This window comes from Catellatospora sichuanensis (assembly GCF_007483665.1).
Lineage (GTDB): Bacteria > Actinomycetota > Actinomycetes > Mycobacteriales > Micromonosporaceae > Catellatospora > Catellatospora sichuanensis.
On the sequence record NZ_ML660187.1, the window covers coordinates 1 to 228,737 of the forward strand.

At 71.0% G+C, this 228,737-nt stretch carries 196 protein-coding genes, 8 tRNA genes, 1 other RNA gene and 6 pseudogenes (1 of these 211 running past the window's edge); 91 read left to right on the forward strand and 120 right to left on the reverse strand.

The annotated features are described in order from the left end of the window. Nucleotides 1-635: 635 nt before the first annotated feature. Together fahA and FLL47_RS07240 are read right to left on the reverse strand one after the other, a co-directional pair. The gene (gene fahA, locus FLL47_RS07235) at nucleotides 636-1,811 is read right to left on the reverse strand and encodes a fumarylacetoacetase (protein ID WP_144119682.1); all 1,176 of its coding nucleotides are present in this window, start codon (nucleotides 1,809-1,811) and stop codon (nucleotides 636-638) included. 67 nt (nucleotides 1,812-1,878) lie between these two features. Beyond that, entirely contained in the window at nucleotides 1,879-2,712 is an 834-nt protein-coding gene (locus tag FLL47_RS07240) for a hypothetical protein (RefSeq protein WP_144119683.1), read from the reverse strand. A gap of 110 nt (nucleotides 2,713-2,822) precedes the next feature. Here FLL47_RS07240 and FLL47_RS07245 point away from each other — a divergent pair, with 110 nt between their 5' ends. Further along, nucleotides 2,823-3,989 carry a homogentisate 1,2-dioxygenase gene (locus tag FLL47_RS07245; protein WP_144119684.1) on the forward strand — a complete coding sequence of 389 codons (1,167 nt, stop codon included), beginning with the start codon at nucleotides 2,823-2,825 and terminating at the stop codon, nucleotides 3,987-3,989. 98 nt (nucleotides 3,990-4,087) lie between these two features. Here the strand turns inward: FLL47_RS07245 and ispF are convergent, their stop codons facing one another. From ispF to FLL47_RS07260, 3 genes are all read right to left on the reverse strand, one after another. Continuing rightward, nucleotides 4,088-4,579, reverse strand: a complete 492-nt coding sequence (gene ispF, locus FLL47_RS07250; protein ID WP_144119685.1) for a 2-C-methyl-D-erythritol 2,4-cyclodiphosphate synthase — start codon at nucleotides 4,577-4,579, stop codon at nucleotides 4,088-4,090. Between the two features lie 75 nt (nucleotides 4,580-4,654). Continuing rightward, a complete protein-coding gene (gene ispD / locus FLL47_RS07255) occupies nucleotides 4,655-5,356 on the reverse strand; it encodes a 2-C-methyl-D-erythritol 4-phosphate cytidylyltransferase (protein WP_281286675.1) in 702 nt (233 codons plus the stop codon). Between the two features lie 26 nt (nucleotides 5,357-5,382). After that, the gene (locus tag FLL47_RS07260) at nucleotides 5,383-5,868 is read right to left on the reverse strand and encodes a CarD family transcriptional regulator (RefSeq protein WP_120317389.1); all 486 of its coding nucleotides are present in this window, start codon (nucleotides 5,866-5,868) and stop codon (nucleotides 5,383-5,385) included. A gap of 298 nt (nucleotides 5,869-6,166) precedes the next feature. Here FLL47_RS07260 and FLL47_RS42725 point away from each other — a divergent pair, with 298 nt between their 5' ends. Beyond that, nucleotides 6,167-6,598, forward strand: a complete 432-nt coding sequence (locus FLL47_RS42725; RefSeq protein WP_186315601.1) for a hypothetical protein — start codon at nucleotides 6,167-6,169, stop codon at nucleotides 6,596-6,598. A 37-nt stretch (nucleotides 6,599-6,635) separates the two neighbouring features. Here FLL47_RS42725 and FLL47_RS07275 read toward each other — a convergent pair whose 3' ends face one another. Continuing rightward, nucleotides 6,636-7,535, reverse strand: coding sequence for a hypothetical protein (locus tag FLL47_RS07275; RefSeq protein ID WP_144119689.1), 900 nt, complete (start codon nucleotides 7,533-7,535; stop codon nucleotides 6,636-6,638). Between the two features lie 38 nt (nucleotides 7,536-7,573). On the opposite strand from FLL47_RS07275, the gene FLL47_RS07280 reads away from it, so the two are divergent. The 4 genes from FLL47_RS07280 to disA are packed head-to-tail and all read left to right on the forward strand — an operon-like array spanning nucleotide 7,574 to nucleotide 11,750. Then, entirely contained in the window at nucleotides 7,574-8,374 is an 801-nt protein-coding gene (locus FLL47_RS07280) for a UbiA family prenyltransferase (RefSeq protein WP_144119690.1), read from the forward strand. A gap of 52 nt (nucleotides 8,375-8,426) precedes the next feature. Next, complete coding sequence (locus FLL47_RS07285) at nucleotides 8,427-9,146, forward strand: copper chaperone PCu(A)C (RefSeq protein ID WP_186315602.1); 720 nt, start codon at nucleotides 8,427-8,429, stop codon at nucleotides 9,144-9,146. Between the two features lie 25 nt (nucleotides 9,147-9,171). Further along, complete coding sequence (radA, locus tag FLL47_RS07290) at nucleotides 9,172-10,590, forward strand: DNA repair protein RadA (protein ID WP_144119691.1); 1,419 nt, start codon at nucleotides 9,172-9,174, stop codon at nucleotides 10,588-10,590. Nucleotides 10,591-10,643: 53 nt separating this feature from the next. After that, entirely contained in the window at nucleotides 10,644-11,750 is a 1,107-nt protein-coding gene (disA, locus tag FLL47_RS07295) for a DNA integrity scanning diadenylate cyclase DisA (protein WP_425457661.1), read from the forward strand. Between the two features lie 478 nt (nucleotides 11,751-12,228). Here disA and FLL47_RS07300 read toward each other — a convergent pair whose 3' ends face one another. The 3 genes from FLL47_RS07300 to FLL47_RS07310 all read right to left on the reverse strand — a co-directional run bounded on the left by FLL47_RS07300 (nucleotide 12,229) and on the right by FLL47_RS07310 (nucleotide 14,134). Then, entirely contained in the window at nucleotides 12,229-12,951 is a 723-nt protein-coding gene (locus FLL47_RS07300) for a hypothetical protein (RefSeq protein ID WP_144119693.1), read from the reverse strand. 69 nt (nucleotides 12,952-13,020) lie between these two features. After that, nucleotides 13,021-13,563, reverse strand: a complete 543-nt coding sequence (locus FLL47_RS07305) for a peptide deformylase (protein ID WP_144119694.1) — start codon at nucleotides 13,561-13,563, stop codon at nucleotides 13,021-13,023. A 40-nt stretch (nucleotides 13,564-13,603) separates the two neighbouring features. Next, entirely contained in the window at nucleotides 13,604-14,134 is a 531-nt protein-coding gene (locus tag FLL47_RS07310; RefSeq protein ID WP_144119695.1) for a glycine cleavage system transcriptional repressor, read from the reverse strand. 93 nt (nucleotides 14,135-14,227) lie between these two features. Between FLL47_RS07310 and FLL47_RS07315 the strand changes: the two genes are divergently transcribed. Beyond that, nucleotides 14,228-15,112: an HhH-GPD family protein gene (locus FLL47_RS07315; RefSeq protein ID WP_144119696.1), complete on the forward strand. Its 885-nt coding sequence runs from the start codon at nucleotides 14,228-14,230 to the stop codon at nucleotides 15,110-15,112. Nucleotides 15,113-15,170: 58 nt separating this feature from the next. Then, nucleotides 15,171-16,025 carry a polysaccharide deacetylase family protein gene (locus FLL47_RS07320; protein ID WP_144119697.1) on the forward strand — a complete coding sequence of 285 codons (855 nt, stop codon included), beginning with the start codon at nucleotides 15,171-15,173 and terminating at the stop codon, nucleotides 16,023-16,025. Between the two features lie 75 nt (nucleotides 16,026-16,100). Here the strand turns inward: FLL47_RS07320 and FLL47_RS07325 are convergent, their stop codons facing one another. Beyond that, nucleotides 16,101-18,629 (reverse strand): ATP-dependent Clp protease ATP-binding subunit, encoded by a 2,529-nt coding sequence (locus FLL47_RS07325; protein ID WP_144119698.1) that lies wholly within the window; start codon nucleotides 18,627-18,629, stop codon nucleotides 16,101-16,103. Nucleotides 18,630-19,039: 410 nt separating this feature from the next. Then, nucleotides 19,040-19,390, reverse strand: coding sequence for a histone-like nucleoid-structuring protein Lsr2 (locus FLL47_RS07330; protein WP_144119699.1), 351 nt, complete (start codon nucleotides 19,388-19,390; stop codon nucleotides 19,040-19,042). A 596-nt stretch (nucleotides 19,391-19,986) separates the two neighbouring features. Here FLL47_RS07330 and FLL47_RS07335 point away from each other — a divergent pair. After that, nucleotides 19,987-20,715, forward strand: coding sequence for a class I SAM-dependent methyltransferase (locus FLL47_RS07335; protein WP_144119700.1), 729 nt, complete (start codon nucleotides 19,987-19,989; stop codon nucleotides 20,713-20,715). Here the strand turns inward: FLL47_RS07335 and FLL47_RS07340 are convergent. The 11 genes from FLL47_RS07340 to FLL47_RS07390 all read right to left on the reverse strand — a co-directional run bounded on the left by FLL47_RS07340 (nucleotide 20,705) and on the right by FLL47_RS07390 (nucleotide 31,868). Beyond that, on the reverse strand, nucleotides 20,705-21,469 hold the full coding sequence (locus tag FLL47_RS07340) for a type III pantothenate kinase (protein ID WP_144119701.1): 765 nt from the start codon (nucleotides 21,467-21,469) through the stop codon (nucleotides 20,705-20,707). The genes FLL47_RS07335 and FLL47_RS07340 overlap by 11 nt on opposite strands. A gap of 7 nt (nucleotides 21,470-21,476) precedes the next feature. Then, nucleotides 21,477-22,358, reverse strand: coding sequence for a carboxylating nicotinate-nucleotide diphosphorylase (nadC, locus tag FLL47_RS07345; protein ID WP_144119702.1), 882 nt, complete (start codon nucleotides 22,356-22,358; stop codon nucleotides 21,477-21,479). Beyond that, nucleotides 22,355-24,184: an L-aspartate oxidase gene (locus FLL47_RS07350; protein ID WP_246157667.1), complete on the reverse strand. Its 1,830-nt coding sequence runs from the start codon at nucleotides 24,182-24,184 to the stop codon at nucleotides 22,355-22,357. Before FLL47_RS07350 ends, nadC begins: the two co-directional genes overlap by 4 nt. Nucleotides 24,185-24,294: 110 nt before the next feature. Further along, nucleotides 24,295-25,179, reverse strand: coding sequence for a septum formation family protein (locus tag FLL47_RS07355; protein WP_186315603.1), 885 nt, complete (start codon nucleotides 25,177-25,179; stop codon nucleotides 24,295-24,297). An 88-nt stretch (nucleotides 25,180-25,267) separates the two neighbouring features. After that, entirely contained in the window at nucleotides 25,268-26,167 is a 900-nt protein-coding gene (locus tag FLL47_RS07360) for a septum formation family protein (protein WP_144119705.1), read from the reverse strand. 138 nt (nucleotides 26,168-26,305) lie between these two features. After that, nucleotides 26,306-27,187 (reverse strand): septum formation family protein, encoded by an 882-nt coding sequence (locus tag FLL47_RS07365; protein ID WP_144119706.1) that lies wholly within the window; start codon nucleotides 27,185-27,187, stop codon nucleotides 26,306-26,308. Between the two features lie 108 nt (nucleotides 27,188-27,295). Then, complete coding sequence (locus FLL47_RS07370; protein ID WP_144119707.1) at nucleotides 27,296-28,162, reverse strand: septum formation family protein; 867 nt, start codon at nucleotides 28,160-28,162, stop codon at nucleotides 27,296-27,298. Nucleotides 28,163-28,222: 60 nt separating this feature from the next. Further along, complete coding sequence (gene panD / locus FLL47_RS07375) at nucleotides 28,223-28,651, reverse strand: aspartate 1-decarboxylase (protein ID WP_144119708.1); 429 nt, start codon at nucleotides 28,649-28,651, stop codon at nucleotides 28,223-28,225. After that, a complete protein-coding gene (panC, locus tag FLL47_RS07380) occupies nucleotides 28,651-29,496 on the reverse strand; it encodes a pantoate--beta-alanine ligase (protein ID WP_144119709.1) in 846 nt (281 codons plus the stop codon). The genes panD and panC overlap by 1 nt, the downstream gene beginning before the upstream one ends. Beyond that, the gene (locus FLL47_RS07385; protein WP_144119710.1) at nucleotides 29,493-30,407 is read right to left on the reverse strand and encodes a Rossmann-like and DUF2520 domain-containing protein; all 915 of its coding nucleotides are present in this window, start codon (nucleotides 30,405-30,407) and stop codon (nucleotides 29,493-29,495) included. The genes panC and FLL47_RS07385 overlap by 4 nt, the downstream gene beginning before the upstream one ends. Nucleotides 30,408-30,584: 177 nt before the next feature. Then, nucleotides 30,585-31,868: a phytase gene (locus FLL47_RS07390; protein ID WP_144119711.1), complete on the reverse strand. Its 1,284-nt coding sequence runs from the start codon at nucleotides 31,866-31,868 to the stop codon at nucleotides 30,585-30,587. Nucleotides 31,869-31,944: 76 nt separating this feature from the next. Here FLL47_RS07390 and FLL47_RS07395 point away from each other — a divergent pair, with 76 nt between their 5' ends. Next, nucleotides 31,945-32,949 carry an SAM-dependent methyltransferase gene (locus tag FLL47_RS07395; RefSeq protein WP_246157641.1) on the forward strand — a complete coding sequence of 335 codons (1,005 nt, stop codon included), beginning with the start codon at nucleotides 31,945-31,947 and terminating at the stop codon, nucleotides 32,947-32,949. Nucleotides 32,950-33,056: 107 nt separating this feature from the next. Further along, complete coding sequence (locus tag FLL47_RS07400; RefSeq protein WP_144119713.1) at nucleotides 33,057-34,214, forward strand: NADH-quinone oxidoreductase subunit D; 1,158 nt, start codon at nucleotides 33,057-33,059, stop codon at nucleotides 34,212-34,214. Nucleotides 34,215-34,285: 71 nt separating this feature from the next. Here FLL47_RS07400 and FLL47_RS07405 read toward each other — a convergent pair whose 3' ends face one another. The 4 genes from FLL47_RS07405 to folK all read right to left on the reverse strand — a co-directional run bounded on the left by FLL47_RS07405 (nucleotide 34,286) and on the right by folK (nucleotide 38,360). Continuing rightward, nucleotides 34,286-35,569: a hypothetical protein gene (locus FLL47_RS07405; RefSeq protein ID WP_144119714.1), complete on the reverse strand. Its 1,284-nt coding sequence runs from the start codon at nucleotides 35,567-35,569 to the stop codon at nucleotides 34,286-34,288. 296 nt (nucleotides 35,570-35,865) lie between these two features. After that, entirely contained in the window at nucleotides 35,866-37,146 is a 1,281-nt protein-coding gene (locus tag FLL47_RS07410) for an ABC transporter permease (RefSeq protein WP_144119715.1), read from the reverse strand. A gap of 157 nt (nucleotides 37,147-37,303) precedes the next feature. Continuing rightward, nucleotides 37,304-37,810 carry a DUF3180 domain-containing protein gene (locus FLL47_RS07415; RefSeq protein ID WP_246157642.1) on the reverse strand — a complete coding sequence of 169 codons (507 nt, stop codon included), beginning with the start codon at nucleotides 37,808-37,810 and terminating at the stop codon, nucleotides 37,304-37,306. 22 nt (nucleotides 37,811-37,832) lie between these two features. Next, a complete protein-coding gene (gene folK, locus FLL47_RS07420; RefSeq protein WP_144119716.1) occupies nucleotides 37,833-38,360 on the reverse strand; it encodes a 2-amino-4-hydroxy-6-hydroxymethyldihydropteridine diphosphokinase in 528 nt (175 codons plus the stop codon). A 33-nt stretch (nucleotides 38,361-38,393) separates the two neighbouring features. Between folK and folP the strand changes: the two genes are divergently transcribed. The 9 genes from folP to FLL47_RS45125 all read left to right on the forward strand — a co-directional run bounded on the left by folP (nucleotide 38,394) and on the right by FLL47_RS45125 (nucleotide 48,137). Then, nucleotides 38,394-39,215 carry a dihydropteroate synthase gene (folP, locus tag FLL47_RS07425; protein WP_246157668.1) on the forward strand — a complete coding sequence of 274 codons (822 nt, stop codon included), beginning with the start codon at nucleotides 38,394-38,396 and terminating at the stop codon, nucleotides 39,213-39,215. 2 nt (nucleotides 39,216-39,217) lie between these two features. Beyond that, nucleotides 39,218-39,574, forward strand: coding sequence for a dihydroneopterin aldolase (gene folB / locus FLL47_RS07430; protein WP_144119718.1), 357 nt, complete (start codon nucleotides 39,218-39,220; stop codon nucleotides 39,572-39,574). A gap of 234 nt (nucleotides 39,575-39,808) precedes the next feature. Continuing rightward, on the forward strand, nucleotides 39,809-40,132 hold the full coding sequence (locus tag FLL47_RS07435; protein ID WP_144119719.1) for a hypothetical protein: 324 nt from the start codon (nucleotides 39,809-39,811) through the stop codon (nucleotides 40,130-40,132). 9 nt (nucleotides 40,133-40,141) lie between these two features. Beyond that, on the forward strand, nucleotides 40,142-40,504 hold the full coding sequence (locus tag FLL47_RS07440; protein ID WP_144119720.1) for a hypothetical protein: 363 nt from the start codon (nucleotides 40,142-40,144) through the stop codon (nucleotides 40,502-40,504). Then, complete coding sequence (locus FLL47_RS07445; RefSeq protein ID WP_246157643.1) at nucleotides 40,501-44,001, forward strand: ATP-binding protein; 3,501 nt, start codon at nucleotides 40,501-40,503, stop codon at nucleotides 43,999-44,001. The genes FLL47_RS07440 and FLL47_RS07445 overlap by 4 nt, the downstream gene beginning before the upstream one ends. 29 nt (nucleotides 44,002-44,030) lie before the next feature. Next, nucleotides 44,031-45,857 (forward strand): DMT family transporter, encoded by a 1,827-nt coding sequence (locus FLL47_RS07450; RefSeq protein ID WP_246157669.1) that lies wholly within the window; start codon nucleotides 44,031-44,033, stop codon nucleotides 45,855-45,857. A gap of 2 nt (nucleotides 45,858-45,859) precedes the next feature. Continuing rightward, nucleotides 45,860-46,387 (forward strand): hypothetical protein, encoded by a 528-nt coding sequence (locus FLL47_RS07455; RefSeq protein ID WP_144119721.1) that lies wholly within the window; start codon nucleotides 45,860-45,862, stop codon nucleotides 46,385-46,387. Continuing rightward, the gene (locus tag FLL47_RS07460) at nucleotides 46,384-47,526 is read left to right on the forward strand and encodes a M23 family metallopeptidase (protein ID WP_144119722.1); all 1,143 of its coding nucleotides are present in this window, start codon (nucleotides 46,384-46,386) and stop codon (nucleotides 47,524-47,526) included. The genes FLL47_RS07455 and FLL47_RS07460 overlap by 4 nt, the downstream gene beginning before the upstream one ends. Next, complete coding sequence (locus tag FLL47_RS45125) at nucleotides 47,523-48,137, forward strand: hypothetical protein (RefSeq protein WP_144119723.1); 615 nt, start codon at nucleotides 47,523-47,525, stop codon at nucleotides 48,135-48,137. Before FLL47_RS07460 ends, FLL47_RS45125 begins: the two co-directional genes overlap by 4 nt. On the opposite strand, the gene FLL47_RS07470 is transcribed toward FLL47_RS45125, so the two are convergent. The 5 genes from FLL47_RS07470 to FLL47_RS42735 form a co-directional block, all read right to left on the reverse strand. Then, complete coding sequence (locus tag FLL47_RS07470; protein ID WP_144119724.1) at nucleotides 48,138-48,638, reverse strand: hypothetical protein; 501 nt, start codon at nucleotides 48,636-48,638, stop codon at nucleotides 48,138-48,140. It lies immediately after the preceding gene. Between the two features lie 80 nt (nucleotides 48,639-48,718). After that, nucleotides 48,719-49,831: a S8 family serine peptidase gene (locus tag FLL47_RS07475; protein WP_144119725.1), complete on the reverse strand. Its 1,113-nt coding sequence runs from the start codon at nucleotides 49,829-49,831 to the stop codon at nucleotides 48,719-48,721. Continuing rightward, nucleotides 49,828-51,060, reverse strand: a complete 1,233-nt coding sequence (locus FLL47_RS07480; protein WP_144119726.1) for a hypothetical protein — start codon at nucleotides 51,058-51,060, stop codon at nucleotides 49,828-49,830. The genes FLL47_RS07475 and FLL47_RS07480 overlap by 4 nt, the downstream gene beginning before the upstream one ends. Next, on the reverse strand, nucleotides 51,060-51,470 hold the full coding sequence (locus FLL47_RS07485) for a hypothetical protein (RefSeq protein WP_144119727.1): 411 nt from the start codon (nucleotides 51,468-51,470) through the stop codon (nucleotides 51,060-51,062). Before FLL47_RS07485 ends, FLL47_RS07480 begins: the two co-directional genes overlap by 1 nt. Nucleotides 51,471-51,579: 109 nt before the next feature. Beyond that, nucleotides 51,580-51,741, reverse strand: coding sequence for a hypothetical protein (locus tag FLL47_RS42735; protein WP_186315604.1), 162 nt, complete (start codon nucleotides 51,739-51,741; stop codon nucleotides 51,580-51,582). A gap of 101 nt (nucleotides 51,742-51,842) precedes the next feature. Between FLL47_RS42735 and FLL47_RS07490 the strand changes: the two genes are divergently transcribed. The 3 genes from FLL47_RS07490 (at nucleotide 51,843) to FLL47_RS07500 (ending at nucleotide 54,900) form a co-directional block, all read left to right on the forward strand. Next, a complete protein-coding gene (locus FLL47_RS07490) occupies nucleotides 51,843-52,118 on the forward strand; it encodes a hypothetical protein (protein ID WP_144119728.1) in 276 nt (91 codons plus the stop codon). A gap of 117 nt (nucleotides 52,119-52,235) precedes the next feature. Then, on the forward strand, nucleotides 52,236-54,230 hold the full coding sequence (locus FLL47_RS44665; protein WP_281286670.1) for an FtsK/SpoIIIE domain-containing protein: 1,995 nt from the start codon (nucleotides 52,236-52,238) through the stop codon (nucleotides 54,228-54,230). A gap of 46 nt (nucleotides 54,231-54,276) precedes the next feature. After that, nucleotides 54,277-54,900: a hypothetical protein gene (locus FLL47_RS07500; RefSeq protein WP_144119729.1), complete on the forward strand. Its 624-nt coding sequence runs from the start codon at nucleotides 54,277-54,279 to the stop codon at nucleotides 54,898-54,900. A gap of 66 nt (nucleotides 54,901-54,966) precedes the next feature. Here the strand turns inward: FLL47_RS07500 and folE are convergent, their stop codons facing one another. The 4 genes from folE to FLL47_RS44670 form a co-directional block, all read right to left on the reverse strand. Next, complete coding sequence (gene folE / locus FLL47_RS07505; protein WP_144119730.1) at nucleotides 54,967-55,611, reverse strand: GTP cyclohydrolase I FolE; 645 nt, start codon at nucleotides 55,609-55,611, stop codon at nucleotides 54,967-54,969. Then, nucleotides 55,608-57,626, reverse strand: a complete 2,019-nt coding sequence (gene ftsH / locus FLL47_RS07510) for an ATP-dependent zinc metalloprotease FtsH (RefSeq protein ID WP_144119731.1) — start codon at nucleotides 57,624-57,626, stop codon at nucleotides 55,608-55,610. Before ftsH ends, folE begins: the two co-directional genes overlap by 4 nt. Before the next feature lie 673 nt (nucleotides 57,627-58,299). Continuing rightward, entirely contained in the window at nucleotides 58,300-58,863 is a 564-nt protein-coding gene (hpt, locus tag FLL47_RS07515; RefSeq protein WP_120317428.1) for a hypoxanthine phosphoribosyltransferase, read from the reverse strand. A gap of 4 nt (nucleotides 58,864-58,867) precedes the next feature. Continuing rightward, nucleotides 58,868-58,990 carry a hypothetical protein gene (locus tag FLL47_RS44670; protein WP_281286671.1) on the reverse strand — a complete coding sequence of 41 codons (123 nt, stop codon included), beginning with the start codon at nucleotides 58,988-58,990 and terminating at the stop codon, nucleotides 58,868-58,870. 140 nt (nucleotides 58,991-59,130) lie between these two features. Here FLL47_RS44670 and FLL47_RS07520 point away from each other — a divergent pair, with 140 nt between their 5' ends. Further along, nucleotides 59,131-60,084, forward strand: coding sequence for a GlxA family transcriptional regulator (locus tag FLL47_RS07520; RefSeq protein WP_144119732.1), 954 nt, complete (start codon nucleotides 59,131-59,133; stop codon nucleotides 60,082-60,084). Nucleotides 60,085-60,161: 77 nt separating this feature from the next. Here FLL47_RS07520 and FLL47_RS07525 read toward each other — a convergent pair whose 3' ends face one another. Next, on the reverse strand, nucleotides 60,162-63,458 hold the full coding sequence (locus FLL47_RS07525; RefSeq protein ID WP_144119733.1) for a S8 family serine peptidase: 3,297 nt from the start codon (nucleotides 63,456-63,458) through the stop codon (nucleotides 60,162-60,164). A 165-nt stretch (nucleotides 63,459-63,623) separates the two neighbouring features. After that, nucleotides 63,624-65,207 (reverse strand): gamma-glutamyltransferase family protein, encoded by a 1,584-nt coding sequence (locus FLL47_RS07530; RefSeq protein ID WP_144119734.1) that lies wholly within the window; start codon nucleotides 65,205-65,207, stop codon nucleotides 63,624-63,626. Nucleotides 65,208-65,266: 59 nt separating this feature from the next. Between FLL47_RS07530 and FLL47_RS07535 the strand changes: the two genes are divergently transcribed. Beyond that, nucleotides 65,267-66,349: a zinc-dependent metalloprotease gene (locus tag FLL47_RS07535; protein WP_144119735.1), complete on the forward strand. Its 1,083-nt coding sequence runs from the start codon at nucleotides 65,267-65,269 to the stop codon at nucleotides 66,347-66,349. A 197-nt stretch (nucleotides 66,350-66,546) separates the two neighbouring features. Beyond that, nucleotides 66,547-67,443: pseudogene (gene tilS, locus FLL47_RS07540) on the forward strand (tRNA lysidine(34) synthetase TilS); the annotation flags it as partial. 41 nt (nucleotides 67,444-67,484) lie between these two features. Here the strand turns inward: tilS and dacB are convergent. Further along, nucleotides 67,485-69,389: a D-alanyl-D-alanine carboxypeptidase/D-alanyl-D-alanine endopeptidase gene (gene dacB / locus FLL47_RS07545; RefSeq protein ID WP_246157644.1), complete on the reverse strand. Its 1,905-nt coding sequence runs from the start codon at nucleotides 69,387-69,389 to the stop codon at nucleotides 67,485-67,487. A gap of 301 nt (nucleotides 69,390-69,690) precedes the next feature. On the opposite strand from dacB, the gene FLL47_RS07550 reads away from it, so the two are divergent. Next, nucleotides 69,691-70,182, forward strand: a complete 492-nt coding sequence (locus tag FLL47_RS07550; protein WP_144119737.1) for an inorganic diphosphatase — start codon at nucleotides 69,691-69,693, stop codon at nucleotides 70,180-70,182. Between the two features lie 68 nt (nucleotides 70,183-70,250). Here the strand turns inward: FLL47_RS07550 and eccCa are convergent, their stop codons facing one another. Further along, a complete protein-coding gene (gene eccCa / locus FLL47_RS07555) occupies nucleotides 70,251-74,243 on the reverse strand; it encodes a type VII secretion protein EccCa (protein ID WP_144119738.1) in 3,993 nt (1,330 codons plus the stop codon). A 120-nt stretch (nucleotides 74,244-74,363) separates the two neighbouring features. On the opposite strand from eccCa, the gene eccD reads away from it, so the two are divergent. Next, entirely contained in the window at nucleotides 74,364-75,815 is a 1,452-nt protein-coding gene (eccD, locus tag FLL47_RS07560) for a type VII secretion integral membrane protein EccD (RefSeq protein ID WP_144119739.1), read from the forward strand. Nucleotides 75,816-75,895: 80 nt separating this feature from the next. Further along, nucleotides 75,896-77,191, forward strand: a complete 1,296-nt coding sequence (mycP, locus tag FLL47_RS07565) for a type VII secretion-associated serine protease mycosin (protein ID WP_425457662.1) — start codon at nucleotides 75,896-75,898, stop codon at nucleotides 77,189-77,191. Between the two features lie 69 nt (nucleotides 77,192-77,260). Here the strand turns inward: mycP and FLL47_RS07570 are convergent, their stop codons facing one another. The 5 genes from FLL47_RS07570 to FLL47_RS07590 all read right to left on the reverse strand — a co-directional run bounded on the left by FLL47_RS07570 (nucleotide 77,261) and on the right by FLL47_RS07590 (nucleotide 82,007). Further along, nucleotides 77,261-78,439, reverse strand: a complete 1,179-nt coding sequence (locus FLL47_RS07570; protein WP_144119740.1) for a MarP family serine protease — start codon at nucleotides 78,437-78,439, stop codon at nucleotides 77,261-77,263. A 4-nt stretch (nucleotides 78,440-78,443) separates the two neighbouring features. After that, nucleotides 78,444-79,121, reverse strand: coding sequence for an NUDIX domain-containing protein (locus tag FLL47_RS07575; protein WP_144119934.1), 678 nt, complete (start codon nucleotides 79,119-79,121; stop codon nucleotides 78,444-78,446). Between the two features lie 93 nt (nucleotides 79,122-79,214). Next, a complete protein-coding gene (locus FLL47_RS07580; RefSeq protein WP_144119741.1) occupies nucleotides 79,215-79,949 on the reverse strand; it encodes a TlpA family protein disulfide reductase in 735 nt (244 codons plus the stop codon). Nucleotides 79,950-80,071: 122 nt separating this feature from the next. Then, nucleotides 80,072-80,800: an endonuclease III gene (nth, locus tag FLL47_RS07585; RefSeq protein ID WP_144119742.1), complete on the reverse strand. Its 729-nt coding sequence runs from the start codon at nucleotides 80,798-80,800 to the stop codon at nucleotides 80,072-80,074. Nucleotides 80,801-80,822: 22 nt separating this feature from the next. Further along, nucleotides 80,823-82,007 carry a CapA family protein gene (locus tag FLL47_RS07590; RefSeq protein WP_144119935.1) on the reverse strand — a complete coding sequence of 395 codons (1,185 nt, stop codon included), beginning with the start codon at nucleotides 82,005-82,007 and terminating at the stop codon, nucleotides 80,823-80,825. Nucleotides 82,008-82,249: 242 nt separating this feature from the next. On the opposite strand from FLL47_RS07590, the gene FLL47_RS07595 reads away from it, so the two are divergent. After that, the gene (locus FLL47_RS07595; RefSeq protein ID WP_120317442.1) at nucleotides 82,250-82,927 is read left to right on the forward strand and encodes a Crp/Fnr family transcriptional regulator; all 678 of its coding nucleotides are present in this window, start codon (nucleotides 82,250-82,252) and stop codon (nucleotides 82,925-82,927) included. A 705-nt stretch (nucleotides 82,928-83,632) separates the two neighbouring features. Then, entirely contained in the window at nucleotides 83,633-84,718 is a 1,086-nt protein-coding gene (locus FLL47_RS07600; protein WP_186315605.1) for a chaplin family protein, read from the forward strand. A gap of 448 nt (nucleotides 84,719-85,166) precedes the next feature. Here the strand turns inward: FLL47_RS07600 and FLL47_RS07605 are convergent, their stop codons facing one another. The 7 genes and pseudogenes from FLL47_RS07605 to sp36 form a co-directional block, all read right to left on the reverse strand. Next, a complete protein-coding gene (locus FLL47_RS07605; protein WP_144119744.1) occupies nucleotides 85,167-87,188 on the reverse strand; it encodes an acetyl/propionyl/methylcrotonyl-CoA carboxylase subunit alpha in 2,022 nt (673 codons plus the stop codon). Further along, nucleotides 87,185-88,462 carry a carboxyl transferase domain-containing protein gene (locus FLL47_RS07610; protein ID WP_144119745.1) on the reverse strand — a complete coding sequence of 426 codons (1,278 nt, stop codon included), beginning with the start codon at nucleotides 88,460-88,462 and terminating at the stop codon, nucleotides 87,185-87,187. Before FLL47_RS07610 ends, FLL47_RS07605 begins: the two co-directional genes overlap by 4 nt. A gap of 180 nt (nucleotides 88,463-88,642) precedes the next feature. Further along, nucleotides 88,643-89,497: pseudogene (locus FLL47_RS07615) on the reverse strand (serine/threonine-protein kinase); the annotation flags it as partial. Nucleotides 89,498-89,527: 30 nt separating this feature from the next. Further along, entirely contained in the window at nucleotides 89,528-93,139 is a 3,612-nt protein-coding gene (locus tag FLL47_RS07620) for an adenylate/guanylate cyclase domain-containing protein (protein WP_144119746.1), read from the reverse strand. 7 nt (nucleotides 93,140-93,146) lie between these two features. Then, nucleotides 93,147-93,848 carry an MBL fold metallo-hydrolase gene (locus FLL47_RS07625; RefSeq protein ID WP_144119747.1) on the reverse strand — a complete coding sequence of 234 codons (702 nt, stop codon included), beginning with the start codon at nucleotides 93,846-93,848 and terminating at the stop codon, nucleotides 93,147-93,149. A gap of 172 nt (nucleotides 93,849-94,020) precedes the next feature. Continuing rightward, complete coding sequence (locus FLL47_RS07630) at nucleotides 94,021-94,482, reverse strand: RidA family protein (RefSeq protein WP_144119748.1); 462 nt, start codon at nucleotides 94,480-94,482, stop codon at nucleotides 94,021-94,023. Nucleotides 94,483-94,519: 37 nt separating this feature from the next. Continuing rightward, on the reverse strand, nucleotides 94,520-94,678 hold the full coding sequence (sp36, locus tag FLL47_RS07635; RefSeq protein ID WP_120317449.1) for a Sp36 family protein: 159 nt from the start codon (nucleotides 94,676-94,678) through the stop codon (nucleotides 94,520-94,522). A 135-nt stretch (nucleotides 94,679-94,813) separates the two neighbouring features. On the opposite strand from sp36, the gene FLL47_RS07640 reads away from it, so the two are divergent. From FLL47_RS07640 to bagB, 3 genes are read left to right on the forward strand one after another with little or no spacing between them, the layout of a single operon-like run. Next, nucleotides 94,814-95,788: an Rv0361 family membrane protein gene (locus FLL47_RS07640; protein WP_144119749.1), complete on the forward strand. Its 975-nt coding sequence runs from the start codon at nucleotides 94,814-94,816 to the stop codon at nucleotides 95,786-95,788. Nucleotides 95,789-95,810: 22 nt separating this feature from the next. After that, on the forward strand, nucleotides 95,811-96,800 hold the full coding sequence (gene bagA, locus FLL47_RS07645; protein WP_144119937.1) for an ATPase BagA: 990 nt from the start codon (nucleotides 95,811-95,813) through the stop codon (nucleotides 96,798-96,800). 9 nt (nucleotides 96,801-96,809) lie between these two features. After that, a complete protein-coding gene (bagB, locus tag FLL47_RS07650; protein ID WP_144119750.1) occupies nucleotides 96,810-97,934 on the forward strand; it encodes an ArsA family ATPase in 1,125 nt (374 codons plus the stop codon). Nucleotides 97,935-98,012: 78 nt separating this feature from the next. On the opposite strand, the gene FLL47_RS07655 is transcribed toward bagB, so the two are convergent. Further along, entirely contained in the window at nucleotides 98,013-98,309 is a 297-nt protein-coding gene (locus FLL47_RS07655; protein ID WP_144119751.1) for a WhiB family transcriptional regulator, read from the reverse strand. 527 nt (nucleotides 98,310-98,836) lie between these two features. On the opposite strand from FLL47_RS07655, the gene FLL47_RS07660 reads away from it, so the two are divergent. Further along, a complete protein-coding gene (locus FLL47_RS07660; RefSeq protein WP_144119938.1) occupies nucleotides 98,837-101,227 on the forward strand; it encodes a transglycosylase domain-containing protein in 2,391 nt (796 codons plus the stop codon). 85 nt (nucleotides 101,228-101,312) lie between these two features. Here FLL47_RS07660 and FLL47_RS07665 read toward each other — a convergent pair whose 3' ends face one another. Further along, complete coding sequence (locus tag FLL47_RS07665) at nucleotides 101,313-101,768, reverse strand: GatB/YqeY domain-containing protein (protein WP_144119752.1); 456 nt, start codon at nucleotides 101,766-101,768, stop codon at nucleotides 101,313-101,315. Between the two features lie 72 nt (nucleotides 101,769-101,840). Between FLL47_RS07665 and FLL47_RS07670 the strand changes: the two genes are divergently transcribed. The 4 genes from FLL47_RS07670 (at nucleotide 101,841) to FLL47_RS07685 (ending at nucleotide 105,322) form a co-directional block, all read left to right on the forward strand. After that, complete coding sequence (locus FLL47_RS07670; RefSeq protein WP_144119753.1) at nucleotides 101,841-102,716, forward strand: metallophosphoesterase; 876 nt, start codon at nucleotides 101,841-101,843, stop codon at nucleotides 102,714-102,716. Nucleotides 102,717-102,774: 58 nt separating this feature from the next. Then, nucleotides 102,775-102,851, forward strand: a tRNA-Pro gene (locus FLL47_RS07675). Nucleotides 102,852-102,990: 139 nt separating this feature from the next. Next, nucleotides 102,991-103,563: a GNAT family N-acetyltransferase gene (locus tag FLL47_RS07680; protein ID WP_144119754.1), complete on the forward strand. Its 573-nt coding sequence runs from the start codon at nucleotides 102,991-102,993 to the stop codon at nucleotides 103,561-103,563. 307 nt (nucleotides 103,564-103,870) lie between these two features. Continuing rightward, nucleotides 103,871-105,322 carry a diguanylate cyclase gene (locus FLL47_RS07685; RefSeq protein WP_144119755.1) on the forward strand — a complete coding sequence of 484 codons (1,452 nt, stop codon included), beginning with the start codon at nucleotides 103,871-103,873 and terminating at the stop codon, nucleotides 105,320-105,322. An 86-nt stretch (nucleotides 105,323-105,408) separates the two neighbouring features. Here FLL47_RS07685 and FLL47_RS07690 read toward each other — a convergent pair whose 3' ends face one another. Together FLL47_RS07690 and FLL47_RS07695 are read right to left on the reverse strand one after the other, a co-directional pair. Next, a complete protein-coding gene (locus FLL47_RS07690) occupies nucleotides 105,409-106,470 on the reverse strand; it encodes an aspartate-semialdehyde dehydrogenase (protein WP_281286672.1) in 1,062 nt (353 codons plus the stop codon). A gap of 126 nt (nucleotides 106,471-106,596) precedes the next feature. After that, nucleotides 106,597-107,862, reverse strand: a complete 1,266-nt coding sequence (locus FLL47_RS07695) for an aspartate kinase (protein ID WP_144119756.1) — start codon at nucleotides 107,860-107,862, stop codon at nucleotides 106,597-106,599. A gap of 297 nt (nucleotides 107,863-108,159) precedes the next feature. Here FLL47_RS07695 and FLL47_RS07700 point away from each other — a divergent pair, with 297 nt between their 5' ends. The 3 genes from FLL47_RS07700 to leuA all read left to right on the forward strand — a co-directional run bounded on the left by FLL47_RS07700 (nucleotide 108,160) and on the right by leuA (nucleotide 112,301). After that, nucleotides 108,160-108,936, forward strand: a complete 777-nt coding sequence (locus tag FLL47_RS07700; protein WP_144119757.1) for a hypothetical protein — start codon at nucleotides 108,160-108,162, stop codon at nucleotides 108,934-108,936. 127 nt (nucleotides 108,937-109,063) lie between these two features. Further along, complete coding sequence (locus FLL47_RS07705) at nucleotides 109,064-110,305, forward strand: MFS transporter (protein WP_144119758.1); 1,242 nt, start codon at nucleotides 109,064-109,066, stop codon at nucleotides 110,303-110,305. A 292-nt stretch (nucleotides 110,306-110,597) separates the two neighbouring features. Continuing rightward, nucleotides 110,598-112,301, forward strand: a complete 1,704-nt coding sequence (gene leuA / locus FLL47_RS07710; RefSeq protein ID WP_425457663.1) for a 2-isopropylmalate synthase — start codon at nucleotides 110,598-110,600, stop codon at nucleotides 112,299-112,301. A gap of 61 nt (nucleotides 112,302-112,362) precedes the next feature. Here leuA and FLL47_RS07715 read toward each other — a convergent pair whose 3' ends face one another. After that, entirely contained in the window at nucleotides 112,363-113,841 is a 1,479-nt protein-coding gene (locus FLL47_RS07715; protein ID WP_144119759.1) for an MFS transporter, read from the reverse strand. Nucleotides 113,842-113,981: 140 nt separating this feature from the next. Here FLL47_RS07715 and FLL47_RS07720 point away from each other — a divergent pair, with 140 nt between their 5' ends. Together FLL47_RS07720 and FLL47_RS07725 are read left to right on the forward strand one after the other, a co-directional pair. After that, nucleotides 113,982-114,608: an HNH endonuclease family protein gene (locus tag FLL47_RS07720; protein ID WP_425457666.1), complete on the forward strand. Its 627-nt coding sequence runs from the start codon at nucleotides 113,982-113,984 to the stop codon at nucleotides 114,606-114,608. A gap of 79 nt (nucleotides 114,609-114,687) precedes the next feature. Next, nucleotides 114,688-114,927 (forward strand): annotated as a pseudogene (locus tag FLL47_RS07725) (hypothetical protein); the annotation flags it as partial. Between the two features lie 9 nt (nucleotides 114,928-114,936). Here the strand turns inward: FLL47_RS07725 and FLL47_RS07730 are convergent. Then, a complete protein-coding gene (locus FLL47_RS07730) occupies nucleotides 114,937-116,022 on the reverse strand; it encodes a hypothetical protein (RefSeq protein ID WP_144119760.1) in 1,086 nt (361 codons plus the stop codon). 182 nt (nucleotides 116,023-116,204) lie between these two features. Continuing rightward, a complete protein-coding gene (locus FLL47_RS07735; protein WP_144119761.1) occupies nucleotides 116,205-117,875 on the reverse strand; it encodes an ABC transporter substrate-binding protein in 1,671 nt (556 codons plus the stop codon). Between the two features lie 248 nt (nucleotides 117,876-118,123). Between FLL47_RS07735 and FLL47_RS07740 the strand changes: the two genes are divergently transcribed. After that, nucleotides 118,124-120,190 carry a DNA polymerase III subunit gamma and tau gene (locus FLL47_RS07740; protein WP_144119762.1) on the forward strand — a complete coding sequence of 689 codons (2,067 nt, stop codon included), beginning with the start codon at nucleotides 118,124-118,126 and terminating at the stop codon, nucleotides 120,188-120,190. 171 nt (nucleotides 120,191-120,361) lie between these two features. On the opposite strand, the gene FLL47_RS07745 is transcribed toward FLL47_RS07740, so the two are convergent. The 8 genes from FLL47_RS07745 to ffs all read right to left on the reverse strand — a co-directional run bounded on the left by FLL47_RS07745 (nucleotide 120,362) and on the right by ffs (nucleotide 127,973). Then, complete coding sequence (locus tag FLL47_RS07745; RefSeq protein WP_144119763.1) at nucleotides 120,362-121,372, reverse strand: ABC transporter ATP-binding protein; 1,011 nt, start codon at nucleotides 121,370-121,372, stop codon at nucleotides 120,362-120,364. Beyond that, complete coding sequence (locus FLL47_RS07750) at nucleotides 121,369-122,505, reverse strand: ABC transporter ATP-binding protein (protein ID WP_144119764.1); 1,137 nt, start codon at nucleotides 122,503-122,505, stop codon at nucleotides 121,369-121,371. The genes FLL47_RS07745 and FLL47_RS07750 overlap by 4 nt, the downstream gene beginning before the upstream one ends. After that, on the reverse strand, nucleotides 122,502-123,515 hold the full coding sequence (locus tag FLL47_RS07755) for an ABC transporter permease (RefSeq protein ID WP_144119765.1): 1,014 nt from the start codon (nucleotides 123,513-123,515) through the stop codon (nucleotides 122,502-122,504). Before FLL47_RS07755 ends, FLL47_RS07750 begins: the two co-directional genes overlap by 4 nt. A gap of 113 nt (nucleotides 123,516-123,628) precedes the next feature. Next, nucleotides 123,629-125,386 carry an ABC transporter substrate-binding protein gene (locus FLL47_RS07760; protein ID WP_144119766.1) on the reverse strand — a complete coding sequence of 586 codons (1,758 nt, stop codon included), beginning with the start codon at nucleotides 125,384-125,386 and terminating at the stop codon, nucleotides 123,629-123,631. A gap of 68 nt (nucleotides 125,387-125,454) precedes the next feature. After that, nucleotides 125,455-126,465, reverse strand: a complete 1,011-nt coding sequence (locus FLL47_RS07765) for an ABC transporter permease (RefSeq protein ID WP_144119767.1) — start codon at nucleotides 126,463-126,465, stop codon at nucleotides 125,455-125,457. A 367-nt stretch (nucleotides 126,466-126,832) separates the two neighbouring features. Further along, on the reverse strand, nucleotides 126,833-127,426 hold the full coding sequence (gene recR / locus FLL47_RS07770) for a recombination mediator RecR (RefSeq protein WP_144119768.1): 594 nt from the start codon (nucleotides 127,424-127,426) through the stop codon (nucleotides 126,833-126,835). A 10-nt stretch (nucleotides 127,427-127,436) separates the two neighbouring features. After that, on the reverse strand, nucleotides 127,437-127,742 hold the full coding sequence (locus FLL47_RS07775) for a YbaB/EbfC family nucleoid-associated protein (protein ID WP_222105995.1): 306 nt from the start codon (nucleotides 127,740-127,742) through the stop codon (nucleotides 127,437-127,439). A gap of 135 nt (nucleotides 127,743-127,877) precedes the next feature. Then, nucleotides 127,878-127,973, reverse strand: an RNA gene (gene ffs, locus FLL47_RS07780) — signal recognition particle sRNA small type. Between the two features lie 60 nt (nucleotides 127,974-128,033). Here ffs and FLL47_RS07785 point away from each other — a divergent pair. From FLL47_RS07785 to deoD, 6 genes are all read left to right on the forward strand, one after another. Then, a tRNA-Ser gene (locus tag FLL47_RS07785) sits at nucleotides 128,034-128,118 on the forward strand. A gap of 260 nt (nucleotides 128,119-128,378) precedes the next feature. Further along, nucleotides 128,379-128,648 (forward strand): type II toxin-antitoxin system Phd/YefM family antitoxin, encoded by a 270-nt coding sequence (locus FLL47_RS07790; RefSeq protein ID WP_186315606.1) that lies wholly within the window; start codon nucleotides 128,379-128,381, stop codon nucleotides 128,646-128,648. Nucleotides 128,649-128,651: 3 nt separating this feature from the next. Continuing rightward, complete coding sequence (locus FLL47_RS07795; RefSeq protein ID WP_144119771.1) at nucleotides 128,652-128,915, forward strand: Txe/YoeB family addiction module toxin; 264 nt, start codon at nucleotides 128,652-128,654, stop codon at nucleotides 128,913-128,915. Between the two features lie 410 nt (nucleotides 128,916-129,325). Next, the gene (locus FLL47_RS07800; protein ID WP_144119772.1) at nucleotides 129,326-129,865 is read left to right on the forward strand and encodes a hypothetical protein; all 540 of its coding nucleotides are present in this window, start codon (nucleotides 129,326-129,328) and stop codon (nucleotides 129,863-129,865) included. Nucleotides 129,866-129,887: 22 nt separating this feature from the next. Continuing rightward, nucleotides 129,888-129,977 (forward strand) — tRNA-Ser (locus FLL47_RS07805). A 186-nt stretch (nucleotides 129,978-130,163) separates the two neighbouring features. Then, on the forward strand, nucleotides 130,164-130,874 hold the full coding sequence (gene deoD, locus FLL47_RS07810) for a purine-nucleoside phosphorylase (protein ID WP_144119773.1): 711 nt from the start codon (nucleotides 130,164-130,166) through the stop codon (nucleotides 130,872-130,874). A gap of 66 nt (nucleotides 130,875-130,940) precedes the next feature. On the opposite strand, the gene FLL47_RS07815 is transcribed toward deoD, so the two are convergent. After that, the gene (locus FLL47_RS07815; protein ID WP_144119774.1) at nucleotides 130,941-132,296 is read right to left on the reverse strand and encodes a DUF6114 domain-containing protein; all 1,356 of its coding nucleotides are present in this window, start codon (nucleotides 132,294-132,296) and stop codon (nucleotides 130,941-130,943) included. 66 nt (nucleotides 132,297-132,362) lie between these two features. Further along, nucleotides 132,363-133,001 carry a DUF6230 family protein gene (locus FLL47_RS07820; RefSeq protein WP_186315607.1) on the reverse strand — a complete coding sequence of 213 codons (639 nt, stop codon included), beginning with the start codon at nucleotides 132,999-133,001 and terminating at the stop codon, nucleotides 132,363-132,365. Between the two features lie 637 nt (nucleotides 133,002-133,638). On the opposite strand from FLL47_RS07820, the gene FLL47_RS07825 reads away from it, so the two are divergent. Continuing rightward, nucleotides 133,639-133,863, forward strand: coding sequence for a winged helix-turn-helix domain-containing protein (locus FLL47_RS07825; protein ID WP_144119775.1), 225 nt, complete (start codon nucleotides 133,639-133,641; stop codon nucleotides 133,861-133,863). Nucleotides 133,864-134,006: 143 nt separating this feature from the next. Here the strand turns inward: FLL47_RS07825 and FLL47_RS07830 are convergent. Beyond that, nucleotides 134,007-134,079 (reverse strand) — tRNA-Arg (locus FLL47_RS07830). 55 nt (nucleotides 134,080-134,134) lie between these two features. Beyond that, nucleotides 134,135-134,225 (reverse strand) — tRNA-Ser (locus FLL47_RS07835). A 216-nt stretch (nucleotides 134,226-134,441) separates the two neighbouring features. Between FLL47_RS07835 and FLL47_RS07840 the strand changes: the two genes are divergently transcribed. Further along, nucleotides 134,442-136,670 (forward strand): carboxypeptidase-like regulatory domain-containing protein, encoded by a 2,229-nt coding sequence (locus tag FLL47_RS07840; RefSeq protein ID WP_186315608.1) that lies wholly within the window; start codon nucleotides 134,442-134,444, stop codon nucleotides 136,668-136,670. 169 nt (nucleotides 136,671-136,839) lie between these two features. Beyond that, complete coding sequence (locus FLL47_RS07845) at nucleotides 136,840-139,161, forward strand: carboxypeptidase-like regulatory domain-containing protein (protein ID WP_144119777.1); 2,322 nt, start codon at nucleotides 136,840-136,842, stop codon at nucleotides 139,159-139,161. Nucleotides 139,162-139,207: 46 nt separating this feature from the next. Here FLL47_RS07845 and FLL47_RS07850 read toward each other — a convergent pair whose 3' ends face one another. Together FLL47_RS07850 and FLL47_RS07855 are read right to left on the reverse strand one after the other, a co-directional pair. Further along, on the reverse strand, nucleotides 139,208-139,582 hold the full coding sequence (locus FLL47_RS07850; RefSeq protein WP_144119778.1) for a hypothetical protein: 375 nt from the start codon (nucleotides 139,580-139,582) through the stop codon (nucleotides 139,208-139,210). Nucleotides 139,583-139,615: 33 nt separating this feature from the next. After that, complete coding sequence (locus tag FLL47_RS07855) at nucleotides 139,616-140,413, reverse strand: CPBP family intramembrane glutamic endopeptidase (protein WP_144119779.1); 798 nt, start codon at nucleotides 140,411-140,413, stop codon at nucleotides 139,616-139,618. Between the two features lie 63 nt (nucleotides 140,414-140,476). Between FLL47_RS07855 and FLL47_RS07860 the strand changes: the two genes are divergently transcribed. Continuing rightward, nucleotides 140,477-141,589, forward strand: a complete 1,113-nt coding sequence (locus FLL47_RS07860; RefSeq protein ID WP_144119780.1) for a globin domain-containing protein — start codon at nucleotides 140,477-140,479, stop codon at nucleotides 141,587-141,589. A 78-nt stretch (nucleotides 141,590-141,667) separates the two neighbouring features. Here FLL47_RS07860 and FLL47_RS07865 read toward each other — a convergent pair. Then, nucleotides 141,668-142,621: pseudogene (locus tag FLL47_RS07865) on the reverse strand (helix-turn-helix domain-containing protein); the annotation flags it as partial. 310 nt (nucleotides 142,622-142,931) lie between these two features. Between FLL47_RS07865 and FLL47_RS07870 the strand changes: the two are divergent. The 3 genes from FLL47_RS07870 (at nucleotide 142,932) to FLL47_RS07880 (ending at nucleotide 146,026) form a co-directional block, all read left to right on the forward strand. Continuing rightward, nucleotides 142,932-143,723, forward strand: a complete 792-nt coding sequence (locus FLL47_RS07870; RefSeq protein ID WP_246157672.1) for a (2Fe-2S)-binding protein — start codon at nucleotides 142,932-142,934, stop codon at nucleotides 143,721-143,723. Nucleotides 143,724-144,067: 344 nt separating this feature from the next. Further along, complete coding sequence (locus tag FLL47_RS07875) at nucleotides 144,068-145,588, forward strand: N,N-dimethylformamidase beta subunit family domain-containing protein (RefSeq protein WP_222105997.1); 1,521 nt, start codon at nucleotides 144,068-144,070, stop codon at nucleotides 145,586-145,588. Between the two features lie 165 nt (nucleotides 145,589-145,753). Beyond that, complete coding sequence (locus tag FLL47_RS07880; RefSeq protein ID WP_144119782.1) at nucleotides 145,754-146,026, forward strand: hypothetical protein; 273 nt, start codon at nucleotides 145,754-145,756, stop codon at nucleotides 146,024-146,026. Between the two features lie 116 nt (nucleotides 146,027-146,142). Here FLL47_RS07880 and FLL47_RS07885 read toward each other — a convergent pair. After that, nucleotides 146,143-146,229 (reverse strand) — tRNA-Ser (locus FLL47_RS07885). A gap of 75 nt (nucleotides 146,230-146,304) precedes the next feature. Between FLL47_RS07885 and FLL47_RS07890 the strand changes: the two genes are divergently transcribed. Beyond that, nucleotides 146,305-147,273, forward strand: a complete 969-nt coding sequence (locus FLL47_RS07890; protein WP_144119783.1) for an NAD(P)H-quinone oxidoreductase — start codon at nucleotides 146,305-146,307, stop codon at nucleotides 147,271-147,273. On the opposite strand, the gene FLL47_RS07895 is transcribed toward FLL47_RS07890, so the two are convergent. From FLL47_RS07895 to FLL47_RS07925, 7 genes are all read right to left on the reverse strand, one after another. Further along, nucleotides 147,233-147,931, reverse strand: a complete 699-nt coding sequence (locus FLL47_RS07895; protein ID WP_144119784.1) for a glycosyltransferase family 2 protein — start codon at nucleotides 147,929-147,931, stop codon at nucleotides 147,233-147,235. The two genes, FLL47_RS07890 and FLL47_RS07895, sit on opposite strands and share 41 nt — an antisense overlap. Nucleotides 147,932-148,084: 153 nt before the next feature. Continuing rightward, nucleotides 148,085-148,648 (reverse strand): hypothetical protein, encoded by a 564-nt coding sequence (locus FLL47_RS07900; RefSeq protein ID WP_144119785.1) that lies wholly within the window; start codon nucleotides 148,646-148,648, stop codon nucleotides 148,085-148,087. A gap of 34 nt (nucleotides 148,649-148,682) precedes the next feature. Next, nucleotides 148,683-150,098 (reverse strand): sensor histidine kinase, encoded by a 1,416-nt coding sequence (locus tag FLL47_RS07905; RefSeq protein WP_144119786.1) that lies wholly within the window; start codon nucleotides 150,096-150,098, stop codon nucleotides 148,683-148,685. Then, on the reverse strand, nucleotides 150,091-150,771 hold the full coding sequence (locus tag FLL47_RS07910) for a response regulator transcription factor (protein ID WP_144119787.1): 681 nt from the start codon (nucleotides 150,769-150,771) through the stop codon (nucleotides 150,091-150,093). The genes FLL47_RS07905 and FLL47_RS07910 overlap by 8 nt, the downstream gene beginning before the upstream one ends. A 175-nt stretch (nucleotides 150,772-150,946) precedes the next feature. Continuing rightward, nucleotides 150,947-151,441: a hypothetical protein gene (locus tag FLL47_RS07915; protein WP_246157650.1), complete on the reverse strand. Its 495-nt coding sequence runs from the start codon at nucleotides 151,439-151,441 to the stop codon at nucleotides 150,947-150,949. A gap of 89 nt (nucleotides 151,442-151,530) precedes the next feature. Beyond that, nucleotides 151,531-152,475 carry a rhomboid family intramembrane serine protease gene (locus FLL47_RS07920; protein ID WP_144119788.1) on the reverse strand — a complete coding sequence of 315 codons (945 nt, stop codon included), beginning with the start codon at nucleotides 152,473-152,475 and terminating at the stop codon, nucleotides 151,531-151,533. 10 nt (nucleotides 152,476-152,485) lie between these two features. Beyond that, on the reverse strand, nucleotides 152,486-153,010 hold the full coding sequence (locus FLL47_RS07925) for a peptidylprolyl isomerase (RefSeq protein WP_144119789.1): 525 nt from the start codon (nucleotides 153,008-153,010) through the stop codon (nucleotides 152,486-152,488). Between the two features lie 222 nt (nucleotides 153,011-153,232). On the opposite strand from FLL47_RS07925, the gene FLL47_RS07930 reads away from it, so the two are divergent. Then, nucleotides 153,233-153,913: a hypothetical protein gene (locus FLL47_RS07930; RefSeq protein ID WP_144119790.1), complete on the forward strand. Its 681-nt coding sequence runs from the start codon at nucleotides 153,233-153,235 to the stop codon at nucleotides 153,911-153,913. Between the two features lie 74 nt (nucleotides 153,914-153,987). Here the strand turns inward: FLL47_RS07930 and corA are convergent, their stop codons facing one another. The 3 genes from corA to FLL47_RS07945 form a co-directional block, all read right to left on the reverse strand. Beyond that, complete coding sequence (gene corA / locus FLL47_RS07935) at nucleotides 153,988-155,127, reverse strand: magnesium/cobalt transporter CorA (protein ID WP_144119791.1); 1,140 nt, start codon at nucleotides 155,125-155,127, stop codon at nucleotides 153,988-153,990. 439 nt (nucleotides 155,128-155,566) lie between these two features. Next, nucleotides 155,567-156,661: an aminotransferase-like domain-containing protein gene (locus tag FLL47_RS07940; RefSeq protein ID WP_144119792.1), complete on the reverse strand. Its 1,095-nt coding sequence runs from the start codon at nucleotides 156,659-156,661 to the stop codon at nucleotides 155,567-155,569. A gap of 152 nt (nucleotides 156,662-156,813) precedes the next feature. After that, nucleotides 156,814-157,212: a CBS domain-containing protein gene (locus FLL47_RS07945; protein WP_120321578.1), complete on the reverse strand. Its 399-nt coding sequence runs from the start codon at nucleotides 157,210-157,212 to the stop codon at nucleotides 156,814-156,816. A 211-nt stretch (nucleotides 157,213-157,423) separates the two neighbouring features. On the opposite strand from FLL47_RS07945, the gene FLL47_RS07950 reads away from it, so the two are divergent. The 4 genes from FLL47_RS07950 to FLL47_RS07965 are packed head-to-tail and all read left to right on the forward strand — an operon-like array spanning nucleotide 157,424 to nucleotide 161,422. Beyond that, the gene (locus tag FLL47_RS07950; RefSeq protein WP_144119793.1) at nucleotides 157,424-158,173 is read left to right on the forward strand and encodes a phosphocholine cytidylyltransferase family protein; all 750 of its coding nucleotides are present in this window, start codon (nucleotides 157,424-157,426) and stop codon (nucleotides 158,171-158,173) included. Then, entirely contained in the window at nucleotides 158,161-159,231 is a 1,071-nt protein-coding gene (locus tag FLL47_RS07955; RefSeq protein WP_144119794.1) for an iron-containing alcohol dehydrogenase family protein, read from the forward strand. The genes FLL47_RS07950 and FLL47_RS07955 overlap by 13 nt, the downstream gene beginning before the upstream one ends. Beyond that, nucleotides 159,218-159,922 (forward strand): CDP-alcohol phosphatidyltransferase family protein, encoded by a 705-nt coding sequence (locus FLL47_RS07960; RefSeq protein WP_144119795.1) that lies wholly within the window; start codon nucleotides 159,218-159,220, stop codon nucleotides 159,920-159,922. The genes FLL47_RS07955 and FLL47_RS07960 overlap by 14 nt, the downstream gene beginning before the upstream one ends. A 54-nt stretch (nucleotides 159,923-159,976) precedes the next feature. After that, complete coding sequence (locus tag FLL47_RS07965; protein WP_144119796.1) at nucleotides 159,977-161,422, forward strand: ATP-binding protein; 1,446 nt, start codon at nucleotides 159,977-159,979, stop codon at nucleotides 161,420-161,422. Between the two features lie 71 nt (nucleotides 161,423-161,493). Here FLL47_RS07965 and FLL47_RS07970 read toward each other — a convergent pair whose 3' ends face one another. Then, nucleotides 161,494-162,651, reverse strand: coding sequence for a glycosyltransferase family 4 protein (locus tag FLL47_RS07970; protein WP_144119797.1), 1,158 nt, complete (start codon nucleotides 162,649-162,651; stop codon nucleotides 161,494-161,496). A gap of 50 nt (nucleotides 162,652-162,701) precedes the next feature. Here FLL47_RS07970 and FLL47_RS07975 point away from each other — a divergent pair, with 50 nt between their 5' ends. Then, a complete protein-coding gene (locus tag FLL47_RS07975) occupies nucleotides 162,702-163,556 on the forward strand; it encodes an Fpg/Nei family DNA glycosylase (protein WP_144119798.1) in 855 nt (284 codons plus the stop codon). A 207-nt stretch (nucleotides 163,557-163,763) separates the two neighbouring features. Then, nucleotides 163,764-165,335 carry a sugar transferase gene (locus FLL47_RS07980; protein ID WP_144119799.1) on the forward strand — a complete coding sequence of 524 codons (1,572 nt, stop codon included), beginning with the start codon at nucleotides 163,764-163,766 and terminating at the stop codon, nucleotides 165,333-165,335. 53 nt (nucleotides 165,336-165,388) lie between these two features. On the opposite strand, the gene FLL47_RS07985 is transcribed toward FLL47_RS07980, so the two are convergent. Continuing rightward, a complete protein-coding gene (locus FLL47_RS07985) occupies nucleotides 165,389-165,946 on the reverse strand; it encodes a Uma2 family endonuclease (RefSeq protein WP_144119800.1) in 558 nt (185 codons plus the stop codon). A gap of 195 nt (nucleotides 165,947-166,141) precedes the next feature. Here FLL47_RS07985 and FLL47_RS07990 point away from each other — a divergent pair, with 195 nt between their 5' ends. The 9 genes from FLL47_RS07990 to FLL47_RS08025 all read left to right on the forward strand — a co-directional run bounded on the left by FLL47_RS07990 (nucleotide 166,142) and on the right by FLL47_RS08025 (nucleotide 178,355). Next, the gene (locus FLL47_RS07990) at nucleotides 166,142-166,819 is read left to right on the forward strand and encodes a response regulator transcription factor (protein ID WP_144119801.1); all 678 of its coding nucleotides are present in this window, start codon (nucleotides 166,142-166,144) and stop codon (nucleotides 166,817-166,819) included. Further along, nucleotides 166,816-167,970 (forward strand): HAMP domain-containing sensor histidine kinase, encoded by a 1,155-nt coding sequence (locus FLL47_RS07995; protein WP_246157652.1) that lies wholly within the window; start codon nucleotides 166,816-166,818, stop codon nucleotides 167,968-167,970. The genes FLL47_RS07990 and FLL47_RS07995 overlap by 4 nt, the downstream gene beginning before the upstream one ends. Continuing rightward, complete coding sequence (locus tag FLL47_RS08000) at nucleotides 167,933-169,876, forward strand: DUF4153 domain-containing protein (protein WP_144119802.1); 1,944 nt, start codon at nucleotides 167,933-167,935, stop codon at nucleotides 169,874-169,876. Before FLL47_RS07995 ends, FLL47_RS08000 begins: the two co-directional genes overlap by 38 nt. A 67-nt stretch (nucleotides 169,877-169,943) precedes the next feature. Continuing rightward, nucleotides 169,944-170,699, forward strand: coding sequence for an ABC transporter ATP-binding protein (locus FLL47_RS08005; protein ID WP_144119803.1), 756 nt, complete (start codon nucleotides 169,944-169,946; stop codon nucleotides 170,697-170,699). Continuing rightward, on the forward strand, nucleotides 170,690-172,297 hold the full coding sequence (locus FLL47_RS08010; protein ID WP_144119804.1) for an ABC transporter permease: 1,608 nt from the start codon (nucleotides 170,690-170,692) through the stop codon (nucleotides 172,295-172,297). Before FLL47_RS08005 ends, FLL47_RS08010 begins: the two co-directional genes overlap by 10 nt. A gap of 106 nt (nucleotides 172,298-172,403) precedes the next feature. Beyond that, on the forward strand, nucleotides 172,404-172,529 hold the full coding sequence (locus FLL47_RS44675; RefSeq protein WP_269059019.1) for a hypothetical protein: 126 nt from the start codon (nucleotides 172,404-172,406) through the stop codon (nucleotides 172,527-172,529). Between the two features lie 231 nt (nucleotides 172,530-172,760). Then, on the forward strand, nucleotides 172,761-175,094 hold the full coding sequence (locus FLL47_RS08015; protein ID WP_144119805.1) for a hypothetical protein: 2,334 nt from the start codon (nucleotides 172,761-172,763) through the stop codon (nucleotides 175,092-175,094). A gap of 99 nt (nucleotides 175,095-175,193) precedes the next feature. Next, complete coding sequence (locus FLL47_RS08020) at nucleotides 175,194-176,477, forward strand: MFS transporter (RefSeq protein WP_144119806.1); 1,284 nt, start codon at nucleotides 175,194-175,196, stop codon at nucleotides 176,475-176,477. A gap of 51 nt (nucleotides 176,478-176,528) precedes the next feature. After that, entirely contained in the window at nucleotides 176,529-178,355 is a 1,827-nt protein-coding gene (locus FLL47_RS08025) for an NHL domain-containing thioredoxin family protein (protein ID WP_246157654.1), read from the forward strand. 45 nt (nucleotides 178,356-178,400) lie between these two features. Here FLL47_RS08025 and FLL47_RS08030 read toward each other — a convergent pair whose 3' ends face one another. From FLL47_RS08030 to FLL47_RS08040, 3 genes are read right to left on the reverse strand one after another with little or no spacing between them, the layout of a single operon-like run. After that, on the reverse strand, nucleotides 178,401-179,135 hold the full coding sequence (locus tag FLL47_RS08030) for a LamB/YcsF family protein (RefSeq protein WP_144119807.1): 735 nt from the start codon (nucleotides 179,133-179,135) through the stop codon (nucleotides 178,401-178,403). Continuing rightward, a complete protein-coding gene (locus FLL47_RS08035) occupies nucleotides 179,119-180,069 on the reverse strand; it encodes a 5-oxoprolinase subunit C family protein (protein WP_144119808.1) in 951 nt (316 codons plus the stop codon). The genes FLL47_RS08030 and FLL47_RS08035 overlap by 17 nt, the downstream gene beginning before the upstream one ends. Then, nucleotides 180,062-180,640 (reverse strand): 5-oxoprolinase subunit B family protein, encoded by a 579-nt coding sequence (locus tag FLL47_RS08040; protein WP_144119809.1) that lies wholly within the window; start codon nucleotides 180,638-180,640, stop codon nucleotides 180,062-180,064. Before FLL47_RS08040 ends, FLL47_RS08035 begins: the two co-directional genes overlap by 8 nt. 71 nt (nucleotides 180,641-180,711) lie before the next feature. On the opposite strand from FLL47_RS08040, the gene trhA reads away from it, so the two are divergent. Further along, nucleotides 180,712-181,392: a PAQR family membrane homeostasis protein TrhA gene (trhA, locus tag FLL47_RS08045; RefSeq protein WP_144119810.1), complete on the forward strand. Its 681-nt coding sequence runs from the start codon at nucleotides 180,712-180,714 to the stop codon at nucleotides 181,390-181,392. A gap of 173 nt (nucleotides 181,393-181,565) precedes the next feature. Here the strand turns inward: trhA and FLL47_RS08050 are convergent, their stop codons facing one another. Next, nucleotides 181,566-182,078 carry a SixA phosphatase family protein gene (locus tag FLL47_RS08050; protein ID WP_144119947.1) on the reverse strand — a complete coding sequence of 171 codons (513 nt, stop codon included), beginning with the start codon at nucleotides 182,076-182,078 and terminating at the stop codon, nucleotides 181,566-181,568. A gap of 189 nt (nucleotides 182,079-182,267) precedes the next feature. Beyond that, nucleotides 182,268-184,103 (reverse strand): acyl-CoA dehydrogenase, encoded by a 1,836-nt coding sequence (locus FLL47_RS08055; protein ID WP_144119811.1) that lies wholly within the window; start codon nucleotides 184,101-184,103, stop codon nucleotides 182,268-182,270. 268 nt (nucleotides 184,104-184,371) lie between these two features. Here FLL47_RS08055 and FLL47_RS44680 point away from each other — a divergent pair, with 268 nt between their 5' ends. Then, nucleotides 184,372-184,506, forward strand: a complete 135-nt coding sequence (locus FLL47_RS44680; protein WP_269059667.1) for a hypothetical protein — start codon at nucleotides 184,372-184,374, stop codon at nucleotides 184,504-184,506. Here FLL47_RS44680 and FLL47_RS08060 read toward each other — a convergent pair. Continuing rightward, on the reverse strand, nucleotides 184,503-185,630 hold the full coding sequence (locus FLL47_RS08060; protein WP_144119812.1) for a PP2C family protein-serine/threonine phosphatase: 1,128 nt from the start codon (nucleotides 185,628-185,630) through the stop codon (nucleotides 184,503-184,505). The two genes, FLL47_RS44680 and FLL47_RS08060, sit on opposite strands and share 4 nt — an antisense overlap. Before the next feature lie 176 nt (nucleotides 185,631-185,806). Next, entirely contained in the window at nucleotides 185,807-186,385 is a 579-nt protein-coding gene (gene dcd / locus FLL47_RS08065; RefSeq protein ID WP_144119813.1) for a dCTP deaminase, read from the reverse strand. A gap of 148 nt (nucleotides 186,386-186,533) precedes the next feature. Between dcd and FLL47_RS08070 the strand changes: the two genes are divergently transcribed. Together FLL47_RS08070 and FLL47_RS08075 are read left to right on the forward strand one after the other, a co-directional pair. Next, complete coding sequence (locus FLL47_RS08070; protein ID WP_186315609.1) at nucleotides 186,534-187,040, forward strand: pyridoxamine 5'-phosphate oxidase family protein; 507 nt, start codon at nucleotides 186,534-186,536, stop codon at nucleotides 187,038-187,040. Nucleotides 187,041-187,115: 75 nt separating this feature from the next. Next, nucleotides 187,116-187,189 (forward strand) — tRNA-Gly (locus FLL47_RS08075). A 97-nt stretch (nucleotides 187,190-187,286) separates the two neighbouring features. Here FLL47_RS08075 and FLL47_RS08080 read toward each other — a convergent pair. The 7 genes from FLL47_RS08080 to FLL47_RS08110 form a co-directional block, all read right to left on the reverse strand. Next, nucleotides 187,287-187,796, reverse strand: a complete 510-nt coding sequence (locus FLL47_RS08080; RefSeq protein ID WP_144119814.1) for a hypothetical protein — start codon at nucleotides 187,794-187,796, stop codon at nucleotides 187,287-187,289. A 154-nt stretch (nucleotides 187,797-187,950) separates the two neighbouring features. Continuing rightward, nucleotides 187,951-188,829: a polysaccharide deacetylase family protein gene (locus FLL47_RS08085; RefSeq protein WP_246157656.1), complete on the reverse strand. Its 879-nt coding sequence runs from the start codon at nucleotides 188,827-188,829 to the stop codon at nucleotides 187,951-187,953. Nucleotides 188,830-188,878: 49 nt separating this feature from the next. Beyond that, nucleotides 188,879-189,316 carry an acyl-CoA thioesterase gene (locus FLL47_RS08090; RefSeq protein ID WP_144119815.1) on the reverse strand — a complete coding sequence of 146 codons (438 nt, stop codon included), beginning with the start codon at nucleotides 189,314-189,316 and terminating at the stop codon, nucleotides 188,879-188,881. A 10-nt stretch (nucleotides 189,317-189,326) separates the two neighbouring features. Continuing rightward, nucleotides 189,327-189,956, reverse strand: a complete 630-nt coding sequence (locus FLL47_RS08095; RefSeq protein WP_144119816.1) for a TetR/AcrR family transcriptional regulator — start codon at nucleotides 189,954-189,956, stop codon at nucleotides 189,327-189,329. A gap of 154 nt (nucleotides 189,957-190,110) precedes the next feature. Then, complete coding sequence (locus FLL47_RS44685) at nucleotides 190,111-191,235, reverse strand: biotin/lipoyl-containing protein (RefSeq protein WP_144119817.1); 1,125 nt, start codon at nucleotides 191,233-191,235, stop codon at nucleotides 190,111-190,113. Beyond that, a complete protein-coding gene (locus tag FLL47_RS08105) occupies nucleotides 191,232-192,242 on the reverse strand; it encodes an alpha-ketoacid dehydrogenase subunit beta (RefSeq protein WP_144119818.1) in 1,011 nt (336 codons plus the stop codon). Before FLL47_RS08105 ends, FLL47_RS44685 begins: the two co-directional genes overlap by 4 nt. After that, entirely contained in the window at nucleotides 192,239-193,162 is a 924-nt protein-coding gene (locus tag FLL47_RS08110; protein WP_144119819.1) for a thiamine pyrophosphate-dependent dehydrogenase E1 component subunit alpha, read from the reverse strand. Before FLL47_RS08110 ends, FLL47_RS08105 begins: the two co-directional genes overlap by 4 nt. Nucleotides 193,163-193,429: 267 nt before the next feature. On the opposite strand from FLL47_RS08110, the gene FLL47_RS08115 reads away from it, so the two are divergent. The 4 genes from FLL47_RS08115 (at nucleotide 193,430) to FLL47_RS08130 (ending at nucleotide 198,565) form a co-directional block, all read left to right on the forward strand. Then, nucleotides 193,430-194,731 carry a polysaccharide deacetylase family protein gene (locus FLL47_RS08115; protein ID WP_144119820.1) on the forward strand — a complete coding sequence of 434 codons (1,302 nt, stop codon included), beginning with the start codon at nucleotides 193,430-193,432 and terminating at the stop codon, nucleotides 194,729-194,731. Nucleotides 194,732-194,803: 72 nt separating this feature from the next. Continuing rightward, nucleotides 194,804-196,351: a glycosyltransferase gene (locus FLL47_RS08120; RefSeq protein ID WP_144119821.1), complete on the forward strand. Its 1,548-nt coding sequence runs from the start codon at nucleotides 194,804-194,806 to the stop codon at nucleotides 196,349-196,351. A 52-nt stretch (nucleotides 196,352-196,403) separates the two neighbouring features. After that, nucleotides 196,404-197,450, forward strand: a complete 1,047-nt coding sequence (locus tag FLL47_RS08125) for a Gfo/Idh/MocA family protein (RefSeq protein ID WP_144119822.1) — start codon at nucleotides 196,404-196,406, stop codon at nucleotides 197,448-197,450. Further along, nucleotides 197,450-198,565, forward strand: coding sequence for a DegT/DnrJ/EryC1/StrS family aminotransferase (locus tag FLL47_RS08130; RefSeq protein WP_144119823.1), 1,116 nt, complete (start codon nucleotides 197,450-197,452; stop codon nucleotides 198,563-198,565). Before FLL47_RS08125 ends, FLL47_RS08130 begins: the two co-directional genes overlap by 1 nt. A 188-nt stretch (nucleotides 198,566-198,753) precedes the next feature. Here FLL47_RS08130 and FLL47_RS08135 read toward each other — a convergent pair whose 3' ends face one another. Further along, entirely contained in the window at nucleotides 198,754-199,656 is a 903-nt protein-coding gene (locus FLL47_RS08135) for a diacylglycerol kinase catalytic domain-containing protein (RefSeq protein WP_144119824.1), read from the reverse strand. A 77-nt stretch (nucleotides 199,657-199,733) separates the two neighbouring features. Beyond that, complete coding sequence (locus FLL47_RS08140; RefSeq protein ID WP_144119825.1) at nucleotides 199,734-200,771, reverse strand: SPFH domain-containing protein; 1,038 nt, start codon at nucleotides 200,769-200,771, stop codon at nucleotides 199,734-199,736. Between the two features lie 96 nt (nucleotides 200,772-200,867). Here FLL47_RS08140 and FLL47_RS08145 point away from each other — a divergent pair, with 96 nt between their 5' ends. After that, a complete protein-coding gene (locus tag FLL47_RS08145) occupies nucleotides 200,868-201,545 on the forward strand; it encodes an NUDIX hydrolase (RefSeq protein ID WP_144119826.1) in 678 nt (225 codons plus the stop codon). 148 nt (nucleotides 201,546-201,693) lie between these two features. Here FLL47_RS08145 and FLL47_RS08150 read toward each other — a convergent pair whose 3' ends face one another. Beyond that, entirely contained in the window at nucleotides 201,694-202,635 is a 942-nt protein-coding gene (locus FLL47_RS08150) for a C40 family peptidase (RefSeq protein ID WP_144119827.1), read from the reverse strand. Between the two features lie 138 nt (nucleotides 202,636-202,773). Then, the gene (locus FLL47_RS08155) at nucleotides 202,774-203,604 is read right to left on the reverse strand and encodes a LamG-like jellyroll fold domain-containing protein (RefSeq protein ID WP_144119828.1); all 831 of its coding nucleotides are present in this window, start codon (nucleotides 203,602-203,604) and stop codon (nucleotides 202,774-202,776) included. A gap of 182 nt (nucleotides 203,605-203,786) precedes the next feature. Between FLL47_RS08155 and FLL47_RS08160 the strand changes: the two genes are divergently transcribed. Continuing rightward, on the forward strand, nucleotides 203,787-205,766 hold the full coding sequence (locus FLL47_RS08160; RefSeq protein ID WP_144119829.1) for an N-acetylmuramoyl-L-alanine amidase: 1,980 nt from the start codon (nucleotides 203,787-203,789) through the stop codon (nucleotides 205,764-205,766). Between the two features lie 69 nt (nucleotides 205,767-205,835). Here the strand turns inward: FLL47_RS08160 and FLL47_RS44690 are convergent, their stop codons facing one another. From FLL47_RS44690 to FLL47_RS08185, 5 genes are all read right to left on the reverse strand, one after another. Beyond that, the gene (locus tag FLL47_RS44690; protein ID WP_144119830.1) at nucleotides 205,836-206,828 is read right to left on the reverse strand and encodes a C40 family peptidase; all 993 of its coding nucleotides are present in this window, start codon (nucleotides 206,826-206,828) and stop codon (nucleotides 205,836-205,838) included. 279 nt (nucleotides 206,829-207,107) lie between these two features. After that, nucleotides 207,108-208,118 (reverse strand): hemolysin family protein, encoded by a 1,011-nt coding sequence (locus tag FLL47_RS08170; protein WP_144119831.1) that lies wholly within the window; start codon nucleotides 208,116-208,118, stop codon nucleotides 207,108-207,110. Beyond that, on the reverse strand, nucleotides 208,111-209,403 hold the full coding sequence (locus FLL47_RS08175; RefSeq protein WP_144119832.1) for a hemolysin family protein: 1,293 nt from the start codon (nucleotides 209,401-209,403) through the stop codon (nucleotides 208,111-208,113). The genes FLL47_RS08170 and FLL47_RS08175 overlap by 8 nt, the downstream gene beginning before the upstream one ends. Nucleotides 209,404-209,588: 185 nt before the next feature. After that, entirely contained in the window at nucleotides 209,589-211,757 is a 2,169-nt protein-coding gene (locus tag FLL47_RS08180) for a (Fe-S)-binding protein (protein WP_144119833.1), read from the reverse strand. A gap of 232 nt (nucleotides 211,758-211,989) precedes the next feature. After that, a complete protein-coding gene (locus FLL47_RS08185) occupies nucleotides 211,990-212,253 on the reverse strand; it encodes a cell division protein CrgA (RefSeq protein ID WP_120317532.1) in 264 nt (87 codons plus the stop codon). A gap of 115 nt (nucleotides 212,254-212,368) precedes the next feature. Between FLL47_RS08185 and FLL47_RS08190 the strand changes: the two genes are divergently transcribed. From FLL47_RS08190 to FLL47_RS08205, 4 genes are read left to right on the forward strand one after another with little or no spacing between them, the layout of a single operon-like run. After that, nucleotides 212,369-213,172: a DUF881 domain-containing protein gene (locus FLL47_RS08190; protein ID WP_144119834.1), complete on the forward strand. Its 804-nt coding sequence runs from the start codon at nucleotides 212,369-212,371 to the stop codon at nucleotides 213,170-213,172. A gap of 18 nt (nucleotides 213,173-213,190) precedes the next feature. Then, on the forward strand, nucleotides 213,191-214,531 hold the full coding sequence (locus tag FLL47_RS08195) for a class E sortase (protein WP_246157659.1): 1,341 nt from the start codon (nucleotides 213,191-213,193) through the stop codon (nucleotides 214,529-214,531). After that, nucleotides 214,531-214,818 carry a hypothetical protein gene (locus FLL47_RS08200; protein ID WP_144119835.1) on the forward strand — a complete coding sequence of 96 codons (288 nt, stop codon included), beginning with the start codon at nucleotides 214,531-214,533 and terminating at the stop codon, nucleotides 214,816-214,818. Before FLL47_RS08195 ends, FLL47_RS08200 begins: the two co-directional genes overlap by 1 nt. Before the next feature lie 5 nt (nucleotides 214,819-214,823). Further along, nucleotides 214,824-215,486, forward strand: a complete 663-nt coding sequence (locus tag FLL47_RS08205; protein ID WP_144119836.1) for an aminodeoxychorismate/anthranilate synthase component II — start codon at nucleotides 214,824-214,826, stop codon at nucleotides 215,484-215,486. Between the two features lie 91 nt (nucleotides 215,487-215,577). On the opposite strand, the gene pknB is transcribed toward FLL47_RS08205, so the two are convergent. The 7 genes and pseudogenes from pknB to FLL47_RS08240 all read right to left on the reverse strand — a co-directional run bounded on the left by pknB (nucleotide 215,578) and on the right by FLL47_RS08240 (nucleotide 224,186). Beyond that, entirely contained in the window at nucleotides 215,578-217,284 is a 1,707-nt protein-coding gene (gene pknB / locus FLL47_RS08210; RefSeq protein ID WP_144119837.1) for a Stk1 family PASTA domain-containing Ser/Thr kinase, read from the reverse strand. After that, on the reverse strand, nucleotides 217,281-218,552 hold the full coding sequence (locus tag FLL47_RS08215) for a serine/threonine-protein kinase (RefSeq protein ID WP_144119838.1): 1,272 nt from the start codon (nucleotides 218,550-218,552) through the stop codon (nucleotides 217,281-217,283). Before FLL47_RS08215 ends, pknB begins: the two co-directional genes overlap by 4 nt. Then, entirely contained in the window at nucleotides 218,552-220,072 is a 1,521-nt protein-coding gene (locus FLL47_RS08220) for a peptidoglycan D,D-transpeptidase FtsI family protein (RefSeq protein WP_144119839.1), read from the reverse strand. Before FLL47_RS08220 ends, FLL47_RS08215 begins: the two co-directional genes overlap by 1 nt. Continuing rightward, nucleotides 220,069-221,388, reverse strand: a complete 1,320-nt coding sequence (locus FLL47_RS08225; RefSeq protein ID WP_144119950.1) for an FtsW/RodA/SpoVE family cell cycle protein — start codon at nucleotides 221,386-221,388, stop codon at nucleotides 220,069-220,071. Before FLL47_RS08225 ends, FLL47_RS08220 begins: the two co-directional genes overlap by 4 nt. Before the next feature lie 157 nt (nucleotides 221,389-221,545). Beyond that, nucleotides 221,546-222,916 (reverse strand): PP2C family serine/threonine-protein phosphatase, encoded by a 1,371-nt coding sequence (locus tag FLL47_RS08230; RefSeq protein ID WP_144119840.1) that lies wholly within the window; start codon nucleotides 222,914-222,916, stop codon nucleotides 221,546-221,548. Continuing rightward, the gene (locus FLL47_RS08235) at nucleotides 222,913-223,404 is read right to left on the reverse strand and encodes an FHA domain-containing protein FhaB/FipA (RefSeq protein WP_120317539.1); all 492 of its coding nucleotides are present in this window, start codon (nucleotides 223,402-223,404) and stop codon (nucleotides 222,913-222,915) included. Before FLL47_RS08235 ends, FLL47_RS08230 begins: the two co-directional genes overlap by 4 nt. Before the next feature lie 6 nt (nucleotides 223,405-223,410). Next, nucleotides 223,411-224,186 (reverse strand): annotated as a pseudogene (locus FLL47_RS08240) (FhaA domain-containing protein). Nucleotides 224,187-224,461: 275 nt separating this feature from the next. Between FLL47_RS08240 and FLL47_RS08245 the strand changes: the two are divergent. Continuing rightward, a tRNA-Leu gene (locus FLL47_RS08245) sits at nucleotides 224,462-224,547 on the forward strand. 290 nt (nucleotides 224,548-224,837) lie between these two features. On the opposite strand, the gene FLL47_RS08250 is transcribed toward FLL47_RS08245, so the two are convergent. From FLL47_RS08250 to FLL47_RS08265, 4 genes and pseudogenes are all read right to left on the reverse strand, one after another. Next, a complete protein-coding gene (locus FLL47_RS08250) occupies nucleotides 224,838-226,052 on the reverse strand; it encodes an ABC transporter permease (protein ID WP_222105999.1) in 1,215 nt (404 codons plus the stop codon). A 158-nt stretch (nucleotides 226,053-226,210) separates the two neighbouring features. After that, a pseudogene (locus FLL47_RS08255) lies at nucleotides 226,211-226,858 on the reverse strand (ABC transporter ATP-binding protein); the annotation flags it as partial. Beyond that, the gene (locus tag FLL47_RS08260) at nucleotides 226,855-227,979 is read right to left on the reverse strand and encodes a peptidoglycan-binding protein (protein ID WP_144119843.1); all 1,125 of its coding nucleotides are present in this window, start codon (nucleotides 227,977-227,979) and stop codon (nucleotides 226,855-226,857) included. The gene FLL47_RS08260 and the pseudogene FLL47_RS08255, both read right to left, overlap by 4 nt. After that, entirely contained in the window at nucleotides 227,976-228,515 is a 540-nt protein-coding gene (locus tag FLL47_RS08265; RefSeq protein WP_144119844.1) for a hypothetical protein, read from the reverse strand. The genes FLL47_RS08260 and FLL47_RS08265 overlap by 4 nt, the downstream gene beginning before the upstream one ends. 165 nt (nucleotides 228,516-228,680) lie before the next feature. On the opposite strand from FLL47_RS08265, the gene FLL47_RS08270 reads away from it, so the two are divergent. Continuing rightward, nucleotides 228,681-228,737: the beginning of a response regulator transcription factor gene (locus FLL47_RS08270; RefSeq protein WP_144119845.1), read on the forward strand. Its footprint extends 600 nt past the window's final position; only the first 57 of its 657 coding nucleotides appear in the window; its start codon is at nucleotides 228,681-228,683; the stop codon falls past the right edge of the window.

The window sequence follows — 228,737 nt, forward strand, 5'->3', positions numbered from 1 at the left end:
GCACGCCGCCAGCGTTCGTCCTGAGCCAGGATCAAACTCTCCAAAAAGAATTCAAAAACCCGGCAAAAGATCAAACCCCGACAAATAAATGTCCGAATCCGAATCCATCACCAAAGCAACCACCCCGGAAAAAGCCGGGATGGCCAATAATTGGCACTTGGCTTAAATAGCACCCTGTTGAGTTCTCAAAGAACAAGCACACACCTTGCTGGTGTCCCACATCGTGGGATCCCGCTCGGGGCAACTCATCCAACTTACCCGGTCTGTCGCTCCGTGTCAAGCGAATCTTTCCTGATTTTTCAGGATCGATTTGCATCCATGTCGCGGCTTCCCAGCCCGAACGCACCACAGCTACTTCAGCAGCTAGATCAGTTCGGAAGAACCTGCAACCCGGCCGGCGGTCACTTCCGAGACTTGGTCTCGGCGGACTCATCCGCCCGGCTCGTTGCCGGCTCGAAGAACATTACCCGGTCGGTTTCGCGAGCGCAAGTCCCGCACCACCCAGATGTCCGGCGTTTTCCGAACTTCGACTTGAGCTCTTCGCTCGCCTCTTTTGTCCGTTCCGCGCTGGCAGAGAGAACATTACGCAAACGCCGGGCGACCATGCAAATCGGGGTGGTGCGGCCCCGATCACATTAGACGTGAGCTGGGAAAACAGTCCCTGCAACGGGACCGAGCTCGATGTCTGCCACGCGGGCGCGCAACACGACGGTGTCTCCGTCGGCCAGAAACGCGCGTTCCTCGCCCTTGACCACGACCGGTTCCTTGCCGCCCCACGTCAGTTCCAGGAACGAACCCACCTGGCCACGCTCCGGACCCGACACCGTGCCGGACGCGTAGAGATCGCCGGTACGCAGGCTCGCCCCGTTCACGGTCAGGTGCGCCAGCTGCTGCGCCGGCGTCCAGTACATGGTGCGGAACGGGGGCGTCGCCACCGTGGTCTCGTTCCACTCGACGGTGATGCCGAGGTCGAGCGCCCGGCGGTCGTCGTCGAGATACGGCAGCACCGGCGGGTCCTGCGCGGGCGCCGCGGTCCAGGCATCCTCGCCGAACGCGGCCAGCGGTGTGATCCACGCCGACACCGAGGTCGCGAAGGACTTGCCCAGGAACGGGCCGAGCGGCTGGTACTCCCAGGCCTGGATGTCACGGGCCGACCAGTCGTTGACCAGCACCACGCCGAACACGTGCTCGGCGAAACGCTGCCACGGCACCGGCTCGCCCAGGGCGGAACCGACCCCGACCACGAACCCGACTTCGGCTTCGATGTCCAGGCGCCGGCACGGGCCGAAATCGTCCGCGGCGCGCTGGCCGCTGGGTCGTACCACCGGCGTGCCGCTGACCACGACGGTGCCCGCCCGGCCGTGGTAGCCGATGGGCAGGTGTTTCCAGTTCGGCAGCAGCGCCGCCCCGCCGGGCCGGAAGATCTGGCCGACGTTGGAGGCGTGGTGCTCGGAGGAGTAGAAGTCGACGTAGTCGGCGACGGTCCAGGCCAGCAGGTTGGTCACGGTCGCCAGCGGAATCAGCAGCGGCTCGACCGCGGCGCGATGAGCCGGGTCGCCGAGCAGCTCGGTGATCCGGGCGCGGACCGCCGACCAGTGCGCCGGGCCCAGCGCGAGGAACGCGTCCAGGTTCGACGCCCGCAGGCTGTCCCCGGCGAGAATCAACCCGGCGGCCTCCGCGGCGTCCAGATCAAAAGCAGAATCACCGATGCGTACGGCACACCGCGGCCTTCCGTCCGGCGCCACGATCACGCCGTACGGAAGGTGGTTCAGGTCGTAGCCGCTGCCGGCCGCTTCGGGCACCCAGGTCATGCCTTCTCCTCGCTGCGCTCACCAGCGCCACGATGCACCGGTGAGATGGTTCGATCGGCGCGCCCGCTCACGGGCGTCCGTCCAGTAGTCCGAGTTTTTGCAGGTCCGCGAGTGGCTCAGGGATGCTGCAGGTGCCGAAGCCGACCCACAGCGGCCGCTCACGGGTGCGGCGCGAGCGCACCGCCTCGATCAGGGTCAGCGGCTGGGTGGTGGCCAGCAGCCCCGTGACCTCGGTCACCTCCACCCCCTCCGCGGCGGCGCATGCAGCGGCCAGCACGTTGAGGAAGCCGTGGTGGGTGAAGCCTGTCTCCGGGTCGGTGTGCCGGATGGCGTGATGCAGCCCGGCGGTCAGCTTGAACGGCAGCTCGCGTTCGTGACACGCGATGATCACCGCGGCCAGCTCCATGGGCGTGGGGAACAGCTCGGCCGCCAGGCCGCCGGTGCGGAACTTCGCGGACACCGGCAGCCCGGTCCCGCGGGCCTGCGCGAGCACGTCGAGCGCGGCCAGCAGCCCCCAGGCGAGCGGGATCTCCGCGTATCCGCGCAGCCCGCTGTCGCGTACCCGGTGCAGGAAGTCGTGCAGGGCGGGTGACGGGTCCTCGCCGCGACGCGCCATGGCCGCCTCGACCTGGACGGCCCGCACCCCCGCGGGCGTCGGCAGGAAGCAGTCGGCAGTCGGCCCGTCGGCGATGACGCCTACCTGCAGCTCCTCGCCCGAAGCCACGAGTGTGCCCAGCTCGCGCAGTTGGGAGGCGGGCACCAGGAGCGGGCCGACGAGCGGGGCGTACCAGGCGCGGCGATGCTCGCGGTGGGCCGCCACGGCGTCGGGCAGCGTGGCGCTGCCGGGCGGGAAGACCGCGGCATCGTCGAGCAGCTGTGCCAGCAGCGGTGGCGTTGACATGATCAGTCAATCTAGTGGACGCTACATAGAGCGGACAAGAGCGTCCGATTATCGGACGGATCTCTTCGTAAAGTGGACACCGCTCCTAAAAGCGACACAGGAGGTTGGCCATGCCGTACTACCGCAGCGTCGGTGAAGTCCCGCGGAAACGGCACACGCAGTTCCGCAAGCCCGACGGCGGCCTCTACGCCGAGGAACTGATGGGTCAGGAAGGCTTCTCCTCCGACTCCTCGCTGCTCTACCACCGCCACGCGCCGACCGCGATCGTGGCGGCCGAGGAGTTCGACCCGCCCGCCTGGACCAGGCTGCCGAACCGCCCCCTCAAGCCCCGCCACCTGCAGACCCACAAGCTGGACCAGTCCGGTGCCGACGCCGTGCTCGGCCGGCAGCACCTGCTGGCCAACGACGACTGCCGCATCTCGTACGTGCTCGCCGACGCCCCCTCACCGCTGTACCGCAACGCGATCGGCGACGAGTGCCTCTATGTCGAGGCCGGCCGGCTGCGGGTGGAGTCGGTGTTCGGCGTGCTGGACGCGGTCGAGGGCGACTACGTGGTCATCCCCACCTCGGTGGTGCACCGGCTGGTCCCGCTGGAGCCGACCCGGCTGCTGGTCATCGAAGCCACCGGGCACATCGGACCGCCCAAGCGGTACCTGTCCGTGCGCGGGCAGTTCCTCGAGCACTCCCCCTACTGCGAGCGCGACCTGCGCGGACCCGACGAGCCGCTGCTCGTCGACGGTAGCGACGTCGAGGTGCTGGTGCAGCACCGTCGTGGTTGGACCCGGCATGTGTACGCCCAGCACCCGTTCGACGTCGTGGGCTGGGACGGATGCCTCTACCCGTGGGCGTTCTCGATCCACGACTTCGAGCCGATCACCGGGCGGCTGCACCAGCCGCCGCCGGTGCACCAGACCTTCCAGGGTCCGAACTTCGTGATCTGCTCATTCGTGCCGCGCAAGGTGGATTACCATCCGCTCGCCATCCCGGTGCCGTACAACCACCACAACGTCGACTCCGACGAGATGCTCTTCTACACCGGCGGCGACTACGAGGCGCGCCGCGGCTCCGGTATCGGCCAGGGCTCGATCTCGCTGCACCCGTCCGGGTTCACCCACGGGCCGCAGCCGGGTGCGGCCGAACGTTCGATCGGGGCGGAACGTTTCGACGAACTGGCCGTCATGGTGGACACATTCCGCCCGCTGGACCTGTGCGAGCCGGCGCTCTCCTGCGAAGACCCCGGGTACGCCTGGACGTGGTCGGGCCGCGCCCCGGGGTGAAACCGCCGGCTCGGCCTCTCCCGACCACCGAGATGGACGGTGCGGGAACCGGGCGGCAGTCCGCCCTCATTCCCGCACTGTCTTGCCCGGTCTCGCACTTACGGCTGATGGGACCGGGGGGCCTGGAGATCGGGGTGCACCAGCGCCACCGCGATCGCGGCGAGGCCCTCTCCGCGGCCGGTGAGACCGAGTCCGTCGGTGGTGGTGCCGGACACGGTCACGGGAGCGCCCGCGGCAGCCGAGAGCACCTGCTGCGCCTCGTCCCGCCGCTTACCGATCTTGGGGGCCACTCCGATCACCTGGATCGAGATGTTGCCGACCGCATAACCCGCGGCTCGCACGCGGCGGGCGGCCTCGGCCAGCAGCACGACGCCGGCCGCACCGGACCACTCCGGACGATCGGTGCCGAAGTTCGCACCCAGGTCGCCGAGACCGGCCGCGCTGAACAGGGCGTCGCAGGCGGCATGCGCGGCGACGTCGGCGTCGGAGTGCCCGGCCAGGCCTGGCGAGTCGGGCCAGTGCAGGCCCGCGACCCAGCACGGCCGGGTCTCGTCGAACGCGTGCACATCCGTCCCGATCCCGACCCTCACGGATTGCCTCCTCGATCATCGCGGCGCCAGGGTGGCGACACCGTCGAACCCTGCCACAAGTTCATGATCAACCTGCTAGAGGGGGTGGGCTGCCAGCAGGGATTCGGCTATGAGGAGGTCGAGGGGGCGGGTGATTTTGAGGGCCAGGTCGCTGCCGGGGACGCAGTGGACCTTGTGGCCGAGGCGCTCGACCATGCCGGCGTCGTCGGTGTGCTCGTCGACGGCCTCGGCGTGGGCGCGGACGAGCGTCGCTCGGGGGAAGCCCTGCGGAGTCTGGATCACGCGCAACGGGGCGCGGTCGACGGTCTCCAGGACGTGCTCGCCGGCGTCCACGCGCTTGATGGTGTCGACCACGGGCAGGGCGGGCACCACGGCGGCCGCGCCGGACCGGACCGCGGCGGCGACCGCCTCGACCAGCTCAGGCGGGGTAAGCGCGCGGGCGGCATCGTGCACCAGCACGACCTCGATGGACTCGGGTACGACGGCCAGGGCGGCGGCCACCGACTGCTGCCGGGTCGCGCCGCCGGGCACCACCGTGGCGCCGGGCACCAGCGCGCGGACCGCGTCCACGTCGCCAGGCGGCGCGGCGATGACGATCATCGCCACCGACGGGGCCAGGGCGAGACGGCGGCAGGCGTGCACCAGCAGCGGCTCGCCGGCCAGCTCACGCAGAGCCTTGGGGGTTCCGCCGCCGAGGCGCACCCCCATGCCCGCGGCGGGAACGAGAACCGCGACGTCCTTGCGCCGGTGAGGCGCAGGAACGTCGCGGCTATCGATATCAGATGACACTGCCGTTGTGCGGGTCACGCCTCAGCAAGCACCTTGTCCAGGAGAACCTCGGCTCCGTCCTTGGTGCTCTTCTCGGCGAGCGCGACCTCGCCGACGAGGATGTCCCGAGCCTTGGCAAGCATCCGCTTCTCCCCCGCCGACAGACCACGCTCACGCTCACGGCGCCAGAGGTCACGCACGACCTCCGCCACCTTGAGCGGGTTACCCGAGGCAAGCTTCTCGAGATTCGCCTTGTAGCGCCGCGACCAGTTGGTCGGCTCCTCGGTGTGCGGGGCGCGGAGGACGTCGAAAACCTTGGACAGGCCCTCTTCGCCAACCACCTCACGCACGCCGACGATCTCGGCGTTCTCGGCGGGCACCCGCACCGTCAGGTCGCCTTGAGCGACCCGAAGGACGAGGTAAAGCTTCTCCTCGCCCTTGATGGTGCGGGTCTCGATAGCCTCGATGAGTGCGGCCCCGTGGTGGGGGTAGACAACGGTCTCGCCGACACTGAAATCCATAGGTACGAAACCCCTTTCGCTGTGTCTAGGGTAACACGGGCGTGCCGCGCAGTCCCAGCCCGTCTTGCACAGTTAGCGCAGCTCACCCCCGTTGTGAGCCGTATTTCTTCTGCTTGACACAGCTCGGCAACGCTTCTTCCGCTACGCTGAGTGACCTTTTCTGCACTCATTGGCGTCTGTAGGACCGGATGTCCGCATCGCGAACAGTCCTCAATCTCCTCCGACGCGCCACTAGCGTGAGTCTGTACGACGCGGGACAGTAGAGAGACGCGGTGCTTGAACGCGCGAGGAGCCGGCGATGGGCACGCTGGGGAACGGCCTTCCGGACCTCCCGCCCGAATGGGGAGAGGTCGTCATTCCCGATGACCCCGCTGAGCTGGCCGAAGAGGCCGAGCGGGTCCGGGAGGAGCTGCGGGCCGAAGTCAGGGCCGCACGACGCGCAGCCTGGCGGGCACGCTGGCGACGGCGGCTGCACCTGCCTGAACGCATCGACGATCCGGATCAGCCGTCACTGGTGCTGCCCCTCATAGTGCTCGCCATCGCCGTGGTGATCACCTTGCTGAGCCTGCTGCTCATCGCCTGGCCGGGCCTGACCGGGACGACCCCCGAGTCACCGCAGCCCGGCCCACCCGTGCGCCCGGCGGTCTCCGCCCCCGCAGACTCGTCCCCGACCACGGCGCCGAGTCCGGTCGGCTCGCCGCCGCCGGGCGGACACCCGACCGGCACCTAGGCCGGCCCGGTCGACAGCCCCGGACCCGGCCTCGCGATCAGCCGGCCGCGGAGGAAGCCGGCAGCGGCATCCCGTCGCGGGGCGTCGCCCCCGGTGGCAGCCGGACCGCCTGCGCGCGCACCCACACCGTGCCGTCAGGACCCAGCCCGGTCAGCGTCACGCGCACGGTTCCAGCGGAGCCCAGGGTGGTCACATACGGGTAGCGGGAGTTGCAGGTGGGCGCCACCTGGTACCAGTTCCCCTGCTCGGCGACCTCCACCCGGAGCATGATCTCCCCGGCGCAGGTCACCCGCAGCTCGGTGAGCCCGGACAGGGACACCTCGGCCGTCGAGGTCTGGCCGCCGGTCAACCAGTCGTCGAACAGCATCCGGGCCGCCCGGTCGGCGGGCAGGCCGGACTGCGCCTGGAGCCGCCACTGGTCCGGCCCGCCGGGCGCGCGCTCGTCCAGCACCCGCCAGCCGCCGACCGCGCCGCCGGTGCCGGCGAGCGACATCGTGATCTGCAGCTGCCCGACGTCCTTCGGCAGCAGCAGCGGCTCCGTGCGGTACGAGACCTCCGGCGAGCACGCCACGTCGACCTCCAACACGGCGCGGCCGGCGGCGTCGGCCACCACGACCCGCATCGTGCCCGTGTCGCCGACGCAGGCTGCGTGCAGCTCGAACGCGCCATGCGGAAGTTTCACCTGGTGGAAGAGCGGCTTGTCGGCGGACAGGGCCACCGGGGGCTGGACCGCCACCACGCTGCTGCTCGGGCGGTCCGCCCACAGCCCGGCCAGCTCGTCGACCGCGGCGTGCCACGACGGCGAGGGCGAGGGCGACGGCTGCGGTGCCGGCCGGGGCGGCACGGCTTCCGCGGACCGCCACCACCACCCGCCGGCAAGCAGCAGCGTCACCACGGCCAGCGAGCCGACAGCGGCACGACCTCGTCTGTTGTCCACGGTCGGCGACAGTAACCGTGACGCGCGACACTGACCAGATGTCACCGCTGGGTCTGCTGCGCGCATGTCATCCGTTGCCCGCCCTCGCCGTCACCGTGTTCGGCGGCCTGCTGGCCGTGGGCATGGGCCACACCCCGGGCGGTGTCGCCGCGGTCATGGCGACCGTGGCGCTGAGCCAGCTGTCGGTCGGCTGGGCGAACGACGCCATCGACGCCGCACGGGACGCGGCCGTCGGGCGGACTGACAAACCGCTGGCCGGGGACCCGGCGGGCCGCCGTACCGTCGCCGTCGCGGCCGCGGTGGCCGCCGCCGCGACCGCCGCCGCCTGCCTGTGGTGGGGCTGGCCCGCCGGGGCCTGGTTCGGCATCGCCGTGCTCTCCGCCCACCTGTACAACTGGCCGCTCAAGGCGACGGCATGGTCGATCGCGCCCTACCTGGTGTCCTTCGCCTGCCTGGTGATCTTCGTCAGCACGTCGCTGCCCGGCGCGCCCATGCCGGCCGGCTGGCTGGTCGCCGCGGCGGCGCTGCTGGCGGGCGCGGCACACCTGCTCAACGCGGTGCCCGACCTGGCCGACGACGCGGCCACCGGGATCCGCGGCCTGCCCCAGCGACTGGGCGCCCGGCGCAGCCTCGCCGCGGCCTCCGGGCTGCTGCTGGCCGCGACGCTCACCCTGCTGGCCGGGGCCCGGCCGCCGCTGTGGGCCGGGGCCGGGGCGCTGCTCACGGCCGTCGTCCTGATCGTCATCGGCTGGTACGCGGCGCCGCGTGCCGCCTTCCGCGCGCTGCTCGCCGTGGCCGCCGTGGACCTGGCTTTGCTGGTGCTCAGCGGCGCGCTGTGATCAGCGGCGGGTCGGCTGCGGGGCCTCGATCGCCGGACACTACGCTGGGCCCGTGACTCGCTCGATCACCATGCTCCTGGCCGGCGGTGCCGCCGCCGCTGCCCTGGCCCTGACCGGCTGCAGCGCCGGCATGAACTCGCAGACCGCCGACCAGGTGGCGGCCGTGCCCGGCTTCAGCTGGACCGTTCCGGGTCCCAACGGCGGCAACGTCGCGCTTCGGGACGCGATGGTCGCCTACGCCGGCCCGACCGGCTACGCGCAAGGCGCGACCGCGCCGCTCCAGCTGCGCCTCTTCAACGACACCGAGCAGCCGATCACGCTCGACAAGTTCGAGTCGAACGACGCGGCCGGCGTCAAGCTGGCCTCGGCCGCCGACCTGAAGCCGAGCCCGAGCCCGGCCGCGCAGTCCCCGAGCCCGTCGGTGACCACGTCGCCGAAAGCGGCCGGCAGCCCGTCGCCGAAGGTGTCGGCCAGCCCGGAGCCGGACGCCAGCCCGAGCCCGGCCACCGCGGCCCCGGCGAAGCTCACCATCCCGGTGGGCGGCTACCTCGAACTGACCCCGGCCAGCGGCCAGTTCCTCGCCCTGACCGGGCTCAAGCAGCCCGTGGTCAACGGCGAGGGCGTGCACCTGAAGCTGACCTTCTCCAACGGCGTGGTCATCGAGACCCCGCCGGGCACCGTGGTGCCGATCGCGCCGCCGGCCACCATGCCGTCGCGCCTGCCCCCCTCCCCGCCGCCGACCCGCGCGGGCGAAGAGGGCACCGGCCACTGACACACCCACGGGGTAGGTTGCGCACGTGACAGTGCGCAGCACCTCGAAGACGGCGAAGCCCGCACGCCCCGGATACGTCTGTGACGCGTGCGGGCATCAGCCTCCCAAGTGGTTCGGCCGCTGCCCCGAATGCGGCGAGTGGGGCTCGGTCATCGAAGCCTCGGCCGGTCCGGCCCTCGGCGCGATGCGCAACGTGGCCCCCCGCGCCCCCGGCGAGCCCGCCCGGCCCATCGCCACCATCTCCGCCCTGCCCGCCCGCGCGGTCGCCACCGGCGTCAGCGAGCTCGACCGGGTGCTCGGCGGCGGCCTGGTGCCCGGCTCGGTGGTGCTGCTGGCCGGCGAGCCCGGCGTAGGCAAGTCGACGCTGCTGCTCGACGTCGCCCAGCAGTGGGCCGCCGGAGCGGGCAGTCCCGCCCTCATCGTCAGCGGCGAGGAGTCCGTCAGCCAGGTCCGGCTGCGCGCCGAGCGCATGAACACCCTGCACGAGCAGCTCTACCTGGCCGCCGAGACCGACCTGGCCGCGGTGCTCGGCCACCTCGACGCGGTCAAGCCGGGCCTGCTGGTGCTCGACTCCGTGCAGACCATCGCCGCCCCCGGCAACGACGGCGTGCCCGGCGGCGTCACCCAGGTGCGGGCGGTCACCGCCGCGCTGGTCGCCGTCGCCAAGGAGCGCAACATCGCGACCGTGCTGGTCGGCCACGTCACCAAGGACGGCAACGTGGCAGGCCCACGGGTGCTCGAACACCTGGTCGACGTGGTGCTGCACTTCGAGGGGGACAAGCACTCCTCGCTGCGGCTGGTCCGCGGGCTGAAGAACCGCTTCGGCGCCGCCGACGAGGTCGGCTGCTTCGAGATGCACGAGGGCGGCATCGCCTCGCTGCCCGACCCGTCGGGGCTGTTCCTGACCCGATACGCCGAGCCGGTGCCAGGGACCTGCGTGACCGTGGCCATGGAGGGCCGCCGTGCCATGGTCACCGAGGTGCAGGCGCTGATCGGGGCGACCGTGGCCGGCTCGCCGCGGCGCACCGTGTCGGGCCTCGACTCGGCCCGGCTGGCCATGGTGCTGGCCGTGCTGCAGCGGCGCACCGAGCGCATGGCGCTGCACGACAAGGAGGTGTTCGCCGCGACGGTCGGCGGCATCCGGGTCGTCGAGCCCGCCGCAGACCTGGCCATCGCGCTTGCCGTCGCGTCCGCCGGGCTCAACCTGTCCATGTCGCCCCGGCTCGCAGCCATCGGTGAGGTAGGTCTCACGGGTGAGGTGCGCCGCGTCGGCGCGGTCCCCCGCCGCCTGGCTGAGGCGGTCCGGCTCGGCTTCAAATACGCTCTGGTACCACCCGGTTGCGGTCCGTCGTCAACCGGCACACCGGCGGGCGAGCTACGGGTCGAAGAGGTGTCCGATCTGCGTACGGCACTGCACTGGGCTGCACGGTTGTCCGCTGAGTGACGCTCCCACCACGGGCAGGCGGGCATCCTCCGACGGCCCCGTAGACTGTGCCCGTGCCGATCGATCGCGACACCACCTGGAACACCGCCGCAGTCGGCGGTGATCCGTTGCGCGCCACCCTGGCACGGGTAGCTCCGGGCACGCCACTGCGCGACAGCCTCGAGCGCATCCTGCGCGGCCGGACCGGCGCCCTCATCGTCCTCGGGTACGACAAACTCATCGAGACCCTGTGCACCGGCGGCTTCCCGCTCGACGTCGAGTTCTCCGCCACGCGCCTGCGCGAGCTGTGCAAGATGGACGGCGCCGTCGTGCTCTCCGCCGACGGCACCCGCATCCTGCGCGCAGCCGTACACCTGATGCCCGACGCCTCCATCCCCACCGAGGAGTCCGGCACCCGGCACCGCACCGCCGAGCGCGTCTCCAAGCAGAGCGGATACCCGGTCATCTCGGTCAGCCAGTCGATGCACATCATCGGCGTCTACGTGGCCGGCCAGCGACACACCCTGGACGACTCCGGACAGATACTGTCCCGGGCAAACCAGGCCCTGGCCACCCTGGAGCGGTACAAGCTGCGCCTCGACGAGGTCAGCGGCACCCTCTCCGCCCTGGAGATCGAGGACCTGGTCACCGTCCGCGACGCCCTGGCCGTCGTACAGCGCCTGGAGATGGTCCGCCGCATCTCCGACGAGATCGCCGGCTACGTCGTCGAACTCGGCACCGACGGCCGCCTCCTGTCCCTCCAGCTCGACGAGATGATGGCCGGCGTGGACGCCGACCGCACCCTCGTCATCCGCGACTACCTCCCCCCGAACCGCAAGACCAGAACCGTCGAAGAAGCACTGGTCGAGCTCGACCTGCTCACCGCCAGCGAACTCATCGACCTGGTCTCCGTCGCCAAGGCCATGGGCTACCCCGCCAGCACCGAGGCCCTCGACGCCGCCGTCAGCCCGCGCGGCTTCCGCCTCCTGGCCCGCGTACCCCGCCTGCCCGGCGCGATAGTCGACCGGCTCGTCGACCACTTCGGCAGCCTCCAGCGTCTGCTGGGCGCGACCGTCGAGGACCTTCAGGCCGTGGACGGGGTCGGGGACGCTCGCGCTCGTGGTGTCCGTGAGGGTCTGTCGCGGCTTGCTGAGACGTCGATTCTTGAGCGGTATGTCTGAGGCGGTGACGGGGTCGCGTCCCGGGGGGGTTGGGGTCGAGCGCTGGGGCCGCAAAGAGCGCGGCCTTTTACGCGCTCGACCCCAACCCCCGCTCCACGCACCCTCACAAGGTAACCAGGTAAAAAGGGCACCCTTTTCCCGCAAAGCGACAGCCTCCCGCCCCACCCGTGTGACCCGGTTCAGGGCGCGACAGGAGACGGGTCACGCCCCGGCGAAAGGGCACCAGGGCAAACAGATCGTTCATGGGTGATGGTGACGCGTGTTCGCGGCTTACGGGTGGTGGCTGCGCGTTGCTCTGGGGACGGCATGTGGGCTGGTAAGGCTGTCGCTCTCTGGCCCCTGGGGTTGCCCACCCGCCTTGACCACCATCGGCTACGGCGAGAAGCGGAGCCGGGGGAATGCTCGCAGGCGCGTAAAAGGCCGCGCTCTTTGCGGCCCCAGCGCCAAGAGCATTCCCCCGGCGCAGCGACCCACCGCCCTACGTGAGCTTCAACGTCACCGAAGCAGAGATAGCCGTCCCAACACGGGCATACAGCCGATACTCCCCAGCAGCAGGAACCGGCCCATCCGGCACCCGCTTGATCGACTTCTCACAGGCAGAACTCGAATGCCCGTTCCACACCACCGTGTACGACCGCTCATGCGCCGGCGGGAACGACCGCACCTCATGCCCCCGCGGCCCCCCGCAGTCATCGCTCGACCACACCTTCTCGGTGCTCTTCAGAATCCGCAGCTCCTGAAGATCGGCCCCCACGTCACGACTGCACGTCCGGTTCGACGTGTTCTTGATGAGCAGCGTGATGAGCAGATCGTTGCCGCGCTTGAGCGTGGTCTGCGCCGGCTTCGCGGTCACCTTGATCTCCGCGTCGGTGCAGGCGTTCGGGTCGGTCTCGCCGTCCCCTTCGCCCTCGCCCGGCCCTTCGGCGTCCGCGCTCGGCGACGGAGGCAGTTCGGACACCGGCGTGATGACGCCGTCGCTCGGTGACGCCGCCGGGCTCCCGCCGGGCACGCCCGCCGCCGATGCGGGTGACACACCAGCGCTCGACGGCGTGCCGTTGGCGGATGGTTGCTGGGCGCCGCCGCTGCCGGTGCCGCGTACCACGAGGGTGATCATGAGAACGGCAACCAGCAGCGCGCCGAGCACCATGGCGCGGCGTCGCCAGTAGACGGCTGCGGGCAGCGGACCCACTATCAGTCTCATGATGTGCTCACGCTAGCGCCCACGATCACGACACGCACGACGCGACACGCTCAGCGGGCGAACTCCCCGTCACAGATAGACTTTCCGCTGATAGATCGCGTGCGCTCCGCTCACCTTGTCCAAAAAGAGCAGTCCGTTGCAGTGGTCGATCTCGTGCTGCAGCGCGCGGGCTTCGAAGGCATCGGTGGTGATCGTCACCTTCCGGCCGCTGCCAGGCAGTTCGCCGGTGACCACGATGCGCCCGGCGCGTTTGACGTCGCCGGTGAGGTCGGGCACGGACATGCAGCCCTCCCGTCCCGGCCGCCACCGGCTGGCCTCCACGATCACGGCGTTGGCGAGCACGAACGCGCCGTGCACGGTGGCCGCCTTGGGGTGGTTGGTGACGTCCACGGCGAACAGCTGCATGCCGACGCCGACCTGCGGGGCGGCGAGGCCGACGCAGCCGGGCGACACGGCCATGGTCGCGACCAGGTCGGCGGCAAGCGCCACCACCTGCGGGTCGGTCGGATCCACGGCCTCGCCGACCCGGCTCAGCACCGGTTCCGGCGCGGTGACGACGGGCAGCACCCGGCCTGCGCCGAGCGCGGTGATGTCCCAGCCTTCGATGTTCACGCCGTCTCCTCGCCACCCGGTGTGCGCGTACGCCGCCCGCTCATAAGACGTCCGCCCCGGCAGGCCGCAGGTTGACCTCGATGCCCAGCTCGTCGGCGACCTGCGCGAGGCGCTCGGCCAGCTCGCCGGGCACGCCTTCGGGCAGGTCGACCTCGGCGACGAGCAGGTACAGCGGGCCGACCAGGCGGGTGGACAGGTCCGTGATGTTGCCGCCGGCGTCGGCGACGACCCGGGTAACCGCCGCGACGATGCCGAGCCGGTCGGCGCCGTGCACGCTGAGCAGATACGGCAGGCCGCCGTTGTGCGCGGACTCGTCCGGGCCGACGTCGCGTACCGTCACCAGCAGCTGGCCGTCCGCGGACAGCGGCAGCAGGGCCGCTTCGACCTCGGTGGCACTGGCCGGTGCGGTGCAGATCAGGGTCATCGCGAAGTGGCCGCGCAGCCGGGTCATCGTGGAGTCGGTGAGGTTGGCCCCGAGCAGGGCCAGCGCCCCGGCGACGTCGGCGACGATCCCGGTGCGGTCCGGTCCGATCACGGTGACGGCCAGTTCGGCCCCGTGCACGTCAGTCATGCCTTCTCCTCGCTGCGCTGGTCGCCGGCATGGGCAACCGACCGCGTGACTCGCTCGCTTCTGCGGGCATTGTGCACCAGTAGGGTGGAGCGCATGTCCGAACTCGCCTCGCTGACCACTGCGTGGTATGACAACAACGCACGTGACCTGCCGTGGAGGCAGCCGGAGATCGGTGCCTGGCCGGTGCTGATCAGCGAGTTCATGCTCCAGCAGACGCCCGTCGTGCGGGTGCTGCCGGTGTGGCGGGAGTGGGTGGCCCGCTGGCCCGCGCCGGCGGATCTCGCCGCGGAGGACTCCGGTGAGGCGATTCGGGCCTGGGGGCGGCTGGGCTACCCCCGGCGGGCGATGCGGCTGCACGCGTGCGCCACGGCGCTCGTGGAGCGGCACGGTGGCGAGGTGCCGCGGCGGCTGGACCAGATGCTGGCGCTGCCGGGCGTCGGGGACTACACGGCGCGGGCGGTGCTGGCGTTCGCGTACGGGCAGCGCCATCCGGTGGTGGACACCAACGTGCGCCGGGTCGCGGCGCGGGCCGTGCACGGCCTGCCCGACGCCGGTGCGGCCACCACCCCGGCGGACCTGACGCTGGTCGAGTCGCTGCTGCCGCAGGCCGAGTCGGCGGCGGCGCGGGCCAGTGCGGCGCTCATGGAACTGGGCGCGGTGCTGTGCACGGCGCGTACGCCCCGGTGCGAGGCCTGCCCGCTGCGGGATCGGTGCGCGTGGCGGCGCTCGGGCGCGGCGCTGCCGGCGGGTCCGTCGCGCAAGCCGCAGCGCTACGCGGGCACCGACCGCCAGGTGCGCGGGTTGCTGTTGGCCGTGCTGCGGCACGCGTCGGGCCCGGTGGACAAGCCGTCGCTGGACGTGGTGTGGCCGGATCCGGTGCAGCGGGAGCGGGCCCTGGACAGCCTGCTGGCCGACGGGCTGGTGGTGCCCCGCGGGCAACGTTTCGGCCTGCCCGGGCGTGTCCCCGCCGATATCTGACTTCGTCGCGAACTTTCCGTGGTATTGCGGATTCACCCGGCCTGGATAGAGTCCGGGCGTGGCTTCCACCCCCCTACGCCGCGCCATTGCCGTGTTCCTGCTGACCGCTTTCCTCGCGCCTGCCGCGTGCAAGAGCGCCGGCCCGGACGCGAGCCACGCCGGCCCTGCTGCCAGCCCGACCCCCAGCCCGAGCGCCTCGGCCGCGCCCAGCGCCTCGCCGAGCCCCTCGGTGCAGCCCACCCCCGCGGCGTTCAAGAGCCTGCAGTGGTATCTGAGCCGGGTGCCCGAGTTCCCGCAGGCCCCGGCTCCGCAGCGGGTGCGGCTGCCGGAGAGCGCGTCGGCCGTGCACTGGTCACGGGTGCCGACCACGAACAAGGTCGCCTTCATCACCATCGACGACGGTGCGCTGTCGCGTAAGCCGGAGGTCATCGAGTTCATCCGGCAGGCGAAGATCCCGGTGACGATGTTCCTCAACTCCCCGGCGGCCACCAGGCACACGCCGTACTTCAAGGCGATCCAGGAGGCGGGCGGCATGGTGGAGAACCACACCATCAGCCACACCTCGCTGAAGGGCAGGTCCTACGACTTCCAGAAGAAGGAGATCTGCGGCTCGGCGGACAAGCTGGAGCAGCTGTTCGGCCGCCGGCCGACCCTGTTCCGGGCACCGTTCGGCAACAAGGACGCCACCACGTTGAAGGCCGCGCACGACTGCGGCGCACAGGCGGTGTTCTTCTGGACCCAGACGGTCGACAAGGGCATCGTGCGCTACCAGACGTCGGAGAAGGTGGTGAAGCCCGGCGACGTGCTGCTGATGCACTTCCGCCCCGCCCTGATGGACGACCTGCTGGGCGCCCTGAACGCGATTCACCGGTCCGGCCTGACTCCGGCCCTGCTCGAGGACTACGTCGGCTGACCGATCCGGCGCACCCGGTCGGGCAAACGAAAGGGGCACCGCTCACGCGGTGCCCCTTTCGGCTGTGCGTCCTCGTTACGCGGCGGCGTCGCTGCCGACCGGCTCGGCGGGGGCCTCAGGGGCCTCCGGAGCGGCCGCCTTCTGCGATGCCGTGAAGGTCAGCTTCGAGGTCTCGATCTGCTCCGGGTCGCCCTCGCAGTCGACCAGCACGTGCTGGCCGGGCTTGAGCTCCTGGAACAGGATCCGCTCGCTGAGCGTGTCCTCCAGCTCGCGCTGGATGGTCCGGCGCAGCGGCCGGGCACCCAGGACCGGGTCGTAACCCTTCTTCGCCAGGTACTTCTTGGCGGAGTCGGTCAGTTCCAGGCCCATGTCCTTGTTGCGCAGCTGGGTCTCGATCCGCTTGATCATGATGTCCACGATCGAGAGAATCTCCACCTCGCCGAGCTGGTGGAAGACGATGGTGTCGTCGATGCGGTTCAGGAACTCCGGGCGGAAGTGCTGCTTCAGCTCGTCGTTGACCTTCTGCTTCATCCGCTCGTAGTTCGACTCCGCGTCCTCGGACTTCTGGAAGCCCAGCGACACGGCCTTGGCCACGTCGCGGGTGCCCAGGTTGGTGGTCAGGATGATCACCGTGTTCTTGAAGTCCACGATGCGGCCCTGGCCGTCGGTCAGGCGACCGTCCTCCAGGATCTGCAGCAGCGTGTTGAAGACGTCCGGGTGGGCCTTCTCGATCTCGTCGAAGAGGACCACCGAGAACGGCCGGCGGCGCACCTTCTCGGTCAGCTGGCCGCCCTCGTCGTAGCCGACGTATCCGGGCGGGGCGCCGACCAGGCGGGACACCGTGTAGCGGTCGTGGAACTCGGACATGTCCAGCTGGATCAGCGCGTCCTCGCTGCCGAACAGGAACTCGGCGAGCGTCTTGGACAGCTCCGTCTTACCGACACCCGAGGGGCCGGCGAAGATGAACGAGCCGGACGGGCGCTTCGGGTCCTTGAGGCCGGCCCGGGTACGGCGGATCGCCTTGGAGACGGCCTTGACCGCGTCCGACTGGCCGACGACGCGCTTGTGCAGCTCGTCCTCCATGCGCAGCAGGCGGGAGGTCTCCTCCTCGGTCAGCTTGTACACCGGGATGCCGGTCCAGTTGGCCAGCACCTCGGCGATCTGCTCGTCGTCCACCTCGCTGACGACGTCCAGGTCACCGGCCTTCCACTGCTTCTCCCGCTCGCCCTTCTGGCCCAGGAGCTGCTTCTCCTTGTCGCGCAGCTGCGCGGCCCGCTCGAAGTCCTGCGCGTCGATCGCGGACTCCTTGTCGCGGCGCACCTGGGCGATCTTCTCGTCGAAGTCGCGCAGGTCCGGCGGCGCGGTCATGCGGCGGATGCGCATCCGGGCGCCGGCCTCGTCGATCAGGTCGATCGCCTTGTCCGGCAGGAAGCGGTCGGAGATGTACCGGTCGGCCAGGTTGGCCGCCGCGACCAGGGCCGCGTCGGTGATGGTCACCCGGTGGTGCGCCTCGTAGCGGTCACGCAGGCCCTTGAGCATCTCGATGGTGTGCGCCACCGAGGGCTCGCCGACCTGGATCGGCTGGAAGCGCCGCTCCAGCGCCGCGTCCTTCTCCAGGTGCTTGCGGTACTCGTCGAGCGTGGTGGCGCCGATGGTCTGCAGCTCGCCGCGGGCCAGCATCGGCTTGAGGATGCTGGCGGCGTCGATCGCGCCCTCGGCGGCGCCCGCGCCGACCAGGGTGTGGATCTCGTCGATGAACAGGATGATGTCGCCGCGGGTGCGGATCTCCTTGAGCACCTTCTTCAGGCGCTCCTCGAAGTCACCGCGGTAGCGCGAACCGGCCACCAGAGCGCCGAGGTCCAGCGTGTAGAGCTGCTTGTCCTTCAGCGTCTCGGGCACCTCGCCCTTGACGATCTTCTGGGCCAGGCCCTCCACCACGGTGGTCTTGCCGACGCCGGGCTCACCGATCAGCACCGGGTTGTTCTTGGTGCGGCGGGACAGCACCTGCATGACCCGCTCGATCTCCTTCTCCCGGCCGATCACGGGGTCGAGCTTGCCCTCCCGTGCCGACTGGGTCAGGTTGCGACCGAACTGGTCCAGCACGAGGCTGGTGGACGGGGCGGCCTCACCCGTGGCGGCGCCGGCCGCGGCCGGCTCCTTGCCCCCCTGGTAGCCCGAGAGGAGCTGGATGACCTGCTGGCGCACCCGGTTGAGGTCGGCGCCGAGCTTCACCAGCACCTGGGCCGCGACGCCTTCGCCCTCGCGGATCAGACCGAGCAGGATGTGCTCGGTGCCGATGTAGTTGTGGCCGAGCTGCAGCGCTTCGCGCAGGGACAGCTCCAGCACCTTCTTGGCCCGCGGCGTGAACGGGATGTGCCCGCTCGGCGCCTGCTGGCCCTGGCCGATGATCTCCTCTACCTGCTGGCGCACGCCCTCCAGCGAGATGCCGAGACTTTCCAGCGCCTTCGCCGCGACGCCCTCACCCTCGTGGATGAGGCCGAGCAGGATGTGCTCCGTGCCGATGTAGTTGTGGTTGAGCATCCTGGCCTCTTCTTGGGCCAGGACGACCACCCGACGCGCCCGGTCGGTGAACCGCTCGAACATTCCCGCTCCTCACCTACGCCTCAGTTCCTCGAACTCCTGCCGGAGACCGCGGCGGCGAAGCTGTTTCACTCACTCTAACGCCAGACCCCGACCATGTCGGCCCGCCGGAAACGCTCGTCTGGTCACCGTTGGGTAACCATCAGGTCGCTTACCGTCGACTTGAAAGCGGAGGAAACAGGGCAACTGCCCCAGCAAACCGCCGACGTGGCTGGCATCAGAGCCAACCTTGCCTCGCCCGCGGCTGTTCCGCATCCAGGACCGCTACGCGCACAGCGAAATATCTGTGTCCACATCCTGGTCGGCTCGCCCGGCGCGGGGCGGCGGACATGAAAAACGGTACGACGTGAAGGAAGTACACAACCTTCGCGTCGTACCGCCAATCAGGCTAATGCCCCCAAACCCCGCCAATGCTAGCGCAGGCCGGCGGCGTAGTACGCCTCGATCACCTTTGCCGGCACCCGACCGCGGTCGTTGACGTCTTTACCCTGGCCCTTGGCCCACTCGCGCACCCGCTGGTTGAAGGCACGCTGCTCAGCCGCGGTCGGCGCCTTCGCCTTGGGGGCGGCGACAGGTCCACGACGACCGCTCTCCTTGCGCGCGGCGGCCAGGAACGGCGCCAGCGCCAGCGCCAACTTGTCGTGGTTCGCCGGTCCGAGATCGATCTCGTAATTGGCGCCCTCGAATCCAAACCTCACACTGCGGACGTCACCCTCGGAACCATCGAGGTCGTCCGCCAACACCACTATCTCGCGCCTGGCCATACGGTCATCCTTTCTCGCCGCCCCGGATCCTCCCCGCCAGTCAAGGGCGTGCCATGAATTCATAGGGAGAGCGCTCGCCAGGATAGCCACTCATTGACAGCGGATCAATTCCGGCGTGACCCATTATTCGGCATAGCTTCGCCGGGCGCGGCGCAAAGTCGGACAGCCGCGGGGTCGATTATCCTCTGACAAGGGAAAACGGATTCTCAGCGCCATTTGACGAAACGTCGAGGGCACGGTGGATACCGGTTCCTGCGACCCCGACGCACGGCATACCGCCGCAACGGCGTCCTCGCACAGCGCAGTCGCGCGGGCACCCGCCGTCGCCCGGACCCTGCCATTCGCGCTCTGCGACGACGCGATGACCCTGCGCGCCGATCGGTCTTTAGGATCGGCGAATGCGCGGCCGTCGGACGGCCGCGCACCGACGCGATCGATCCACCGCGCGGGTTCGATTAACGGCACCGGGCGGCGGCGTTTCCACCGGGCCCGGACTGAGCCTGTCCGTCGATCGCCGGACTGTGGGCGAATGCGGCCACGGCGGACTGCACTAGGGTGGGCCCGGCGTTATGGCAACACACCCGGGAGGCGCCCGCATGGAACCCATCGAAGAACACCGGCTCTCTTTCGGCGCGGCGGCGCAGACATACCAGCAGTCGCGCCCGAGCTATCCGACCGACGCGCTGACCTGGGCGATCGGCACCGCACCCGGCCGCGTGGTCGACCTGGGCGCGGGCACCGGCCAGCTCACCCGAGTGGCGCTGGCCGCGGGCTTCGAGGTCGTCGCGGTGGAACCCGACCCCGGTATGCGCGCCGCGCTCGACGCGGCGACCCCCGGGACCGTCGCCCTGGCGGGCTCCGCGGAGTCGATCCCGCTGCCCGACGGATATGCCGACGCCGTCGTCGTGGGCACCGCGTACCACTGGTTCGACAAGGAGCGTGCCCACCCGGAGATCATCCGGGTGCTGCGCCCCGGCGGGGTGTTCGCGCCGATGCGCAACGACCGCGACGTGAGCGTCGACTGGGTCCGGCAGCTCGACGTGATCATCAGGTCGGCCCTCTTCCACCGGCCCGAGAACGCCGAGTTCGGCGAGTTGTTCGCCCCATTCGAGCAGGCCGAATTCCGGCACAGCGTCACGCAGACCCCGCAGGGCCTGCTGGACCTCATCGCCACCCGTTCCTGGTATCTCGTCGCGCCCGAGGACGATCGGCAGCGGCTGCGCGAGGCGGTCCTCGAGTTGTGCGCGACCCATCCCGACCTGGCCGGGCGGGAGAGCTTCGCGCTGCCCTACGTCACGAAGGTGCTGCGGGCGGTCAGGCGCTGACGTTGCGCTCGTACACCATGCGCAGGCCGATCAGGGTGATCATCGGCTCGTGATGGGTGATGGTGCGGCACTCGCCCATCACCACCGGCGCGAGGCCGCCCGTGGCGATGACCGCGGTCACCCCGCCCAGCTCCTCGATCATGCGCTCGACGATGCGGTCGACCTGGCCGGCGAAGCCGAAGTACATACCGGCCTGTAGGCACTCGACGGTGTTCTTGCCGATCACCGAGCGGGGCTGGGCCGGCTCCACCTTGCGCAGCTGGGCGGCACGGGCCGCGAGCGCGTCGAAGGAGATCTCGATGCCCGGGGCGAACGCGCCGCCCAGGAACTCGCCCCGGGCGCTGATCACGTCGAAGTTGGTGGTGGTGCCGAAGTCGACCACGATGGCCGGCCCGCCGTAGAGGGTGTGCGCCGCCAGCGTGTTGACCACGCGGTCGGCGCCCACCTCCTTCGGGTTGTCGATGGCCAGCTGCACACCCGTCTTCACGCCCGGCTCCACCACGACCGCGGGCAGCCCGGCGTAGTAGCGGCCAAGCATGGTGCGCAGCGAGCGCAGCGCCGCGGGCACGGTCGAGCAGGCCGCGACTCCGGTGATCTCGACGTTGTCCCCGGCCAGCAGGCCGCGGAACATCAGACCGAGCTCGTCGGCGGTGTTGCGGGCATCCGTCTTCACCCGCCACGAGTGCACGATCTTGTCGCCCTCGAAGGTGGCGAGCACCGTGTTGGTGTTACCGATGTCGATACAGAGCAGCACCCGACGTCTACTTCCGCGCTCGGAGGTCCAAAGCGATGTCCACGATAGGCGACGAGTGGGTCAGCGCCCCCACCGAGAGGTAGTCGACGCCGGTGGCCGCGTACTCGGCGGCGACCTGCAGCGTCAACCCGCCGGTGGCCTCCAGCTCGGCCCGGTCGCCGACGGCCGTCACGACCTCGCGCAGCAGCTGCGGGGACATGTTGTCGCAGAGCAGGAACGTCGCCCCGGCGGTCACCGCCTCCTGCGCCTCGGCCAGCGTGGTCACCTCGACCTGCACCGGCACGTCGGGGAAATTCGCCCGGACCAGGTCGTACGCCGCGGTGATGGAGCCCGCCGCGAGCTTGTGGTTGTCCTTGATCATGGCCACGTCGTACAGGCCCATGCGCTTGTTGGTGCCGCCCGCCGCGCGGACCGCGTACTTCTCCAGCGGCCGCAGGCCGGGGGTGGTCTTGCGGGTGTCCAGCACCAGCGCCTTGGTGCCGGCGAGCTGCTCCACCCAGCGGCGGGTGTGGGTGGCCACGCCGGACATGCGGCAGAGCAGGTTGAGCGCGGTGCGCTCGGCCGACAGCAGGGTGCGGGTCGGCCCGGTGATCGTGGCCAGCACGTCGCCGCGTGCCACCGTGTCACCGTCGTGCGCGTGCACGGTGACCTCGGCGCCCGGCCCGGCCAGCTCGAACACCAGCTCCGCCACGGCCAGCCCGGCGACCACGCCGGCCTCCCGGGCGATCAGGTCCGCGGTGTCGACCTGGGTCTCGGGGATGGTCGCCACGCTGGTCACGTCGAGCCGGTCCGGCCCCAGGTCCTCACGCAGTGCGTTGGCCACGATGCGCTGCACCTCGTCCGGGTCGAGCCCTGCCTTGAGCAGCTGCGCCTGCGTCGTGTCCCTCACGCCATCGCCTCCCACGTCGAATTCGTCGTGCCGTCCGCGGCCAGCCCGGGGAACAGGTGCCCCCGCCAGCCGTCGTCCGCCTCTGCATGATCCTCGCGCCAGTGGCACCCGCGCGTCTCGGCACGCAGGGCAGCCGACGCGACCAGCGCGCTCGCCACGGTGAGCAGGTTCGCGAACTCCCAGCCCGCGGTGCGCCCGGGTAGCGGCGGCGTGCCGACCTCGCGCAGCACCCGGGCCGTCTCGGCCAGCGTCTGCGCACTGCGCAGCACGCCCGCCCCGCGGGTCATCGCCCGCTGCAGCTCGCGTCGCCGCGCGGCCAGGTCCACCGCCGGCACCTCGGCCGCGGCCACGAGGCCCTGCGGCGTCCACGCCAGACCACCGGCCGCCGCGGTTCCGGCGGTGGACGCGGCGTCGCCGGACTGGGCGAGCGGTCCGCCGACCTGCTCGGACACGCCGACCGCGCCGCCCTCGGCGGCAGGGTCCGCAGGCTGGTCCGGCGGGAAGCTCCGGGGCAGGTCCGGGCGGTCGGGGCCGTCGAGCACCGGGTCGGCCTGCGGGGGCAGGTCGCGGGTGATGTCGGCGGCGATGCGGCGGGCGAAGACCAGCCCTTCCAGCAGTGAGTTCGAGGCCAGCCGGTTGGCGCCGTGCACGCCGGTGCAGGCCACTTCGCCGCAGGCGTACAGGCCGGGGATGCTGGTGCGGCCGTCCAGGTCGGTGCGGACCCCGCCGGACGCGTAGTGCGCGGCCGGGGCGACCGGGATCAGGTCCACGGTGGGGTCAACCCCGGCGGCCAGGCAGTACGCCGTGATCGTCGGGAAGCGGTGGGCCAGGTCGGGCACGTGCCGGGCGTCCAGATAGACGTGGTCGGTGCCCGCGGCCAGCATCTGCCGGTGGATGCCCTTGGCGACCACGTCGCGGGGCGCGAGCTCGGCCAGCTCGTGCTGCCCGACCATGAAGCGCTTGCCGTCCCCGTCGACCAGGTACGCGCCCTCGCCCCGCAGCGCCTCGCTGACCAGCGGCTGCTGCGCGGTGCGGTTGTTCGGCAGGTAGAGCGACGTCGGATGGAACTGCACGAACTCGAGGTCGGTGACGTCCGCGCCGGCCCGCAGCGCCAGCGCGACGCCGTCGCCGGTGGACACGATCGGGTTGGTGGTGGCCGCGAAGATCTGGCCGAGGCCGCCGGTGGCCAGCACCACGGCACGGGCCAGCACGGCCCCGACCCCGTCCTCGGTGCCCTCGCCGAGCACGTGCAGGGTCACCCCGCAGGCCCGGCCGCGGGTGTCGCGCAGCAGGTCGAGCACCAGCGCGTGCTCCACCAGGCGGATCCACGGGTCGCGGCGCACCGCGGCGTGCAGCGCCCGCTGCACCTCGGCGCCGGTCGCGTCACCGCCCGCGTGCACGATGCGGTTGGCGTGGTGGCCGCCCTCGCGGGTGAGCATCAGGGAGCCGTCCGGGTGGCGGTCGAACTCCGCGCCCATCTTGATCAGCTCGCGGACCCGGGTGGGGCCTTCGGTGACCAGCACGTCCACCGCGGCCGGGTCGCACAGGCCGACGCCCGCGACCAGCGTGTCGCGGGCGTGGGCGGCGGGGGTGTCCAGCGGGTCGAGCACGGCCGCGATGCCGCCCTGCGCCCAGCGGGTGGAGCCGTCATCAATGTTGACCTTGGTGACCACGGTGACGTGCAGGCCTGCCTCACGCAGGTGCAGCGCCGCGGTCAGGCCGGCGATGCCGGACCCGATCACGACCACGTCGGTCGGTTCGAACCAGCTCGCGGGCCGCGCGGGCAACGCCCGGGGCAACACCGGTAGATCAACCGGGACTGTCAACGCCTTGCGCACCAGCACAGTCAACCGCGCCGAGGCCCGGCGTTCACCCCCGGGCCCACGTGACACCCCTCACCGTCCCCCGGCGCGCGGCCGGGGGACGGCGTGGGACGTCACGCGTAGTTGATCGGCAGACCCTTGGTGCCGGCACCGCGCAGGGACTTGGTGACCTTCTTCTTGCTCAGCCACAGGTGGCAGCGCACACCGTGGTCGCCGGCCTCCCAGTCGGCCTGAGACGGCCAGTTCCAGACCACACCGGTGCGGTAGTTGATGTTGCCGTCGTTGGGCACCTTCACGTAGCTGGCGATGATGCCGCGGCACGCCTTGGCGATCTTGGTGTTCATGCCCTTCAGGCTGCTGAAAGCGGTGCTGCCGGCGTTCCACACGCCCACGAACTCCGCGTTGTGGCCCTTGGTGCAGGAGATCGCCACCAGCTGCGAGCCGTACTGGAAGCAGCCGAACTTCAGGCTGGCGAGCCCGCCCTTGAGCGGGGCGGTACGCGACACCGGGTCGCCGTACTGGCCGTCCAGCGCGGTCAGCTCGCAGCGGTACCAGCGCGCGCCACCGTCCCAGCCGGCCTGCGACGGCAGCGAGACGCCGAACCAGAACGCGCCGTTGCGCCAGTCGCCGCCGACGTAGGTGTTGACCTTCGTGTTGCAGTCCGCCCAGGCGGCGCGCATGTCGGGCGAGCCCTCCGAGGGCGGCGTGGTGCGCGAGGCCGCCTCGCCGGTGAAGTCCGCCACGGCGACCGTCTCGTACGTGTGGCTCTGGTCACATCCGATCGGCTTGTACGACGAGCGGTAGCTGACGTCGCGGAAGGAGTCCGCGCACATGGCCTCGTCCGGCCGCCAGCTCTTGGGCTCGGCCACGGCCGCCCACTGGTTCGTGAGGTCGCCGTCCGCCCCCGGCGGCAGCTGTCCCCCGCAGGCCGACGTGGCCAGCAGGGCTGCCGCGACCAGCACGACCCCTGCGACCCTACGGCCGATCACCTCACGCATCAGTGCCTCCCCAAAGCCTTGCCGAACATGAATGGGGAGCATATTTCATGCCCGCCACCGCATGTCGACGCCCGGTCGGGTCGGCGGATCAGCTCGGGATGCCCTTGCCCGCGGTGCCTTTGGCCGAACCCGTCATCTTCTTCGTCTCCAGCCACAGGTAGCAGCGCACGCCGCGGTCGCCGCCGGCCCAGGTGGCCTTGCTGTACGGCCACGAGATAACGCCGTACTTGCTGGTGGCGCTCACGCTGACCCCGATGAACGCGGCCATCGCCTTGCGGCAGTTGCTGTGGAAGTAGTCCCAGTCCGCCTTGCTGACCGGGTACTTGCGGGTGGCCGCGGCCGTGAACGTGCCGACGTACTCGGCGTTGTGGGACTTGGCGCAGTCGGTCTCCGGCATGGTGTCCACCGAGCCGTTCTTGCCGCTCTCGGCGAAGCAGGTGAGCAGCAGTCCCGGCGGCAGCGCGCCGCGCAGGCTGCCGCTGCGGTGCACCCAGTCGGCCTTGTCGGTGACCGTGGTCAGCTCGTTGAGCTCGCAGCGGTACCACCGGGCGCCGCCCTGCCAGGCCGCGGCCGAGGGCAGCGTCAGGTCGAGGGTCAGGCGGCCGTCGCGCCACTGCCGGCCGACGAACGCGGTGGAGCGCTCGTCGCACTCGGCGAACGCGCCTGCGAGCAGCGCGTCGTCCGCCTCCGGCGGGGCGGCCCGCTCGGCGACGGGGCCGGTCAGCGTGCCGACGTAGACCGTCTCGCCGTAGTGCTCGGACTCGCAGTCGACCGGCCGGTACGCGGTGGCACGGCCGGTCTGCTCGTACGCCTTCTCATGGCAGACCTCGGCGCCGGGGGTGAACATCTGCACCGCGGGCAGGCCTGCCCAGTCGTCGGCGAGCTTGCCGTCCACCCCGGACACCGGTGTGGAACAGCCTGCCAGCGCCAACGGCGCCGCCAGTGCGCAGACGGCCGCACCGGCGGCGATCGACCGCCTCCATGCCATGTGTCGCCCCTCCCACTCGCCAGTGGCTCGTCCCAGAGATCCGCCTGACGGCAGAACTCTGACGACTCCTCGCCGGCGCCAAGTCCGCCGGGAGCCTAACCGACAGAAGGCGACCGCGACAGCGGTGCTGTCGGCCTTCTACCAGCCCGGAACGCCCTTGCCCTTGGTCGCCTTGGCCGACTTCTTCATGGTCTTGCCGTCGTAGAACCAGACCGAGCAGCGGACCACCCGGTCACCGCTCGCCCAGGCCTCCGCGTTGTGCGGGCTGGAGATGACGCCGATCCGGTTCGCGCTGCCCGTGCTGACGCCGATGAACTTCGCGGCCAGCTCCTGGCACTTGTCGTGGATGACGTTCCACTGCCGCTCCGACTTCGGGTAGGCGGTGGTCATGCTCGCCCGGTAGAAGCCCACGAACTCGCTGTTGTGCGCCTTGGTGCAGGGCACCTCGGGCATCTTGACGATCGTGGCGCCCTTGTCCTGGGTGTGCGTGCAGCCGACGACCAGCGCGGCCGGCACGGCACCCTTCAGGCTTCCCTCGCGCTTGACCCAGTTCATCTCGTCGAACACCGAGGAGACCTCGGTGACGTCACACCGGAACCAGCGCGCGCCGCCGTCCCAGGCGGACGGGGTCGGCACGGCGAGCGTCAGCTCGAGCCGTGCCTCACCCCACGGCCGCCCCAGGTAGGTGGCGGACTGCTTGTCGCACTCGGCGAACGCCGCGGCGGTGTCCTTCGGGCCGGGCGCGGCCGTCAGGCCCGGGAACTCGCCGACGTGCACGACCTCGGCGTGGTGCGTCTTCGCGCAGTCCACGACGGAGTCGGTGTACCGGCCGGTGTCCTTGGGCGCCGCGCCCAGGCACACACCCGCCTCGGGCACCCAGCCCTTGACGTCGGCGACCTTCACCCAGTCGTCGGTCAGTTCCGTGTCCACCTCGGCGGGCAGGGCGGTTCCACAACCGGCCAGCGCCAGGTTCGTCAGCAGTGCAGCCAGCATGGTGCCGACCGTCAGGCGTCCCCGCATCGCCCATCCTCCCAGGTCATAGAGCCTGCGCGAGCCTAAGCGACGATGCTCGGAACCGTAACCGCCTAACGGCCGAGAGCGAGATCACATCTGGCTGCGAAACCGCAGCTAGAAGTAGGGAACGCCCTTGCCCTTGGTCCCCTTTGCGGACTTCGTCATGGTCTTGGTCTCGAACCACATGGCGCAACGCACCGCCCGGTCACCCGCCTTCCACCGCTCGTACCCGCGCGGGATGGAGATGAGCCCCAACCGGTCGGCCTGCGCGGTGCTGACGCCCAGGTACTTGCCCACGAGCACCCGGCACTGCTGGTGCAGCACGTCCCACTGGCGCTCCGACGTCGGGTAGGCGGTGCCCTCGGCCGCCCGGTAGAAGCCGACCCACTCGCTGTTGTGCTTCTTCCCGCAGGCCACATCGGTCATGAAGCGCACGTCGTCTTCGCTCATCGCGACGTTGACGCAGCCGAGCACGAGCGCGGCCGGGAAGCCGTCCTTGAGGCTGCCGCTGCGCAGCGTGGGTCCGCCGGTGGTGCCCGCGTCGCCGACCTCGAACAGGTCGCAACGGAACCAGCGCGCGCCGCCCGCCCACACGTGATCCTTGGGGATGGTGAGCTGGAGCTCCAGGCGTCCCTCCCACCACGGCCGGCCGAGGTGCTTCGCCGACGCGGTGTCGCATTCGGCGTACGCGGCGGCAAGCTGGGTCGCGGACGGCAACTTCTCACCTTCGAAGGCGCCCACGTGGACCACCTCGATGAAGTGCTGCTCCGAACACGGGAGTTCGTCGCCAGCGCTCGTGCCGACGCTCTTGCCGAGACACACCCCCGACGGCGGCACCTGCACCTTGACCTCGGCGACCGTCGCCCAGTCGTCGGTGAGGTCCGTATCCACCTCTGCCGGCAGCGCCGCCGCGCAACCGGCCAGTACCACGTTCACCAGCAGTGCGGCCAGCATCGTGCCGGCCTTCAGGCGTCCCCGCATCGCCCGACCTCCCTCGTGTCGAGGGCAGCCTAGGCAATCCGATCAAGGACGTGGATCGGCCTAACGGCTCAGCGTCAGGTCGCCCCGGACGACGCCGCCGACCATGCCCGGGACGGCCTCGGCCGGGTCCGCACCGAGCGAGATGATCCGGTTGTCGGCGTCCACGTGCACCACCCGCGGGCTGTACGAGCGGGCGGTGGCCTCGTCGGCCTGCGCGTACGAGATCAGGATGACCAGGTCGCCGGGCTGGACCAGGTGTGCCGCCGCCCCGTTGATGCCGATCACGCCGGTGCCGCGCTCGCCAGGGATGACGTAGGTCTCCAGCCGTGCCCCGTTGGTGATGTCCACGATCGCGACCTGCTCGCCGGCCAGCAGGTCGGCGGCGTCCATCAGATCCTCGTCGATGGTGACCGAGCCGACGTAGTGCAGGTCGGCCTGGGTCACCGTGGCCCGGTGGATCTTGGACTTGAACATGGTGCGCAGGAACATCAGGCCGACTCTCCCTCGGTCGCGGTCGCCCCGTCGAGGTGGACGGGCAGGTTGTCGATCAGGCGGGTGGTGCCGACCCGGGCCGCGACCAGCAGGCGCGCCTCGCCGGACACCGGGTCCTCACTCAGGTCTGCCCCGCGCAGGGCCAGGTAGTCCACGTCCAGCCCGGCCAGCTCGGCCCGGGCGGCGGCCAGCACCGCCGCGGGCTCCCGCCGGGCGGCGCCCGCCCGCAGCGCCCGGGACAGGGACAGCGCCGTCTCCCGCTCGGCCCCGCTCAGGTATCGGTTGCGGCTGGACAGCGCCAGCCCGTCCGCCTCCCGGACCGTCGGCACGCCGACGATCTCGGCCCCGAGTTCCAGGTCGCGCACCATCAACGTGATCAGCGTGAGCTGCTGGTAGTCCTTCTCCCCGAAGAACGCCAGGTCCGGGCGGGTGAGCCGGAGCAGCTTGCCGACCACGGTCAGCACCCCGGCGAAGTGGCCGGGGCGGACCGCCCCCTCCAGCACCTCGCCCAGCGCGCCCGGGTGCACGGTGACCTCCGGCTGGCCGTGCGGGTACATGACCTCGGGGGTCGGTGCGAAGACCAGGTCCACGCCCTCGGCCTCGCAGACCGCCAGATCGGCGTCGAAGGTGCGCGGGTAGCGGGCCAGGTCCTCGTTCGGGCCGAACTGCAGCGGGTTCACGAAGATCGTGGCCAGCACGAAGTCGGCCTGCTTGCGGGCCTCCCGCAGCAGGGTGGCGTGCCCCTCGTGGAGCGCGCCCATCGTCATCACCACGGCGACGGAGCCGTGCGCGGCGGCACGCGCCCGCGCCAGCTCCTCGCGGGTGCGTACGACGGCGGTCACTTCGCCGCCTCACCGAGCTGACCGGCGTCGGCGGCGGCCGGCTCGGCCAGCACGCCCAGCAGCGGCTCGGCGTCGACCGCACGCAGCCGCCCGTTGGCGATCACGCGGTCGGCGGTGCGCCGGGCCAGCGCGACGTACGCGGGCAGCGAGTCGGGGGCGGTGCGGGCCAGCTCCTGCACGTGCCGGGCGACCGTGCCCGCGTCGCCGCGCGACACCGGTCCGGTGATCGCCGCGTCGCCCATCCGCAGCGCGTTCTCCAGCGCGGCGGTCAGCAGCGGGCCGAGCACCTTCTCCGGGCTCAGCACGCCCGCGTCACGCAGCCGGTCGGCCGCCTCGTTCACGAGGGTGACCAGGTGGTTCGCGCCGTGTGCGAGGCCGGCGTGATACAGCGCGCGGCGGTCCTCGGCGATCCACTCCGGGCTGCCGGCCAGGTCGGCGACGAGCGCCTGGGCCAGCGCGCGCACGGTGTCGTCGGCGGCGGTGATCCCGTACGAGATGCCGGGCAGCCGGGCCAGGTCGGCGGCGGTGCCCGTGAAGGTCATCGCGGGGTGCAGGGCCAGCGGCCGGGCGCCGACCGCGGCGGCCGGCGCCAGCACGGCCAGCCCGTGCGCGCCCGAGGTGTGCGCCACGACCTGCCCGGGCCGCAGCGCGCCGGTGGCGGCCAGGCCGGTCACGACGCCGGCCAGGGCGTCGTCGGGCACCGCGATGATCAGCAGATCGGTCGCGGCGCGGGCCACCTCGTCGGCGGGAAGATTCTGTGCACCCGGGAGCAGGGTGCGGATGCGGTGCTTGGCCGCGGCGGACACGCCGGAAGCGGCGACTACCCGGTGTCCCGCGCCCCGCAGGGCGGCGGCGAGGACCGCGCCGACCCGGCCGGCGCCGATCACACCGATGGTGAGCTCAGCACTCATGATCTGATCCAGTCCTCTTCTTCGGGGTACCGGTCGGGGCAAGTATGACCCCGTGTCCTGATCACTGGACAGAGACTGTGCGAAACCGCACTGCCGCGGAATGTTCACATGAAGACAACGAAAAGCGCCCCCGGGGACATGTCCCGGGGGCGCCTTTCGTGACCGCCGTCTCGCCGCTCAGCGCCCGTTCAAGCTGTGCTGATCCAAGAACCCGGCGTCGAGGAACTTGACGTTGGTCGCGGTGCGCTCGCCGTCCGGGGTCTCGTGGCCGTCGTGCACCACCAGCAGGCCGCCCGGGAAGCCGGGCAGCGGGGTGTTCACCACCGCCGCGCCGTCGCACTCCTGCGAACCGTCGACCCGGCCGTCGACCACCGCGAAGTGCCCCAGCGGCCGCAGCGTCAGCCGGTCGTACGTGTAGAACGTGTCATCGCCCTGCGAGGAGACCAGCAGCGTGCCGCTGAACGGGCCGGTCCTGAAGATCGTCACGCCCTCGACGTCGGCGGCGATGCGCCCGCCCTCGCCCGGGTCGGCCGCCCAGTCGGGCGTGCACTCCTCGGTCTCCGGGTCGTAGACGGCCGGCACTCCGTACTCCCGGGTGCGCTCGACCATGCGCGGCGTATAGCCGAACCGCCCGCCCGCGACGGAGACCCGCCACAGCGCGACGTCCTCCTGCGCGGCGTAGAGCACACCCAGCGCCGGGTCCACGGTCATGCCCTCGACCTGCGGCAGCTCTCCCGGTTCCAGGCACGGCGTCCAGCTGCCGCCGCCGCTCAGCCGGAACGTGTCCGGGAGCACCAGCCTGTCCACGCGCCGGTAACTCACCTTGCCGCCCTCGGCCACCAGCCGGAACATGCCCAGCTCCGGGGTGTGCCGACGGCTCGCCACGGCCAGGAAGTCCCGACCGGAGCGGAACGTCGCCAGCCCGTACGCGGTGGCCTGCTCGTTGACCTCCTCCTGGGTCGCGTTGAAGGCGAACGGCGCGTCCGGCGCGGTCACGTCGGTCAGCACGCCGTCGTCGATGCGGTAGAAACGCAGCTTGTCGCGGCCGCGGTCGGTGACCACGGCCAGGTCCACGAGTCGCCCGCGCAGCGGGAAGCCGCTCACCAGGTCGACGTTGTTGAAGCGGCCCGGCTCGTCGCCCGGACCCGGGGCTTCCGGCGTGGCGAACGACTGTGTCTGGCGTCCCCGCAGGTCGTAGACGCGCAGGCCGCCGTTCTTCGCGGTCACGATGACCCGGGTGCGGAACCTGTCCCGCTCGTTCACCCAGATCGCCGGGTCGTCCGCGTTCGCGTCGCCGCCCGCCTCGTCGTCGTACAGCGCGGGGGTCTCGAACTTCGCGGTGACGGTGCGCAGCTCGGGCGGGCCGCCGATGGTCGCGGGCCCGGACTCGGCCGAAGCCACGCCGGGCAGAGCGGTCGCCGCCAGGGTGCCCGCCGCCAGGCAGGTGAGAATACGTCGCATGGCCCGGACCGTAGATTCGGCGGGGCAACCCACGGCGAACGGAGAGTGAACAGCACCGATGCGCTGGCGGGACGCGATGCGAACTGCGCTGTACGGGCCGGACGGGTTCTTCGTCCGCGAGCGGCCCGCCGACCACTTCCGGACCAGCGCCCAGTCGCCCCACTTCGCCCGGGCGATCGCGACGCTTGTCGCCGACGTCGACCGGGCGCTCGGCCACCCCGAGGTGTTCGACCTGGTGGACGTGGGTGCGGGACGCGGCGAGCTGCTGCACGGCGTGCTCGCTGCACTGCCCGCTCCGCTGCGCGCCCGGGTCCGGCCGGTGGCCGTGGAGGTCTCCGACCGCGACGGCGGCAGCGGCCTCGCGCCGGGCATCGGGCTTGCCCCGGACGCCGGCGTCCCGTCGCTTCCTGGTGCGACGGAGTCACCCCTCGCTTCGGGTACCGGCTTGGCGTGGCGCACCGAGCTGCCTCGCGGACTGAACGGGCTGCTGCTGGCCACCGAGTGGCTCGACAACGTGCCGCTGGACCTCGCCCGAGACGGGTCTTACCTGGATAAGGACCTGAACCAGTGCGGCTCCCTGAACGCAGCCGACGCCGCGTGGGTCGAGCGGTGGTGGCCCGCAGGGCCGGACGACATCGTGGAGGTCGGGCGCAGCCGGGACGAGGCCTGGGCCGACGCGGTCGGCGCGCTGGACGCTGGGCTGGCGCTCGCGGTCGACTACGGGCACCGGCGCGACCGCCGGCCGGTCCTGCCGACGGTGACCGGCTTCCGGGACGGGCGCGAGGTGCCGCCCGCCTTCGACGGCAGCACCGACATCACCTGCCACGTCGCCGTCGACTCCCTCCCCACGGCCACGGCGGACTGGCTGCTGCTGGACCAGCGCAGCGCGCTGCATCACCTCGGCGTCACCGCGCAGCGGCCGCCGCTGGCCCTGGCCTCTACCGATCCGGTCGGCTACGTGCGGGCACTCGCCGAGGCGAGCGAGATCGGGGAGCTGACCGCCACGGGCGGGCTCGGCGCGCACTGGTGGCTGGCGCAGTGGGTGAACCTCGACGCCAGGAAGCTCTCCCTCCTGCGTTAAGAAGGTGCCCTTCCTATACGAATACCGTGCAGAATTTCCGCTCGTCTCGCTGACGCGAGCCGACGAAGGTGCCCTTCCTTTCTTGGGCCTGGCTTACGATGGCGCGCATGGTGGAGACGGGTTCGACCCGGGAGTTGACGGTCGGCGCGGGCGCGGGCGCCCAGCAGCTGGGCACCGACATGGTGCTGAACATCGGCCCTCAGCACCCGTCCACACACGGCGTGCTGCGGCTCAAGCTGGTGCTCGACGGCGAGAAGGTGCTCTCCGCCGAGCCGATCATCGGATACATGCACCGCGGCGCGGAGAAGCTGTTCGAGGTGCGCGACTACCGGCAGATCCTGGTGCTGGCCAACCGGCACGACTGGCTGAGCGCGTTCAGCAACGAGCTGGGCGCGGCCATGGCCGTCGAGCGGCTGATGGGGCTGGAGGTGCCGGAGCGGGCGGTCTGGCTGCGCATGGCGATGGCCGAGCTGAACCGGGTGCTCAACCACCTGATGTTCCTCGGCTCTTACCCGCTGGAGATCGGCGCGATCACGCCCGTGTTCTACGCGTTCCGCGAGCGCGAGGTGCTGCAGGCCGTCATGGAGGAGGCCACCGGGGGCCGCATGCACTACATGTTCAACCGGATCGGCGGGCTGAAGGAGGAGGTCCCGGCGGGCTGGACCCGGCGCGCCCGGGAGGCCGTCGACCTGGTCGCCTCGCGGATGCCGATGCTGGACGACCTCATCCGGCGCAACGACATCTTCCTGGCCCGCACCGTCGGCGTGGGCGTGCTCACCGCCGCGCAGGCCGCCGCGTACGGCGCCTCGGGGCCCGTCGCGCGGGCCAGCGGCCTGGACTTCGACCTGCGCCGCGACGAGCCCTACCTGGCCTACGGCGAGCTGGACGTCCCGGTGGTCACCCGCACCACGGGCGACTGCCACGCCCGCTTCGAGGTGCTGCTCGACCAGGTGTACGTGTCGCTGGACCTGGTCCGGCAGTGCCTGGACCGGGTCGACCGGATCGGCGGGCCGGTCAACGTGCGGCTGCCCAAGGTGGTCAAGGCCCCGGAGGGGCACACCTACGCGTGGACCGAGAACCCGCTCGGCGTCAACGGCTACTACCTGGTGTCGAAGGGCGACAAGACGCCGTGGCGGATGAAGCTGCGCACGGCGTCGTACGCCAACGTGCAGGCGCTGTCCACGCTGCTGCCCGGCACCCTGGTGCCGGACCTGATCGCCATCCTGGGCTCGATGTTCTTCGTCGTCGGCGACATCGACAAGTAGCGCCGAAGCCGCTGATTCCAAGAGAACGCGCCCTCCCGGAGTTCCGGAAGGGCGCGTCCTCGCTGTCGTGGTCAGCGGTACCGGCGGTCGTAGTCCCGGTCCCGATCACGGTCCCGGTCGCGGTCCCGCTCACGCACGTCCTCGTAGTCGGACCAGCGGTCCTCGCGGTCCGTACCGGTCAGCGCGCGGGGCTCGCGGCGCTCCTGGTCGCGGTACGGAAAACCGCCCCGGCCCTCGTCGGCCCGGTCGTCGTCGAACCCGCCGCGATCCTCGCGCCGCACCGCGGCCCAGCGGTCCTCGATCCGCAGCTCGGTGCCGGAGCTGTCGCTGTGCAGTGCCGCCCGGCGCTCCCCCATCCGCACCTCGCGGCCGCGGTCGTCGTCGCGCACGGTCGTCCAGCGGTCACCGGCGGCGCGCACGGCCGGCCGGTCCTCGTCGTCGCGGTCGGACCAGCGGCCCTCGATCGCGTCGACGGGACGGTCGGACCAGCGGTCGTCGCCACGGTCACGGCGTGACGGCCGGCTCTCCCCGCCCGAGACCGGCTCGTTGGCGTCGCGGCGGCGCTCCAGCTGCTCGCGCAGCCGCTGCTCGGTCCACGACTCCTCGTGCCGGTCCCGCTCGCGGGCGCGTTCGGCGCGCGGGCGCTGCACCTCGATGCGCGGGCTCTCGGCCCGGTGGCCGTACTCCCCGGCGTCGCGGCTGCGGTCGAACCCGCCGGCTGCCGCGCCGCTTACCGGGCTGCCGTAGATCGCCGCGCCGCGCGGGGCGTCCTCGCCGTGCGGGTCGACGATGGTGTGCCGTGTCGTCACCTGCACGGTCTCCGTGTGCCGCACCACGCCGGGCGGTATGCCCGCGCGGCCCGAGCTCGGGCCCGGCTGGTGCGGGGCGGGCGCGGGAGCGCCGGCCCGGGCGACGGGCGCGGGCACGGCCTGGGCCGCGGCCCGCACGGCCTCGGCGCGGACGTGTTCGAGCTGCGCGCGGGTGGCGTCCAGCTCGTGCCGGGTGGCCTCGAGCTGGTCGACCAGGTACTGGAACTTCTCCCCGAAGGCGCGGTGCGTGGCGTGGGCCGCGGTCGAGATGTCGTCGCGGACGTCGGCCCGGACGGTGTCGATCTCATCGAGGATCATGTCTTCGAGTTCGAGCCGAACGGTCTCGGTGTCGCGACGGAGAGTGATCGACAGGCCGATCAGGATGACCGACAGGATGACCACGCCCACCGCGGCCCGCAGCGCGGTGCCGCCATCGGCCATGAACAGGAAAATCGCAGCCAGTGGGGCCAGCCCGACGCCGCCCCAGAACAACACCGGGAGCAGGCGCGCGTGCCGCTGATCATCGCGAGTGTCCGAGTCCGGCATGTTGCTAGAGGCTACCGACAGTTGCTTGCGAGGGGAATGCTCCACGGCCTTGAAATGCGAGAACATTCCGCGCGTAGATCGTCGCCGACCCGTCCTGAACAGTTGCGCCACCCAGCGCGGCTTCTGCGGACCCACTCGCGGCGCGCGACGCGCCGGTAATCGCCGAACCTTCGTCACGAACGGTTCAACGAGCGCCCGCCCGTTTCGCCCGACTCTAAAGCAGGATGGCATGAATTACCGGAGCCCCGGCCGCGCCGCGGGTGCGGCACAGCCGGGGCTCCGGTCATCGTTTCAGGTCACCGCAGGGAGGACCAGCGGTCCTCGTCGCCCCACTGGTCGGCGCGGGCGGGAGCGGGCTGCGCAGGCAGGTTGGCCCACGTGTCGCCGCTGCCCGTGGACCACGAGGTGCCGGGCACGCCCACGTCGGACCAGTCGTCAGGGGCGTCGTCGTCCAGCGGCAGCGGCCGCCCGAACGTCTCCACCAGCCTGGTGACCACCAGACCGAGCGCGAGTGCTCCGGCGGCCAGCGCGTACAGCGAGATGTGCCACTGGGCCGCGTCGGCGTACCAGACGATCAGGGCGAGCAGCGTGACGCCGAGCAGCGTGCCGAACACGCCGCCGCGGCGGCCGTACGCGCTCACCCCGCCGATCAGGGCCGCGCCCAGCGCGAGGCCGGTCAGCTCGAAGCCTTCGGTGGGCGCGACGACCTGCTCGGTGGCCCCGTTGAGCGCGGCCATCACCACGCCCGCCACCGCCGCCAGCGCCATCGAGCCGGTCAGTGCGAGCACGGCGACGACGCCGCCGAGGCCGCCCCGCCGCCGGGCCGGGTCGGTCACCGGCCGGAACCGGCCGACGCCGCGCCGGATGGACCGGATCGCACCGAGCAGGCCGGCCACGATGGTCAGCGCGGCGAAGCCGCCGTACAGGTAGAGCGCGTGCCCGGTGGGGTCGTACTCGCCGCTCACGGTCAGCGGGGCCGGGTGTTTCTGGATCCAGACGATCGCGACCAGCGCCGCCGCCAGGCTGCCCGCCCAGCCGGGCACATGGAAGCCCACCACGAGGACGGCCACGACCAGGCCCAGCCCGGCCGCGAAGGCGACGGCCATGCCGGCGGTGGGCACCACGCCCTGGGAGCCGTGCTCGGCGTAGTACAGCGCGGCGGCTGCGGCGACCGGGCCGAGGGCCAGGTTGACCGCACCGGCACGCAGCGTCGTCGAGGCACCGAGGCCGAGCAGGCCCAGCACCGAGCCGAAGACCAGCAGCTCCTTGAAGTTCGCGCCGGTGATCGTGTCCCGGTGACCGCTGTGCAGCAGGAAAGCGATCGCGACCACGCCGAGCAGCAGCACGCCCTCCCACGCGAAGTGCACGCCGAGCCGGTCGCGGCCGACCTCGCCGTGCGCGGGGTCGTCGAAGACGTCGTCCAGGTTGGCCGCGGGCGTCGCCCGTGGCCGGTACTGCATGCCGGCGACGACGCTGTGTGCGCCGCCTTCGGTTCTGAGATCGGACTCCTCACGGAAGCCCTCGCCGCGGTACCGTCGCTGCCCTGTCGCGTCGGTCGCTTCGCTGTCGTAGGCCATGACTCGCGCCTCCCGAGTCGGCTGCCGGTCGCGGGGTACGACACGGCATACCCGAGGCACCGTACCGGCTGAAACGTGAATGCAACAGGGTCTACCGGCGACAACATCCCGCGGTCGACAGGTACCCGATAGTGGTCGCCGCCGATCCGTTCGGCTGCTACTGGACGTCCGGCTTGTCGTCCTCGGGGCGCGGCGGCACCCGGCAGGCCCGCTCCAGCCAGAGCCCGGCCGCGACCAGCGCCAGCGAGCAGACGAGTGAGGTGATCGCCGCGGGCAGGTCGCGGGCGGCCGCGGCGAGCCGCTGCCCGTCGACGAGCAGCCACAGGGTCAGCCCGGCGGAGAAGCCGGCGAAGATCGCCCCGGCCAGCGAGGACGCCTTGGCGAGCACCGCGTACCGGGCGACGGCCAGCGGCTCGACCCGGGGCCGTCCCGGCTTGTGCTCGATGCGCGCCCGGGTCTGCTGCGCCAGCGCGAACTCCACCATCGCGAGCGCGAGCAGGGTGAACGCGGGCAGCCACGGCAGCGTCGGCATGCTGCCGTACCAGGTGCTGATGATGAGCCAGGCGACCGCGGCCGAACCGAGGCCCGCGACGATCAGGGTGGCCGGGTTGGTGGGTTGCAGCCGTGGCTCCGGCGTCGGCGGCTGGCTCAAAGCGGTCCACACCCCTCACTCGTCAGAATGAGGGTCACTCTACTTCGAGCCGCACCTGGGGCAGCGCCGTCATCGCGGCCACCTCGGTCGCCATCGGCTCGGCCAGCACGAGGTCGTTCACCCAGCCGTGCCCGGGCAGCTGGGCGTACGGCTGCACCTCCAGCCACGGGCGCAGCACGAAGGCGCGCTGGTGGGCGTGCGGGTGCGGCAGGGTCAGCTCGGGGGTGTCCCGCAGGATCGGCTCCCCGTCCTCGGCGAACGCCGCGACCAGGTCGACGTCGAGCGTGCGCGGGCTGTACCGGCGCGCCTGGTGGCGCACCCGCCCGGCCTCGTGCTCGATGCCCTGCGCGGTGAGCAGCCACTGCTCCACCGATTGCGGGCCGCGCACGAGCAGGGCGGCGTTGTAGTACGCCGGCTGCTCGGTGTCGCCCCACGGCGGCGTCTCGTAGACGCCGCTCACCGCCAGCAGCTCGCCTTCCTCGGCGAGCCGGCGCACCGCGAAGCGCAGATGGTCGGCGCGGTCGCCGAGGTTGCTGCCTATCGAGAAGACCACCGAAGTCACGACCGATATTCTCGCAGCGTGGCAGCCGACCTGATGCGCGCGACGCCGCCGGTGGTGATGGGGGTTCTCAACGTGACCCCGGATTCCTTCTCCGACGGCGGCCTCTACGACGACCTCGACGCCGCCGTGCGGCACGGGGTGCAGCTGCACGGCCAGGGCGCGCACCTGGTGGACGTGGGCGGCGAATCGACCCGGCCGGGCGCGTCACGCGTCGACGCGGACACCGAGATCAAGCGGGTGGTGCCGGTGATCGCGGCGCTGTCCGCGGCCGGTGTGCCGACCAGTGTGGACACCACCCGGGCCGCGGTCGCCGCGGCCGCGGTGCAGGCCGGGGCCGCCGCCGTCAACGACGTCTCCGGCGGGCTGGCCGACCCGGACATGCGCCGCGTCGTCGCCGACGCCGGGTGCCCGTACGTCGTCATGCACTGGCGCGGGCACTCCGCCGACATGCAGGCGCTGGCCACCTACCGCGACGTGGTGACCGAGGTGCGCGACGAGCTGTCGCGCCGCGTCGACGAGGCACTGCGCCTGGGTATCGCGGCCGACCGGCTGATCGTCGACCCGGGGCTGGGCTTCGCCAAGGCCCCCGAGCACAACTGGGCGCTGACCCGGCACCTGGACCGCATCATCGACCTGGGCCTGCCCGTGCTGTTCGGGGCCAGCCGCAAGTCCTACCTGGGCCTGCTGCTCGACGGCCGGCCCGCCGCGGACCGCGACGCCGCCACCACCGCGACCAGCGTGCTGGCCGCCGCGGCCGGTGCCTGGGGGGTACGCGTGCACGACGTGCGCTCGACCGTCGACGCCCTCGCGGTGTGGCGGGCCACCGGCAGCCCCCGGCTGCGCTACGAAGGCTGACCATGGACCTCATCACGCTCACCGGCCTGCGGGTACGCGGCAACCACGGCGTCTTCGACTTCGAGCGGCGCGACGGTCAGGACTTCGTGGTCGACGTGGCGCTCGGGCTGGACCTGGGCCCGGCCGCGGACAGCGACGACGTCGCCGACACCGTGCACTACGGCGAGCTGGCCTCACGACTGGCCGAGATCGTGGCCGGGCCGCCGGTCAACCTCATCGAGACACTGGCGCGGCGGCTCGTCGATGCCTGCCTCGCCGATCCCCGCGTCGCGCGGGCCACGGTGACCGTCCACAAGCCACAGGCGCCGATCCCGCTGACCTTCAGCGACGTCAGTGTGACGATGACCGGCACAAGGTGACGGCCGGACATCCGACACCCGCCACCACCTGCACGGCTTGTCGCGCCGGTGGGTGCACCGTACGCTCTGCTATGGATCGAACACCGGTCCTACACAACCGCAAAACCCCGGCGCTCCACTACGAACTGTGATCGACACAAAGCAGGGTGTCATCGGCCGCATCCCACCGCTGAGGACCCCCATCGGTAAGGCTTAAGCAATTGCAGCGCCGGTCGCGCACCGGGGAGGTACCGAATGATCGCCATGGAACTGGTCCAGGCGGCGTGGAACCATGCCACGCCGGCCTTCGGCATGCTCGCCGACGAGATCCTGGCGGCGCCCGGGGATCCCGCGGGCGGCGGCATCGCGACCAACGACATCCTCACCTTCTTCGCCACGAAGATCTCTCCGATCCTGCTGGCCATCCTCGGCGTCATCTTCATCGGCCGGGCCAGCAAGGGCGAGGTCTCGAAGGTGCTGACCAGCTCCGCGATCGCCATCATCGGCGTCGCCTTCATCGTCGGCGCGGGGGCGCTGCTGCTCGTCGGCGAGAACCTCATCGACATCATGTTCGAGTAGGCGGTAGCGATGCGGCTGCGTACGGACGACGACATCTACCGGGCTCGCCTGGTCTATCTCGGGCCGCCCGGATACACGCTCCCTGTGCAGTTGCCGTACGCGCAGTACGGCCTGTTCGTGTTGCTGGTCCCGCTCTACATGGGCATCCACTGGCTGTTCACGCAGCAGTTCGAGCTCTTCCCGACCTGGGAGATCGCGCTCGCCATCGTGACCACGTCGTACATCTTCCGCCACGTCGACCCCGACCGGCCCGCGCGCATGGTCATCCGCACCGCGCTCACCGACTGGCGGCGCACCCGCGAACCGGTCGTCGAGCGCCGCGACCCGCGCCTGGTCGCCCGCCGCGTCGTCGTGCGGCAGGCGATCACATGACCAGCAACGATACCGAGTACGACCTGGACGACGCGGTATCCGACGTCGTCCCCTCCGTCGAAGGGACCGCCGCGACGGGCCCCGTCGCCGTGTTCCAGCCGCCGCGCCGCCGCGAGCCCACCGAGCCGGAGACCCCCGCCGAGGACACCGGTGGGCGCCCCGAGGCACGCACCGCCGACCTGCGCAGCGACCTGCAGACCGCGGCCGACCGTCGCGCCGCCGAGATGCGCGCGGCCGCCGACGCCGCCACCCAGGCGCAGCGCGAACGTGCCGCGTCCTCGCGCCGCGACCCCGAACCCTCGTCCGCGCCACCGGCACCGTCCGGCCCCGACATCGAGTCGCCGTTCCTGGAGCTGTTCGACTCCGAGGCGGCCGACCCCGGCTCGGTCGGCCTGGCCGGCACTCCGCCGCCGCCCACGCGCGGCGCGCCTGGTCAGGGCCCGGCCCACCAGACCGGCGGGCAGCCTGGCAGGCGTGCCGAAGCGCCGCAGACCGGCCGCCCCGACGGCCGTCAGGCCGCGCCGCCGCGATCCGGGCCCGCGCGGGCGGACTCGCCACCGATCGCGCCGCCGCCGACCACTCCCGCCCCGTCCGGCCCGCCGACGGCAGCGACCGGACGCACCCCGGCCGACCCGAACGGCTCTCGCGCCGACCAGGCCGGCCGCTCCGGCACCCAGCCGGGCCGCCCGCGCAATGCCCCGGTCAGCGGCATGCCGCGCAACGCGCCCGTCAGCGGCGTACCGGTCAGCGGGGTGCCCATGCGCCCCCAGCCCGACCTGCGCAACCGCCCGGTAAGCGCGATCCCGGTCAGCTCCGTGCCGGTCAGCACCGTGCCACTGAGCAGCCGACCGCTGCCCCCGCGCGGCACCCCGCAGGCCGCGCCCCGCAGCACGCCGCCCGCCGGCGGCCAGCGGCAACCGGCCAAGGGCCGCGGCAAGCAGGTCAAGCCGCCCGCGCAGCCGAAGGCCGCCCGCGACCGCGACGCCGCCCAGGAACTGGCGATCACCGAGATCGCCGGTCACCTCACGTTCACTCCGCACGCGGTCACCGCGTGGTACATGCTGCCCGAGGTGCGCTGGGCGTTCCGGCCCGACGCCGACCGCGAATCGCTGCTGTCCGCCATCAGCGAGCAGTACGCCGGACTCGCCGGGTTCCGCCTGCACCTGCGCCGCACCACCCGGCCCTTCCCGGCCGACCAGTGGGCCGCACAGCTCGACCAGCTCACCCACCGCCCGCTGCCGCCCGTGCCCGGCGCGCCCGGCTGGGGCGACCACCTCGTCGCCGCCCAGCGGCACCTCCGCGAGATCAACCACAGCGAGGGCCAGACCTACCTCGGCGTGACCTTCGCCCGGCGCGCGCTCGGCGACTCGTTCAGCGAGAAACTGCTGCGCGCCTTCGGCAAGGGCACCGCCGACTCCGAACGCCGCAAACTCGGCAAGCAGGTCGAGCAGTTCGACGAGGTGCTCGCCGCGTTCGGCATGCGCGGCCAGCGCGCCGCCGCCGCCGAACTCGAATGGCTGCTCTACCGCTCCGTCGCGCTCGGCATGAGCCCGCCGAACATGCTCGGCGCGGTGAACCACGGCCGCTGGGACTCCGGCGACCTGCTCGCCCTCACCGAACACATCGAGCGCTACCGCACCCCGTACGGCAGCACCGTCAAGCTCGTCAACCGGATGACCGGCGAGGAGCGGCACACCGCCGTGCTCACCGTCGGCCGCATGGAACCCCTCGACATCCCCGAGCGGCACGAGCCCTGGCTGCACTTCCACGAGCGCCTGCCCTGGCCCATGGAACTGTCGTCGCGGGTCGACATCCTCGGACCCGGCGACAGCTTCCGCAACCTCGAACACCGGCTGCGCATGATCCGCTCGCAGCAGCTGGACTACCTCGAGCACGGCATGGACGCCCCGCCCGAGCTCGAACGCCTGGCCAGCCGCGCGCTCGTCATGGGCGACGAGATGACCACCGGCCTGCCCGTCGACTCCGCCCGCGCCCACGGCTGGCACCGCATCGCCGTCAGCGGCGCCGACCGCGAGGAATGCCTCGAACGCGCCCGCTCCGTCGTCGCCACCTACAGCCGCGAGCTGCGCGTCTCGCTGCAGCACCCCAAGCAGCAGGACCAGCTCGCCCGCGAATTCATCCCCGGCGAGCCCGTCGCCAACACCGGCTACCTGCGCCGCATGCCGGTACGCCTGCTCGCCGCCGCGCTGCCCCAGGCCGCATCCGTCGTCGGCGACCGCCGCGGCGACCTGCTCGGGCGCACCGCCGGCACCTGCCGCCGCCCCGTCTTCCTCGACCCGCACTTCCCGATGGAGGTCCGCGAGCGCTCCGGCCTGTCGGTCATGGTCGCCGAACCCGGCGGTGGCAAGTCCACCCTGCTCGGCGCCATGGGCTACCTCAACGCCCGGCGCGGCGTCCAGGTCACCCTGCTCGACCCGAGCGGCCCGCTCGCCCGGCTCGCGTCCATGCCGGAACTCAAGCCGTACTCCCGTGTGCTCAACCTGACCGGCGGCGAGCAGGGCACCCTCGCCCCGTACTCGCTGATCCCGACCCCGCAGCGCACCGAGTTCGGCCCCGGCGCCGACGGCGACCGCGAATACGAGATCTCCGTCAGCAACGCCCGCGCCGAACGCCGCATGCTGGTCCAGGACATCTGCTCCATGCTCATGCCGCCGCAGGTCGCCCGCGAAGCCTCCACGGCCACGCTGCTCCGCCACGCCGTACGCACCGTGCCCGCCGAGGAGACCGCCACCCTCGACGACGTCGTCCGCTGCCTCGCCGGCGTCGACGACACCGGCCGCGAACTCGCCAACCTGCTGCTCGACACCGCCGAGATGCCGCTCGCGCTGCTCTTCTTCGGCAGCCCGCCCGGCGACCTGCTCAGCACCGACTCCGCGCTCACCGTCATCACGATGTCCGGGCTGCGCCTGCCCGACCTCAAGGTCGAGCGCGAGTACTGGTCCGCCGAAGAAGCCCTCGCGCTGCCGATGCTGCACACCGCCCACCGGCTCGCCGTCCGGCGCTGCTACTCCGGCGACATGCACCAGCGCAAACTCGTCGGGCTCGACGAGGCCCACTTCATGGAAGGGTGGCGGTCCGGGCGATCGTTCCTGGTCCGGCTCGCCCGCGACAGCCGCAAGTGGAACCTCGCCGCGCTCGTCGCCTCACAGAACCCGAAAGACATCCTCGGGCTCGACGTGCAGAACCTCGTCTCGACCGTGTTCGTCGGCCGCATCGCACAAGACCCGGAGATCGCGTCCGAGGCGCTGCGGCTGCTGCGAGTGCCGACCGACGTCGGATACGAGGCCGTACTGGCGTCCCTGTCCGCGCCCGACGCGAACAGCGCGGGGCGGCTCGGATACCGCGAGTTCGTGCTCCGCGACGTCGACGGCCGCGTGCAGCGGGTACGGGTGGACGTTTCGTACGTCGCCGGGCTGCTCGAAACCCTCGACACCACCCCGACCGGGCAGGCGGCCGGCCAGGGAGGCAAACGGTGAAGCGGCTCGCCTCCGCAGCCCTCGCCACCATGGTGCTGGCGCTGGGAACGCTGTTCGGCGCGCCGGTCCAGGCAGCCGCGCCGGGGATTGCGGCGGTCGCGCCCGGGGACAAGCTGTGCTCGCTGGAGGAGTGGACGGCCCGCGGGCTGGACGAGTGCATCAAGCGGTTGCAGGAGGTCAGCGCCTCACGCGTGCAGTGTCTGAGCGCACCGAACCCCGCAGCCCCGGATTCCGGCCTGGGCGGCTGGTTCGTCAGCAAGCCCACCTGGAATGTCAACGGGCCGGCTGGCAAGTACTCCCGTTACGGCTACGCAGGCTACGACTACACCACGTACGACATCAACTGCGTGCAGAGCGTCATGCACCCGGACTACAAACTCGAAAACACGATCGCCAATGGCGAATTCATGCTCGCAGCAGGCATCGTCGGTGTCTCCAACGCGCTGCGTGAGCGTGCCTGGGCGCCGGATGAGATGTGGGGCTGGGCCGATCCTCTGGTCGAGAAGGCCACTACGGCGCTCTACAAGCAGGTGTTCAGCGTTTTCGGCGTGATCACGCTGGCGGTAATTGGCGTGTACCTGCTGTGGCGTTCGCGTCAGGCCCAGATGTCCATGGCACTGACAACAGTCGGTTGGGCGATTCTGGTGATGGTTGGAGTTACCGCAATCGCTAGCTGGCCGGTGCAGTCCGCCAAGGCCGCCGACGGCACTCTGGTAAGCGTGCTCAGCGTCGTACACGATGCTGTTGGCCCTCGGAGCGCGACCACGACGACAACCTGTAGCGATCCCGAACCAGGGGCGTGCGAAGACCACCGGCCCCCAGCAGTGCGCGCTGGTGACACGGCCGCCGAGGCATTGCTCTATCGCAACTGGGTCCGCGGCGTCCTAGGGTCGGCCGACAGCGAGACCGCCAAGAAGTACGGGCCTGCGCTGTACCGCGCGAAGTCACTCAGCTGGAGCGACGTCGAGGCGATCAAGGACGACGCAAGCAGACGAGACGGCATCATCCGGGCCAAACAGAGCGACTGGATGAAGGTCGCCGAGCAGATCAAGACCGAGGACCCCGAGGCGTATGAATACCTCCGGGGCACCAAGGGCATGGAGAGGATCGGCGCGGGCTTCGTCGCGATCCTCTCGGCAATCTGCTACGCCGCGTTCGACGTCGTTGCTTCGTTGCTCGTGCTGCTCGGATTCCTCATCATTCGCTGGGCAGTCATCGCTGCACCGGCGCTAGGCACGGTCGGCCTGCTTCGTCCGGCAAGCGCGGGCCTACGCCGACTCGTGAACTCCGTGCTGGCAGCTCTGTTCAACGTACTTATCTTCGGCACCGGCGCTGCGGTGTACCTATTCGCAGTCGACCTGATCATGAGCACCTCATCCCTGGCGGGATGGCTCCAGGTCACATTGGTTCTGCTCTGTGGCGTTGTGGGATGGATCCTGCTCCGCCCATACCGCCGGATCACGCAACTTGGCGGCGGTAGCAGCGGCACCTCGCTGCTCACTGCCAGGCCGTCGGCACCTGCGGCTGCCTCCTCGAACGAGAGGACGCCGGCTACCGCGGTCGCACCTGGTAGCACCTCCAGCACGACCGTGCCGGAAGCACGTCCGGAACTCGCGGTCAGCGCAGAGGACCCTGCATCGGTGGTCCGCGCCGAGGCACGCGGCGGAGCCGACCCGGTCCGTGCGGAGACGTGGCGCTCGCCGGATGTACCCGAATCGTCTCCGGCCTACGCCGTATACCGGCCCGCCACGGTGCCCCACCAGGCAGCCAGTCGCGCGGAAGCACGGACAGAACCGGCCGCTGAGCCGGCGCAGCGAACTGAGCGCCGCTCCGAGACGTGGGCGGAACGGAGTTAGGCATGCTTTCCCGAATTCCCCTACGGCCCCGCACCGTGGTGGCGCTCGGGCTCGCTGGTGTGGTCGTGGTGATCGTCGCCCTCGGCAAACTACTGGGCGACCCCAGTCCGCCGGTCACCTCATCAGTTCAACCGACGATTGCAGCACCAAGTGCCGTGGATCCCCACGAGGGGGACGACGGTCTGGTGCAACTCGACCCGACGCCCAGCCCCATGAAGGCAAAAAATGGGCCGCAGGCGATCTCTGTGGCGACCAAGTTCGCCCAGCAGTGGATCAAGCATGACCGCAGCGCGGCCGCCTGGCTGGACTCCCTGCGGCCGCACTGCACAGAGGCCCTCGTTGCGGAGCTTGACGGCGTAGACCCAGCCGGGGTGCCCGCAGACCGGATAACCGGCGCGGCCCGCATGGAGGCCCTCGCAGACTCCTTTGTTGAGGTCGTCATCCCCATCGACGCAGGCCTGTTGCGGTTGCGCCTTGTGGCTTCTCAGGGCCGGTGGCTGGTGGACGGCGTCGACTGGGAGCGGGTATGAGCGGCCTCCCGCTGCTCAGCACGCCCCTACGCGATAAGGGCCGCCGACTCCTGCGGCCAGGAGTCATCGTCGCCGTGACCGCAGCCGTCGCGCTGCTGTGCTGCGGTGGTGCCGTGACTGCCGTCATTTTCGGCGACCTCACCACCAACAATTCGCCGCTGACCAACACCCTCGGCTGTGGCAGCACGAAGACCATCAGCATTACTGGACAGTTTCCGCGGATCGGCCCGTATGGCGAGGACAAGATCCGCAATGCTGCGATCATCATCAAGACCGGCCAGCAACTCAAGGTGCCACCTCGCGGGTGGGTAGTCGCGGTGGCGACGGCTATGCAGGAGAGCAGCCTCACCAACCACGGCCACCTCGGCAATCGCAACGACCATGACTCGCTTGGACTGTTCCAGCAGCGGCCGAGCCAGGGCTGGGGCACTCCCGAGCAGATCATGGATCCCGTCTACTCGTCGACGAAGTTCTACAACAAGTTACTGAAGGTCAAGAACTGGGAGACGCTCCCGCTTACCGTCGCCGCTCAGCGGGTGCAGATCAGTGCCTACCCGAACGCTTACGCCAAGCATGAGCCGACTGCGACGCGGATCGTCAATGAGCTCGCCGATGGGGCGGCACGCGCAGTTGTAGTCGGCAATCAGTTGAAGTGCGCCGGATTTGGCCAGATCGCCGCCTCCGGTTGGACTGCCCCGGTTAGCGCGGGCGTGTGGTCGGGATTTCGCACTCGCGAAAGGCCCCGTCACAACGGTGTCGACCTCGGTGCGGCCCGCCACACACCGATCCGGGCAGCTTCGGCAGGCGTCGTGATCGTGAGCAAATGCGATGTCGGTAACTGCAATCGAGACGGATCACCTTCCACTCCTGGTTGCGGCTGGTTCGTAGACGTCCTGCACGCCGGTCAGGTGATCACACGGTATTGCCACATGGTGAGCCGGCCGCTGGTTCACGTCGGCGAGCGAGTCGGCGCTGGCCAGGTCATCGGCTATGTCGGAACCAGTGGCCACTCCAGCGGACCGCACCTACACTTCCAGGTCCACCTCGATGGCGACCGGTCCAACCGCGGCGCGATCGATCCGGTGCCGTTCATGGCCAGTAAGGGTGCTGCCCTCGGAAAGGAGAACGACTCGGCATGACCGAGGCAGACTTCGCGGCGTGGGCGGCCGAGTGGCGCACGCCGCCAGCTCCCATCGTGCCTGTCCCCGCGCTAACCGTCATCAACAGCGGCGGCGTGCTGCGAGGCGCTCGAGTGATGATCGGGCTTCCGGGCCACGGATGGCGCACGGGAATGCGCGGTGACACGATGGTTCGGCAGGGTGCTCGCAGCCTTATCCCCGTCCTGGCAGAGGCGGAGTGGTACCGCGCCGAGCGAGAACGCATCGAAGTCTTCGCTGCACTGGTGCCCGTTGAACGCGTCTGGGTGGAGACCATCAGCACCTCTGCCGAGCGGACGGCGACAACCGATGGATTGATCCTAGTTTCGCTGGACGCTCCGACTACGCGGGTCGCAGTACCCGCAGAGGCCCTTGCAGCCCAGGCCACAGGTCAGCTAATGGGTCGTCGGCTGGTCCAAACCGGCGCCGACGGTGAGCAACGAGGGCTTCGTGCGGTGACCGAGGCACACACTGGCCCTGAAGGCACAGCACAGGTCCGGGTGACACAGGAACACGAGTGGTATCGCTGGGCAGCAACGGGACAAGCACCAGCTACGCGAGCGGTGCCGCTAGCCGACTTATGGGTTGAATGATCAAGGCGTCGCGCTCGGTGACACAGAGGGGCTGCTGGTCAGCCTTTCCGCACCGCAAGCGCGCCACCCATCCTGCTCCAGCACGGTGAAACGCCATGTCTGCGAACTACTGCTCTGCTCCATGCCATCCTTAATTGCTGTGATCGCGAGATTCGTCGTCAATTCCGTACGGCCCGGACTGTCGACTCGACTCATAGCTCCCCAACTGACCAGGATCTCAACCGCGAACTCCTGCTCGCGCTGGTCAAGTTCGGTGCGGAGTTTAGAGATTGGGCTCAGGCCGACCGGGTCGTCACAGGTATAGAGATCGACCGCAACGGCATCCCCCTTAACGAGAGCCGCGCGCAGGTACTCATCTAGCACTACCTTTGGGTTAGTGCGATCGATCTTCGTGACTTCGTGATACGCGAGAACCGCGGCGATCGCACCTCCGACTCCGACGACCGCCACCATGATCGCCAGAATCAGGAGGATCTTTCGCCACTTCACCGATCGCACCATGCCCTCATTCTCGCGTCGTCATGTCTTTCATCGATCGTTCTAGGATGTCGAAACACCGACGGCGGTCAGCGGGAGCCATCTCAGCTGGCGCGGTTCCTATGGCGGCTCCTGACCAGCCACGCACCCAAAAGAACCAGCACAAGCCCACCCGCCAGGTAGCCGAACGCCACCACGGCACCAACTTCGAGGCGCCGAGGCGTGGCGTCTCGCGGATGGTCAACTTGGGGCGTCCCCGGGACCGACATGTCGGCGGACGGTGTCAGTGAAGGCACTGACCTGCCGAGTACAGCAGAGGCGTCGACGATTCCGTAGCCGTACTCCCCGTCGGGACCTCGAACACCCCTATCCACGGCGGTCGAGGTGAGCCGGTGGACGACCTCCGCCGCAGACATGTCAGGAAAGTGCGCGCGAGCGAGGGCGGCAGCACCAGCCACCAGCGCGGTTGCCGCCGAGGTCCCCGTGAGCCCCGTCCAGGTGCCACCAACATACGTGCTGGAGACGTCGTCACAAGGCGCGGCAAGATCGATAGCGGCGCCACTGGCCGACATCGAGGAATGGTTTCCCTTACGGTCGACGCCCGACACGGCGACGACTCCGGCGATTGACGCGGGGTAGCCGACTTCTTTGGTTTCCGTACGGTTCCCCGCTGCCGCGACCACCACGATGTCCGCCGCCAGCGCCGCCTCTACTGCTTCGCGGACCGCGAGGTCGTCGTAGTCCGATCCTTGCGAGATCGAGATGACGTCCGCCTCCTGCTCGACGGCCCACTGAATGCCTCGTGCCAGCGCACCGGTACCGATCGAACGAGTGACCGTCCTCACTGGGAGTATCTTCGCCTCAGGTGCCACGCCGCGGACACGGCCGTGTGCGGCTATTAGCCCCGCCATCGCCGTGCCGTGACCGTCTGAATCTTTTTGGCCATCGCCGGGACCATCTTCCGTGAAGTCGGCTCCAGGCAGGATCGACCCCGCCAGATCCGGATGGCCGGCGTCGACACCGGAGTCGACGACAGCCACAGTCACTCCGCCACCCTTGGTGATCTTGGCAGCGGACACCGTCTTCATCATGGCGTGATACCACTGGCCATCCTCGATGGCGTCAGCTGCCGAGACCGGCTGCGCCATGATGACCGCCATCAGTGATGTCATGCCAACGGTTCCGGCGAACCTGACAATGCCGCTGAAGGAACTCACCGCCCGCCTCTTCGTATGACCACCGTCGGCGCCGGCTCTTGTGGGGATTCACCGAGCCGCCACGGCATGGCCACTTCCGTGTACCACTCGCGGAAGTCCTCAACGTTGTGCATCGGCTCCGGCTTCGGCAGCCCAGGGCGAGCCTCTGGTTCGATCACTGAGCGGATACCCTGCCGCACTTCCCATCGCGTGTCGGCACCCCGGCGGTAGTACGGCCCATCCCCGCCGCGGCCCGACGGCGCGCCTCCCAGAGGCGTCGGCATGGGCATAAGTCCTGGCATGCCGCCGCCGCGCGAGCCAGCGTGGGATGCCCCAGGCGCATTCGACATCGGCATGACGTATCCCGTTGCGCCTGCGTCGGTGGGCATCACGTACGCGCCACCTTGAGGTGCATACGGGCTTCCCGGGAATATGGGAAGCATCGCGGTCCCACCGGAGGACAATCCCGGCACCGGTCTACCAATCGGCTGCGGGAACTCTTGTTCCATATCGTCGGCAACCTCAGCTGGGCCTCGTGACACAGGCCAACTTGCCGATGAATCGGTAGGTCCGGACTCTGGAGGACCGAAGACATCGGGGGTGTATCCCTCCGGGCCTGTGCCGAGCGGTTTCGGAGTGGTTGGCTGCGGTTCCGGAGTGAACGTCACACCCCGCTGCTCTACCTGTGCAGGAACGATGATGTTCTTTCGATGGTCGCGGATGGCTTGCTCCGTAGCCATCATGACTTCGCGCGCCTGCTCATTGAGCCGGGTTGCCTCATGCCGCCATGCATAGGGGTGGTGCTCGTTGGTGATTTCCAGGTACTCGTTGACGATCGGCGCGAGCTTCTGCCTGGCCGCTGCCATGGCCTCCAGGACACCGTTGACGCCACGCGCCGTCGTCGTAGCCGCCAGAGCGTCCGCGCGAAGCGAGCTGATCAGCAAGCTGATTCGCTCCAGAGCCGCAGCCGCAGCTGGCGTCTGCCCCCCGGACCAGGCTGCCGCCAGACGCTCCCGTAGGCGTTCCAGGTCGTCAGCCTGAGCGTTCAACTGATCGGCCTGCCGACCGATACTCTGCGCCTGATCCCACGTCTCGGAGCGGCTGACACAGCTGACACCATCCCAGATCCGGGGTATGTCGTACCTGTCCCAGTTGGTGAAGGCGTACCTCCACGTCGGCTGCGGCGGCAGCCTGAGCTCGTCCGTTTTCGCTTCGGCAGCCGTACTACCGAGGGGCTTCAACTTATCCATCAGATGTAAGCCCCCCGCCCCTGCTGATGGCGCAGTTCAGCGATCTCCAGCCGTTCCACCGCGACCATCAGCTCACGCTCCAGCACGGAGAGTTTCATCGCCGCGAGGTCATCGGCTTCCGTGTAGTTCGCGAGCACCTTCTCAAGCGCAGCCGCCAACGTTTGGCCAACTTCGAGTTGTCGCGTGGCGTTGGCGTGGTGCCGCTGCAGGGCGGCCCAGAATGCGTTCCTTGCCGCCTGGGTCTCGCCGCTCGGCGAGAACGTACCGAACAGCACGCCCCGCTCGATCTCCCGCGCGAACTGCCCCACCCCCGGAGCCAGCCCGTCGTTGGTACGGGCACGCAGGTCGGCGGTGACCTTCCGTACCTCGACCATGTCCACCGCCAGCTGCGGCATCGGTTTGTCCGCCATGCTCACCTCCCCATGAGCAGAGACGTGCATCAGCACGCCCTGCGGGCAGCGTAGCCGAGCGGACACGCCTCGCACAGGGCCGGCGATTCCTCTGTGGATAACCTCGGCGTCAGACGGACCCGGTGTTGAGGTTGCCGAACAACCACAGCCCGCAGCAGCAGAAGATGACCAGCAGGAGTGCCACCGCCGCTCCGGCGATGGCGAGCATCATCGGCTTCTTCAGCAGGCCGAGGAGGGGCGACGGCCGCTTCGGCGGCGGGGTCTCGTACACGCGATGACGATAGCCTGCCCCCCGTCCCCGCACGAGGTCGCGACAGGCGGACGGATCGCCGCCGGGAAGCCGCGCGCGGGATCACCCCGTACGCTGGTCGGGTGACCGATTTCGCCGAACTGGATGCCCTGCCCACCGAGGAGCTGCGTGAGCGCGCCTTCACCAAGGCGCGCGAGAAGCTGGATCTCGGCTTCTTCTGGGACCTGTTCAAGCACCTGCCCACGTCGCCGGAGACCGAGGAGCGGGAACTCGCCGACATCGGCTCGGCGGTCGACGACTCGGTGTCGCTGTGGCGGGAGTTCACCGGGCACGATTACGGCGATCAGGAGCCTCTGATCAGGGCGCGTTTCATCGACTACCTGTCGAGGGACGAATAGTCCGGCGTCAACGGATGATCTGTCGGGTTTACACGGGAGTTGCTTCCGCGTAGTTGCGACAGGTATCGGGCGCTCTGCGCTACCCTCCCCCGGGGAGGACGCAGCGGAGGTGTCGGCGTGCCCGGATTGAACGCGCGGATCGACCAGGCGGCGAGCCTGCACCGGCATGCTTCGGCGGTGACACAGGCTGCGGCGTCCGCGTTGGACACCTATCTACCGCCGCCGCGCACCGACCTGGCCGAGCAGCAGGCGCTGGCGCAGCGGCTGCGGGATGCCGCCGCGCGGCTGACGCCGGGCTGGCTGGGTGCGGCGCTGGACGAGGTGCCGGCGGGTACGCCGCTGGGTGAGCAGCGCCGGCCGGAGTTCGTCCGGGTCGGCACGGCTGCGCCGCAGGAGGATGCCCAGTTCCCGGCGGTGCTGCCGCTGCTGGGCACGGGCCATCTGACGTTCAGCGCCGATTCGCGGGATCCGCGGGTGGCGGGGGTGCTGCGGGCGATCCTGTTGCGGCTGTTGGCGACCGCGCCGTCGGGCACTCTGGTGGTGCGGGCGGTGGACGCGGTGGGCGGGGCGCTGTTCGCGCCGTTCGGGGCGTTGGCCGATGCGGGTCTGATGCCGCCGCCGGTCACGGACCGGGCCGGGCTGCAGGCCGTGCTGGCGGAGGCCGAGCATTGGGTACGCCCGAGCCGGCCGGAGGCGCAGCGGCGTCCGACGGCCCGGCCGCGGCGTCGGGACTGCACCATGTTGCTGCTGGTCGCCGCCCTGCCGTCGGATGTCCAGGGTGCCGAGCTGAACCGGATCACCGCGCTGGCACAGGCGGGTCCGGCGACCGGGTTGCACCTGATCGTCGCGGGCTGGCCGCCGCCGCCGCTGACCCCGGACACGTCGCTGCCGTCGGCGCAGGCTCCGCTGCCGATGAGCACGCAGATCGCGTTGCGTAACCCGTACGCGCTGCTGGGTGGCGCGCCTTTCGCCCAGCCGGCGGCTCGTGCGGACGGCCTGCCCGGGCGGGCCGCCGGGAGTGACGTCCCGGTTGCGCGTGTGGCCGCCGACGGGCCGAGCCCGACCGCGACCTGGCCGGGTCTGTCGGTGCCGGTTCGGCTCGACCCGGATCCGCCCGCGGAGCTGGTGGCGCGGGTGTGCCGCGAGCTGGCCGAACGGTATGCCTTGTCGGGGCAGGTGCACCTGATGGACCTGCTGCCGGACCCGGATCACTGGTGGGCGGAGTCGTCTGCGGCGGGGCTGTCCACGACCGCGGGGCTGGCCGGCGAGACGCCGATCTCGCTGGTGTTCGCCGACCTGACGCCGCACTGGCTGGTCGGCGGCCGTTCGGGCGGCGGCAAGTCGGCGTTCCTGGTGAATGTGCTCTACGGGCTGTGTACCCGCTACGACCCCGACGAGCTGGCGCTGTACCTGTTGGACTTCAAGCCGGGCGGGGCGTTCGGGCGGTTCGCGCCGGGCTCGGGACCTGAGCCGGATCCGGCGTGGTTGCCGCACGCCCGGGTGGTCGGCATGGACTGCGACCGCGAGCAGGGGCTGGCGGTGCTGCGGGAGCTGGACGAGGAGCTGGGCCGCCGCGAGGAGCTGTGGCAGGAGCTGGGCGTGAAGCGGTTCGCGCAGGCCCGTGAGCAGCGTTCGCTGCCGCGTCTGGTCTGCGTCGTCGACGAGTTCCCGGTGCTGCTGGCTGGTTCGGATCCGGTCGCGGCCGAGGCGCTGGGGCTCCTGGAGTCGATCGGCCGGCGGGGGCGCACGTACGGCGTGCATCTGATCCTCTGCTCGCACACGGTGCGTGGCATCGAGGCGCTGCACGTCCGCCGGGATTCGCTGTTCGGGCAGGTGCCGGTGCGTATCGCGCTGCCGGGCGGCGGGGACGTGCTGGAGGCGACCAACGACGCGGCGGCGACCTTGCCGCTGGGCTGCGCGGTCGTCAACACGGCGGGCGGGCTGGGCGGGCCGCGCGGTGCGATCCGAGGTCACGAGAAGACGGTCCGCTTCCCTGACCCTGATGCCGACGCCCAGGTCCTGGCGGCCTTGCGCCAGCGGCTCTGGCAGGCCCGCGATCCCTCCTCCGACTCGCCTGTAGTCCTCACCGCGCTGACCCAGGAGCCCGCATGACCACGCTGCCTGCCCTGTCCATGACAGCCGCGCGAGCGGGTGCGCGGTGAGTGAGCGGAGTGCGGCCTGGGCGGAGTACCTGGGGGCGGCGCAGCGCTTGGATACGGTGCGGCGGGAGGCGGCGGACTCGGCGGCCGGTGAGGTGTCGGCGTTGGCGGCGGCTCGGGACGAGCTGCCGACGGTGCAGGCCCGGCTCGGTATGCAGGCCACGCGGCTGCTCGATACGGCGAGTCGGGCCGGGGCTCCGCCGCCGGTGCTGCAGCCGGGACCGGCGGAGCTGCTCGCGGCTGCGGAGGCCGTCACCGGCGGCCCGGCGGTGGCGCTGGCCGCGCTGCGCCAGGCGGGCGCGAACGTGGAGGTCGCCGACGGTGCGCTGGCCCGGTTCGAGGACGAGGGCAGCGGCTCCCGGTCGCTGCGCAACCTGCTGGTGTACGGGCCGATGGGCCTGACGGCGCTGCTGGTGCAGCTGGCGATCGCGGGCCTGGCGGGCGACGGCGCGCAGGTGTTCTTCGCGGCCGTGTGTGGGCTGATCCTCGCGCCGCTGGCGTTCGGCGGCGCCTGGCTGCTGATCGGCACCGTCTACCCGGACCGTCCCCGGACCGCTGCCGTCGGCGCGTTCGCCTGTATGGCACCGGCGCTGCTGGCGGTCCTGCTGCTGGCCGTCCTGTGAACGGAAGCGCCCGTCCGGCCGTGGTCACGGCGGGACGGGCGCGACGCGGAGTCGGCGGGAGCGACGTCAGCGGGCGTTGATCAATGACATCGCTTCGGCGCGGGTCTTCGGGTCCGACTTGAGGATGCCGCGTACGGCACTGGTGACGGTGCGGGCGCCGGCCTTGCGGATGCCGCGCATCTCCATGCACATGTGCTCGCACTCCAGCACCACGATGACGCCCCGTGCGTCGAGCTTCTCCTGGAGCAGGTCGGCGACCTGGGAGGTGAGCCGTTCCTGCACCTGCGGCCGCCGCGCGAAGACCTCGACCAGGCGGGCCAGCTTCGACAGGCCGGTGATGCGGCCGTCCTCGCCGGGCAGATAGCCGACGTGCGCCACGCCTCGGAACGGCAGCAGGTGGTGCTCGCACAGGCTGAAGATCGAGATGTCACGGACCAGCACGAACTCGTCGTGGTCGGCCTCGAACGTCGTCTTGAGCACGTCCGCGGGGTTGGCCCGCAGTCCGGCGAACAGCTCGGCGTACGCGCGGGCCACCCGGGCCGGGGTCTTCTGCAGGCCGTCGCGGTCGGGGTCCTCGCCCAGCGCGACGAGGATCTCCCGGACCGCCTTCTCGATACGCGCCAGGTCGACGGTCTCCTCCACCGGAACACCGGTGAGGGAGCCGTCGACCAGGCGGGCGGCGAGGTGGTCCAGCTCCTGCTCGCCGTTCAGTTCGTGGCCTCCGCGGTCGTCGAGACGGTGATCTCGCCGCTGTCGGTGGCCTGGCCGTTGCTCGCCGATTGCTTCTCCACCTCGGCCGGCGTGAGCACCGGCGGCTGGGTGGACGGCGTGCGCTTGCCGAAGCCGTTGAACGGGGCCATCGGCGGCCGCTTGACGACCCGGGCGCAGATGCGCGCCATGTCGGCGGTCGAGATGGTCTCCTTCTCGATCAGCTCCAGCACAATCGCGTCGAGCACGTCGCGGTACTCCACGAGGATCTCGTACGCCTCGTCGTGGGCCAGCTCGATGAGCGAGCGCACCTCGGAGTCGATCTCGGCGGCGATGGAGTCGGAGTAGTCCCGCTCGTGGCCGTACGACCGGCCCAGGAACGGCTCGTCTCCGGCGGTGCCGTACTTGACCGCGCCCAGCTTCGAGCTCATGCCGTACTGCGTCACCATGGCCCGGGCCAGCGCCGACGCCTTCTCGATGTCGTTGCCGGCGCCCGTGGTCGGCTCGTGGAACACGAGCTCCTCGGCCGCCCGGCCGCCGAGCGCGTACGCCAGGGTGTCGATCATCTCGGCACGGGTCTGGGTGTACTTGTCCTCGGTCGGCAGCACCAGCGTGTGACCCAGCGAGCGGCTGCGCGACAGGATCGTCACCTTGTGCACCGGCGCGGAGTGCGGCAGCGCCCAGGCCACCAGGGCGTGGCCGCCCTCGTGGTACGCGGTGATCTTCTTCTCGTGTTCCGACATCACCCGGCTGCGCCGCTGCGGGCCGGCGACCACGCGGTCGATCGACTCCTCCAGCGAATCGTTGCTGATGGCGCGCTGGTCCTTGCGCGCGGTCAGCAACGCAGCCTCGTTGATCACGTTGGCCAGGTCGGCGCCGGTGAAGCCCGGCGTACGCCGCGCCACCGCGTCCAGGTCGACGTCCGGCGTGAACGGCTTGCCCTTGCCGTGGACCCGCAGGATCGCCTTGCGGCCGACCATGTCGGGGGTGTCCACCGCGATCTGGCGGTCGAACCGGCCCGGGCGCAGCAGCGCCGGGTCGAGGATGTCGGGACGGTTGGTCGCGGCGATCATGATGACGCCGCCCTTCGCGTCGAAGCCGTCCATCTCGACCAGCAGCTGGTTCAGGGTCTGCTCACGCTCGTCGTGACCGCCGCCCATGCCGGCGCCGCGGTGGCGGCCGACCGCGTCGATCTCGTCGACGAACACGATCGCCGGGGCGTTCGCCTTCGCCTGCTCGAACAGGTCACGGACACGCGAGGCGCCGACACCCACGAACATCTCCACGAAGTCGGAACCCGAGATCGAGTAGAACGGCACCCCGGCCTCGCCGGCGACGGCGCGGGCCAGCAGCGTCTTACCCGTTCCGGGCGGGCCGAACAGCAGCACACCCTTCGGGATCTTGGCGCCGAGCGCCTGGTACTTCGCCGGGTTCTGCAGGAAGTCCTTGATCTCGTGCAGCTCCTCGACGGCCTCGTCGGAGCCGGCCACGTCCGCGAAGGTGGTCTTCGGGGTGTCCTTGCTGACGAGTTTCGCCTTCGACTTGCCGAAGTTCAGGACCCGCGAGCCGCCGCCCTGCATCTGCGACATGAACAGCAGCAGCAGGATCACCAGCACGGCGATCGGCAGCAGGCTCACCAGCAGCGACAGGAACACCGACTCTTCGGTGACCTCGGTGTCGTACGGCCCCGAGATCTTGCCCTCCGCCTTGGCGGCTTCGACCTTGTTGAAGATCTGCAGGCCGGCGTCGGACAGGTACTGGGCCTCGATCTTGTCAGTCTCGACATCGTCGAACTTGGCCTTGTTGGCCAGGTCGATCCGGAGCGTCTGCTCCTTGTCCCGGATCTGCACTTCCTTGATCGCGCCTGGACCAGCCTGGTTGAGCTGGGCAAGGGCCACCGAGGTGTCCACGGGCTGGTAGCTCGGGCCGCTGGTGAAGAGCTGGCTGAGCAGGATCGCGCCGATGGCCACGATGAAGATCCAGAAGATCGGCCGGCGGAAGAAACGCGTACGCTCCATGCTGTTACCGGACGCTTTTGTTCGCGCCCGTGTCCTCCTGATCGATAGAGGCGGTCAGCTCACCGGGCGCGGCCCGGTTAGTCGACGGTACACCGTGGAAACCTTCGGTTGGCTGATGCGTGCTCCCCATCGCACAACGTTCAGCGTTTTCTCAGCTCAGGTCCCCCGCATTCGGGACAAATCACGCCTGTGTTCGCTCTGGGCTGAGTGGGTGGTTGAGGCTACCCCCTGGGGGCGCTCCGCGGGGTAGGGGTCGGGGGCGCTGGCCGCCAAACACCGGCGGCTTTTACGCGCCCCCGACCCCTACCCCGCTCCGCGCAGCCCATACCCAGGGTGCACTTTTTAGGGGATACGCGACAGCCGTGACCAGACCACTCAGGTAACAACCCGACGGCTCCCGTGGAGACCAGGGCGGCCCGCTTGCGCCCCACAGGTAACGCCCCACATGACGGTATTTGAGTACACGGGTGGGAACTGTGATGAGCGGAAGCAGCCAAGTGTGGGGCGTTACTGACTCGGCAGACCCTAAAAAACCCGCACAAGCCCACCCACCGCAACCACTCCTACCGGAGCGGAGCAGGGGGTGCCGCCGGAGTGAGCGTAAAGGGCCGCCCGTTCTTGGCGGCCCCCAGCGAACCCGGCGGCACCCCCTGCGGAGCGCAACCACGCACAATCAGCGCTGATAAACCTCAGGCTTGAGAATCCCCACGTACGGCACCTCGCGATACCGCTCCGAGTAGTCAAGACCGTAGCCAACGACAAACTCCGTAGGAATGTCGAAACCCACGTACTTCACCGGCACCGGCACCTTGATCGCCTCAGGCTTCCGGAACAACGCCACGACGTCGACAGACTTCGCCGACCTCGACTCCAGATACTTGAGCAGCCACGACAGCGTCAGACCGGAATCCACGATGTCCTCGACGACGATCACGTGCTTGCCCGCGATGTCACGGTCCAGGTCCTTGAGGATGCGTACGACGCCGGAGGACGTGGTGCCCTGGCCGTACGAGGAGACGGCCATGAACTCGAGTTCGACGGGCGGGCCGCCGACCTTGCCGAGTTCGCGGGAGAAGTCGGCCATGAACATGACCGCGCCCTTCAGGACGCAGACGAGAAGCAGGCCGTCGACCGACGCGTAGTCGGCGGCGACCTGCTTGGCGAGCTCGGCGGTCTTACCGCGGAGTTCCTCTTCAGTGATGATCACACGGTCTATGTCCGCGTCGTACCAGCCCATGGGGTCAAGACTGCCGGATGAAGGGCCTCTGCCGCACGTCGGGGTCGGAATTGGTGACGATCATCCCGAACTGGCCTGCGACACCGGCGACCAGCAGAAACACGAGTAGGAAGATGAACAGCTCCATGACGGCCTCACCGTTTCGAAGTGGTTTGGGCCGGTGCGCACCGGAGTGAATTAAGTGTCTCGTGTCCGGTTCGGTCGGGACAGTGGCAGGATTGACAGGGTCCCTCGATTTTCTGCCATTCATCGAGTAGCGTGAGTCACATGTCGCTGTATCGGGTGGCCGTGCTCGGCCTGGACGACGTCGCACCGTTCGAGTTGGGGGTGCTGTGCGAGGTGTTCGGGACCGATCGGAGCGGGGACGGGTTCCCGTCGTACGAGTTCGCGGTGTGCAGTCCGGACGGCGGGCCGATCCGTACCCGGTCGGGGTTCAGCATCGTGCCGCATGCGGATCTGACGCCGCTGGCGAGCGCCGACCTGGTGGCCGTGCCGGCGCATCCGCTCGCCTCGGAGGTGCCGCCGGCGGCGGTGGCAGCGCTGGTCGCGGCGGCCGAGCGGGGTGCGTGGATCCTGTCGGTGTGCTCGGGGGCGTTCCTGCTGGGGCAGGCGGGGCTGCTGGACGGGCGGCGCTGCACGACGCACTGGAAGCACGCGGCGTTGCTGGCCGAGCGGCATCCGACGGCGCTGGTGTCGCCGAACGAGCTGTACGTGCAGGACGGGCGGGTGATCACGAGCGCGGGCACCGCGGCCGGGATCGACGCGTGCCTGCATCTGGTGCGCCAGGAGCAGGGCGCGGCGGTGGCGACGAAGCTGGCCCGGCGGATGGTGGTGCCGCCGCACCGGGCGGGCGGGCAGTCGCAGTTCATCGAGGCGCCGATCGCGGCGGAGGTCGACTGCGACACGCTGCAGCCGCTGCTGGAGTGGCTGCTCACGCACCTGGACGAGCAGTTGACCGTGGACGATCTCGCGGCGCGTACGCACATGGCTCCGCGCACGTTCGCGCGCCGGTTCCGGGCGGAGACCGGCGCGACACCGCACGACTGGCTCACTCATCAGCGCCTGCTGCTGGCCCGGCGGCTGCTGGAGGAGACGGAGCTGAGCGTCGAGTCGGTGGCGACGCGTTCGGGCTTCGGCGACTCGGCGACGCTGCGCCACCACTTCCACCGCCGCGTGGGCACCACCCCCGCCGTCTACCGCCACACCTTCCGCACCACCTGACGAAGGAAGGGCACCTTCACAACGCTGTGCGTTGTAGAAGGTGCCCTTCTTGACGTCGCCACTTCAGGAGCGGCTCGCTACGGGACGACCACCGGGATGCGGGTGCGCACGACGGTGGTGCCGGGAACCTCCGGGCTGGTCATGCTGGTGGTCACCCGTGCGTCGGAGGGCATGACGCCCCGCAGCTTCACGGTGTACGACACCACACCGCCCGGGTGCCCGCCCGTGCTCTGCACCCGCAGGTCGGGACCGGGCTGCTCGGTCCGCAGGATGCCCTCGCCGAGCGCGTTCTCCGCGCCGATCGCGAACACCTTCGCGCCGCCGGGCAGGTTCTTGGCGTCGTACGCGAACCGGATGTCCTCGTTCTCGCCAGTGGCGAGCCAGACCTGGAAGCGCTGCGTGTCCTCGGTGCCGAAGCGGTTCACCCGCCACTCGACGACGATCCACTCCGCGCCGCCGCCCTGGACGGAGGCCACGCGCACCCCGTCGGCCTTGGTGCCGTCCATGTCGGCCCAGTACGGGGCCAGCACGTTGTTGGGCCGGTCCGGGTCGGTGGCCGGCTCGCCCTCGGCCGCGCCCGGGGGCTCGAGGCGCACGTCCTGGACGGTGCCGCCGCCGACGACGAGGTAGCCGTTGGAGACCACGCCGATGCGGGTGTACGTCTGGCCGGCGTAGCCGAACCCGGGCACGTCGTAATTGATCATCTCCTCGTCGCCGATCGCGTCGGGCGTGACGTCGAGCGGTTTCCACGCCCGGTCGTCCAGCTCCGCCACGTCCGGCTTGCCCGGCTCGATGCCGCGCAGCGTGGTGTCGTGGCTGACCTCGTGCGGGCCGTCCAGCTTGGCCCCGCCGTCGACGCCGGTGACGGCCAGCGCCGGGTCCAGGCGGGTGGTCAGGTCCACGGGCGCCTCGTCGTAGCCGGTGTTGGCGGCGGTCACCGTGCACTGCGCGGTGCGGGCCAGCGTCACCTTCTTGGCGGTGCAGGTGCTGGCCAGCGTCACCTGGCCCTGGGACGGCTGGAAGGCGACCGGCAGGTGCAGCGCCGGGCCGCCCTCGGCCGGGGTCAGCCGGATCTCGCCGGACAGGTAGCCGTCCCCGGCCGCGCGGGAGTAGATCGTCACGGGCAGCGGCGCGGCGCCCCGGGCGGGCACGGTGACCGTCGCCGGGACGCTGATCGAGCTGTCCTTCGGCGCGGTGCTCGCGACGGCGTACGTCATGGTCCGGTCGGTCATGTTGCGCAGGGTGCGCACCGTGGACAGCCGACCCGGCATGATCGGCGCGTTGATCGACGGCAGGTTGAGGTCGACGGCGCGCACCTCGTCGTCGGCCAGCGTCATCATGCGGGCGGCGGAGTCCGACACGGTCAGGGCGACCTGGTCGGCGCGGTCCACCGCGATCCGCCCGGCGCCCATCTCGTGCGGCCCGGCCGGGGTCTTGCCGTCCTCGGTCGTCACCTCGGTCACCGCGGTGGTCATCAGCGCCGACTTCAGCTCGCCCGGGGTCCAGTCCGGGTGCCGGGACGCCAGCAATGCGGCCGCGCCGGCGACGTGCGGGGACGACATGGAGGTGCCTGCGATGGCCTGGAACAGCTCGCCGGCCGGGCCGCCCGCGGTGGCACCAGGGGTCGGCGTGTGTCCGGCCAGGATCTGCACGCCCGGTGCGGTCACGTCGGGCTTGAGCGCGAGGCCGCCCGGGCCGCGGGAGGAGAACGCGGCCATCACGTCACCGGTGCCCGCGTTGGCCTGACCCGCGGTGATCGTCGCGGTGACGTCGGAGTTCGCGTCGAGGAACTCCAGCACCGCCGCGTCGGCCAGGTGCACCGTGGGCAGCCAGTGGTTGTCGGTCTCCACGTCCTGCAGGTCCGGGTTGTAGAGGACCATGCCGACGGCGCCGCCCTCGCGCACGTTCCAGCCCTTCTCGACCCGGGGGTTGCCGCCGCGCTCGCAGACGACGATCTTTCCGGTGAACTGGCCCTTCTTCGCGGGCCTGGCGCAGGTCGTGCCGCCCTTGTAGGCGGGGACGTCACCGGCCCGCACCAGCGGGGCCGGCCCGGCGCCCGCGGTCAGCGAGGCCCCGCTCAGCTGCCTGGTCGCGGTGCCGGCCTGCAGGGTCAGGCCCGCGCTGAACTCGCGGCGCTGGGTGGAGGCGGCCACCGTGGTCACCCACGGGGACAGGTGGTTGACCGTGCCGGCATCGGGACCCGAGTTGCCCGCCGAGGCGGCCACAAAGACCCCCGCCGCGTACGCGTCCAGGAAGGCCATCTCGACCGGGTCGCTGAACGGGTCGGTGCCGCCGGAGATGGAGAAGTTGACGACGTCGACGCCGTCGCGCACCGCCTGCGCCACCGCGGCCGCCGAGTCCGACGACATGCAGCCGTTGGCCCCGCAGACCTTGTAGACGCTGAGCCAGGAGCCCGGCGCGACCCCGTGCACCGGCCCGCGTTCGACGCCGAACACCTTCGCCGAGGCCAGCACGCCGCCCGCGGCCGTCGAGGCGGTATGCGTGCCGTGCCCGTCGCCGTCGCGGGCCGACTTGTACGTCTCGTCCGGGAACACCTCCAGATAGCCCTTCAGGAACGCAGCACCCCCGATCAGCTTGTTGTTGCAGCGGAACACGTCCTTGCCGGGCGTCAGCGGGTTGTCGCCGAAGTCGCAGCGGCGCGCCGTGCCGTCCGTCTTGGCCGGTGGCGCGGCCAGCACACCCTGGTCGGCGAAGGACGGGTGTTCCGGCCACGCGCCGGTGTCCAGCACACCGACCACGATGCCCTTGCCGGCCTGGCTGGTGGGGGCGCCGTTCGCGCCCGCGCCGCTCTGCAGCACGTCTGCGCCGATGAAGGAGCTGGAGGAATCGGTCAGCGGCTCGCGCAGCTCGTCGCGCTGCACGGCCACCACGCCCTCGACCGCGAGCAGCTTCTTGACCTCGTTGGCGGGCAGCGTCAAAGCCACGCCGCCGTAAACGGTGCGCAGCCGCTGGCCTACCCGTGCCGACGGCAGCTGGGTGGCGAGCGCCGAGGTGAACTGCTGCTCACGCTGCTCGAGGTACTGCTCGTAGGCCCGTTCCGCGTCGCCGCCGCGCAGCCGCGTGCCGGTGGCCGCCGGGCTCGTCGCGGCCAGGCCCGGCACCCCGCCGGCGTAGCTGGCGACCGCGTCGTGGTCGAGCTTGACCAGCACCGGGATGCGCTCGCCGTCGGTGCGGTCGAGCAGGCTGCGGTCGGTCTTCGCGAGCCTGCTGGTGGGCGCGCGCCCGGCCGTGACCCGCGAGGCCGGTTGGAGTTTCTGCGGGCCGTCCGGCGCGGCCGCACCGCCGCCCGCCGGTAGCACCGCCACGCCCGCCACCAGGGCGAACCCGCAGCTAATCCGGACAAAAGTCGCCATCTTCACAGTGGCGTCAACGACCACGCACCAACCCTGGACTTGGCGCACCCCCGCCGGACCTGCTCCCGCTACCCCATCGGCGGGTGGTTGGAGATCGCTGCTCCGTGCCGGAACCTGCGGTAGAACCGCAGATCATGGCACGAAACAGTGATCATGCCCCGGCGGTCAGTAGGCGGCGGCCTGGCCGTCGGCGCGGGGTTCGGAGCCGGCGACGTAACCGCCGGGGATGCGCCAGATCGCCTGGCCCATGCCGAACGTGGACCGGTCCGTGGCCACGGTGACCTCGTGGCCCCGCGCCCTCAACTGCTCGACCACCGCCGGGTCGAACTCCGGCTCCACCTCGACCTGGCGCGCGGTGTGCCAGTACCAGCGCGGCCGGGTCAGCGCCTCCTGCGGGCCCAGCCCGTCGTCCACGGTCGCCAGCACCAGTTGCAGGTGGCCCTGCGGCTGCATGTGCCCGCCCATCACACCGAACGGCCCCAGCGGCGCGCCGTCGCGGAACAGGAAGCCGGGAATGATCGTGTGGAACGGGCGCTTGCCCGGCGCGGCCACGTTCGGGTGGGCCGGGTCGAGGCTGAACCCGGCCCCGCGGTTCTGCAGCCCGAAGCCGTACTCCGGCAGCACCACGAACGAGCCGAAGCCCTGGTACGTCGACTGGATCAGGCTGACCATCATGCCGTCGGCGTCGGCCGCGGCGAGGTAGACGGTGCCGCCCTTCATCGGGTCCCCGGGCGGCGGGTCACCGGCCCGGTCCCCGATCAGCGCCCGCCGCGCCGCCAGGTAGGCGGGGTCGAGCAGGTCCGGCACCGGGTACGCGGCAGGGTCGGCGACGTACGCGTGCGCGTCGGCGAAGCCGAGCTTCATCGCCTCGATCTGCTCGTGCAGCCCGTGCCGCGGCAACCCGTCGAGCAGCGCGAGCGCCTGCAGCGCCGCCACCCCCTGCCCGTTGGGCGGGATCTCGTACACGGTGTGCCCGCGGTAGTCCGCACTCACCGGCTCGACCCAGGTGCTGGTGTGCTCGGCGAGGTCGGCGGCGATGAGCAGGCCACCGGTGTCCGCCGCGTACGCCGACAGCGCCTGCGCGATCTCCCCGCGGTAGAAGGAGTCGGCGTGGCTGCCGCCGATCAGCCGCAGCGCCCGGCCCGCGCCCGGGTTGCGGAACAGCTCGCCGACCCGCGGCGCGCGCCCGCCCGGCGCGTACACGTCCGCCCAGGCCCGGCACTCGGGGTGGCCGAGTCCGCGATGAACCTTCACCGACTCGGCCCAGCGCTGGGCGACCGTCGGCGACACCGTCCAACCCTGCTCGGCGTAGTGCACCGCGTCGGCGAACAGCCGCTCGAACGGCAGCCGCCCGAACCGCGCATGCAGGTCCTGCCAGCCCGCGGGCGCGCCCGGCACGGTCACCGGCAGCCAGCCGCGGGCTGGTGGCGCGAGCGCGGCCCGTGCCTGCCCGCCGCCGAGGGCCCCGCCGGGCGGCTTCGCGGCCGCGGTGAGCGTGGCCAGGCTCAGCGCTGCGGGGGCGCGGCCCGAGGCGTTCAGCCCGTGCAGCTCCTTACCGTCCCAGACCAGCGCGAACAGGTCGCTGCCGATGTCGTTGGAGCCGGGCTGCACCTGGGTCAGCGTCACCGCCGCGGCCACCGCCGCGTCGACCGCCGAACCGCCCTCACGCAGCATGGCCAGGCCCGCCTGGGCGGCCAGCGGCTGGCTCGTGGCCACCACTCCCTGGGGCGCGTACACCGCTTGTCGCATCTCTAGATCCAAACACGTGGCGCGGGGCGATATGGCTACGGGAGAGTAGGTTCTTAGCTATGGCTCTCGTGGACTGGGATCTCGCCTCGACCACCGCCGCGCGGTTCGGCCCGACCGGACCGTCGGTGACCTACGAGCAGGCCACCGCGGTCGTCCGCGACCTGAGGCGGCTGGCCGACGAAGCGATAGGCCACGTCGCGGAGTACACGAAGATGACGCCGCAGGTGCCGGACGCGCCGGTGCGCGTGGTCGACCGGCGCACCTGGGCCGACGTCAACGTGCAGGGGCTCCGTACGGTGATCACGCCGCTGACCGACAAGCTGGAGGAGAAGGTCGGCTTCCTCGGCAACCTGGTCGGCGCGAAGGTGACCGGCGTCGAAGCCGGAGCGGTGCTGGGTTACCTGTCCGGCAAGGTGCTCGGCCAGTACGACATCTTCGCCGCGCCGCCCGCCGAGCCCGGACGGCCCGTGCAGGCCGGGCAGCTGCTGCTGGTCGCGCCGAACATCGTCGGCATGGAGCGCCGGATCAAGGCCGACCCCCGCGACTTCCGGCTCTGGGTGTGCCTGCACGAGGTCACCCACCGGACCCAGTTCACCGCCGTGCCCTGGCTGCGCGAGCACTTCCTCAGCGAGGTGCGGGCCTTCGTCGAGGCCACCGAGCCGCCCACCGGCAACCTGCTCAGCCAGGCCTACCAGCAGTTCGGCGCGGCGATCAAGGCCGCCCGCGAGCCGGAGGGCACCCGCGGCGCATCGCTGCTGGAGGCCGTGCAGACACCGGAGCAGCGGGCCGTGCTCGACCGCCTCACCGCGGTGCTGACGCTGCTGGAGGGCCACGCCGAGGTGGTCATGGACGGCGTCGGGCCGCAGGTCATCCCGAGTGTCGCCACCATCCGGGCCGCGTTCGACCGCCGCCGCCACCCGAGCAACCCGGTCGAGCAGTATCTGCGCCGCCTGCTGGGCATCGACATCAAGATGCGGCAGTACGCCGAGGGGCGCGTCTTCGTGCAGTCCGTGCTGGACCGGGTCGGCATGGACGGCCTGAACCGCATCTGGGAGTCCAAGGAGACCCTGCCGACCCTGGACGAGATCGCCGACCCCGACGCGTGGGTGGCCCGCGTGGTCACCGCCGACACCCGGGGATGAGGCTCGACCCCTCGGTCGCCGCGATCCGCACCGCGATCCGCCACACCCTGACCACCCTGCCCGCGGCCACGCCGGCCGAGCCTGCCGCAACTCTTGAAGAGTCGCGGACTCAGGACGGCTCCGAGGGCGCGAGTCTTGACGAGTTGCGGCAGGGGGACGGGTCGTCGGGCGAGGTCGCGGGGGGTGGGCGGCCGCTGGTGTTGGTGGGTTGTTCGGGTGGGGCGGATTCGCTGGCGTTGGCGGCGGGGGCCGTTTTCGTCGCGCCGCGGGTGGGGTGGCGGGTCGGGCTGGTGACGGTCGATCACCAGTTGCAGGACGGGTCGGCGGGACGGGCCGAGCAGGTCGCGCGGTGGGCCCGGGAGCAGGGATTCGACCTGGTGGAGGTTGCGACGGTCGAGGTCGGTACGCGGGGCGGGCCGGAGGCGGCGGCGCGGGAGGCGCGGTACGCGGCGCTGGCCGAGGCGGCCCGGCGGCTCGGCGCGGCGACGGTCCTGCTCGGACACACCCGTGATGATCAGGCCGAGACGGTGCTGCTGGCGCTGGCGCGCGGGGCGGGGCCGCGCGGGCTGGCCGGGATGCCGGTGCACCGGGAACACGCCGGGGCGCGGTTCAGCCGGCCGCTGCTGGACGTGCCGCGCTCGGCCTGCCGGGCCGCATGCGCGGCGCAGGACCTGGTGCCGTGGGAGGACCCGCACAACACCGATCCGTCGTACGCCCGGTCGCGGGTGCGCGCCGACGCGCTCCCCGCTCTGGTCGCCGCGCTCGGCGAGGGCGTCGTGGCCAACCTGGCCCGGTCCGCGGCCCTGCTGGGCGCGGACGCCGACCTGCTCGACGAGCTGGCCGGGAACGCGCTGGAACGCTGCCGTACGCCCGCCGGGCTGTCCGCCGGCGCGCTGGGCGGGCTGCCCGCGGCGCTGCGTACCCGCGTGCTGCACGCCTGGGCCGCGGAGCTGGGCGCGCGCCGCGCGGCGCTGACCCACCGGCACGTCGCGGCCCTGGACGCGCTGGTCACGACCTGGCATGGGCAGGGCGCGACACTGCTGCCGGGCGGGATCGCGGTCAGCCGCCGGTCAGGTGAGCTGACCGGCGGCTGACGCTCGAACTGCGGCTGCGACAGCCGCGGTGGTCCGGCGGCTCAGCGGCAGCCGCAGACCGCGACCGCGGCGGCGATCTTGTCGAGGGAGTTCTGGGCGGTTTCGCGGTCGCTCGGCACGTTGTCGGCCAGCACCGCGAACGCCAGCAGCCGCCCGTCGACCGTCTGCACCACACCGGACAGCGAGTTGACGCCGTTGAGGGTGCCGCTCTTGGCCCGGACCACCCCGAACCCGGCCTTGGACTTGGCGAAACGCAGCGTCATCGTGCCGGACCAACCGCCCACGGGCAGGCCGTTGAAGAAGTCGGACAGGTGCGAGTCGGTGCCGCCGGCGGCCTTGACCAGCAGACCGGTCAGCACCTTCGGTGAGATCTTGTTCTTGGGCGACATGCCGGAGCCGTCCAGCAGGTCGCTCTGCGTCGCGTCGAGGCCGAGCTCGGTCACCACCTGCTCGATCGCGGCGGCGGCCCCGGCGAACGAGGCGGGCTGGCCCTTGGCCAGGGCGACCTGGTGCGCCAGCGCCTCGGCCAGCGTGTTGTCGCTCTCGGTCAGCATCTGCTCGACCTGACGCAGCAGCGGCGCCGAACGCACCGAACCCAGCTCCTTGCCCGGCGCCGGCGGCCCGGCCGCGGCAGCGCTGCCCTGCGGCGAAGGAGCCGCCGAGCCGGTGGTCGCCGCCGCGGGCGCCTTGCCCTTCGCGCTGCCGGTCAGCCCGAGCAGCTTCGCGAAAGCGTCGCCGGCCGCCCGCTCCGGGTCGTTGTACCGGTTGAAGGGCATGACGCGGTCCTTGATGTCGGTGCGCGCGCCGTTGATCATCACTGCGGTGATCCGGGAGACGTTGCCCTCGCCGAGGGTGTCCGTCGGCCAGTCAGGCGACGCGTTCGGCCCGGTGAACAGGCTTCCATCAGTGATCACCTTGGTGATCGGGGTGTCCCCCATCGCCTTCTTGACCTGTGCCGCCAGGTCGTCGAGCTCGGCCGCGCCTTCGTAGAACTTCTTGGCCGTCACGCCGAGCGTGGCGTCACCCGCCCCGATCAGCACGACCTCGCCCGGGTTCGGCCCGGCCACCACACGGGTGGTGATCCGATGGTCGGGACCCCTGGTGGCGAGCACCGCCGCCGCCGTCACCAGCTTCGTGTTCGACGCCGGAGTGATCATCGCGGTGGGGGTGCGCTCGTAGAGGACCTCGCCCGTGCTGACGTCGACCACCGAGGCGCTGACGCTGCTGCCCAGCGGCGAACCGACCACCAGCGGGTCGAGCACCTGCTTGAGCAGCGCGGCGTCCGGGATCGGGGCGTCGGTCAGGGCTGCCAGCACCGGCCTGGCCACCGGCTCCGCGGGCGGGGCCGCGCTGGGCGACTGCCAGTCGGGTGCGTCCAGCAGGTTCGACATCAGGTCGGGCTTGAGCACGGCGACCCCGCCCAGCCCCGCGCCGAGCGCGACCACCAGCGTCAACACGGTGATGAGCACACCCTTGCGGCGCTTCTTCGGCTTGCCGCCCTTCGGGGCGGCGGGTTCAGGGGCGGCGGGTCGGCCGTACTCACCGGGCCGGGTCGCCGAAGGGCGGCCGCCGGCCGGTGTTCCCGGCCCCTGCGGCGCCTGGGCAGCACCGTAACCTCCGGCGCCCTGGCCCTGCGGGACCTGAGCCGCGCCGTAGCCAGGCGAGACCTGGCCCTGCGGCGAACCGTAGTGACCGGGCGACGCCTGGCTCTGCGGGACCTGTGGCGAACCGTACTGGCCCTGCGGCGAGCCGTACTGGCCCTGTGGGACCTGAGCCGAACCGCGGCCGGACGGGACCTGCGCGGAGCCGTAAGGCTGGGGCTGGCCGGGCTGGGGCTCACCGTGGACGGGAGCGCCCTGCGGCGTGCCGTAAGTCTGTGGATTGCCGTACGAGGCGGCCTGTGGACGGCCGTCGTGGGGCTGGCGATCCTGGGGAGAGCTGTGCACATCCTGTGGATAAGCACCCGGTCGGGGACTTGCGGTCTGTGGATAAGCCGGTGGATACCCACTGCTTCCCTGGTCCGGAGCCTGTGGATAACCGCTGTGGACCTGCCAGACCCACTCCTGGCCGTTCCACACCCATTCGCCCGGCGGGCCGGACGGCGAACCCGCGGCATCTCCGGGCTCGGCACCGTAGTGTGAACCTTGCCTCCCCAACGCGGCCCTCCTCCGATGCCCGAAACCAGCCAGGCGAGACTAGCTAAAATTCGCCAACGTCGGCGAACTAACAGGCCAATGGGAGTGTGAAATGGATTTCGACGTCACGGTTGAGATCCCTAAGGGGCAGCGCAACAAGTACGAGGTCGACCACGAGACCGGGCGGATCCGGCTGGATCGCACCCTTTTCACCTCCACCCAGTACCCCGCCGACTACGGGTTCATCGAGAACACCCTCGGCGAGGACGGCGACCCGCTCGACGCGCTGGTGCTGGTACAGGAGCCGACTTTCCCCGGCTGTCTGATCAAGTGCCGCGCCATCGGCATGTTCCGCATGCGTGACGAGAAGGGCGGCGACGACAAGGTCCTCTGTGTGCCGGCCTACGACCCGCGCCTGGAGCACCTGCGTGACATCCATCACGTCGCCGAGTTCGACCGTCTCGAGATCCAGCACTTCTTCGAGGTCTACAAGGATCTGGAGCCCGGCAAGAGCGTCGAGGGCGCGACCTGGGTCGGCCGCACCGAGGCCGAGGCGGAGATCGTGCGCTCCTTCGCGCGCGCCAAGGAGAACGGCGGCCACTGAGGCCGGACATGTCGAAAGGGCGCGACCGGAGAATTCTCCGGTCGCGCCCTTCGTCGTGGGGAGGCGGCTCAGAACGCGGGCAGCTCGGCGAGCTGGACCAGCCGTGAGCCACGGCGGGTGATGAGGCGGCCGCGACCGGGCGGCATGCGGTCGTACTTCATCCGGCTGCCGAACGGCGCGGTCACGATGTTCTCGGCGGAGAGCATCAGGTACGGCGCGTTCGCGGCGGCCAGCCGGGACAGCGCCGCGTCGTAGTTCGAGCGGTTGCCGCCCCAGTTCGCGCCGGCGGCGGCGATCAGGTGCAGACCGACATCGCGCGCCTGGAAGAGGAAGTCGGCCAGCGGCTCGATCGGGTGGCTGCCACCGGAGACGACCACGTCGTAGTCGTCGATGATGAGGAAGAACTCGCCACGCCCGGCCAGCCAGGGCCGCAGCGGCATGTCCTGCGGGCGGGTGCCGTCCGGCGGCCGCCGCTCCTCCATCTTGACCCGGATGGCCTCGACGTAGTCGCGGATCTGGGACAGGTTGCTGATGTACGCGAGCTGGTGCTCGGTGGTCACCGCCCCGAGCAGGCTGCGCCGCGGGTCGATGATGATCATCTTGGCCTGGTCGGGGGTGTACCGCTGGGTGATCGTGCGCGCGATCTGGCGCAGCAGCGTCGACTTGCCGCTCTCGCTCTCCCCGAACGCGGTCAGGTGCACGTCGGCGTAGAAGTCGACGGTGGCCGGGGTGAGGTCGTCGCCGAGGCCGATCGGCAGCGTCCACTCGCCGCCGGTCTCCAGGGGCATCCGCTCGTACGCGTACACGCTGGGCAGCATGCGCACCCGCGGCGCGGGCATGCCGTCCCAGTGTTTGGCGATGTGCTGGATCAGGTCGTCGCGGTGGCCGACGGCGTCCACGTCCGGGCGCAGCGCCAGCGAGAACAGCCCGTCGGGGGTGAGGCCGAAGCCGGGGCGCGACGGCACCTGCGGCGCAATCTTGCGGACCCGGCAGATGGTGTCGCTCGGGTCGCCCAGCCGCAACTCGAGCTTGCTGCCGAACTGGTCCTGGATGTTGGCCCGGAAGTCGCGCCAGCGCAGCGAGGTCGCCACCACGTGCACGCCGTAGGCCAGACCCCGGGTCGCGAAGTCCGTGATGATCGGGTCCAGGTCCTCGTAGTTCTCCTTCAGCGTGCTCCAGCCGTCCACGACCAGGAACACGTCACCGTACGGGTCGTCGGTGAACCGCCCCGCGGCGCGCAGCCGGCGGTACGCCGCCATCGACTCGATGCCCTGCTCGGCGAAGCGGGTCTCGCGCATGTTCAGCAGCTGCGCGACCTCACTGACGGTGCGCCGGACCATCAGCGCGTCCTGCCGTCCCGCCACGCCGCCGACGTGCGGCAGCTCCCGCAGCGCGCCGAGCGAGCCGCCGCCGAAGTCGAGGCAGTAGATCTGCGCCTCCTGCGGCGTGTGCGTCAGCGCCAGGCCGGTGATCAGCGTGCGCAGCAGGGTGGACTTGCCGCTCTGACCACCGCCCACGATCGCGACGTGGCCCGCCGCGCCGTCGGCCAGCCGCAGCCACTGCAGGTCCCGCAGCTGCTGCGCGGGTTTGTCGACGACGGCGACCGGCACCCGCAGCGCGCCGCGCAGGTCCGGGTTGGCGACCGTCAGGCCGCGGCCCTCGACCAGGCCGAGCTGCCCGAAGGCGAGGTCGAGCGGCTCGGAGACGTCCAGCGGCGGCAACCACACCTGGTGCGCGGGCGGGCCCTGGCCGACCATGCGCTCGATCATGACGTCCATCAGGCTCTCGCCCGGCTTGACGTCCCAATTGACCTCGGGTTCGGCGTTCGCCGGGCGCTGGGGCACCGGCACGAAGTGGTTGCTGAAGTCGTAGACCAGGTCACGGCCGTCGACGCGGCGGGCGGCGGTCTCCCCGGCCTTCTTGAACGAGCCGGACACGTACGCGCCCTTGAACCGCTGCAACGGCTCCGAGCCGAACTTCAGGTAGCCGTGGCCGGGCGCCTTGGGCAGGTCGTACGCGTCGCCGACGCCGAGCACGGCCCGCGACTCCATCGCGGAGAAGGTGCGCAGGCCGATCCGGTACGACAGGTGGGTGTCCAGGCCGCGCAGGCGGCCCTCCTCCAGGCGCTGGCTGGCCAGCAGCAGGTGGATGCCGATGGACCGGCCGACCCGGCCGATCTGGACGAAGATGTCGATGAAGTCGGGGTTCGCGGTGAGCAGCTCGGAGAACTCGTCGCAGACGATGAACAGCGAGGCCAGCGGGGCCAGCGCCGCGCCACCCGTACGCGCCTTCTCGTAGTCCTTGAGGTTGGCGAAGTTGCCCGCGGCCCGCAGCAGCTCCTGGCGGCGCAGCACCTCGCCGGTGATCGCGTCGCCCATGCGGTTCACCAGGTGGCTCTCGCCCTCCAGGTTGGTGATGACCGCGGACGTGTGCGGCAGCCGGTCCAGCGAGGCGAACGTCGCACCGCCCTTGAAGTCGACCAGCACGAAGTTGAGCTGCTCGGAGGAGTGCGTGGCGGCCAGGCCGAGCACCAGCGTGCGCAGCAGCTCCGACTTGCCGGAGCCGGTCGCGCCGACGAGCAGGCCGTGCGGGCCCATGCCGTCCTGCGCGGACTCCTTGATGTCCAGCTCGACCGGCGAACCGTCCGGCCCGACACCCAGCGGCACCCGCAGCATGTTGCGGTTCGCGCGCGGCGACCAGCCGTACGCCACGTCGAATCGCTCCGGGTCGGGAATGCCGAGCAGGTCGGCCAGGCCCTTCTCGGACGTCATCGCGTTGCTGCTGGTGATGGTCGTGGCGGACAGGCGCAGCGGGGCGAGCCGGCGGGCCAGCGCCTCGGCCTCCACCACGCTGAGCCGGTCGGCGACGCCCACCTCGGCGACCGAGGCCGAGGTGACGGTGTGCAGCGCCCGTTCCCGGCCGCGCACCTCCAGGGTGAGCATGCCCCGCTCCAGCAGCCGCGGCGGCGGGGAGTCCAGGTCCAGGATCGTCATGCCGGACAGGCCTTCGGGCACGGCGAGCTGCCCCGCCCCGGCCATGTCCGCGCCGTCGAGCACGACGACCACGTGCGGCGCGCCCTCCCCGGCGCCGAAGCGCGACCGGCCCGCGAGCACCTCGGCCAGCAGAGCCTCCATCTCCTGGGCGGAGGTGGCGAACAGCCGGGCCGGGCCCAGCGCGTCCACCCGGCTCGGGTGCTGGTGGTGCGGCAGCCACTTGGCCCAGTCCCACGCCTCGCGGCGGTAGGACGAGCCGCAGATCGCGATGATGAGGTCGTCGGGCGCATGGAACACGGCCAGCTGCGCGAGCATCGCGCGGGCCAGGCCGTGCACGTCGCCACCGTCGCGGTGGTCGGCGGCGAAACCCGTGGTGTACATGCCGTCGTTGCGCGGGGCGGCGCTGTCGCCGCGTAGGAACACCCGGCCGAAGCCGCGCATGGACAGCGCCACCGGCAGGTCGGGGACGACGGAGTAGGCGTCGAGGAAGCGCCGCAGCGCCCCCGCCGTCATCGGCTCCAGCTCCTCGAGCGGGCGGGTCTCCGGCGGCAGCAGCGGGGTGGCCAGCGACTGCGGGCCGAGGCCCACGCGCACGATGCCGAAGTCGGGGTCGTGCGGACGGCGTTCCCAGAGCCGGAAGCTGTCCACCGTGGACCACAGCCGCTGCGGGTCGGGGTGGCGGTAGAACAGGCCGGTGCGCTGCTGCTGGACGGCCTGGCGGGCACGGCGGCGCAGGCCGGCCAGGTGGCGCAGGTATTCCCGGCGCGCCGCCATCATCTCGGCCTTCTTCGGCTGGCCGGCGCCGTTCATCAGGCTCGCCGCGATCATGCCGAGGCTGGAGACGCCCATCATGCCGCCGGCCACATACGACATCTTGTCGCCGTTGCCGCGGCCGACCATCATCGCCATGCCCAGGCCGCTGCCCAGCATCGGCAGGATCATCATGGCCTGCTGCCAGCGCCCGCCTGCGGCCTGCGGAATCTCCGGCGGCGCGTCGATGACGAGCTCACCGGCCGGGATCTCCGGCGCGGGCCGCCGAGGCGCCCGCTTGACGATCACCGTACCCATGCGACGCCCTCCCCAAGACGGTCGATCGCCCGCCATGCTAGGCCATGCCACGTTTCCGCGCCCGTGCGCGGGAACGGCCGCGGGATGACGCACCACGGCACGACGTGGTAGACGTACCGGGTGAGCTACCCCGCCGCCACGACCGCGTCCCCCACCGGCCTTGCCCGCATCACGCTGCACACGCCGCAGCGCCGCGTCGACGTGGCGCTGCCTGAGCAGGTGACCGTCGTGGACCTGTTGCCGGATCTGCTGCGCCACGCCGGGGTCGGCCTCGCCGACGACGGCGAGCAGCACGGCGGCTGGGTGCTGCGCCGCGCCGACGGCAGCCCGCTGACCGAGAGCATGTCGCTGCAGCAGCAGTCGGTACGCGACGGCGAGGTCCTGCACCTGGTCCCGGCCCAGGAACAGTGGCCGGAGCTGGAGTACGACGACGTCGTCGAGGCGATCGCCGAGGGTGCGCGCCGCCGCGGCACGGTGTGGACCCCGGCGGCCACCCGGATGGCCACCCTGGTCGGCGCGGGCGTGCTGCTGGTGGCGGGCGTGCTGGCACTGGTGCACGGCGGTCCGCAGTGGACGCCGGGCGGTTACCTCGGCCTGACCGTGGCGGTGCTGCTGCTGGTCGGCGGCGTGCTCGCGTCCCGGGCGTACGGGGACGGGGTCACCGGCAGCGCCCTGGCGGGCTTCGCCCTGCCGTACGCGTTCGCGGGTGGCGCGCTGGTGCTCGGCGGCGCGGACGGCGCGGGTGCGCCTGGGCTGCCGTCCTGGCTCGGCGCGTCGCAGCTGCTGGTCGGCTGCGTGGCGGTGCTGCTGTTCGCGATGCTCGGCGCCGCGGGGGTAGGCCACGGCCTGCGCGTGTTCACCGCGGGCAGCACGGCCGGACTGCTCGGCGCGCTGACCGCACTGCTGGCCGGGCTGGGCGCGGCCGGTGCGGCCGCCGTCCTGGTCAGCGCCCTGGTCTGCGGTATCGGCCTGGTGCCGGTGCTGGCCATCCGGTTCGGCAAGGTGCCGGTGCCCTCGGTGACCCCGCCGCGCCCGGCCGATGGCGAGAGCGCGTTCGCGATGGTGCCCGCGAGCCGTGGGGCCGCCACGAACCTGCCCGACCGCTCCCGCGTGTTCGCCGCCGTGGCGCGCTCGGAGGAGCTGCTCACGGGCATGCTGATCGGATACGCCGTGCTGATGGCGGCGGCCGGCCTGATCCTGGTCACCGCGGGCGGCACGGCCGGCCGGGTGCTCGTCGCGGTGTGCGCGACCGCGCTGCTGCTGCGCTCGCGCCTGTTCGTCACGGTGCGCCAGCGGGTGCCGCTGGTCGTCGCGGGCCTGTTCGGCCACCTGCTCCTGCTGGGCGCGGCGGTGTGGCTGTCCGAGGGCAGCACCCGGGCGTTCTTCGCGGTCGGCACGGTGGTGCTGGCCATGGTGATCGTGCTGGCCGGGCAGACCTGGTCCCGCAAGGCCCCCTCGCCGTACGTCGGCCGCGCCGCGGACCTGTTCGACCTGCTGGTGGTCGTCTCGGTGGTGCCGGTGGCGGCCTGGGTGCTCGGTGTCTACGGGCTGATTCAGGGCTGGGCGGCGTAGCCGCGTTCGCTCGGCTCGCGTCAGCAAGACGAGCGGCAATTCTTCCTCCGCGCGGGTAGCCGTGTGAGAATGGCGGAACTGTGTCCAGACTCCGGACTCCCCGCCTGGTCAGCGCCGTGCCGCGGAAAGATGCGACGGCGCTGCTACGCGTCGTGGGCGCACTGATCCTGGCCGCGTTCGGCAGCCTGGCCGCGACCACGCCGCAGGACGCGGTCGCTCCCGAGGTGACGGAACTGCGGTCCGATGTCGCGGAGCAGCGCGCGTCCCGCGCGGGCACCGCCGACGACCAGTGGCAGCTGGCCACATTGCACGCCACGCGCGCCTGGCAGCTGGCCGATGGCGCGGGCGTCACCGTCGCGGTGGTCGACTCCGGCGTCGGAGACCACCCCGATCTGAACGGCCAGGTGCTCAGCGGGCTGGACCTGGTGGACAACTCCGGCAACGGCCGTGACGATCCGGTCGGCCACGGCACCACCGTCGCCGCGCTGATCGCGGGTCGCGCCGACGACAGCCGCGGGGTGGTCGGGCTCGCTCCGAAGGCGAAGATTCTGCCGGTGCGGGTGCTCGACGAAGGCAACAAGTACGACGACGCCCGGGTGGTCGCCGAGGGGGTCCGCTGGGCGGTGGACCACGGCGCGAACGTGGTCAACCTGTCCCTGGGCGGCGGTGGCGCCAGCGAAGCGCTGGCCGAGGCCATCGACTACGCGTTCGCCAAGAACGTCGTCGTGGTGGCCTGCGTCGGCAACGTGAGCACCGGCGGCCCCACCGAGATCTGGTATCCGGCCCGGGAGCCGGGCGTGCTCGCGGTCACCGCGATCGCCCCCGGCAACCGCCACCAGCTCTGGCCGGGCTCACTCACCGGCGCGCAGGCCGTGCTGGCCGCGCCCGGCACCGATCTGGTCGGCGCGCGGCCTGGCGGCTACTGGAAGGTGCAGGGCACGAGTTTCGCCGCACCGCTGGTGTCGGCGACCGCGGCGCTGGTCCGCTCCCGCTGGCCGGACATGCCCGCCGCCGAAGTGGTGCAGCGGCTGATCACGACCGCACAGGACCTCGGGCGACCCGGCCGCGACGACGACTACGGCTACGGCCTGGTCGATCCGGTCGCCGCGCTCACCGCCGAGGTGGCGCCGGTCCGGACGAACACGCTGGACACCGCGCCACCGCCGGGCAAGACGGGCTTCGGCACGGCGCCACCGCAGACGAGGAACACCCCCACGCCGGTCACGTCGCCGTCCGTCGCCGCCGAGGTGCTGCCCCGCCGCGAGCGCGGTGGACTGAACCTCGCGCTGGTCGGCGTCGTCGCGCTGGCGGGCAGTGCGATCACCGCGCTGCGCCACGCGGACCTCAGATCGAACAGGCTTCCCGACAGCCGCTGAGGCGCAGCGTCGCCGAGACTCGGGCGACCACCGGTTCGGTTCGAGCGGCTGCCCGCCGGCCGGTGAGGCTCAGGCGCACTTGCCGGTGCCGACCGCGCTGGTGCGGGTGCGCCCCATCAGGGCGATCGTGGAGGCCTCGTCGGCGGTGACCGCGTACCCGACGTTGGGGTCGTCGGCGGCCGCCGCGAAGATCACACCGAGCACGCTGCCGTCCGCGGCGACCAGCGGGCCGCCCGAGTTGCCGCTGCGCACCAGGCCGCGGATGGTGTAGACCTCGCGGGTGACGGTGCCGTCCTCGTAGATGTCCGGGCCGGTGATGTCACCCACGTCACGCACCCGCGCCGACTGCGCGTTGTACGGCCCGTCCAGCGGGAAGCCCAGCACGATCGCATCGGCGCCGGTCTTGGCGGGCGAGTTCGCGAAACGCATCACCGGCGCCTTCAACGACGGCACGTGGATCACGGCGAGGTCGCGTTCGGGGTCGTACACCACGACATCGCCCCTCAGCCGGGCCCCGTTGAGCTCGATCCGGATCGTCTTCGTGCCGGCCACCACGTGCGCGTTGGTCATCACGTGCTCGTCGGCGAAGACGAAGCCGGAGCCCTCGATGCGGCGGCTGCAGCTCGGCGCGCTGCCGAGCACCTTCACCACGGACTTCTTGGCGTTCAGCACGACCTGCGACCCGGCCAGTTTCGGATCCGGCGCGGGCACCTCCTTGACCTGGGTCGGCACCAGGTCGCCGAAGACCTCGGGGAAGCCGTTCGTGTCGACGGTGTCGCGCAGCGCCTCGGTGAGCGTCTTCGCCTCGCCCGGCATCACCGAGTCGATCGCCGCGAGCAGACTGCTGCTGCGCACCGCCTTGGCCAGCCCGGGCTGCGCGGCGTCACTCAGCGGCACCGCGACCAACCAGGCCACCAGCGACACGGCCAGCACCGAGACCACCGCACCACCCAGGTCGTCGACGGTCTGCCCGGCCCGATTGGTGATCGCCCGCCGCAGTTTGCCGCCCCACCAGCCGGCCAGCGACTGGCCCAGCACCGCCAGACCGAACACGGCGATGAGCGACACCACGAGCTTGAGCACCGAGTCGTCGAGCAGCCCGGCCAGCAGCGGCCCGAGCTGTAGGCCGATCAGGGCGCCGCCGAAGAACCCGATGAACGAGAGCACGCCCACCACGAAACCCTGCCGGTAGCCGCTCACACCGAACAGCAGCAGCAGGATGATCAGGACACCGTCGACGATCGACATCGGCTCAGCCTACGGAAGGGACATCGGTGGTGCCACTAAGCGTGGCGGCCGGGATGGGCAGGGCCTCGATCCGGTCGGTGGGCCAGGGCCGCGCCCAGCCGCCGAGTTCCAGCAGCGTGGACAGCACGCCCGCGGTGAAGCCCCAGACGAGCATGCCGCGCGACTGGAAGGCCGGGCCGATCCACCCGCTGGAGTGGCGCACCCGCAGCCGGTGGTCCGGATCCGCGAGCTCGGCCAGCGGCAACCGGGCCACGTGCGCCACCTCGCCCGGGTCGTGCGCGCCGACCGGGTGCGGCGCGTGCCACCAGGCCAACACCGGGGTGACCAGGAAGTCGGTGACCGGGATCCACAACGTGGGCAGCTGCGCCAGCACGGTGACGCTGGCCGGGTCCAGCCCGACCTCCTCGTTCGCCTCACGTAGGGCGGTCGCGGTCAGGTCGGCGTCCGCGGGCTCCACCGCGCCGCCGGGGAAGGCGGGCTGGCCCGCGTGGTTGCGCAGGGTCGCGGAGCGCTGCATGATCAGCACGTCCGGCCCCTGCTCGCCCTCGGCCAGCAGGATGAGCACGGCGGCGGGCCGGCCGCCCTCGTCGGGGGTCGGGATGCGGGTGAAGTCGACGGCGCGCGCGGCGCGTACCCGGGTCAGCAGCGGTTCGAACCATGCCGGCGGCTGCCTGGTGACCACTTCGCTCACGCCTTCTCCTCGCTGCGCTCGTCGGCGGCAGGGCGGCGGGACCGGCCGATTCGCTCGCTCATGCCCGCTCCTCGCAGCGCTCGTTCATGGGCGGCCGAAGTGGTGCTCGACCAGCTGCGCCAGGGTCTGGTCGGTCAGCGCCACGTCGCGGTAGACGCTCGCCCGGCCGTCCGCGCCGACGAACAGCGTGAGCGGCAGCAGGTTCTCGCCGACGGCGGCCTTGAGCCCGCCGGACCGGTCGTACACGCTCGGCAGGCTCACCTTCAGCTCGTCGGCGAGCCAGGCCGCGGCGTCGCGGCCGTCCTCGGTCACCACACCCAGCACCGGCACCCGGCCGCTGTCGGCCAGCCGCTGGAACGCGGGCAGCTCCTGGCGGCACGGTGCGCACCAGGACGCCCACAGGTTGATCACCAGCGGCCCGCGCAGCGTGGACAGCCGCACCGCGTCACCGCCGGCCATACACTCCAGGGTCAGCTCGGGCAGGCTGATCACTCGGGCACGCCCCCTGGGCGTCGGTGCCGAGCTCGTGGACGCCGTGCCGTTCGTCCTCGGTGCCGCGCTGGTCGGCAGGGTCGCGATCGGGCCGTCGTTGCCGGTGGTCGGCACGACCGCCCCCTGAATCGCCGAGGGCGAGGTGACGGCCGGTCGGGCGCTCGCGGCGTCCGGTGCCGGTGACCCGGTGACCTCAGGGGTCACCGCCGGGGCGGTGGTCGTGACACCGCCGGTGAACGGCGTGCAGGCCGCGAAAGGCTGCGGCACCGTCCCGTCCGGCCCGGCCTCGCCGGGCCCGGTGCAAGCGGCCAGCAACGTTGCCGCCACCGCGGCCACCGCAAGCGCACGTTTTCCAGGAAGCCGCCGCTTCATCGGAGCGGGTGGCGACACTTTCCCGGAAAACGCGGCCCGGCGAAGGCTCCGACGGTGGTCCGGATGGCTGGGAAGGCTCATGCGCCGACCCCGGCGAGGGCGGCGATCTCCGCGGTGCGCGGGCCCTTGAGCAGCTTGACCGCTTCGGCGGGATCGGTCGGGCCGACGCCGTACGACGGGCACGTGCTCGCCAGGGGGCAGGCGCCGCAGGCGGGCTTGCGGGCGTGGCAGACCCGGCGACCGTGGAAGATCACCCGGTGCGACAGCATCGTCCAGTCGCGCTTCTCCACCAGGGCCCCGACCGCGTGCTCGATCTTCACCGGGTCGGTCTCCTCGGTCCACGCCCAGCGGTTGACCAGCCGCTGGAAGTGGGTGTCCACGGTGATGCCGGGGACCCCGAAGGCGTTGCCGAGGATCACGTTGGCGGTCTTGCGGCCGATGCCGGGCAGCGTCACCAACTGCGGCAGCGTACGCGGCAGTTCGCCGCCGAACCGGTCGACGAGCTGCTGGCCGAGCCCCATCAGGGAGGCCGCCTTGTTCCGGAAGAAGCCGGTCGGCCGGATCATCTCCTCCAGCTCGACGCGGTCAGCCCCGGCGTAATCGGCGGCCGTGCGGTACTTCCCGAACAGGGCCGGCGTCGTCATGTTGACCCGCACGTCGGTGCACTGCGCCGACAGGATCGTGGCGACCGCCAGCTCCAGCGGGTCGGTGAAGTCCAGCTCGCAGTGCGCGTCCGGGTGGATGACCGCGAGTTCGCGCGCCATCCGCCGGACCCGGCGCTTGCGCGCCAGGTCGGTCTCGTCCATCACCGATACCACGGCAGAGAGCCTACGTCGCGGGTGCGCTGATCGCCCCGTCCGCGCTCAGCACGGCGCCGTTCTTGCCGAAGTCATCCTTGGTCATCTGGCTGATCAGCCCGAGCGAGCGCTCCTTGGTGTCGGGCTGCGGGATGCCGTGCGCGCCACTGAAGATCGTGGAGTGGAACTGCCCGGAGACGAAGCTGCCGTCCGGGTTCAGGGTCACCTTCAGCACGCCGCCCCAGCCCAGCCGACCCTCGCTGCGCAGCTGCCCGCCGCCGGCGAAGTTGCCCAGGCTGTACGCGATGAGCCGGCCCTTGTAGAACTCCATGCCGCGCACCACGTGCGGGCCGTGCCCGACGATCAGATCGGCGCCGGCGTCGATCACGGCACGGGCGAAGGCGTGCGGGTTGCCCCGGTTCTCCCCGAGGTAGATCTCGGTGCCCGGCCGGACGTGGCTCTTGTCGGCGCCCTCGGCGCCCATGTGCACCTGCACCACGACCAGGTCGGCCTGCGCCGCGGCCTTCGCCACGACCTTCTTGGCCGAGGTCAGGTTGAGCAGGCTGTTGTTCCCCGCGTACGAGGAGAAGCCCACCACCGCCACCTTCACGCCCTTGACGTCGACGACGGTGATCTGGTTGGTGGCCCCGGTGTGCTTGAGCCCGGCCGCGTCCAGCGCCCGCTGGGTGTTGGTGAACCCGGCCGAGCCGTAGTCACGGCTGTGGTTGTTGGCCGTGTTGAGGAGGTCGAACCCGGCGTCCACCAGGTGCTTGGCGTAGGACGGCGGCACCCGGAACTGGTGGCAGTTGACCGGCTCGCCCGGTTTGGGCTGCGGGCACTTGCCGGTGCCGGTCTCGTCCGTGATCGGCTGCTCCAGGTTGCCCATCACCAGGTCCGCCGGTAGCAACGGCTTGATCTTGTCGAAGTAGCCCTTGCCGCCGTTCGGCGGGAGATCCTGCGGCGCGTCGCCCATGATGATGTCGCCGGTCGCGGACATACTGATGGCGTTGGCCGCCGGATCCGCCGTGGGTTCGGCGGAAGGCCCGGTCGTCGGCGCGACGGTGGCGCCCTCGGGCGTGTGCCACTGCGCCGTGACCGCGTCGGCCGGCGAGGTGAGGGCCGAGAAGCCGAGACCGACGACTGTGACAAGGAGCACGATCGCGCCCGCAGCGGAGACCCCCGGACGCGCGCGAAGCGATCCGAACACCCGGTCCATGGTGGAACGGGGCGGCGTTTGCGCGGCAGATGCGGGGGTATCGGGGCGGCTCAGGGGGTGTGTGGACATCGCCGGGCACTCTACCCGCCCGGTGCCATGACCGGCACCGGCCGAGGTCGCAGGATTACGGGGGTTGGCGTCCGGTTGCCACCTGCGTGCGCCTAGACTGACCTCGCGCGGCGTACGTGTAGCGACGAGTTAATCCACGGTATGCCCACGATCCGCGTCGATGGAGGTAGGCGATGGACGAGGTGCTGGCTCGTAGCGGGATCTTCCAGGGTGTCGACCCGGAGGCCGCCGAGGCACTTGCTCGTGAGATGGAAACGATCGAGATCCGCAAGGGCGAGATCGTGTTCAACGAGGGTGAGCCAGGGGACAGCCTCTATATCGTACTCTCCGGCAAGATCAAGTTGGGCCGACGCGCCGCCGACGGCCGGCAGAACCTCGTCTCCGTGATGGGGCCTTCCGACATGCTCGGCGAGCTGTCCCTGTTCGACCCCGGCCCGCGCACCGCCACCGCCACCGCGGTGACCGACGTGCGCCTGGCGCGGCTGCGCAAGCAGGCCCTGCGCCCGTGGCTGAACAACCGGCCGGAGATCGCCGAACAGCTGCTGCGGGTGCTGGCCCGCCGCCTGCGCCGCACCAACGACGCGCTGGCCGACCTCATCTTCACCGACGTGCCCGGTCGCGTCGCCAAGAACCTGCTGCAGATGGCGGGCCGCTTCGGCACCCGCGACGGCGGCGTGCTCCGGGTGACCCACGACCTCACCCAGGAGGAGCTGGCGCAGCTCGTCGGCGCCTCGCGCGAGACGGTGAACAAGGCCCTGGCCGACTTCGCCTCGCGCGGCTGGCTGCGCCTCGACGGCAAGAGCGTCATCATCCTGGACCCGGAGCGCCTGGCCCGACGCGCCCGCGTCTGACCTTCCGCGCCACCACGCGCCCACCTCCCGCGCCCACCCGGCGCGCGACGGTGGGCGCGACCACGTCCACACCCATCACCGCACGAACCCTCCCCACCCGCCGCAGGCTCCAGCCGGGTCGGGTCGGGTCGGGTCGGGTCGGGTCGGCCATGATCGCCCGACCTGCCTGGCACATGGGCGAATGCGCGCTCAAGATACGCACACCTGCCGGGCAAGTCGGATGACCTTGTGCGGCGCGGTCCGGCGGTGGCGCGGGCGGGGTCGTCGAGCGCGGGAAGAGCGGGGCCGGCGACCGGTGAGGTCATACGTTCGGTTGGTATGGGCAGGCCGAGCGACTGATGAGGGTCCGCGTCGTTAGGTGTTGCGACGGGTGGTCCGTGGAACCCTCTGGATTAGGGTTAAATCCGGACATACCTGTACATATTGGCTGGTCAAAGTGTCGGGAACTTGTCGCTGACATGTCAGCCTCAGTGGGACTTCGTTGGTCCGAGTGGTCGCGAACCTCGCAAATTGAGCGCGGCTAGACGTGTCCACATTGACCGATCGTGCGGTGACCTTTCGCCTGTGCCTGGGCGAACTGGACACCTCAGGCGCCGCCCCGATCGGTCGGTCGGATGTCTCCGACGATCGAAAGAGGTCCCTACCACTATGAACACGTGGGTTCGACGCTCACTGAAGGCCGGCGCTCTCACTGCCGGCGCAGTCATGGCCACCGGCACCGCCGCGTACGCCGAGGCCACCGTCATCAGTGCGGGCAACACCGGAGTGCTCAACGGCACCCAGGTCTTCGCTCCGATCCAGGCTCCGATCAACCTCTGCGGTGTCGCCGCGAGCGTGGGCGGTGACGCGGTCGCCAGCTGCACCGGCGGCAGCGCCGCCAAGCTCGACGGTGTGTACGACGCCCGCCTGATCAGCACCAACAACCACGGCATCCTGAACGGCACCCAGGTCTTCGCGCCGATCCAGGCGCCGATCAACGTGTGCGGCGTGGCCGCGGGCGTGCTCGGCAACGCCTCGGCATGGTGCGAGGGCGGCGCGAGCGCCGACCTCGACGGCGACCACCACAAGAAGAAGCACCAGTGCGACAGCCGCTGCGACCACGACGGCGACGACCACGACGGCTACGGCCGTGAGTCGACCGAGTCCGGCGACCTGCTGGGCGGCCTGCCGCTGGTGGGCGGCCTGACCAACGGCCTGCCGCTGGTCGGCAACCTGGGCGGCAGCGGGCTCCCGCTGGTCGGCAACCTCACCAAGGGCGGCCTGCCGCTCGTCGGCAGCCTCGGCGACGGCGGCCTGCCCGTGGTCGGCAGCCTGACCAAGGGCGGCCTGCCGGTGGTCGGCGGCCTGCTGGGCGACCAGGGTGTGGCGCGCAACGCCGACGCGATCGACATCGACGCGCTGGACGCGGTCGGCACCATGGGCCGGTTCGACACCGAGAGCGACGCCGCCGAGAACAACCGCAGCACCGGCGGCAACGGCGGCGGCAACGGCACGGCCTGCAACAGCAGCTGCGGCGGGCACGGCGGTGGCCACAACCACCACCCGAAGCCCAAGCCGCGGCCGCGCCCGCAGCCCTGCCCGGACCACGGTCACGACCACAACCACCACCAGGGCCGCCACCACCAGCACGACGGTGACGTCAAGCTGATCAGTGCCGGCAACCACGGCATCCTGAACGGCACCCAGGTGTACGCGCCGATCCAGATCCCGATCAACGTCAGCGGCATCGCCGTGGGCGTGCTGGGTGACGCGGCCGCCTGGAGCGTCGGCGGCGCGTCCGCCAACCAGTAACCGTCCGGCCTGCCGACGGGCACGGCCCACGATGACTTGAGAAGTCACCCGCGGACCGGAACCGGCGAAACACTGCACCCGCCTCACCCCGCCGGCAGGCCGGCAACCAGCGCGACTCCCTTTCGCTGACCGAGAAGACCCGCGCTGACCCGCACCACCAAGGACGTCCCCCGGACCGGACACCATCCAGTCCACCGGGGGACGTCCTTTCTCGTCCCCCACCAGGTGCTCTGCCCCCTCCGCCCCAGTCCGGATCCCCCGCCCGCCGGACCACCAGGCCGCCCGGCCGCCCGGCCGCCCAGCCGCCCAGCCGCCCAGCCGCCCAGCCGCCCAGCCGCCCAGCCGCCCAGCCGCCCAGCCGCCCAGCAAGTTTTGAAGACTCGCGCCCACAGGAGCTTCCTGTGGGCGCGAGTCTTCAAGAGTTGCGGCAGGTGGGGGCCGGGTGGGGTCAGGCGGGAGTGAGGACGGCGAGGAGGGCGCCGGTGTCGACGAGTACGCCGGGACGGACCGTGACCGCGGCGACCACGCCGTCGGCGGGGGCGTGCACGGGGTGCTCCAGCTTCATCGCCTCGAGGGTCAGCAGCAGGTCGCCGGCGCCGACGCGCTGGCCGGGGGCGACCAGCACCCGGCCCACCGCCCCGGGCAGCGGCGCGGTCAGCGAGCCCTCCTCCAGCTCCTGCACCGGCTCCGGGAACCGGGGCAGCCGGCGCAGGGCGAGCGAGCCCTCGGCGCTGTCGACGTACGCGGTCACGCCGACCTCGTGCACGTGCAGGGCGAGCCGGATGCCGGCCACGTCGAGCACGACCTCGTCCGGGGCGGCCGAGACGACGGCGACGGGCGGGTGGTCGTCGACCGGGCCGACCTGGCCCAGCCCGGCGAGGTCCAGCTCCTCGGGGTCGACCGCGCGGACCCACCACTGGGCCAGCGCGCCGGTGCCGTCGAGGCGGTAGCCGACCTCGACCGGGCCGGCCGGGCCGTCGTACACCACGGTCTGTGCACCGGTGGGCACGTTGCGCCAGCCGGACGGGATGCCGCGCTGCACCGGGGCCGCCGCCCGCCGCCCGGCGGCGGCGGCCAGCGCCGCGGCCAGGCAGCTGAGCCGGACCGCCTCCACCGAGGACAGCAGCGGCGCGAACACCTCGGGCTGCCGGTCGAGCAGGCCGGTGTCGATCTGGCCGGTGAGGAACGCCGGGTGCCGCAGCACCCGGACCAGCAGGTCGCGGTTGGTGACCAGGCCGTGGATGCGGGTCCGCGCCAGCGTGCCGGCCAGCATGCGCGCGGCCTCGTACCGGGTCGGCGCCCAGGCCACGAGCTTGGCCAGCAGCGAGTCGTAGTGCACGCCGACGACGGTGCCGGGCTCGACCCCGGAGTCGACCCGGATGCCGGGCTGGAGCATGGGCCGGAACTGGGCCGAGACCTCGGGCACCTCGAACCGGTGCACCTGCCCGGTGGCGGGCAGCCAGTTGCTGGCCGGGTCCTCGGCGCACAGCCGCACCTCGATCGAGTGCCCCCGCATGGGCGGCGCGGACGCGAACGGCAGCTGCCCGCCCTCGGCCAGGTACATCTGCAGCCGGACCAGGTCGAAGCCGGTGACGCACTCGGTGACGGGGTGCTCGACCTGCAGCCGGGTGTTCATCTCCAGGAAGTAGAACTCCCCGTCGGGGCTGAGCAGGAACTCCACCGTGCCGATGCCGACGTAGCCGATGGCCTCGGCGACCAGGACGGCCGCGGCGCACAGGTTCTCGCGCAGTTCCGGGGAGACCGCCGGGGACGGCGCCTCCTCGATGATCTTCTGGTGCCGGCGCTGGATGGAGCACTCGCGCTCGCCCAGCGTCACGATGTTGCCGTGCTGGTCGGCGACGATCTGCACCTCGATGTGGCGGGCCTGCTCGACGTAACGCTCGCAGAACACCGTGGAGTCGCCGAAGGCCCCGAACGCCTCGCGCCGGGCCGAGGAGACGGCCTCGCCCAGCGATTCGGCGTCGCGAACGATGCGCATCCCGCGGCCGCCGCCACCGATGGCCGCCTTGACCAGCACCGGATACTCGTCCACCGCGGACGGATCGGTCCAGCTGGGCAGCACCGGCACCTCGGCCTCGGCCAGCAGCGCCTTTGCGTCGATCTTGGAGGCCATCACGGAGATGATTTTGGCGGGTGGGCCGACCCAGGTCAGCCCGGCGTCGGTGACCATCGCGGCGAAGTCGGCGTTTTCGGCGAGGAAGCCGTAGCCGGGGTGGATGGCGTCCGCGCCGGTCTTGCGGGCGGCCGCGAGGATCAGGTCGCCCCGCAGGTAGGTCGCGCTCGGCGCGGAGCCCGGCAGCTGCACGGCATAGTCGGCCTCGGCGACGTACGGGGAGTCGGTGTCGGCGATGGAGTAGACCGCGACGGTCTCCACCCCGACCGCGCGGCAGGTCGCGAAGATGCGACGGGCGATCTCGCCCCGGTTGGCCACCAGCAGTCTACGGATCATGACGCCACCTCACGCTCTGGCGCGTCGCCCGGTGCCCTGCGGGCCGGCGACGCGCTCACCGATAGGCAGATGCCCAGCACGGTCCGGGTGTCGCGCGGGTCGATCACGCCGTCGTACGGCTCGGTGGACAGGTCGCCCACCGGCCAGCTGAACCGGAACCCCGGCCCGGCCAGCGCCCAGGATCCGGGTGACGTGCCCAGTACCAGGGTGATCCGGTCAGCCTGGGCCAGCGCCCGCAGCAGCAGCGCGGAGCTGTCCGGCTGGGTGTGCCCGACCGGGTTGGCCAGCACCAGCACGGGCACGCCCGCCTTGCCGGCCAGCCGGGCCAGTTCCACGCCCTTGTCGGCGCTGTCGGGGTCGATCGCCGGGCCGGTCGCCGCCAGCACCGCCACCGGTTGTCCGTGCACCGCGCCGAACCCGGCCAGCAGCGCGCCGCCCCGCTGCGGGCGGAACTCGTCCAGGTCGGAGCCGTCGAGCACGCGGGCCAGCACCTCGCGCGGATCGGTCACCGCGGCCGGATCCGCGCTGGCGACGGCGAGCAGCTCCTCCGCCTCGTACCGCGGCGGCTCGACCGCGCCCGCCTGCGGCCCGCGCTGGTAGGTGACCAGCCGGCGCACCGTCTGGCGCACCATGCGCAGTGCGTCCCGCTCGTCCTCGGCGACCATGTCCATCCGCTCGGCGTCCCCGCGCCCGCGCACCGTGATGGCGTGGTCGGCCAGGTCCGGTAGCGGGGCGAGCCAGGCGTCGAGCGGGCCGAAGACGGCGCAGAGCACCGGGGCGGCCATCCGCCCGAGCCGCGCGAAGCAGGGGTCGGGCACGCCGGGGCGGCGCTTTTCCTCCGGTGTCGACTCCAGCAGCAGCACCAGCGGCAGCAGGTGCCGCCCGGCCAGCTCGACGGCGCGGGCGAACTTCGCCCGACCGGCCTGGGCCGGGCCGCCGACGTACACGGTCGGGTCGTTGGCGATCAGCATGCACTCGATGCCGTCGACCACCCCCAGCGCGGTCACCAGCCCGGCGCCGACCGGCTCCCCCGCCTCGCGTCCCGCCGTGGCGGCCAGTTCCAGCAGGGCCGTGTCGGAGTCCACGAGCAGCTCGATGCGCTCGCGGGGCAGCAGCTTGCCACGGGCGTGGTGCCGGGTCACCTCTTTCTCGCCACCGCCGTCACGGGCCTGCCCGTGCGCCTGTTCCAGCGCACGCAGGGCCGCCTGTGCGGTGCTTCGGTTGTCCAGGAAGGAGGGCGCGCGGGGGTCCAGCGCGGTGTCGAGAGTCGCCATGGTGAACCTGCTCCTCGGTGCTCCACCGCTTGTTGACACCAGAGCAACGAGTGGTTCAAGGAGGGCGACACGCGCCCGACGGCGCGTCGTGTCTTACACCTCGGGGCGGGTGAAGCGCGGGCGCAGGTACGGGCGCCTATTCGATCACTGGAAAAGTTTGTCGATGAGGTTGCCGAGGAAGCCCTGGCGCTGGGCCGGGACGGTGGGCGGGGCGACGTTCGAGACGTCGACCGTCGACTGCTCCTCCTGCGCCGGGCCGTCGAGGTCGACGGCGGCCAGCAGCTCCTCCAGCGCCCGCGCGGTGGGCCGGGTGGCGGGATCGTTGTCCATGCCCTGGCGCAGGATCGCGCACAGCGCCGCGGGCACTTCGGGCAGGTCCGGCACCGGCTGGGCGAACATCTCGATCAGGGTGAGCAGGCCGGGCGGGTGGTCGCGTTCCCAGCGCGGCGGGGCGCCGCGCAGCAGCGCGTACAGGGTGGCGCAGAGCGCGTACACGTCGCCGGGCGGCGCGGGCTCGGCGCGGCGGAACGCCTCGGGCGGCGCGTACGCCGGGGTCATCACGTCGAGGGTGATGTCGGGGTCGCGGATCTCGGCGAGGATGGCCAGCCCGAAGTCGGCCAGTGCGGGCTCACCGAAGTGGCTGATCAGGATGTTGGCCGGCTTCACGTCGCGGTGCACCACGCCGCGCTCGTGCGCGTCGGCCAGCGCGTCGGCGATCTTCACGCCGAGGTCGCGCACCTCGTGCGGGCGCAGCGGCATGCGATCCTGGTACGAGCCCGCGTACAGCTCCATGATCAGGTAGGGGTGGTTGTCCGCGGTCACGCCCGCGTCGAACAGGTCGGCCACGTGCGGGTGGCCGGACATCTTGCCCGCGGCCCGCGCCTCACGCAGGAAACGGGACCGGTCCCGGTCGCTGTCGATGGTGCGGTTCTCCACCTTGACCGCGACCTCACGCCCGACCGACCCCTGCACGGCACGGAAAATGGTCGCGTAGCCGCCGATGGCGAGCAGCGACAGATCCGTGAGTCCGGGGATCTCCGGGAAGGCGGGCGTGTACTTCACGGGCTAGACGGTAGCGCCTCGCCCTGACGTCACGGCACCCCATGTCGCCAATGCAACGGCACGCTCGCTCGTCTGCTGGGTCCCGTCCGCCAGCGCCCGCGCCCGCTCGGCCGCGACCAGCGCTTGTTCGTCCTGCCCGGCCGCGGCGAGGACCCGGGCGTACACCGCGGCGGAGCGCACCAGGCTGCGCACGTCCACCGCGGGCAGCGACTCGGCCAGCTCGGCGGCGGCCAGTGCGTCGTCGACCCGGTCGGCGGCCAGCAGCGCCTCCGCGTACAGGGCAACGCCCTGGCGGCGGGAGTAGAGCATGGACGGCGCGTGCGGCGCGGCCGCGACCGGGGCGAGCAGGCGGATCGCCATCGCGGTGTCGCCCGCGGCCAGCCGGGCGGCGCCCAGCAGCGCCCGCGGACCGACCCGGGCCGGATCGAGCACACCGTACGGCGACACCATGGTCAGCACGGAGCGGGCGTCCAGCTCGGCGGCCTCGAAGTCGCCGCGGTCCAGCGCCACGAAGCCGCGGACCGTGCCGGCCATGCCCACCAGCAGCGGGTGGCCGACCTTCTCGCCCTCCTCCAGCGCCTCGCCGAGCAGGTCCTCGGCGTGGCCGTACTCCCCCAGCCCGCGCGCCACGACGCCTCGGGCGACCAGCGCGAAGCCGCGCCCCCAGACGTCCTTGGCGGCGGCGAAGTCGCGGTAGGCGCGGCGCGCCTCGCGGTCGGCCTCGCCCAGCTCGCCCAGCTCCGCGGCGGCGAACGCGGCGACCGCGCGCAGCGTGCCGACCGCCCAGGCCTCCCCGACCCGCTCCCCGAACGGCAGGAACACGTGCGCCAGGCGCAGCGCCTCGGTCAGCCGGCCCGACAGCAGCCGGGCGAACGCGGAGGTGCCGCGCAGCCAGGCCCGGCCCACCGGGTCCTTGGCCTCGGCGAACAACCTGGCGGCGCGGGCCAGTGCCGCGTCCGCACCGGCGAAGTCGCCGCGGGTGGTCGTCACCCAGGCCAGGTTCTGCAGCGACCAGGCCTGCGACTTGCGGTCGCCTGCGGTGACCGCGATCTGGTACGCCCCGGCGAACCGGCTGGACGCATCGCCCAGCCGCCCGCCCAGGAAGTCGGCCATGCCCAACCGGCGCATCGCCTCGGCGCGCTCGCCGGGCAACTCGGCGTCGGTGGCCGTGGTCAGCGCCTCCGACCAGAGCCGGTACGCGTGGTGCGGGTCCCCCTGGGCCACCTGTGCCCGGCCCGCCAGCAGCAGCGCCCCGGCCCGGGTGCGCGGCTCGTCGGTGGCGTCGGCGACCAGCTTCTCGGCGTCGTGCAACGCCTCGGCGATCCGGCCGTACTGCAGCAGCGAGCGGGCGTGCACCAGCCGGTCGGGCAGCGGCAGGGCACCGGGTGCCAGCCGCGCGGCGCGCTCGCCGTAGCTGACGGCCTCGGCGGGTTCGCCGGACTGCCCCGCTCGGCGCGCGGCCCGGCCCAGGGCGGCCACGCCGAGCGGCGCGACCTGGCGGGCGGGCACGTCCGGGCGCAGCCGTACGGCGTCGGCCAGGCGGGTGGCGCGTTCGGCGTGCTCGGCCACGAAGGAGTCGCGCATGGCCTCGTTCACGCCGGTCAGACCCGGCACGGTGCGGCCCGAGGACACCTGCACCGGCGGCTCGCCGGGCGCGGCCCAGCGGGCCAGGAAGGCGTGCCGGTCGGCGAGGTCGGCCTTGCCGACGCCGCCGTACGCGGCCTCGCGCAGCAGCGGAGTGGCGAAGGCGAAGCCGCCCCGCACCCGGCGCAGCATGCGGCGCTGCAGCAGCTCGTCGACGGCCCGATCCAGCTCGACGGCGACCACGGCGGCGGGCCGCCCGTCCCGGCCGGAGCGTCGTTCGCGCAGCGCCTCCAGCGCGCCGGTCGGCACGGTGTCGCCGACGACGGCCGCGTCGCGCAGCACCGCGCGCGCCTCGGTGGGCAGCGCGTCGATGCGGGCCGCGAGCACCGCGGCCAGGTCTCGGGAGAGCAGCTGGTTGCCCAGCGAGCCGGGGGTGAGCCGCCACTGCGCCCCGGCCTTGGTCAGCGCGCCGCGCTCCATCAGCAGGGTGGTCAGTTCCGCCAGGTAGAACGGGTTGCCCTGGGCGGTGGTGAGCAGCCGGTCCTCGTCGGCCTGCGGCAGCCGGCCGCCCTTGAGGTATGCGGTGAGCAGCCGCGCGGCGTCCGCGCCGCGCAGCGACGGCAGCGTGTTCGCCTCGGCGTCGGCGACCCGGGTCAGCTGCCCGGCCCGGCGCACCAGCTCGGGACGGCCCAGCAGCAGCACCAGCACCGGTCCGGTCAGCTCCTCCAGCGCGACACCGAGCGCGTCGAGGGTCTCCGGGGTGCCGTCGTGCAGGTCGTCCACGATCACGACCAGCGGCGACTCGGTGGCCAGCGCGTCCAGCAGCCGCGCCACGGCGACGGCGAGGGTGGCGGTCTCCCGGCCGGGCTGCTCGGGGTCGTCCCCGGACAGTCCGTGCCACTGCGCCAGTTCGTTCGGGTCGGCGTAGCCGAGCAGCGACAGCAGCGCGTCGACGTCCACGCTGACCGGCTTGCCGGGCTCGCTGCGCTGGGTGAGCCGGGTGGTCAGCCGGCGCAGCCGCTCCTCGGCGACCTGCCGGGTGACCGCGGTGGCCGGGTCGGCGGGCAGCCCGATGGCGAGTCTGACCAGGTCGGACAGCGGCGCGAGCCGGCGGCGCTCGCCGTACGCGGCGCACCGCACGGGCAGCACCCGCGCCTGGGTTCGCGCCGCGAAGCGGCCCGCACTGACCTCGTACCCGTTGGCGAAGCGTTCCACCTCGGTGGCGAACCGGGTCTTGCCGATGCCCGCCTCGGCGGTGAACACCAGCACCCGCGGCTCGTCGCGGTCCACGACCTCGGCCAGGCGACCGGCGACCCGGCCCAGCTCGGGCTCGCGGCCCACGAACGGGCCCTCCTCGCCCAGCCCGGCCCGGCTGCCCCGGGCGTCGTGCAGGCCCAGCAGCTCGTACGTCTCGACCGGCTCGCGCTTGCCCTTCAACCGCAGCGGCCGCAGGTTGCGCCAGCCCGCCACGGAGCCGGTCGCCGCGACCGTACGCGCCCCGGCGTAGACGGCGCCCACGGCGGCCGCGTCGGCCAGCCGGGCGGCGGTGTTCACGGTGTCGCCGATGACCGTGTACTCCAGCCCGGCCTGCACGCCCGCGACCACCGGCCCGGTGTTCAGGCCCAGCCGCAGCCCGGTCGGTGCGCCGCCGCCGCGCTCGTCGTCGAGCACCCGGCGCACCGCGCGCTGCATCGACAGCGCGGCCCGCACGGCCCGCTCGGCGTCGTCCTCGTGCGCCACCGGGGCCCCGAACACGGCCATGATGCCGTCGCCGGTCAGCTTGTCCACGTGCCCGCCGAACGTCTTCACCGCGCCGGCCAGCGCGGACAGCACCCGGTCGGTGACCGCGCCGACCCGCTCCGGGTCCAGCTCCTCCGACCACGAGGTGAAGTCGGAGAGGTCGCCGAAGAGCACCGTGACGACACGGCGCTCGGTGGCGGGCAGCGTCGCCGCCGCGGGCAGGGCCGCGCCGCAGTGGTGGCAGAAGCGGGCGGCCGGCACCGGTACGGTCCCGCAGACAGGACAGGTCATGACAGCTTCACAGCTCGCTCAACGTCGCGAGGTACGCCAGTTGTGCCCGCACGGTCCACTCGGCCGCGAAGCGGATCCCGGGGTCGACGTCGGCGTAGACGAGGTCGACCACTTCCTCCGGGGCGCGCGCGCCCTGCTTGAGCGCGGCGCGCACCTGGTCGAGGCGCTCCAGCCGGTGTGCACGCAGCCAGGCCGCGGCCACCGCGCAGTTCGGCAGCGCAGGCCCGTGTCCGGGCAGCCCCGGCACGGGGTAGCCGGTCAGCGTGTCCAGGCTGGCCAGGTAGGCCCCGACGTCGCCGTCGGGCCAGGCGACCACGCTGCTGCCGCGGCCGAGGATGGTGTCGCCGGTGAACACTACGCGTGTTCCGTCACGTTCAGCGAGGAAACATACGGAATCGGCGGTATGCCCCGGTGTGTCCAGGACGGTCAGCCAGTCCGGCGCCTCGCCGACACTCGCGCCGGTCATCGCGGCCAGCGTGGCCACACCCTCGACGTGGTCGTGGTGGCCGTGGGTGACCAGGATGCGGCGCACCGGGCCGGCCGCGACGATCGCGTCGAGGTGGGCCGGGTCGTCCGGCCCGGGGTCGATGACGGTGCCGTCGTCCAGCAGCCAGGTGTTCGTGCCGTCGAGGGTCATCGGGCCGGGGTTGGGTGCCCGCAGCCAGGTCACCCACGCCGGGAGGAGGTCCGAGGTCAGCCGCGCCGTCATGCCGAGAACTCTACTGAGCCTCGAACGCGTCGCCTCGGCCCGCGCGGCACGACTTTCCCGCGCCATCGACGCCGGCCTATCACATCGACTTTTTCGCGATCTGAGTCGATGTGATAGGCCGGCGTCAATGCAAGGCGGGGCGGTCGCGGCGCGCCCCCGTGCGGAGCCGAGGTCAGTCGCGGACCTCGGCGATCAGCTCCACCTCGACCGGGGACCCGAGCGGCAGCTCGCCGACACCGACGGCGCTGCGGGCGTGTTTGCCCGCCTCGCCGAAGACCGCGCCGAACAGCTCGGAGGCGCCGTTGATGACGCCGGGCTGGCCGGTGAAGCCGGGGGCGGAAGCCACGAAGCCCACCACTTTGACGATTCGGACGACCTTGTCCAGGCCGACCAGCCATTCAAGTGCGGCCAGGCCGTTGAGGGCGCATCGGGCGGCCAGCTCTTTCGCCTGCTCGGCGCTGATCTCGGCGCCCACCTTGCCGGTGGCCAGCAGCTTGCCGTCGGCCATGGGCAGCTGGCCGGAGACGTACACGTGGTTGCCGGATCGCACCGCGGGCACGTACGCCGCCACGGGCGGGACCAGCTCGGGCAGCTTCAGGCCCAGCTCAGCAAGCTTTTCGTACGGGTCAGACATCTTTGTCTCCTTCACCGCGGGATCCGCGGGGTTGTGCTCAGGCGGACTTCGGCCGCTTCAGGTAGGCCACCAGCTGCTCGGGGTTGGGGCCGGGCACGACCTGGACCAGCTCCCAGCCGTCGGCACCCCAGTTGTCGAGGATCTGCTTGGTCGCGTGGACCAGCAGAGGCACGGTGACGTACTCCCACTTCGTCATGGGCATAACCTAACGTGCCGAGGAGATCCCGCTGGTCGATCCCTACTGCGTAGGGGTGCGAGGTGCGGTTAAGCTGAGCCGCCGCGGGGGCAGCTGAGTGTCGCGGCCTCGTAAATGAAGACCAGGGGAGATCGCATGACCCAGCCGCACGACGAACAGCAGCCGACTGCGCCGCAGCCGACGCAGCCGGCGTACCCGCCGCCGTCCGACCCGTTCGCCTCCGCGACGGTGACGCCGCCGACGACGCCGCAGCCCGCGGTGCCGCTGCCGCCCGAGGCCGAGCCGACCCCGGCCCAGCCGACCCCGGCCACGCTGCCGATCGCGGAGAACCCGCCGGTTTCGCCGGTGTCCGGCGCTCCCGCCCCGGTCTCGGGCACGCCCGCGCCGGCCTTCCCCACCCCGCCGACCGCGGCGTACCCGACCGCGCCGCAGTCCGGCTACCCGGTCTCCGGCCAGCCCGCGTACCCCACGTCCGGCCAGCCCGCGTACCCGGCCCAGCCGGGCTACCCGACCTCGGGACAGCCCGCTTACCCGACCTCGGGTCAGCCCGCCTACCCGACCTCGGGACAGCCGGCCTACCCGACCTCGGGTCAGCCCGCCTACCCGGTGTCCGGCCAGCCCGCCTACCCGGGCATGACCTACCCCGGGGTGCCGGCCGCGCCGGCCAAGAAGAGCAAGGCTCCGCTGGTCATCGGCATCGTGCTCGGCGTGCTCCTGCTGCTCTGCGGCGGCGGCATCGGCGCGTACGTGCTGCTGACCCGCAACACCGAGGGCACCGGCGCGACGTCGGCCAAGGACGCGACGCAGAGCTTCCTCACCGCGATCTACAAGAACGGCGGCAACGCCGCGGCGGCCGAGAAGCTGGTCTGCGGTGACGCCCGCGACCGCAAGGACATCGACGCGAAGATCGCCGAGATCAAGTCCCAGACGGCCCAGCTCAAGGGCCCGAACTTCACCTGGGAGACCCCCAAGATCTCCGGCGAGACGGCGACCCAGGCCACGGCCGAGGTCACTGTGAAGCTGGTCACCAGCGACGAGAAGATGTCCGAGCAGAAGCTCACCTTGACCCTGGTCAAGCACGAGGGCTGGTTCGTCTGCGAGGTCAAGTAGCACCTGGCACCATCGAGGGGTGCTGAACGACGGTGGTAACGACGGGCCGGCCCGGCGCAGTGCACGAGACACTGCCTGGCCGGCCCGTCTGCATGTGGTGACCGGCAAGGGCGGGGTCGGCAAGACCACCGTCGCCGCCTCGCTGGCGTTCGCGCTGGCCGCGGGCGGGCAGCGCACGCTGCTGGTGGAGGTCGAGGGGCGGCAGGGCCTGGCCCAGCTGTTCGAGCTGGAGCCGCTGCCGTACGCCGAGCGCCGGCTCGGCGAGGCCGGGGTGGACGTGCGGCTGCTCGCCGTCGATCCCGAAGAGGCGCTGCTGGAATACCTGGAGCTCTTCTACCGGATGGGCGCGGCCGGACGGGCGCTGCGCAAGCTGGGCGCGATCGACTTCGCCACCACCGTCGCACCGGGTCTGCGCGACATCCTGCTCACCGGCAAGGTGAAGGAGGCGACCACCCGCACCGACGACAGCGGCCGCCGGGTGTACCGGTCGGTGGTGCTCGACGCACCGCCCACCGGCCGGATCGGGCGCTTCCTCAACGTCACCGCGGAAGCCGCGAAGCTGGCGAAGCTCGGGCCGATCAAGTCGCAGAGCGAGGGTGTCGCCGCGCTGCTGCGCTCGCCGATGACCTCGGTGCACCTGGTCACCCTGCTGGAGGAGATGCCGGTGCAGGAGACCTCCGACGCGCTGCACGAGCTGTCCGCACTCAACATCAGCGTCGGAAAGATCATCGTCAACTGCGCCCGCCCGCCGCTGCTCGGCGACGGCAGCAAGCTGTCCCAGGCCGAGCTCAAGCGCGGGCTGACCGCGGCCGGGCTGCCGGTCGACCGGCGTACGGTGACCGCCCTGCTCGACGAGGCGCGCGACCATCAGGCACGGCACGCGCTGGAGGAGGAGCTGCGCGGCGAGCTGGAGACGCTGGGCCGGCCGGTGGTCGAGCTGCCGTTGCTGCCGGACGGGGTGGATCTGGCCGGTGTGCAGCACCTTGCCGGACTGTTGCAGTCCGCCCCTTAGGCTGAGCACATGCTCGACGTGGACGCCCTGCTGGCAGATCCCGGCGTACGCATCGTGGTCTGCTGCGGTTCGGGCGGGGTCGGCAAGACGACCACCGCCGCGGCGCTGGCAGTGCGAGCCGCCGAGGAGCACGGCCGTCGCACCGTCGTGCTGACCATCGACCCGGCCCGGCGGCTGGCCCAGTCGCTCGGCCTCACCGAGCTGGACAACACCCCGCGCCCGGTGGAGGGCCTGTCGGGCGACGGCGACCTGCACGCGATGATGCTGGACATGAAGCGCACCTTCGACGAGGTGGTGCTCAGCCACACCGCGCCCGAACGGGCGAAGGAGATCTTCGCGAACCCCTTCTACCAGGCCATGAGCTCGACGTTCTCCGGCACGCAGGAGTACATGGCGATGGAGAAGCTGAGCCAGCTGCGGGCCACCGACCGGTGGGACCTCATCGTGGTGGACACCCCGCCGTCCCGGTCGGCGCTGGACTTCCTGGACGCGCCCGCCCGGCTGGGGCGCTTCCTCGACGGCAAGATGCTGCGCCTGCTGATGGTGCCCGCGCGGGCCGGCGGGCGGAGCATGTTCAACCTGGTCACCGCCTCGTTCGGGGTGTTCTCCAAGGCGGTGCAGAAGATCCTCGGCGCGCAGCTGCTGACCGACCTGTCCGGCTTCGTATCGGCGCTGGACTCGACGTTCGGCGGGTTCCGGGAGCGGGCCGACCGCACCTACCGGGTGCTGCAGGATCCGCAGACCGCGTTCCTGGTGGTGGCCGCGCCGGAGCCGGACGCGGTACGGGAGGCGGCCTACTTCGCCGAACGGCTCGGCGCGGAGCGCATGCCGCTGGCCGGGCTGGTGCTCAACCGGGTGCACCGGTCCGAGCTGCCGGAGCTGTCGGCGGCCGACAGCGCGGAGGCCGCCGAGAAGCTGTCCGCCGAGCACGCGGAGCACGCGCTGACGGCTCAGGCGCTGCAGGTGCACTCCCTGCTGATGCGGCAGGTGGCCCGGGAGACCGAGGTGTCGACCGGCTTCACCGACGAGTTCCCGCAGGTGCCGGTCGCGTACGTGCCGGCCCAGGCGACCGACGTGCACGACCTGGTCGGCCTGCGGGCGATCGGCGCCGCGCTGGCCGCCCGTCCCGAATGACCGGGCCCGGGTAGCCGAAGGGCCGTTCCGCCAAATCCGGCAGAAACGGCCCTTCGATGATGAGATGGGTGGTATCAGTCAGACACGGACCAGCTCACGGCGGTCCTGTTCCTGCATGGCGACCTCGAAGGCGCGCTTCCAGCTCGCCACGTGCGGGTGCCTGCGCAGCAGTGCGCGGCGCTCCCGCTCGGTCATGCCGCCCCAGACGCCGAACTCGATGCGATTGTCGAGTGCGTCCGCCAGGCACTCGTACCGCACCGGGCACCCGCGGCAGACTCTCTTGGCGATGTTCTGCTCCGCACCCTGAACGAACAGCGCATCCGGATCTCCGTTCCGGCACGCCGCGAGACTGGGCCAATCGTTGACCATGCCCATGTGTCCACGTCCCCCCTGACGTTCCCCTCACCGCTCGCGACCTGCCCGGCCCGCCCGACCCAAGGGTCGTTTGAGCAGGACACATCCCCCCGATGGTTCCCCCGAACCGACGCGAACGGTGTGCGTTACTCGCCCGCCCATCATGCTCCGTAGTCAGACGATTACGCAACGTTGTCAGCCAAAATGGCGGAAAAAGGTCTTTAACTGCGCTGAACCAGTACCTGAGCAGCGAGTACGCGCGCCGGGGGTGACGTCCGCCCGCGGGCCGGGACGGGGGTCCGGCGGCCCGCGGCGGAGCGTCGTTTTGCGAGTAACGGGGCGGCCAAGAATGCCCGGGGGGACATCTCGTGACCGTGGCAACGCAACCACACGCCAGGGGTCGTGCGTCTTGGACAACGAGCACATGCCCGGGACGGTTGCGGGCGACGGGGGCGAACCTGCCATGCACCCTGTCCACGCAGCCTGACCCGGTATGGTGCGGCACGCGACGCCGAATCCTGCTCACGTAACCTGAGGCGGTGACCCTGATGCGCAAGCGCGACCACAACATACTGGCCAACGCCGCATCTCTGTTGATTTGCGGCCTGCTTGCCGGAGTGGTGGTGGCCGCGGCCGCATTCCCGGCGGTGGCACTGTCCGGACTGGCCGCCAAGGCGGGTGGTGAAGCCTTCGGTCAGCTCCCCGACGAGCTGGTCGTCAAGCGCTCCCCCCAGATCAGCTACGTCTACGCCAACGACGGCAAGACGCTGATCGCGACCATGTACGACGAGAACCGGCGCGACCTGACGCTGGAGGACATCCCCAAGATCGTCCAGCAGGCCATCCTCGCCGCCGAAGACCAGAAGTTCTACGAGCACAACGGCGTCGACGTGATGGGCATCGCCCGCGCCTTCGTGGCCAACAAGCAGGCCGGCGACGTGGAGCAGGGCGCCTCGACGCTGACCATGCAGTTCGTCCGGCTGTCCATCTCCTACTCGGCCGACACCGCGCAGGAGGTCGTCGACGCCACCGAGGACACCACCAAGCGCAAGGTGCGCGAGATGCGCTACGCGATGGCCATCGAGCAGCGGATGTCCAAGGAGCAGATCCTCGAGGGCTACCTCAACACCGCATACTTCGGCAACCGGGCATACGGCATCTACGCCGCGTCGCAGGTCTACTTCGGCAAGGAGCCGAAGACGCTGACCGCCGCCGAGGCCGCGTTCCTGGCCGCGCTGGTGAAGTTCCCCGGCACGTACAGCGTCGAGACCGGCGACGGCGAGAAGGACGCGGTGAACCGCCGCAACTACGTGCTGGGCGAGATGGTGCAGACCGGCGCGCTCACCGAGCAGCAGTCGACGCTGGCCAAGGCCGAGCCGCTGAAGATCGTCGGCAAGATCACCCCGAACGGCTGCGTGCAGGCCACCAAGAACACCTGGGGCTTCTTCTGCGACTACTTCCAGCGCTGGTGGAACGACCAGGAGGTGTTCGGCTCCACCGCGTACGACCGTGAGCGCCAGCTGAAGTCCGGCGGCTTCCGCATCGTCACCTCGCTCGACCCGCTCGCCCAGGACAAGGCTGACAAGAACATCCGGGACCAGATCTCGGTCAACAACCCCAAGGCTTTGATGCTGGCCGCCGTCGAGCCCGGCACCGGCAAGGTGCGGGCGCTGGCCGTCAACCGCAACTTCAAGCTCGACGACAAGAAGAACCCGAAGAACAAGCTCAACTCCGACCCGGCCAAGAAGCGCAAGGGCCTGCCCGGCACCTACCCGAACACCACCAACCCGCTGATGACCGGCGGCGACGGGTTCACCGGCTACCAGGCGGGTTCGGCGTTCAAGCTCTTCAGCCTGGTCGCCGCGTTGGAGAAGGGCTACCCGCTCGACTTCACCATCGCGACCAAGAAGGTATTCGTCACCAAGTTCCCGGTCAGCGGCAACACGAAGGCGAACTGCGACGGGTACTACTGCGCCAGCGGTCAGGGCGGCGCCGTGCACAACATGTGGAGCGCGTTCGGCAGCTCGGTCAACACCTACTTCGTGCCTCTGGCGATCATGGCCGGCATCCAGAACACGGTGAACGTCGCCAAGAAGATGGGCATCACGTTCCACGACGAGCCCGGCACCACCCAGGACGACCTGGGCTACTCCAACAACGCCAGCCAGTGGGGCGCCTTCACGCTGGGCGTCTCCGCGACCACCCCGCTGCAGCTGGCCAACGCGTACGCCACGGTCGTCGCCGACGGCCTGTACTGCGAACCCACCCCGGTGCAGTCGATCACCGACATCAAGGGCAACGAGCTCTCCGTCGCCGAGAAGCGCTGCAAGCAGGTCATCTCACCGGACGTGGCACGCGCGGCCGTCGACGCCGGCCGCTGCCCGGGCGGCGACAGGTCCGCCTACGGCGAGTGCCGCGGCACGACCAACCGCGACTCCTTCGGTATCGTCGACAGGCCGATCACCGGCAAGTCCGGCACCACCGACAACAGCGCGTCGGCGACGCTGACCCTGTCCACCAGGCAGCTCACCATCTCCGGCTTCCTCACCAACCCCGACTGGGCCCATGACAAGGACATGGATCACGACGTGGTCAACCCGGCGGTGCAGAAGACGTTGCGCGACTTCATGAAGAACAAAGCGAAGATGGCCTTCACGAAGCCCAGCCGCAAGATCGCGTATGGCGACCAGATCTCCATCCCGAACGTCGAATGCAAGACGGTCGACGAGGCCAAGTCGATCCTGCGGAACAGGGGCTTCGACGTCGAGGTGGCGCCGGAGCAGACCGACTCCAAGTGCCCCAAGGGCACCGCGTCCGGCACCACCCCGTCCGGCAAGACCATCCGCAAGGGCATGGTCCAGATCGAGGTCAGCAACGGCAAGGGCGCCCCGAAGCCGGGCACCGGTCCCGGCCCAGGCCAGCCACCGACACGGCCCTGACAGACGCAGCGAGGCCCCGTCCGCACACCGCGGAACGGGGCCTCGCTGCGTCTGTGCACCCGCTCCGGCGCGCCGCAGCGCCGCGCTAGGCGGCCAGCTGGCGGCGTACCTCCGCGGAGACCTTGCCGCCCTCGGCCCGGCCCGCGACCGCGGCCTGCACGGCCTTCATGGCCGGGCCCATCGAGCCCATGCCGCTGAAACCGCCCGCGGCCAGCGTGTCGGACACCAGCTGCGCGATCTCGGCATCGGTGAGCTGCTTCGGCAGGTACCGGGCCAGCACCTCCTCCTCGGCCCGCTCCTTCGCGGCCTGCTCGGCGCGGCCCGCGTCGGCGAACGCCGTCTCGGCCTCCCGGCGCTTCTTCGCCTCCTTGGCGAGCACCGCGAGCACCTCCTCGTCGTTCAGCTCACGCTTGGTCTTCCCGGCGACCTCGGCGACGCCGACGGCGGCCAGCGCCATCCGCAGCGTGCCGGTCACCACCTCGTCGCGCGCCTTCATGGCCGAGCGCATGTCCTCGGTCAGGCGCTCCTTCAGGGTGCCCATACCCACCTCTCCGTGCTCCGCACATCCGACGGCACTGTGGTGCCCTCGGGCGATGAAACTACTCTTAGCCTCATGGGTCCGCTCGGAAAAATCGCGTTGGGCGCCGCCGTGGTCGGCGCCGGCGCGCTGGCATACGGCACGCTCGTCGAACGCAACTGGTTCACGCTGCGCCGATACGACGTGCCGCTGCTTGCGCCGGAGGCCGAGCCGCTGCGCGTACTACACGTGTCCGACCTGCACCTGACCCCCAAACAGCTGCGCAAACAGCGCTGGGTGCGCGAGCTGGCCGGCCTCGACCCCGACCTGGTCATGGTGACCGGCGACAACATGGCCCACCCGGACGCGGTGCCCGGCGTGCTCGCCGCGTACGAGCCGCTGCTGGAGCTGCCCGGCGCCTTCGTCTTCGGCTCCAACGACTACAGCGGCCCGGTGCTGAAGAACCCCTTCGGCTACTTCCGCGACGACCGCGAGTACGAGCACGGTGTGGAACTGCCCACCGAGGACCTGCGCGCGGCCTTCCTCGACGCGGGCTGGGTCGACCTCAACAACAACCGCGCCACGCTCAAGGCCGGCGGCCGCGTCGTCGACCTGGCCGGGGTCGACGACCCCCACATCGACCTGGACGCCTACCCCGCCGGACCGGCCGACCCGGCCGCCGCGGTGCGCATCGCGCTCAGCCACGCCCCGGAGCCCCGGGTGCTCGACGCGTTCGCCGCCGACGGCTTCGAGTTGCTGCTGGCCGGGCACACCCACGGCGGCCAGGTGCGCGTGCCGGGAATCGGGGCGCTGGTCACCAACTGTGGGCTGGACCGGAAGCTGGCCCGCGGGCTGCACCGCTGGGACCGTGCCTGGCTGCACGTGTCCGCGGGACTGGGCACCCATCCGACCGCTCCCGTGCGCTTCGCCTGCCGCCCCGAGGCGACCCTGCTGACGCTCATCCCACGCTGAGGGGGATACCCGTTTTGGCGACGGGAACCGGGTCAGCTAGTATTTCGGAGCACCGCTTCGGGGTATAGCGCAGCTTGGTAGCGCGCTTCGTTCGGGACGAAGAGGCCGTCGGTTCAAATCCGGCTACCCCGACCAGAAGATGTGCAACTCAGGGCCGCCCGTCAGGGCGGCCCTGAGTCGTTCCGGGCCGGCCTCGGCGATGGTGCCGCCGTGGCTGCCTCCCCGGGCCGTAAATGCCCGGTGATGCGTGGCCGGACTCCCCTACGATCGCCTGATGTTCCAGCCGACGTACCCGATCCGGACCGCACGCCTCACCCTGCGCCCGATCACGCTGGACGACCTCGACGACGTGTACGCGTACCAGTCCCGCCCCGATGTCGTGCGCTGGATGCTCGGCGCCGGGCCGCGCACCCGGGAGCAGTCGCTGTCGTCGGTGACCGCGATGGCGGGCGAGGACGCGCTGCGTACGGTCGGCGACTGCCTGACCCTGGCCGTGACGACCGGCGCCGGGGTGATCGGGACCGTGGAGCTGGTCTGGCGCAGCGACGTCGACCGTACGGCCGAACTCGGCTACGTCTTCCATCCCGATCACGGGGGTCGAGGGCTGGCGACGGAGGCCGCCGCGGCGCTGCTCGACTGGGGCTTCGGCGAGTTCGGGCTGCACCGGGTCTTCGCTCGATGCCACGGCCGGAACGAGGCGTCCGCCCGGCTGATGGCCCGGCTCGGCATGCGCCAGGAGTCGCACAACGTCGAGAGTTACCAGTTCCGCGGCGAGTGGGCGGATCGGCTCGTCTTCGCCGTGCTGGCCCGCGAATGGCGGGCACGAGCCGCGGCAGCGGCCGGCTGACGTCCCTGTGGTCACCCGAACGGGTGACACCTCGGTGCCGGACGCTGTTCGATCACCGTCTGGTGACGCACCGTCAAACGCGGCCATACGTCGATGATCAGCACATATGGCCGTCGGCGTTCCGGACAGTGGGACGAAGAGGCGGGGATCACGCCGACATGGACCGGTGAGCAGGGCAGGGATACCCACTCATCCGATGGTCACGTCGGCCGAACGATTTTCATAATGGCCGCTGAACCCGCCTACGGTGAGTAAGCTTGGCCGCCGTAAGCCCCTCACCCCGGACAAAGAGCGAAAATCCTGCCCCGTGCCCCTTCCTCGCATCGTTGATGATGTTTCCGCAGCACTGCGAACCTCCCGCAGCGCGGTAGAAGCCTGCAACGCCACGGTCTCCGTGCTCAGCCGGCACACGCCCGCCCTGATCGAGGCGCTGCTGCATGTGAAGGACCAGCTCCGGTGCGTCTCGGCGAGCGGCGCCTGGCAGGTGTTCTCCGCCGTCCCGCTGGGCCACGGCGTGGTCGGCCGGGTGTACGCCAGCGGCAAGCCCGTCACCATCCTCGACGTCGCCAACGACCCGGACTACATCCGGCTCGGGCCGCCGATCACCTCCGAGATCTGCACGCCGATCGTCGACCGCACCGGGCACCCGGTCGGCGTGATCAACGCCGAGTGGGCCGAGGCACAGCCGCTGGACGGCTGGGAGGAGACCCTCACCGAGGCCGGGCGGCTGCTCGGCGCACGCCTGAGCGAGCTGGGCGGCCCGCCCGCCGAGACCCGCAGCGAGCAGCTGCTGCGCCACGCGCTCGCGCTCACCAACGCCGAGACCGACGCCGACGTGCTGGTCCGGGCCTGCCGTGCGGCGCGCGAGGTGACCGGCCTGGCCGCCGCCGTGCTGCTGCGTCCCGCCCCGGACCTGCTGCCCGACGAGCAGGAGCTGCGTGTGGTCATCGCGGCCAGCTCGCCGGAGCCCCGCGACCGTCCGCTGGTCGCCCGCCTGGCGCAGATCGACCCGGACCGCCTCGCCGCGCTGCTCGACGAGGCCTGCCGGTACGGAGCCTCGTACACCCTGGGTGATCCCGCGGTGCTCGACGCCCGCGGCTTCGAGGCGCTCACGGCTGCCGGCGTGCGCACGATGATCGCGGTGCCGCTCGGGGCCGGCACGCCGGTGGTGTCCTCCTCGGTCGGCGCGCTGGTGGTGCTGGACGAGACCGCGATCGTGCCGGACAGCGCGCTGGTGAACCTGCTGGAGCTGCTGGCTGCGCAGGCCAGCACCTGTCTGGAGAAGCTGACCACGTTGCGCCGCCTGCACCTGCAGGCCAATTCCGACCCGCTGACCGGCCTGCGCCATGGCGGGCCCTTCGGTGACCGCCTCGCCAATGCCACGCCCGGCCGGACCGCGCTGCTCGCGATCGACATCGACCAGTTCAAGGCGGTCAACGACACCCTCGGCCACGCGGCGGGCGACCGCGTGCTGGTGCAGATGTCCAGCGCGTTGCAGCAGGCGCTGCGGCTCGGGGACGAGCTGTTCCGGGTCGGCGGTGACGAGTTCGTGGCGGTGATCGACGTGCCCAGCGCCGCGGAGGCGCTGCTGGTCGCCGAGCGGCTCGTCGCGGCGGCCCGGGCGACCGGACGCACGATCAGCGTGGGGGTTTCGGTCCAGGGCGAGCTGGAACCGCCGGAGGCCGCGATGTACCGCGCCGACCAGGCTCTCTACGCCGTCAAGCGCAACGGCCGCAACGGGGTCCGGCTCGCGCCGTGATCCGTGCCCGGTCAAGCGGCAGACAGTGTTAAGAAGGGCACCTTCTACATCGCATAGCGATGTGAAGGTGCCCTTCCTTTCGGAGGTCAGCGGGAGAGGTCGGCGGCGAGGAGTTCGGCGATCTGGGCGGTGTTGAGTGCGGCGCCCTTGCGCAGGTTGTCGCCGGTGACGAAGAAGTCGAGGGCGCGGGGGTCGTCGACGGCGCGGCGGATGCGGCCGACCCAGGACGGGTCGGTGCCGACCGCGTCGATCGGCATCGGGAACTCGCCGGCGGCGGGGTCGTCGACGACGATGACGCCGGGAGCGCCCTGGAGGACCTCGCGGGCGCCGGGTGCGTCGACCTCGGAGCCGAACACGGCGTGTACGGCGACCGAGTGGCCGGTGACCACGGGGACGCGTACGCACGTCGCGCTGACCTTCAGGTCGGGCAGTCCCAGGATCTTGCGGGACTCGTTGCGCATCTTCAGCTCTTCGCTGGACCAGCCGCCGTCCTTGAGCGAACCGGCGAACGGCACCACGTTCAGCGCGACGGGCGCGGCGAACGGGCCGAGGTCGTCGCCGACGGCGTGGCGGACGTTGCCGGGACGGGTGCCGAGCACGCGGTCCCCGGCGATCTTGGCGATCTGGTCGTGCAGCGTGTCCACGCCGACCTGCCCGGCCCCGGAGACGGCCTGGTACGAGGCCAGCACCAGTTCTTTGAGGCCGTACGCGTTGTGCAGCGGGGCGATCGCCACGATCATCGCCAGCGTGGTGCAGTTGGCGTTGGCGATGATGCCCTTGGGCCGGTTGCGGATCTGGGCGGGGTTGATCTCGGGGACCACCAGGGGGACGTCGGGGTCCATCCGGAACGCGCCGGAGTTGTCCACCGCGATCGCGCCGCGGGCCGCCGCAATGGGCGCCCAGTAGGCGGAGACCTCGTCGGGCACGTCGAACATGGCGACGTCGACGCCGTCGAACGCCTCCTCGGTCAGCGCGACGACGTCGATCTCCTCACCGCGCACGAGCAGGCGGCGGCCTGCCGAGCGCGCGGAGGCAACGAGCCGGATCTCGCCCCACACGTTGCGGCGGTGGCTGAGGATGTCGAGCATCACCGTGCCGACGGCGCCGGTCGCGCCGACGACGGCCAGGGTGGGCAGCTTATGGCTCACGCCTTCTCCTCGCTTCGCTCGTCGGCGGCATGACTCCTGTGCTGCCCGATTTGTTCGCTCATGCCTTCTTCTCACTTCGCTCGTCGGCGTGAGCCGGGCGGGCTCGCCCGATCACCTGGCCCATGCCTACCTGCCGGTCCCGGCGTACACCACGGCCTCTTCGTCGCCGCCGAGCTCGAACGCGTCGTGCACGGCGCGCACGGCGGCGTCGAGGTCGGTGTCGCGGCAGACCACCGAGATGCGGATCTCGGAGGTCGAGATGATCTCGATGTTGACGCCGGCCCGGGCCAGCGCCTCGCAGAACGTGGCGGTGACGCCCGGGTTGGAGCGCATGCCGGCGCCGACCAGGGAGATCTTGCCGATGTGGTCGTCGTAGAGCAAGCCCTTGAAGCCGACCCGCTCCTGGATCTTCTGCAGGGCGGCCATCGCGGTGGGGCCGTCGTCCTTGGGCAGCGTGAAGGAGATGTCGGTGCGCCCGGAGGCCTCGGTGGAGACGTTCTGCACGATCATGTCGATGTTGATCTCGGAGTCCGCGAGCGCGCGGAAGATCGACGCGGCCTCGCCCGGCTCGTCCGGCACGGAGACGATGGTGATCTTCGCTTCGTTGCGGTCGTGCGCGACGCCGGTGATGAGTGCTTGCTCCACGGAAAGGTCCTCCATTGATCCCGTCACGAGGGTGCCGGTGTTGTTCGAGTACGACGAGCGGACGTGGATCGGCAGCCCGAACCGGCGGGCGTACTCCACGCTGCGCAGATGCAGGATCTTGGCACCGGACGCGGCCAGCTCGAGCATCTCCTCATAGGTGATCAGATCGACCTTGCGGGCGTTGGGCACGATGCGCGGGTCGGCGGTGAACACGCCGTCCACGTCGGTGTAGATCTCGCAGACGTCGGCCTTCAGCGCGGCGGCCAGCGCCACTGCCGTCGTGTCCGAGCCGCCGCGGCCGAGCGTGGTGATGTCCTTGGTGTCCTGGGCGACGCCCTGGAAGCCGGCCACGATCACGATCGCGCCCTCGTCGAGCGCGCCGCGCAGGCGGCCCGGCGTGACGTCGATGATGCGGGCCCGGCCGTGCACCGACGTGGTGATGACGCCGGCCTGCGATCCGGTGTACGAGCGCGCCTCGTAGCCCAGGTTGTGGATGGCCATGGCCAGCAGCGCCATCGAGATGCGCTCACCGGCGGTGAGCAGCATGTCGAACTCGCGCCCCGGCGGCAGCGGGCTGACCTGGTGCGCCAGGTCGATCAGCTCATCGGTCGTGTCGCCCATCGCGGAGACGACCACACAGACGTCGTTGCCGGCCTTCCGCGTCGCGACGATGCGCTCGGCGACCCGCTTGATCCGCTCAGCGTTGGCGACTGACGAGCCGCCGTACTTCTGCACCACGAGGGCCACGGTTGCACGGCTCCTCTCCACCTCAGGGACTAAGGACGCTTCAGCTTAGCGGCGGCTCCCGCCACCCCTCGCCGGTCGATCCCAGCTGTCGGGCAGCGCGGCCCGAGAAGTCCGAGATCCTCTTTCGTACGGCTGCCCGCGCCGTGCAGTCGCCCGCCTCCCCCGCATCGCCGCCGCAGGATTTAACGGCTGTGACGCGCACCACAGACCGGGGGTTTCCTGGACAACCTCCGATCACGCGCCGGCCCGGGGCGCGTCATGGGCGAAGATGTCGTGCGCAGGGTTGAGAATGGGCGCGTGCGCCGGGCTGTCCTCTCCCTCTGTCTCATCGCCGCCTGCTGGTCGGCGTCCGCCTGCGGTGGCGGCACGCCGGATGCGGCGCCGTCGTCGACCGCGCCGCGGTCCACCGTCCTGGCCGGGCCGACCGAGCCCCGGGCGCAGCTCGCCGCACGCGCGGCCGCCGCCAAGGACCTGCGCCAGGTGGCCGCCTACACGTTCAAGAGCCCGAAGCGGCCGGACCGCCGCGTGATCGTCACCCGCGCCCTCGACGGCACCTGGCGGGTGGACGTGCCCGGCGGCGCGCACGGCGGCGCGGTCGACATCGCGCTGGTGTTCGCGGGCAACTCCCTGCACCAGTGCGCGCTGGCCGCGGGCAACCACCCGTACTCGGGCTGTGTGCGGATCGCCGGGGCACTGCCCGCCAAGGCCGATCTGAAGATCCAGCACCTGATCACGGACTGGCAGAACATGCTCACCGACCGGCGGCTCGCGCTCGCCGTGGCCGAGGTCGCGCCGCTGCCCGGAGCCCGCGGCAAGTGCTACTCGGTGGAGTCCTCCGCGGCCAGCATGACGCTGCCCCTGGACGCGGGCATCTACTGCTACGAGGTCGACGGCACGCTCACCGCGGTCAAGGTCGCCTTCGGCACCCTGCTGCTGGAGGGCACCCCCGGGCTCGCCCCGCCGTCGGTGCAGCTGCCCGGCCCGGTGGTGCCCGGCCAGCCGCTCCCGCTGGCCGCGCCCCCGTCGCCCAAGCCCTCCGCCAGCACCTCCGCGTCGCCGTCCCCGAAGGCCTGACGCGCCTTAGCAGAGGCGGACGCGATCTGCCGTCCCGTGCCCGGCGTTGTGCGGATCACGTGAAGGAAAGCGCCGGATAGTGAATATCGGCTGGAGAGATCCGGCGACCTCCGGCTGGAATCAGGACATGGCCCTACGCGACAACCTCATCCCGCCGCCCGGACTCCCCCGCCGCCTCGCCACGCAGAACCTCCTCTTCGGAGTCGGTGCGGGCACCTTCCTCACGGGCAGTGCGGTCTTCTTCACGCGCGTGGTGGGCCTGCGGCCCCACGAGATCGGTATCGGGTTGTCGCTGGCCGCCGCAATCGCACTGGTCACCGCGGTGCCGCTGAGCGCGCTGACCGACCGGTTCGGCGCGCACCGAATGTGGACGGGCGGCGTCGTCGCCCAGGGCCTGCTGTTCGCGGCCTGGCCGTTCGCCCGGGGCTTCTGGAGCTTCCTGCTCGTCATCGCCTGCCTGGAACTGGTCGCCACGGTGGGCCAGGCCGGGCGCAACGTCTACCTGATCGAGGCGCTGGACCCGGAGACGCGGGTCCGCACGCAGGCGTTCTCCCGCTCCTGGCTGAACGTCGGCTGGTCGCTGGGCGCGGGGCTGGCCGCGCTGGCGCTGGCGATCGACACCGTTCCCGCGTACTACACGCTGGTGCTGCTCAACAGCGCGCTGCTGCTCGCCAACGCCTACTTCATCAGCCGCCTGCCGGGGGTGCCACGGGCCGCGGCCGCGACGGCCCGGCGGCGGGTGGGTGCGGTCTTCGCGGACCGGCCGTTCCTCGCGGTGACCGCGGTCTGCGCCGCCCTGACCTGCTACATGACCGTGCTGATGGAGGTGGCCCCGCTGTGGCTGCTGCACCGCACGGACGCCCCGAAATGGTGGCTCGGCGTGATGACGGTGACCAACACGCTCATGGCCACGACGCTGCAGGTCGCGGTGACGCGGGGCGCGCACACCATCGGCGGGGCCGCGGCGGCCTCCCGCCGGGCGGGCCTGGTCGCCGCGCTGGGCTGCCCGGTCTACCTGCTCACCGGGGCCACCAGCGGAGTCCTCACGATGGTGCTGCTGGTGGTGGCGACGATCCTGCTGACCATGGCGGAGCTGTGGCACTCGGCGGGTTCCTGGACGTTCATGGCAGAGCTGCCGCCCGCCGACCGGCGCGGTGAGTACGTCGGCGCGTTCCGGATGGGCGGCTCCGCCCAGTCCATGATCGCACCGGCATCGCTGATCGCGCTCGCGGTGACCTCCGGCGGCTGGGGCTGGTTCGCCATCGCGGGGCTCTTCCTCGGCGCGGCGCTGCTCATCGGGCCGGCGGCCCGGCACGCGGCCCGCTCTCGGGCACAACTGCCCAGCGTGCCGACCCCGGTGCCTGCCTGACGGGACACGGTGTCCCATTTCGTGGACATCGCGCCCGGACGGCGATCTATGGGCGTACAGTGGCCGACATCATGTGCTGCGTGAGCCTCCTGCTTCGCCGCCGCGACGAGGTCTGACCCGACCGGCACCTCGTCGCGGAGTAGCGACGTGCGCTCGCCTGCTGGTCCCTCATTTTCTGGTTGCCGGCCGAAGTTGCCGAGTCAACGAATCTTGATGACGGCCGATGTCGCCTTGGGCACAATCCGCCGCCGGACCACGCGCGAACCACATGATGTCAAGGAGCATGGAAGCCATGTCTGCTGCTGCTCAGCGCCCCAGCAAGATGCCGTACCAGCGTTACCGCGGCTACCACGAACAGTTCCAGGTCGAGGTGCCCGACCGCGCCTGGCCGACCCGCCGCGTGACGACCGCTCCGCAGTGGTGCGCGGTGGACCTGCGCGACGGCAACCAGGCCCTGATCGACCCGATGTCCCCCGACCGCAAGCGCCGCATGTTCGAGCTGCTGGTGCGGATGGGCTACAAGGAGATCGAGGTCGGTTTCCCGGCCGCCAGCGAAACCGACTTCTCGTTCGTACGGCAGCTCATCGAGGAGCAGCTGATCCCGGACGACGTGACCATCCAGGTGCTGGTCCAGTGCCGCGAGCACCTGATCGAGCGCACCTTCGAGAGCCTGCGCGGCGCGAAGCGGGCGATCGTGCACTTCTACAACTCGACCTCGACGCTGCAGCGCGAGGTGGTGTTCGGCCTGGACAAGGACGGCATCACCGCGATCGCGACGGACGGCGCGCGGCTGTGCCAGAAGTACGCCGAGATCATCACCCCGGACACCGAGATCCGGTACGAGTACTCCCCCGAGTCCTACACCGGCACCGAACTGGAGTACGCGCTGGAGGTGTGCTCGGCGGTCATCGAGGTGGTCGACCCGACGCCGGACCGCCCGCTGATCATCAACCTGCCCGCCACCGTCGAGATGGCCTCGCCGAACGTGTACGCCGACTCGATCGAGTGGATGGACCGGCGGCTGCCGCGCCGTGACTCGGTCATCCTGAGCCTGCACCCGCACAACGACCGCGGCACCGGCGTCGCCGCCGCCGAGCTGGGCCTGCTGGCCGGCGCGGACCGGATCGAGGGCTGCCTGTTCGGCAACGGCGAGCGCACCGGCAACGTCGACCTGGTCACGCTGGGCCTGAACCTGTTCAGCCAGGGCATCGACCCACAGGTCGACTTCTCCGGCATCGACGAGATCAAGCGCGCCGTGGAGTACTGCAACCAGCTGCCCGTGCACGAGCGCCACCCGTACGCCGGGGACCTGGTCTACACGGCGTTCTCGGGCTCGCACCAGGACGCGATCAAGAAGGGCCTGGACGCGCACGCCCGCAAGGCGGGCAAGGCCGGGGTGCCGGTCGAGCAGTTCGAGTGGGCGGTGCCCTACCTGCCGATCGACCCGAAGGACCTGGGCCGCTCGTACGAGGCCGTCATCCGGGTCAACTCGCAGTCCGGCAAGGGCGGCGTCGCGTACATCATGAAGTCCGAGCACCAGCTGGACCTGCCGCGCCGCCTGCAGATCGAGTTCTCCGGCGTGGTCCAGCGCCGCACCGACGACGCCGGTGGCGAGGTCACCCCGGCCGAGATGTACGCCGCGTTCGCCGACGAGTACCTCACCGACCGCCGCCTGGCGGTGCGCTCCTACTCGGTGGCCACCGTCGACGGCAAGGTGGAGCTGGTCGCGGAGGCCGATCTGGACGGTGCCGCCTGTCGCCTGACCGGGGTCGGCAACGGCCCGATCGACGCGTTCATCCATGCGCTGAGCGACCGCGCGGTGAGCGTGCGGGTGCTGGACTACGCCGAGCACGCGCTGACCTCCGGCGGCGACGCGCAGGCCGCGGCGTACGTCGAGTGCGACGTGGACGGCGAGACCCGATGGGGCGTCGGCATCGACGCGAACATCGTGACCGCCTCGCTGAAGGCCGTCGCCAGCGCCGTCAACCGACACTGAAGCAAAGGAAGGGCACCTTCTTAACGGACGTCCGTTAAGAAGGTGCCCTTCCTTCGTTCCGTCAGGGGCAGCGGCCGCGTTGCAGCACCAGGGGGAGGTGGCCTGCGCGCTGCTCGGGGGCGAGTACGCGGTCCGGGCGGTCGAGGCGCACCTTGCCGCACACGAACAGTGCCAGGACCGCCGCGACGACCAGCGCCGCGGCGCACCACATCCCGGCGTCGTAGAACGCGCCGCCCAGCGCTGCCGCCTGCTCGTACTCCGCGCCGGACAGCCCGACCACCAGCGGCAGCGCCGCCACGGCGAGCAGCGAGCCGGCCCGCGCCGCGGTGTTGTTGACGCCACTGGCGACCCCGGCGAAGCGCACCTCGACGGCGGACAGCACGGATGCGGTCAGCGGCGCGACGAACAGGGTGAGTCCGAGGCCGAAGGCGAGCACGCCGGGCAGGAGTCCGGTCCAGTAGTTCGTCCCGGGTGCGATCTCGCGCATCAGGAGCACTCCGGCGGCGCAGCACAGCGGACCGAGCGTCAGCTGCAACTTCGGGCCGAACCTGGTGGCCATCGCACCTGACCGCTCCGAGCCGACCAGCATCAGCAGCGTCATCGGCAGCGTGGCCAGACCGGCCCCCAGCGCGTCGTAGCCGAGCCCGGTCTGCAGATAGATGACGAGCAGGAAGAAGAATCCGCCGAACGCGCCGTAGGTCAGCACCGTGTAGAGGTTGAGCACGGAGAACACCCGTGAGCTGAACAGCCGCAGCGGCATCATCGCGGCCATCGCCCGGGCCTGTTCCACCAGCAGGAAGCCGATCGCCCCGGCCAGCCCGAGCGCGAACCCGGCCAGCACCGCGACCGACGCGAACCCGTGCTCCGGCCAGGCGATCAGGGCGTACGTGACACCGCCCAGCGCGGTCGCGCCGAGCAGCGCCCCGGCCACGTCGAAATGGTGCGCCGACGCACTGTCCCGGCTCTCCGGCACGTACGCCCTGCTGAGCCAGACGACCACCGCGGCCAGCGGCAGGTTTATCAGGAAGATCCAGCGCCATGACGCCTGGTCGATCAGCACCCCGCCGACGAACGGGCCGAGCGCCGTGGTCGCCCCGGCCAGGCCGGACCAGGCGCCGATGGCGCGGGCGCGATCCTCCTCCCGGAACGACGACTGCAGCAGCGCCAGCGAGCCGGGTGCCAGCAGCGCCCCGCCCACCCCCTGCAGCACTCGGGCCGCGATCAGCGTCTCCACGTTCGGCGCGATGCCGCACACCAGTGAGGCCAGGGTGAACCAGACGACACCGATGACGAATATCCGACGCCGTCCGAGGTGGTCCCCCAGCGCGCCGCCGAGCAGAACGAAGGAGGCCAGCGTCAGGGTGTATCCGTTGATCACCCACTGCAACTGGGCCAGGCTCGCGTCGAGTTCGCGCCCGAGCGTCGGCAGCGCCACGTTGACCACGGTGGAGTCGAGGAAGGCCATGCCGGAGGCCAGCACCGCCGCGGCGAGCGTGCCCCGCCCGGCGGCGCTGCTCATCCGCAGCCCGGCCGTCTCCATTCGATCCATTCTCGTCCCGGGTCCGACCGCCGCGCCGGGGAACGCGAAGGTGCGGGATACGCGGTGATGGTGAGGACTGCTCGTATGGTGAGCGGGTGCGATCCCCCAAACCCCCCAGACGTACGAGAATTCTCCTCTTCCTGGTGGCGGCCGTCGTGGCCGCCGCGTGCGGCGCGGGCGGCGACGACCCCGCCGACCCGGCCGCGCCGCCCGGTGGCGTCAGCGTCGACCCGAACGCGGGCGGCAACGCGCTGGCGTCGCTGTCCACGCTGAAGGTCGCCGCCGAGCGGCCGATGACCGGCTATACGCGGGAGAAGTTCCCGCACTGGAACAAGGCCGGGTCCAACTGCGACGTGCGCGACACCGTGCTCGCCCGCGACGGCAAGAACATCAAGCTGAGCGGCTGCAACGTCACCGGCGGTGATTGGTCCAGCGTCTACGACGGCCTCAAGACCAGCGACCCGCTCAAGATTGACATCGACCACATGGTGCCGCTGGCCAACGCCTGGCGGTCCGGTGCGGACGAGTGGACCAACGAAAAGCGCTCGGCCTTCGCCAACGACCTGGAGCGGCCGCAGCTGTTCGCGGTGTCGGCCACCAGCAACCGGTCCAAGGGCGACCAGAATCCGGCGCAGTGGAAGCCCCCGAACAAGGACTATTGGTGCACTTATGCGCAACAATGGATCACGGTGAAGACCTACTGGAAGCTCACCGTGACCACGGCCGAGAAGACCGCCCTGACCGACATGCTGGGGACCTGTGTATGAGTGAGCGCAGCGAGCGAATCATGAGCACCGGCACTCGTGCCGCGAACGCGCGTAGCGGGTTCGCGGCATGAGTGAACTGACCACGAACATCGTCGCCGGGCCTGGCGGAGTCATGACCGACGAGGTGGGCGTGGTCACCGGTGAGCTGACGCTCGCCACGGAGCCGGTCGGCGACGGCACCGCCCGGCTCCGCGTGCAGTACCTGGGCGCCGAGGAGTGGTACACGGTGACCGGCGCGACCGTGCCGGTCACCGACCCCGCCCAGGCCGCGTCCCTGCATGCGCTGGCCGTGGGCCTGCTGAACCGCCCCGAGGGCTGACGTCGGGCGTCAGCCGCGGTCGTCGGCGCGCTTGCGCAGGGCGAGGGCGATGCCGGCGCCGACGATGAGCAGGGCCAGCAGGGAGTAGACCAGGATGCCGGTCACCTCGTCGAGGAAGCTGTACGGCGCCTCGTCCGACAGGTGCTCCTGCACCGCTACCGGCACGTGGTCCGGCTGTGTCAGGGTGACCGCCTGGTTCTCCGCGGCCGACCCGTCCACGACCGGGGCCGGGTCGGCCGGCACGGCCCGCGGCGCGGGCGCGGCGAACACGTCGCTGCGGGTGCCGGGCAGGTGCCGGGTGCAGCGGCCGGTGTCGTACACGCACACCATGTAGACCGCCAGGTTGTCGGTGACGATCCGGTCGTACGCACCCTCGACCGTCATCGCCACGTGCGGCTCCGCGGGCGTCGCACCGGTCAGGCGCATGGTGAAGCCGAGCCGGCGGGACTCTCCGGCCGGCAGCTGGACCAGGCAGGCGTCGCCGTCGTCCTCGGGGCAGTCGAGCCAGGTCACGTCGTCGAACCCGGCCGCGACCGGGTCGGCGACGCGCAGCCGGGCGGGCACCGGGCCGGTGTTGCGGTAGTGCACACCGAACGTCGCGGTGTCTCCGGTGTGCAGGTCCACCCGCGCCTGCTCGGCGGTCGCCGCCACGTCGGTGTACGGCGGCGACGAGACGGCCACCCCGAACGTGCCCACCGCCGCGGGCACCCCCACGGCCCGGGCGCTGACCGACACCGTGCCTGCGGCGCCCAGCGGGGCCTTCTCGCGCGCCCGCAGGTCCAGCCGGATGGCGAAGCCCTGGCCGGGGTTGATCCGGTCGACCTTGCAGGTGGCGGTGGTCTTCGTGTGGTCGCACCAGTCCGCCGACGCCAGCTCCACCCGCTGGGCGAGGCCTCCGGTCAGCCGCACCTGCAGTACGACCTTGCTCAGGTCGTGGCCGGTGGTGTTGGTCAGGCTGACCACGTTGTCGCCGCCGCCGAGTGCGGTGGCCCCGGCCGCGGCCGGCAGGTCGAGTTCGAGCCCGTCCCCGGGCGGGGCGGCGGTCGCGGGCAGGACGGCGGCGAGTCCGAGCGCGGCTCCGAAGGCAACGGTCATCCAGGAACGAAGCACGATTCCCCCATTGAGCGCGGCACGGCGCCCGTGCGCGCAGCGCCGTCCCGCGCGACGCGGGTCGATTTGCTCTGGCAAGGTGGCAGGCTACCGCGTATAGCCTCATGACCAGACATTTCACCCAGGCGACACGCCCTGTTCCCGCGCGGGAGTCAGCCCTGAGCAGGTCAGGTGAACAGCGCCGCGGCGAAGTCCTCGTCGGTGAGCGGGCTGGGGGTGATTCCGACCAGGTTCTTGTCCAGCACCAGCGCGTCCGGCCCGTGCGCCAGCGGCACCGCGGGCAGCAGCTCCAGCAGCCGCGCGTTCAGCTGCTCGTACAGCGGGGGGCGCCGGCCCGGGTCGCCGATCCCGTCGACCTCCTTGAGCTTGGCGAACAGGTCGGCGTCGGTGAAGCCGAATTCGGCGCTGGGCTTGGCGAACAGCTGGCCCATGAAGTCGTAGGCCTCGCCGTAGTTGCCGGTCACGCCGTACAAGTGCAGGTCGTGGGCCGCGCCCTTGGACACCGTGTTGAGGTAGTCGGGCGTCCACCGCTGCTCGATCCCGTCGACCTCGATGCCGGCCGCGCGCAGGTCGGCGGCCAGCAGGTCGAAGATCTTCTTCGGGTCGGGCAGGTAGGGACGGGTCACGTTGCGGGGGTAGTTGAAGCGCAGCTTCAGCCCGCTCCCGTAGCCCGCCGCGGCCAGCAGGTCCTTCGCCTTCGCCAAGTCGTGCGGGTAGGCCGCCACGCCGGGGTTCCAGCCGGGGAGCAGCTCGGGGTGGAAGTTCAGCGCGAGTTTCGCCCCGTCCGGGAAGACCTCGGTGACCAGGCGCTGCCGGTCGATCGCGTACGCGATCGCCTGGCGCACCTCCGGCTTGGCCAGGGCCGGATTGCCGCGCTGGTTGATCCCCAGGTAGAGAGTGTTGAACGCGGGACGGTTGAGCACGTGGAAGCCCTGTTCGGCCAGCGGCTCGCGGTCCGCGAACGCGACCAGGTCGTAACCGTCGATCTTCCCGTCGAGCAGCGCCTGCTTGCGCCGCCCCGCCTCGACGGTCTGGAAGATCAGGTGCTGCACCTTCGCGGCCGCACCGTGGTAGCCGTCGAACGCCTCCAGCTCTACCTTGCGCGCGGCCTTGTCCCACGACACGAAGCGGTAGGGGCCGGTGCCCACCGGCTTGTTCCCGTACGCCGGGTAGCGGCTGCCCGCGACGGGCTTGTCGGCCGCCTGCTCGCGCAGCGCCTTGGGGCTGGAGATCGCGAATGCCGGCAGGGTGAAGGCCGCCGGGAAGCGGCTGCTGGCCCGGGTCAGCGCGATCTCCGCGGTGGCCGGGTCGCGGGCCGTGCAGGACTTGTACAGGCTGGCCGCGAGCCGGCTGGACGCGTTCTTGGCGAACCCGCCGAAGACCGCCTGCCAGGCCGCGCTGATGTCGCCGCCCTGCAGTGCGGCCGGCAGGCGATACCACCGGTCGAAGTTGGCGCAGACCGCCGCGGCGTCCAGCGCCGTGCCGTCGTGGAACTTCACCCCCTGCTTGAGGCGGAACGTCCAGACCGTGCCCGTGCCGTCGACGGAGAAGGTCTCGGCCAGGCCCGGGGCCGCCACCGCACCGCCCGGCTCCGCCTGCACCAGGGTCTCCAGCACCTGTCGGGTGACGCGCAGCGACTCGGCGTCCGGCGACAGGGCCGGATCCAGGATGCGGATCTGCCCCATGGCGAAGACCAGGGTGTCCTCGGTGCTCACGGCCGGTGGAGGGCTGGACGCGGTGACCGGGGGGCGGGCCTTGTCGCCGGTGCAGCCCGCGGCGAGCAGCAGCGCCGCCGCCGAGACCGCCGCCGACCAGATCCGCCACCGTCCTGCCCGCATCGCGGCCACCTCTGTCCTATATGCGTGAGAACTCGACGACACAGGGTCACCTACGGCCGACCTTAACGGCGGTCGATGTGTCGTGGCACGGGCGCGCGGGCAGTTGATACCGAACTGTTGTTCGGAATCGGGCCGGACAGCACACGACATATCGCCCGACGGGGCCGCAGCGCGTGCCGGTCCAGCAGGGCGGCGGTCATACCTGCGCGGTACGGTAGCGGGCGACGTTCGTAGGAGGTGTACGCCCCGTGGCCCTGGCGCTGTACCGCAAGTACCGGCCTCGCACCTTCGCCGAGGTGATCGGTCAGGAGCATGTCACCGAGCCGCTCATCCAGGCGCTCAAGAGCGGCCGGCTGAACCATGCCTACCTCTTCTCCGGGCCCCGTGGCTGCGGCAAGACCACCAGCGCGCGAGTCATGGCCCGCTCGCTGAACTGCGCCAAGGGCCCGACGCCCGAGCCGTGCGGGGAGTGCGAGTCCTGCAAGGCGCTGGCGCCCGACGGCTCCGGCTCGATCGACGTGATCGAGATCGACGCGGCCAGCCACGGCGGTGTCGACGACGCCCGCGACCTGCGCGAGCGCGCGTTCTTCGCGCCCGCGATCAGCCGCTACAAGATCTACATCATCGACGAGGCACACATGGTCTCGTCGGCCGGTTTCAACGCGCTGCTGAAGCTCGTCGAGGAGCCGCCGGACTACGTCAAGTTCATCTTCGCCACCACCGAGCCGGAGAAGGTGCTCGGCACCATCCGCTCGCGCACCCACCACTACCCGTTCCGCCTCATGCCGCCCGGCGTGCTCCGGCCATACCTGGAGGAGCTGTGCGGGCGCGAGGGCGTCGCGGTCGAGCCGCTGGTGCTGCCGCTGGTGGTGCGGGCGGGCGGCGGCTCGGCCCGGGACAGCCTGTCCGTGCTCGACCAGCTCATCGCGGGCTCCGGCCCGGCCGGCGTGACCTATGCCCGGGCGGTGGCGCTGCTCGGGGTCACCGACAACGCGCTGATCGACGAGATGATCGACGCGCTGACCGCGGGCGACGGCGCGGCCGCGTTCGGCGCCATCGACCGCGTCGCCGAGGCCGGGCACGACTCGCGCCGATACGCCAACGACCTGCTGGAACGGCTGCGCGACCTGATCATCCTGCGGCAGGTGCCGGACGCGGCCGCAAAGGGCCTGGTCGACGTGCCGGAGGAGCAGCTGGTGCGGATGCAGACGCAGGCCGCCCAGCTCGGCCCGGCGACCCTGTCCCGCTGCGCGGACATCGTGGCCAACGGCCTGGTGGAGATGCGCGGCGCGACGTCGCCGCGGCTGCTGCTGGAGCTGATCGCGGCCCGCATGCTGCTGCCCGCCGCCGACGAGTCCGGCACCGCACTGCTCCAGCGCCTGGAGCGGCTGGAGACCGGCTTCGTGCCCGGTGCGGTCGCCCGCCCGGCCGTCGACGCCCCGGTCCGGCCCCAGGCCGAGCCGGGCCAGGCCCAGCGCGACACCGGCCCGGCCCAGGTGGCCGCCCACGATGCGCCGAGCGCAGCCGCTCCCGCCGCCACCGGCCGGGAGGCCGCACGGGCGGCCGCAGCCAGCGCCGCGGCACACGAGAAGGCGCCCGAATCCGCTCGTGCCGCACAGCCGGCCCCTGCCGCCGAACCCGCCCGGGTGGCCACGTCCGCTCCGGCGAGCGCGCCGCTCGCCGGGACCGACGACGCCACGGCGGTGCGCCGGTCCTGGGACGAGATCGTGCGTTTGGTGGGCCGCACCAGCAAGAAGGCGGCGGCGTTCGCCCGCGAGGCGGTGGTGCGCGACATCGACGGCAACACGCTGGTGCTGCTGTTCAAGCACAAGATCCACGCGAACGGGGTGGAGAACGACCCCGCGCCGCTGATGGAGGCGGTGCACCAGGTGCTCGGCGGTACGTGGCAGCTGCGCTGCGAGGTCGGCGGGGACCCCCGCGCCGCCTCGCGCGCCGCCGCCGCGGCCCCCGCCTCCGCACCGCCGCGCAACACCGCGCCGAAGGCCGCCCCGTCCCGCGCGCCTGCACCCGCCGGCGACGACTGGCCGACCCCGGCCCGGGTGGGTGGCGCCGCACCGGCCGCTCCCGCGCAGCCCACGGGACGCCGCGCACCGGCCGCCGACGACGGCCCTCCGCTGGAGGAACCGCCGTACGACCCCGAGTACGACGGCCCGCCGCCGCGCACCATCGAGGGCTTCGACCCCGGCGACGAGCCCACCGACGAGATCGTCGACGCCGCCGTCGCCCGGCAGACCACCGAGCAGGCCGCCGTCGAATCCCTCCGCCGCAGCTTCAACCTGGAAAAACTCGACTGACCCCACCGACGAAAACGGGCCCGCCCCCTCGGGGACGGGCCCGCAGTTTCGGGGAAACTGCTGGAATCCGGGAGTCCGATACCGCAGTTTCCCCGAAACTGCGGACCGGAAAGCCGATGAAGAGGCCCCGGGGTGCGTGCACCTCGGGGCCTTTTCGTATGTGCGGGGCGGTCAGCGCTTCTCGCCGAGTGCCATCGGGAAGTGGCAGGCGGCCAGGTGACCGGCGTTGTCGTCGCCGTGGCGGACCAGCGGCGGCGGCGTGGTGGCGCAGATGTCCTGCGCCTTCCAGCACCGGGTGCGGAACCGGCAGCCCGACGGCGGGTTGATCGGGCTGGGCACGTCACCGGTGAGCAGGATGCGCTCGCGCTGGCCGCTCTCGCGCCGGCGTGGATCGGGCACCGGCACCGCCGACAGCAGCGCGGCCGTGTACGGGTGGCGCGGCGCGCGGTACAGCGACTCCCGGTCGGCGACCTCGACGATCTTGCCCAGGTACATCACCGCGACCCGGTCGGAGATGTGGCGCACCACCGACAGGTCGTGCGCGATCACGACGTAGGTCAGCCCGAGTTCGGTCTGCAGGTCCTCCAGCAGGTTGACCACCTGCGCCTGGATGGACACGTCCAGTGCCGAGACCGGCTCGTCCGCGATGATCATCTTCGGCTTCAGGGCCAGCGTACGGGCGATGCCGATGCGCTGGCGCTGGCCGCCGGAGAACTCGTGCGGGTACCGGTTGTAGTGCTCGGGGTTGAGGCCCACGAGCTCCAACAGCTTCTGCACCTCGCGCTTGACGCCGTGCTCGGTCTTCACACCCTGGATCCGGAACGGAGCGCCGACGATGGCGCCGACCGTGTGCCGGGGGTTCAGCGACGAGTACGGGTCCTGGAAGATCATCTGCAGGTCGCGGCGGAACGGGCGGAGCCGTCCCTGCGACATGTGCGAGATGTCCTGGCCCTCGAAGTGGATGCTGCCGCCGGTGGGCTCGATGAGCCGGGTCAGCAGCCGGCCGGTGGTCGTCTTGCCGCAGCCTGACTCGCCGACCAGGCCGAGCGTCTCACCCGGCAGCACGTCGAAGTCGAGGCCGTCGACGGCCTGCACCGCGCCCACCTTGCGGCGCAGCACGCCCTTGGTGATCGGGAAGTGCTTCTGCAGGCCGCGCACCGACAGCAGAGCGTCGTTGCTCATGCGACCTCCTCGCTTTGCTCGTCGGAGGCGGAGGGCAGCTCTGACATGCTCGCCACGCTGTGCCCGCCGGTGCCCTCCAGGGTCGGCTTGATCTCGTTGTGCCAGATCTGCTGACGCACGTGTGCGGGCATGTGGCAGCGCACCCGGTGACCGCTGGTGCCGGTGAGCTCCAGCTCGGGCACGAGCGTGTCGCTGGCTCCGCCGGTGCGCCCGTCGAAGGCGCAGCGCGGGTGGAAGGAGCAGCCGGACGGCACGTTGATCAGCGACGGCGGGGTGCCCTTGATGGGCAGCAGCCGCTCGGTGACCGGCTGGTCCAGTCGCGGCATCGAGCCGAGCAGGCCCCAGGTGTACGGGTGCTCGGGGTTGTCGAAGATCTCCGTGGCCGCGCCGTACTCGATGCACTTGCCGCCGTACATGACCAGCACGTCATCGGCGAGCTCGGCGGTGACCCCCAGGTCGTGCGTGATGATGATCAGCGCGGAGTTGAACTCCTGCTGCAGGTCGCGCATCAGGTCCAGGATCTGCGCCTGCACCGTCACGTCGAGCGCGGTGGTCGGCTCGTCGGCGATCAGCAGCTCGGGATCGCAGGACAGCGCCATCGCGATCATCGCGCGCTGGCGCATGCCGCCGGAGAACTGGTGCGGGTAGTCGTCGACGCGCTTGTCCGGCTGCGGGATGCCGACCCGGGCCAGCAGGTCGATCGCGTGCTTGCGGGCGACCTTCTTGGACACCTTGTGGTGCACCCGGTACGCCTCGATGATCTGGTCACCGATGGTGTAGTAGGGGTGCATCGCCGACAGCGGGTCCTGGAAGATCATCGCCATCCGCTTGCCGCGCAACCCGCGCACGGTTTCCGGCGACGCGCCGACCAGTTCCTGGCCGTCGAGCCAGATCTCGCCCGACACGTTCGCGTTGCGGCGGTGGTAGATGCCGAGGATGCCCAGGCTGGACACCGACTTGCCGGAGCCCGACTCGCCCACGATGCCGAGCGTCTTGCCCCGCTCCAGCGAGAAGGAGAGCCCGTCCACGGACTTGACCAGGCCGTCGTCGGTCGGGAAGTGGATCTTCAGGTCGCGCAGCTCGAGGAACGGCCGGGCGGTGGGATCCCGCCGAGGAGAGATCACGTTGTTCATGACAGCCTCACCCGCGGGTCGACCACCGCGTAGAGCATATCGACGATCAGGTTGGCGACGACGACGAAGAACGCCGCGAACATCGTCACACCCATGATCTGTGGGAAGTCCTGCTTGTTGATGGCGTCGATGGCGAGGTAGCCCAGGCCCTTGAGCCCGAAGGTGCTCTCCGTGAGGATCGCACCGCCGAGCAGCAGGCCGACGTCCAGGCCGAAGATCGTGATGATGGGGGTCAGCGCGGCGCGCAGGCCGTGCTTGGTGACCACCACCCGTTCGTGCAGGCCCTTGGCCCGCGCGGTGCGGATGAAGTCCTCGCCCATCGTGTCGAGCATGCCCGCTCGGGTGAACCGCGCGTAGGCCGCGGCGTTCAGCATCGCCAGCGTGATCCACGGCAGGATCAGGCTGTACGCCCACTCCCCTGGACTGTCGCTGAAGTCGACGTAGGTGCCGCCGGGCGCGGTCAGGTCGAACTGGTAGCTGAAGAAGTAGAGGAACATCAGGCCGGTGAAGTACGGCGGCAGCGATACACCCGCCAGCGCGCCCGTCATCGCGGCCCGGTCGAAGAAACTGCCCTTGCGCAGCGCGCTCAGCACGCCGACCGCGACACCCGTGACCAGCCAGAGGATCGAGGCGCCCAGGGTCAGCGAGACGGTGACCGGAAGCCGGTCCAGCAGGTCGTCCCAGACCGCGTGGTTGGTGCGGAAGGAGTAGCCGAAGCAGGGTGCGGCGCAGTGTTCGATGCCGGTGCCGTAGTCGTAGTCGGTGCCGACGAAGATCGCCTTGATCCAGTTCCAGTACTGCTGCCAGAGCGGGTCGTAGAAGCCCAGTTTCTCGGCGAACAGCTGCTGAGTGTGCTCATCGGCGGTGCGGCCGAGGTATCGCGCGGCGAAGGTCTCGGGAGTGGCGCCGGCGAGGCGAGGCAACCCGAAGAAGATCAGGAAGGTCGCGATGCTGACCACGAGGAGCATCAGTGCCGCGCCGATTGTCCGGCGGATGAAGAAAGTGACCACGATTTCGGCTTGGGCAGCCGGTCCGGCCGGGCAAACGAGCCCGGCCGGACCGGCCACCCTGCGCCTTCACCTACCTTTGATGATTGCCAGGTGGGTTGGAGCAGGTGTGCTGCTTACTGCGCCACACCCATGGAGAGGTAGTCGTACTGACCGAACGCCTCGTTGACGAAGACGTTGGTCACACCCTTGCCACGCAGCGTCAGGGCCTTCGACCAGACACCGGGCAGGATGACCGCCTCCTCCATGACGCGCTTGTCGATCTGCGCCCAGAGCGCTTCGCGCTTCTTGACGTCGGTCTCGGCCAGCGCCTGGTCGATCATGGTGTCGACCTCGGGGATCATGACGGACAGGTTGGACGAGCCACCCGAGTCACGGATGACCCGGCTGTCCACGATCTGCGACAGGAAGCCGTAGCCGTCCGGCCAGTCCGCACCCCAGCCGTTGGTCATCAGACCCAGGCCGGTGGACGGGCTGTTGCGGTAGGACGGCTTGCCCGCGTACAGCGAGAAGTAGTCACCGGTCGGGAAGCCCTTCAGGGTGACCTTGATGCCCACGCGGGCCAGCGCCTGCTGGAACGCCTCGGCGGTCGCCTTCTCCTTGGGACGCTCGGCCCGGAAGCCCATCGTCACGTCGAAGCCGTCGGGCTTGCCGCAAGCCTGCAGCGCCGCCTTGGCCTTGTCGAGGTCACCCTTGTTGTCCGCACCCGCCGGGTAGACGTTGGTCGGCGCGTAGCCCGGGATCTGGGGCGGCATGATGCTCGTCGCGATCTGGCCACCGGCGAACTCGCCACCGAAGGCGGCCTGGTACGAGGTGCGGTCCACCGCGTACATGACGGCCTCGCGGCACTCCTTCTTGTCGAAGGGAGCGACCTTGGGGTTGATCGAGGTGTACCACAGGCGGGCGACCGCCGGGTTGTCGGCGTACGCCTTGAGGGCGTTGTCCTGCAGCACCTTCGGCAGCGCGGCCGGCTGCACACCGGTGCCCGCGATGTCGACGTGCAGGTCACCCGAGATCAGCTGGTTGTCGATGTCGTCGGCGTTCAGGCCGATCTTGACGTCGTACGCGTCCGGCAGCGCCTTGCGGTTCGGGTCGGTCGCCTTGTCCCAGTTCGGGTTGCGCTTGAGCGTGAAGCCCTTGCCCGCCTCGTACTTGTCGAACATGTACGGGCCGGAGGAGACGACGTGCTCCTTGTACTTCACACCGGTGTCCTTCGCAGCCGGCACCGGCACGGTGGCCGGCAGCATCGCGAAGTAGTCGAAGCCGCCGAAGGCCTGCTTCAGGTGGAAGACGATGGTCTGGTCGTCCGGGGTCGTGATCGCCTTGGTGTCGGCGGCCTTGTCCTTGAACGGGCCCTTGTAGTCGGCCTCGATGTCCAGGAAGTCGTTGAAGTAGGTGTAGCCGTTGACCAGCACCTCCTTGTCCATCGACCGCATGACCCCGTACTTCACGTCCTTGGACGTGATCGGGGTGCCGTCCTCGAACTTGACGCCGGGCCGCAGCTTGTAGGTCCAGGTCTTGCCGCCGTCGCTGGGCACGCCCAGGCTCTCGGCAAGGTCCGGAATGAGCTCGGCACTGGCAGCGCCCGGAGCCGCCTTGAACATGACCAGCGACCGGCCGTACAGGCGGAGCAGGTTCCAGGAGAGGCCGTAGTAGGTGTCGCCGGGGTCGACAGAGTCCCAGTCGGACGAGATGGCCATCTTGAGCGTGCCACCCGGCTTGTCAGACGGGTTGAACACCGAGGTGAGCGCGGCGTTGAACTCCGGCTTCACCTCCGGGGTCTTCGTGGTGTCATCGCCGGAGCCGCAGGCTGCGGTCACCGCGAGTGCGAAGACGGCCGAGGCCGCCGCCAGCACCCTTCCCTTGTTTCTCACTAACTTCCTCCCTGGGGGGAGCGGTCCGTGTCTCGAACCGCGCTGTGGGTGGTGTTGCGTGGCTCGGGTCAGCGCTTGCTCTTGGGATCGAGCGCGTCGCGAAGTCCGTCGCCGAAGAGGTTGAAGGCCAGCACGGTGATGAAGATCGCCATACCGGGGAAGAACATGAAGTGGACCACCGAGTTGCGTGCCGCGTCCGAGAGCAGGCCGCCCCAGGTGACTCCGGGCTCGCCGACGACCTGCCGCTGCACGCCGACGCCGAGGAACGACAGCGCCGCCTCGAACAGGATGTTCGTGGGGATGAGCAGGGTGGCGTAGACGAGGATGGGCGCCACCAGGTTCGGCAGCATCTCCTTGACGATGATGTACGGCCCGCGCGCGCCCAGGCTGCGGGCGGCGTCGACAAACTCGCGCTCGCGCAGCGACAGCGTCTGGCCGCGCACGATGCGGGCGATGTACGGCCAGTTGAAGAAGCCGATGATGAAGATCAGCAGGGCGATGCGCAGCGAGTTGCCGGACAGCCCGAACGCCGTGTCGGGCAGCACGCCGACGAGCGCGATCGCGAACAGCAGCAGCGGGAACGCCAGGAAGACGTTCATCAGGAAGCTGATCACGGTGTCCGCCATGCCGCCGAAGAAGCCGGCGATGACGCCGAGGGCGGAGCCGATGACCACCGACACCAGGGTGGCCAGGAAGGCGATCAGCAGCGAGACCCGGGCGCCGTAGACGATCTCGCTGAACAGGTCGCGGCCGTTCTGCGGCTCCAGGCCGAAGAGGAAGTCGCCGCTGATACCGCTGTTCTCGAAGAACAGGAAGTCACCGCGGGGCAGGCCGCCCAGTTCCGCCGCGAGCAGGCTGTTGTCCTGGTGGAACTCGTTCGGCGGGTGGCCGAGCCAGCTCACGATCAGCGGCGCGAAGACCGCCATGAGGATCAGCCCGATCACCACCATGCCGCCGGCCATGGCCGCCTTGTCGCGCTTGAGGCGCGTCCAGGCGATGCGGCCGAGGGAACGCCCCTCGATCGCCTTCGCGGGCGCCTTGGTCCCCTCGGGGGCCGAGGTGTCGGTTCGCGTGGCCATATACCGGCTGCCTCCCTGCGGAGGCGACGACGTCGCACCGGTACGCCCGGACGGGCGGATGGCGGTGCGCCGCGCGCGACATCCGCTCGGTTGTTACCTGCGTGATTCGCGCCGCCCGACCCTCTCTCCACCGTGGGGGCGGTCGGATGACAGGGCGACAGCGGTGGAGTGTGGTGCACGCCACCGCATGATCAGAGCATTCTTCGCAAGTTCGCCCGGCGTCAAGCTCACAGGGTGCCTGTAACCAAGTTCAGGCCGGTCCGTGATGGTGGCGTTATAAAAAACGGACGCCAGGTACGAAGAAAATCGCAGGTAAGAGCCAAGAAGATATCGAGTTATGCGAATCTCTGCGGGATTGGAGGGCCGCTCAGAGGGTCCGTCGGCCCTCGAAAGCACGACCGAGAGTGATCTCGTCGGCGTACTCGAGGTCGCCGCCGACGGGCAGGCCGCTCGCCAGCCGGGACACCGTGATGCCCATCGGCTTGACCAGCAGCGCGAGATACGTCGCCGTCGCCTCGCCCTCGGTGTTCGGGTCCGTGGCGAGGATCAGCTCGGTCACCTGACCCGAGCTGAGCCGGGCCATCAGCTCACGGATGCGCAGGTGGTCGGGACCGATGCCCTCCAGCGGATTGATCGCCCCGCCGAGCACGTGGTAGCGGCCGCGGAACTCGTTGGTCCGCTCGATCGCGACGACGTCCTTGGGCTCCTCGACCACGCACAGCGCGTCGTCACGCCGCCGCGGGTCGCGGCAGATGCGGCACCGCTCCTCCTCGGCGACGTTGAAGCAGAGCACGCAGAAGCGCACCTGCTCCTTGACCCGGGTGAGGGCGGCGGCCAGCCGCTTGATGTCCGTCGGATCGGCCGAGAGCACGTGGAACGCGATGCGCTGGGCGCTCTTGGGCCCTACTCCGGGGAGCCGGCCGAGCTCGTCGATGAGGTCCTGGATCGCGCCTTCGTACACGGTCGCGGGCCTAGAAGGGGAGGCCCATGCCGCCGAGACCGGCGGACAGCGGACCCATCTTCTGCTCGGTCAGCTTGCGCACCTCGTCGGCGGCGTTGGCCATCGCGGCGGACACCAGGTCCTCCAGCGTCTCCACGTCGTCGGGGTCGACCACCTTCGGGTCGATGGAGATGCCGCGGAACTCGCCGGAACCGGTCATCGTGACGGTGACCAGCCCGCCACCGGCCGTGCCGGTGACCTCCGTCTCCGCCAGCGCCGCCTGCGCCGAGGCGAGCTGCTGCTGCATCTTCTGCGCCTGCTTCATCAGCTGCTGCATGTTCGGCTGTCCACCCGGCCGCATCGCCGCACTCCCCTACCAGTCACCCGTCGGATGTCGCCCTCAGCCTAGTCCTCGCCACCGTCACGAACATTGATCATGAAGGTGCGTGGCGGCCGGACGGCGGGCGCGGGCATGAAAGGGCCCCCGTGCACCCGGTATTGCCTGCTTATCCTTGCTGCCTTCCGGCCCTGGGGAGGTTCACAGGATGCCGCCGCACGGGGGCTGAGCAAACTGTACCCGGCGGGGGTGCACGTGCCGACCCCGACCCCGGTATGTATCCTTCTCGACGGAGGATTCGCCTAGAGGCCTAGGGCGCACGCTTGGAAAGCGTGTTGGGATAAAACCCTCACGAGTTCGAATCTCGTATCCTCCGCTCGTCCAGGCAGCATAACGGGAGCCCCGGTCTTCGGATCGGGGCTCCCGTTTGCGTGGGATCCGGTTCTGGACGTCCAGCGCCCTCAGGCCACCCCGCCGATGCTTCTTCCGCTCACCGCTTCTTGCCGGCCGATCTCGGCCCCGCCGTTTCAGCAGCTTGACGACTTGCACAAGTAGTTGCACAATTTCTTGTGCAAGCGAGGTTTTGCCGAGTGGATGCTCGCCCCATCCACTGCCCCGCTGGCCAAGGAGATCAACATGAAGCTGATTCAGTTCTCGGAGGCGCGCAACAACCTGTCGAAGGTCTTCGACCAGATTGAGAACGACGCCGAAGAGACCGTCATCACCCGCAGCGGTCACGACCCGATGGTCGTGCTGCCGCTGCACTGGTACAACTCGATGCGCGAAACGCTGTACCTGCTGGAAGGGGTAAACGGCAGGGTGCTGACCGAGCGCATCGCAGACATGGAGGCGGGCGGCGGTGAGCCGCACGACCTTCGCGACGCTGAGGACGTTGGCGAGGCGTAGAGGATGAACATCGTCTGGCACCCCGGTGCCTGGGATGAGTACCTGTGGTGGCAGGAGAACGACCGCAAGCAGGTCCGGCGCATCAACAGGTTGGTGCGCGACATCCAGCGAGGCGACGACGCCGAGGGCATCGGCAAGCCAGAACTGCTCACCGGAAAGCTCTCCGGATGGGCGTCACGGCGCATCGACCAGGAACACCGTCTGGTCTACCGGGTGAAGGGCCAGAACCTCGAAATCGTGCAGTGCCGGTTCCACTACGAAAAATAGGCCTGGATAGCGCATGAGACGCACGTGAGCCCGGATCGTCGCGATGCGGGCTCTGTGCTCAGCGGTCGATCGCATCGCGACGGACCACGCAGGGGTGACGTCCACCCCCTGCGAGCGCCCGATCCATAGCCCTCCGCACCGACAGCCCGTTGTCCCTTGGCTGGGGTTCGTGCGGCTGCGTCGGTCAGTGGCCGCATAATTCTGATCGAGACGTTTCGTACTATTTATCGCATTCTGAGATATTCGAAGTGCACATATAAGTGCAACAGGTCGGATGAATATGCCGCTCGACGGATCCGAGAAAGCCTCAGCGTGAGGTGGCAGTCACGGAATGTAGTCGTATAGTCGAGGGCACGACCTCACCCCCGGTGGGAGTCGCCTCACAGGCCGGTGTCTTTAGGGGGACAGCCATGCGCGGAGCTTTCGCCCTCGCGACCGTCATGATGCTGGGCGCCGCGTGCGCCCAGGCGACACAGGCCCCGGCCAACCCCGCCCAGGGGTCGGCCGTCAGCGCCACACCGGTCGTCCAGGGCCCGGACATCGTCCACCTGCAGGGCGTGCGGGACGTGCGCTTCGGCACCAAGCGCGCCGACCTTGAGCCTCGCCTGGACAAGGCGCGCAACGGCTGCAGCACACAGGTCACCGGCATGCCCCAGGGCAACCTCGTCTTCGCGGCCGACGACCGCCTGGTCATGATGTGGTTCGACGCGCCGCTGCGCACCCCGGAGGGTGTGCACACCGGCAGCTCTCTGCAGGAGGCGCGGACCGCCTACCCCGATGCCCAGGTGCTGACGGCACCCGCGGACAGCCACCGCTTCGACGGACTGCTGGTCACCCGGGGCGACCGGGGCTACCTGTTCCTGCACGACGGCACCACCGTGCAGAAGGCCGTGGCGGGCTACGGCGAGTACCTGACCCGGCTCTTCAATACCGGTTTCGGGGCCTGCTGAACCCTCGTGTAGAGTCTTCGGCGGTGGCGTGTCCGAGCGGCCTAAGGAGCACGCCTCGAAAGCGTGTGAGGGGGTAACTCCTCCGAGGGTTCAAATCCCTCCGCCACCGCCAACGGCAGAACGCCCGGCAGTCCTCCACGGACAGCCGGGCGTTCTCCTTTCCACGCAAGGCCTTCGGGTCCCCGGAACCGGTGCGGCGCACCCATGGCGCGCCTCACGGCGAGGTGGAGGTCGTGAAGCCCGTCTCCGCGTGGTGATCTGCCGTCGGGGCCTCGCGGCAGCGTGGGAAGATCGCCTTATGAGTACGCATATCGGCGCCAAGCCCGGTGAGATCGCGGACCGGGTCCTCATGCCGGGCGACCCGCTACGGGCCAAATGGATCGCGGAGAACTACCTCGAGGACGCCAAGTGCTACTCGACGGTGCGCAACATGTTCGGTTTCACCGGCACCTACCAGGGCACCCGGGTGTCGGTGCAGGGCTCGGGGATGGGGATGCCCTCGGCCTCCATCTACGCCCACGAGCTGATCAACGAGTACGGCGTGAAGACGCTGATCCGGGTCGGGTCCTGCGGGGCCCTGGCCGAGTCGCTGAATCTGCGCGACGTGGTCGCCGCGATCGGGTCGAGCACCGACTCGAACATGAACCGGATGCGCTTCGACGGCCTGATCGACTACGCGCCGGTGGCGAACTTCGCACTGCTGCGCAAGGCCGTCGAGGTGGCCGAGCAGCGCGGCGTCACCATGCACGTCGGCCCGATCCTGGCCGCGGACGCCTTCTACACCGACCGTCCCGACCTGTACGACACCCTCGCCGACTACGGCGTGCTCGCGGTGGAGATGGAGTCGGCGGCGCTCTACACGATCGCGGCCCGCTACGACGCCCGTGCGCTGACCATCCTCACGGTCAGCGACCACATCAAGCGCGGCGAGGCCACCACGGCGCAGGAGCGCGAGCAGACGTTCTCGCAGATGGTCGAGATCGCCCTGGACACCGTCGTCGCCGTCTGACCCACCCGCACATACGACAAGGCCCTCGGCCGCGGAGCGCTCCGCGGCCGAGGGCCTTCGACTTGCTCAGATCCTGTGCTCGTCGATCTTCATGTCGGGTGCCCGCAGCTTGGGCGAGTCGACGTACACCAGGTCGATCACCGGGTTGGTGAAGAAGACCAGCGGCGGCGTCAGCAGCGGAGGCTCGTCGGGCGTGTAGTCGACGTCCAGCACGCCGAGGGCCTTGCCCCGGAACCGGCTGGTGTAGAAGTACACCCGGTCGCCCTCCACCGTGAGCTTGGGCGTGGTGATGTCGGTGACCCGGTCGTCCTTGCCGTAGACCCGCAACCGGAAATCGTTGGTGTCCGACTTGTCCATGGAGAAGCGGAGGGTCCGTACGGTCCCGCCGTCCTTCGTGGGCAGCTCGACGATCCCGTCGAAGGCGAGGCCGTACATCGTCACCCGGCTGCCGGTCATCAGCCCCGGCCGCTCCGCGACCGCCTGCTGGCCACGCGCCGCTTTGAGGGTCGGCGCGGGTGACGGGGTGGGGCTGCCGCTCGGTCCGGGCGAGGCCGACCCGCTCGGCGACGGGCTGCCGGACGGCTCCGGCTTCGGGGAGGCCGACGGCTTCGGCCCCCCGGTCGGCGACGGGGCGGGCTCCTCCGGGGAGGGGCACGGCTCCGGCGAGACCGACGCCGACGGGCTCGGCGACGCCTGGTCGGCGCCGAGCAGACTGCCGACCGCGTCGAGGAGCCCGCCGACGACCTCGCGCACCGGCCCGGTCCGGGCCGCCGCCGTCTGCGTGCCGCAGTCTGCGGCCCGCGCCGGCTGCTGCGCCACGACCAGGCTGAGTGCGCTGGCCGTCAGCGCCGCCACGGCGATCACCATGGCGGCGTGACGCGGGCCGCCGCGGTGCCGCTCGTCGGCGACCGTCTGTTCCTCGGCCGGGTGGCGGGGGGCGGGCACTCCGTCGCGCAGCGGGTTGACCGCAGGCGGCAGGGTGTCCGTCATCGGCCCGTCGAGCAGGCCGTCCATGTCAGCGTGCTGGTCGACGTCGTCACCGGACTCCGGCTCGCCGCCAGCCGCCGGGTCGCCGTCGGCCGGATTCCACGCGAAGATCAAGCCACCGCCGGCGATGCCGAGCAGCGTCCCCAGGAACCAGCCGCCGAGGTTGACCGCGACCAGCGAGTAGATCGCGACGAACACGGCGATCAGGCCGTAGAACATCCGCTGTGCGGGCGTGAACCAGGCCAGCAGGCCTGCCAGCACCAGCATCAGCGGGATGAGCAGCGCCTGGAAGCCGTTGATGCCGACACTGAGAGTGGCCCCGTCGAGGGTCATCTTCGTGGTGGCGATGATCTCCACGCCGGCCAGTACGGCCAGCAGACCACCCCAGAACGGCCGGCTGCGCCGCCAGGCGCGGAACCGCTGCCACAGGGTCACGGGTGCCTCCAAGAATCCAGGTGACCGGGAACGTGCCTAGCCGACACGTCCCCGGTCGAGAACAGCTCAGCCGGCGGCGGAGTCAGGGAAGCAGCCCGTGCTGTCCATGGAGACCGTCAGCGACAGGCCGTTCAGCGCGAACGTGCCGGCCTGGGTCAGCCGGGCGACCTGCTTGACGTTCTGGATGTCGGCCCTGTCGGCTTCCTGGCCGAACAGGCCGGCCTGGCCGTGGTGCGGGCCGCCGGCGGTCAGCTCGGAGGCGTCGGCGCCGATGTTGATGTTCGTGAACACGGCGTCACCGGCCAGGCTGTCCATGCCGATGAGCAGGTTCTTCGCCTTCACCGGCGCGCCGTCTTCGCGGCCGGCCCGGATGAAGAGCGTGACGTTGCCCAGGCCCGGGATCGGTGTGGTCACCGACTGGCACAGGTTGGTCAGCGTCGCATCGTTGATCGCGGACATCGCCACCGGGTGTGGCGTGCCGTTCTTCTCGAAGACGACGCTGCCGTACTGGCTGAAACCCTTGGCCACCAGGCTGTCCGCCGAGATCTTGGCGGTCTGTCCGGAGACGTGGAAGGTGACCGGGACGGCGCCGTTGGCCACGCCGGCCATCAGGCCGGAGACCGCGATGGTCGCCGGGATCACCACGGCGGCGAAGCGCCGCCATCTGGTACGCCCCAGTACCAGATTGCCTTGCGAGTCCTTCACAGGGACCTCCTCGCGATGGGGTTCGCCCCGCGGCGCACCGCCTGCGGGGTCTGTCTTCGCCGTGCGCAGGGTGAGACCGCGCTCGGGGTGCCGACGATGTTTCCGCCTTATGACGCGGACCACAAGGGCCAAGCTACTGGTCAGTAACAGTCGGTCGCGACCACGATCATTTGCAGCTACGCACCGTCGTGAAGGGCCCCGCTTTTCACCGGCGATGCCCGCTTTGCCGGTGGTGGCCGTCACACGCCGTCGAGATTTACTGATCAGTAACGTTTTGGTAACGCGGCCCGTTGCAGCGTTCCCCATCGGCCGAATGGCCAGGGGTCCGACCGCCGACCGGATCTCATATAGACACCCGACCATGTAAATGCGGCAGCCGACCCGATGACGTCGATGCGATGGAGGGCGCGGCGGCTCCGCGAAACCCGTCGCATGGGTCCGCCGCGCCCGGCGTACCGCCTACGCGTCCCTCGCAGCAGTCGGCACACCATCGGTCTCGACCCGTGGGGTGCGAGCCATGGGATGAGACCGTCATCACCATAAACGAGCTAGTTGACTATGTCTAGATATCCAGCTGAAGAGTTGATTCGGGGCGAGTGACGGTGATCTACTACTGAAGCGAGCCATGGGAGATGGTATGACCGCGAAGTACGAGCGGCTGGCTAACGCCATCCGCGAGAAGATCCGCTCGGGGGAGCTGAAGCCGGGCGACAAACTGCCGTCCATCAGCCAGATCCGAGAGGAGTACCAGATCAGCTACGGTTCCGTCCGCGGCGCGATGCTGGTGCTCAAGGCTGAAGGCCTGATCGAGGGACGCCAAGGGGACGGAGTCTTCGTCAAGGACCCCAACCGCAAGGACTGACCCCCTCCGCCGCCTGCACGCCCGCGCCGCCACCGGTGGTGCGGGCGCGACGGCGTGTGCGCCGGATCAGCCGGCCCGTGCCGGGCACCTGATCCCGGAAACGCAAACGCCCCCCTGAACATTGCTGCTCAGGGGGGCTTCTGTGCGCCCGAAGGGACTCGAACCCCTAACCTTCTGATCCGTAGTCAGATGCTCTATCCGTTGAGCTACGGGCGCTTGGTGCGGGATCAGCATACACGGCCGGATTCCCGGCCGTTCAGCTGGTCCTGCGCGGAGGCTCCGGGATTCGAACCCGGGAGGGGCTTTAAGACCCCAACCGCATTAGCAGTGCGGCGCCATAGACCGAACTAGGCGAAGCCTCCATGGCGGCCGACGGGTTCCCCCGTTGACCACCGACGCAGAAGAATACCGTGCCCCCACGGCCCAGAGCAAAACGGATACCGTGTCGCACACGGGGACCTCCCCGCAGCGTGCTCAGCCATCCCTCTCACCCCCTCCGAGGACACATGCGCAGGACACCACTGCGCCGGCTCGGGCTCGTGTTTGCGACCGTGACGATCACCACCTTGGGATTGTCCGTGCCTGCGCAAGCCGAACCCGACACCGGCACCATCAAGGGACACCTCACCTCAAACGGCCAGCCCGTCGCGGGCGTTCAGGTCGACACGTACGGCGACACCTGGGGCAGCACACTCACCGACGCCGAGGGCGCCTACGAGATCACCGGTCTCAACCCCGGCCCGTACGGCGTGCGCTTCCAGGCTCCCGGGCGGCCCGAGCAGTTCGCCTACGGCGCGACCGACTGGAACTCCGCCGCGGAGATCGCGGTGACCGCGGGCGGCGTCGCCACCGTCGACGACGAACTGCTCCCGTACGCCACCTTCACCGGACGGTTCACCGACGCCGGCGGCGAGGGCCTCTCGGTCAACGTCAGCGCGATCAGCGACACCGGGCAGACCTCGACGGTCTGGGCCGGTGACGGCAACTACACGCTGGGCGTCTTCCCCGGCCGGTACCGGCTCCAGTTCATGCGGGACTTCGGCGACCCGCAGTGGGCTCCCGGCGCCCGCACCGCCGAGGCCGCCACGGTGTTCGACGTCACCGCCGGCCAGTCCGTGACCGTGAACGAGACGCAGCTGCCGATCGGCAGCGTCAGCGGCCGGATCACCACCGCGGACGGCGCGCCCGCCCCCGGGGTGCGCCTCGATCTGGTCGGCCGGGACGGCGTCGACGGCCCGCGCGCGATCACCGACCTGGACGGCCGGTACCGCATCGACGACTTCGGCGGCGACTGGCGGCTGCGGTTGACCCGGGAGAACAACGGTCTGGTGCAGTGGTACCCGAACGCCTGGGACGAGAATGACGCCGCCACCGTCACCGTCACCCCCGGCGCGGTGCTGCCGATCGACCAGCAACTGCTGGCCACCGGCTCGCTGAGCGGCCACCTCACCGACGCCGCCGGCGCCGGGCTCGCCGGGGTCCAGGTCCGGCCCGAGTTCGCCGACGGCAGCTCCACCGTGCTGTGGACCTACACCGGTGAGGACGGCGGGTATGCCTTCCCCGAGCTGCGGCCCGCCGACTACGTCGTGCGTTTCGACGGCGCGCACGGCGTCGACCAGTACGCCCGTGGCAAGGTCACCGCGGTCGCCGCAGACCGGATCACCGTGGCCGCGGGGCAGAACTCGGTCGTCGACGACGTGCGGCTGCCGACCGGCAGCCTGACGCTGCGCGCCCGGGACGCCGCCACCGGTCAGCCGATCGAGGAGTTCTACGCCTCCTTCGGCCCCCACTCGCCGAACGCGGAGAACGGCGTCATCTCGGTGCCGGCGGTCCGGGCCGACACGTACCAGGCGAATATCTTCGCCAACGGTTACCTCTCGACCTCCACCGCCATCACCATCACGGCCGGTGCCGAGACCGCGCTGACCGTCGACCTGACCCCGATGGCCCGGCTGCACACCAAGGTGGTGGACCGGGCGACCGGGCAGCCGCTGGCCGGCGTGTGCGTGCTGGCGCTCGACCTGGTGGCTCCGGCCATCGGCGACGGCTGCGAGCCGACCGACGCCTCGGGCCTGGTCAACCTCCCGGTCGAGGCCGGCAAGCGGCAGCTGTTCGCGTTCCCGGCGCAAGCCGCGGGCTACGGCGCGCAGTGGGTCGGCCGCGACGGCGGCACCGGCGTGCAGCCGCGCGCCCAGGTGTTCACGTTCACGGCGGGCACCGTGACGACGGCGCCGACGATCCGGATGGACCGGGCGGGCGTCATCTCCGGCACGGTGACCAGCGAGACCGGGCAGCTGCCCGGGGGCACCGTCTGGGTGGTCGACCAGGCGTACAACACCGGCGGCGGCTTCGGCTACGCGAACTTCGAGGCGGACGGCCGGTACACGATCGACTTCCTCGGGCCGTACGAGTGGCCGCTGCTGTTCAAGGTGGACGGGCACGCACCGCAGTGGAGCGGCACCACCGGCAACCGGCTGCTCGCCGACAAGGTGAAGGTCCAGGCCGGCAAGACCACCCGGTACGACTACCGCGTGGTGCGCGGCACCGAGGTCACCGTGAAGCTGCCCGGCATGCAGGGCAACGGCTACATGGCGATGGAGAACACGGTGACCGGTGACTTCTCCGGCGGCACCTGGTCGGAGGCGCCGTTCGCGCAGGGCGTGACGTTCCGGGTGCTCGGCCCGCAGTTCGTGCGGGTGCGCTGGAACGAGGGCCCGCAGTGGCACTGGTACGGCGGGCCGGACCGCGAGCACGCGAAGACCGTGTTCGTCCCGGCGACGGGAAGCAAGGAGTTCGTGCTCAGCTAGGCGAGAGCGCGACAGTCGAGGGCCGGGGCCGCAAGGTCGCCGGCCCTCGTTCTTGCCGGGCGGGAATCCGGACAGCCTGCTGACGGACCTGGCCGCTATCCTCCCTCTCACATCCACGGGCAACCTCTACACCCGTGTGTGCACATCCCCTCTCACCAACCGAGGACGCATGCGCAGACACACCCTGCGCCGGCTCGGGTTGACGCTGCTCACCGCCGCGGTCGCCACCATGGGACTGGCCGCGCCGGCACACGCCGAACCCGAGACCGGCACCATCTCCGGCCGACTCACCGACAATGGCGCACCCGTCGCGGGCGCCACGGTGGACGCCCACGGCGAGGGCTGGAACTCCGCCGTCACCGATGCGGACGGCCGCTACCGGATCACGGACCTGCCGCCGGGCACCGACTACCGCGTCTTCTTCATGACGCCGGGGCGTATGAACCAGTACGCCTACCGCGCCACCGGCTGGGACTCGGCGGCCCCGTTCGCGGTCAGTGCCGGGGCGGAGACGGTCGTCGACGACAGCCTCTTCCCGGTCGGGACCGTCACCGGCCGGTTCACCCGCCCCGACGGCAGCCCGATCGAGTGGGCGTTGGTCAGCGTGGCGACGCCGGACAACGGCAGCCTGGTGGAGACGGTCACCGACGCCGACGGCCACTACACGCTCCAGGTGCCCGCCGGATCCCATCGGCTGCGTTTCTCCGGCCCGTCCGGCGCGCAGTACGCCCCGGGCAAGCGCGAGTTCAGCCAGGCCGGAGTGTACGAGGTCGTCGCGGGCCAGACCCTCACCGTGCACGAGACGGCGCTGGCCGTCGGCACGATCACCGGACGCGTCACCCGGGCCGACGGCTCACCGGTGGCGAACCGCTCGGTCACCGTGCAGTCGGCGGCCGACGGCAGCTACGCCGCCGGAGCGGGCACCGACGCCGACGGTGTCTACCGGGCAGACGTCTTCCCCGGCGACTACGTGGTCGGCCTGGAGGCCGGCGCGGCGTACGAGTACATGCCGGGTGGCCGTGCCCGCGCGGACGCGCAGGTGTTCACGGTGGCCGCGGACGCGGTGGTCACCGTCGACGAGACGCTGCGCGCCACCGGCGCGGTGCAGGGCATGTTCACCGACGCCGCCGGCAACGGCGTCAGCTCGGCCACGGTCACCCTCGTGAACACCGTCACCGGCGCAACGCTCGTCACGGCGACCCACTGGCAAGGGTTCTATAACTTCCCCGAGACGCCCGAGGGCACCTACAAGGTCCACTTCACCGCGTGGGACCGCCCGATCGACCAGTGGGCGTACGGCAAGCTGAACGCCGCCGACGCCGCCACGATCACCGTCACGGCCGGCCAGGCGGTGGACGTGAACGACACGCAGCTGTCCGGCGGCAGCATCCGGGTCACCGCGAAGAACGCCCTCACCGGCGCGCCGATCACGGACTTCTACGCGGTGACCGGCCGATACGACGCGAGGGCCGAACAGGGTGTCGCGCTGCTGTCCGACGTGCCGGCGGGTGCCTGGGAGCTGAACGTCCACGCGGACGGGTTCGTCAGCGCCGTCGCCGTGCCGGTCACCGTCGTGGGCGGCGAGCAGGCCGCGGTCGAGCTGTCCCTGACGCCGTACGCCCGGATGACGGCCAAGGTCGTGGACGCCGCGACCGGCGCGCCGATCGAGGGGGTCTGCGTGTACCCGGCCACCACCGACCGGTTCCGGCTGGCCGAGGGCTGCCCGTGGGCGAGCGGTGCCGACGGCGTGGTCACGGTCGACGTCGAGGCGGGCCGCTACCAGTTCTTCGCCCTGCCCTTGGGTTCGCCCTACGGCGCGCAGTGGGTCGGCCAGGACGGCGGCACCGGCGACCAGCGCGAGGCCAAGTCGTGGACCTTCACCTCGGGCGAGGTGCGCGACATCCACCGGATCCGGATGGACAAGGCGGGCGTCGTCACCGGTGTCGTCACCGGCGCCGACGGCACGCCGCTCACCCGCGGCAAGGTGGCGGTCGACACCCCGGTGGTCGGCAACGGCACCGTCGGCGACGTCGGTATCGGCGGCGACGGCCGCTACACCATCGGTTTCCTCGGCCCGTACGCGTGGCCGCTGAACTTCCAGACCGACTCCCACGCCTGGCAGTGGAGCGGTGGCGAGGCCAAGCGGCACGACGCGGTCAAGGTGACCGTGCAGGCCGGGCAGACCACCACCTTCGACCAGCAGCTCAAGCTGGGCACCGAGGTCCGGGTGACGGCCGCCGGCTCGCCGGACGGCGGTTTCGCGGTGGCCTACACCGTCGGCACCGGCGATGTGGCCGGCTACCGCTGGGTCGAGCAGGGCGGTGGCGAGGCGGTGTTCCGCGTGCTCGGCTCGCAGCACGTGACGTTCCAGTACAACGTCGGTTCCGGGTTCCGGGGCGGCTGGTACGGCGGCACGGACCACGCCTCGGCGACGCCGGTGCGGATCTACGCCAACGGGACACCGACGGTCGTGTCCTACCAGTACAGCTGACGATCGATGACGAAGGAGGGGGTGGCGTCCGCCGCCCCCTCCTTCGTCATCTCGCCGAGAACCGCCCGGCGAGCGCGCCGAGCACGACCGCTCCCGCCATCAGCCCGGTGAAGCACACCCAGGCCAGGGGCCACGGGTTCGCATCGGGAGCACGGTGCGTCAGGTACGACACGAGCAGCAGCGCCGACGGCACGCCCGCCCCGAGTGGCATCGCCTGCCAGGGCGGCACGCCCGCGCGGCCCAGCCACAGCCCCAGCGCGAGCAGCACCAGCACGAACACGGCCACGGCCCAGGGCCGCACCGGCGTCGTCTCGATCAGCTCACCGGGGTGTTCCGGCCGGTTGCGCAGGTCCCACGGGATCAGCAGCAGGTAGGCCGCACCGGACAGCACCGGGGCGAGCACGGTCGCGAGTATCCGCATGGGTCCATGGTGGCCCGGCGCGGCGGATTCCGCTCAGATCCAGTCGAGCTGATCGGCGAGCAGGGCGTATCCGACGAAGGCCACGATGTCGAGCAGGGAGTGCGCGACGATCAGCGGCCCGGTGCGCCGGTAGCGCAGGAAGAACAGCGCGAACACCACCCCCATCACCGCGTTGCCGACGAACCCGCCGAAGCCCTGGTAGAGGTGGTATGCGCCGCGCAACAGCGCGCTGGCCGCGATCACGGCGGGCACGCCCCAGGACAGCTGGCGCAGCCGGGTGATCAGGTAGCCGACGACGACCACCTCCTCCAGGATCGCGTTCTGCACCGCGGCCAGCAGCAGCACCGGCAGCGCCCACCACACCTCGCCCAGGCCCTCGGCGACGACCGTGGTGTTCAGGCCCAGCTCCCGGGCCGCGACGTAGAGGGCCAGCCCGGGGATGCCGATCGCGGCGGCGAGCAGCGCCCCGGAGCCGGTGTCGAAGCCGCGGCGGGTCCCGTCGAGCCCGAGCAGGCCGCGGGCGCCGAACCGGCCGTCCCAGCCGGGCCCGCGGTTGAGCAGGTGGGCCGCGAACAGGGCCGGGACGAGGGCGAAGAAGATGCCGGCGAGCTGGAACGCCAGATCCAGCCAGGGGCGGTCCGGGGTGCGGGCGACGTTGAGCTCGGAGGCCTGCTGGTTCAGCGGCGCCGGGCGGGTCAGTTTGTCGACCAGCGACAGCGCGGACCACACCGCGGAGTGCCCCAGCGAGACGCCGAGCAGCAACCAGACCTCGTTGCGCAGGACCGGGCGAGTGGGGGTGGAGATCCCCCGGACGAGCTCTTCAGCAGCCATGACACAAGAGGGTCGCACAGTCTGTGCGACGCGCGAACGCGCAGCGTTGACATCGTTATGAACGTGAGCGACCTTCAGCGACTGTTGAAAGAGAGCTGGACACTTGTCGAGGAGCAACAGGACAAAGTGGCCGGTTACTTCTACGCGCGGATCTTCCTCAACAATCCGAGCGTGCGGGACATGTTCCCGGTGACCATGGACGTGCAGCGGGCTCGGCTGCTGGGGGCGATCGTGACCGCGGTGCAGTCCGTCGACGACCCGGACCGGTTCGACGAGTACCTGCGGTCGCTCGGCCGGGACCACCGCAAGTTCCAGGTGGTTCCGGAGCATTACGAGCTGATCGGCGCCGCGCTGCTGGAAGCGCTGCGTACGTTCGCCGGACCCGAGTGGTCCCACGAGTACGACCAGGCCTGGCGCGACGCGTACGACGTCATCGCCCGCAAGATGCTCGCGGGCGCCTCGGCGGACAGCAACCCGGCCTGGTGGCATGCGGAGGTCATCGCGCACGAGCGCCGCTCCAGCGACATCGCGATGCTGACCGTGCGCCCGTTCCAGCAGCTGGAGTATCGCGCCGGGCAGTACCTGTCGGTCGAGGTGCCCAAGTTCCACCCGCGGGTCTGGCGCACCTACTCGGTCGCGAACGCACCGCGCACCGACGGCACGATGGACTTCCACGTCCGGGCGCTGGGCGCGGGCTGGGTCTCCGGCGCGCTGGTGCGCCGGGTGCAGGCCGGCGACCTGGTGCGGCTGGCCGCGCCGATGGGCTCCATGGTGCTGGACCGGCGGTCCACCCGCGACATCGTCTTCGTCGCCGGCGGCACCGGGCTGTCCCCCATCAAGGCGCTGCTGGAGGACCTGACCACGTTCAACCGGACCCGCTGGGTGCATGTCTTCTTCGGCGCGCGCAACCGCGACGACCTGTACGACCTGGCCTCGCTGCAGGAGCTGGCGGCCGCGTACCCGTGGCTGTCGATCGTGCCGGTGTGCAGCGACGACCCGGGCTGGGGCGGCGAGGAGGGCTCGGTCGCCGACGCGCTGGCGAGGTTCGGCCCGTGGATGGAGCACGACTTCTTCGTCTCCGGTTCACCGAACATGGTCCGCGGCACGCTGCGCGCTGTGTCGCAGCTGAAGGTGCCGCAGACCCGCATCCGCTACGACGCCTTCAGCGAGCACTGAGCCTGCTGCCATACGACATGAGGCCCGCCGGGATCGGCGGGCCTCATCGTTGCCCCGGGGTCAGTGAGCCGCGACCACGGGCGGGGCGGACGTGAGCGCTCGGAAGCGCCACTGGAGCTGGAACCGGGCGTTCAGCGACGGGTCCTCGGTGCGCCAGGTGAACACGGCACGGTCGGCCTCAAGCTCGCGCACGATCGGCGTGCGCAGTGGGGCCTCCTCGGCCGCCATCGACGTCTCGACGCCCCACACCTGCGGGTCGAGCATGGCCGGGAACCGCATCTGCACCACCAGCCGCCGCGTGGGCAGCCGGACGGCCCGTTCGAACCAGGTGCCCCACTTCAGTTCGTCGACCCGGTAGCGGTATTCCACCGTGGTCCGCTCGCCAGGATAGAGCGGGAACCGGCCGTCGGCGTTCTCGAACAGCAGCCAGATCTCCTTGAACGCGTCGCGGTCCTGCTTGGCCCGCCACACCATCGGCTCGGCCGCACCGGGCTCGCCGCAGAACGCCACCAGGTTCAGTTCCTCGAGTCCGAGCGGATAGGCCCGGTGATGGGCGTTGGAGCGCTGTGGCTGCCCTGGGTAGCGGTCCACCGCGACCCGGATCAGGTAACGCGTCACCGGCTCGTTGCCGGCGTTGTAGAGCGCTCGCCGCACGATGACGTGGTAGTCGCCGTCCACGTAGGTCAGCTGGGCTTCCTCCAGCTCGACGACGAGGCCCGTGCCGGGTGGCAGCCACTGGGTGGGCACGGCGGGTTCCCTGGTGAGCAGGGTTGCCGGGCCGCGGGCCTGCCTGGCCTCCTCGTATTCCTGGAAGCGGCGCCAGATCGCGCCGCCCGCGTTGAGCACGGCCTCCGCCCGGCGGGCGAAGTCCTCGGTCGGCCGATGTCTTCGGCCCTCGATGTGACTGATGTAGGAGGGGTCGAACCCCATCCTGCTGGCGAGCTGCTTCTTGGTCATGCCGCGATCGATCCGCCACCGGCCGAGCTCGGCGGCGAACGCCTCGACGGCACGTTCCACCGGCGAAACGCTCATGACCCTGCCCCGCTCCGCTCGGTCATGCCACACCTCGCCCCCTCCTCCGCTCGTCGTGAATCCTCATTCTTCGCGGCCTCAGGACCAGACAATGAGAACTGCTGATTACCTGACAAAAACCTTGACAGGCGATCAAGGGGCCAGGCGGTGCGCGACGGCCCATAACCGCCGCAGAAAGTGACACACGGTGAGCGAAGTGGCGTAAACTGACACCGGTCTGGTTAGCCTAGCCTTATCGGGGTACAGTGAGGTCAGCCCCGTATCGGCTGGTGCATGTGCAAGAGAGGATCGGTGAGACCGAGTGCGTACGCTGACGCCTCTGGTCCTGACCGACGCTCTGCGCCCCCTCACCGTCACCCTCAGTGCGGTGCGCCGTCGCCGAGGGTTCACGGCCGTGCACGGTCTGGCCGACCCACTGCTGGTGACCGACGACGAGGGCTGGACACCGGCCTCCCGGTTGCTCGACGGTTCGGCGCTGCCCGCCCTGTTCGACACCGCCGTCCAGCGTTGGGGCGCGGCCCCGCACGCTGCCGCGACGCTCGCCTGGAAGTCGTACACCTACTGGGTCGCCATGCCCGCCGTGCTGAGCTGGGCGGCGGCCCGCCGGGTGCCGATCGTCGACACCGACAGCACCCTGCTGCGCTTCGGCGGCGACGAGCCCGGTGCCGCCCTGGTGCAGGTCGGCCTGCGCGCGCCCCAGGTCGCGGTGCTGCCCGACGACCCGCTGGCGCACGCCGGGGTGCCCGGCATCTCCGTCGTCCCCGACGAGACGCTGCTGCTCAAGACGCTGCGCACCAGCCTGCTCGACCAGCACCTCGACCCGCTGTCCGAGCGCATCCGCGCCGAGGTCAAGGTCGGCCGGCGCACCCTGCTCGGCTCCGTCGCCTCCGGCATCGCGTACGCGGTGCTGCGCAGCGCCCCCGCCCTGCCCGGCTCGACCGCCGCCGGCACCGCGCAGCAGCTGCTCGACGCGCTCGACCTCGCCGACCTGGTCGACATCAGCACCGGCGACGACGGGCAGCCCGAGGTCCACCGGCGCACCTGCTGCCTGGCCTTCACCCTGCCGCAGCCCAAGGTCTGCTCCGGCTGCTGCCTGCGCTGAGGCCGAGGCCGCCCGGATCCGTCCGGCACCGGAACCGGCATGTCCGGGTGGCGATCACCCGGCCGCCGGTTCGGCGGTCCAGGATGGCCACTTGGACGAGGTCAGGCAGGGCGGGTTCGCCGAGGATCGAGGATACGGTTGGTGCTTCGTGCCGTCCCCCGGGGACGTCCGGCAGCACGGCCGCTCGGTCCGGTCGAGGTCGAGCGCTTCGGCCCGATCGCGGCCCCGGCGACCGCGGTGCTGCCGGACGGCCAGACCGGCACCGCCCCGCTCGGGGAGGTGCCTCCGGTGGTGACTGGCCGGTATACGGCGACAACCCCCAGTCCCCCCAGGAGCGGATTCGAATGGCCAAGTTCACGCGTCGCGCTGCAGCGCGCGTTTTCGCGATCGGCGCGACCGGCGCCCTGACCGGAGCCGCGCTGACGCAAGCAGTGAGCGCGGCGACTGCGCAGGACCCGTCGTCGAAGGAGCTGCACCCGACCGCCCGGGAGAACATGAACCGGGGCTCGTCGGGCTGGCGGTTGGGCAAGGCCGGCCGTGACGCGGATCCCAAGCTGCTGCAGGTGTCGGGCTACGCCTCCGCCACCAGCGTGAACCTCGGCGAGTCGATCACCTTTCACGTCTCGGTCAGCGCCGAGGAAACCCATGTGGTGGAGATCTACCGGCTCGGTTGGTACGGCGGCGAAGGCGCACGCAAGGTTGCCGAGAGCTCGCCGATCCCGCACCTCAAGCAGCCGGACCTGAAGCAGGACCCGGGCTCCGGCATGATCACCTGCGACTGGAGCCCCACCTGGGCGCTCAAGATCCAGGACAGCTGGGCGTCCGGCGCCTACCTCGCGGTCTTCACCACCGCGTCCGGGTATCGCAACTTCACGCCGTTCGTCGTGCGCGACGACGCCCGGCGGGCCCCGTTCTGCGTGGTGATGCCCTTCACCACCTACCAGGCCTACAACATGTGGCCGCGCGACGGCGTGCGGGGCAAGGACCTGTACAACGGCTACCTGCCGGACGGCGATGTGACCTACTCGAACCGGGCCACCTCGGTCTCGTTCGACCGTCCCTACCCGTACCACGGCGGTCTGCCCAGCCGCTTCGAGTACGACCACTGGTTCATCAACTGGGCCGAAGCGGAAGGCCACGACCTGGTCTACGCGACCAGCATCGATCTGCACGCCGGCCGCATCGACCCCACGCGATATGCCGGGCTCCTCTTCCCCGGCCACGACGAGTACTGGTCGCAGGAAATGATCGACGTCGCGACCAAGGCGATCGCCGCCGGCACCAGCCTCGCCTTCATGGAGGCGAACAACGTCTACTGGAACATCCGGCTCTCGCCGTCCGCCGACGGCCGCCCCGACCGGGTCATGACCTGCTACAAGCTGGACAAGGACCCGGCGCCGGACGCGAGCGGCCCGACGACCCAGTGGCGTCTGGTGGACCGCGCGGGCACCAAGGCCGAGCAGCGCCTGCTCGGTGTCCAGTTCAACGGACAGCCCGCCGAGGCCGCACCGCTCGTCGTCCGCGCCGCCGACCACTGGTTCTGGGCAGGCACCGGGGTCAAGGACGGCGACCAGATCGCCGATGTGGTCGGTGGCGAGACCGACGGCGTGCAGGACAAGTTCCCCCTTCCGGAGGGCGAGGGGCTGACGCGAACGATCCTGGCGGAATCCCCCTTCAAGGCCCAGAACGGCACCACGATCGTCCAGAACAGCAGCGTCTACGAGACCGAGAGCGGCGCCATCGTCTTCGCCTGCGGTTCGAACGACTGGCCGGCGGCCCTGAGCGCGCCGGGAGGGCGGGACCCGAGGATCCAGCGGGCTACCGCCAACGTGCTGAACCGCATCCTGAGCCGATGGTCGGCATGACCACGACGCACGCTCGAATCCTATGTAGATGAACGGCGTGAGCCGCGCTTCAGTGTCTCCACCTGCGATTCACTCGTCGCCGAAGGGGTGACGGGCGCTACCGCCGATCCGTGGGAATCGATATGTTGACATCTCCTTATCACTCCTAGTTATGGAGGTGTCACGATGCGCAGTCTCAGCGGCATCGGCAAGCGGCTCGCCGTCATCGGCGCGGCCACCCTCGCGTTCGCCGGAGCCTCGGCGATCGCAGCCACTCCGGCCCACGCCACCCCCGGCGACTGCAGCGCGTACCTGGCGGCGCAGGGGTACGGCGGGGTCGAGTTCGGGCTCGCCTGCACCCTGGGCGACCTGTCCTACACCGTCTGCACCACGCAGCTCACCCTGCTGAGCGTCCCGCCGGCTACGGCGGACGTGGCGTGCCGGCTCGCGGCGGTCTGACGGTGTGAACCGGGTGCGGCCCTCGAACATCCTGGGTCCGAGGGCCGCACCCCCTCAATGTAAGGGGCGGGCAGGAAGCAATCTTCCTGCCCGCCCCTTACCGCATCACCTCTCGGCGGAGGGTAAGGGATTCGAACCCTTGAAGACATCGCTGCCTTAGTGGTTTTCAAGACCACCGCCATCGGCCACTAGGCGAACCCTCCTGGCGCATCGCCGACGACCAGTGTGCCAGACGCGCCGCGCGCCCGCCCGGACCGGTCTCGGGGCAAGATGGTCTGGTGTACGCCATGACGATCCCCGCCAAGGGTGAACTTGCCTGGTCAGAGGTCCCCGATCCGGTCCCGGCCGAGGGCGGGGTGCTGATCCGGATCGCCGCCACCGCGGTCAACCGGGCCGACCTGCTCCAGGTCGCCGGCGTCTACCCGCCGCCGCCGGGCGCGCCGCCCTACCCGGGGCTGGAGTGCTCGGGTGTGATCGAGCAGGGTGCCGGGCCGTGGCGGCCGGGCGACGAGGTGTGCGCGCTGCTCGGCGGGGGCGGATACGCCGAGCTGGTGGCGGTCGACGCGGGGCACGTGCTGCCGGTGCCGGACCGCGTCGACCTGGTCACCGCGGGCGGCCTGCCGGAGGTGGCGTGCACGGTGTGGTCGAACCTGACCATGGTGGCGGGGCTGCGGGCCGGGGAGACGGTGCTGATCCACGGCGGCGGGAGCGGGGTGGGCACGTTCGCGATCCAGTACGCCAAGGCGCTGGGGGCCCGGGTGGTGGCCACGGCGCGGGCGGCCAAGCACGAGCAGCTGCGGGAGCTGGGCGCGGACGAGTGCCTGGACTACACCAGCGACGACTTCACCGGTGTCGGTGCGGACGTGATCCTCGACATCATCGGCGCGGCCTATCTGGAGCGCAACGTGCAGGCCCTGGCGACCGGCGGTCGGCTCGTCGTGATCGGATTGCAGGGCGGCACCAGGGCGGAGCTCAACCTGGGCGCGTTGCTGGCCAAGCGGGCCACCGTCAGCGCGACCGCGCTGCGCTCCCGGCCCGCGGCGGAGAAGGCCGCGATCGTGGCCGGGGTGCGGCAGGACATGTGGCCGCTGCTGGCTTCAGGCGCGATCCGCCCGGTGGTGGATCGCACGCTGCCGCTGGTCGAGGCGGCCGCGGCACAGCGGATCGTCTCGGCCAACGAGCACGTCGGCAAGGTGCTGCTGGTGGCTAGCCCTGCTTCGGCGCCGGGCGCAGGCGCTCCCGCATGAGGATCAGCAGGGCCTCGATCCCGTCCATCGCGGTGATCTTCTTGCCCTCTTCGCGGGTGCGGGCGGTGTAGCTGATCGGCACCTCGTACGGCCGGTTCTTGCGGCGCAGGAGCTTGCCGGTGACCTCCGCCTCCATGCCGAAGCCCTTGGACTTGACGTTCAGCGAGCGGTAGAGCTCCAGCGGCATCAGCTTGAAGCAGGTCTCCAGGTCGCCGATGTACGAGTTGAACAGCACGTTGGCGAACAGCGTGACGCCCTTGTTGCCCATCACGTACCAGAACGAGAAGGCCGCGTGGCCGCCGAAGCTGCGGTTGCCGTAGACCACCTTGGCGCGGCCGTCGAGCACGGGGGCGAGCAGCTTCGGGATGTCCCTGGGGTCGTACTCGAGGTCGGCGTCCAGGATGACCATGTAGTCACCGGTCGCGGACTCGACGGCGGTGCGGATGGCCGCGCCCTTGCCGGCGTTCTTCGCGTGGTGGAAGGCCTGCAGCCGCGGGTCGTCGCAGGTGTCGAGGATCTCGGCGGTGCGGTCCTTGCTGCCGTCGTTGACCACGACCAGCTCGATCTCGCACGGATACTCGACCGCGAGTGCCTGCTTGAGCGCCTCGCCAAGCCGGGCCTCTTCGTTGTAGACCGGCATGAGGATCGATAGCTTCACGGGACTCTCCGCTGCTGACGCTGGCTGGACCGGCCGAGTCTAGCCCTTGTGGCGAGTCACCGCACATCTGGCAAGGTCAGCGCCATATGACAAAAAGGAAGGGCACCTTCTTAACGGTATACGTATAGGAAGGTGCCCTTCCTCACTCGTGGCTCAGCGGGCGAGTGGGATCACGATCAGGCGGGCGGTGGGGGCGCCGCCCTCCTTCGGCCCGGCCAGGGCCACCTGGGCGCCGGTCTTGAGCGCGGTGGGCTGGATCGTCGCGCGCTTCTCGACCACCCGCAGCTTCTCGCCGTACTTCCAGGTCTGGGTGAATCCGTCGGCGGACTTCACCGTGATCGACTCCCCGTCGACGGCGGTGACGACTCCGCGCTGGACGAGCACGGTGACGGGGCCCTTCTTCGTCTCCACGACGGCTTCGCCGTGCTGCACGTCGCGGCGCAGGGCGACCCGCAGCGCGTGCCGCTTGCGCCAGTTGCGCAGCCGGTCGTCGACCTTGTCCTTGTCTTTGGCTTCGGGCGTGGGCGACGCGGTGGCGTCCAGGTCGCTCTCCGCGGCGACGAGGTCGACGGGCTCGACGCCCATCGCGGCGAGCGCCTCGGCCTCGACCGAGGCGACCAGTCCGGTGGCGGCCGCAGGCAGGTCCGACGGGCCGCAGGCGGTCATGCCCAGCAGTGCGGTCAGACCCAGTGCGACGGTGAGGCTGAGTTTTCTCATGACCGCAGCCTGCCCCGCCGTCGCGTGCGGGCGGTCAGGCCGACGTTCGGGGCAGGTAAACCGTGAACCGGGCGCCGCCCTCGGCTGCGTGGCCCGCCTCGATGGTGCCGCCGAGGCGGCGGGCCAGCCCGGCCGCCAGGGCCAGGCCCAGGCCACTTCCGGTTTGGCGTACGCCCTGGTAGCGCTGGTGCAGTGCGCCGCGCTGGAAGGCCACGGCCAGGTCGTCGTCGGTGAGGCCGGGGCCCCCGTCGCGGACCTCGATCGCGGTGCGGTCGGGCAGCGGGCGCACCGCCACCACGATCGGGCGGCCAGGCGGCACCACCCGCAGCGCGTTCTCGACCAGGCCGTCGACGATCTGGCGCAGGCGCAGCGGATCGGTGTACGCCCGCACCTCCCCCGCCGGGACCTCGGCGCGCACCGGCACGCCCGCCTGTGCGGCGCGCGGCGCGAAGGCCCGCTCGGCCGAGGTCACCAGGGAGACCAGCTCGACGTCGGTGAGCTGGATGGCGAAGTCGGCGGCGTCGAGCCGGGCGAGCGAGAGCAGGTCGGCGACGAGCCGGTCCAGCCGCTCGGCCTCGGCGAGCACGGTCTGCCCGACCTCCTGCGCGCCGTCGGGTCCGACGACGCCGTCGGACAGCGCCTCGGCGTACCCCTTGATGGTGGTCAGCGGGGTGCGCAGCTCGTGCGAGATGGACAGCAGGAACTCGCGCTGGCGTCCCTCGCTGGTGGCCAGCGCCTCGGCCAGCTCGTTGATCGAGTGGGCGAGCCGTTCCACCTCCTGCGGCGGTTCTGCGGCCAGGCGCACCGTACGGTCGCCGGAGCTGAGGCGGGCCGCGGCGGTGGCCGCGTTGCGGATCGGCCGGGCCAGCCGGCGGCCGAGCAGCACTCCGGCCAGCACACCCGCGCCGAGCCCGGCCAGCAGCGGGAGCCACAGGTTGCGCAGCACCTGGCGGCTGATCCCGGTGGCAGCGGGACGGGCGAGCACCACGCCGTCGCCCGCGCCGAGCGAGCGGCCCTCCACCATGGAGAGCCGGCCGCCGACCATCGCCAGCCGCTCGCTGACCGGCTTGCCGTCCGCGATCTGCTGCACGACCCGGGCGGGCAGCCCCGGCCGGTCGGCCGCGCCGGACGTGATCAGGTATGCGCTGACGTCGCCGTCGAGCTTGCGCAGCTGTTCGATCAGTTTGGCGTCCGCGGCCGGGGCCCGCCGGGAGCGCAGCACCTGGGCCACGACGTCGGTCTGCGACGCCAGCCCTTCCCGGGCGGCCTGCTCGGTGGCCCGCGCGGTCAGCGGCACCGCGACCAGCGCGGTCACCACCAGCGTGATCAGCGCGACGACCACCCCGGCGAGCACCGCCCGGGTGGTCAGGGTGCTGGTGCTGGCCGTGGGCCGGGGCGGGGCGGCGAGCACCCGGATCGGCACGGTGAGGTCGGCGCGGCGGTCAGGCATCGGCGGTGTACCCCACGCCCCGGACGGTGCGCACGATGTGCGCGCCCTCGCCGAGCTTCGCCCGGACCTGCGCCACGTGCACGTCGACGGTGCGGGTGCCGCCGTGCGCGGCGTACCCCCAGACCGTGGACAGCAGCTCGTCACGCGTGTAGACCCGGCCCGGCCGGCTCATCAGGTGCGCCAGCAGGTCGAACTCGGTGCTGGTCAGGTGCACCGCGATGCCGTCGACGGTGACCTCGCGCCGGGCGGGGTCGAGACGCACCGGCCCCACGGCACGGCTGCGGTCGGGCTCGGGCGTCCCGCCGGACCGGCGCAGCACCGCCTTGAGCCGGGCGACCAGCTCCCGCGGGCTGAACGGCTTGGTCAGATAGTCGTCGGCCCCCAACTCCAGCCCGACGATCCGGTCCACCTCGTCGTCCCGCGCGGTGAGAAAGATGATCGGCACCCAGATCTCCTCGGCCCGCAACCGCCGGCAGATCTCCGTCCCGTCCATCGACGGCAGCGCGATGTCCAGCACACACGCCGTAGGCCGCAACCTCCGCGCCGCCGCCAGCCCCGCCGCCCCATCGGACTCGACCTGCACGCCGTACCCGTCCCGCTGCAGATAAAGCCGAATCAGGTCGGCAATGGGCCGCTCATCCTCGACGACGAGCACCAGCCCCTTCTCAGTCACGCCGCCATCATGTCCGACCCGTGTACGAACCACGTAAGCCCGCCGCAAACCTTGCGCCCCACACGAAACGACGATCTTGCGCGAACTGTGGGTGCGACACGCTCAGATCGGGCGTACAGCCAACAGTTCACGCAAGATCGTCGCGATCTTGACGTGGGTCCTGGGGGGGTCGGGGTCAGGCGCCGACGAGGTGGTCGGCGAAGGAGGCGTAGGGGGTGGCGTTCATGCCGGCGGTGCGCTGGGCGATCAGCTTGGGCTTGAAGACGTGGGAGAAGAGGGCGTCGAGGTGCCATACCTGCTTGGGGTGTCCCGCGTGGATCCAGAAGCGCTCCCGGATGCCGTCGACGGCGGTGGCCGCGAACTCGATCGCCGACAGGCGCGGGTCCGGGTGCCAGGTGACGTTGGCGAGGTGGCGCAGGTCGGTGTTCAGGTGCAGGCGGAGCCGGCGCAGGATGCGGCTCTCCTGGGTGATCACTAGCCGGCGGTACGTCAGCAACATCAGGAACTCGCGGCCGAGCGGGCGCTCGGGGCGAAGTGCGCGGGCAACGAGCACGGTGGCGTCACCGGCCTCGACACAGCGCCGGAAGATCGGCATGTGCCGACTGACCGTGGCCATGGGAATGCCGGCTTCGCCGGTGGCGGGAAGGAACGTACGCGAGAAGACGTCCATGTAAGGAGCAACGAGCGCGCGTGACACACGTCACGCGAGTCACTCATGCGGTCGATGGCGACCATTGTCGATGGATGTGTTTTCCCAGGTCAACGCGTCAACGACAGGGCCACTGTCACACCCATGAGACCGAGGAACGTCAGCACCAGCACGGCCGTCTGCACCAGGGTGCGGTGCTCCCTCGGCGCGTACGCCAGGCCGGCGCCCACGATCGCGCCGGTGAGGAGCCCGCCGAGGTGCCCGGCGATGCCGATGCCCGGGATGGCGAAGGAGATCGCCACGTTCACCACGATCACCGGGATGATCGAGGACGCGTCCCGGCCCAGCCGCTTCAGCACGAAGAAGTAGATGGCGAACAGGCCGTAGATCGCGGTCGAGGCACCCGCACCGACCCCGTCGGCGCTGAAGATGTAGCCGGCGACGTTGCCGCCGATGCCGCAGAGCAGGTAGGCCACCGCGAACCGGACCGGGCCGAGCGCGCCCTCCAGCGGTCGGCCGAGCACCCACAGCGCCCACATGTTCATCGCGAAGTGGATGACGCCGTAGTGGATGAACATCGCGCTGAACAGCCGGTAGTAACCGCCGTCGTCCAGGCCCGGCCAGACCGAGCCGTATTCCGGAAGCGCGCCCGCGTACACCGCGCCCTGCGGGCCGGCGGTGATCGTCTCGCCGAGCACGCCGCCGATGAACTGCCACTGGGTCGCCGGGGTGAACAGGTCGCCACTGAAGAGCGCGGGCATGCCCACCAGCAGCGCGCCGACGATGAGCCCGAGCAGGTTGAGCCCGATCAGCGTCTTGGTCACGTAGCCGTGCATGCCGACCTGCGAGCCGCCGAAGTGGGTCAGCGCAGGACGCTGGGTGCGCCGGCCCTCGGCGACGCAGTCGGGGCAGTGGTGGCCCACCGATGCCGGGATCATGCAGTCCGGGCAGATGGGCTTCTCACATCTGCTGCATTTCAGGTGCGTCTCCCGCCCCGGGTGGCGGTAGCAGCTCGGTACGGGCGGCAGGCCACCCTGGGGTGCGGGAGACGTCATGGATGCGAGATTAGCGCTCGATGTCGATTCGTTCGATGACGATCGCTTCGCGCGGCCGGTCGCCGGCGTCGGTCGGCGAGCTGGAGATCGCGTCCACGACCTTCTGCGAGTCCGCGTCGGCGACCTTGCCGAAGATCGTGTGCTTGAAGTTCAGCCAGTTCGTCGCACCGGTGGTGATGAAGAACTGCGACCCGTTGGTCTTCGGGCCGGCGTTGGCCATCGCCAGCAGGTAGGGCGCGCTGAAGCTGAGCTCCGGGTGGAACTCGTCGTCGAAGGTGTATCCCGGGCCGCCACGACCGGTGCCGGTCGGGTCGCCAGTCTGGATCATGAAACCGTCGATCACACGGTGGAACGGCGTGCCGTCGTAGTACGGGCCGGTGATCGGCTGACCGGTCCGCGGGTCGGTCGCCCCCTCCTTGGTGCCCTCGGCCAGCTCCACGAAGTTCTTCACGGTCTTCGGGGCATGGTTCGGGTAGAGCTCCAGGCGGATGGGACCGGCGCTGGTGTGCAGGACGGCGAAACGGGCGTCAGCCACGTCTAACTCCTGAATATTCGAGTGGTTGGTTACCGACAGATTCTCCCATGTGCCCGTTCCGGGTGTGCGATGGCGTCCGGCGAGGCAGGATGGCAGTCAGGGATGTGAACGGGGCGCGCTTTCGTCGTGACGGCGCGCCCTGCGATACCACGCACGGGCGCGGGGGCGCCTGGAGCGATCGTCTGCCTCGCGCGGGGGTGCGGGGCAGGAAGGCGGGGGAAGATGCTCGGATTTCACAAGAAGACGCGCGCGGAGCTGATGCGCGAGGAAATGGGCCAGAGCTGGGACCATTTCCTGCAGGCGGCGACACATGCCGCCGGCGGGGTCGGGGCGTCGTTCGGCCCGACCACCGGACGCATGCGCCGTGTGACCTCGCGCGGCATGGACTCGACGATGTCCGCCCTCACGCCGCTGGCCGCGGCATACCGGGAGGGCGCCGCCGACGCCATGAACGCCAGCAAGAAGGCCCACGCCAAGGCGCGCAAGCACAAGAAGGGGGGCCACGTGTCTCGCAGTGGCAACACGGGGATGCTGATCGGGCTGCTCGCCGCGGGCGCGGCCGTCGGCATCGCCGGTGCGCTGGTCATGAAGCGCCGTCGCCAGCAGCAGTGGTCGGAGTACGACCCCAGCCAGGCGCTGGAGACGATGCGCTCGGAGACCAAGTCGATGACGGACAAGACGGCCGGCAAGGCCGACTCGGTGATCGACAAGGCCACGCACCACACCAGCAAGGCCATGGACAAGACCGCCGACAAGCTGCACGAGGCGGCGTCCTCGCTCAAGGGCGGCGGCCGCGACACCATGAAGTCGAAGGTCAACGACGCGGCGGAGGCGGCCAACGACGCCACCGACAGCTTCGCGTCGAAGTACTCCTCCAGCGGGTCGAAAAACGGCCGTATGTGACAGCTGGCGTGCGCTCGACCGTTAAGAAGGGCACCTTTTACAACGCATAGCGATGTGAAGGTGCCCTTCCTTTGTCAGAGCCAGCCGGAGCGGCGGAGCATGCGGTAGACGGCGAAGGAGGCCGCCAGCATCACGGACAGCGCCAGCGGGTAGCCGTAGGTCCAGTGGGTCTCCGGCATGAAGTCGAAGTTCATGCCGTAGATGCCCGCGATCGCGGTGACGACCGCGGCGATACTCGCCCAGGCGGCGACCTTGCGCATGTCGTTGTTCTGGTCGACGGTCACCTGAGCCAGCCGCGCCTGCATGATCGAGATCAGCAGATCGTCGAAGGAGCTGACCTGGTCGACCACCCGGGCCAGGTGGTCCTGTACGTCGCGGAAATACTTGCGCAGTTCCTTGGTGACCTCGGGGGTGTCGCCGATCAGCAGTTGCAGCGGCCGCTGCAGCGGCAGCACCGCCCGCTTGAACTCGACCAGTTCCCGCTTGAGCTGATAGATGCGCTGCATCCGGCCGCTGGAGTCGCGCGCGAAGACGCTCTCCTCGATCAGGTCGACGTCCTGGCTGATCCCGTCCGCGGCCTCGACGTAGAGGTCGACCACGTGGTCGAGCACCCCGTAGGCCACCGCCCAGGGCCCCTGCTTGAGCAGTTCGGGCCGCGCCTCCAGATGCTCGCGCACCGGCTTGAGCCGGCAGGCCTCGCCATGGCGTACGGAGATCACGAAGTCCGGCCCGATGAAGAGCATGATCTGGCCGGTCTCCACCACCTCGGAGTGCTCGGTCAGCTCCTTGTGCTCGACGTAGCGGGCCGCCCGCAGGGCCAGGAAGTGCACCTCGCCGAACTGCTCCAGCTTGGGCCGCTGGCCCGCGCTGACGACGTCCTCCACGGCCAGCTCGTGCAGGCCGAACGCGTCGGCGATGCCCGCCATCTGCTGCTGGTCCGGGGCATGCAGGCCCAGCCACACGAATCCGCCCCGATGCCGGCGCGCCTGCACCAGCGCCTCCCGGTAGTCACCGGCCGCCGGCTGGCGGATGCCGTCGAGGTAGATGGCGCAGTCCACGATCGCGTCGCGACGCTCGCCCGCCTGCGCGGGCACCGGGTTGGCGTCGGCGTCGCCGCTCAGGCCGACCAGTCGGCCCATCACGCGGGCGGGGGCGGTGAAGGCGCGGGTCAGGCGATCGCCGTTGGAGGCTCGCCGACCGTTGTCGTCCCGCATGTCGTCAACCACAATCGCCCCCTTCGCCGGGTCGCCGACTGCCCGGAGACTCCGTCAGACAGGCTACTTGGCGCAGATACCGGAACGGACCGACCGTGATCGTGAGTGGACCCGGCGCGGCGGGTGGAAAAGAGGCGCCGGGTGGACCACGTGTGCCGCTATCGGGGGGAATGCGACTCGGTCCACCCGGCGCCGGAACGCCACCCGGGGTGGGGGGTGGGTGACGTTCCTTTTCATTGGGGGCGGGGGCAATGCGGGCGGGGGCCCCACGCGCCACGAGGTCCAGGTCACCACGGCGTGGCCGCGTGCTTTTCACTCGGTCGGCGACAGGCGCCCGACGCATTGTGATCCTCGTAACCTCGCGAGGGGAACCCCACCCACCCCCGATCTGACTGTCAGAAATGCGACAGAAAGGTGGTCAGATATCCGAATCGCCGGATCAACCGCGCACGGCGTCGATGGCCTCGGCGAGACGTCGTACACCCTCGTCGATCTGGTCCGCGGTGACCGCGCTGAACGCGAGCCGCAGCGAGTTCCGACCACCCTCCAGGAGGAAGTCCGAGCCCTTCACCACGGCCACGCCACGCTCGGCGGCGGCCGGCAGCAGCTTGTCGACGTGCACGTCCTTCGGCAGTTCGATCCACAGGAAGTAGCCGCCGTCGGGCTCGGTGAACGACACCCCGTCGATCCGCTTGCGCAGCGACTCCGCCAGCACCGTGGCCCGCTCGGCCAGCGCGGCGCTGACCGTGGCCACGGAGCGGTCGATGTCGCCGGAGGCGCAGAACTCGTACACGATGCCCTGCGCGACCTGGCCCGCGGAGATGTACAGGTTGGTGGCCCTGCCCGCGATGGCGTCGATCAGGCCCTTGTCACCGACCAGGTAACCGACCCGGACACCCGGGCAGACGGTCTTGGTGAAGGAGCTGGCGTGCACCACGACGCCGGCGGTGTCCAGCGACAGCATCGTCGGCAGCGCGTCGCCGCGGAACCGGATGTCGACGTACGGGTCGTCCTCGAAGATCGTGAAGCCGAACTCCTGCGCCAGCGCGAGCAGCTCGTGCCGCTTGGCCTCGGACAGCGTCACGCCCGCCGGGTTCTGGTAGTTCGGGATGATGTGCGCGAGCTTCGGGCGCACGCCCGACTCCAGCAGGGCCCGCAGCTCCGCGGTGTCGACGCCGTCCGGGTGCAGCGTCACCTGGTGCACGACCGCGCCGAGGTTCTGCAGGTTCAGCAGGGTCCGGTCGTAGGTCGGCTTCTCCACCACGACGTGGTCACCGGGCTGTACGAGGTGGTTGAAGAGGAACGCGTCGGCCTGCAGGGAGCCGTTGGTGATCAGCACCTGGTCGACGGCCACCCCGTGCTTGGCCGCGATCCACTTGCGGAGCGGGCCGTAGCCGTAGGAGTTGCCGTACGCGGTGAGGCCGGCCGGGTCGTTGGCGAAGGCGCGGACAGCCGCGGCGCTGAGCCCTTCGACATCGACGATGTCGAGGCTCGGAGCGCCCCGGGCGAACGAGATGAGCTGCTCGGCGGTCATGTTGACAGGTTAATGCGCCCGAAATGCGAGACCGCCCCACCCATCCCTTCGTGTCATCCGCCTTGATCACGATGATCCTTGCCGGAACCGGGGATGATCGCCGAAAAACAGGCGCACGAAGACCCCGGTCCCCGCAAGATCGTCGTGTGGGTTCAGACGGAGGCGGCGGCCTCGGCGCGCCGCAGTGCCCAGACCCGCATCAGGTCGCGAACGGAGATGATGCCGAGCACCTCGTCGCCGTCGAGCACGACCAGGTGGCGGAACCCGCCCCGGGCCATCGCCATGGCCGCCTCCTCGAGGCTCCAGTGCGGCGCGGCGTAGACGACATCCCAGGTGATGTGGTTGGCGCACTGCTCCACATCCGGGTCGAGGCCGGAGCCGATGGCGTTGAGGACGTCGCGCTCGGTCATGATGCCGAGGCCCTCACCGTCCGGGTCTATCACGATCGCCGAACCCACCCGGCGCATCGCCATCAGCTGAGCCGCCTGGCGCAACGTGTGCTGTGGGCCGACCATCAGGACCGGTTTGCTCATCGCCTCACGAACATGCATCACATGCGCCTGTGCAGCGTTAGCCATATGCAATCACCCCTTCGGAACGCAACCCCATTGAAACGCACCGTACGGACATCTTGGGCCGGGTTGTGGGCAACTCACAAGACTTGTTATAGGTCGCGCCTTGTGCTGGCTCAGCCGCCACGCTCCGGTGCAGTAGCCTTCACCAGCGACGAGACACCTCCACGACCCCCTCGAAGGAGCCACCATGATCGGTATGGTGCTGGCCGCCGGCGCTGGACGCAGGCTGCGCCCCTACACCGACACGCTGCCCAAGGCCCTGGTGCCGGTGGACGGTGAAACGACGATCTTCGACATCGCCCTGCGCAACCTGGCCAAGGTCGGGCTGACCGAGGTCGTGGTCGTGGTGGGTTACCGCGCCGAGGCCGTCGAGGCCCGCCAGGCGGCCCTGGAGGAGAAGTACGGCGTCACCCTCACCCTCGTGCACAACGACAAGGCCGAGGAGTGGAACAACGCGTACTCCCTCTGGCTGGCGCGTGAGCACTTCACCCGGGGCGTGCTGCTGGTCAACGGCGACACCGTGCACCCGGTGTCGGTGGAGCAGACCCTGCTGACCGCCGCGCAGAGCGACGAGCACGCCGACGCGGGCATCGTGCTGGCGCTCGACGACCACAAGACGCTCGCCGACGAGGAGATGAAGGCGATCTTCACGCCGGACGGCAAGTTGGCGAAGATCACCAAGTTGATGGACCCCGCCACCGCGCACGGCGAGTACATCGGCGCGACCCTGATCCGCCCAGAGGCCGCCGAGGCGCTGGCCGACGCGCTCCAGGCCACCTTCGAGCGCGACCCGAACCTCTACTACGAGGACGGCTACCAGGAACTGGCGAACCGGGGCGGCGTCATCAGGGGCGCGTCGATCGGGCAGATCCCCTGGGTCGAGGTCGACAACCACGCCGACCTGGCCCGCGCGCGGGAGATCGCATGCCACTACTGACCCGCTCGGTGCAGACCCCGCTGAGCATCGACGTCCGGCGGGGCGCCGTCGCGGGCCTCGCCTCGCTGCTGGCCGACCGGCGCATCTCGGCCGGCGGCGACGTGGCGGTGGTGGTCGGCCCCGGCCAGGGTCAGCGCATCGTCGACCTGATCGGGCCGTCCCTGGACCGGGCCGAGTTCATCAACATCGAGGGCGGCACCCTCGAATCGGCGCTGGACCTGGGCCAGCGCCTGCGCGGGCGCAACTACGACGCGGTCGTCGGCATCGGCGGCGGCCGGACCATAGACACCACCAAGTACGCGGCGTCGCGGTACGGCATACCGATGGTCAGCGTGGCTACCAGCCTCGCCAACGACGGCATCGCCTCCCCCATCGCGACCCTCGACCACGACGGCGGGCGGCCGTCCTACGGCGTGCACATCCCGCTGGCCGTGGTCGTGGACCTCGACTTCGTCGAAGCCGGGCCGGACCGGCAGACCCGCTCCGGCATCGGCGAGACACTGAGCAATGTCAGCGCCATCGCCGACTGGGAGCTGGCGCATCGGGTACGCGGCGAGCCCATCGACGGCCTGGCCGTCGCGATGGCCCGCTCCGGGGCCGAAGCGGTGATCAACCACCCGGGCGACGCCACCGACGACGGCTTCGTGACACTGCTCGCCGAAGCTCTGATCACCACGGGCCTGGCCATGGCCATCTGCGGCACCTCCCGGCCGTCCAGCGGCGGCTGCCACGAGATCTCGCACGCGCTGGACATCCTGCGGCCGGGCACCGCGGCGCACGGCGAGCAGTGCGGTGTCGGCGCGCTGTTCTGCACCTACCTGCGGGCCTCGATCGACAAGGCGTACGAGCCGAGGTTCGAGCAGCTCAACGCGTGCCTGAAGCGCCACGGGCTGCCGCGCACCCCGGCCGACCTCGGCATCAGCGACGCGGAGTTCGCCGACGCGGTCGAGTTCGCCCCGCGCACCCGGCCCGACCGGTACACCATCCTCGAACACCTCGACCTGGGCCGCGACGAGCTGGGCGGGCGAGTGGCAGACTACGCGGATGCCGTCCACTGACACGCTGACCACGCCCCGTCCCCGGGTCGCCGACTTCTACGCGGTGAACCGGGGCGGCGGGTTGTTCTCCGAAGCGATCAGCCAGCGCCTCGGCGCAGTGTTCGCGCTGGTGGCGGCCCGTACCGGGCTCAAGCCGACCCACCTCACCCTGCTCAACCTCGTGCTCGGCATCGCCGTGTCGACCGTACTGGTGCTGCGCGCGCAGGACGGCACCGCCGCGATCACCCCGCTGTACGGGCTGCTCGCGCTGGTGGGCTGGCAGGTGGCGTACTCGCTGGACTGCGCCGACGGGCAGCTGGCGCGAGTGACCAGCCAGCGCAGCCCGGCGGGTGCCCGCATCGACATCCTGTGCGACGTGGCCACGCAGATCCTGCTGGTCACCGCGCTGGTGTCGGTGGCCCGGCCGCCGCTGTGGCTGGGCGCGCTGTTCGCCGCCTCCTGGATGGTCAACCTCGTCACGAGCGTGCTGGCCTCGGCGGGCGACGCGAACTCGATGGTCACCTCCACGTCGCTGCCGGTGCGCATCGTGAAGCTGGTCCGCGACTACGGCGCGGTCATCTTCGTCGCCGGCCTGGTCCTGACCGTCGCCCCAGCGCTGACGATCTGGTTCATTGCTGCTTTCACGGTGGTCAACTTCGGCTTCCTCCTGGCCAGCATCACCTTCACCGCCCGTACGGCGCTACGTGGCTGAGTTGTTAGAACCATAGTTCTTAGAACCACACCTCTAAGAACTATGGTTCTAAGCATGCTCGAAAAACCCGCCAACGTCTTCGACCGCACCGCCGAATGGGCCGCGCTCGCCCGCTTCGCCGGTTCCCCCGCCGGCAGCGCCCGGTTCGGCGTGGTCAGCGGGCGACGACGGCAGGGCAAGACATTCCTGCTGGATGCGCTGGCGCGAGCCACTGGCGGCTTCTACTTCGCGGCGACCGAGGACACCGAACTGGAGTCGCTGCGCCGGTTCGGACGCGCCCTGGCCGCCCGCACCGGCTCCGGCGGCGAGTTCCAACTGCACAACTGGGAGGACGCGCTGCGGCAGTTGTACGCCGTGGTGCCGGACGGGTTGATCATCATCGACGAACTTCCCTACCTCCTGGCGGCCAGCCCGGCGCTCGCCTCACAGCTCCAGCAGGTGCTGGACCCTGGCGGGATCGCCCGCGAGACGACGTCGAAGCTGCTGGTCTGCGGCTCGGCCATGGCCGTGATGGGCAGCCTGCTGAGCGGCAACGCCCCGCTGCGCGGCCGGGCGAGCCTGGAACTCGTGGTGCCGCCCATGGGCTACCGCACCGCGGCGGAATTCTGGGGCGTGCTCGACCAGCCGGAACTGGCCGTGCTGCTGCACAGCGTCGTCGGCGGCACACCGGCGTACCGGCACGAGTTCGTGCACTCCGACGCCCCGGCCGACCTCGCCGATTTCGGCGACTGGGTGGTCCGTACGGTGCTGAACCCGTCCGTCCCGCTGTTCCGCGAGGCCCGCTACCTGCTGGCCGAGGAGACCGGGGCCCGGGACACCCCGCTCTACCACGGCGTGCTGGGCGCCATCGCGCTCGGCCACAACACCCGTGGCGGCATCGCCGGATACCTGGAGCGGCCGTCGACCAACATCGGCCACCCGCTGACCGTGCTCGAGGACTGCGGACTGGTGTCCAAGGAGCCCGACGCCTTCCGCACCGGCCGCTCGACGTATCGGATCGCGGAGCCGCTGATCACGTTCTACTCGGCGGTGATGCGGCGCAACTGGAGCTTCCTGGAGCGGGGCATGGCCGAGCAGGCCTGGCAGGCCGGGCAGGAGACGTTCCGGGCCCAGGTCGCGGGCCCGCACTTCGAGCAGCTGTGCCGGGAGTACGCCCTGCGCAACGCGGTCGCGCTGTTCGGCGGGCCGCCGAGCACGGTCGCGGCCGGCACCGTGGCCGACCCGGCCGCCCGGTCGCAGATCCAGATCGACGTCGCGGTGCTGGGCACCGAGGGCGGAGTGCTCTCACTCGGCGAGGCCAAGTGGCAGCAGACCATGGGACTGCCCCACCTCGACCGGCTGCGCCGGGCCCGCGACCTGCTCGCCGCCAAGGGCCATCGGACCGCCGGCACCCGCCTCGCCTGCTACAGCGGCGCCGGCTTCACGCCCGACCTGCGACGGGCCGCCGAGCACGAGAACGTCCTCCTGGTCGACCTCCCGGCGCTCTACGCCCAGCCGTGATCGTTGGACTTGCCAGGCAGGTGGGCGTATCCGGTCTCAAGATACGCACAGGTGCCGCGCAAGTCGGATGATCAACGGCGGGGGCGGATGGACTCGTAGACCTCGATGAGTTTGCTGGTGACGACCGAGGGGTGGAAGGTGTCGAGGTAGCGGCGGCGGGCTGCGTCGGTGAGGGATGGGGCGGCCTTGAGGGCGTCGGGCAGGGCGGCGGCCCAGTCGTCGACGGTGGGCGCGACAGCGACCCCGGCCGTGTCGATCAGGTACGGGATGCCGCCGAGCGCGCTGCCGATCACCGGGCGGCCCGCGGCCAGCGCCTCGATGATCACCGTGGGAAGCACGTCGTGCCAGGTGGACGGAGCGGCGAACAGAGCCGAGGCGCGGAACGCGGCGCGTACCCCGGCCCGGTCCTGCGGCCCGAGAAACTCGACGTCGGAGCGCTCCGCGGCTGCCTGCTCGGCCAGCGGGCGCAGCTCGCCGTCCCCGACGATGCGCAGTGTGCCCAGGGAGCCGTCCGGGTGCCGCCGCCAGGCGTCCAGCAGCAGGCCGAGACCTTTCTCCGGGGACAGCCGACCGACGAACAGCAGGCCTTCACCGGGCAGCGCGGGCTGCCCCGGGTCGTCCACGCCGTTGGGCTTGACCACGATGTGCTCGTCGGGGATGCCGAAGTCGCGCAGATGGTCGGCGATGGCGGCGGTCAGCGCGATGTACCGGTCGACCGAACGCCACGTGGAGCGGTGCACCGCCAGGGTGGTCGCCATGATCGCGCTCTGCGCGGTGGAGCCCCGGTAGCACTTGTGCTTGATCGCGGGCAGGGCGAACGCCTTGCCGCGGCACTCGTGGCAGGCGTGGCCGTCGCGGAAGTACAGGCCGGGCGCGCATACCTGGCGGTAGTTGTGCACGGTCTGCACCACCGGCACGCCGTGCGCGTGCGCGGTCCGCACGACCCACGGCGAGAGCAGGGGGTACGGGTTGTGCAGGTGCAGCACGTCGGGGCGCTCCGCACGCAGCAGCCGGGCCAGGTCCTTCTGCGCGGACGGCGCCCAGATCGGGGAGATCGGCAGCAGCACCTTCTGCGCTGCCGACAGCGACGGGATGTCGTCCGAACTGCGCAGGAACGGCAGCACGGTGACCCCGGCGGCCTCCAGCTGCGCCATCTCCTGGTCGACGATGACGTTCTCGCCCGAGGGCAGCTCGGAGCGGTACCGATTGTGGGCGACCACGACCTTCAACGGTTTCCTGCTCTCTGCTCGGCTGACCCTAGAACGGTAGCGTTAGCGCCGTGCCCGAGTTGCCCGAGGTGGAGGCGCTCGCCGCGTACCTGCGCGAGCGAGCGGTAGGCCAGCGCGTCGAGCGGGTCGACGTGTCGGCGATCAGCGCCCTCAAGACGTTCGACCCGCCCCTGTCCGCGACCCACGGACTGACGATCACCGGTGCCGGCCGGCACGGCAAGTTCCTCGACATCGAGCTCGGGGACCTGCACCTGGTGATCCATCTGGCCCGCGCGGGCTGGCTGCACTACCGCGACGCGCTGCCGGACACCCTGCTCAAGCCGGGCAGCGGGCCGATCGCGCTGCGGGTGCGGCTGGCCGACGGGTCGGGCTTCGACCTGACCGAGGCCGGCACCCGGAAGAAGCTCTCCGCGTATCTGGTGACCGACGTGAACCAGGTGCCCGGCATCGCCCGGCTCGGGCCGGACGCGCTGGGCCTCGACCTGCCCGGCCTGACCGAGGTGCTGCGCACCCGCAACTCCCAGATCAAGGGGGTGCTGCGGGACCAGCAGGTGCTCTCGGGGATCGGCAACGCGTACTCCGACGAGATCCTGCATGTGGCACGGCTGTCGCCGTACGCGCGGGCGGACCGGCTGACGCCCGGACAGCTGGAGAACCTGCACCAGGCGATGCAGCAGGTGCTGACCGAGGCGCTGGAGCGCTCGGTCGGGCAGAAGGCGGCCACGCTGAAGGCGGAGAAGCGGGCCGGCCTGCGGGTGCACGGGAGGACTGGGCAGCCGTGTCCCGTCTGCGGCGATACGGTGCGTGAGGTGTCGTTCGCCGATTCCAGCCTGCAGTACTGCCCCACCTGTCAAACCGGTGGAAAACCGCTCGCAGACCGTCGACTTTCCAAACTCCTGCGCTAGTGTCACGCACAGCCCAGTTCGTATAGTGTCCCGGTCCTGGAGTCTTCGGACGCATCGGCAATACGGTGTCTCCGCCGACCCCGGACAAACCATGCGAGACTGAACGTTGTGGGCGACACCCGTCCTGCCGCACGTTCCGACCGCAGGGCTTTAGCACCTGCCGGCACCACCGGGCAGGAACGTGACGCACGGGAGGACCCAGGTGAGGTGACGACGAGCCTGAAGCACCCGACCACCGTGCCCAAGCGGTCGAATGTCCCGGATTACGTAGCCGACCGATACGAGTTGCCCCCCGTGCCGAAGACCAACGGCGTCGCCCGCAACGCGTTCGCCCGGTCCACCGCGCGCCGCGCCCGCTGGCACCGGCCTTACATCCTCTGCCTGGTCATCGGCGACGTGCTCTGCGCCATGGCGGCGAGCTGGACCGCGATCTCCCAGTTCTCGATCAACCGGGTCACCTCCGGTTTCGGCGACCAGATCGTGCAGTTCCAGCTGGTGGCGTACGCCATCATGCCGCTGATCTGGCTGCTGCTGCTCTGGGGCAACGGCGCCTACGACCGGCGCGTGATCGGGCTGGGCACCGACGAGTTCAAACGGGTCTTCCGCGCCACCATCGCCGTCGCGGCCGCCGTCTCGTTCCTCGCCTTCGGTTTCCAGAAGGGCGGCCAGGACGAGGGCCTGTCCCGCGGCACGGTCGCCTTTGTGATCATCGCTGCGATGGCGTACATCTTCGGCATGCGCCTGATGGCCCGCCGCGTGCTGTACGTGGTGCGCCGCCGCGGCAGGCTGGCCACCTACCGGATGCTGCTGGTCGGCTCGCTGCCCGAGACGCTCTTCGTCTACAAGGTCGTCTCACGCAACCCGAAGGCCGGCCTGGTACCTGTCGCCATCCACCTCTCCGAGCACCTGCCGGCCTCCCGCCGGGCCCAGGCGCCGGTGCCCGTGCACTACGGCCGCAACCTGGTCGACCTGGTGCACGAGCTGCGCGCCGACACCATCGCGGTGTGCGGCTCGGCCGGCGCCGAGCCCGACGAGCTGCGCCGCCTCGCCTGGCAGCTGGAGGGCACCGGTATCGACCTGGTGGTCGCGCCGCAGCTCACCGACATCGCCGGGCCCCGGGTGCACATCCGCCCGATCGAGGGCCTGCCGCTGCTGCACGTCGAGGAGCCCAAGCTCTCCGGCATGGCCTGGCTGGCCAAGAACCTGCTGGACCGGGTCGCCGCCTTCTGCGGCCTGGTGCTGCTGGCCCCCCTGCTGCTGGTGATCTCGCTGGCCATCTCGATCACCGACCGCGGCCCGGCGTTCTTCCGGCAGCTGCGGGTCGGCCACGAGGGCCGGGTGTTCAAGGTGTGGAAGTTCCGCACCATGTACACCGACGCCGAGGAGCGCAAGAGCAAGCTCGAAGCCCAGAACGAGGGCGACGGCATGCTCTTCAAGATCCGCGACGATCCGCGGGTCACCCCGGTCGGCCGCTTCCTGCGGGCCAGCTCGATCGACGAACTGCCCCAGCTGATCAACGTGCTCAAGGGCGAGATGTCGCTGGTCGGCCCGCGCCCGCTGCCCGCCGACGACGGCGACTACCTGGGCGACGTGCGCCGACGGCTGCTGGTGCGCCCCGGCATGACCGGCCTGTGGCAGGTCTCCGGCCGCTCCGACCTGAGCTGGGACGAGGCGGTCCGGCTGGACCTCTACTACGTCGACAACTGGTCCCTGGCGTACGACCTGAGCATCCTGTGGCGCACCGTCGGCGTCGTGCTGCAGCGCAAGGGCGCCTACTGACGCAGACCCGAGAACGGCCGGGCAGCTCATCGAGCTGCCCGGCCGTTCCACGTTCAGTCGAAGATCGCGTCGAGGTCGAGTCGGTAGGGGAACGGCACGGTGCCGCGCATCTCCCCCGACCGCTTCTCCTCGGCCTGGTAGCCGAACGGACTCGGTTGCGTGAGCACCAGGAATTCCCGGGACCGCGAATCGATGATCCAGTATTCGGGGACACCGATCATGGCGTAGCCGTGGCGCTTGATCACCAGATCGTTGTTCGGATTGCTCGGAGACACCACCTCCACCACGAGATACGCCGCTGGCGGGGGGAGCGCAGGCAAAGGCCTGCCGAACAGGTCCGCGTCAAAGATCACTAAGTCCGGAACGAAATAGGAGGTGCCATCCTCGCGGAGCACTCCGATGCCCTCGCTCACCGCGAACGCTTCGGGCGCCTGCCGGTCAAGGCTTCGGCGCAGCCGGAACACCAGGCCGGCATGCGGCAGCGGGGGCTGGGGCGTCACGAGCAGGCTCCCGTCATAAATCTCGTACCGGTAGCCGTCGTCAGGAGTGTCGAGCAGGTCCTCGAACTGCCAAGCGCGCGGCGGCTGAGGCCGGAGCAGCGGATGGGTCATCGTTGTCACCCGTCCTCTCTATCGGTGCCCGTGTGACATCTCCAGAGTGCAGCACGAATCCACGGTGAGGAAGCTTCCCCAGGTCAAATGAAGGACGCTGCGCGTGGGGTGCAGGGCACTCGAACCAGAGCCGCGCACAAGTCCTTCACAACTGGGGCTGAGGATCCGCACAGCTGACCGCTACAGTCCCTGGTCATGAGTGAACGTCGCGTCCTGGTGGTGGAGGACGATCCCACCATCGCCGGGTCGGTGATCGCCCGGCTGCGAGCCGAGGGCTTCCAGGTCGCGCACGCCGGCACGGGTCCCGCCGCCGTGGAGGCCGCGGCCCGGCTCAAGCCCGACCTGATCGTGCTCGACCTGATGCTGCCCGGCTTCGACGGGCTGGAGGTCTGCCGCCGGGTGCAGGCGCAGCGCCCCGTGCCGGTGCTCATGCTCACCGCCCGCGACGACGAGAACGACCTGCTGGTCGGGCTCGCCGTGGGCGCGGACGACTACCTCACCAAGCCGTTCTCGATGCGGGTGCTCGCCGCCCGGGTGCACGCGCTGCTGCGCCGGGCCGACCGGTCGACCGCGCCGGATGCGCCGCTCAAGCTGGGTCCCCTGGAGATCATCCGTGCGGAGCGCCGGGTCCGCCGGGACGGGGCCGAGGCGCACCTCACCCCGACCGAGTACGACCTGCTGGTGTACCTCGCCGAGCGGCACCGGGCGGTGCTGCCGCGGGAGCGGCTGCTGGCCGAGATCTGGGGCTGGGCCGAGGGCTACGGCACCCGCACGGTCGATTCCCACATCAAGGCGCTACGCCGCAAGCTGGGTGCCGACCTGATCCGCACGGTGCACGGTGTCGGATACGCCCTGGAAGCCGAACCCACGTGATCGAACGCATTCTCGACTGGCTCACCCACCCCATGTACCGCGTGCTGGGGCCGCTGATCGTGCTGTCCAACCAGGCACTGGACCGGCTGCCCCGGCCGCTGGACCCGTTCCGGTCGATCAAGCTGAAGCTGGCGATCCTGCTCGGCATCTCCGGCGCGACGGGCCTGGTGGTGTTCTGGGGCCGGCTCGGGTTCGTCAACTGGCCGGTCGCCATCTCCGCCGCCCTGGTCGGGCTGATCACGCTGCAGGTGCTGGCGCACGGCATGACCAAGCCGCTGCGCGAGATGACCGCGGCGGCGCGGGCGATGGCCCGTGGCGACTACAGCCGCCGGGTACGCGCCACGAGCCGCGACGAGGTGGGCGAGCTGGCCCGCGCGTTCAACCTGATGGCGGCCGACCTCGCCGCCAGCGACCAGCAGCGGCGCGAGCTGATCGCGAACGTGTCGCACGAACTGCGTACGCCGATCACCGCATTGCACGGGGTGCTGGAGAACATCGTCGACGGCGTGAGCAGCGCCGATCCGGCGACGCTGCGCACCGCGCTGGCGCAGACCGAGCGGCTGTCCCGCCTGGTGACGGAGCTGCTGGACCTGTCGAAGGTCGACGCGGGCGCCGCGGCGCTGCGCCGGGTGCCGATGCCGGTCGCCGAGTTCCTGGCCAGGGTCGTGGCGGAGGCGAGCCTGAACGCGCCGGCGACCCGATTCCGGCTGCGCGACGTCGTCCCGCACACCATCAACGCCGACCCGGCGCGGCTGCACCAGGTCTTCGCGAACCTGCTGGAGAACGCCGCCCGGCACAGCCCGGCGGGCGGGCTGGTCACCGTCAGCGCCCGCCCGACCGGCACCCAGACTGTCTTCGAGGTGCTCGACCAGGGAGTGGGCATCGCGCCTGCCCTCCGGGAGCGGGTCTTCGAGCGTTTCACCAGGGGCAAGAGCGCCGAGTCGTCCGACGGCGGCACGGGTCTCGGCCTCGCCATCGCCCGCTGGGCGGTGGAACTGCACCACGGCACGATCGCGATCGTCGACCCGCCCGGCGGGATCGGCTGCCGCGTCCGCATCACCCTGCCCCAGAAACCCGTACCTCATCAGTCGCCCGCAGAAGTCGGAGCCAACGATGTCAGACACCTCTCCGGACAACCCACCGCAGCCTGACGAGCCGTCGCCACCTGCCGTGGAGTCGGCCGCCCCGGCGAAGAAGGCACCGGCCCGCAAGCGCACGCCGGCGAAGGCGGCCAAGGCCGCCGCCGCACCCGTCGCTGCCGAGGCGGAGCAGACCGGCACGGCCGCGGCCGCCACGGACGACGCTTCGAGCGGGGACGCCGCAGCAAGCACGCCGCAGGCGGTGGACGCGCCCGCGTCGGATGCGGGCACCTGGGCCGCACCCGACGCGGTGGCCCCGTCGCCCGAACCGGCGGCTGAGGCGACGCCGACCCCGGCGACCACCGCCCCTGCGGCGACGGCTGCCGCACCCGCGGCGACCGCCGCACCCGTGGCGACCGCCGCGGTGCCGCCGCAGACGTATCCGGCCGACATGGCCCGGTTCTCGCCGCTGCCGCCGCCCCCGCCGGGCTTCCTGCAGACGCGCTGGCAAGGGCCCGACTACGCGGGCGGGCCGGCGGCCTGGATCGCAGCGCTGGTCGGCGGCCTGGCCACCGCGATCGCGCTGCCGCTGAGCCGTCCCGGCATCGGCTGGCTGCTGGTGGGCCTGGTCATGACGGGCGCGGTCTGGCACGCGGCGCGCTTCGGCCCGAAGCCGGACACCCGGATCGAGCGCTGGGTCCGGGTCGGCTGGGCGGTGCTCGCCGTGGCGCTGCTGGCCGTCGGCACCTTCCGCGACGCGGGCTGGCTGTACGTCTTCTGCGTGCTCGGCGCGTTGGCCTGCGGTTCGCTGGCGGTGGCCGGCGGGCACTCGGTCCGGGCCGTCGTGGTGGGCGCGCTGGCGCTGCCGCTGGCCTTCTTCCGGTCCATCCCGTGGCTGGCCAAGGGCGCGAGCTCGTGGCAGAAGACGCGGGAGAAGAGCGGCACCGCGGGCCGGATCGGCCTGTCGCTGATCGTGACGGTCGTACTGCTGGTCGTCTTCGGCGCGCTGTTCGCGTCGGCCGACCCGGCGTTCTCGAAGCTGCTGGGCGACATCCTGCCCGAGATCAACGCCCGCGCGATCTTCCGCGGTGTGCTGTACACCGTGATCGGCGGCCTGATCACCGCCGGTGCGATCTTCACTGTGCTGGCTCCGCCGGACCTGTCCGGGCTGGAGCGGCCCGCGACGCGGCGCATCGGCCGCATCGAGGTCGCGCTGCCGCTGGGCGGCCTGGTGCTGCTGTTCGGCGCGTTCGTGGTGGTGCAGCTGCGCTTCTTCTTCGGTGACAAGAAGTACATCCAGGACACCAGCGGGCTGACCTTCTCCGAGTACGCCGTGCAGGGCTTCGGCCAGCTGCTCGTGGTGACCATGCTGACCCTGGTCGTCATCGGCCTGGTGTCGCGCTGGGCGTCGAAGGAGACCCCGCAGGACCGGGTGCTGCTGCGCACCCTGCTCGGCGCGCTCGTGCTGCTGAGCATGGTGATCGTCGGCTCGGCGGTCTGGCGCATGTGGCTCTACCAGAACACCTACGGCTGGACCCGTGAGCGGCTGTTCTTCGGCTCGGTCGAGCTCTACCTGGGCGGCGTCCTCATCCTGATCGCGATCGCCGGGTGGAAGCTGCGGGCCACGTGGTTCCCGCGGGCGGCGGTGGCGGGCTTCGCCGGCCTGCTGCTGTTCCTGGGCGCCGCGAACCCGGAGCACTTCATCGCCGAGCAGAACGTCGAGCGCTTCCAGAAGATCGACTTCTGGTACCTGCGGGCACTGGGCCCGGACGCCGCACCGGCCCTGGCCCAGCTGCCGGAGCCGTACCGCAGCTGCGCCCTGAGCTGGATGATCCGCGACCTGGACGCCAACCCGGACCAGTGGTACTCCTGGAACCTCAGCCGCGCCCAGGCCGACGATCTGCTGGACAAGATCGAGGTCATGCCCGCCGGCCGGGCCTGCAACGAGTCCGAGAACCTCAACAACTCGCGCAAGTGACCCGCAGCCTGCCCGTCGCCTTTCACGCGGGGCGACGGGCGGGCGTCGCGCGTCTACAGTCGGACGCGTGATCCCCGACAGCGCGTTCGCCCTTCAAGGGCTGGTCAAGAGGTTCGACACCAAGGTCGCCGTCGACGGCGTGGACCTGACGGTGCCGGCGGGCTCGTTCTTCGGCCTGCTCGGGCCGAACGGGGCCGGCAAGACCACCACCCTGTCCATGGCCGTCGGCCTGCTGCGCCCGGACGCCGGGCGGGCCCTGGTGCTCGGCCACGACGTGTGGCGCGACCCGGTCCAGGCCAAGTCGCTGATCGGCGTGATGCCCGACGGCGTACGCCTCTTCGACCGCCTCGACGGCACCGAGCTGCTCACCTACCAGGGCCTGCTGCGCGGCATGGCGCCCGACGTCATCGACGCCCGGGTCACCGAGCTGCTGGACGTGCTGGCCCTGACCGACGCCGGGCGCACCCTCGTCATCGACTACTCGGCCGGCATGAAGAAGAAGATCGCGCTGGCCTGCGCGCTGCTGCACGCACCGCGGCTGCTGGTGCTCGACGAGCCGTTCGAGGCCGTGGACCCGGTCAGCGGCGCGGCCATCCGCGACATCCTCACCCGCTACGTCGCCGGCGGCGGCACCGTCATCTTCTCCAGCCACGTGCTGGAGGTGGTGGAGCGGCTGTGCACCCACGTCGCGATCATGGCGAACGGCCGGATCAGCGCGGTCGGCACCCTCGACGAGGTGCGCGACGGCCGGACCCTGGAGGACGCGTTCGTCGCCGTGGTCGGCGGGCGCGTCTCGACCGGCTCGGAGCTGTCATGGCTCTGACCTTCGTCCGCCTCAAGCTGCGTGTCCTGCGCAACGGCTTCCGCGGCCGCCCCGGCAAGGTGATCCTGTTCGTGATCGGCCTGCTCGCCGCGCTGTTCTACGGCGCGATGGCAGCGCTGCTCTTCCTCGTCCCGTTCCTGCCCGACCCGCCCGACTTCGGCGCCGTGATCCCCGCGTTCGGCGGGACCGTCCTGGTACTCGGCTGGATCCTGATGCCCCTGGTCTGGTTCGGCGTGGACGAGACCCTGGAACCCGGCCGGTTCGCGCTGCTGCCGCTGCCCCGGGCGACGCTGCTGCGCGGCCTGCTGGTCGCCGCACTGCTCGGCGTGCCCGCGTTCGGCACGCTGCTGGCGACCTCGGGGCTGGCGATCGGCGCGGGCATGGCCGGGGGTCCGCTGCCCGCCCTGGTCGCGGCCGTCGGGGTGCTGCTCGGCCTGCTGCTGTGCGTGGTGGTGAGCCGGGCCGTGACCAGCGGCTTCTCCCGCGCGCTGCGGGCCCGGCGGACCCGTGACCTGGCCGCGGTGGTGCTCGCCGTACTCGCCGCGTCGCTGGGCCCGCTCCAGTACCTGCTCAGCTCCGGCGCGCAGCAGGTCGGCACCGCCCGGCTGACCGCGGTCGCCGACGTACTCGGCTGGACGCCGCTCGGCGCGCCCTACGTGGTGGGCCTCGACGCGGTGCACGGGCACTGGGCGGCGGTCGCGGCGCGGCTGGCCATCACGGTCGCGACGGTGCTGCTGCTGTTGTGGTGGTGGTCGAGTTCGCTGGAGTCGGCGATGCTCGGCACGTCCGGGGGCGGCGAGGTGCGCGTGCGGGCCGCCACCGGCACCCCGGTCGCCCGGTTCTTCGGGCGGACCCGCCGACCCCGCACCGCGTACGGCGCGATGGTGGTCCGCGAGCTGCGTTACTGGGTACGCGATGTGCGGCGGCGGGCCAGCCTGATCACGTTCGCGGTGATCGGGGTGTTCCTCCCGGTGGTCACGAACCTGGGTCCGAGCGCCGACGGGAACATCGTCGCGCAGAGTGTGCACGGCGGCTCGATGGTGCTGGTCGGCGCGCTGGCCGGGCTCGGCATCGCGAACCAGTTCGGCTACGACGGCACGGCGTACGCGATGCACGTGGTGACCGGCGTGCCGGGCCGGGTGGAGCTGCGGGCCAGGGCGGTGGCGTACTCCTGGTACATCGTGCCGCTGCTGTTGGGTCTCGCCGTGCTCAACGCGGTGCTGCGCCGGGACTTGCTCCAGCTCCCGGTCATGTTCGGCACCCTGTTCGCGGCATACGGGACCGGGTTGGCCAGCGCGATGCACGCGTCCGTCTGGGCGGCGTACGCCCTGCCGGAGAACCAGAACCCGTTCGCGATCAACACGGGCACCGGCGTCGCGAAGAGTTTCCTGGCGATGGCCGCCTGGTTCGCCGGCATGGTGCTGGCGCTGCCGGTGCTGCTGCTGGTGCTGCTCGGCGGCACGGTCGGCGCGGCACTGGCGCTGCCGGTCGGACTCGCCTACGCGGTGGGCGCGGTCTGGCTCGGGCTGATCACCGCGGGTGACATCCTCGACCACCGGCAACCCGAGCTGCTGGCGGCGATCACCCCACGGACATGACGGGTTAACCTACGAATCGTCGGCTCGTGGTGCAGCTCACCGAATAATCGTTGGAGTTAGGAGGGCTCCATGCGCTGTAATAGTGGGTATGAGCATCATGAAGAAGATGCGGACGCGGAGCCGCAGCGCCGAGCAGATCCACCTCGAGCGCACCCATGCCGAGCGCGCGCAGCGTCGCCGCGCCGCGGAACTCGGTGACCCCATGGCAGCCGTCTTCGTACGTCTGCACTGAGACTCTTCTCCTCCTCCAAGAGCGTTGCGGCCCCTGTCGCGCCATCCGGCGACAGGGGCCGCGATGCGTCCGCGGTCGCGACAGGCCACCGACGTGAACCCACCTCCCGTATTCCGGTCGCGCGTGAGTACCGGTACGGTGGGCACGGCCGCCACCCCTCGGCTCATGACCCCTGCGTTCCTTCCGCATGGCGTCACCCAGGGCTGGCGAAAGAGAGGGAGGCGTGCGCGTATGACGTCCGAGGCACCGCAGCAGTCCGGCTGGCCGCCGGCTGACGCAGCCGACCGCAAGAGTGGGTTCGGTCTGTTCGAGGCGCCGCCGGCGCCCGACGAGTTCCCGGTCTTCACTCCATACGGCAGCGCGCCGGAGGAGTCGTTCCCGCCGGACTCGGTCGCCGAGCAGGCCCCGCCCGCGTTCAGCGGGTTCCCGGCCGAACCCGCGGCCCCGACGGGCGACGAGGCGCCGTACGTGCCCGCCCCGGCCGTCGTGCCGATCCCCGGCGTACGCCACGAGATGTCGTCCTCGTTCGCGGCGCACGAGCCCTTCGTCACCTCGACTCCCCCCGCGGAGCCCGACTGGTCGACGCCGCCGGCGCAGCCGGACTGGGCCACGTCGCAGGACTGGTCCACCCCCGCCGAGCAGCCGTGGCAGCCCGAGCCCGCCGCCGAGCAGCCGTGGCAGGCGGCCACCACCGCCGCACCCGCCGCGGAGCAGGTCTGGCCGGACTACTCCGACTTCGGCAAGCCGCAGGAGCAGCCGCCGTCGGCACCCGCCTACGAGCCCGCGCCGGCCGAGCCGGCCAGTGCGTCGGTGTCCTGGGCCGCGTTCGCCGCCGGCGAGTCGCCCAAGCCCAGTGCCCCGTCCGGCCCGTGGACGCCGCCGCCCGCGGTCGCCGCGCTGATGGACCCCGAGCCGGAGGCCCAGGCCGCGCCGGCATACGAGCCGCCGCCCGCACCGTCCTCGTACGAGTCCTCGACGTACTCGTCGACCCCGTCGTACGAGCCCGCCGCGCCCGCCTACGAGCCGACGCCCGCGCCGTCGTACGAGCCCGCCTCGTCGTACGAGCCCGCCTCGTCGTACGAGCCGGCTTCGTCGTACGAGCCGACGCCCGCGCCGTCGTACGAGCCGGCTTCGTCGTATGAGCCGACGCCCGCGCCGTCCTACGAGCCCGCGCCGTCGTACGAGCCCGCCTCGTCGTACGAGCCCGCCTCGTCGTACGAGCCCACGCCGTCGTACGAGCCGACGCCCGCGCCGTCGTACGAGCCCGCGCCGTCGTACGAGCCCGCGCCGTCGTACGAGCCCGCCTCGTCGTACGAGCCCGCCTCGTCGTACGAGCCCACGCCGTCCTACGAGCCCGCGCCGTCCTACGAGCCGGCCGCGCCCGCGTACGAGCCGGCCGCCGCATCGGCTCCCGTGAGCCCGTCCGCCGGTCCGGTCAGTTCGCCGCCCGCGCCGACGACGCCGGTCAGCACGCCGCCGGCCATCCCGGTCACCCCGCCGCCGGCCGTCGCGCGCGCCACCGCCGGGGTCGCCTCCGCGGCGGTGCCGACCGCGAGCCGGGTGAGTCCCGAGGACGACGTGCCTGCCGCGCCGCCCAAGGCTCAGGGTCGGGTGTACGGGTCCGCTGCGGTCTCCGCGCCTGCCGAGCCGGAGGCTCCCGCAGCCGCGCCGATGTCGCCGCCTCCGCCGCCCGCGGCCGGTGCCGCGCGGGCCACCGCACGGGTGACCGTGCCCAGTGCCCAGCCCGTTCCGGCGGAGCCGCACGCCGCGCCGCCGATCGCCCGCTCGTCCACCGTGTACGGCGCGCCCGCCCGCCCGGCGGAGCAGTCGGCTCCGTCCGCGCCCGAGCAGGCGGGACCGCAGGGTGGCGCCCCGGCGCTGGCCCAGCGCCAGCCCCGCCAGCACACGTTCGGCGACCTGCTCCAGCCCGCCGGGGCTCCGCCGGCCGCTGCCGCACCGCCGGCCGCACCGCCGGCTCCGGCCGCCCCACCGACCAGTGTGTACGGCAGCCCGCCCGCGTCGCCGCCCCCGCCGGCGCGCGGCCCGATGCAGCCGCCGGCCCGCCCGTCCGGTCCCCCGCCCGGCGCGGGCATGGTGCCCGGCCAGCGACCGCCGATGGACTCGCCGCCGCTGGCACAGGACCAGTCGAAGTTCGACAAGTTCAAGCCCGACGAGGCCGGCACCGGCACCGGCGCGCTCGAGATCAAGCCGGTCCGCACCGGCCGGGTGATCATCATGGTGGTCGTCGGCTGCGCGCTGCTGCTCGCCGTTGCCTTCGGTGTCCTGATCGGCGCGCAGAAGCTGCTCGGCGGCGAGGACGCGGACCCGGCGTTCGGGGTCGGCGACTGTCTCAAGCAGTCGGGCTCCGTGGCCGTCGCGGCCGCGTGCACCGAGCCGGAGACCTACAAGGTCGCCTCGGTCGGCGACAGCAAGGACGAGTGCACGGACAAGACGCAGCCGCACGTCACAGTCGCCAGCAAGGTGCTGTGCCTGGTGCCGAACTCCGCCGGCGGCGGCCAGCCGTCCACGGCACCCTCGGAGCCCGCGGCCACGCCGACCCCGTGACACCGCCTCACCTGTAAGTGATGAAAGGCCCTGTGGTGCTGACCACAGGGCCTTCTATTTCGTTCGCGTGACGTCACACCCGGACACCAGACTGGGCGCATGTTGCGCGACGCCCTGCCCGCGAGGCCCGAAGCACGCCGGATGCTCGTCGGCACCCTCTTCTCCTCGCTGGGCCGAGGGCTGACGCTGCCGTTCCTGTTCATCTATCTCACCGATGTGCGCCATCTGTCCGGCACCACGGTGGGCCTGCTCATCGGCTGGTTCGGCCTGCTCACCCTGGCCGCCTCGCCGGTGTCGGGCACGCTGGTCGACCGGTTCGGCGCGCGCCGGGTGGTCATGCCCGCACTGCTGATCGAGGCGGTCGGCGTCGGCTCGCTGGCGCTGGTCGGCAACGCCTGGCAGGCCGCCGCGGCGCTGACGCTGAGCGGTCTGGGCGCCTCGACGATCTGGGCGGGCCAGAACACCATCCTGACCTCGATCACCGGCGAGCAGGAGCGGCAGCGGGTCTTCGGCCTGCAGTTCGCGCTGCTCAACCTCGGCATCGGCATCGGCTCGGCGACCGCCGGCAGCATCGTGGACACCGCCCGGCCGGGCACCTTCCAGCTGATCTACCTGCTGGACATGCTCTGCTACGCCGGGCCGTTCGTGATCATGATGACCATGCCGGGGGTCGGACGCCGGCTGGTGGAGAAGCCGACCCTGAACGCGAGCGGCCGTAAGCGGGGATACGCCGAGGTGCTGCGGCACAAGCCGTTCCGCCGTCTGACGATCTTCAGTGTGCTGCTCACCGTGTCCGGATACGCCCAGCTGGAGGTCGGCTTCACCGGCTTCGCGACCAAGGTCGCGGGCGTCACCCCGCAGATCATCGGGTACGCCTTCACCGCCAACACGATCGTGATCGTGCTGGCACAGCTGCTCGTCATCAAGAAGCTCCAGGGGCGCAGCCGCACCCGGGCCCTGGCCGCGGTCGGCGCCGTGTTCGGCGTCGCCTGGCTGGTGCTCGGCCTGGCCGGCTACGTCGACGGCAGCAACGCCGTGCTCAGCGCGGTGATCGTGATCCTGTTCGGCGCTGTCTTCGCGGTCGGCGAGACGATGCTGTCCCCGGTCAGCCCCGCCCTCGTCAACGTGCTCGCCACGGACGAGCTGCGCGGCCGCTACAACGCGCTCTCCTCGATGGTGTGGGGCATATCTGCGATCGTCGCGCCGGTCAGCGCCGGCCCGCTGCTCGGCGCGGGGCTCGGTGGCGTATGGATCGCGCTGGTCACCGTGGGCACGCTCGTCGCCTCGGTGGTGGCCCTCTCGCTGCGCAAGCTGATCACGCCGGAGCAGGACGGCCGCGCCGTCGGACCGGTGCCCGTGGTGCCGGCACCCGCGCTGGTCTGATCCGCGGCGGCGGTACGCCACGTCACACCATGCCCCCGAGGCGCGCGCAGCATGATCGGGCAGAATGGCGTGATGCGGGTACGGGCGCCGGAGCTGCGCGGACGAGGCTGGTTGAACACCGGCGGCAAGGACCTCAAGCTGGCCGACCTGCGCGGCCGAATCTTGATCCTGGATTTTTGGACCTTCTGCTGCATCAACTGCCTGCACGTGCTCGACGAGCTGCGCCCGCTCGAGGAGAAGTACGCCGACGTACTGGTGATCATCGGGGTGCACTCGCCGAAGTTCGAGCACGAGCGCGACCCGGTCGCGCTGGCCGCGGCGGTCGAGCGCTACGGCGTGGACCACCCGGTGCTCGACGACCCGACCATGGACATGTGGCAGCAGTACGCGGCCAAGGCCTGGCCGACCCTGTCGGTGGTCGACCCCGAGGGTTACGTGGTGGCGTCGATGGCCGGCGAGGGCCACGCCGAAGGGCTGCGCCGGCTGATCGACCAGCTGATCGCCGAGCACGAGGCGAAGGGCACGCTGCACCGCGGCGACGGCCCGTTCGTGCCTCCGCCGCCGAGTGACTCCCTGCTGCGCTTCCCGGGCAAGGCGCTGCCGCTGCCCGACGGCACCGTGCTCGTCTCCGACTCGGCCCGGCACAGCCTGGCCGTGCTCGACCAGGACCTGTCGGCGGTGCTGCGGCGCGTCGGCACGGGCGGGCGCGGGCGGGCCGACGGCGGCCCCGCCGAGGCGAACTTCTCCGAGCCGCAGGGCATGTGCCTGCTGCCGCCCGACGTCGCGACTCTGGTCGGCTACGACGTCGTCGTCGCGGACACGGTGAACCACCTGCTGCGCGGCGTACGCCTGAGCGACCTGACCGTGACCACGGTGGCCGGCACCGGTCGGCAGTGGCGGTCCAGCCTGGACGACCATGCTCACGACGCCCGCTCCATGGACCTGTCCTCACCGTGGGACGTCGCCTGGTACGACGGCAAGGTGATCGTCGCCATGGCGGGCACGCACACGCTGTGGTGGTTCGACCCGGCCAAGCGGACCGTCGGCCGGTACGCGGGCACCACCGTCGAGGCGCTGCGCGACGGCGCGCTCGACCAGGTGTGGATGGCCCAGCCGTCCGGCCTGTCCACCTCGCCCGACGGCCACCGGCTGTGGCTGGCCGACTCGGAGACCAGCGCACTGCGCTGGATCGAGGACGGGCGGATGCACACAGCGGTCGGGCAGGGCCTGTTCGATTTCGGGCATGTGGACGGCCCCGCCGACCAGGCGCTGCTTCAGCACCCGCTGGGCGTGTGCGCGCTGCCCGACGGCTCGGTGCTGATCGCCGACACGTACAACGGCGCGATCCGGCGCTGGCAGGACGGCGCGGTGTCCACCGTCGACAGCGGTCTGGCCGAGCCGAGCGACGTGGTGCTCGGCGCGGACGGCAGCGTGATCGTGGTCGAATCGGCCGCACACCGGCTGGTCCGGCTCGCCCCTGCAGCGGCCGGGCTCGTGGACGGCGGCCGGCACAAGGTTGAGCGGCCACCGTCGCCGCTGGCGCCGGGCACGGTCACACTGGACGTCATCTTCACGCCCGCGCCGGGCCAGAAGCTGGACCGCAGCTTCGGCGACCCGACCCGGCTGGAGGTGTCCGCCTCGCCCGCCGAGCTGCTGCTGGAGGGTGCCGGCGTGACCACCGACCTGTACCGCAAGCTGGTCCTCAACCCGAACGTGCCGCAGGGCGTGCTCCAGGTCGTGGCGCAGGCGGCGACCTGCGACGCCGACGCCGAGTTCCCGGCCTGCCACCTCACCCGCCAGGACTGGGGCGTCCCCATCGTCATCACCCCCGACGGCCCCGACCGCCTCCCCCTCATCCTCCGCGGCCTCGACTCCTGACCCACCCCGCCCGACCCGACCCGGCCAAGATCGTGCCGGGCGGGTTCAGGGGAGGAAGGGGCGGAGGGGGACGTCGGCGTATTGGAGGGCTTCGCGGACGGCGCGGGCCAGGGCGACCGCGCCGGGGGTGTCGCCGTGCAGGCAGATGGAGTCCACGGCGTGCGGCAGCACGGTGCCGTCCAGCGCGATGACCCGCTGGTCCACCGCCATCAGCAGCGCGCGGGCCACCACCTCCTCCTGGTCGGTGATGACCGCGCCGGGCTTGCCGCGCGGAAGCAGCGTGCCGTCGGCCCGGTAGGCACGGTCGGCGAAGCCCTCCGCGTAGACCGGCACCACTGCGTCCCCGGCCGCGGTCGCCAGCGGCGAGCCGGGCGCGCACAGCACCGGCAGCCCGGTGGCCAACGCCGCCTCGACGATCGCGTCGATGTGCGCGGTCGCGTGGTAGAGCGCACCGTGGGGTTTGAGGTATCGCACCCGGGTGCCCTCGGTCGCGGCCAGCGCCTGCAGCGCCCCGACCTGGTAGATGATCTCGTCGCGGAGCTGGCCGAGGTCGTACTCGATGAATCTGCGGCCGAAGCCGGCCAGGTCGCGGTAGCCGACCTGCGCGCCCACGGCCACACCCTGCCGGGCGGCCAGCTCGCAGGTGCGGCGCATGGTCGCCGCGTCCCCGGCGTGGAAGCCGCAGGCGACGTTGGCGCTGGTCACCACGTCGAGGAGGGCCTCGTCGTCACCGAGCTCCCAGCGGCCGAAACCCTCGCCGAGATCAGCGTTGAGATCCATGGAACACCACCCTAGTGCCTGGACGCGCCTGCGCGAGGAGCCCGAGATCGGCGGGATGGACCACCCCGACGACCGGGTAGCCGCCCGTGGTCGGGTGATCGGCTAGGAACACCAGCGGCCGGCCGTCGCCGGGCACCTGGATCGCCCCGGCCAGTAGCCCTTCGCTCGGCAGCTCGCCGGGCACCGCGCGGGCCAGCGGCGGCCCGTCCAGCCGCACCCCGATCCGGTCGCCCTGCCCCACCGTGTAGCCGTTTCGCAGCAGCTCGCCGGGGTCGGCGAACCAGTCGTCCCGCGGCCCGAGCCGCACCCGCAGCCTGATCTCGCTGCCCGGTGCGGTCGCCGGCACGAAGTCGACCGTGGACGGCTCCGCCCCGCTCACCGGACCGGGCGCGCCGAGGCCGCCGGACCCTGGGTGGTCCCCCGAGGGTTCCCCGAGGTCGGATGCCGCAGGAGACTTCATCTCCTCGACACCGCGGCGTGCCCGGCCGACCGGCAGGGCGCGGCCCACGCGCAGCGGATCGGGGCCGATGCCGGAGAGCGTGTCGGTGCTGCGCGAGCCCAGCACGGGTGCGACCGCGATGCCGCCGGACACGGCCAGGTAGCTGCGGATGCCGTGGAGGGGGAGTCCGATCTCGAGGCGGGAACCCGCGGGCAGTCCGAACGCGACCCCGTACGGCGCCGGACGGCCGTCGACCGACAGCGGTGCGGGCGCGCCGGTGAGGGCGCACCAGACGGACGCGTGCGCCCGCAGGACCGCGCCGCCGTAGGTGAACTCGATCCCCGCGCAGCTCTCCGGGTTGCCGACGAGGCGATTGGCCAGCCGCAGCGCCGCGCCGTCGAGCGCGCCGGACCGGGACACCCCGAGCTCGGCGTAGCCGACCCGGCCCAGGTCCTGCACGGTCGCCAGCGGCCCCGGCACCAGCACCTCAAGCATCGACGAACCTCACCAGCGTGCCCGGCGCGAGCAGCGCGGGCGACTCCCGGTCGAGATCGAACAGGACCAGTTCGGTGCGGCCGACCAGCTGCCAGCCGCCGGGCGAGCTGCGCGGATAGATTCCGGCGTACGGCCCCGCGAGCGCGACGGACCCCGCCGGCACCCGGGCCCGCGGGCTGGCCAGCCGAGGCAGCCACCGCCGCTCGGGCAGCCCGGTCAGGTAGCCGAATCCGGGCGCGAACCCGCAGAACGCGACCGTGAACTCGGTCTCCCGGAGCACCCTCGCCGGATCGGCCTGCCAGGCCGCCGCGACGGCGTCATGGTCGGGCCCGTCCCAGTGCACCGGCACGTCCAGGCGTTGAGGCGGCGCAGGCGGCGCGGCCGCGGGCGCGAAGTCGGCCCAGTGCGGCTCGCCCCGCACCCCGCGCAGCAGCACGGTGCGGGCTGCGGGCACGATCTCCTCGCAGGTGAGTTCGCCGCGCTCGCGGGCCGCCCGCAGCGCACGGAACCACGCCGCCGGGTCGTCGACCTCCAGCAGCAAACCGTCCCAGCCGTACCTCCTGACCAGCACGACGCAGATGTTACCGGCCTCACCCCCGCAGGCTACGCACCAGTAACCTACGGTGCCGTAGCCTAGAGGGCATGAATGGCACGGCCACTCCGCAACGTCTGCGTCCCGTCGACATCGGCAAGCCGCGGATGCGCGGCTGGCTGCACGCGTACGCCTTCTTCGTCGCGCTGGTCTGCGGCATCGTCCTGGTGTCCATCGCCGCGTTCCGGCCCGGCAGCACACCCGTGCTCAGCGTGGCGGTCTACAGCCTCACCGTGTGCGGGCTGTTCGGTGTCAGCGGGCTCTACCACCGGCGGGTCTGGAGCGAACGCGGCTACCAGACCATGCGGCGCCTCGACCACGCCATGATCTTCATCTTCATCGCAGGCACGTACACGCCGTTCTGCCTGCTCCTGCTGCCGTCCGGGAAGGCCGTACTGCTGCTGTCGCTGGTCTGGGCGGGCGCGCTCGGCGGCGCGGCGATGTCGCTGATCTGGCCGCACGCGCCGCGCTGGGTGTCCGCGCCGCTGTACCTCGCCCTGGGCTGGGTCGCCGTCGCCGTGCTGCCCGACATCCTGCACAACGGCGGCGTCACCGCGCTGGTCCTGCTCATGGTCGGCGGCCTGACCTACAGCGTCGGCGCCGTCTTCTACGCCCTGCGCCGCCCCAACCCCTGGCCCACCGTCTTCGGCCACCACGAGTTCTTCCACGCCTGCACCCTCGTCGCCGCCATCTCCCACCACATAGCCATCTACTTCGCCCTCTTCGCCTGACCCCACCCCGCCCCGCCCCACGAGCCGCCCGCCCTCCCCCGCCCCTCCGCCGCGCAACTCTTGAAGAGTCGCGCCTTCTGAGGGCCGCTGAGGCCGCGACTCTTTAAGAGTTGCGGCAGGTGCGAGGGCGCGCCGCGGCGTGGCGCAGGCGTGGGCGCGGCGCGTGGGCGGGGTCAGGCGCGGGCGGTGTGGGCGGCTACGAGTTTGGCGGTGTCGGTGTCGGGCCAGTCGGCTTCGGGTTGGTGGACGGCGAGGCCGCAGGTGCGCAGGCCGTCCGAATCGACCTCGCCACCGCCCGTGTCGAGCTGTTCGGACAGCTGGGAGATGGTCGGGTTGTGCCCGATCACCAAGACCGTGCGGAACTCGGGCTCCACGGACCGGACGAGTTCGAGCAGCTCGTCGGGCGTCCCTTCGTACAGCGGCCGCTCGTAGCGGACCACCGGCGACCCGGCGCCGGCCAGCGCGACCGCCACCCCGTGCCAGGTCTGCCGGGTGCGTCGGGCCGGCGAGCAGAGCACGAGATCGGGCACGTATCCGTGGGTGACCATCCAGGCGCCGGCAGCGGCGGCGTCCGCGTGCCCGCGGTCGGTGAGCGGGCGGTCGGTGTCGGCGATGCCGGCCGGACGGTCGGCCTTGGCGTGACGCAGCAGCACCAGAGTGCGTGGGCGCGTTGCGGCGCCGGTCAGCGGAGCCATGTGCCCAGCTTGCCGCAAGCGGCGCGGTTACGCATCCCAACTTCGGCGATAACACCTCGGCGCCTGGCCGACCCCCGCGCACGGAACGGCGCCCCCTCACGCGTGCTGCGTGGCGAGGGGGCGCCGTTCACCCATTCGTGGGATGGGTGCGGGGTGCGGGCCGGGCCGCATCCCGTGGGGTCAGAAGGAGGCCTCGTCCAGGTCCATCGCGTCGAGCGTGGCCAGCTCGACGATGCGCCGGTCGGAGCCCAGCCGCGGCAGTACCTCGCGCGAGAAGAAGCGCGCGGTGGCCACGACACCGGTGTAGAACGCCTGGTCGCTGCCCGGCTCGCCGGACAGCTTGCGCAGCGCGACCTCGGCGCGGCGCAGCAGCAGCCAGCCGACGACCAGGTCGCCGATGGCCAGCAGCAGGCGGCGCGAGTGCAGGCCCACCTTGTACAGCGAGCGCGGGTCGTCGCCCTGCGACTCGGCCAGCCAGCCGGTGAACGTACCCAGCATGGCCTGCACGTCGCCGAGCGCGGCGGCCAGCGACGCGCGCTCCTCCTTCAGCTGGCCGTTGCCGGACTCGTTGGTGAGGAAGTCCTGGATCTCGCCGGCGACCGACATCAGGGCCCGGCCGTTGTCCCGCACGATCTTGCGGAACACCAGGTCGAGGCTCTGGATGGCGGTGGTGCCCTCGTACAGTGAGTCGATCTTCGCGTCGCGGACGTACTGCTCCAGCGGGTAGTCCTGCAGGAAGCCGGAGCCGCCGAAGATCTGCAGCGACTCGGAGCCGAGCAGCTCGAACGCGCGCTCCGAGCCGCAGCCCTTGACCAGCGGCAGCAGGAAGTCGTTGATCGCCGAGGCCCGCTTGGCGGCCTTCTCGTCGCCCGCGGCCGTGGCCATGGCGACCCGGTCCTGCCAGTACGCGGTGTACGCGACCAGGGCGCGCAGGCCCTCGGCGTACGACTTCTGCAGCAGCAGCGAGCGGCGCACGTCCGGGTGGTTGGTGATGGCGACCCGCGGCGCGGTCTTGTCCGTCATCTTCAGCAGGTCGGCGCCCTGCACGCGCTCCTTGGCGTAGGCCAGCGCGTTGAGGTAGCCGGTCGACAGCGTCGCGATGGCCTTGGTGCCGACCATCATCCGGGCGTTCTCGATGATCAGGAACATCTGGCGGATGCCCTCGTGCACCTCGCCGACGAGCCAGCCCTTGGCCGGGATGCCGTGGCCGCCGAAGGTGGTCTCGCAGGTCGTGGAGACCTTGATGCCCATCTTGTGCTCGACGTTGGTGACGAAGACGCCGTTGCGCTCGCCCAGCTCGCCGGTCTCCGCGTCGAAGTGGAACTTCGGCACGACGAACAGCGACAGGCCCTTGGTGCCCGTCGCGTGGCCCTCGGGGCGGGCCAGCACGTAGTGGATGATGTTGTCCGACATGTCGTGCTCGGCCGAGGTGATGAAGCGCTTCACGCCCTCGATGTGCCAGGAGCCGTCCTCCTGCCGGACCGCCTTGGTGCGGCCGGCGCCGACGTCCGAGCCGGCGTCCGGCTCGGTGAGCACCATGGTGGAGCCCCACTTCTTGTCGACGAACAGCTCGGCCCACTTCTTCTGCTCGTCGGTGCCCTCCAGGAAGAGCACGTGCGCGAACGACGGGCCGGAGCCGAACATCCAGACCGGCGCGTTCGAGCCCAGCACCAGCTCGGCGAACGCCCAGGTCAGGGTGCGCGGGGCGGAGCTGCCGCCGAGGGCGGGCGGCAGGTCCAGGCGCCAGAACTCCGAGTCCATCCAGGTCTGGAAGGACTGCTTGAAGCTCTCCGGCATGGTCACGGTGTAGTTCGCCGGGTCGTAGACCGGCGGGTTGCGGTCGGCGTCGGCGTAGCTCGCGGCCAGGTCGACGCGGGCCATGCGATCGATCTCGCTCAGCACGCTGCGCGCGGTGTCCGCGTCGATGTCGGCGAAGTGACCCTCGCCGAAGGGCGTGTCGAAGACCTCGAACAGGTTGAACTCAAGATCCCGCAAGTTGCTCCGGTAGTGGCTCATTCTTCCCGCCCTCAGCGCATTCAGTTACCGACCAGTAGGTCCGACTGTATTACTCGCCAGTAACCATCGGCAAGCGAACTGCCGAGAAGTTCACATCACACCCGGGTGAAATCCCGCGCACCCGGCCCCACGCTGCCCACTTCGCATAATTCTCTTAACGGACATAAGCAAGCCGCCACGCCGGAGTGCGAAACCTTTACGTGGTCCCGTCGTTCTTCCGGGTGACGCGCGGGCACCCTCGCCCCGCCGCCACAGGGGAGGAAGAAAGATGATCGAGAATCTGCGCAAGCTGCTGTTCGAGCCGCGCTACCCGGTCCGCTACATCGGCCGCCACCGGGCCCCGAGTGCGCTGCCCGCGTTGACCCTCGCGGTCCGCCGCAACCGGTCCACCTCGGTCGCCTAGTTCGTCGCGCCGAGTTCCCAGCTGGGCACCGGCGACAGGGTGGGCTGCGACGGGCCCGCGTACTCCATCAGGATCAGCGCGATGTCGTCGTCGAGCCGGTTGTGCACCCACTCCATCAGCGCCGACTCGACCGAGGCCAGGCCGTCGCCCACGGTGCCGTGGCCGAGCAGCTTCCAGGCCCGCTCGGTGATCGGGAAGAACTCGCCGTCACGCCGCGCCTCGGCCAGGCCGTCGGTCAGCAGCAGCAGCCGGTCGCCCGGCTCCAGCCGCTCCACGCGGCTGCGCACCACCGGCATGAAGCCCAGCGGCGGTGCCGGCGAAGGCGGATCAAGGGTGATCACTTCGCCGCGCCGGATCAGGATCGGCGCGGGGTGACCGCAGTTGACGATCGTCAGCGTGCCGCCGCGCTCCTCGACCAGGCACGCCGTGACGAAATCCTCGTCGCCCACGCTGCGGGCCACGGCCCGGTCCAGGTCGGCGACGATGGCGCGCAGGTCGGCCCGTTCGAAGGCGACGTGGCGGTACGAGCCCAGCACGATGCTCGCCGTGCGCACCGCGTCCAGGCCCTTGCCCCGCACGTCGCCGATGATCATGCGCACGCCGTACGGGGTGTCCAGCGCCTCGTACAGGTCGCCGCCGATGTCGGCCGCGGCGGTCGCGGAGATGTACCGGCCCGCCACCGCCAGCGTGCCCACCTTCGGGCCCAGCGGCCGCAGCACCGCCTGCTGCGCGATGGTGGCGAGCTTGGCCAGCTCGGCGATGCGCTCGGCCTGGCGCTGCCGGACCACGGCCACCAGCGCCGCGATGCCGGTCGCCAGACCGATGCCGATGACGTTGATGAGCGCGGAGAGGTCGTCCTGGCTCATGCCGAAGAAGGCGAAGACCGTGCCCACCGCCGTCGCGACGCCTCCTGCGACCAGCACGGCCTGCCACGGCGCGAACACCGCAGCGAGGAACGGCACCGTCGCCATCAGACCGATGAAGCGGGCTTCCCGGCCGTCGGCCAGCTCCACCGCGCTGATCAAAAAGAGCAGCACGAAGGCCGCGCCGAGTCCGGCGCGGAATCCAGGGCTTAGCGGGCGTCCGCCCGACAGGGCAAGTGGTATGCGTACGGCAACCAGCATGCCTGATCAACTTCGCAACACCGCTCAGATTGTCTCGTCGGCGGATCGCATTCTGTACGGTCGGATGAGACGCTCTTTCACGTTTTTTCAGAAACTGTTTGGCCCGTTTTGGAAACAGGCAGCGTCTGCCGAGTCTCCGCCGTCCAGCGGGACCTACGGGCGATCGGCGGCAGGACTCAGGCCGTCGGCCAGGTGCGCCAGTTGAGGTACGACCGCGACGCGGTGGGGCCGCGCTGACCCTGATAACGCGAGCCGTTCACGCTGGAGCCGTACGGGTGCTCGGCCTCCGACGACAACTGCAGCACGCACAGCTGGCCGATCTTCATGCCCGGCCACAGCCGGATCGGCAGCGTCGCCACATTGGACAGCTCCAGCGTCACGTGCCCGGAGAAACCCGGGTCGATGAAGCCCGCCGTCGAGTGCGTCAGCAGCCCCAGCCGACCCAGGCTCGACTTGCCCTCCAGCCGCGCCGCGAGCTGGTTGCCCAGCGTGACCACCTCGAGTGTCGAAGCGAGCACGAACTCGCCCGGGTGCAGCACGAACGGCTGCCCGTCCTGCACCTCGACCAGGGTCGTCAGATCGTCCTGCTGCTCGGCCGGGTCGATGTGCGTGTACAGGTGGTTGTTGAACACCCGGAACAGGCGGTCCAGCCGCACGTCGATGCTCGAAGGCTGCACCAGGCTCGGCTCGAACGGCTCCAGCTGCAGCTGGCCGGACTTGATCTCGGCCACGAGGTCCCGGTCGGATAACAACACGCTGGGGAGCCTACCCCGGCGGGCACCCGCCTTCACCGAACGGCTCACCTGGCGGTACGTGAGACGTTCGACAAAAGATCACCCGTTGGGAGTCCTCACCGCGTGTCTCGATAGCGATCTCGAACATGTGTTCGATAAAGTCCGGCGCATGGCTACCTGGACCGAATTCGCCGCCGCCACGCCGTGGCTGGCCTCGTCGATCCGCGCCCTGCTGCACCAGTACGGGCCGGGCATGGGCTACCTGGCGACCGTACGGGCCGACGGCGGGCCGCGGGTGCACCCCGTCTCCCCGATCGTCACCGACGAGGGCCTCTACTGCTTCGTGATCGACTCACCGAAGCGGCGCGACCTCGAACGCGACGGGCGTTACGCCCTGCACGCCTTCCCCGCCGAGGACAGCGACGTCGAGGCATACCTCAGCGGCCGCGCCCACGCCGTCACCAGTCTCGCCACCGTCGAGCACCTGGTCCGCCGGCACCGAGCCGCGCCGACCGCCGACTGGCGGCTCTACGAGCTCACGGTCGAGTCGGCGCTGCTGCACCGGCACGAGGCGGGGGCATACCCGAACACCTGGCGCGATCCGGCGGCGGGCAAGAACGGGCCGGCGCACGAGCGCCGGCCTCGCAAACCGTTGCTCCAGCTCGTGGCGGCGTGAGCGGAGACCGCGGCGAACTGCCGCGGTTACCTACGTGCACGGGACCCGTGACGTCAGGTACAGTGGTGGGCGCTCGCGGGTGTAGTTCAATGGCAGAACATCAGCTTCCCAAGCTGACAGTGAGGGTTCGATTCCCTTCACCCGCTCCACGAAGAAAGCCTGGTAGGACGCGAGTCCCGACCAGGCTTCACTATTTCTCGCGATATCGGGAAGGGCGCGCCCTTCCTCCACGGACTCGCCGGACCGTCAGCCCACGTGCAGCACGAAGACCTCGTGGTCCGCGAGCGCGGCGATCTGATCCCGCAGGATTTCCAGGCCCTCACGCGCAGCTGTCGCGGCTTCGTCGAACCCGTAGCCCATGACCTCGAAGTGACGGCGCAGCTCCTGCTCACTGTGCACGGAGGGATCCAGTTGCGGCAGGAACACCTTGTGCGCCGGAGTCATCAACACCGTCAGGTCGTACGCGGAGTTGATGACGTCGCTCTCGGCCCGGTACTCGGATGCGAACAGGTCCACGCCCCGGTCCTCCAGGTACGTCAGCAGGTGAACCATGCAGTAACCGGACCAGCCGTAGTCGTCCGCCAGCTCTCGACCGACCGTCTGCAGCGTGTCACCCGGCAGCTCGTGGCCGCCGTCGACGATGTCCTCGTAGCTGACGTCGGGCCTCGCATCGAGTTCGGCGGCGAGTTCGGCCGCGGCCACGAGCCTGGGTATGTCGGCACGGTCGATCACGTGGAAACCGGCTATCGCGGACACCTGTGCAACTCACCTCGGTCGTGACGAACGTGCAGGTGCCGACACGATACAGGCTCGGCACCAGGACACCCGCACACCGTCGCAGCCATCTCGACGCCCTTGTGCGGCGGGGCCACACCGTTCGTCCGGACTCGTGGGGCGGGCTCCTCCGCATTCAGCCTGCGAGCACCTCGGACAGCGTCGCCGGCTTGAGGCCGCGCTCGGCCAGCCCTCGGAGGATGTGCGGCAGGGCCTCGTCGGTGAAGCGGGCGTTGGCCTCGGTGACGTGCAGGATGACCACGGAGCCGGGTTTGACCTTCTTGAGCACCGCGTCGACGATCGGCCGCCAGTCGGTGGCGAACGGGTCGCCGCTGACGACGTCGCCGTCGACGACGGTCAGGCCCAGTGAGGACATGGCACGCAGCGCCGCCCGGTCGTGGCACAGACCGGGGAAGCGGAAGTAGCGGGTCTGGCGCCCGCCGTACCGCTCAATGATCTTGAAGGTCTTCGCGACGTCCTCGGTCATCGCAGCTGACGGGATGCGCGGCAGGCTGTAGCAGTCGGCCGTGAAGGCCTGGTGGCCGAAGGTGTGGTTGGCCAGCTCGAAGCGCGGGTTGCCGGCGAGGCGTGCGGTCAGCTCGGGATAGCGCTGCACCCACTTGCCGGTGAGGAAGAACGTCGCCGGGATCTTGTCGTGCTCCAGCATCTCGATGATCCGCACGTTCGCGTACGACTTGACGCTGCCGTTCTTGAGCTGCGCCAGCATGCGGTCGGTCATGTCCGCGTCGAAGGTGAGCGCGACCAGGTTGCCGGTGCGCGGCCCGTGGTCGACCACCGGCGGCAGCAGCCCGGCCTTGGTCTGACCGGGCCGCCCCGGCCGTGCGCTGGGGGACGCCGACAGGCTCGGCGTCGCGGACGGCGCGGCCGAGGACGGCGCGGCGGCGCTGCCGGGGGGCGCGGACACGAAAGCCGGCTCGTCCGCCTCCGCGCCGCACGCCGCCAGCAGGACGGCGGCTGCGGTGAGCAGGGCGGGAACGGCCGTGAGGAGACGCACGGGGCAATGATCGCAGCAATGGCACCGTCCGCGTGGCCCCGGCGGCGGATCAGCGCAGCAGCCGGCTCGCGATCTCGCGGCCCTGCTCGGTCCACGGCGCGGGACGGCCGGAGCGGTCCATCTTCACCATGACCCGGCGGCCGTCGGCGAAGACCGTCGCGCCGTCCTCGGACAGGAAGCGGAAGCCGTAGACGGCGCTGGTCTCGCCCATGCCGTCCAGCCAGAACTGGACCAGGATCGGGCCGGTGCCGCGCACGGGCGCGTGGTAGGTGATGGTGAACTCGCGCACCGCGGCGATCATGTCGGGGCTGCTCGGCGTGCCGTCCTGGAAGCCGTAGCCGTGCTCGGACCAGAACTCCGACATGGCCCGCTCCAGGATCAGGGCGTAGCGGGCATTGTGCATGATGCCGACGATGTCCAGGTCGTCGATGTGGACGACGGCCCGGCGGACCGTGCCGGTGGTGGGGTCGAGCGTGGCGGTGGTCATCTCGGGCCTTTCAGTGGTGCGGGAGCAGGTCGGGGTCGGTGGCGAGGCCGCGCAGGCGGGCGAGCACGGCCTGGCGGGCGTCGTCGAGGCTGCGCGCCAGCAGGCGCGAGTGCAGCAGCGCCGCGACACCGGCCGCGTCGATCTCGAAGGCGAGCCGCCGGGGCACCGTGTCGGGTGGCAGCTCGCCGAGCTCCACGGCCTCGGTGACCAGGCGCTCCAGCAGCGTGATCCACTCTGCGAGCACCGCCGCGAGCCGGTCGGGCACCGTGCCGGCGCGGCCGGCGGACTCGAACTCGGCGATGGCGAAGAAGCAGCCGCCGGGGAGCACCCGCTCGCTGTAGAAGGCCAGGCGGGACTCGTGCAGCGCGAACAGGCGGCGTATCCCGCGCGGCCGGTCGAGGGCCGGGCCGACGACACGGCGGGCCCACTGGTCGCGGGCGTGCTCGATCGCGGCGAGCTGCAACTCCTCCTTGGAGGACCAGTGCGCGAAAAGCCCGGACTTGCTGACGTGCAGCCGGTCGGCGAGCTGGCCGAGGGACAGGCCGTCGAGCCCTGCCTCGCTGGCCAGCGCCACGGCGGTGTCGAGCACCGTGTTGCGGGTGCGCTCGCCGCGGGCCAGCCGCCCGTCCGTTCCGGTCATGGGTGTGAGGATATAAAAAGAACGACCGGTCGCACACTTTTGTGTGCCTGCTCACGGCCAGGGCGGACGCGAGGGCGGTTTTCGGAGCTCGGGAGAGCTCGGCCGCACGGTCCGGGTCGCGGCCACCGCCACGGCCCGGACCGCCGGGCCGAAACTAGGCCGAGCGCCGCTGCGGCACCACGACCGTCGTGACCAGCTTGGTCTTCACCGTGTGCTCGGCCGGCACCGACCGCACGATCACCGCACCCGAAGCGACCTGGACGCCGTCACCCAGCTCCACGTGCGGCTCGATGAAGATGCCGGTACCGAGGCGCACCCGGTCACCGATCGTGACGAGCCCCGACGACACGCACGAGGGCCCGGTGGAGATGTCCGTGCCCAGCGTGCTGTGGTGGTCGAACGAGTTGTACGCCGACAGGAAGTTGTTGTCCCCGATCCGGACCTCGGTCCCGAGGTGGCAGAAGGCGCAGATGACATTGCCCTGCCCCATTTGCACCCCGGTGGCGATCTTGGCAGTCGGGTCGATCGCGTTCGCGAGGGGAATGCCCAGCGCTTGACACTTCTCCCGCAGTTTCCGACGCGCCGCCACGGAGGTGCTGATCGCGATGATCGCGGCGTCGAAGGTCTTGTCGGCGAAGAGCTGCCCGAGCCGGTCGCTGCCGCCCACGACGGGTACGCCCGCGACGAGCGTGCCCCACTTCTCCCGGCTGTCGTCGACGATCGCCACGGCTTGCTGCGTCGTCGACCCACTCAGGATGTCGATGACCTGGGTGGCGCCGAGGCCGCCTCCGATCAGCAGCACCCGCTGCACGTCGGCGGCCGCGGTCAGCGGTGACGGCAGTGCGGACTCGTCGATCGTGCTGGACTTGGCCGCCGCCTCCTCCACGTCCTTCACCGTGATCAGACCGGCACCGACGATGGCGGAGAGATCGACGCCAAGCTCAGCGGCGCGCTGGACGGCCTTCTGCGAGGCGTGCACGGCCGGTGCCTCCGCCTGCGGAGCCGGCACCTGCGCCTGATGTGCCTGGTGCCCCTCCAGCGCGGCCAGGTCGGGGAAGAGCAGGGCCACCGGGTCGGCCAGGGAGAACTCGGTGCCCTCCGCGGCGAGGTGCAGCAGCGCTCCCGCTTCAGGCGCCACGACCTCCAGGACGGCCTTGCTCGTCTCCACCTCCGCGAGGAGATCACCCTGCTCGATCAGCGAGCCGCTGGCGGCGAACCACGCCACGAGGACCGCCCGCTCGCTGTTGACGTCGGTCGTGGGCACGATGATCGGCTTCATGCGGCAGCCACCCGGACGGCCGCGTCGATCCGGTCTGCGCCAACGAGCATGCTGCTCTCCTTCAGCTTCGATGATGGAACGATGTCACTGTCACTGGCCACGATCTCGACCGGGCGGCGCAGGCGCTGGAAGAGCCGCCGCGAGATGACCGCGGCCGCCTCGGTGCCCCAGGACCAGCCGGCGGTGCCCTCTTCGACGGTGACCAGGCTGCCGGTTGCGCTTACCGACCGCTCGACCGGGTCCCAGTCCATCGGCGCCAGCTGGCTCGGCACCACCAGTTCGGCGAAGATCTCGTCCTCCAGCGCCAGCCGCTCGACCACCCGAGCGGCGAGCGCGGCCTGATACCCGTAGGCGAGCACGGTGACCGTGCACCGCTCCCGTGGCACGGCCGACAGGAAGACCGACGGGAGAGCCCCGGGAGACGAGTGCTCGCTCGCGAGCAGGCCGCCGATGCGGCCGTTCTCGGCAAGCGTGAGGTTCTCGGGGTAGAGCAGCTTGTGCTCGACGTAGAGCGCGGGGCTGGTCTGCTGGAGCAGCTCGGCGAAGATCCGGCGGGGGTCGTGGACCAGGGAGGCGGCGACGACCCTGAGATGCGGTACGCCGAGGAAGTGCTTCTCCAGGCTCTGGCTGTGCGTGGGACCGTAGCCACGGTGGCCGCCCGAGGGCGCCCGCAGGATGACGGGGCAGTGCGCCTGGCCGGCGTACATGGCTTCGTACTTGGTGATGTGGTTGACCACCTGGTCGAACGTGAGGGTCAGGAAGTCACCGAACATGATCTCGGCGATCGGGCGGTAGCCGGCGAGGGCCAGCCCCGCGGACACCCCCGCGATGGCCCCCTCGCTGATCGGCGTCGTGCGCACCCGGTCCGGGAAGTCGGTGGACAGCCCGCGGGTCACCTTGAACGCGCCACCGTAGGGGTCGGCGATGTCCTCGCCCAGCAGGACCACTCGTGGATCGTCGGCCAGGCAGGCCCGCAGCGTGGCACCCAGCTCCTTAGCGAAGATCATGCCAGGCCCTTCGCGGTCGTGACGACGTCGGAGATCGCCGCTTCGACGCTGTCGTCGATCGCCTGGCGCTCGGTGTCGGTCAGGCGCTTGCCGTGTACGACGAGCGGCTCGACCAGCCAGCGGGCCTCGACCTCGGCGGCGGGCCGGTCGTCGTCGTTCTTGGAGTGGTGGCACAGGCGGTAGGTGTGGATGAGCAGCACCCGCGGGCCGCCGGTCCGCCGCAGCTCCTGGATCTCCTCGGCCGCGGCGTCGTCGAGCTCGAGGACATCGGTGCTGTCGATCTCGCGTACCGGAATGCCGAAAGCCTCGAAGCGGTGCCGCATGCTGCCGGCGAGGTTCGCGGAGACCGGCGTGCTCTGCGCCCACGCGTTGTCCTCGCAGACCACGAGCAGCGGCAGGCGCCACAGCGCCGCGATGTTGAGCGTCTCGTAGACGGCGCCCTCACCAAGGGTGCCGTCGCCGATGAAGACCACGCTGATCGCGTCCGAGCCGGAGAGCTGGTTGGCGAGCGCGATTCCGGCCGCGGCCGGGACGATGCCGCCCTGCACGCCGTTCGACTTGAACCCTGGGGCGCAGATGTGCTGGCTGCCGCCGAGACCGCGGCAGACGCCCGCGTCCTTGCCCATGATCTCGGCGAGCAGGCCGACGGCGTCGCCGCTCTGGGCGAGGTAATGACCGTGGCAGCGGTGGTTGCTGAAGACGTGATCGCCGTCACGGAGGTGCTCCATCACGGCGACGGCGTCGGCCTCCTGCCCGATGCAGGCGTGCGTGGTGCCGTTCAGCTCGCCCTGATCGAAGAGGCTGAGCAACGTCTCCTCGAACCGGCGGATGAAGCGCATGCGGCGGTACAGCCGCTCATTGCGAGACTCGCGCGCGTACCCCGTCAATCGCTCATCGAGTACGCCTTGCACCACTGCCATCCGTTTTGCCCCTCCGTGTTCAGCTGGCGGTACGCCGACAGCGCCAACGGACCTTACCTGCAGGTCGGGGGCCACTGGTAGTCGACAGCGCGGCGGTGGGACGAGTGGCCGGAGGGTGCCTGATCGCCCTGTCGAGGTCGACGTGCTCGGCCGAGATATCGCTTTGTCGCCTATTCCCCCTCAAGGCTGGAAGACCGTACGGTCCGGTGACCGAGGGCAGCCGTCCACCTGACCTCTATCGTGAAAAACCTTATGTAAGCTGCCGCAGTGCAATCCTCCGACGAGACCGGAAACGCGAGCCGCGGGTCGGCCGACGCGACTGAGATCCTGCCGCGCATCAAGGCTGACGACGCTTCGGCGCGCGCCGGTGACGCAGCGGTCTCCGACGAGGGGCCGGTCTCCGACGAGACCGGGAACCCGAGCCGGGGGTCGGCTGACGCGACTGAGATCCTGCCGCGTATCAAGGCCGACGGCCCTTCGGCAGGGGACGCTGACGCAGCGGTGTCCGCCAGGACTCCGGCCGGTCGCCTGGCGACGGTCATCGACATCGTCCGGCCGGCGACCCGGCGGAGCAGGAACATCCTCGCGGCCGCCGGGTCGGCGCTGCTGGTGATCGCCGTCACCGTGTCGATCGTCGGTCTCGGCAGTCTGCGCAGCGTGCCGGTCGTCGCGGCCTTCGTCCCGGACTTCATCGAGGCGTCGCCGACCCAGGAAGCCGTCGCCGCCGGCACGCCGAAGCCGCCGAGCCGTCCGCAGGCGCGCCGGCCCAGCCCCAGCCCGACGCGCAAGCCGAGGAACAGCGAAAGCGTCGGGCAGCCGGGCCGGCCCGTCAACCTGCCCAGCCCCACCGGCGCGCCCCGGCCCAAGCCGGTCACGCTCGATGACTACCTGGCCCTGGTCCCGTCGTTCCCGCCTGCGCCCACGCCGGTCAAGGTCAACCTGTCGCATGACGCGGGCGAAGCTGCGTACGTCAGCCGTGTCCCCACGTCCAAGCCGGTGGCTTTCATCACCATCGACGACGGCTGGCACCACAACCAGCTCACCCACGACCTGCTGCAGCGCTCCGGCATCCCGGTGACGGCGTTCCTCACGACCAACGCCGTCGACGATGCCGTGGACTTCTTCGGCAGCCTGCGGTCGAGCGGGATGGCCATCGAGAACCACACGATGACCCATCCCTGCCTGGCGAAGAACGAGAACACGTCGGATCCGTGCGGCGACGGCCTGACCTACGAGGAGCAGAAGGCGGAGCTCTGTGGCGCGTCCGACCTGCTCGACGGATGGTACGGACGGCGGCCGGCCTACTTCCGTGCGCCGTACCTGGAGAGCAACGCCGACACGATCCGCGCCGCGTGGGACTGTGGCCTGGTGGCGGGCTTCACCGGCCAGCAGTCCATCCACGCCGGCGTCATCAGCTGGGCTTCGGACGACCACCGCGTGAAGCCCGGGGACATCATGATCCTGCACTTCGACGCGGGCTTCGCCGACGACTTCATTCTCGCGCTGGAAGCGATCAAGGCGTCCGGCCTCACCCCGGTTCTGCTGCAGGACTGGGTCAGCGTCAGCTAGCCGGCCGCTGCGGCCGGAAGAAGACACTGCCTGCCCTGGGCGGGCGGAGAAGGACACGCAGGGGGAACGGTCATGCCGAGTCTGTTGTTCTACGAGGCCGGAGAAGCACCCACGACACGGTCGGTGCGCGAGCTCAAGACGCTGCGTGAGCACGGTTGGGACATCACGGTGGCCCACATGCCCGACGCCACCGAACGGGTGGAGGCGCTCGGCTTCCGGTCCTGCCTGCTGCCCGGCCCCGCCCGCAATGCGATGTACGTGCACCTCCGCGACGAGGCCATCGAACTCCGCAAGCAGCTCGAGGAGATCAAGAACGAGATCGCTCAGCACGTCGAGTCGGTCCGTAGCCGCGAGGCCGGGCCGCGGGCGCGCCTCGTCGAGCTGCGTGACGAGGTCGAGGCGCACGTCGCCCGCATCGCGGAGCTTCGGGCCGCGGGCGACAAGACGGCGGAAGCCGCCGTCCGCGAAAGACTCGCCGCGGCCAAGGATGAGCGCACGGCCGTCGCTGCACATATCAACGCCATGACGGCCGCCTCCGGCCCCGTGCTGACCGTGCTCAAGGAGCGCCGGACAGAGTTGGCGGTCCGGTCCCGCGCCGTCAAGGCGACCCGAGGACTGCCTACGCCCATCACCGCCGGGGTGACCTTCGGCGACCTTGCCCGGTTCGAACCGCGGTGGCACGCCCACGCCCCGGTGCTCGCCACCGTCACCGCCGACGTCTACTGGGCCGCCGACCTCGACGGGCTCCCGCCGGTCATCTGGGCCGCCGAGGCCGCCGAGAACAACCCGCCCGTCGTCTACGACTCGCACGAGCTGTTCTGCGAGCTGGAGTACATGCCGGAGCTGTACCGGGCCGCCTGGCGGCAGCTGGCCGACGTTTTCATCCCGCGCGCCACGGCCGTCATCACGGTCTGCCGGCCGATCGCCGACGTGCTCGACAAGGAGTACGGCGCCAACGGCACGCACGTGATCGCGAACTACGCGGCCATCGGCCGGCCCGGCGTGCCCGCAGGGCTGCGGTCGACGGTGGGCGTCGGCGCGGACGTGCCGCTAGCCGTGCATATCGGCAACGTCAGCCGCGGCCGCAATCCGGACCTCAGCGTCGATCTGCTGGCCGAATTCCCCGAGCTGCATGTCGCCTTCGTAGGCGCCGCGAGCGCGGAGATCACCGACGACCTGCGGCAGCGCGCGAGCGCGCGCGGTGTCGCCTCGCGCCTGCACTTCGTGCCGCCGGTGCCGCTGGACGAGGTCAGCGCGTTCATCTCCGACGCCGACCTCTCGCTGATCATGCTGGACGGCAGCCGATCCCGGGACACGCTCTTCACCATGCCGAACAAGCTCTTCGACTCCCTCTCGGCGGGCGTTCCCGTCATCGCGACGGAAGGCTCGGCCGCGGGCGATTTCCTGCTCGCAGAGGAGCTGGGCTGCGTCTTTGCGCTGAACACCACAGGCGCACTCTCGTCTGCTGTGCGTAGACTGCTCGCCGACACGGCGACCCGGGACCGGGCTCGGTCCCGGGTGGGGCAGTTCACCTGGGCAGAAGCAGAGGTCACTCTGCTGTCCGTGCTCGACGGCCTGCTCGACCGCGCGCGAGCAGACATCGCCGACAACGCCGCGTAACCCCCTCCACCGCGTCAGCGGTGTCTCGCAGAGCAAGGAACACGAACCACACATGACCTCGAACCGTCCCCTCGGTGTCGCCGTCATCGGCGCCGGCTACTGGGGTCCCAACCTCGTCCGCAACTTCCAGGGGTCCGCCTCCTTCCAGCTGCGCTGGCTGTGCGACCTTGACCGGTCCCGCGCCGAGCGCGTCGTCGGGCGGTATTCGACCGTGCGGGTGAGCGTGGACCTCGACGAGGTGCTCGCCGACCCCGAGGTCGACGCGGTCGCGATCGCCACCCCGGCCGGGACCCACATGCAGGTGGCGCTCGCGGCGCTGCGCGCCGGCAAGCACGTGCTGGTGGAGAAGCCGCTCGCGGTCACCGTCGCCGAGGCGGAGGAGCTGGTCCGCGAGGCCGAGAGCCGCGGCCTCACCCTCATGTGCGACCACACCTTCTGCTACACCCCGGTCGTCGCGCAGATCCGCGACCTCATCCACTCCGGGGACCTGGGCGACATCATGTGGGTCGACTCGATCCGCATCAACCTCGGTCTGGTCCAGCGGGACATCGACGTCATCTGGGATCTCGCCCCGCACGACCTGGCAGTGCTCGACTTCATCATGCCGGAGGGCGTGGTGCCGGTAAGCGTCAGCGCGGTCGGCCGCGACCCCATCGACGCCGGGCACAGCTGCCTTGCCTACCTGACCCTCAACCTGAGCAACGGCGCCATCGCGCACATCAACGTCAACTGGCTCTCGCCGGTCAAGGTGCGCAGCTTCACCGTGGGCGGGTCCAAGCGCACGCTCGTCTGGGACGACATGAACCCGATGTACCGCCTCAACATCTTCGACCGGGGCGTCGACATCACTTCTGACGAGGATCTCGGGGTCGAGGAGAAGCGCAACCGGCTCATCTCCTACCGGTCGGGCGACATGATCGCGCCGGCCCTGCAGGAGCGCGAGGCGCTCCAGGCGATGGTCGAGGAGTACGCACACGCCATCCGTACCGGTACGCCGCCGAAGACCGACGGCCGGTCAGGCGTGCGCGTCCTGCGGATCCTTGAGGCAGCCTCGGCGAGTCTGGCCGAGAACGGCGCGTTGAAGATGGTGGAGCTGTGATGAACGTACCTCTGGTGGACCTGCGGGCCGCACACGTCGAGGTGGCCGAGGAGGTCAGCGCGGGTCTCCACCGCATCATGGCCGCCACCGCGTTCGTCGGCGGTGAGGAGGTCGCCGCTTTCGAGCGCGAGTATGCCGCCTTCACCGGGGTCGCGAACTGCGTCGGGCTCGCCAACGGCACCGACGCGGTGGAGTTCGCCCTGCGTGCGGCCGGCGTCGGCCCCGGCGACGAGGTGATCATCCCGGCCAACACGTTCGTCGCGACAGCGGAGGCGGCGCACCGGGCCGGGGCGAAGATCGTCCTCGCGGACGTCGACCCGGCGACCTACCTCATGGACGTCGAGGACGCCCTGGCTCGCGTGACGCCGGCGACGAAGGCGATCGTGCCCGTCCATCTCTACGGGCAGATGGCTCCGCTGGAGCGGCTCAAGTCCGCCGTGGGCGGCAGCGGCGTCACGATCGTGGAGGACGCCGCGCAGTGCCAGGGAGCGCTGCGCCACGGGCTCCCCGCGGGCCATGACGGGATCGCGGCCACCAGTTTCTATCCCGGCAAGAACCTCGGCGCGTACGGCGATGCGGGCGCGGTCGTGACCGCCGACCCGGACCTGGCTCGGAAAGTACGCCTGCTGGGCAGCCATGGCGGGCTCACCCGCTACACCCACGAAGTGATCGGCTTCAACAGCCGGCTCGACGCGATGCAGGCCGTCGTCCTGCGGGCGAAGCTCGCGCGCCTGGCCGGCTGGAACGAGGCCCGGCGATCGGCTGCCGAGCGATACCACGGGCTGCTGGCGGGCCTCGACGTCGTACGCCCGGTGACGGCCGACGGAAACGAACACGTCTGGCACCTCTACGTCGTCAGAGTGCCGGAGCGCGGTGTCCCGCAGCGGCGGGACAAGGTCCTCGAGCAACTCAACGCGGCGGGCGTCGGCGCGGCCCTGCACTATCCGACACCGGTGCACCTCACCCCGGCGTTCGCAGGACTCGGCTACGCGGCCGGCGACTTCCCGAACGCCGAGCAGGTGGCAACGGAGATCCTTTCGCTCCCGCTCTACCCGCAAATCACGCCTGAGCAGCAGGAATACGTCGTCAGCGTGCTGGCCGACGCACTCGGCTGACCATGGCCGGCGGAAAGTTCCTGCTGGTAAGCGGTGAGTTCTGGGGCAAGGTCGACAGCTGACGGCCCCCGGCCCGCGCCGACGGTCTGTGCGCGCGGGGCATGCGGGTGGTCACGCCCGCCTGCCTCGCGCGCCCACCGGACCGGTGCGCCGCCCGCCTCTGCCCCGCCCCACGCACAAGACTGCGCTCAAGCCACGACGAGGTTGAGGTGGCGGGCGGCGGTGGCGATGGTGATGCGCTGGCCCCACGCCATGACGAGATGATCGGACTCCACGCCGTCGGCGAAGGCGACCAGGCGCTCGCTCTCGCTGGTCAGCATGAGGCGTTGACCCGCACCGAGGCGGCCCGCCGTGAGTTTCGCGCCGGTGGCGGGCGAGGGCCAGGCCTCGCGGACGAACCAGCACAGCTCAGACGCTTCCGGACCGGGCAGCGTGTCGGCCAGGTCGCGCATCAGCGCGACCGAGGCACACCAGCCGGTGGCCCCCGTGCCCGTGCCCACCAGCACGCCCGACGACGAGTGCCGTTCCTGCTCGCCCTCCGGCGTCGCGATGACGTACCGGGACGACTGGTGGGTCTGGTGGCCGATGTAGATCTCGTTGAGGCCGGAGAGTTGCTGGCCGTCGTCAAGGGTGGCCACGGCCATCGCGCGCGACTGCGTGGGCGCACGCCCGGCGAGCACCGCGGGCAGCAGGTCCGCCACGTCGCGGGCGGCGAACCTGGCCAGCACTCCGGGATTGCGGTCGGGCTCGGGGTTCACGCCGAGCACCGGCTGCCCGGCGAGGTACTTCGCCACGTTCGCGACCAGGCCGTCCTGGCCGACCGTGACCACGATGTCCTCCGGCGCGAACAGGAACCGGGACAGATCGTCCCGGTGCACCTGCCCGCGCCGCCAGTCCGCCGGCAGGGCGGCACTGACCGTGGCCAGCGCCGCCTCCTGCGCGGCGTGCCGCGCCTCCACCTCGGCGATCTCCCTCCCCCGTTCCTTCAGGAAGTACGCCGCGGCGGCGCGCGTGCCGTGCCGGCCCAGCAGCTCGTCGAGCTCGCTGCGCCGGGACACCACGACCACCCGCGGGGCGAGCGTCGCGCTCATGCCCCCTCCCCGCTCCGCTCGTCGTCACCATGAGTGCCGACCAACATGGTTCGCTCGCTCACGCCTGCTCCTCGCTCTCAGCGGTCCGACGAGCCCGCGCCGAAGCGGGAGAGCAGGCCGGTGATGACGTCGGGCGTGACGGTGAGCTGGCCGATCTCCGGCAGCTGCCCGGCCAGCTCGCGCAGCGCCAGGCCGTGCAGCACCTCGGCGGGCAGGTCCCGGTATGCCGCGAGCTTGGCCGCCTCAGCCTCGCCCTCGGCGACACCGATCGCCCGCACACCCGCGGCCCTGGCCTCTGCCAGCAACTGCTCCTTCTCCGCCTCGGCGGCGTTGAGCAGCCGTTCGCGCTCGGCGCGTCCCTGCGCCTCGACGAGCTGCGCGGCGGCGCCGAGTTCGGCCTTGCGGCGGGTGTTGGCACCGTTCTGCTCGACCAGTTGCTGCTCGCGCCGGGCCAACTCGATCTTGTTCTGGAGCTCGTTCTCGGCGATACCGCGCTCCTGCTCGACGGCCTGCGCGCGGCGGGCGAAGGTGGCCCGGTCCGCCTCGACCTGCACCGCCTCGCGGGTCGGGGTCTGCAGCGCACGTTCCAGCTCCGGCTCCGGCCGGATCGCCACCACCCGGGCGCTGACCACCTGCACGCCCAGATCGGACAGGCGCGGCTCGTTGCCCAGCGCGGCCGACACCGCCTCACGGACCGCGGCGACCTCGCTGAGCGCCTCGGCCAGCGGCAGCCGGGTGAGCAGGTCCAGCGCGGGCTGCTGGGCCAGCTCGGCCAGCAGCGTCGCGATCTGGTCCAGCGGCCGGGCGCGGGCCTTGCCCAGGTACGGGTCGATCGAGAAGTCCAGCCGGCCGACCGCGACGGCGGGCTCGGCGACCCGGTAGGTCACCGTGGCCTGCACGGTGACATCGGTGAAGTCGCTGGTGCGGGCGTGGAACAGCAGCGGTAGCTCGCGGTCGTCGACCGGCACCTCGCTGAGCACCGCGGTGAGCGGTCGATACCAGAAGGCCAGGCCGATGCCCTCCCGCTTGGCCCGTCCGCGCACGCTGTGGCGCACCCAGTTCGTCGGCGTGCTGCGCAGGTGGCGCAGGAAGAAGCGCTTGGACACGTCAGCCATCGTGATCGTTCTCCTTCGGAGGATTCCCCGGTCCCTTTATCGTCACGATGACGATAAGCTCCGTGATACATTCTCGTCAAGGTGGTGATAAATCAGATGGCCGACTTTCCCGCGTTTTCCGTCACAGCCGACCTGGTGGTGCTGACGGTGCAGGGCAACGAGTTGCGGGTGCTGCTGGTGCGCCGGGGCATCGAGCCCTACCGGGGGGCCTGGGCTCTGCCGGGCGGCTTCGTGCTGCCCGACGAGGACCTCGACGCGGCCGCCGTACGCGAACTGCGGGAGGAGACCGGGCTGACCGCGCCGGTAGGTCACCTCGAACAGCTGGCCAGCTACGGCGCGCCCGGTCGGGACCCGCGCGGCCGCGTGGTGACCGTGGCGTATCTGGCACTGCTCCCGCACCTGCCCGCCCCGGTCGCGGGCAGCGACGCGGAAGGTGCGGCCTGGGTGGCCCTGCCCCCCGGCGAGCTGGCCTTCGATCACGCGCGCATCCTGGCCGACGGCGTCGAGCGCGCCCGCGCCAAGCTGGAGTACTCACCGCTGGCGACGGCGTTCTGCCCGCCCGAGTTCACCATCACGGAGCTGCGCGAGGTCTACGAGACGGTTTGGGACGCCAGGCTCGACCCCCGCAACTTCCACCGCAAGGTGACCGGCACCCCCGGCTTCGTCGAGCCCGTGGGCCGCAGCATCGCCGCCGAACGCGGCCGCCCCGCCCAGCTCTTCCGTCGGGGCCCCGCCCGCCTCCTCCACCCACCCATGCTCCGCCCCACCCCCTAGACCCCTCCCCACCGGCCGGGCCTGCCTGCCTGCCTGCCCGCCTGCCTGCCTGCCGCAACTCTTGAAGAGTCGGGCCTTCGGAAGGAGTCCGAGGCCGTGACTCTTCAAGAGTTGCGCGTGGGGCGGGGTGGGGCGGCGGGAGGGGTGGTCAGGCGGGGCGGCCGAAGCTGTGGATGGGGGCTGCGTCCATGCGGCGCATGGCGATGGGTTTGCCGGTCTGGGAGGCGTGCACGATCCAGCCGTTGCCGGCGTACATGCCGACGTGGTGCAGGTCGCTGTAGTAGAAGACGAGGTCGCCGGGCTTGAGGTCGGCGCGGCTGACGGACTTGACGTTGGCGCGCTGGGATCTGGCGTTGTGCGGCAGGGAGATCCCGGCCTGGGCCCACGCGGCCTTGGTCAGGCCGGAGCAGTCGAAGGTGCTCGGGCCCGCGTCGCCCCAGCCGTACATCTTGCCGATCTGGCGGCAGGCGAACTGGACCGCCTTGCCGGCCGGGCCGCCGGGATAGGCCGTCGGGCAGGCCACGGGGGCGAGCTTGCCGATGCCGTTGCCGTTGGCGTACGCCTGCAGGCGCAGCTTGTTCAGCTTCGCGATCTCCGCCTCGATGGCCTTGGACCGGCCGGCCTGCTCGGCCTCGGTCTTGGCGAGCTGCGCGATCGTCTCGTCCAGCGGCTGCTTGACCGCGTCCAGTGCCGACTTGGCGGCGAGAGTGTCGGCGATGCGTTCCTTCTTGTCGTGCGCCAGCTGGTCGATCACGAGCAGCCGCTTCGCCATGACGCCGGCGTCGCCGCTGCGCAGGAAGGCGTTGACCTGGGCCAGGGTGCCGCCGCGGTAGAGCTGGTCGGCCAGCGCGCCGATGCGGGCCCGGGTGACCTCCACCTTCAGCTCCAGGGGCGCGAGCTGTGCGGACAGCTCGTCGGCCTTCTTGCGCTGCTTGGTCAGCTTGAGCTTGGTGGCGTTGTGCTCTTCGATGACCGGTTCGAGCTTGTCCCACTGCTCGTCGATCTGTTTCTCGATCTCGGCAGGGGTGGGGGCCGCGTGGGCCTGCGCCGCGGGCGCGAGCAGGGCGAGGAGGACGACGGCGGCCGTCATGAGGCCGCGGCGTATTCGTGGTGCACTGGGGAGCCCCGCGTCGAGGGGCCGATTATGGCTACACACAGGGATTCACGTTAGGCAAGACCGCTACAAGAGCGCAATTCCGTCGATGCAGTCGCGTGTCACCAGGGCGTTCTATCCGATCGCGACGAACAGGTCGTCGAGCGTGCCATGGAACTGGTCGTTGCCGGGGGCGACGCCCTTGCCGCCGATGCGCAGCGGGGCGTCGTTGGAGATGCTCAGGTCGGCCGGCACCGCGGCCTCGCGCTGCGGCACCCCGTCCACGGAGATGCGCAGCACGGCCCCGTCACGCGCGCAGGCGACCGTGTGCCAGCGCCCGTCGGCGACACCCTGCTCGGCCTGTGCCACGTGGATGGTGTTCCTTCCGTCCTGCGGTCCTGCCACGACGCAGGACGGGATGCCCTTGGCACCGTCGACCTGCAGCTTGAACTGCGTGCCGAACTGGGAGTAGCCCTTCTGCAGCACGTTCGAGCCCTTGCTGGTCTCGCCGGGGGCCATCAGCACCGCGGCGCCCCAGCGGAACGCCCGCGGGCCGGGGTTGAGCGCCTTGTTCGCACCGGCGTCGAGGATCGCCCGCGGGCACTGCGTGTCGTCCTTGCTCGCGCAGGGGCCGGGAAAGCGCACCGCGAAGTCGCCGTCGCGCGGCACCAGCGAGACGTCGCCGCCGGTCTGGCTCTCCTCGCGCACGACCAGCGGCCCGGTCGCCGAGCCGAGCACGCGGGCCTGCTCCAGGCCATTGGCGAAGTCGAGCACCACACCCTCGCCGGTGACCTGCGCGGACGGGCTGGGGGCCGCCGCGCTCGGGCTCGGTGAGGCCGACGGCGAGGGCGGCGTCGCGCTGGGGGCCTCGGGCTCGTCGCCGGACAGCCACACCGCCGCGACCGTGCCGATCACAGCCGACAGCACCAGCACGGCAATGATCGCGGGCCACCGCTTTAGTCGCATTCGCCCATATTTACCAGAGCGGCAGTCGCCGCGGACACCCGGTGAGCAGTCGCATCACCTGTCGGTACGCGCGCCGCGCTTCTGAAGAATAGTTTCATGTTCGTATCTGATATCGGTAACTATTGACTAACCATACGGCCGGGGGCAGGGTGACCGCATCGGACAGTCGAAGGGAGCCGTACGTGTCATCCCGATTCCCCCTGCGCCGGCTGGCGCTGCTCACCGCGGTGGGTCTGGGACTCGGCGCCGGCGTTTCGCCGGTGGCCGCCCAGGCCGAACCGCCACCCACCCGACAGGCCGACTACCAGGCCGCGGCCCAGGAGTACGGCGTACCCGTGGACGTGCTGCTGGGCGTCTCCTATCTGGAGTCCCGCTGGGACGCCAACGCGGGCGCGCCCAGCACCTCGGGCGGCTACGGCCCGATGCACCTCACCGACGCGGCCTACGTGGCCGCCCTGGCCCCGGCCGCCGCGCCGGAGACCGCGGGCGAGCCCGCGCCCGAGGAGGACGCCCGCGGCGACGACAGCCGCCCCAAGGCGACCGGCCACCCCGTCGGCGCCCCGGCTCCGGCCGAGGCGGCGCTGCACACGCTGCCGGCCGCGGCGGACCTGACCGGCCTGTCCGCCGAGACGCTGCGCACCGACCCGGTCGCCAACATCCGCGGCGGAGCCGCGCTGCTGGCCTCGTACCAGGAGGCGCTCGGCGCGCCGAAGGGCGCGGACACCGACCCGGCGGCCTGGTACGGCGCGGTCGCCCGCTACTCCGGCGCGGACAGCGAGCAGGCCGCGGCCGTGTTCGCCGACGAGGTGTACGCCACCCTGCGCGACGGCGTCGCCCGCACCACCGACGAGGGCCACCCCCTCGCGCTGGCCGGCAGGCAGGTCACCCCGATCCGGGACTGGCTGATCCGGCTCGGCCTGCGCAAGCTCGCCCGGCCCGACGGCATCGAGTGCCCGATCGACATCTCCTGCGAGTCGCTGCCCGCCCCGTACGAGGCGTTCGGCGACGGCGACTACGGCAACCACGACAAGGGCAACCGGCCGCAGTCGCAGCGCATCGAGTACATCGTCATCCACGACACCGAGGCCAGCTGGGCGACGACCCTGAAGCTGGTCGCCGACCCGACGTACGTCAGCTGGCACTACTCGCTGCGCTCGGTCGACGGGCACATCGCCCAGCACGTGAAGGCGAAGGACGTCGGCTGGCACGCGGGCAACTGGTACGTCAACGCCAAGTCCATCGGCCTGGAGCACGAGGGCTTCGCGGCGCAGGGCGGCTGGTACACCGAGGCGCTCTACCGCACCTCGGCGAAGCTGGTGCGGCACCTGGCGCTGCGGCTGGGCATCCCGCTCGACCGCAAGCACATCATCGGCCACGACAACGTGCCCGGCACCATCACCTCCACGGTCGCCGGCATGCACTGGGACCCGGGCCCGTACTGGGACTGGTCGCACTACTTCGACCTGCTCAAGGCCCCGTTCCGCGGGCTGCCGGAGCCGCTGGCGGGCCACGCCGGGCTGGTCACCCTGAACCCGGACTTCGCCACCAACAAGCCCGCGTTCACCGGCTGCACCGGCGCGGCGACCAACCCGTGCCCGCTGCGCTCCAGCTCCTCGGTGATCCTGCGCTCGGCGCCCGACCTGTCCGCCCCGCTGGTCCGCGACCCGGGCCGGTGCGGCACCAGGGCGAGCACCATGCTGATCAGCGACCACTGCCCGCGGGCCTCGGCGGGCCAGACGTACGCCGTCGCCGAGCGCGCGGGCGAGTGGACCGCGATCTGGTATCTCGGCCAGAAGGCCTGGTTCCGCAACGCCGACGCGGGGCCGCTGTGGAACGTCGGGTTCGTGGTCGAGCCCAAGCCGGGCCTGGCGAGCATCCCGGTGTTCGGCCGGGCCTACCCGGAGGCGGCGGCCTACCCGGCCGGCGTGCCGGTGCAGGCGGTCAGCCCGCTGGCGCAGTACACGATCACGGCAGGTCAGCGCTACGCGGCCGGACCGGTGCTGGCCGGGGAGTACTACCGCGCCACCACGTTCGACTGGTCGGGCCCAGGTGACGGCACCGTCATCCGGGGCGGGCAGCAGTACGTGCAGATCCAGTTCGGGCAGCGCATCGCGTACGTGCTGCGCTCAGACGTGGTGCTGAAGCCGGCCCTGACGTTCTGAACCGGTCTCCCGGAAGGCGAAGGGCTCCCCGCGAACCGCGGGGAGCCCTTCGTCATGCTGCGGGAGTCACTAGGGCCGACGGTATCCCGCGACCGGCATGACGTCGATGTACTGCATGCGCACCACGTCGCCGGTATGCGGCGCGTGCACCATCACCCTCCGGCCGCCGACCGTACCGACATACATTCCGACGTGGTGCAGGTCTCCGTAAAAGAAGACCAGGTCACCGACCATGGGCGTGCCGGACACCTTCGTCGTTTCGCCCCACTGGTCCTTGGTGTAGTGGGTGAGGCTGATACCTGCCTTGCCATACGCCCACTGGGTCAGGCCGGAGCAGTCGAAGCTGCCCGGACCGGCCGCGCCCCAAACGTACGGCTTGCTGATCTGCTTGCAGGCCCAGGAGGCGGCGGTCTGTCCCTTGCCGCTGCCCATCTGTGCGGGGCAGGCGTTGCCGAGCTTCAGCGAGCCGCCGGAGCCGCCCGAGCCGTAAGCCTGCGTCCGCAGCTTCTGCAGGCGGCTCATCTCGCCCTCGATGACCTTCTTCTTCGCGGCCAGGTCGGTGTCCTTGGCCTTCTGGTCCGTGATGGCCTTGTCGAGCGCGGCCTTCTCACCGTCGAACTTGGCCTTCGCCTCCGAGGTGGCCGAGATCTGCTCCTGCTTGCCGTGCGCGATCTGCTGCAGGAGCATCAGCTGGTCGGCGAACTGTTTGGGCGAGCCGCTGCTCAGCAGCGCGTTCACCTCGGCGTTGCGGCCGCCCTTGTAGTACTCGGCGGCGATCGCGCCGACCCGGGTCCGGGTCACCTCGACGGTCATCCGCAGCGGCTGGAGCTTCGTCTCGAGGCCGGCGGCCTTCTTCTGCAGCTTGACCAGCTCACTGTGGACCTTGTTGTAGCCCTCGACCAGCGGCTCGAGCTTCTCCCACGTCTTGGCGATCTCGGCCTCGATTTCGCTGATCGACGGTTCGGCCTGTGCGGGCAGCGCCGGCGCGAGGCCGACGAGTAGAGCGGCGATCAGCACGAGCGCCCGGGTGAGCGAGCGCGACGCGGTACGGAGGGGGGTCACCGAAGCTCCTTTTCCGCCGACCGCGACCGGTGAAGCGTGGGGGTGAACCCGGGCGCGGTGTCCGGGGCGGGGTCGCGAGGGGTCACAACCCGGCGTACGCACCAGACGGTCACCAACCCTAGAAAAGAAGGTGAGCCGGTTTCAAGCCAGAACCGGGACAACTTCGCTGAGCTGCCCTGATGTCACTCAGCGTGCCCCAGGATTCTCGATCCGCGGGCACGTCGACAGCAGCTCTGACCAGCGCAGGCTTCGCCGCGGTCACGCTCCGTCAGGACCGGGTCATACCGCCGAGGCCATGATGGCGTTCAGCACGTCGTCGAGCGTGACCACACCCACCGGTAGCTGGCCCTCGCTCACCAGCACGATGTGCCGACGCTCGCGCCGCATCGACAGCAGCAGCTCGGCCAGCGAACGGTCCGGCGGCACGATCGCCAGCGGCCGGATCAGCGTGCCCGGGATCGGCTCGCGGCGGCTCGCGCCCTCCATCCCGATCACGTCCTTGATGTGCACGAAGCCCAGCACCCGCCGGGTCCCGCGGGCCACCACCGGGAACCGGGACCGCCCGGTGCGGGTGGCCAGCACCTCCAGCGTGGCCGGCGAGGTGTCGTCGGTGACGATGGTGACCGCCGACCACGGCCGCAGCGCGTCCGCGGCGGTGCGCTGGTGCAGCGCCAGCGCACCCGCGATCCGGGCGTGCTGCTCGGGGTCCAGCAGGCCCTCGGTGTGCGCCTGCTGCACCAGGCCCGCCAGCTCCTCCGCGGTGAACACGGTCTTCACCGCGTCCGCGGCCTCGATCCGCCACAGCCGCAGCACCTTGCGCGACGCCCACTTCATCGCCACCAGCAGCGGCTTGGTGGCGATGCAGAACCCCAGCAGCAGCGGCCCCAGCCAGAGCACGCTGGCCTCCGGCCCGGCCAGGGTGATGTTCTTCGGCACCATCTCGCCGATCACGGTGTGCAGGAAGACCACGATGAGCAGCGCGATCACGAACGCGATCGGGTGCCGCATGTTCTCGGGCAGGCCGAGGGCGTGGAACGCCGGTTCGATGAAATGGGCCAGCGCCGGCTCCGCGATCGCACCCAGCGCCAGCGAGCACAGCGTGATGCCGAGCTGCGCTCCCGCGATCATCAACGGGATCTGGTTCATCGCCGACAGCGCCCAGGCCGCAGGGCGCGAGGTCTGCGCCTTCGGCTCGAGGACGGTACGCCGGGAGGCGATCAGCGCGAACTCCGCGCCGACGAAGAACGCGTTGCCCAGCAGCAGCGCCGCGGTGATCAGCAGTTCAGTCATCGTCGTCGCCCGCCAGCCGGACCAGCCGCACCTGCTCCACCCGGTGCCGGTCCATCTCCACCACGGTGAACTCCCAGTCGTTGGCGACCAGGGCGTCGCCCACCACCGGGATCCGGCCCAGCTCCGCCATCAGGTATCCGCCCAGCGTCTCGTACGGCCCCTCGGGCAGCCGGAACCCGGTCTGCTCGTCCAGCTCGTCCTCGCGCAGCATGCCGTCGACCAGCCAGGTGCGCACGCCGCCGGGCACGGTCACCTCGATCGAGCCCGACTCCTCCTCCTCGGCGGTGTCGTGCTCGTCGGCGATCTCCCCGACCAGCTCCTCGACCAGGTCCTCGATGGTGACCACACCGTCGGTACCGCCGTACTCGTCGACGACGATGGCGAAGTCGGAGCGTCCGGCCCGCAGCGCGGCCACCACCTTGTCCAGGTCCAGCGAGCCCGGCACCAGCACCGGTTCGCGGGCCACGGCGGCGACCGTGGTCAGCGAGCGGCGGGCGGGCGGCACCGCGAGCGCGTCGTTGACCGACACCACGCCGGTGACCGTGTCGAGCGTCTGCTCGTACACCGGGAAGCGGCTGTGCCCGGTCTCCCGCGCGGCCTCGAACAGCTCCGCGACCGTGGCCGAGCCGGCCAGGCCCACCACGTCGATGCGCGGCGTCATCGCCTCGGCGGCGTGTTTGTCACCGAAGCGCACCGTGCGCTGCAGCAACAGGGCGGTGTCCGAGGGCAGCGCACCGGCCTGCGCCGAGATCGCGGCCAGCAGGCCCAGCTCCTCGGGCGAGCGGGCGCTGGCCAGCTCCTCCTGCGGCTCGATGCCCATTCTCCGCACCAGCCAGTTGGCGGTGCCGTTCAGCATGAAGATCAGCGGCTTGAACATGCGCGAGAAGACCCGCATCGGACCGGCCGTACGCAGCGCCACCGGCATCGGCCGGGACAGCGCCGCGTTCTTGGGCACCAGCTCGCCGAAGAGCATGGAGAACAGGGTCGCGATGCCGAGCGAGATCACGTGGCTCAGCCCGGCCGACACGCCCAGTGGCTCGACCAGCGGCCGCAGCGCCGGCTCGGCCAGGTAACCGGTGAGCAGCGCGGTCAGGGTGATGCCCAGCTGTGCGCCGGAGAGCTGGAACGACAGCTCCCGCAGCGCGCGGCGCACCGTGCGGGCCGGGCGCTCACCCCGGTCGGCCCGCGCGTCGATCTCTGCCCGGTCGACCGTGACCAGCGCGAACTCGGCCGCCACGAAGAACGCGGTGCCGACCGTGAGCAGCACGAAGAACAGAATGGGCAGGATGGCGGACAGCGCGTCGATGACGAGATCACCTCAGCGCCCGATTCTGCCAGAACCCCGCACTCCCCCGCCCTCGCGGGCACACCCACCCCCACCTGGCGCAACTCTCGAAGAGTCGCGCCCTCAGCACGTGGCTGAGGGCGCGAGTGTTCAAGAGTTGCGGCCCGAGGGGGCCGGGGGTGGGGTCAGGGGGCGGGGGTGGGTTTGACGGAGCGCAGGAGGACTGAGGCCACGTCGATGACCTCGACCTCTTCCTGGCCCTTGGAGCGGACGCCGTCGGTGATCATCGTGGAGCAGAAGGGGCAGCCGACGGCGATCGTCTTCGCGCCGGTGGCCAGGGCCTCCTCGGTGCGCTCGACGTTGATCCGCTTGCCGATGCGCTCCTCCATCCACATGCGGGCGCCACCGGCGCCGCAGCAGAACGAGCGCTCCTCGCGGCGACCCATCTCCAGGATTCCGGTGCCGCCCCCGGCGGACGTGGTCGAGCCCGCGCCGATGGCCGCGCCGAGGACCTCGCGCGGCGGCGTGAAGACACGGTTGTGCCGGCCAAGGAAGCAGGGGTCGTGGTAGGTCAGCCCGCCGTCGATCGGTGCGACCGGGGTGAGCTTGCCGGTCTTGACCAGGTGGGCCAGCAGCTCGGTGTGGTGCACGATCTCGACCTCGAGACCGAGCTCCTTGTACTCGTTGCCGATGGTGTTGAAGCAGTGCGGGCAGGTCGCGACGATCTTCAGCGCGCCCGACTCCTTGATCGTCTCGACGTTCTGCTGGGCGAGCATCTGGTAGACGAACTCGTTGCCGATGCGCCGGGCCGGGTCGCCGGTGCAGGTCTCGTTGTTGCCGAGGATGGCGAAGTTGACCCCGGCCTCGTTGAGCAGCGTCGCGACAGCGCGGGTGGTCTTCTTCGCCTTGTCCTCGAACGCACCGGCGCAGCCGACCCAGAACAGGTACTCGAACTCCTCCACCTCGCCGACCCGCGGCACGGCGAAGTCCAGGCCCTTGGTCCAGTCCTCGCGGGTGTTGGGCGGCGCGCCCCACGGGTTGCCCTTGTTCTCCAGGTTGCGCAGCATCGCACCGGCCTCCGAAGGGAAGCTCGACTCGATCATCACCTGGTAGCGGCGCATGTCGACGATGTGGTCGACGTGCTCGATGTCGACGGGGCACTGCTCCACGCAGGCGCCGCACATGGTGCAGGACCACAGCGCGTCCGGGTCGATGACGCCCAGCTCGGCCGCGCCGCCGATGAGCGGCCGCTCGGCCTCGGCCAGCGCGAGCACGTTGACGCCGGCCAACTGCTCCGCGGTGGCCTTCTCCTCACCGGACAGGTCCTTGCCGCCGCCTGCCAGCAGGTAGGGGGCCTTGGCGTACGCGTGGTCGCGCAGCGACAGCACGATCAGCTTCGGCGACAGCGGCTTGCCGGTGTTCCAGGCCGGGCACTGGGACTGGCAGCGGCCGCACTCGGTGCAGGTGGAGAAGTCCAGCAGGCCCTTCCAGCCGAAGTGCTCGACCTGGGAGACACCGAAGGTGTCCTTCTCCGGATCGGCCTCTTCTAGGTCGATCGGGGCACCGTTGGAGGTCATCGGCTTGAGCGCGCCGAGCGCGGGCGCGCCGCCGGCGTTGCGCTTGAAGTAGATGTTGGGGAAGGCGAGGAAGCGGTGCCAGGCCACGCCCATGGTCACGTTCAGGCCGATGGTGATCGCCCAGGCCATGGAGACCAGGATCTTGACCAGCGCGGTGATCGTGATGGCGTTCGGCCAGGCGGGCAGGACCGCACCGAGCGCGTGTGACAGCGGGGTGGCCCAGGCCGGGTGGTGGAACATGTCGTTGGCGACCTTGAAACCGCGGATCAGGAAGCCCAGGATCAGCACCGCGAGGATCACGTACTCGACGAAGTAGGCCTGCCACATGGTCGAACCTGCGAAACGCGAGTTCGACGTGCGGCTGGGCCGCTGGCGCAGCCGGATCGCGATCAGCACGATGATCGCCGGGATGCCGAGGATGCCGATCCACTCGGTCACGAACGCGAAGACGTCCCAGCCGCCCAGGATCGGCAGCTCCCAGGCCGGGTTGACCACTTCGAAGTAGGCGCCCGCGACGAGCGTCGACAGCACGACGAAGCCGATCATCACGAACCAGTGCGCCGCGCCCACCACGGACCACTTGAACATCCGGGTGTGGCCGAGGGTCTCCCGGAACATGGTGGCGAGGCGGGTGCCGCGATCGTTGGACCGGGAGGGGTCGGGCTGGCCGAGCCTGATCACGGCGAACATCTGCCGCACCGCCCGTACGACCAGCGCCACCGCGACCGCGGTCACGGCGACTGCGATGACCGTACTGACGATCTGTACGCCGCCCATACCCACGCCTCCCTGCGTCGGAACAGCCCTGTGTATAAACCCCACCGCAGCCTACGCCCTAGTTACCGTTCAGTAATGTGAGGGTTCGCACAGGCTGACCACCACCCTAGGGCAGCAGCAGGTCACCGGGGGTCGGACGGGTCCGGACAGCAACCGGGGTCACAACCGCTGCGCACACGCGCAGACAGGCCGCGACCCCGGATCGCGAGCTATCGTGGAGCGCTGCTGAAGCTCAGCGCCACTTGGAGAGCAGACCGAGCGCGCCGACCATGGCGCCGAAGCCGACAGCGAGGTTCCAGTACCCCCAGCCCTGCACCGGGTACAGCGTCTCGGACAGGTAGTACACGACCAGCCAGGCGATACCGAAAACGATCAAGCTGACCGCGGTGATCGGCAGCCAGATCGGGCTCGGCTTCTTGTCCGCGGCGGTCGCCGAGGGCACCACGTCGGTAGGCGGCGTGTAAATCTTCTTCTTGCGGACCTGCGACTTCGGCACGGTTGTCTCCTGGAGGGGCCCTGCCCACACCGGTCGATGACCTTGAGCATGGGCCTGAATAATGTTCGACAGATAGCGTAGTCAGATCGTCGCGTTTTGGCACGGAGGGGGAGTGGTGGAATACACATCCGGCACCTCGTCATGGCGTAAAGCCGTACTCCGAGCCGGGCGCGCGTTCAGCCGCCTGCCCGGCCGACGCCGCAGCGGGTGGACCCTCGGCGTGCCGTTGATCGCGGCCATCGCCGGTCTGCTGTTCACCGTGAGCGCGACCACCTCCCAGGGGACCACGCTACGCGAGGACAACAGCGTCCGGCTGGACCAACTGGTGGGTAAGAAAGAAACCGAGGTCGGCGCGGCCGTCCAGAACGTGAACCAGCTGCGTGCCGACATCGACGCGCTGACCGGCAAGCAGGCCGGCGGCGATGGCCCGCTCGCGGCCGAACGCACCCGCGGCGAGGGTTACCTGGCCGACGCCGGCCTGACCGCGGTGCACGGCCCAGGCCTGACCGTACGCATGGACGACGCGCCGCCCGGCGGCAACGGCCTGTCCACCGGAGCCACCCAGGACGACCTGGTGGTGCACCAGCAGGACGTACAGGCCGTGGTCAACGCGCTCTGGGCGGGTGGGGCCGAGGCCATGACGATCATGGGCGTACGGGTCGTCACCACCACCGCCGTGCTGTGCGTCGGCAACACCCTGCTGCTCGAGGGACGGCGCTACTCCCCCGAGTTCGTGATCTCGGCGATCGGCGACCCGGCCCGCCTGCAGGCATCGCTCGACGCAGCCCTCGGCGTCCAGGCGTTCCGGGACGCTGTACGCGCATACGGCCTGGGATATAGCGTCACCCGCGAGACGGACATCGTCGCTCCCGCGTACCAGGGATCGGTGCTGCTGCGCCATGCTTCGGTGCCGCGTTAGTAAGAGCCGGAGACACGGATGAGCAGGCATCGGGCGCACGAACCCGAGGACGACGAGACGACCACGTTCCCCCGCGTGGCCGACGCCGCGCCGAAGACGGACGCCGCGTCCATCACCGGCGTGCTGCCCGTCGTCCCCGCGGCGGACGCCACCACGGTGCTGCCCGTGATCACCTCCACCACCGCCCCGCCGTCGCCCCGACCCGCCACACCACCCGCACCACCGAACCCGGTGGCACCGCAGCGCCCGGCGGCGCCGTCGAACGTGGCCACGCCGGTCAGCCAGGCCGCATCACCGAGCGCCGTAACGCTGTCGAGCCCGGCGGCACCGCTCAATCCGGCGGCACCGCTCAGTCCGGCGGCACCGCTCAGTCCGGCGGCACCGCTCAGTCCGGCGGCGGCCGACGTGACCACGCAGCTGCCCCGGATCACGGACCAGACCACCCAGCTGCCACGGGTCACCCGGCCCGCGCCCACGATGGCGACCGGGCGGGCCGCGGCCACCGACGAGACCGGCCTGCTGGGCGCGATCCCGCCCGCGCCGCCACCGTCGCCTGAAGACGTCGCCAAGCCGTCGCCGCGACCCCGCTGGAGCGGGGAGCCGCCACCGCCCCCGGTCAAGGCGATCCGAGCCGGCGACAAGAACTACCGGAGCATCCACTCCGAGTACACCCGCACCACGGTCGGCTCGGTGATCCGCACGACGCTGCGCGGCACCGGCGAACTCATGATCACTTTCGGCCTGGTCATCCTGCTGTTCGCCGGGTACGAGGTGTGGGGCAAGACCGCCATCGTCGACGCCCACCAGAGCCAGCTCGAGCAGCAACTGAACTGGGACGAGCCGACCGTCGGCCCGACCCCGTCGGTGTCCGCCTCCCCGCTGGCGCCGCTGCCCGGCAACGCGGTGGCGAAGCTCTACCTGCCCACGCTGAAGAAGCACTGGGTGGTGGTGCAGGGCGTGACCCAGAAGGACATCCGGTTCGCTCCCGGCCACTACCCCAACAGCGCGATGCCGGGCCAGAAGGGCAACTTCTCGGTGGCCGGCCACCGCAATCGGGCCACCTTCTGGGACCTCGACAAGCTGAGGCCCGCCGAGGACGGCAAACCTGCCGACCGGATCGTGGTGGAGACGCCCACCACCTTCTACGTCTACGAGGTGGTCAAGCAGCGCATCGTGCTGCCGACCGCGGTGGAGGTGGTGCGCGCGGTGCCGCCGTCCATGGAAGCGGGCAAGCTGATCACGCTGACCACCTGCAATCCCAAGTTCGACAACTACCAGCGGCTGATCATCCACGGCAAGCTCGTCGACGAGCAGCCGCGCTCCGAGGGACGCCCGGTCGAGCTGGCGGGGATGGCCTGATGTACGCGTGGATCTGGCGCAAACTGCCCTTCGGCCTCGGCGGCAAGCTGACCGGCTCGGTGGTGCTGCTCGGCGTGCTCGGCGCGCTGCTGTGGTACGTGATCTTCCCGTGGGCCGAGCCGCTGCTGCCCTTCGACGATGTCCAGGTCGGCGACCCCGACAGCGGATACTCGCAGCTGGACGAGACGTTCCCGGATCCGTCGGGCACGCCGTCGCAGGAGCCGGGCGACGGCCACGACATCCCGTACGACACCGGGGAGACCCCGGTGCCGACGCCGAGCAGGTGAGGGCCATGCGCGTTCTCGTGATCGACAACTACGACTCGTTCGTCTACAACCTGGTGCAGTACCTCGGGCAGCTCGGGGTGGAGTGCGAGGTGCGGCGCAACGACGAGATCAGCGTCGCCGACGTCGGGCGGGTCGGGGCGGCCGGCGTGCTGCTGTCCCCCGGGCCGGGCGCGCCCGAGTCGGCCGGCATCTGCCTCGACGTCATCGCCGAGTACGCCGGGAAGATCCCGCTGTTCGGGGTGTGCCTGGGCCACCAGGCCATCGGGCAGGCCTTCGGGGGCACGGTGACCCGCGCCCCGGAGCTGCTGCACGGCAAGACGTCCCAGGTCACGCATACCGGTGTCGGCGTGCTGGCGGGCCTGCCGGACCCGTTCACGGCCACCCGATACCACTCCCTGGCCGTCCTCGAGAACACCCTGCCCGCGGAGATCGAGGTCACCGGGCGTACCGCGCCTGTCGACGGCTCAGCGGGGGTGGTGATGGCCATGCGGCACCGCACGCTGCCGATCGAGGGCGTGCAGTTCCACCCGGAGTCGGTGCTCACCCAGGGCGGCCATCTGATGCTGGCGAACTGGCTGGCCTCCTGCGGCTACCCGCAGGCCCTGGACCGTGCACCCGAGCTGGCCGAAGAGGTCGAGCAGCGCCGCCTGGCGGCCTTCCCCGCCTGAACCGGCCCGGCCGACGAGGGCCGGGACGACGGCCCCGGAACGACGACGGCGCCCGCTCCCCGAAGGGAACGGGCGCCGGTCACGTCTGCCGTCAGCCGGGCTGCGAAGGCGTCACGGACGGCGAAGGCGGCGGCTCCTGCTCCTTGAGCTGGAACACCACCAGAGTGATCGTGGTGCCCTTGGGCTTCAGCGTGTCCTTCTTCGGGTCCTGCTCCTGCACGGTGCCGACCTTGCTCTGATCATCGGTCAGATCGCCCGGCACGATCTTGTTGCCGAGGCCGAGGCCGGTCAGGATCGCGATCGCGTCGGCCTGCGTCTTGCCGACCAGGGACGGGACCTTGACCAGGCCCTTGGAGACGATCACCGTCACGGTGCCGCCCTCGGAGATCAGCTCGTTCTCCTTGGGGCTGGTCTCCAGCACCTGACCGGCCTGCGCGTCGCTGTCCTTCTCCTTGAACACCGGCACCAGGCCGAGCGCGGTCAGCTGGCTCTCCGCGTTGGCGCGATTCGAGCCGACCAGCGGCGGCACCTTGACCTGCGGCTTGCCGCCGCAGATCTGGAAGGTGACCTCGCTCTGCTCCCGGACCTCGCGGCCCTTGGCGGGGTCCTGCTTGAAGACGGTGTTCTCGGTGCAGTCCGACTGCCGCAGCGGCTCGCCGAGCCGCGGCTTGAGACCCGCCGCGGTCACGGCCTCCCGCGCCTGCTGCTCGGTCAACCCGAACAGGTCCGGGACAGAGACGTCCTTGGGCTGGTTGGCCAGGATCAGGCCGGCGGTCAGCGCCACCACGGCCAGCACGCCCAGCGCGGTCAGCGTCGCGATGACCCAGCCGGAGGCGCGGCGGCGGCGGGCGTCGCCGACCCGGGCGGGGGCGTTGCGGTTGGTGTTGGTCCGCGTGGCCGCGGTCATCGGGACCGTCTGCTCCTCGCGGAGCACCGGCGTCGCCAGGACCGGTCGGCCCGCGGCGGCGCGCAGCAGGTCGGCACGCATCTCGCCGGCCGACTGGTAGCGGTTGGCCGGGTTCTTCGACAGCGCCTTGAGCACGACCGCGTCGACGTCGGGGGTGACGTCGCGGTTGGACTCGCTCGGCGCCGGCGGCTCCTCCCGCACGTGCTGGTAGGCCACCGCCACCGGGGAGTCGCCGACGAACGGCGGGTGTCCGCAGAGCAGCTCGAACAGCACGCAACCGGCGGCGTACACGTCGGAGCGGGCGTCCACGGCCTCACCGCGGGCCTGCTCCGGGGAGAGGTACTGCGCGGTGCCGATGACGGCGGAGGTCTGCGTCATGGTGGTCGCGCCGGACGCGAGCGCCCGCGCGATGCCGAAGTCCATGACCTTGACCTGGGCGTTCGGCGTGAACATGACGTTGCCGGGCTTGATGTCCCGGTGGATGATGCCGTGCCGGTGGCTGAACTCCAGCGCGGCGCAGATGTCCGCGGTGATCTCCATGGCCCGCCGGGGCATCAGTCGCCCCTCGGCGGCCAGCACCTCCTTGAGGGTGCGGCCGGCCACGAACTCCATGACGATGTAGGGCAGGACCTCGCCGGTGGGCCCGCGCTCCTCGCCGGTGTCGTAGACCGCGACGATCGCCGGGTGGTTCAGCGCCGCGGCGTTCTGTGCCTCGCGGCGGAACCGCATCTGGAACGTCGCGTCCCGGGCCAGGTCCGTGCGCAGCAATTTGATCGCGACGTCGCGCCCGAGGCGCAGGTCACGTCCCCGGTGCACCTCGGCCATGCCGCCGTAGCCGAGCAACTCGCCGACTTGATACCTGCCACCCAGCAGGCGGGCCTGCGCGTTCATCGCGTACGTCGTCCTTCGGTCATTGGGTCCATGCTCACGTGGTCAGCCCCGTTCAGCCATCCGCCAGCCGAAAGTGTGACGATTTCGGAATGTGCCGGGCTGCTCCGGGCATTTTCCTTGTCCTTGGCCTTTTTGGCCTCCCAGCCGAGCCAACCGGCGCAAGCGAGCACTGCCAGCATCCCGACGACCACCAGGACCACGGTCAGGGCAGTCCGGCCGCCACCACCGGCGGGCGCGGGAGCCTGCGGCCCGTACGGTACCCCGTGGACGGGGGTCAGTGAGGCAGGCGCAGCCGGGACGGGTGCAGATCCTCGCTGGTAGCCCCCGTTGGGGCGAACCGGAACGGGGGTCGCCGGGCTCAGCGGGCGCGACGGCCCCGGCGAGACCGGGCTGGCCGAGACCGGGCTCGGCGAGACCGGCTGCACGGGCAGCATCGGCCCGCTGCCGTGGGTCAGCGCGCCGGCGGCCTGCCGGGCGGCGTTGGCGAACGCCGCCGCTGTCGGCCACCGGTTGCCGGGCTCCTTGGCCATGGCCCGCTCGACGATCTGGCGCACCACCGGCGGGATGTCGTTCGGCATCGCCTTCGGGGTGCCGGTGACGTGCTTCATCGCGATCTCTAGCGGGGTGTCGCCGTCGTACGGCCGGTGCCCGGTGAGGCACTGGTAGGCCACCACACCCAGCGAGTAGACGTCGGAGATGGCTGATGCGCCGACCCCGGAAGCCTGCTCCGGGGCCAGGTAGGAGGCAGTGCCCATGACCGCGCCGGTGGCCGTCAGCTGGCTGGCCGCCGCCGACCGGGCGATGCCGAAGTCGGTCAGCACCAGCGTGCCGTTGGGGCGCACCAGCAGGTTGCCCGGCTTCACGTCGCGGTGCACGATGCCCTTGTCATGGGCGGCCTGCAGCGCGTCGGCCGCCTGCGCGATCAGCAGCATGGTGCGGGACGGGGTGAGCCGGCCGACCTTGTTGAGCGTGCGGGAGAGCGGGTCGCCCTCGATCAGCTCCATGATCAGGTACGCCAGGTGCTGGTCGTTGCCGAAGTCGTAGATGCGCACGACGCCCGGGTGGTTGATGCCGGCCATCGTCTTGGCCTCGGCGTGGAAGCGCTTGACGAAGCCCGGCTCCTCCAGCAGCGCCGACAGCATGATCTTGATGGCGACGGTCCGGTCGAGCACGTCGTCGGTGCCCTTCCAGACGTCACCCATGCCGCCGGAGGCGATCCGCGAATCGATACGGTAACGGCCGTTGAGCACGGTGCCAGGGGAGACCATCACTTGCCACCCTTGTCCTCGATCACGCCTTTCATGACCAGCCCGGCGATCCGGGCCGCTTCCCCGCTGCCGCCCTTGCCTGCGTCGTCCAGGATGACTGCGACAGCGGCGACCGCTCGACCGTCCTTCATCGCGAATCCGATGAACCAGCCATCGGATCCGGCGTTGGCCTCCTCGTCAGCGGTGCCCGTGCCGGTCTTGCCGCCGACCACGTACCCGTTGATCTGGGCCTTCTTGCCGGTGCCGTTCTCGACAACGCTGACCATCATCTCGCGCAGCTGCGCCGCCTCGCTTGCCGTGCAGCTGCGTCGCAGCTCCTTCGGGGCCGCGGCGTACAGGCCGGTGGTGAGGTCCGGCCCGACCAGCCGCTCGACCAGGTACGGCCGCATCTGCGAGCAGTCGTTGGCGATCGCCGCGGCGACCATCGCGTTCTGCAGCGGGGTCACCCGGACCTCATTGAGGCCGATCGACGAGATCGCGATGTTCGGCTTGTCGTCGCCGCCCGAGCTGGTGGTCAGCGGGCCGAGCACGCTCTCCTCGACCCGCATGCCGCGGTCGGTCGCGGACAGGTTGCCGACCCGCAGGCTGTCGTCGTAGAAGCCGAAGGCCCGCGCGGTGTCGTTGAGCCGCTGCGAGCCGAGCTCCACGCCGAGGCGGGCGAACGCCGTGTTGCAGGAGACGGTCAGCGCCTCCTTCAGCGTCATCTGCTCCTGGGGGCAGGTCGACGACGTCGCGTTGCGGATGATGTGCGTGGTGCCCGGCGCCTGGTAGCCCGGACCCGCCAGCAGCGGAGTGTCGGGGTTGCGGTTGGCGGACAGCGCCGCGGCCGACACCAGCACCTTGAACGTCGACGCCGGCGGGTAGGTCTCCTGCAGCGCGCGGTTCAGCAGCGGGTTGCCGGCCTGGCCTTCCAGCCGCTTGTACGCGTCGCTCGCCTTGGCGTCGTGGGCGACCAGCGGGTTCGGGTCGAAGCTCGGGAAGGAGGCCAGGGCGAGGATCGCGCCGGTGTTCGGGTCCAGCGCCACCACCGCGCCCGACTTCGCGCCGATCTTGTTCTTGACCAGCTGCTCGTAGGCGGTGTCCTGCGCGGTCTTGGACAGCGTCAGCGTCACGTTGCCGCCGGCGGTGTGCGAGCCGGTGAAGATGTCACGCAGCCGGTCGGCGAAGAGCTTGTCGGACGTGCCGGAGAGGATGTCGTTCTCCAGCTGCTCGACCCCGGTCGCCGTGCCGTTGACCGGCTTGTAGCCGATCACGTGCGCGTACGCGGCGCCGCCGGGGTAGCTGCGCAGGTACTTCAGGTTGTTCTTGGTGGCCGTGGAGAGCGCGATCGGCTTGCTGCCGGGGTTGCTCACCATGATGTAGCCGCGCTGGCGGTCGTACTCGTCGATCTGCACGCGGCCGTTGTAGGGACTGGTCCGGTAGTCGTTGCCCTTGTACGCCTGGACCCAGTTCAGGTTGGCGAAGAGCAGGCCGAACAGCACCATCACGACCACGCCGACTCGTCGCAGAGGGGCGTTCACCGGCGTACACCTCCCGTCGATGCGGGCGTGCGCGCCGCGTCTGAGATCCGCAGCAGCAACGCGATCAGCAGCCAGTTGGCCACCAGCGACGAGCCGCCCGCGGACAGGAACGGCGTGGTCTGACCCGTCAGCGGGATCAGCTTGCTCACCCCACCGATGATCACGAACACCTGCAGCGCCAGCGTGAACGCCAGGCCACCGGCCAGCAGCTTGCCGAACGAGTCGCGCACGGCCAGCGCGGCGCGCAGGCCGCGGGACACCACGAGCAGGTACAGCGCCAGCATGGCGGTGAGGCCGAACAGGCCGATCTCCTCGCCCATGCCGGCGAAGATGAAGTCGTTGCGCACCTCGGGGACCAGCAGCGGGTTGCCCGCGCCGGGGCCGGTGCCGAACATGCCGCCGGTGCCCAGGCCGAGCATCGACTGGACGAGCTGGTAGCCGCGGTCGTACGGCTCGGCGAACGGGTCCAGCCAGATCTCGACCCGCTGGCCGAAGTTGGTGAACGGGCCGCCGACCGCGCCGGCCAGCAGATATGCCAGCACGGCGCCGCCGAAGAACAGCACCAGACCGATGATCAGCCAGCTGACCCGCTCGGTGGCGACGTAGAGCGTCACCACGAACATGCCGAAGTACAGCAGCGAGGTGCCCAGGTCCTTCTCGAAGATGAGGACCAGGAGGCTCATCGCCCAGACCACGATGACCGGGCCCAGGTCGCGCCCGCGGGGGAAGTCGATGCCGAGGAAGCGGCGGCTGGCCAGCGCCAGCACCTCGCGCTTGCGGACCAGGTAGTAGGCGAAGAAGGCCAGCAGCATCAGCTTGGCGAACTCACCGGGCTGGATGGCGAAGAAGCTGCCGAACCGGATCCACAGCTTGGCGCCGTTGACCTCGGAGACGCTGCTCGGCAGCACCGCGGGCAGCAGCACCAGGACGATACCGGCCAGGCCGAGCGTCCAGGCGTACTTGGACACCTCGCGGTGGTCGCGCACGAACCACAGCAGCGCCATCGCGCCGGTCACCGCGATCAGCGTCCAGAGCAGCTGCTTGCCGCCGTCCCCCGCGAAGATCGCGAGTTCGGGCCGGTCGTCGATCTTCGCCCGGCCCAGGTCGAGTCGGCGCAGGAACGCCACGCCGAGACCGTTGAGCAGCGCCACGGTCGGCACCAGCACCGGGTCGGCGAATGGTGCACGCAGCCGGATGACCACGTGCAGCGCCAGGAAGACGGCGGTCAGCACGCCCACCGGGTACCAGAAGTCCATCGTGACCGTGTCGAGCATGTTCGCCTCGACCGCCGCCAGGTAACCGGCGACCATGGCCATGGCGAGCAGGAGCAGCCACAGCTCGGTGCGGCGCACCCTGCGGGCCGCCGGATCCAGGCGCAGCAGCGACGGCTTCGCCGCCGCCGGCGTCTCGGGGACGGCGGCGGCCGCTGCTGCGGGAGGGGCGGTATGGGGGGTGGTCACGACGTCCTCATGCTCAATTCGGCCGGCAGGGCACCGGACTCGGCACCACCGGCTCGCTGGGCGGGCTGCTCGCGTCGGCGGCCGGCAACGGGGTGGCCGTCGGCGTGGCCCCGGCCGACGGCGTGGCCGACGGGGAGGGGCTGGCCGAGGTCGGGCAGCTGGGCAGGATGTTCATGTTGGCCGGATCGTCGCGGATCAGGTTCTCCAGCCGGGAGACCGCGTCGGCCTCGCTGTCGGCCTGGATGCCCTTGCGCACCTGTTCCTGCGCGACGCTGGTCAGGTCGTCCAGGGTGACCTCGCTGACCTGCTCCGCCTGGGACAGGTCGAAGCCCGCGATCTGGCCCGGCACGCCGCGGAATATCGCCACCTGCCCGGCCTCGGTCGCGCCGATGTAGTAGCGCGACTGGGAGTAGTCCCAGGCGAACCAGACACCCGCGCCGAGCACCACGAGCAGGCCCAGCACGAGCAGCCCGGCACGCACCGGGTGCCGGGCGCGCCGCGCCGCCGGTTCCGCGACCGGAGCCGGGGGCTCGGCCGCGGCCGGGCGTGGCGTGGCGGTCAGCGCCGAGGCGCGGGCCGCCGGGGTCGACTCGACCTGCGCCTCGCTCGTGTTGCCGCGATCACGGGCGGCCGCGCCGCCGACCACGGGCGCCTGCTCGACGATGTCCTCGTCGGTGGCGTCCGCGATGATCACGGTGATGTTGTCCGGTCCGCCGCCCCGCAGCGCGAGCGCGATGAGGCGCTCCACGCAGGCCGTCGGGTCGACGTACTCGCGCATGGTCTGCCCGATGGTCTCCGCGCTGACCACGCCCGACAGTCCGTCGGAGCAGATCAGGTAGCGGTCGCCGGGGTGCACCGGCCGGACGGTGTAGTCCGGCTCGATGTCGCGCCCGTCCATCGCGCGGGTGAGCAGCGAGCGCTGGGGATGGCTGCTGGCCTCCTCCGCGCTGATGCGACCCTCGTCCACCAGCATCTGGACGTACGTGTCGTCCTTGGTGATCTGGTTGAACTCGCCGTCGCGCAGGAGGTAGGCCCGCGAGTCGCCGATATGGGCCATGCCCAGTTTGGAGCCGGTGAAGAGCATCGCGGTCAGGGTGGTGCCCATACCCTCCAGGTGGGGGTTGGCGTCCACGGTGTCGCGAAGCTGCTGGTTGGCGAGATTGACGGCCGATCGAAGGGCGTCGACGATCGCATCGCCGGGGACGTCCTCGTCGAGCGGGGCCATGGCGCCGATGACGATGTTGCTGGCGACGTCACCGGCGGCCATGCCGCCCATGCCGTCGGCAACGGCGAGCAGCCGCGGCCCAGCGTAGACGGAGTCCTGGTTTCCGTCTCGGATGAGGCCGCGGTCACTGCGGGCCGCGTAGCGCAGGATGATTGTCATGGCCGTAATTCGAGGGACGTGCGGCCGATGCGAATCGGCACGCCGAGGGGTACGGGAGTAGGTCCGCTCACCTTGCTGCGGTCCAGATACGTGCCATTGGTCGAGCCGAGGTCCTCCACCATCCACTGCCCGTCCCGGGGGACCAGGCGGGCATGGCGGGCGGAGGCGTAGTCGTCGGTGATGACGAGTGTGGAGTCCTCCGCCCGGCCGATGGTGATCGGAGCCTCGCCCAGTGTGATCTTGGTGCCGGCGAGCGAGCCCGCCGTGACCACCAAGGTGTGCGCGGCCCGGCCTTTCTTGACCTTGGCCGGGCGCGCGCTGCCCGCCGCCTGCGCGGCACCCGCGACCCCGCGGGGCGCGGCGACCAGCCGACTCGTACGCGAGCCGGCGAACAGATCCCGTCGGATGACACCGACCACCGTGAACACGAAGATCCACAGCAGCACGAGGAAACCGAAGCGGGCGGCGGTGAGGACGATTTCGGGCAAGGCCGATCAGCCGTCCACGCGGAACGTCAGGGTCGTGGTGCCGATCTGGATCATGTCGCCGGGATTCAGGGCGACCGCGGAGACCCGCTGGCCGTTGACCATCGTCCCGTTGGTCGACCCGAGATCGGTCAGCACCACCTGGGCACCGTCGAAGTCCAGCCGGGCGTGCCGCCGCGAGATGCCGACGTCGGGCAGGCGCAGGTTGGCCTGGTCCCCACGACCGATCGTGGTCGACCCGATGGCCAGCGGGAACGTCCGCCCGTCACCGGAGACGAGGCGCACGTTGCGCGCGCCGCCGCCACCCGGCGGTGGGCCGGCCTGCTGGCCGCCGTACGGCGGGTACTGCTGCGGCGGGGGCTCATAGCTCGCCTGCGGCGCCTGGTCGGCCGTGTAGACCTCGGCCGAGACCCGGAACATGCCCGTGTCCAGCCCGTCTCCACGCTCGATCTCGACGATCACGTCGCCGTACACCGTCCAGGCCTGCTCGCCGATGAACTCGGCCTGCGACTGCGCCAGCTCCTGAGCCAGCGCGGCCGCGTACGGGGCCAGCCGGCTGTGGTCGTAGGGCGAGAGATCGATCACATAGCGGTTCGGCACGAGCGTGCGCCCACCAACCAGGATCGCCTTGTGAGCTTCTGCCTCACGCTGCATGGCATTCAGGATCTCCACAGGGTGGACGACCCCCTTGAATACCTTCGCGAAGGCGCCCTCAACCAGGCCTTCCAGGCGTTTCTCGAAGCGTTGCAACACGCTCACCGGTCCTCCTCGGGTTCCGAGGACATGATGTTATCTGCCCTCCACTCCCGCGTCTTCGCCCAATACGTCCGCCGTTGCCGACGCCACGCCAGCATGACGACCATCCTTGCCTCCGATTTCGGCCTTGGCCAGGTGGTCGTGTTAGTGTTCTCCCCGCAACGCCGACCGGGATAACCGGTTGGCGAGGCGGAGCAGGCATAGCGTAAGCTGTGCCAGCACGCAACGGGAGGTGACTCCCTTGCGAACCGCGGGGACTGCTAAAGTTCCTGCACACGCCACGGGACAGCAACATCGTCCCCAAGGGGATGTGGCGGAATGGCAGACGCGCACGGTTCAGGTCCGTGTGTCCGAAAGGACGTGGGGGTTCAACTCCCCCCATCCCCACCAGCAAGAAGGCCTCCTCCGGGAGGCCTTCTTCTTTTGTGTCGCCTTCGCGGCGCTCGGCCGAACTGTCGGCCGTCTCACACAAAGATCGCAGATTTCCGTCAGAGGCTCGGGGCCCTGACCACACGTTTTGCCCCGAAACGGGGATCTTGTGCAGTCGCGGTCCGGCTCCATCGGACGCGACCGCCGCCCCGATACGCGACCGCCGCGGGCGCGACCCGGGAGGAAGGTCGCGTCCGCGGCGGACGGTCATGCGTGACGATCACCGCGGAAGATCACGGCGTGTCGGGCGATCACGGCGTGGCGAGGGCCTCCGTCGGGGACAGGCGGGAGGCCCGCACCGCCGGGTAGAGGCCCGCCAGGCCCCCGATCACCAGCGTCGCGCCCAGACCGCCGAGCATCGCCCAGGCCGGAACCACCGTCGGCCAGCCCTGATACGCCGCGTATCCCGAGGTCACCGCGATGCCGAGGAGCACCCCGCCCGCCCCTCCCAGCGCGGACAGCAGCAGCGACTCGGCCAGGAACTGCAGCCGGATCTGTCCCCGGGTCGCGCCGAGCGAGCGCCGCAGGCCGATCTCGGCCCGCCGCTCCAGCACCGAGATGACCATCGTGTTGGCCACCCCGACCCCGCCGACCAGCAGCGCGACGGCGCCCAAACCGAGCAACAGCCCGGTGAACGCCTGGTTGGCGGCCTGCTTGGCCTCCAGCGCGTCGGACGGCCGCGACACGTCGACCTCGTTCGGGGCCTCCGGGTTCGCGGTCGCCGCCAGTACGCCCTGCACCGCCGTGACGGCCGACTCCACCGACCGGGTATAGACGGTCGTCGGATGCCCGTCGAAGGCGAGCCGGTCCGCCGCAGCCGGCCAGCCGACCAGCACCGCGGCGTCCAGCTCGGGTGCCAGCGCCACCGGCTCCAGCACGCCCACCACGGTGAACCGCCGGCCGCCGACCATGATCTGGGTGTCCGGGCCGACCGTGCCGATGCCGAGCCGGGCGGCCGTGTCCGCGCCGATCACCACCGCCGGGTAGCGCTCGGTGGCCGCGTTGAGCCAGGTCCCGGCCCGCAGCTTCGCCCCGACCGTGTCCATCAGGTCGAGCCGGGCGGCGTACACGGCCAGGCCGTTGGTCTGCGCCGCGGGTATGCGGTCCGACCGGTAGACCTTGGCCCCGTCGACCTTGCCGATCGCCGACACCTGCTCCACCGGGGCGATCCGGGAGATCATGGCGACCGACTCGACCGGCAACTGCGCGTCCGCGCCGAACATGGTCCGGCCCGGGGTCACCGTGAGCAGGTTGGTGCCCAGCGCGGCCAGCGTGCGGTCCAGCTCGGCCCGCGACGACGACGAGATGCCGACCACGGCGATCATCGCCGCGATGCCGATCGCGATGCCCAGCGCCGACAGGAACGCCCGTACCGGCCGGGTACGCAGCCCCACTCCCCCGACGCGCAGCACGTCGCGAGGTCGCATCCGGGCCGGATGGAGCCTGGGCAGGGCGGGGGCCGTCATCGCGCCCTCCCGCCGGTGCCGATGGCGTGCGCCGCCGGTCCGGCCACCGACGGATCCGCCGACCGCGGAACCGCGCCGAGGGCCGGATGACCGGCCGGCGGGCCGGCCGTGGCCGGCTCCGTCTCGGGCAGGGTCGCGACTGCCGGGCCGCTGTCGGCGACCACTCTGCCGTCGCGCATCTGCACCTGGCGGGGCACCCCCGCGGCGATCTCCCGGTCGTGCGTGATGATCACCACGGTGGTGCCCGCGGCATGCAACTCGTGCAGCAGCGCCATGATGCCTGCGCCGGAAGCCGAGTCCAGGTTGCCCGTGGGCTCGTCGGCCAGCAACAGGGGCGGGTTGCCGACCACGGCCCGCGCGATCGCGACGCGCTGGCGCTCGCCGCCCGACAGCTCGTGCGGCTCGTGGTCCATCCGGTGGGCCAGGCCGACCCGTTCCAGCGCGGCGACCGCGCGGCGGCGGCGCTCACCCAGGGTGCGCCCGCCGTAGAGCAGACCGTCGGCGACGTTGTCCAGCGCGCTCACCCCGGCGGCGAGGTGGAACTGCTGGAACACGAAACCGACCCGGGCCGCCCGCAGCGCCGACAGCTGCCGGTCCGACAGGGCGGCCACGTCGTAGCCGGCGATGCGCACCGACCCGGCACTGGGCCGGTCCAGCGTGCCGATGATGTGCAGCATGGTCGACTTGCCGGAGCCGGACGGCCCGACGATCGCCGCCATCTCGCCCGCGTACACGGTCAGCGACACCCCGTCCAGGGCGGTGACGCCACCCGGGTAGACCTTGGTGACGCCGTCCAGGGCGATCATCGCGGGATCCCCACGGTCATGCCCTCGGCCAGGCCCGCACCGCTGACCTCGACCCGGCCACCGGAGAACAGGCCTGTCTCCACCGCGAGGTAGCGGCTGGCGCCGCCCTCGACGATCTCGACGCCGTACCCGCCCTCGCGCAGCGCGACCAGCGCCGACACGGGCACGGTGAGCACGTCGGGGCGCTCCGCCGCGGTGAAGGTGACGTCGACCGCGGCCTGGTTGAAGCCGGCGACCGCCTTCTGGTCGGCCAGCGACACCACCGCCTCGAGCTTCGTGGTGGCCTCCTCGCCCTGGCCACCGGCCTCGATCACGGTGTACGCCTTGGCCACCTTGCCGTCGGCCGTGCCGCCCGCGGGCAGCTCGACCTTCACAGCTGCGCCCACCTTGGCCAGCCGCTGGTCGGCGACGTCCAGCTGCACCACCACGACGCGGACCGTGCCCGTGTACTTGAGCACCGCTGATCCGGGCTGCGCCGGCGCGCTCACCGTGGCCTCCAGGCTCTCCACCCGGACCTGCCCCAAGGCGAAGACGACGCGGCCGAACTCGACCCGGCCCGTCTCCGCCAGCCCGAGCTTGTCCTGCCACTTCTTGACCGCGGTGGCGGTGGACGAGGTGAACTCGTCGTCCACCGTGAAGCCGCCGTAGCCGAGCGCCTTGAGGTTCTGCTCCAGCTGCCTGACGTCGGCCCCCTCGTCGCCCGACTTGAGCTCGCGGTAGGCGGGCACGTTTCCGTACATCAGCACGGCCGGGCTGTTGTCGATCCGGTACAGGGGCTTGCCACGGGAAATCACCGCGCCGGACTCGGGCAGCCAGGTCACCGTCCCGTTGAGCCGGTTCACGGCCGAGTAGGTCGGGCCGAAGCCCAGTTCGCCGTCGACGGTCTGGCTGTCCTGCAGGGTCTGCCGGGTCACCGGGGCGGTGGCCGGCGGCAGATTGCTCGCGGGCGGGGTGCCGCCGTCCCCGCCGCCGAACCCGACCGCGGCGGCCGCGGCGGCCCCGCCCGCGGCGAGCGCGCCGATCACCAGCAGCGCGGTGCGTGCCCCGCGCCGGCGGCGGCGCCGGACGGGCGCCGCGCCGGCGGGGGTCTCCAGTGCGACAAGCTGTGCGGTCTCGGTCACGGTGCCTTCTTCTGGACCGCGCCCGGCATGAACTTCTCCTGGCACAGCTTCTGCGCGGCCTCGAAGTCCGGGTCATCGCCGATCGTCTTGTCGATCATCACGCGACCGCCGTCCGGGTCCGGGAAGTTCGGCACCCCGTTGTCGCGCATGCACTGGGCGAACTTGCGCATGTTCTCGGCCATCTGCGGATCGGCGTTCGCCGGGCCGCCCTCGGCGAACGGCGAGTACTGCTTGCACGCCTCCTGCGCCTTCTCGAACTTGTCCCGGTCGACCGGGCCGCCGCTGATGCGCACCCGGACCGGGCCGCCGTTGGGATCGGGGTCGGGCATGTCGACGCCGTTCTCACGCATGCACTGCGCGAACTTGAGGCCCTTCTCCTCCTGGCTCAGGCTCGGTCCGGCACTGGGCGTCGCCGCGGCGGTCCCGTTGCCGACCGAGGCGATGCCGTCGTCGCCGCCCTGCTGCGCGCAGCCGGACAGCGCCAGCGCCGCCATCAGCGGCAACGCCAGCACCACCCCCAGCAGCCGTCGCTTCATCGCGTGTCTCCTTCGTCGGGCCGCCGGCCGGTCGCCGGCGGCACGGAGCCCAGTTCACGCGGGGGGCCGTTTCGCGGCCGTTTCCGCTCGCGATAACGGCGAAGAAACATCACGTCGGGTAACTATTGGCTGGCCGGGCGGACCGGCGGGGAGGCGGAGCCGGACATGCGGGTACTCGTGGTCGAAGACGAGGCACTGCTCGCCGACGCCATCGCCGAGTGG

Excerpts from the sequence above, each read along its gene's own strand:
- FLL47_RS07670 (WP_144119753.1), top strand. The coding sequence starts at position 101,841 with ATGGGTCCGCTCGGAAAAATCGCGTTGGGCGCCGCCGTGGTCGGCGCC.
- FLL47_RS07410 (WP_144119715.1), bottom strand. The coding sequence starts at position 37,146 with ATGGCCTACGACAGCGAAGCGACCGACGCGACAGGGCAGCGACGGTAC.
- FLL47_RS07365 (WP_144119706.1), bottom strand. The coding sequence starts at position 27,187 with ATGCGGGGACGCCTGACGGTCGGCACCATGCTGGCTGCACTGCTGACG.
- FLL47_RS08120 (WP_144119821.1), top strand. The coding sequence starts at position 194,804 with ATGCCGAGTCTGTTGTTCTACGAGGCCGGAGAAGCACCCACGACACGG.
- FLL47_RS07765 (WP_144119767.1), bottom strand. The coding sequence starts at position 126,465 with ATGGCCACGCGAACCGACACCTCGGCCCCCGAGGGGACCAAGGCGCCC.
- FLL47_RS07315 (WP_144119696.1), top strand. The coding sequence starts at position 14,228 with ATGTCCGAACTCGCCTCGCTGACCACTGCGTGGTATGACAACAACGCA.
- FLL47_RS07535 (WP_144119735.1), top strand. The coding sequence starts at position 65,267 with ATGGCTCTCGTGGACTGGGATCTCGCCTCGACCACCGCCGCGCGGTTC.
- folB (WP_144119718.1), top strand. The coding sequence starts at position 39,218 with ATGGACCTCATCACGCTCACCGGCCTGCGGGTACGCGGCAACCACGGC.
- FLL47_RS07680 (WP_144119754.1), top strand. The coding sequence starts at position 102,991 with ATGTTCCAGCCGACGTACCCGATCCGGACCGCACGCCTCACCCTGCGC.
- FLL47_RS07395 (WP_246157641.1), top strand. The coding sequence starts at position 31,945 with ATGCGAACTGCGCTGTACGGGCCGGACGGGTTCTTCGTCCGCGAGCGG.
- FLL47_RS08230 (WP_144119840.1), bottom strand. The coding sequence starts at position 222,916 with ATGACAATCATCCTGCGCTACGCGGCCCGCAGTGACCGCGGCCTCATC.
- fahA (WP_144119682.1), bottom strand. The coding sequence starts at position 1,811 with ATGACCTGGGTGCCCGAAGCGGCCGGCAGCGGCTACGACCTGAACCAC.
- FLL47_RS07570 (WP_144119740.1), bottom strand. The coding sequence starts at position 78,439 with ATGTCGATCGTCGACGGTGTCCTGATCATCCTGCTGCTGCTGTTCGGT.
- FLL47_RS07460 (WP_144119722.1), top strand. The coding sequence starts at position 46,384 with ATGAGCGGCCTCCCGCTGCTCAGCACGCCCCTACGCGATAAGGGCCGC.
- FLL47_RS08020 (WP_144119806.1), top strand. The coding sequence starts at position 175,194 with ATGTTGCGCGACGCCCTGCCCGCGAGGCCCGAAGCACGCCGGATGCTC.
- FLL47_RS07405 (WP_144119714.1), bottom strand. The coding sequence starts at position 35,569 with ATGCCGGACTCGGACACTCGCGATGATCAGCGGCACGCGCGCCTGCTC.
- FLL47_RS08195 (WP_246157659.1), top strand. The coding sequence starts at position 213,191 with ATGAGCAGGCATCGGGCGCACGAACCCGAGGACGACGAGACGACCACG.
- FLL47_RS07625 (WP_144119747.1), bottom strand. The coding sequence starts at position 93,848 with ATGACGGCGCGGCTGACCTCGGACCTCCTCCCGGCGTGGGTGACCTGG.
- FLL47_RS07655 (WP_144119751.1), bottom strand. The coding sequence starts at position 98,309 with ATGGGCATGGTCAACGATTGGCCCAGTCTCGCGGCGTGCCGGAACGGA.
- FLL47_RS08110 (WP_144119819.1), bottom strand. The coding sequence starts at position 193,162 with ATGGCAGTGGTGCAAGGCGTACTCGATGAGCGATTGACGGGGTACGCG.
- FLL47_RS07485 (WP_144119727.1), bottom strand. The coding sequence starts at position 51,470 with ATGGCGGACAAACCGATGCCGCAGCTGGCGGTGGACATGGTCGAGGTA.
- FLL47_RS07750 (WP_144119764.1), bottom strand. The coding sequence starts at position 122,505 with ATGAACAACGTGATCTCTCCTCGGCGGGATCCCACCGCCCGGCCGTTC.
- FLL47_RS07470 (WP_144119724.1), bottom strand. The coding sequence starts at position 48,638 with ATGGTGCGATCGGTGAAGTGGCGAAAGATCCTCCTGATTCTGGCGATC.
- bagB (WP_144119750.1), top strand. The coding sequence starts at position 96,810 with ATGCTCGACGTGGACGCCCTGCTGGCAGATCCCGGCGTACGCATCGTG.
- FLL47_RS07880 (WP_144119782.1), top strand. The coding sequence starts at position 145,754 with ATGCGCAGTCTCAGCGGCATCGGCAAGCGGCTCGCCGTCATCGGCGCG.
- FLL47_RS07445 (WP_246157643.1), top strand. The coding sequence starts at position 40,501 with ATGACCAGCAACGATACCGAGTACGACCTGGACGACGCGGTATCCGAC.
- hpt (WP_120317428.1), bottom strand. The coding sequence starts at position 58,863 with ATGGGCTGGTACGACGCGGACATAGACCGTGTGATCATCACTGAAGAG.
- FLL47_RS07850 (WP_144119778.1), bottom strand. The coding sequence starts at position 139,582 with ATGCGGATACTCGCGACCGTGCTCGCCCCGGTGCTGTCCGGTGCGGCC.
- FLL47_RS07240 (WP_144119683.1), bottom strand. The coding sequence starts at position 2,712 with ATGTCAACGCCACCGCTGCTGGCACAGCTGCTCGACGATGCCGCGGTC.
- FLL47_RS07930 (WP_144119790.1), top strand. The coding sequence starts at position 153,233 with ATGCTCGGATTTCACAAGAAGACGCGCGCGGAGCTGATGCGCGAGGAA.
- FLL47_RS07600 (WP_186315605.1), top strand. The coding sequence starts at position 83,633 with ATGGCCACCGGCACCGCCGCGTACGCCGAGGCCACCGTCATCAGTGCG.
- corA (WP_144119791.1), bottom strand. The coding sequence starts at position 155,127 with ATGCGGGACGACAACGGTCGGCGAGCCTCCAACGGCGATCGCCTGACC.
- FLL47_RS08025 (WP_246157654.1), top strand. The coding sequence starts at position 176,529 with ATGATCGGGCAGAATGGCGTGATGCGGGTACGGGCGCCGGAGCTGCGC.
- pknB (WP_144119837.1), bottom strand. The coding sequence starts at position 217,284 with ATGAACGCGCAGGCCCGCCTGCTGGGTGGCAGGTATCAAGTCGGCGAG.
- folP (WP_246157668.1), top strand. The coding sequence starts at position 38,394 with ATGCGCGCGACGCCGCCGGTGGTGATGGGGGTTCTCAACGTGACCCCG.
- FLL47_RS07905 (WP_144119786.1), bottom strand. The coding sequence starts at position 150,098 with ATGCCTGACCGCCGCGCCGACCTCACCGTGCCGATCCGGGTGCTCGCC.
- FLL47_RS07590 (WP_144119935.1), bottom strand. The coding sequence starts at position 82,007 with ATGGACCGGGTGTTCGGATCGCTTCGCGCGCGTCCGGGGGTCTCCGCT.
- FLL47_RS07610 (WP_144119745.1), bottom strand. The coding sequence starts at position 88,462 with ATGGCGACTCTCGACACCGCGCTGGACCCCCGCGCGCCCTCCTTCCTG.
- FLL47_RS08010 (WP_144119804.1), top strand. The coding sequence starts at position 170,690 with ATGGCTCTGACCTTCGTCCGCCTCAAGCTGCGTGTCCTGCGCAACGGC.
- FLL47_RS07875 (WP_222105997.1), top strand. The coding sequence starts at position 144,068 with ATGGCCAAGTTCACGCGTCGCGCTGCAGCGCGCGTTTTCGCGATCGGC.
- FLL47_RS08070 (WP_186315609.1), top strand. The coding sequence starts at position 186,534 with ATGGCTACCTGGACCGAATTCGCCGCCGCCACGCCGTGGCTGGCCTCG.
- FLL47_RS07900 (WP_144119785.1), bottom strand. The coding sequence starts at position 148,648 with ATGAGAAAACTCAGCCTCACCGTCGCACTGGGTCTGACCGCACTGCTG.
- FLL47_RS44680 (WP_269059667.1), top strand. The coding sequence starts at position 184,372 with ATGATCGAGAATCTGCGCAAGCTGCTGTTCGAGCCGCGCTACCCGGTC.
- FLL47_RS07745 (WP_144119763.1), bottom strand. The coding sequence starts at position 121,372 with ATGAGCAACGACGCTCTGCTGTCGGTGCGCGGCCTGCAGAAGCACTTC.
- sp36 (WP_120317449.1), bottom strand. The coding sequence starts at position 94,678 with ATGACGAAGTGGGAGTACGTCACCGTGCCTCTGCTGGTCCACGCGACC.
- FLL47_RS44675 (WP_269059019.1), top strand. The coding sequence starts at position 172,404 with ATGCGGACGCGGAGCCGCAGCGCCGAGCAGATCCACCTCGAGCGCACC.
- panD (WP_144119708.1), bottom strand. The coding sequence starts at position 28,651 with ATGTTCCTGCGCACCATGTTCAAGTCCAAGATCCACCGGGCCACGGTG.
- FLL47_RS07440 (WP_144119720.1), top strand. The coding sequence starts at position 40,142 with ATGCGGCTGCGTACGGACGACGACATCTACCGGGCTCGCCTGGTCTAT.
- FLL47_RS07950 (WP_144119793.1), top strand. The coding sequence starts at position 157,424 with ATGATCGGTATGGTGCTGGCCGCCGGCGCTGGACGCAGGCTGCGCCCC.
- FLL47_RS07660 (WP_144119938.1), top strand. The coding sequence starts at position 98,837 with ATGCGCAAGCGCGACCACAACATACTGGCCAACGCCGCATCTCTGTTG.
- FLL47_RS44670 (WP_281286671.1), bottom strand. The coding sequence starts at position 58,990 with ATGGAGCTGTTCATCTTCCTACTCGTGTTTCTGCTGGTCGCCGGTGTC.
- FLL47_RS07965 (WP_144119796.1), top strand. The coding sequence starts at position 159,977 with ATGCTCGAAAAACCCGCCAACGTCTTCGACCGCACCGCCGAATGGGCC.
- FLL47_RS08060 (WP_144119812.1), bottom strand. The coding sequence starts at position 185,630 with ATGCTGGTTGCCGTACGCATACCACTTGCCCTGTCGGGCGGACGCCCG.
- FLL47_RS07795 (WP_144119771.1), top strand. The coding sequence starts at position 128,652 with ATGAACATCGTCTGGCACCCCGGTGCCTGGGATGAGTACCTGTGGTGG.
- FLL47_RS07775 (WP_222105995.1), bottom strand. The coding sequence starts at position 127,742 with ATGCAGCAGCTGATGAAGCAGGCGCAGAAGATGCAGCAGCAGCTCGCC.
- FLL47_RS07620 (WP_144119746.1), bottom strand. The coding sequence starts at position 93,139 with ATGACCTGTCCTGTCTGCGGGACCGTACCGGTGCCGGCCGCCCGCTTC.
- FLL47_RS08090 (WP_144119815.1), bottom strand. The coding sequence starts at position 189,316 with ATGACCACCGCCACGCTCGACCCCACCACCGGCACGGTCCGCCGGGCC.
- FLL47_RS08180 (WP_144119833.1), bottom strand. The coding sequence starts at position 211,757 with ATGGGCGGCGTACAGATCGTCAGTACGGTCATCGCAGTCGCCGTGACC.
- FLL47_RS08170 (WP_144119831.1), bottom strand. The coding sequence starts at position 208,118 with ATGACTGAACTGCTGATCACCGCGGCGCTGCTGCTGGGCAACGCGTTC.
- FLL47_RS07530 (WP_144119734.1), bottom strand. The coding sequence starts at position 65,207 with ATGCGACAAGCGGTGTACGCGCCCCAGGGAGTGGTGGCCACGAGCCAG.
- deoD (WP_144119773.1), top strand. The coding sequence starts at position 130,164 with ATGAGTACGCATATCGGCGCCAAGCCCGGTGAGATCGCGGACCGGGTC.
- FLL47_RS07550 (WP_144119737.1), top strand. The coding sequence starts at position 69,691 with ATGGATTTCGACGTCACGGTTGAGATCCCTAAGGGGCAGCGCAACAAG.
- FLL47_RS42725 (WP_186315601.1), top strand. The coding sequence starts at position 6,167 with ATGGGCACGCTGGGGAACGGCCTTCCGGACCTCCCGCCCGAATGGGGA.
- FLL47_RS07800 (WP_144119772.1), top strand. The coding sequence starts at position 129,326 with ATGCGCGGAGCTTTCGCCCTCGCGACCGTCATGATGCTGGGCGCCGCG.
- FLL47_RS07630 (WP_144119748.1), bottom strand. The coding sequence starts at position 94,482 with ATGTCTGACCCGTACGAAAAGCTTGCTGAGCTGGGCCTGAAGCTGCCC.
- FLL47_RS08105 (WP_144119818.1), bottom strand. The coding sequence starts at position 192,242 with ATGATCTTCGCTAAGGAGCTGGGTGCCACGCTGCGGGCCTGCCTGGCC.
- FLL47_RS08130 (WP_144119823.1), top strand. The coding sequence starts at position 197,450 with ATGAACGTACCTCTGGTGGACCTGCGGGCCGCACACGTCGAGGTGGCC.
- FLL47_RS08015 (WP_144119805.1), top strand. The coding sequence starts at position 172,761 with ATGACGTCCGAGGCACCGCAGCAGTCCGGCTGGCCGCCGGCTGACGCA.
- FLL47_RS08155 (WP_144119828.1), bottom strand. The coding sequence starts at position 203,604 with ATGCGACTAAAGCGGTGGCCCGCGATCATTGCCGTGCTGGTGCTGTCG.
- FLL47_RS08225 (WP_144119950.1), bottom strand. The coding sequence starts at position 221,388 with ATGGCCATGGTCGCCGGTTACCTGGCGGCGGTCGAGGCGAACATGCTC.
- FLL47_RS07715 (WP_144119759.1), bottom strand. The coding sequence starts at position 113,841 with ATGGAGACGGCCGGGCTGCGGATGAGCAGCGCCGCCGGGCGGGGCACG.
- FLL47_RS07385 (WP_144119710.1), bottom strand. The coding sequence starts at position 30,407 with ATGAGTGCTGAGCTCACCATCGGTGTGATCGGCGCCGGCCGGGTCGGC.
- FLL47_RS07300 (WP_144119693.1), bottom strand. The coding sequence starts at position 12,951 with ATGAGACTGATAGTGGGTCCGCTGCCCGCAGCCGTCTACTGGCGACGC.
- FLL47_RS08140 (WP_144119825.1), bottom strand. The coding sequence starts at position 200,771 with ATGGCTGACGTGTCCAAGCGCTTCTTCCTGCGCCACCTGCGCAGCACG.
- FLL47_RS07955 (WP_144119794.1), top strand. The coding sequence starts at position 158,161 with ATGCCACTACTGACCCGCTCGGTGCAGACCCCGCTGAGCATCGACGTC.
- FLL47_RS08125 (WP_144119822.1), top strand. The coding sequence starts at position 196,404 with ATGACCTCGAACCGTCCCCTCGGTGTCGCCGTCATCGGCGCCGGCTAC.
- FLL47_RS07605 (WP_144119744.1), bottom strand. The coding sequence starts at position 87,188 with ATGATCCGTAGACTGCTGGTGGCCAACCGGGGCGAGATCGCCCGTCGC.
- leuA (WP_425457663.1), top strand. The coding sequence starts at position 110,598 with ATGTCTGCTGCTGCTCAGCGCCCCAGCAAGATGCCGTACCAGCGTTAC.
- FLL47_RS07735 (WP_144119761.1), bottom strand. The coding sequence starts at position 117,875 with ATGCGGGCAGGACGGTGGCGGATCTGGTCGGCGGCGGTCTCGGCGGCG.
- FLL47_RS08095 (WP_144119816.1), bottom strand. The coding sequence starts at position 189,956 with ATGACCGGAACGGACGGGCGGCTGGCCCGCGGCGAGCGCACCCGCAAC.
- nth (WP_144119742.1), bottom strand. The coding sequence starts at position 80,800 with ATGGACGAGACCGACCTGGCGCGCAAGCGCCGGGTCCGGCGGATGGCG.
- FLL47_RS07435 (WP_144119719.1), top strand. The coding sequence starts at position 39,809 with ATGATCGCCATGGAACTGGTCCAGGCGGCGTGGAACCATGCCACGCCG.
- FLL47_RS07245 (WP_144119684.1), top strand. The coding sequence starts at position 2,823 with ATGCCGTACTACCGCAGCGTCGGTGAAGTCCCGCGGAAACGGCACACG.
- FLL47_RS08135 (WP_144119824.1), bottom strand. The coding sequence starts at position 199,656 with ATGAGCGCGACGCTCGCCCCGCGGGTGGTCGTGGTGTCCCGGCGCAGC.
- FLL47_RS07370 (WP_144119707.1), bottom strand. The coding sequence starts at position 28,162 with ATGCGGGGACGCCTGAAGGCCGGCACGATGCTGGCCGCACTGCTGGTG.
- FLL47_RS08200 (WP_144119835.1), top strand. The coding sequence starts at position 214,531 with ATGTACGCGTGGATCTGGCGCAAACTGCCCTTCGGCCTCGGCGGCAAG.
- eccCa (WP_144119738.1), bottom strand. The coding sequence starts at position 74,243 with ATGGGTACGGTGATCGTCAAGCGGGCGCCTCGGCGGCCCGCGCCGGAG.
- FLL47_RS07280 (WP_144119690.1), top strand. The coding sequence starts at position 7,574 with ATGTCACCGCTGGGTCTGCTGCGCGCATGTCATCCGTTGCCCGCCCTC.
- FLL47_RS07920 (WP_144119788.1), bottom strand. The coding sequence starts at position 152,475 with ATGACGTCTCCCGCACCCCAGGGTGGCCTGCCGCCCGTACCGAGCTGC.
- FLL47_RS08000 (WP_144119802.1), top strand. The coding sequence starts at position 167,933 with ATGTCAGACACCTCTCCGGACAACCCACCGCAGCCTGACGAGCCGTCG.
- FLL47_RS07940 (WP_144119792.1), bottom strand. The coding sequence starts at position 156,661 with ATGACCGCCGAGCAGCTCATCTCGTTCGCCCGGGGCGCTCCGAGCCTC.
- FLL47_RS07330 (WP_144119699.1), bottom strand. The coding sequence starts at position 19,390 with ATGGCCAGGCGCGAGATAGTGGTGTTGGCGGACGACCTCGATGGTTCC.
- FLL47_RS07845 (WP_144119777.1), top strand. The coding sequence starts at position 136,840 with ATGCGCAGACACACCCTGCGCCGGCTCGGGTTGACGCTGCTCACCGCC.
- FLL47_RS08150 (WP_144119827.1), bottom strand. The coding sequence starts at position 202,635 with ATGACGGCCGCCGTCGTCCTCCTCGCCCTGCTCGCGCCCGCGGCGCAG.
- trhA (WP_144119810.1), top strand. The coding sequence starts at position 180,712 with ATGAATGGCACGGCCACTCCGCAACGTCTGCGTCCCGTCGACATCGGC.
- FLL47_RS08250 (WP_222105999.1), bottom strand. The coding sequence starts at position 226,052 with ATGACGGCCCCCGCCCTGCCCAGGCTCCATCCGGCCCGGATGCGACCT.
- FLL47_RS08215 (WP_144119838.1), bottom strand. The coding sequence starts at position 218,552 with ATGGTCTCCCCTGGCACCGTGCTCAACGGCCGTTACCGTATCGATTCG.
- FLL47_RS08145 (WP_144119826.1), top strand. The coding sequence starts at position 200,868 with ATGGCCGACTTTCCCGCGTTTTCCGTCACAGCCGACCTGGTGGTGCTG.
- FLL47_RS07450 (WP_246157669.1), top strand. The coding sequence starts at position 44,031 with ATGGTGCTGGCGCTGGGAACGCTGTTCGGCGCGCCGGTCCAGGCAGCC.
- FLL47_RS07520 (WP_144119732.1), top strand. The coding sequence starts at position 59,131 with ATGTCGCTGTATCGGGTGGCCGTGCTCGGCCTGGACGACGTCGCACCG.
- FLL47_RS07705 (WP_144119758.1), top strand. The coding sequence starts at position 109,064 with ATGGCCCTACGCGACAACCTCATCCCGCCGCCCGGACTCCCCCGCCGC.
- FLL47_RS07325 (WP_144119698.1), bottom strand. The coding sequence starts at position 18,629 with ATGTTCGAGCGGTTCACCGACCGGGCGCGTCGGGTGGTCGTCCTGGCC.
- FLL47_RS07595 (WP_120317442.1), top strand. The coding sequence starts at position 82,250 with ATGGACGAGGTGCTGGCTCGTAGCGGGATCTTCCAGGGTGTCGACCCG.
- FLL47_RS08055 (WP_144119811.1), bottom strand. The coding sequence starts at position 184,103 with ATGAGCCACTACCGGAGCAACTTGCGGGATCTTGAGTTCAACCTGTTC.
- FLL47_RS07355 (WP_186315603.1), bottom strand. The coding sequence starts at position 25,179 with ATGCGTGAGGTGATCGGCCGTAGGGTCGCAGGGGTCGTGCTGGTCGCG.
- FLL47_RS07310 (WP_144119695.1), bottom strand. The coding sequence starts at position 14,134 with ATGACTGACGTGCACGGGGCCGAACTGGCCGTCACCGTGATCGGACCG.
- FLL47_RS07825 (WP_144119775.1), top strand. The coding sequence starts at position 133,639 with ATGACCGCGAAGTACGAGCGGCTGGCTAACGCCATCCGCGAGAAGATC.
- FLL47_RS07990 (WP_144119801.1), top strand. The coding sequence starts at position 166,142 with ATGAGTGAACGTCGCGTCCTGGTGGTGGAGGACGATCCCACCATCGCC.
- FLL47_RS07360 (WP_144119705.1), bottom strand. The coding sequence starts at position 26,167 with ATGGCATGGAGGCGGTCGATCGCCGCCGGTGCGGCCGTCTGCGCACTG.
- FLL47_RS07945 (WP_120321578.1), bottom strand. The coding sequence starts at position 157,212 with ATGCATGTTCGTGAGGCGATGAGCAAACCGGTCCTGATGGTCGGCCCA.
- FLL47_RS08035 (WP_144119808.1), bottom strand. The coding sequence starts at position 180,069 with ATGCTTGAGGTGCTGGTGCCGGGGCCGCTGGCGACCGTGCAGGACCTG.
- FLL47_RS07480 (WP_144119726.1), bottom strand. The coding sequence starts at position 51,060 with ATGGATAAGTTGAAGCCCCTCGGTAGTACGGCTGCCGAAGCGAAAACG.
- FLL47_RS07985 (WP_144119800.1), bottom strand. The coding sequence starts at position 165,946 with ATGACCCATCCGCTGCTCCGGCCTCAGCCGCCGCGCGCTTGGCAGTTC.
- FLL47_RS08030 (WP_144119807.1), bottom strand. The coding sequence starts at position 179,135 with ATGGATCTCAACGCTGATCTCGGCGAGGGTTTCGGCCGCTGGGAGCTC.
- FLL47_RS45125 (WP_144119723.1), top strand. The coding sequence starts at position 47,523 with ATGACCGAGGCAGACTTCGCGGCGTGGGCGGCCGAGTGGCGCACGCCG.
- FLL47_RS08205 (WP_144119836.1), top strand. The coding sequence starts at position 214,824 with ATGCGCGTTCTCGTGATCGACAACTACGACTCGTTCGTCTACAACCTG.
- FLL47_RS07260 (WP_120317389.1), bottom strand. The coding sequence starts at position 5,868 with ATGGATTTCAGTGTCGGCGAGACCGTTGTCTACCCCCACCACGGGGCC.
- ftsH (WP_144119731.1), bottom strand. The coding sequence starts at position 57,626 with ATGGAGCGTACGCGTTTCTTCCGCCGGCCGATCTTCTGGATCTTCATC.
- FLL47_RS08265 (WP_144119844.1), bottom strand. The coding sequence starts at position 228,515 with ATGAAGCGACGGCTGCTGGGGGTGGTGCTGGCGTTGCCGCTGATGGCG.
- FLL47_RS07855 (WP_144119779.1), bottom strand. The coding sequence starts at position 140,413 with ATGGCTGCTGAAGAGCTCGTCCGGGGGATCTCCACCCCCACTCGCCCG.
- FLL47_RS07960 (WP_144119795.1), top strand. The coding sequence starts at position 159,218 with ATGCCGTCCACTGACACGCTGACCACGCCCCGTCCCCGGGTCGCCGAC.
- FLL47_RS07665 (WP_144119752.1), bottom strand. The coding sequence starts at position 101,768 with ATGGGCACCCTGAAGGAGCGCCTGACCGAGGACATGCGCTCGGCCATG.
- FLL47_RS07730 (WP_144119760.1), bottom strand. The coding sequence starts at position 116,022 with ATGACCGTTGCCTTCGGAGCCGCGCTCGGACTCGCCGCCGTCCTGCCC.
- FLL47_RS07640 (WP_144119749.1), top strand. The coding sequence starts at position 94,814 with ATGACCCAGCCGCACGACGAACAGCAGCCGACTGCGCCGCAGCCGACG.
- FLL47_RS07455 (WP_144119721.1), top strand. The coding sequence starts at position 45,860 with ATGCTTTCCCGAATTCCCCTACGGCCCCGCACCGTGGTGGCGCTCGGG.
- FLL47_RS07390 (WP_144119711.1), bottom strand. The coding sequence starts at position 31,868 with ATGCGACGTATTCTCACCTGCCTGGCGGCGGGCACCCTGGCGGCGACC.
- FLL47_RS07400 (WP_144119713.1), top strand. The coding sequence starts at position 33,057 with ATGGTGGAGACGGGTTCGACCCGGGAGTTGACGGTCGGCGCGGGCGCG.
- FLL47_RS07790 (WP_186315606.1), top strand. The coding sequence starts at position 128,379 with ATGAAGCTGATTCAGTTCTCGGAGGCGCGCAACAACCTGTCGAAGGTC.
- FLL47_RS07335 (WP_144119700.1), top strand. The coding sequence starts at position 19,987 with ATGGAACCCATCGAAGAACACCGGCTCTCTTTCGGCGCGGCGGCGCAG.
- FLL47_RS44685 (WP_144119817.1), bottom strand. The coding sequence starts at position 191,235 with ATGAAGCCGATCATCGTGCCCACGACCGACGTCAACAGCGAGCGGGCG.
- FLL47_RS07525 (WP_144119733.1), bottom strand. The coding sequence starts at position 63,458 with ATGGCGACTTTTGTCCGGATTAGCTGCGGGTTCGCCCTGGTGGCGGGC.
- FLL47_RS07915 (WP_246157650.1), bottom strand. The coding sequence starts at position 151,441 with ATGGACGTCTTCTCGCGTACGTTCCTTCCCGCCACCGGCGAAGCCGGC.